The following is a 228,961-nucleotide window of genomic DNA, read 5'->3' as shown; positions in this document are numbered from 1 at the left end:
GCGAGAAGCCGAGTACGCTTTCCGTGATGGACTATCCGAACTCCGGTACGGACCCGCGTTGGCACCAGCCACGAGACCCGAAACCCGAAGTCGATCTCTCGGGTGGCAAATCACCGGGTCCCGGGTCGAGGTGACCTCCGTTAGCCCGTCCTCGGCGTTCCGCGTCCAACCGCACAGAATCGAGAATCCCGCGTCATGATCGATCCGATCCGCAGCGCAGCCGACTGGCTGGAGCAGGTCTACGGGGGCCGCGTCGGCGTGCTCGACCCGGCGCCGCTCGCCGAGGGACGGGACAGCTGGCTGGTCCGGTGCGGCCACCGGGACGCGGCCGCGCAGCCGATGCTGGCCAGCACCGTGGCCGTACCGAAGAACGGTCGAGCCCCGTTCCCGGTAGCGAACGCGGCGCCGGTGGACGAAGCCCTCAACCTGGAGCCTTCCGAACAGCCGGACTTGCCCGGTCAGGAATCGTGGCGCTGGCGGATCAACGTCCGCAACTGTGTGGTCGCTGTCGATGCGGTGCTGCGCGGTGCGGAGGCGAGCGCGTTGCAGTGGGAACCGGATGACGAGCAGCCGGACTGGTGGAGCCGCCTGCTGGCCGCGCATTTCCCGGACGCGACGACCTCCGCGCACGCCACCTGGGGCGATGCGCTCGGCGCGATCACGGCCGCAGGTGCGGGAGCCCGCGCGGTGATCTGGCTGCGCCGCCGGTTCCGCGGTGTCGAGGTCACCGGGCATCTGCTGTACGCCGTGCCGACGGACGGCGGGCTGGTGGTGCTCGATCCGCAGCGCGGGATGCCCGCGGATCTTCGCGACGAAGAGGTGTACGAGCTCGTCGTCGCCACCTTCCACCGGGAGAACATCCCACCTGCGGACGTGCCGTGGCGCGCCCAGGCCGACGACCTCGACTCCGCGGTGGCCAAGGCGATGGCCTGGCTGGACGCCACCTACGGCGGCGAGGTCACCCTCGTCGCCCCGGATGCGGAAGATGAACTTCGCCGCGGCTGGCTGTTCGCGTGCACCACGGAGACTTTCCAGCGAACCGGTGACTGGCGCGACCAAATGCTCGATGCGGCGCTGGTGGTTCCGAAGAGCGCCGACGAAGATCCGTTTGGGCTGCCGAACGCGGACCCCTGGCGCTTCCTCCAGCAATGGGACGTGCACCAGGAGAACTTGCCGGAACCTCCGAATGCGGGAGCCGCCGCCTGGTTCGAGCCGACGATGCGGGAACTGGGGCAGGTCCGCTCCACGAGCCGCCACGCGGACTGGCCCGGTGTGATGTCCGAGGTCGCGGCGCTGCCTCCGGACACCGCGGCCGTGGTGTGGCTGCGTCGGAGTGACCGGCGGGGACGGGAAACCGTGGGGAACCTGCTGCTGGCGATCAGCGAGGGAACGGGAGTGCGCATCGCGGACCCGCGGAACCCGGCTGCTCGGCCACAGCTGGAGGACAGTCCCTTCGGCCTGCTGCTGATCACCTATCGCGCTCAGTATTGATTGAGCAACGCCGGTTCCTTCGACGGCTCGGCTCAGATCACCGCACTGCGGAGGTGATCTGAGCCCGTCAGACCTCAGCGGCCAGTTTCACTCCGAGGCCGACCAGCACCGTCGCTGTGACTCGGTCCATCCAGCGGCGGACTCGTTCTTTCTGCAGGAAGGCTCTGGCCCGGCCCGCCATCCAGACCAGGGTGGGGAGCCAGAGCAGGCCGGCGGTGAGGTGGATGGCGACGAGGAGGGCGCCCCAGGCGGAGGCGGTCGGGCCGGTGGGGAGGAACTGGGGCAGCAGGCTCATGTAGAAGACGCCGACCTTGGGGTTGAGGAGGTTGGTCATCAGGCCTGCGCGGAAGGCGGAACGCCCGGCCGGGACCTGAACGTCCTCGGTGGCCGGTTTCCTGTTGCGGGGCAACGTCTTCCACAGGGCGGTCGCGCCGAGCCAGATGAGGTAGGCGGCGCCGAGGACGCGGACGACGTTGTAGGCGACCTCGGAGGCCGTGAGCAGCGCGGTCAGGCCGACGATGCCGGCCGTTCCCCAGACGAGGCAGCCGGTGGTGATGCCCAGGACCGCGGTGAAGCCGGCCCGGCGGCCACCGAGCAGCGCATGTCGCAGGACCAGCATGGTGTCCAGTCCCGGCGTCACCACACCGAGGACCGCGACGACCGCGAACCCCCACAGCGCTGCACTCGTCATGCCCTCTCCCACGATCTGCCGAACGACCGCGGCCATCCCACCACGCCGAACACGTGGGGCGTGAGCAGCATCAGGGGTGACGACCCACGACTTGCCGTCAGGCGCCGAGTTCCTTGCTGATCTCGTTCGCGATGCGGACCAGGACTGGGACGAGGTCGCGTTCGACCCGGTCGGGGCTCATGCGTCCCGTGGACGTGGACGACGACAGCGCGGCGATCACCTGACCCGTGTGGTTGCGGATCGGAGCGGAGGCGGCGATCAGGCCGATCTCGCGTTCCTCGGAGACCAGTGACCAGCCTCGTTCGCGCACGCGCGCAAGCGTGTTGCGGAACTGGTCGGGATTGGTGACGGTGTGCCGGGTCAGCGGTCGCAACCCGTGCTCGGCCAGGTACTGCTCGACGAATTCGGGAGGTTGTGCCGCCAGCAGCACGCGTCCCATCGACGTGGCGTGGGCGGACACGCGAGTGCCCGCCGTGGCGTTGATGTTGAGCACGTGCTTGGCGGGAACGCGGGCGAGGTACACGACATCGCTGCCGTCCATCGCCGACAGGGAAGCCGATTCCTGGGTTTCCTCCACCAAGCGGCTCATGTGCGGCTCGGAGACCGCTACGACCGCGCTCGACGTCGTGAAGTGCTGGCCGATGGTCAGCACCCGCGGCGTGAGCTCCCAGTGGCTCCCGCCGGTGGGTCGGACGTAACCGAGGTGCTGCAGCGTCAGCAGGATTCGACGTACGGCAGGCCGGGACAGCTGGGTCGCCTTCGCGATCTCGATCAAGCTCGGGTTCCGCCGCTCGGCGTCGAACACCAGCAGTACTGCGAATCCGCGCTCGATGCTCTGGATGCGGTCCTGGGCTCCGATCTGCACGTCGTTCACCTGCGCATCGTCCCACAGCGCAGGTCCTGCTCAGCGGTTCGCCCGAGGGGAGGAGCCGGATCGCTGTTGACGGCCGGGGTGCGCTGTGCCACTCTCACTGCACGCTTTACGTACATGTTGCACGCACAGCGTGCAGGCGTGGAGGTAGGTCAATGGCGATCGATCCGAAGGAACTGCGCCGGTGCCTCGGGCACTTCACGACCGGGGTCACCGTCATCACCTGCAGCGGTGAGGACGGGAATCCGCACGGCGCCACCGTGAACGCGTTCACGGCGGTGTCCTTGGACCCGCCGCTGGTGCTGGTGTCCCTCGATCGACGTTCCCGCCTGTGCGGGCTGATCGACTCGCGGCCGTTCACCGTCAACGTGCTCGAGTCGAGCCAGAAGGACCTCGCGCTGCACTTCGCGGGCAAGCCGAGCCAAGAGGTGCGGTGGGCGCCGGACAGCGCCTGCGGCACACCGCGGCTCGACGGCACCCTCGCGCACGTCGCCTGCGTGCCCTGGCAGTCCTACGACGGCGGCGACCACGTCCTGTACCTGGGCGAAGTGCAGGAGTTCCTCATCCACGACGGGCGACCCCTGTTGTTCCACACGGGGAAGTTCCACCACCTCGGCGACGGGCACGCGCCGCTGCTCTGGGACGACTCCGTCGACGGGCCGGGCGGCGTCACCTTCGTCGCCGGATCGATCACCGGCTCCAGCTGAGCCGATCCGCCCATCCATCCCGAAGTCCTTTCACCTCCAGTTCACGACAGGCGAGGAGGCAGCAATGACGCTGCAGCAGGATGCCGCGAACACGTCAGCCGCGACGAACGGTCGCGTCAGCAAGCCTTTGACCGGCGACGAGTACATCGAGAGCCTCAAGGACGGCCGCGAGGTCCACCTGTACGGCGAGAAGGTCAAGGACGTCACCACGCACCCGGCGTTCAGGAACGCGGTGCGGATGACCGCTCGGCTCTACGACGGCCTGCACGACCCGGCCAAGCAGGACGTGCTGACCGTGCCCACCGACACCGGCAACGGCGGCTTCACCCACCCGTTCTTCCGCGCCCCGCACTCGGCCGAGGACATGAAGAAGGACCAGGCGGCCATCGCCGAGTGGGCCCGGATGACCTACGGCTTCATGGGCCGGTCGCCCGACTACAAGGCGAGCTTCCTCGGAACGCTCGGCGCCAACCCGGATTTCTGGGACCCCTACGCCGACAACGCCCGGCGCTGGTACACCGAGTCCCAGGAGAAGGTCCTCTACTGGAACCACGCCATCGTGAACCCGCCGGTCGACCGCCACCGCGGCCCGGACGAGGTGGCGGACGTGTTCATGCACGTCGAGGAGGAGAACGACAACGGGCTCGTGGTCTCCGGGGCGAAGGTGGTGGCCACCGGCTCGGCGATCACCCACTTCAACTTCCTGGCGCACTACGGCCTGCCGATCAAGAAGCGGGAGTACTCGCTGGTCTGCACCGTGCCCATGGGCGCCCCGGGCATGAAGCTGATCTGCCGGCCGTCCTACTCGGCGCAGGCCGGGATCACGGGCAGCCCGTTCGACTACCCGCTGTCCAGCCGCCTGGACGAGAACGACACCATCTTCGTCCTGGACAAGACGCTGATCCCGTGGGAGAACGTCTTCGTCTACGGTGACCCGGAGAAGGCCTCCAGCTTCGTCCCCGCATCAGGATTCCTGCACCGCTTCACCTTCCAGGGCGTGACGCGCCTCGCGGTGAAGCTGGACTTCCTGGCCGGTCTGCTGATGAAGGGCCTCGAAGCCACCGGTACCAAGGACTTCCGCGGCGTGCAGACGCGCGTCGGCGAGGTCCTCGCGTGGCGCAACCTGTTCTGGGGCCTCTCGGACGCCATGGCGGCCAACCCCGAGGACTGGCTCGGCGGCACCGTCCTGCCCAAGCACGAGTACGGCATGGCCTACCGCTGGTTCATGACCGTCGGCTACCCGCGGGTGCGCGAGATCATCATGCAGGACCTCGGTTCCTCGCTGATCTACCTGCCCAGCCACGCCACGGACTTCATGGACCCCAGCGTGCGGCCGTACCTGGACAAGTACGTGCGCGGATCGAACGACTACTCGGCCGTGGACCGCGTCAAGCTGATGAAGCTGATCTGGGACTCCATCGGCTCCGAGTTCGGTTCCCGCCACGAGCTCTACGAGCGCAACTACGCGGGCAACCACGAAGGGGTGCGCGCCGAAATGGTCGCCGACGCCGAGATGTCGGGCACGAGCGACTACTTGAAGGACTTCGCCCAGCAGTGCATGTCCGAGTACGACCTCGAGGGCTGGCAGGTTCCCGACCTGATCAACCCCGACGACGTGTCCGTCATCGGCAAGCGCTGACGTGCCGGCCGATCTGAGGAGCGCACCATGACAGCTACGCACGACTCACCGACCGCCGCGGGCTCAGGCGACTCCGCGACCAAGGCGTTCCGCGCCAGCCGGTCCACCGGTCCCGAGGTCTCCCAGGAACGCGTTTCGGAGGTCGTCACCGAACTGCTGGCCGGGATCCACGCCACGATCCGCTCGAAGAAGGTCAGCTACGACGAGTTCCAGGCCGCCAAGAAGTACCTGATCGACGTGGGGGAGGGCGGCGAATGGCCGCTGATCCTCGACGTGTTCGTCGAGCACGTCGTCGAGGACGTCGCCGCCGAGGACCAGGAGGGCACCAAGGGCTCGATCCTCGGCCCGTACCACCTGCCCGACCAGGTCCGCCTCGACACCCCGGCAACGCTGCCCCGGCGTCCTGACGAGAAGGGCACGGAGCTGCTGTTCGCCGGGCACGTCCGGGACACCGAGGGCAACCCGGTCCCCGGAGCGGAGCTCGACATCTGGCACGCGGACGACGAGGGCTACTACTCCGGGTTCGCCCCGCACCTGCCGGACGGCAACCTGCGCGGTGTCGTCGTCGCCGACGAGCAGGGCAAGTTCGACATCCACACGATCGAACCCTCCGCGTACCAGATCCCGACCGACGGGCCGACCGGTTCGTTGATCGAAGCCGCGGGCTGGCACCCGTGGCGTCCGGCGCACCTGCACCTGATGGTTCGGGCGCCGGGGTACCGGACGATCACCACGCAGCTCTACTTCCGCGGTGGGGAGTGGCTCGACAGCGATGTCGCGTCCGCGACCAAGCCGGAACTGATCCTCGACCCCGTGGACAGCGGGGACGGGAAGCACGCGGTGACCTACGACTTCACGCTCGAGCCCGCTTGAACCCGGTGCCGAGCCGGGGTGCGACGTCCCCGGCTCGGCCTTTCCCCCGTTGGAAGGAGAAGACCCGATGACCGACCTGCGGATCGACAGCGTCGAGACGGTGATCCTCGACGTCCCCATGCGCCGGGCGCACCGCTTCGCCAGGGCGGGCATGAGCACGCAGCCGCTGCTCTACGTCTTCGTCCGCACCGCCGGTGGCGTCACGGGAGTCGGTGAAGGAGTCGTTCCCGGAGGCCCGTGGTGGGGAGGCGAATCCGTCGAGACGATGCAGGTCATCGTCGAGAAGTACCTCGCGCCGGTGCTGCTGGGCCGTCGCGTCGACGACGTCCCGGTGATCCTGCGCGACTGCGGGGACGTCGTCGCGGCGAACCTGTTCGCCAAGAACGCCGTCGAGGTCGCCTTGCACGACGCCTGGGCGCGCCACCTCGGCGTCCCGGTGCACACCCTGCTCGGCGGGGCGGTCCGCAACAGCGTCGCGGTGACCTGGGCGCTGGGCGCCGAGGCCGCCGACGTCGTCGTCGATGAGGCGCTGGCGAAGCTGGACTCCGGGCTGCACACGTCGTTCAAGCTGAAGATGGGAGCGCTGGATCCGGCCGACGACGTCGACCGGGTCCTCGGCGTCGCGGAGAAGCTCGCCGACGTCGCCGGCGTGCGGGTCGACATCAACGCCCGCTGGGACCGGCTGACGTCGTTGACCCACCTCCCGGCGCTGGCCGAGGCCGGTGTGGAGATGGTCGAGCAGCCGGTGCCGGGGCACGACGTCGACGCGATGGCCGCCATCGCCGCCGCGCTGCCGATCCCGGTGATGGCCGACGAGAGCCTGCGCACCCCCGCTGACGCGTTGCGGCTCGCCCACTCCCGGGCCGCCGGGATCTTCGCGGTCAAAACCACCAAATCCGGCGGGTTGCGCGCGAGCCGGGCCATCGGTGAGGTCGCCGCCGCGGCCGGGATCCCCTGCTACGCGGCGACGTCGATCGAGAGCCCGATCGGCACGGCGGCCTCGCTGCACGCCGCGTGCGCCAACCCGGCGAGCGCGTGGGGGAGCGAACTGTTCGGCCCCTTGCTGCTGGCCGAAGAACTGCTCGTGGAACCGCTCGTCTACGACGCCGACGGGCTGCACCTGCCCGGTGGTCCGGGACTGGGCGTCGAACTGGACCCGGCCCAGGTCCGGGCCTTCCGAAGGAGCTGATCTCGATGCTTTTCCACGTCCACATGGAGGTCGCGATCCCGCACGACCTCGACCCCGATCGCCGCGCGGAGCTCGTCGCCGAGGAGAAGGCGCGCGCACTGGAACTGCAGCGCTCAGGAGTCTGGCCGCACCTCTGGCGGATCGTCGGGGAATACAGCAACATCAGCGTTTTCGACGTCGATTCGGGCGACGCCCTGCACGCTCTGCTGTCGTCGTTGCCGCTGTTCCCGTACATGAGGATCAAGGTCACGCCGCTGGCGATCCACCCGTCGGACCTGAAGGCCCAGTCGTGAGCGCCGCGCTGCGATCCCGGCAGGCGCGGGCGACGCTCTGGCACGGCCTCGACGACGTACCGCCCGATCTCGGTCCGACCGTGCTGACGATCGGGGTGTTCGACGGGCTGCACCGGGGTCACCGCAGCCTGATCGACGAGGCCCGGCGCACCGCCGACGAGCGGGGTCTGCCGCTGGTCATGGTGACCTTCGACCCGCACCCGGCCAGGGTCCTCGGGTTGCCCAAGGACACGGCGACGCTGTCCACGATCGCCCATCGCGCCGAGCTCGCCGCGGCTGCGGGGGTCGACGCGGTGTGCGTGCTGCGCTTCACCCGCGAGCTGGCCGGGCTGAGCCCCGAGGCCTTCGCCGCGCACTGCCTCGCCGGTCGGCTCAGGGCGAGGGCCGTCGTCGTCGGCGCCAACTTCACCTTCGGAGCCAGGGCGGCGGGCGACGTCGACACCCTGCGCGAACTCGGTGCGGCCCTGGGCTTCTCCGTCGAGGGCGTTCCGCTGCTGCCCGCGAACAACACCGCGTGCTCGTCGACCTACACCCGGAACTGCCTGCGCACGGGGGACCTGCCCGGGGTGACCCGCGCGCTGGGCCGCCCGCACCGGGTCGACGGGGTGCGCGCGGGTGACCGGATCGTCCTCGCCCCGAACACCGCCCTGCCGCCGCCCGGCCGCTACCACGCGACGCTCAACGGCAGAGCCGCTCTCGTCGACGTCGGCGACGACTCGGTGCGCGTCGCGGACGGCACCTCCGGCGACGGCGCAGCCGCGGTCACCTTCCTCGAACGAGCGGGAGGCGAGTCGTGAACGACGACGTGCTGCGCAGGATCACCCGGCTGGAGGCGCTGGAAGCCATCCGCGACCTGGACGCGCGCTACTGCCGCTCGCTCGACGACGGCGACTGGGACGCCCTGGTCTCGCTGTTCACCGAGGACGGCGAGTTCGTCGGGCTGTCCCGCGCGACCGGCCACGCCGAACTGCGGGCGTTCTTCGCAGGTCTCGCCGACGCCGGGCTCACCGCGTTCTGGCACCACGTGACCAACCTCGAGATCACCCTCGAAAGCGAGCACACCGCGCGGGCGCGGTCGTTCCTGTGGCAGCCCTGCGTGCAGGACGGCGTCCCGCACGTCGCGGCCGGTCGGTACACCGACTCGCTGCGGCGTGTCGACGGCAACTGGCGCTACGCCTCCAAGCAGGTGTACTTCGACTACTTCGTCCCGCTCGCCGACGGCTGGGACCACGGCCGCTTCACCGTCGCGTCCGCTGCCGCGACCTACCCGGGGAGGCCCTTCGCATGACCACCGAAACCGCGCTGCACCACCGGATCGACGGTCCGGGCTCCGCGCCCGTCCTGGTCCTCGGGCCATCGCTGGGCACCGATCTGCACCTGTTCGACGCCCAGGTGGACGCGCTCGCCGACCGCTACCTGATCCTGCGCTTCGACCTGCCGGGACATGGTGGGAGCCCGGCACCTGACGGTCCGCTCAGGATGGCGGGCATGGCCGAGGAGGTCATCGCGCTGCTGGACCGGCTGGGCATCGACCGCTTCCACTACGCGGGGGTGTCCATCGGGGGTGCGATCGGACAGCAACTCGCGCTGGATCACCCGGACAGGGTGCGGAGCCTGGCGGTGCTGGCCTCGGCCGCCCGGTTCGCCGACCCGGAGAGCTGGCCGAAACGCGCCGCCACCGTTCGGGAGAACGGCACTGAGGCGATGGTGCCCAGCCGTCCCGGCACCTGGTTCGTCCGGTCCTTCGCCGAGACCGATGAGGCGCGGCGACTGCTGGACATGCTGCGCGCCACCACGGCCGAGGGCTACGCCGGTTGCTGCGAGGCGATCTCGACGTTCGACGTCCGCGAACGGCTGGCCGAGGTGACGGTGCCCGTGCTCGCCATCGCCGGCGCCGAGGACCCCGCGACGCCGCCGGAGATGGTCCGGCTCATCGCCGACACCGCCGCCCGCGGCCGGTTCGAGGTCGTCGACGACTCCGCGCACCTGCTCAACGCCGAGAAACCCGAGCGGGTCAACGAATTGCTCACCGCGCACCTCGCCGCCACCGAGTAGGAGCCGACGTGGACAAGACAGTGCAGACCGCGGCCGAGGCCGTCGCCGACATCGCCGACGGATCGTCCATCGCGGTGGGCGGTTTCGGGATGTGCGGTGTGCCGACCGAGCTGATCGCCGCTTTGCTGGAGCAGGGCGCGACCGACCTGGAGACGATCTCGAACAACCTGGGGGTGGACGGGTTCGGGTTGGGAACCCTGCTCCCTGCCGGGCGGATCCGGCGGACGATCGGGTCCTACATCGGCAACAACAAGGAGATGGCCCGGCAGTACCTCGCGGGAGAGCTCGAGGTCGAGCTGACGCCCCAAGGCACCCTCGCCGAACGCTTGCGCGCGGGCGGATCGGGCATCCCCGCCTTCTACACGCCCGCCGGTGTCGGGACGCTCGTGGCCGACGGCGGGCTGCCGTGGCGGCACGCGCAGGACGGTTCGGTCGCGGTGATGTCGCCCGCCAAGGAGGTCCGCGAGTTCGACGGCGTCTCCTACGTCCTGGAACACGCGCTGGTGCCCGACTTCGCGCTGGTGCACGCCTGGAAGGGCGACCGGCACGGCAACCTCGTCTACCGGCGGTCGGCGCGCAACTTCAACCCCGATTGCGCCGCGGCGGGACGGATCACGATCGCTCAGGTCGAGCACCTCGTCGAGCCGGGCGAGATCGATCCCGACTCCGTGCACACGCCCGGCATCCACGTCGACCGGGTGCTGCACGTGTCCGATGTGGACAAACCGATCGAGTTCAGGACGGTGCGCTGATGGCACTCACGCGGAACGAGATGGCGGCGAAGGTCGCCGAGGACCTGCCTGACGGCGCCTACGTCAACCTCGGCATCGGCATGCCGACGCTGGTTCCCGGGCACATCCCGGAGGGCCGGACGGTGATCCTGCACGCGGAGAACGGGATTCTCGGCGTCGGCCCGTACCCGAGCGAGGACGAGGTCGACGCCGACCTGATCAACGCGGGCAAGGAGACCGTCACCGTCAACTCGGGAGCGGCCTTCTTCGAGTCCTCGTCCTCCTTCGGCCAGATCCGCGCGGGCAAGCTCGACGTCGCCGTGCTCGGAGCGCTGCAGGTGGCCGCGAACGGCGACCTGGCGAACTGGGCCGTCCCCGGCAAGATGATCAAGGGCATGGGCGGGGCGATGGATCTCGTGCACGGCGCGAAGAAGGTCGTCGTGATGATGGATCACGTCGCCAAGGACGGTTCACCGAAGATCGTCGAGAAGTGCGACCTGCCGATCACCGGGCTGGGCTGCGTCACCCGCATCGTCACCGATCTCGCCGTCATCGACGTCACCGCGAACGGGCTCGAACTGGTCGAGACCGCTCCGGGCGTCAGCGCGGACGAGGTCCGCGACAAGACCGCCGCCCCGTTGCGCGGGCGCGAGGAAGAGGAGGCCGAGCGTGCGTGACGCCGTCATCTGCGAACCACTGCGCACCCCGGTCGGCGCGTTCGGGGGTGGGTTGCGCGACGTTCCCGCGCACACCCTCGCCACCGCGGTGATCCGCGCGGTCGTCGAACGGACCGGACTGGATCCCGCCGCCGTCGACGACGTGCTGCTGGGCAACTGCTACCCGACGATGGACGCCCCGGCGATCGGCCGGGTCGCCGCGCTGGACGCAGGACTGCCGGTCAGCGTGACGGGGATGCAGATCGACCGGCGCTGCGGCTCCGGTCTGCAAGCCGTGCTGTACGCCGCGATGCAGGTGCAGTCCGGTGTGGCCGAGGTCGTGCTGGCCGGTGGCGCGGAATCGATGTCCCACGCGCCGTTCTACTCGACCGGGATGCGCTGGGGCGTGAAGGGCGGGCCCGGCGTGATGCTGCACGATGCGCTGGCCCGAGGCCGGGTGACGGCGGGCGGGGAGAACCACCCCGTGCCGGGCGGCATGATCGAGACCGCGGAGAACCTGCGCCGGGAGTACGCGATCCCGCGCGCCGAGCAGGACGAGTTCTCGGCGCGCTCGCACCAGCGGGCCGCCGCTGCGCAGGCCGAGGGCCGCTTCGACGACGAGCTCGTGCCCGTCGTGGTCCCGGGGCGCAAGGGCGACTTCGTCGTCGACGCCGACGAGCACATCCGCCCCGACTCGACCGCGGAGAAGTTGGCGGGGCTGCGGCCGATGCTGGGACGCAGCGACAGCGAGGCGACGGTGACCGCGGGCAACGCCTCCGGGCAGAACGACGGCGCCGCGATCTGCGTGGTCACCAGCCCGGAGAAGGCCGCCGAACTGGGCCTGCGCCCCCTGGTGCGGCTCGTGTCCTGGGGTCTGGGCGGGGTGGCGCCCGCGACGATGGGCATCGGGCCGGTTCCCGCGACGGAGAAGGCGCTCGCGGCTGCGGAGCTGACGCTGTCCGACATCGACCTGATCGAGCTCAACGAGGCGTTCGCCGCTCAGGTGCTCGCCTGCACCCGCGAGTGGAAGTTCGCCGAAGCAGACTTCGACCGCCTCAACGTCAGCGGTTCCGGGATCTCCCTCGGCCACCCGGTCGGTGCCACGGGCGGCCGCATCCTGGCCACGCTCGCCAGGGAAATGCACCGGCGCGACGCCCGGTACGGCCTGGAGACGATGTGCATCGGCGGCGGACAGGGACTCGCCGCGATCGTGGAGCGGGTGTGATGGGCGGGCCGTTGGAAGGCCTGCGGGTGGTCGAGTGCGCCAGCTTCGTCGCCGGCCCCACCGCGGGGATGACGTTGGCGCAGCTCGGCGCCTCGGTGATCCGGATCGACCCGATCGGCGGCGGCCCGGACCACGCGCGCTGGCCTGCCGCGCACGGCGGCACCGGCGACTCCTACTACTGGGCCTCGTTGAACAAGGGCAAGCAGTCGATCACCGTCGACATGCGCAGCGAGCGCGGGCGCGAACTGGTCCTGGCGCTCGCGACGGCGCCGGGTGAGGACCGCGGTGTGCTGGTCGACAACGTCGTCGGCAGGCGGTGGATGGCCAACGACGTCCTCACCGCCCGCCGGCCCGACCTGATCCACGTCAGGGTGCAGGGCTACCCCGACGGCCGCCCCGCCGTCGACTACACGGTGAACGCGGAGGTCGGCATCCCTGCGATCACCGGTGGGGAAGAGGGGGCCGCCCCGGTCAACCACGTGCTGCCGGCCTGGGACCTGCTCACCGGGTTGAGCGTGTCGACGGCCGTGCTCGCCGCGTTGCACCAGCGTCAACGCACGGGTGAGGGCGTCTACAGCGAGATCGCGCTCTCCGACGTGGCGCTGGCCGGGGTGGCGAACCTGGGATGGCTGTCCGAAGCCGCGGAGAGCGGGAGAGACCGGACCCGGCACGGCAACCACCTCTACGGCAGCTTCGGAGTGGACTTCGCCTGCGCCGACGGGAAGCGGGTGATGGTCGTCGCGCTCACCCCGGCGCAGTGGAAGGCGCTGGTCAGCGTCACCGGGACCGAATCGGTGTTCGCCGCGCTGGAGAAGGCGTTCGACACGGACCTGGCCGACGAGACCGAGCGCTACCGGCTGCGCGAGACCATCGCCGCCGTGCTCAAACCGTGGTTCCTGGAGCGGGATTCCGAGGTGGTCGCCGACGAGCTCAACCGGGCGAGGGCGCTGTGGGGTCGCTACCAGGGCATGACCGACGTGGTCACCGCGCACCGCGGTGGCGAGCATCCGCTGCTCGCCGACCTGCCGCTTCCCGGCGGTCCCACGGGGATCACCGCGCGGTCCCCGCTGCGCTGGAACGGCGAACGCGGCGAACCCGGGTCGGCACCGATGCTCGGCGCCGACACCGACCGAGTGCTCGCCGAGGTCCTCGGGCTCAGCGACTCCGAGATCGGCGAGCTGCACGACCAGCAGGTGATCGGCGAACGCCGCGACCCGCAGCGGTGAATCCACTGAGGACGGACTTCCGGGAGCTCCGCTCGGCTCCCGCTGAACGAGGAGCAGCTCGATGCCCGACGAACCGAGAACGCGATCCGCTCCGGCCGCGTCCGACGCCCCGGACCGGGCGGTGCTCCGCCGCGTCGCCGGCGCCGCACTGCTGGGGTCCGCCCTGGAGTGGTACGACTACTTCCTCTTCGGCGCGGCGGCAGCGCTGGTGTTCGGCGAGGTGTTCTTCCCCTCGCAGGACCCGACCGTCGCGGTCCTGCTGTCGCTGGCGACGTTCGGCGCCGGGTTCGTGGCACGTCCCGTCGGCGCGGTCGTCTTCGGTCGCATCGGGGACAAGCACGGACGCCGTCCGGCCCTCGTCGCCACCGTTCTGGTGATGGGTCTGGCGACCACGGCGATGGCCCTCATCCCGTCGCACGCCACGATCGGCGTCGGGGCACCGGCCCTGCTCGTCGTCACGAGGTTGTTGCAGGGCATGGGGTCGGGTGCCGAGTACAGCGGTGCGTCGGTCTTCGCCGTGGAGTACGCGCCGCCGAACCGGCGGGGCCTCTACGGTTCCCTGTCGGCGGCGGGCGTGTACCTCGGCATGGTCCTGTCCTCGGCCGCGGTCCTGCTCGTCACCGCGCTGACCACGGATGAGCAGTTCGCGTCGTGGGGGTGGCGCCTCCCGTTCCTGGCCAGCCTGGTGCTGGTCGCGATGGGTTTGTGGATCCGCACCCGACTGGACGAGACCCCGGAGTTCGAGCGCGAGATCGCCGCTGACGACGACCCCGCGCCGGGGCCGTTGCGAACGGTGCTGCGCACGCAGTGGCGCAGCATGGTCCTGGTCGCCGCGCTGGTCGCCGCGCCGCTCGCGCTGAGCCACCTGTACCAGGTGTTCGCGCTGTCGTACTTGGACGAGAAGGGCTACTCACCCGGAATCGGGACGCTGGGGCTGGTGATCGCCGGCTTCACGGTGATGATCACCGCACCGCTGGCGGGATTGGCGTCCGACCGCTTCGGCCGTCGTCCGGTGCTGATGGCCGGGGCCGGGTTCGCCATCGCGTTCGCGTTCCCGTTCTTCTGGCTCGTCGACACCGGCCGGCCCGGGCTCGCCGTGCTCGCCATGGCGATCGCGCAGGGCGGCAGCGTGGGCATCGCCTTCGGAGTCCAGGGCGTGCTGCTCTCCGAGCTGTTCAGCACCGTGGCCCGCTACAGCGGTGCCGCGATCAGCCGCGAGGCCGCGGCCGTGGTCTTCGGCGGTTTCGCACCTTTCCTCGCCGTCGCGCTCTCCACCACAGCCGGCGGCGCACCGTGGCCGGTCGCGCTGTACGTGATCGGCCTCGGCCTCATCACGCTGATCGGTGGTTGGTGCGCGCCGGAGACGGCACGGCGCGGGCTGGCGGGTTCGCGACCCCGGACGGCAGGGCCGATCGAAGGCGACACCGCTTCGCCCGCGCGGTAGTCGACCGCTTGACGAATGAGAACCGCCGAACTTCGCCAGGAGGAAGAATGGCCAAGCTGGCTCAAACGCACGGACTGACGGACGTGCAGACGGAGATCCTGTCCACCGTGCGGGCCTTCGTGGACAAGGAGATCATCCCGCACGCCCAGGAGTTGGAGAGCTCGGACGCGTACCCGGCGGAGATCGTCGAGGGCATGAAGGAGATGGGGCTCTTCGGGATCACCATCCCCGAGGAGTTCGGGGGACTGGGCGAATCGCTGCTGACCTACGCGCTGGTCGTCGAGGAGATCGCTCGCGGGTGGATGAGCGTCTCAGGCGTGATCAACACGCACTTCATCGTGGCGCACATGATCTCCCGGCACGGGACGCCGGAGCAGAAGCAGCACTACCTACCCAGGATGGCCACCGGTGAGGTGCGGGGGTCGTTCTCGATGTCGGAACCGGACACGGGGTCGGACGTCGCAGCGATCAAGACACGGGCCAAGCGCTCCGCCGACTCCTACACCATCGACGGGTCGAAGATGTGGCTCACCAACGGTGGCTCGTCGAACCTGATCGCGCTGCTGGCGAAGACCGACGAGGGCGCGGAGAAGGCGCATCAGAACCTGACGACGTTCCTGGTCGAGAAGCCGGAGGGCTTCGGCGAAGTGGCGCCCGGGCTGACCATCCCGGGCAAGATCGACAAGATGGGCTACAAGGGGGTCGACACGACCGAGGCCGTGTTCGACGGGTTCGAGGTCGCCGCGGACCAGGTCCTGGGTGGCGAGTCGGGCAAGGGCTTCTCGCACATGATGGACGGCATCGAGGTCGGACGGGTGAACGTCTCGGCGCGGGCGTGCGGGATCGCGATTCGGGCGTTCGAGCTCGCCGTCGACTACGCCCAGCAGCGGCAGACCTTCGGCAAGCCCATCGCGCAGCACCAGGCGATCTCGTTCAAGCTCGCCGAGATGGCGACGAAGGTCGAAGCCGCCCACCTGATGATGGTCAACGCCGCGCGGCTGAAGGACTCGGGTGAGCGCAACGACGTCGAGGCGGGCATGGCGAAGCTGCTCGCCAGCGAGTACTGCGCGGAGGTGACGCAGGACGCCTTCCGCATCCACGGCGGCTACGGCTACTCCAAGGAGTACGAGATCGAGCGGCTGATGAGGGAGGCGCCGTTCCTGCTCATCGGTGAGGGGACCAGCGAGATCCAGAAGACGATCATCAGTCGCGGACTGCTGCGCGAGTACAAGACCCGCGGCTGACGACGATCCCGGCACAGCGCACCCGCCGGTCTCGAACCGCTCGGCCCATCGGCAGGACCGGGCAGCGATCAGGCGGGGTGCGGATCTGGAGGAGTGAGGACATGGACGACACGACCGGCTTCCGGCCGCAGCGCTGCTGCCTCTCCGTGCCGGGCACCGATCCCGAGATGATCGGCAAGGCCGTGCGCGCGGGTGCGGACGAGGTGGTGGTGGACCTGGAGGATTCCGTTCCACCGCACCGCAAAGCAGCGGCGAGGGAGCAGGTGGTGGAGTGGCTGTCCACCGCCGAGGATCCCGGAGTCGCGCTCGCCGTTCGGATCAACCCGGCCGGTTCGCCTTGGTGCCACGCCGATGTCGAGGCGTGCGTGCGGGTCCGCGGGTTGCCGTTCTCCCTCGTCCTGCCCAAGGTCGAGACGGTCGGCGACCTCGCCTTCGCCGACCGGTTGCTGGCCGGCGTCGAAGCGGCGGCGGGGCGGTCCGAACCGCTCGGGCTGCAGGCGTTGATCGAGACCGCGACCGGGTTGACCAACGTCACCGAGATCGCGGCGGGCTCGGACCGGTTGCGCGCGGTGATCCTCGGCTACGCGGACCTCGCCGCGTCGCTGGGCCGCAGCGGCACCCCGGTTCCGGGCGCCTGGTTGCCCTCGCAGCACGCCGTGCTCACCGCCGCCCGCGCTGCCGGGATCGCCGCCGTCGACGGCCCGCACCTCGGCGTCGGGACCGGCGAGGACTTCGCCGCGGAGGTCGAGTGCGCAGCGAGCCTCGGCTTCGACGGCAAGTGGGTCATCCACCCTCGGCAGGTCTCGCCGGTGATCACCGCGTTCACCCCGGGCGATGAAGAGATCCAGAACGCTCGCGCAGTGCTCGACGCCCTCGCGACCGCGCACCGCGACGCGAGCGGCGCCGTGGAACTGGACGGGCAGATGATCGATGAGGCCGTCGCCGTCGCCGCTCGCCGCACCCTGGCCAAGGCGGGCGCGGCATGATCGCCGAAGGACCGCACTTCGACGAGCTGAGCGTCGGACAGGTCTTCGACTCCGCACCCGGGCTGACGCTCACCTCCGGGCTGGCGCAGGCACATCGCTCGATCATCGGAGAACGCCTGGCGCTGCCGCTGGACGACGGGCTCTCGGCTTCCGTGACCGGGGCTCCCGCGCTCGCCTCACCCGCACTCGTCTGGGACGTGGCGATCGGCCAGTCCACCGCAGCGACCCACCACGTGAAGGCCAACCTGTTCTACCGCGGGTTGGTGTTCCGCCGCGCACCGCACCTCGGAGACACGCTGCGCAGCCGCACGGAAGTCGTCGCCCTGCGCCAGAACCGGGTGCGTGAGGGGCGCCGGCCCACCGGGCTCGCCGCGCTGCGCATCACCACCGCCGACCAGTACGGCGCACCGGTGCTGGACTTCTGGCGTTGCGCCATGCTGCCGTTGCGCGACCCGGAGGCGCGGACCGGCCACGCGGACGACCTCGACTCCGTCGGTGCGGCGGCATCGAACGAGTCGCTGACGGCGGTGACCGGCGGGTGGGACCTCGATCCGCTGCGCGGACGCGGTCCGGGTTCCGCGGAGCTGACCGAGGGCCAGGTGATCGAGGTCGGGGGCGGTGACGTCGTCTCCAGCGCGCCCGAGCTGGCCCGGCTCACGCTCAACGTCGCCAAGGTCCACCACGACGCAGCGGCCGGCGGCGGCCGTCGGCTGGTGTACGGCGGCCACACCATCGGCCTCGCGCTGGCCCAGGCGACGCGGGCGCTGCCCGGCATCGCGACCGTGACCGGCTGGCGCAGCTGCGAGCACCTGGGCCCGGTGTTCGAAGGTGACACGCTGCGCAGCACGATCACCGTCGAGCGACTGGACGGGTCCGGCCACGGCGTTGTGGCGCACCTCCGCAGTCAGGTGACCGCCGACGGCCCGGAACAGCGGAACGTCCTCGACTGGAGGTTCGCCGCGCTCGTGCCCTGAGCCCAGCGGGCGGTCGTGCCCCGAAACTCCATGATCGATGTCTCATGTGTCGGGTCAATTCGGACCAGGACCGTCCACTGCCGACGCTCGCTCAGCTTGCCCCGATCTCGGCTGCTCTTACGCTCGTAGGGGCACCGCTGGATCGAGATTGTGGAGGCTTTCTCTCATGGGTGATCTCGCTAGCAAGCTGGACAAGGCTTACGAGGGCAAGAGCGTGGCTGACCTGGCCGATGCGCCGGTGGCCGCGCTGCAAGGCGTCAGCGACTCCGATGCCGAGCACCTCAACTCGGCCTTCGGCATCAAGACCGTGCGCGACCTCGGCACGAACAAGTACTTCCTGTGGGCCCAGTCGATCGCGAAGCTGGCCGAATAGCCGGGAGCCCGAAGCGGGGGGTTGATCTTCATCAGGATCAACCCCCGCTTGCTCACCAGGGGGTTTGCGCCCCCAGCAGGACTCGAACCTGCGACCTAAGGATTAGAAGTCCTTTGCTCTATCCGGCTGAGCTATGGGGGCCGTTTGGTGGGCGGTATGCCCGACGTTGTGCAGCAAGCAGGGTAGCGGTCGGCCGCATCGCTTGTGGGATCTACGCGGCAACGTTGCCGAGCCGGTACCTAACGGCAAGCTTTTCGACAACCGGCAAGCGGGTCATGCCGGGGGTAGTTTTCCCAGCGCCGCGGTGGTCAGGCCGAAGAGCCGGTCGGCGGTGTCCGCTGCTGAGGCGTCCTTGAGCGACAGCATCGTCAGCAGTGATCTGTCCGATCGGATCGCCGTCGCGGCCGTGCACGTCTGGTAGCCCGTCACCGGTTCGCAGTACAGCCAGCTGGAGTAACCCCGCACGTCCACTTCGACGCCGCGTGGTTGGCGCTGGGCGATCGACGTGAACGGCTCGTGGAAGCCGGCGGCGGCCGTGTTGTCCGGGTGGCCGCCGAGCAGGTGCGCGCACGCGCCCGGCACCGGGTTGCCCGGGTGCGGGGGTCCCGCCACGCCGCCGACCGGGACCAGGTCGTCGGGGGAGAGCAGGGTGCACGGGTCGACCTCGCCGCGCGGGGCCGGGATGCGGGGTGGCTGCGCGATCGCCGAGCGCGTCTGCGGCGTCTCGGGATGCTCCTGGAACCCCGCCGCGGGGATGGGGCTGCCCACCACGGCGTTCGAGCAGCCGCTCAGCGCCGATCCGCCGATCAGGACGCACAGCGCGAGCACCCGCGGTAGGCGGTGACGGACATTCGGCACGGGGTAACCGTAGCGGCGCGGAGTGCGCGAGACCACGCCCAGGTGCGCCATCCTGACCGGTGAAGCCCGCACGAGGGCCGTTACGCTCGGTGTGTGCCATCAGAGTCAGTCGCCGAACCGAATCCCAGGCGCAGTGCTTCCGGCACGGTCGGCGTGCTGGTCTTCACCGCTGGAGTGCTCGCGGCGCTGATCGCCGCCGCCCTGACCACGCTGTCCGCCGGAGCCAACTACGCCCTGCTCGGACTGCCCGACCCGGGGCCCGTGACCCAGTACGGGCTGCCGGTGGTGCGGGTCCTCGCCGAGACCGGGTCCGTGGTGGCCATCGGTTCGCTGCTGCTGGCGTCCTTCGGCATCCCGGCCAGCCGTTCCGGCGCACTGCTCGCCGACGGCTACGCGGCGGTGCGCACGGCGGGCTGGGCCGCCTCGGCGTGGTTCGTCGGTGCCGCCCTGATGGTGCCGTTCCTCTGCGCGGACGCCACCGGGCGCCCGGTCAACGAGGTGCTCAGCGCCGACGTGCTGTTCGGCCTGATCGACGCGCTCGAAGAGGCCAAGGCCTGGGCGCTGACCGCGGTGATCGCGTTCCTCGTCGCGCTGGCGTGCCGGATCGTGCTGTCGTGGGGCTGGACCGTGGTGACCTTCGCGCTCGGCCTGGCCGGGCTGCTGCCGGTCATCGCCACCGGTCACTCCGCCAGCGGCGGCGCGCACGACATCGCCACCAACAGCCTGCTGTTCCACCTGGTCGCCGCCGTGCTGTGGGTGGGCGGGCTGATCGCCCTGATCGCTCACGCCGCCCGCGGCGGGGCGCACCTGCCGCTGGTCGCCCGCCGGTTCTCGGTGATCGCCCTGGTCAGCTGGATCGCCATGGCCCTGTCCGGGGTGATCAACGCGCTGGTGCGGGTCACGCCGGAGCAGCTGTTCGGCTCCACCTACGGCCTGCTGGTGCTGCTCAAGGTCGCCGGTCTGCTGGTGCTCGGCGCGTTCGGATACGTGCAGCGCAACAAGGTCGTCGCCCGGCTGGAATCGGGATCGTCCGGGCTGCTGCGGCTCGGCGCCCTCGAAGTGCTGATCATGTTCGCCACGCTCGGCGTCGCGGTCGCGCTCGGCCGCACCCCGCCGCCCGGCGGCTACACCACCGTGCCCAGCCGCACCGAGCTGATCATCGGTTACACGCTCGACGCGCCTCCGGACGTGCTGCGGCTGTTGTTCGACTTCCGCTTCGACCTCGTCTACGGCACGGGCGCGCTGGTCCTGGCCGGCTTCTACCTGTGGGGCGTGCTGCGGCTCAAGAGCCGCGGCGACACGTGGCCGGTCGGCCGCACGATCGCCTGGCTGTGCGGCTGCTTGACGATCCTCTTCGCCACCTCCGCCGGTGTCGGCCGCTACGCGCCCGCCGTGTTCAGCGTGCACATGGGGCAGCACATGCTGCTGTCCATGCTCGCTCCGGTCTTCCTGGTGCTGGGCGGACCGACCTCGTTGGCGCTGCGCGTGCTCAAGCCCGCCGGCAAGGGGATGCCCGCCGGGCCCCGCGAGTGGCTGGTGGCGTTCGTCAACTCGCCGCTGACGCGCGCGCTCACCCACCCGATCGTCGCGCTCGTGCTGTTCGTGGGCTCGTTCTACGCCCTGTACTTCACCGGCCTGTTCGACCTGGCGCTGAGCCAGCACTGGGCGCACCTGGCGATGAACGCGCACTTCCTGCTGGTCGGCTACGTCTTCTACTGGCCGGTCATCGGCATCGACCCGTCGCCGCGCCAGCTGCCGCCCATCGGCAAGGTCGGCATGGTCTTCGCCTCGATGCCCTTCCACGCCTTCTTCGGCATCGCGCTGATGATGTCCGCCAAGCCCATCGGCGGCGACTTCTACCGCAGCCTCGACCTGCCGTGGCTGACCGACCTGCTCGCCGACCAGCGGCTCGGCGGTGGCCTGGCGTGGGCGTCCGGTGAGGTGCCGCTGGTCGTGGTGATGCTGGCGCTGCTGATCCAGTGGTCCCGGGCGGACGACCGGCAGGCGCGGCGGATCGATCGCAAAGCCGACAAGGACGGTGACGCCGATCTCACCGCCTACAACGAGATGCTCAAACGCCTGGCCGATCAGGACTCGCCGCGCGGCTGAACACCCGGGCGCAGCCCGTTCGGCTTCCCGGGGGCCCGCATGCGCGGCGCCGGGTGGGACGCAACTACGATTCGTGGCATGGCCGAGTTCATTTACACCATGAAAAACGTGCGCAAGACGCATGGTGACAAGGTCATCCTCGACAACGCGACCATCCAGTTCTACCCGGGCGCCAAGATCGGCGTCGTCGGGCCGAACGGGGCTGGCAAGTCGACCGTGCTGCGCATCATGGCGGGACTCGACCAGCCGAACAACGGAGAAGCGTTCCTGTCGCCGGGTTACACCGTGGGCATCATGCAGCAGGAACCCCCGTTGAACGAGGAGAAGACGGTCCTCGGCAACGTCGAGGAGGGCGTCGGCGAGATCAAGGTGAAGCTCAACCGCTTCAACGAGATCGCCGAGCAGCTCGCGACCGACTACTCCGACGAGTTGATGGAGGAGATGGGCAAGCTCCAGGAGGACCTGGACCACGCGGACGCGTGGGAACTGGACTCCCAACTGGAGCAGGCGATGGACGCCCTGCGCTGCCCGCCGCCGGACGCCGAGGTGACGCACCTCTCCGGTGGTGAGCGACGGCGAGTCGCCCTGTGCAAGCTGCTGCTGAGCAAGCCCGACCTGTTGCTGCTCGACGAGCCCACCAACCACCTCGACGCCGAGAGCGTGCTCTGGCTGGAGCAGTTCCTGGCCAACTACCCGGGCGCCGTCCTCGCCGTGACGCACGACAGGTACTTCCTGGACAACGTCGCCGGCTGGATCCTGGAGCTCGACCGCGGTCGCACCTACCCCTACGAGGGCAACTACTCCACCTACCTGGAGAAGAAGCAGGAGCGCCTCGCGGTCCAGGGCAAGCGGGACGCCAAGCTGCAGAAGCGCCTCAAGGACGAGCTGGAGTGGGTCCGCTCCAACGCCAAGGCCAAGCAGACCAAGTCGCGCGCCCGTCTGTCGCGCTACGAGGAGATGGCCAACGAGGCGGAGAAGACCCGCAAGCTCGACTTCGAGGAGATCCAGATCCCGCCGGGCCCGCGCCTGGGCAACACGGTGGTCGAGGTCGAACACCTCAAGAAGGGCTTCGACGAGCTGCTGATCGACGACCTGTCGTTCAGCCTGCCGCGCAACGGCATCGTCGGCGTCATCGGCCCGAACGGCGTCGGCAAGACCACGCTGTTCAAGACCATCGTCGGACTCGAGGAGCCCGACAGCGGCACGGTCAAGGTCGGCGACACCGTCAAGCTGTCCTACGTCGACCAGAACCGCGCGAACATCGACCCCGACAAGAACGTGTGGGAGGTCGTGTCCGACGGGCTGGACTTCATCCAGGTCGGCCAGGTCGAGATGCCCTCGCGCGCCTACGTCAGCGCGTTCGGCTTCAAGGGCCCGGACCAGCAGAAGCCCGCGGGCGTGCTCTCCGGTGGTGAGCGCAACCGGCTGAACCTGGCCCTGACGCTCAAGGCCGGCGGCAACCTGATCCTGCTGGACGAGCCGACGAACGACCTGGACGTCGAGACCCTGGGCTCGCTGGAGAACGCGCTCGAGCAGTTCCCCGGCTGCGCTGTGGTCATCTCCCACGACCGCTGGTTCCTGGACCGCGTCGCCACGCACATCCTGGCGTGGGAGGGAGATGAGGAGAACCCGGCCAAGTGGTTCTGGTTCGAAGGTAACTTCGAGGGGTACGAGCAGAACAAGATCGAGCGGCTGGGCGCCGACGCAGCCCGACCGCACCGGGTTACCCATCGCAAGTTGACCCGCGGCTGAACGGAGGCGCCTTGGCGAGCGTGGCCGCTGTGGCAGAGCCCAGCTCGGTGGAAGGGTTGCTCGAAACCGCGTGGCAGATGCGGTGGAGAGTCCCGGAACTGGCATTGGTGCTCAGCGACAGAGCGGTCACGTTCGCCAGGCGCACCGGCGACCGGGGCGCGCGGTTGCGCGCCGAGGCGCTGGCCCTGTTCGCCGCCAACCGGTTGGGACGGGGCGTCCCGGCCACCGGCCGGGCGCTCGCCGCCGTCCGCGACGCCGAGGCGTCAGGCGGCGACGTCCTGACCCGGCTGCGCATCGAGCTCGGCTGGTGCGCGGTCAGCGCGGGCAGCCACGAGGTGGCCGTCCGCATCCTGCGCCGCGAGCTGGCGCACGAGCGGGTCGACCCCACCCTCCGCGCGCACGCCCTGCTGGCCCTGGCCTCGGCGCTGCCCGCCCACCAGGACGTCGACGAGCGCAGCCAGGCCCTCGACGAGGCCGAGCGCCTCTACGCCGACTGCGACGCCGACCAGGACCTCACCCGCGTGCTCAAGGCCCGCGTGTGGGTGGTCCGGGCCGCGCACTGCCGCAGGCTCGGCGAGTTCGGCGAGGCCGTCGCCGCCACCGACGCGGGGTTGGCGCTGCTGCGGCGGCTCAGCGACCCGGAGGCCGAAGCCGGCGAGATCCAGACCCGGTTGCTGCTGGAACGCGTGCACGCCCTGCTCGATCAGGGTCACCGCGTCGAAGCCGTCGAGACCAGCCAGGCCGTGCTCGCCGAACCCGTGCGCGCGGCCGCCGCCGGACCCACCGGGTGGCTCGGGCTGGCGCTGGCCACCCGCGTGCACCTGCCCGCCGGGGACCACGAGGCCGCCCTGCGGGTGCTGGCCGAGACCGCCGCGATCTCCGAGAGGCACAAGCTGGACGGGTTGCTCGCCGAGGCGCTCAACGCGCTCTCCCGCGCGCACGAGCGCGTGGAGGAGATCTCCGAGGCGTTGCAGGCGCTGCGCGGTGCCTACTCGGCCGATCGGCGGTGGCGGGCGGCCGTGCACAACGCGCGGGTCAGCCTGCTCAGCGCGTACCCGGCGGAGACCGACGCGCCGCGCGGCCGGCGGACACCCGTCGTGGCGGCGGTGCCCGAGCCCGCCGCGCCTGAGCCCGTCGCGGCTCCGCCCGTGGCTGCTGAGCCCGCCGCGCCTGAGCCCGTCGCAGCTCCGCCCGTGGCTGCTGAGCGCGTCGTTCCTGAGCCTGTCGCGCCAGTGGCGGCTGCTCCCGTCGTTCCCGAGCCCGTGGTCGCCGAACGGGTCGAGCCCGTCGTTCGAGAGCCCGAACCGGCCCCTGCTGAACCTGTCGTGACCAGCTACGACCAGCTCGTTGCTGCAGAGCCGGCCGCGCCCGAGCCGGTCCAGCCGGAACGGGCCGCTGCCGAGCCGGTCCGACCTGAACCCGTCGTTCCCGAACCGGCTGCGCCCAAGCGCGGTGGTTACGCCGAGGCCCACGACGCGGCTCGGCTGCTGATGGAGGCGCTGACCAGCCGCGCGGCCAAGGAGACCGAGGACGCCGAGCCCGCCCCCGCCGAGGACGAGGCCGCCGCTGAGCAGCGGTCGATGCCCGAGCCGCGGGTGGCGTTCGACGCGGTGTCGCCGAGCGAGATGTTCGGTTCCGGCCAGGAAGAACCGGCCGCGGAGGAGCCGCAGCGCTCCACCGGCGCCTGGTGGCCCTCCGGCGAGTCCGAGCAGGCCCGCCCCGCCGAGGACCACGAGTTCGGCGCGGACGACGAGTCCGGTGGCTACGAGGACGGCTACGGCGACGACGACCCCTCGCAGCGGTGGAGCGGTGATCCGCTGGCGGCGGCGGCCGACAGCCTGCGGCGCATCACCGAGGCCCACGACCGCCGCGGGCACACCCGTGAGCCGGAACCGGAGCCGGCCACCCCGCCGCACGGCTTCCCGGTCCAGGAGCCGCCCGAGGAGATCCCGGAGCAGGTCGCTCACGACGAGCCGCAGGGCGGGCGCCGGTCCCGGGGCAAGTCGCTGGCCGAGATCCGCGCCGACCTCCAGCTGCCCGCCGATCATCGGCCCTCCCGGCGCCGCGCCCGGCACGCCGATCCCGATCCGCTCGCCGCGTTCCAGCCGGCCGTTCCGGAACCCGAGCCTCCGGCTCCCGCGCCATCGGAGCCGGCGGCCGAGGACACCAATCCCGGCTTCCGGTTCAGCGTCCCCGAGCCCGACCCGGTGCCGCCGGAGCCGAGCGCGGACGCGAGCCTGGCGGATCTGCTCGCCGATGCGCTCATGGCCTACAACGCCGGCCGCACCGACGAGGCGAAGCAGCAGGTCAGCGAGGGCATCGCCGCCGTCGGGTATGGCAGCGATCACAATCCCGGTTACGGTGAGCCGGGCTACGGCGACAGCTACAGCGACAGCGATTCGAAACACACGGATCAAGGCACCGGCGGTGAGGCCGGGCGCAAGCGCCATCAGTCCACAGAGGATGATCAACGAACGGGCTTCGGAGCCCGCCACCGCGCACCCGGATTCGGTGGTGCGGCAGCGGATCCGTTGCTCTGAGAAACCTCGTGGACATCGATCGTTGCGCCTGTTTTCACCAGCGGTCCGCAGTCAGATCCCGGCCCCGTGAGCGGGAACTGGCAGTCTTAGAGTGGAACCTGTTGGCACAACGAGGTGCCGTTAAGCGTGGAGCTGCCTGACATGACCTCGAATCCCGGACACGTGCAGACCGGAACGACCGGCGAGCAGTCCGAGAACCCCGAAATGGCCAAGCGGCGGTTGCTGGACCGAGCCGTCGAGTTCGCTCCTGAACTCGGCGAGCTGCTGCGCACCTACTACCGCCACGTACCGGCCGAAGAGCTCGTCGACGACGACCCGAACGACCTGGTCGGAGCCCTCCGATCGCACCACCGGCTGGCCGCGAGCCGCGCCGCCGGGCGACCCCTGGTGCAGATCTTCAACCCGACCCTCGACGACCACGGCTGGCAGAGCCAGGCCACGGTCGTGCAGACGGTCACCGACGACATGCCGTACCTGGTGGACTCGCTGATCGCCGAGCTCGGCCGCGACAACGCCGACGTGCTGCGCGTCATCCACCCCATCGTCGTGGTCAGACGAGACCTCGCCGGTGAGCTCCTGGAGGTGCTCCCGGAGGCCGACCCGTCCGACCCGCCCGCCGGTGCCATGGCGGAGAGCTGGATGTTCGTCGAGGTCGGGCAGGTCGTCGACCTCGAACGCCTCGCGGCGCTCAAGCAGAACCTCGACGGCGTCCTCAACGACGTGCGCGAGGTCGTCGAGGACACCGAGCGGATGCACTCCTGCGTCCGCGCGCTGGCCGACGAGCTGGAGAAGAACCCGCCGCCGCTGCCGAACGAGGAGGTCGCCGACGGCGCCGGCCTGCTGCGCTGGCTCGCCGACGGTCACTTCACGTTCCTCGGCTACCGGCACTACGAGCTGGTCGAAGACGACGGCGAGGCGCTGCAGGCGGTGCTGGCCTCCGGGCTGGGCGTGCTGCGCAGCGACAGCATCGCTTCGCGAAGCCTGACCAACGGTCCGGACTCCAAGGCGCTGTCCCAGGAGCTGCTGGTGCTCACCCAGGCGGGCGCACCGTCCACAGTGCACCGTCCGGTCCACCCGTTCTACGTGGGCGTCAAGACCTTCGACGAGTCCGGCCGGGTCAGCGGTGAGCACCGCTTCCTCGGGCTGTTCACCACCACCGCGCTGCACGAGGACGTACTCGACATCCCGTTCGTGGAACGCCGCGTGCGCGAGGTGATCCACCGCGCCGGTTTCCCGCTGGAGTCCTACTCGGGCCAGCGCATGCTGGAGGAGATCCAGAGCTACCCGCGCACCGAGCTGTTCTCCACGGACTTCGAGACCCTGCAGGAGACCCTCACCGGTGTGCTGGCGCTCGCCGAGCGCCGCAAGCTCAAGCCGTTCCTGCGACGCGACCCCTACGGCCGGTTCTTCTCCTGCCTGGTCTACCTGCCGCGGGACCGCTACACGACCAGCTCGCGGCTGGCCATGCAGGAAGTGCTGCTCGACGAGCTCAGCGGCACCGGGCTGGAGTACAGCACGCGCGTGGGCGAATCCACGCTGGCGCGCGTGCATTTCGTGGTCCACACCGACCCCGAGGAGCAGATCGAGCCGAACCTCCCGCGCATCCAGCAGCGGCTCGACGAGGCCATCCACACCTGGGACGACCAGATGGTCTCCGAGGTCGACGCCGAGCGCTCCGGACGAGGAACGGGCGGCGGACCGGCCCGCGCGCTGTCCGAGGCCATCAACCAGGTCGGCCAGGACTACGCGTCCGGGTTCCCGGAGGCCTACAAGGAGGACTTCAGCGCCGCCGAGGGCCTGCAGGACCTGCGCCGCCTGGAGTCGCTGAGCGGCCCCGACGACCTGCGCATGTCGTTCTACGTGCCGCGCGACGCCAGCGCCGGCCAACGCCGCTTCAAGCTCTACGTCGGCGGCCGGGTCACGCTGTCCCGGGTGCTGCCGGTGCTGCAGAGCATGGGCGTGGAGGTCGTCGACGAGCGGCCCTACGAGCTGACGCCGGAGAGCTCCGGCGACCGGTTCTACATCTACGACTTCGGGCTGCGGCTGGACTCCGGCCTGCTCGACAGCACCGATCCGCAGCTGCTGGACTCGCTGCGGCAGCGCTTCGAGGACGCCTTCCGGGCGGTCTGGCTCGGTGACGCCGAGGTCGACCGGTTCAACGCGCTGGTGCTGCGGGCCGGGCTGAACTGGCGGCAGGCCTCGGTCCTGCGCGCCTACGCCAAGTACCTCCGCCAGGTCGGCATCGCCTACACGCAGGACTACATCGAGGACTCGATCCTCGCGCACCGCACCACCACGACCGCGCTGGTGCGGCTGTTCGAGGCCCGCTTCGACCCCGAGCTCAGCGAAGCCGACCGCAAGGCGCGCGAGACCGAGCTCACCGAGTCGGTCACCGAGCTGATCGACGAGGTCACCAGCCTCGACGTGGACCGGATCCTGCGCAACTACCTGAGCCTCATCCGGGCCACCCTGCGCACCAACTACTACGTCGACACCAGCGAGCGGGAGCGCCCGTTCCTGGCGTTCAAGCTGGAACCGCGCGAGATCCCCGGCCTGCCCGAACCCCGGCCGCAGTTCGAGATCTTCGTGTACTCGCCGTGGGTGGAGGGCGTGCACCTGCGGTTCGGTTCCGTGGCGCGCGGTGGTCTGCGCTGGTCGGACCGCCCGCAGGACTTCCGCACCGAGATCCTGGGCCTGGTCAAGGCGCAGGCGGTGAAGAACGCGGTGATCGTGCCGGTGGGCGCCAAGGGCGGCTTCGTCGTCAAGCGCCCGCCGCTGGCCACCGGCGACCCGGCGGTGGACCGCAAGGCGTCGCTGGACGAGGGCGTGGCCTGCTACCGGATGTTCATCTCCGGCCTGCTCGACCTCACCGACAACCTGATCGGCGGGGAAGTGGCCCCGGCTCGCGACGTGGTGCGCCACGACGGCGACGACACCTACCTGGTCGTCGCGGCTGACAAGGGAACGGCGACGTTCTCCGACATCGCCAACGACGTGGCCCAGTCCTACGGCTTCTGGCTCGGCGACGCCTTCGCCTCCGGCGGCTCGGTCGGCTACGACCACAAGGCCATGGGCATCACCGCCAAGGGCGCGTGGGAGAGCGTGAAGCGGCACTTCCGCGAGCTCGACCTCGACACCCAGAGCGAGGAGTTCACGGTCGTCGGCGTCGGTGACATGGCCGGTGACGTGTTCGGCAACGGGATGCTGCTGTCCGAGCACATCCGGCTCGTGGCCGCGTTCAACCACATGCACATCTTCATCGACCCGGAGCCCGACGCCGCCGTCTCCTACGCCGAGCGGCGCAGGCTGTTCGAGCTGCCGCGCTCGACCTGGGACGACTACGACCGCGGCAAGATCAGCGAGGGCGGCGGCGTGTGGTCGCGGTCGCTGAAGTCGATCCCGCTGAACCCGCAGATCCGGGCGGCGCTGGGCATCGACGAGTCGGTGAGCAAGCTGGCACCGGCCGAGCTGATCAAGCGGATCCTGCTGGCACCGGCCGACCTGCTGTGGAACGGCGGCATCGGCACCTACGTCAAGTCGGCCACCGAGACGCACGCCGAGGTCGGCGACAAGGCCAACGACGCCGTGCGCGTCAACGGTGGTGACCTGCGGGTCAAGGTCGTCGGCGAGGGCGGCAACCTCGGTCTGACCTCGCTGGGGCGCATCGAGTTCGCCCGCCACGGCGGCAAGGTCAACACCGATGCGCTGGACAACTCCGCCGGTGTGGACTGCTCCGACCACGAGGTCAACATCAAGATCCTGCTGGACCAGCTGGTCACCGAGGGCAGGCTCACCGGTCAGCAGCGCAACGAGCTGCTGGGCGAGATGACCGACGAGGTCGGCGAGCTGGTGCTCACCGACAACCACCGGCAGAACGCGGTGCTGGGCATCTCGCGCGCGCACGCCGGCCCGATGCTGCCGGTGCACGCCCGGCAGGTCGCCGCGCTGGAGCAGTCCGCGGGCCTGGACCGCGAGCTGGAAGCGCTGCCGACCAAGAAGGCGTTCCGCGACCTGGAGAAGGCGGGCGAGGGTCTGTCCTCGCCGGAGCTGGCGACGCTGATGGCGCACGTCAAGCTCCAGCTCAAGCGGGACGTGCTGGCCAGCGGCCTGCCCGACACCGAGTCGTTCGCCGAGCGGCTGCCGGAGTACTTCCCCCGGCCGCTGCGGGAGCGCTACGGCGACGCGATCTCCGCGCACCCGCTGCGCCGCGAGATCATCACGACCCTGCTGGTCAACGAGATGGTCGACGGCGCGGGCATCTCCTACGCCTACCGGCTGACCGAGGAGCTCAGCGCGTCGACCACCGACGTGGTGCGGGCGTTCGCGGTCGTCACCAACGTCTACGACCTGCGGCAGCTGTGGGCCGACATCGACGCCCTGGGCGGTTCGGTGCCCAGCGCGATCGCCGACGAGATGGTGCTGGAGAGCCGGCGCCTGCTCGACCGGGCGGCGCGGTGGATCCTCACCAACCGGCCGCAGCCGCTGGCCATCGGCGCCGAGATCACCCGGTTCCGGCCGGTCGTCGCCGAGCTGACGCCGAGCGTGCGCGCACTGCTGCGCGGGCGCGCGGCCGAAGGCGTGACCGAGCAGATCGATCGCTGGGTGGCCGCCGGTGTGCCGGAGGCGCTGGCCGAGCGGGTCGCGGTGCTGCTCGACGCCTACGCGCTGCTGGACATCCGGGAGGTCGCCGAGCTCGGCGAGCGCGACGCCGGGATCTCGGCGGAGCGCAGCCCGGGCGAGAGCGCCGAGCTGTACTACGCGCTGTGGGCGCACCTGGACGTCGAGCGGATGCTCATCGCGGTCAACGAGCTGGAACGCGGCAACAGGTGGCACGCGCTGGCTAGGCTGGCCCTGCGGGATGATTTCTACGCATCGCTGCGCGCGATCACCGTGGACGTCCTGCGGACCTCGGAGCCGGAGGAGAGCTCGGAGGAGAAGATCGCCAGGTGGGAGTCGACGAACGCCGCGCGACTGGCGCGGGCCAACTCGTCGCTGGAGCAGATCGTGAGCTCCGGGCGGCTTGACCTGGCCACGCTGTCGGTGGCGGCGCGTCAGCTCCGCAGCATGGTCCGGTGACCATCGTGGTGGGTGGGGGTTCGCAGCCCCCGCCCACCACGAACACGGCAGAGAGGAAAGGCCCAGTGGGCGCGTACGTAGCCGAGGTAGCCCTGCGCTGGTCCGACATGGACGCGTTCGGCCACGTCAACCACGCCAGGACGATCACGTTGCTGGAGGAGGCACGAGCCGATCTGCTGTTCACCGAAGCGGAGAAGCAGGGCCTGCTGGGCATGGCCGAGGGCATGGTGGTCGCCCGCATCGTCATCGACTACCACGCGCCGCTGATGTACGCGGCCAAGTCGTTGCAGGTCCGGATGTCGGTGCGGGAGCTCAAGGCGGCCTCGTTCGTCATCGACTACACCGCGGTCGCGCAGGAAGCCGTGTGCACCGCCGAGACGCTGATGGTGCCCTACGACCTCCGTGCCGGACGGCCGCGCAGGCTGACCACCGACGAGCGGGACTTCCTGTCGGAGTGGCGCGCCGAGCAGTTGGAGACCGGTCGTGCCTGAGCTCCGCATGCCCGACCGCACCGAGCGCGACGACCTCGGCGCTTTCGTCGCCCGCGCCGTCCGGCTGGACAACCAGTCCATGGTCCGGATGCGCAACCGCCCCGGCACGGACCGCATGGACGTCTGGGCGGCCACCCCGTTCGACGCGCTGTCCACCCGCTCGGTGGAGGGCTCGGTCGACCCGGCCGACCTGACGGTCTCCGGGAACGAGCTGCTGGCCACGCTGACCGTCGCCGGCGGTGACGTGATGGACCCGGGCGCGCCCAAGGACCTCATGTGGCGCTCGGAACTGCCCCCGGCGACCGGCTGGAAGCTCGTCGACGACCTCCCGGCCCGCCTGGTCGGCGAGGTCGCGGAGCGCGGCATCGACGTCGCCAAGGAGAACGTGGGCCCGAAGGGCACGCCCCCGGCGTCGCTGCTGGACCAGGAGGTCTTCACCGTCCAGGGCTCCGGCCTCGACGTGAAGGTCCCGCTGCGCTGCCTGTTCGTCCTCTCCGGCATGGGGTTCCTCGTCAACACCCCGGCGGAGGAGGAGATCGTCCGAGTCAGCGCCACCGACTCCTGGCTGCGCCTGGACTCCCGCTTCGGCGCGGTGGTCCGCCGCCGCCACGCCCTCCTCCCGCTCCTCCTCTAACCCCACCCCACGAAGCCACCACCCGAAAACCGCCGCGATCGGACCCCGATCACGGCGGTTTTCCGCGTGCCCAGGGCCATGCCCCCGATTACGGCAGTTTTCAGGCCCCCGATTACGGCGGTATTCCGTGTGTTCGGGGGCCGTGCTCCCGATTACGGCAGTTTTCGGGTTCCCGATTACGGCGGTATTCGGGGTGGTGGGTGGTGTTTCAGGGTGGGGGTGGTTGCCGGTGTGGTCGGGTCAGGGGGTGTGGCGGGGTGTGGTGGACCAGCGGACGATGTCGCTGACGAGGGCTTCGAGGGGGCCTCGGCGGAAGAAGTGGCGCCAGGTGTAGGTGAAGGTGAACGTGAAGACCAGGAACACCTCCGGCATGAAGGTGTTCACGAACGCCACGAGCCCCGTCGGCTGCTGACCGTCGCGCGGGAACCACGGCATGTTCGGGTCGTCCAGCGGCAGCGCCGGACCCATGCTGGCGAGGTGGGCGAGGTTCTCCGGGACGCCGCTCAGCGGCCAGCCGCCGGTGACGATCTGCCAGGCCAGCGCCAGCGCGTGCGCCGCGTACAGCGTCAGCGCCATCGAACCGGCCTTGGCCAGCGGCGTCAGCGCACGCCCGGTCCGGTCCGCCAGCTCCAGGCAGACGACCAGGATGACCAGCGCGATCCCGCCCGACCCGAGCAGTTCGAAGGTCGTCCCGCTATGCGCGTTGGCGGCGAGCAGCCACTCCGGGTGCCCGACCGGGATCGTGCCTTCCACGGGGTTCGGCGGGCCGATCGGCACCAGCTGGAACGACACCTGGTAGCCGATCAGCGACATCACGAGTCCGAACAGGCCGATCCGCAGCCGGACCCGCGCGGAGGTCAGGTCCATCCGCCCGACCGCCAGCCCCGCCAGCACCAGCGGCAGGTAGGACGCGGCGGGGTAGAACCCGAACAGCAGCAGGTCGAAGATGCCCTCTTCGGCGATCAGGTGCCCGGGGTCGACGCTGTTGACCAGCGACACCAGACCCGACATGGGCGTGTCGGCGGCGTTCCAGCCGCGCAGCACGAACGACAGCTGCGGCCCCAGCGCCGCGCTCACCGACGCCGCGATGATCAAGCCGCGCGCCCGAAGCCGCAGGAACGGCACCGCCAGCAGGAAGTACAAGCCGTAGAACGGGATGATCACGGTCAGCAGGAAGCCGGTCGCCTCGGTCGCCTTCGCCAGCGCCAGGCCGAGCACCAGCAGCACGGCCGCCCGCACCGCCACCCGCCGGCTCGCGTCGCGCAGAGCCTGGCCCGTCGGCGGCGTCGACCGCCCGGTCATCAGGGCCAGCGACACCCCGGCCAGGAACGTGAACAGCGCGGTCGACCGGCCGGAGAAGAACTGCGCCAGCCACACCTCGGGCCAGCCGCCCGCGAAAGGCACGCCGAAGTGGATGCAGAACATGCCGAACACCGCCACGAAGCGGGCGACGTCCACGCCGACCAGGCGGCCCGGTTTTCCGGTAGCTCGCCGCGCCCGAGGTGAAGTCCGTTCGGGCGCAACAGCAGTCATGACATCCACTTGAGGTCGGGGACGTTGAGCGGAAATCTACCGACCGCCTCGACGCCCCCGGGAGCCTGCCCGCGTTGGCGAGGTCCCGCTCACACCAGCCAGGCGGCGCTGCCCGGCGGCAACTCGCCCGCGACCAGCGGCCGAGAGCTCAGCAGCACCTCACCGGGCGGCAGCGGAACCGGCTCCGCCGAGGTGTTCAGCGCGCAGATCAGGCTGCTGCCGACGCGGCGGAACGCGAAGCAGTCCTCCGGGGCGCCGAACCACTCCACGTCGTCTCCGGTGAACGCCGGGTGCGTCGCCCGCATCTCCATGGCGTGCCGGTACAGCGACAGCGTGGACTCCTCGTCCTCCAGCTGCGCCTCGACGGTGAAGTGGACCCAGTCGTGGGGGATCGACGACCAGTCGGCCCGCGCCGCCGAGAACCCGAAGGGCCGCATGAGGCCCTCCCAGGGCATCCGGATCCGCTCGGTTCCCGGCAGGCCCAGTTCTTCGCCGTGCCGCAGGCACACCGCTCCCGGCAGCGCCAGCTGCACCAGCGCCATCGCGCGCACCGGCGTCAACGCCGCGTGGTCGCGGATGCGCGTGCTGTCCCGGCTGGCCATCGCCCACGCCGGACGCGGGCCGCGGGACTCCAGCACCGTCGTGATCGCCTTGCGCACCGCGTCCGCGGAGAACCCCGCCACCGCCAGGCCCAGGCCGAACAGCAGCTGCCAGTTGCCGGTGCCGCTGCCGATCACGATCCGGCCCGGGTAGTCGGCGAGCACCGCGCCGACCGCGTCCGCCGGGTCGTTGCGCGGGGCCAGGTGGAAGCCGTCGATCCCGTTGTCCAGCCACGGGCGCAGCACCGGACCGGGGTCGGTGCGCGAGGGGTCGACGTCGATCGCCAGCAGCACCCGCAACCCGTTGCCGCGCGCCTCGCCCAGCAAGCGGGCCAGGGCGGGGGAGGCCGGATCCGAACCGGCCATACCCGCCAGCACGATCACGTCCACGCCCAGCAGCTCCAGGTAACCGAGCCTGCCGCGAATCCCGTCGAGGTCGCCGACTCCGTCACCGTCGGCGTCGGCGAACGCGCCGACGTCGATCTGGTAGCACACCGCGTCGAACCACCACGGTCGCTCACCGAGGTAATCCTGCGTGCCCACCTGCTGCATCACCAGGTCCTTCGCTCCTAGATCGGGTCCGCCGGTCAGAACCACGAGTTGATCATGCTGTTGGCGGCCATCTCCAGGTACTGCCAGAGCTGGTCGCGGTGTTCGGGCTTCAACTTGGCCTCGTCCACGGCGATGCGCATGCAGCGCAGCCAGGCGTCGCGCTCGGCCGGACCGATCTTGAACGGCGCGTGCCGCATCCGCAGGCGGGGGTGTCCGCGCTGGTCGGAGTAGGTGTGCGGGCCGCCCCAGTACTGCATCAGGAACAGCCGCAGCCGCTCCTCGGCGGGCCCGAGGTCTTCCTCGGGGTAGAGCGGGCGCAGCAGCTCGTCCTTGGCCACCTCTTCGTAGAAGCGGGCGACGATCTGGTGGAAGGTGGCTTCGCCGCCGACCTGCTCGTAGAAACTCTCCACGGAAGTCACACTTCCATCCTCTCAGGTGGTGCTTCGCCGGTTTCAGTGGTCGGTCGGACGCGATCCGTCGCTGCCGCGCGGCGGGAACCGCACGCCCTGAATAGATACGGATCCCCCGGCCGATTGGTTCGGCGCGGGGGATCCTGCTGGTCAGCTCGTCGTGGAGACGGTGTCGGGGGGAAGCGGGCGGCCGCTGGGGTACGGCGGCTCGATGGCCGAGTCGTCGTAGGCCCGCTTGACCTCCACGCGGAGCCTGCGCTGGACCGCCCACTGGCGGCCGGGGCGGACCTTCACCGTCAGCCGCAGGGTCACCGTGTCCGAGGTGATCTGGTCGACGCCCAGCATCTCCGGCGGCTCCAGGACGTCGTTGGACAGCGGCTCCTTGGACGTGGCGTCCGTGGCGACCTTGCCCGCGACCTCGATGGCCTTCTGCACGTCGGAGTTGTGCGAGATCGGGAAGTCCACGACCGCGACCGCGAAGCCCTGCGACGAGTTGCCCACGCGCAGGATCTCGCCGTTGCGGACGTACCAGACGGTGCCGTTGATGTCGCGCAGCGTGGTGACCCGCAGGCCCACCGCCTCGACCGAACCGCTGGCCTCGCCCAGGTCGACGACGTCACCGACGCCGTACTGGTCCTCGACCATCATGAACATGCCGGACAGGAAGTCCCGCACGAGGTTCTGGGCACCGAAGGCGACGGCCACACCCAGCACACCGGCCGAGGCCAGCACCGGGGCGATCTGCACGCCCAGCACCTGCAGGACGTAGATGACGGCCAGGCCGAAGATCAGGAACGAGGTCAGCGACTTCAGGACCGAGCCGATGGTCTTGGCGCGCTGCCTGCGCCGCTCGGAGAGCAGCTCGTAGGTGAGGCTGTCACCGCGGCGCTCGCGCAGCGGCGAGAGCAACTTCGGGGGCTTGCCGTTGCCGCGGGTGAGGCGGTTGATCGTCCGGTGCAGCAGCCAACGCACGACGAAGGCTATGACCAGCACCAGCACGATCTGCAGGGGCTTGGCGATGAGCAGGTCCGCGTAGGACGCCAGCCACGCGTTCTGGGTCCAGTCGAAGACCGCCTGGCACCAGCGTTCGGTCGGGTCGCACGTCGGCGGCTGGGATAAAAGCGGCAGATTCATGGGTACGGGGGTTTCTCCATGGGCTGTCGTTCGTGGGGTCGCGCCGTGAGGCGTCGGCTACCGACCGGCCCGAGCGTCGTGCGCGCCCCGCCGCGCACGATGATCGAAAACCGGTCGGCCGGAACCGAGTTCGGGGCTCAGTCCAACACGAGACCGGTTGCCTCCGCGAGGAAGGTGAGCTGGTCGGTCGTCAGCCCCACGGTACGTGACACGGAACGGGCGGCGTGTCCCACCTCGGTCTCGCGGCGGATCAGAATGGGCCTTTTGTCCGGGTCCGAACTGGTCGCGTGCTGCAGCGCCGCGCACATCTTGCGAGCGTGGTTGGGGTCTACGCGCGAGTCGGACTCGAAGACCGTGAACAGCACCGACGGATAGGCCGTGTGCTCGGTCACGTTGTGGTACGGCGAGTAGGACAGCAGCCAGCCCAGCTCCTCCGGATCATCGGCCGTGCCGTACTCGTCGTTCCAGGTCCGGCCGAGCAGGAACCGCTCGTAGCGCACCATGTCCAGCAGCGGGGCCGAGCACACCACCGCCCGGTACAGCTCCGGCCGCTGCGTCAGCGCCGCGCCGACCAGCAGACCGCCGTTGGAGCCGCCCGAGATCGCCACCTGGTCCGAGGTCGTCCAGCCCTGGTCGATGAGGTGCTCGGCGGCGGCGTGGAAGTCGTCGAAGGTGTGCTGCTTCTGCTCGCGCATCCCGGCGACGTGCCACTCCTCGCCCTCCTCGCCGCCACCGCGCAGCGACGGCAGCGCCCACACGCCACCGGCCGCCACCCAGGTCAGCGCCGACGGCATGTAGCCGGGCTCGCGGGACAGCGAGAACCCGCCGTAGCCGGTCAGGAACACCGGGCGCGGGTGGTCCGGCTCGGCGACCGGCGCCAGCACGAACATCCGCACCTCGGTGCCGTCGGCAGACCGGTAGGTGACCTGACGGGTGTGCACCTCGGGCAGCTCGACCGCACCCGGAGCGCTCGTCTCCAAGGCCATCTCGCCGGTGCTGCGGTCGTAGGCGTGCACGCACGGCGGGGTCGCGAAGTCGGTCCAGCCGATCCACAACCGGTCGCGGTGCCGCTCGGTGGCCGAGTCGACCGTGGTCAGGGCCGTGACCTGGCCCGTCGCGGGCAACGTGATCCCACCGGTGCGCTCACCCGTGGCCGGGTCGTGCAAGGTCAGCTCGGAGACCGCGTGCCGGGTGCGCAGCACCACCAGGCTCGGCTGGTCGCCGTCGAAGTAGCGGACCGCGTCGAGCACCGAATCGGGCTCCTCGGCGATCAGCTCGGTCCAGTTCTCCGGTTCCGGGGCCGTGGGATCGGCCACGCACAGCCGCCAGCGCGGGGCGTCCTTCGTGGTCATCACGTACAGCCGGCCGTCGCGCTCCACCCAGGCGCCGACCCGGTAGCCGTCGGTGGTGTCCACGATCTGCCGCAAGCTCGGGGCCTCGGCGCCGTCGGAGAGGTCCGCGATCCACACCGAGTCGCGGCGGGCGGTGCCCATGCTGCCCTCGATGATCAGCCAGCGTCCGTCCCGGGAGACGTGCGTGCCGTAGTAGAAGGTGTGGTCCAGGCCCGTGCCGTGCACCAGCACGTCCTGCTCGGGATCGGTGCCCACGCGGTGCCGCCACACGCGGCGGTGGAACTGCTCCTCGCCCTCGGGCACCAGCTCCGGCGACAGCCGGCGGACGTAGAAGAACTCCTCGCCGCCGGGCATCCAGGAGATCGTCGAGTAGCGGCAGCGGTCGATCGGCCCTTCGAGCAGCTCACCGGTGGCCACGTCCATGACGTGCAGCAGCGACTCCTCGTCGCCGCCCACCGAGATCTGGTAGGCCAGCAGGTCGCCCTCCAGGCTCGGCACCCAGCTGTCCAGCGTCGTCAGCCCCGACGGGTCGAGCTCGGTGACGTCCAGCAGCACCCGCTCGGTGCCGTCGGCCTCGCGCACGTGCAGCACGCCGAACTCCTGGCCGGGTTCGCGGCGCGTGAAGAACGCGCGTCCCGCGCGCCACAGGGGAGCGCCCACCGCGCCCGCCGCCAGCAGCGACCGCATCCGCTCGGCGACCGACTCGCGGCCGGGCAGCGCGTCGAGCCAGGTGCGGGCGAGCTCGTTCTGAGCCTCCGACCACGCCTCGGTGCTCGGCGAGGAGGCGTCCTCCAGCCACCGGTACGGGTCGGCGACCTCGCGGCCGTGCAGGGTCTCCGCGATCTCTTCGCGCGCGGTGGCGGGATAGCTCAAGGGGGTTCGAACGTCGGTCACGATCGCGACAATACGTGCTGAGGAGGGGCGTGGAAGGGGGTCCGGCGGCGGCGCGGAGCCGATTCACCCGAGATGATCAACCGTTTTCCACTCGGCTGATCGACAATGGTGGAGGAAGCGCCGGAGACGCGAGACGAGCCGACCGAGATCGCCCCACGGGGCGTTCACCAGCGAAAACGGGCAGCAGATCTTGCTCATCGGCGTGGCGTGTCGAATCACACGTGCGTTCGGGCCGGGTTCTGTGCTGAACTTTGCCCGACACCGGTGGAGGTGGTCGCGTGCCAGACCGACAACCGATCCGACAACCGGCGCTGAAGGCAACCGGCCTCGCGTCGCGGGCCCCGTTGTGCCCGATGGGCCGAGGCTCCGGGCCGCCGCAGGCGGATCGACCTCCTGGTCACGCCACCTCGTGGCGCAAGCGCCGGGTGCTGCTGCTCAACACGACCTTCGAGCCCCTCACCGCGCTCCCGCTGCGCCGAGCCATCGTGATGGTCGTCTGCGGCAAGGCCGAGGTCGTCCACGGCGACTCGGCCGGGATGACCCTGCACTCGGCGACCGCCGAGGTCGAGATCCCGTCCGTGATCAGGTTGAGCAACTTCGTGCGCGTGCCGTACCGCGGCCGGGTTCCGCTGACCCGGGCAGCGTTGATGCTCCGGGACAACCACCGGTGCGTCTACTGCGGCGCACGAGCGGAAACGATAGATCATGTTCTGCCGCGCAGTCGCGGGGGGCCGCACACGTGGGAGAACTGCGTCGCCTGCTGCACCAAGTGCAACCACCGCAAGGCCGACAAGACGCTGAGCGAGCTGGGCTGGCGGCTGCCGGTGGCCCCGCAGGCTCCGCGAGGCCGCCACTGGCGGTTGCTGGCGGGTCTGTCCGAGACGGACCCGCTGTGGTTGCCGTACCTGGGCGAGTCGGCGGCGTGATCCTCGCACCGGGCGCGTCCGCGGCGGCGCGGATCAGCTGATCCGAACTCCGCGGGCGCGACCGCTGATGCGCACACCGTCACGCCGCCCGCTGATGCGCACACCGTCGTGCCTACCGCTGATGCGGACACCGTCCTCGCAGCCGCTGATGCGGACTCCGTCGTGCTTGCCGCTGATGCGCACACCGTCACGCCGCCCGCTGATGCGGACTCCGTCGCGCTGACTGCTGATGCGGACACCGTCCTCGCAGCCGCTGATGCGGACTCCGTCGTGCTTGCCGCTGATGCGCACACCGTCGTGCTTGCCGCTGATGCGGACTCCGTCGCGCTGGCCGCTGATGCGCACACCGTCGTGCCTGCCGCTGATCCGGACTCCGTCGCGCTGTCCGCTGATGCGCACGCCGTCGTCGAGGCTGCTGATGCGCACGCCGTCGCGACGGCTGCTGCTGATGCGCACTCCGTGATCAGCGAGTGGCCGGCCGCTCATCGGAAGGGTGAGTTCGTTGGTCTGAGTGGCGGCTTCGATGATCGACATTGTGTGCCTCCCGCATACGTAGGGTGGTTTGAGCGCATGTGATCAAATATGCAAGACCCATACAGGTGAAAAGCTATGATCAGGAACCGCTCAGAACAAGCCGCCAACCTGCCCCGCATTGCCCCCGTCCGGTCCGACTCCGTTCGGCCGCAAACATTGCTCCGAACGAGTTACAGAGGGTGATTTGGGTCACATGATAGCCCCGGTGTCGGGCAGCAGGTGAAATTCCGGGGCGCCGAGCGCCTCGACGATCGCGGGAGCGGGGCTTCGCGGGCGGCGGGAGCGAGCCCGCCGCTTCGGGCGAAATGCCGGATGATCATCGTGCCGGAGACGGCTCGAGGCCGAGGCGCGCGCGAGGACGCACACACGAAACCTTGGTCATCGGCTACCGTACTGGGCGTGACTGTCGTGGAGAGTGTGCTGTACCTGGCGGTGGTCCCAGCGGCCATCTATGGCGTGATCGTGCTCATCGCGATGTGGCCCAAGCTGTCCCGCGCGCGCTACAGCGCCGGGCAGGACTGGGACTTCGCCCCGGTGTTCTGGTCCGCCAACCCGCAGGGCGTGAACACCGCGGTGTCGGCGGACGGCGAAGGAGAGGACGTGCCGGACGACGCACGGCCCGTCACGGCTCGGGGAGGCGCACGTGGCAACTGGTGAGATCGCGGGTCGGACCGCGGATGCCGACGAGCTCGGCGCAGGTGAGGCGCGCATGTCGACCGGCCGCATGTCCGTGGCGCGACGCGTCGAGCCCGAGCGTCCGCGACTTCCCTTCAGCGCCGGTGAGCTCGCCCGGCTCGACGAGGCGATGGCAGTGGCCAGTCGCAGCACCGGGCTGGAGTTCGCCGTCTACCTCGGTGACCTCGGCGAGGACACCCGCAAGCAGGCCGAGGAGCTGCACGCCAACCTCGGCGCGCAGGCCTCCGAGGGCGTGCTGATCGCGGTGTCGCCCGGTCAGCGCAAGTTCGAGATCGTGACCGGCGAAGAGGCCCACCGCCGCATCCCGGACCGCACCTGCCAGCTGGCCGCGATGAGCATGGTCGCCTCCTTCAAGGAGGACGAGATCATCGAAGGCCTGGTCAGCGCCGTCCGCATGCTCTCCGACGCAGCAGGAACCTCCTTCAAGAAGCAGTCCGACCACCACTGAGAACTCTTCGTTGATCGTTCTGCGTGGCGGTGCGGGTGGCGGAACCTGACACGCCTTCTGGACTCCGTGCGCCACTCCTGATGCATGCCAATGCACGGCGTCGCGGCGTACTCGCCGGAAGACGTGTCAGAACCCGCGGCTACGCCTCTTGCAGATCACACGACGAAGCCGCCCCGGTCGCCAACGACCGGGGCGGCTTCGTCGTGCTGTCAGGAGTTACGAGCGGTCGAACTCGCGGGCTGCGAGGGCGCGGACGATGCCCGCGCGGCCCTCGGAGACCAGCCGGCGCAGCGCGGCCGGGCGCTCACCGGCCAGCCACTGGTCGGCGGCGGTGACGGTCTCGTCGGTGACGGCCCAGGACGGGAACAGCCCGATCACCGTCGGCTGAGCCCGCTCGCTGGAGCGGCGCTGCCAGACCTCGTCGATCGACTCGAAGTACCGCTGCACGTACGGCACCAGCAGTTCCCGCTGCGCGGGGTGCTGGAAGCCGGCGATGATCGAGTCGCTGACCGCGTTCGGCAGCTGGTCGTCGTGCACCGCGCGCTGCCACGCCTTCTCCTTCGATCCCGCGGTGGGGATCAAGGCGCGGGCCCGCTCGGCGCGACGGCGGCCGGTCGCGGTCTGGTCGGACTCCAGCTCCGCGTCGATCTCCGCCTCACCGGCCGCACCGTGCGCGACCAGGGCCTGCAGCAGGCCCCAGCGCAGGTCGGTGTCGACCGTCAGGCCCTCCAGCGGAGCGGAACCGTCGAGCCAGCCGCGCAGCTCGCCGACCTGCTCGTCGGACAGCACCGAACCGGCCAGCGAGTTGACGAACGCCAGCTGGTGGTCCGAGCCCGGCTCGGCCGCGCGGGCCAGCTCGAACAGCCGCGAGCTGAACCGCCGCCAGCCCTCGGCCTGCCACGACGGGTCGACGTAGGAGTTCAGCGCGGTCTGCGTCTGCAGCAGGACCCGCTGCACCACGCCGATCTGGCTCTCCGCGCCGATGCCGCCTTCGGCCGAGGCGCCCAGCACCAGGGTCACGAAGTCGCGGGCCTTCAGCTCGGCCTCGCGGGTCATCTCCCACGCCGTCGACCAGCACAGCGCCCGCGGCAGCGACTCGTCGATGTCGCCGATCCGGTCCACCAGGGTGGCCAGCGACTCGGGGTCGAAGCGCAGCGAGCAGTAGGTCAGGTCGTCGTCGTTGACCAGCACGAGCTTCCCGCGGTGCACGCCGACCAGGTCCGGGACCTCGGTGACCTCGCCGGTCACGTCGAGCTCGACGCGGTGCTTGCGCACCAGCTTGCCGCCCTCGTCGTCGTAGACGCCGATCGCCAGGCGGTGCGTGCGCAGCTCACCGGCACCGGGGCGGGCGCCGTTCTGCACCACCGAGAACTGGGTGAACCGGCCCTCGTCGTCGGTGCTGAAGCGCGGGCGCAGCATGTTCAGGCCGGTGGTCTCCAGCCACTGCGCGCTCCACCAGGACAGGTCCCGGCCGGACGCCCCCTCCAGCGCCTTGAGCAGGTCGTCGAGGGTGGCGTTGCTCCACGCGTGGCGGTCGAAGTAGACCCGCAGCCCGGCCAGGAAGTTGTCCAGACCGACGTAGGCCACCAGCTGCTTGAGCACCGAGGCGCCCTTGGCGTAGGTGATGCCGTCGAAGTTGACCTCCACGGCCTGCAGGTCCGGGATGTCGGCGGCCACCGGGTGGGTGGAGGGCAGCTGGTCCTGGCGGTAGGCCCAGGACTTCTCGACGCTGGCGAAGGTCGTCCAGGCGGCGTCGTACTCGGTCGCGCCGACCTGCGCGAGGACGCTGGCCCAGGTCGCGAAGGACTCGTTGAGCCACAGGTCGTTCCACCAGCGCATGGTGACCAGGTCGCCGAACCACATGTGCGCCATCTCGTGCAGCACGGTCTCGGCGCGGCGCTCGTAGAGGTAGCCGGTGACCTTCGACCGGAACACGTAGTCCTCGAGGAAGGTCACGCAGCCGGCGTTCTCCATCGCGCCCGCGTTGAACTCCGGCACGAAGCACTGGTCGTACTTGCCGAACGGGTACGGGACCCCGAAAGCCTTGTGGTAGAAGCCGAATCCCTGCTTGGTCTCGGTGAACAGGCGCTCGGCGTCGAGGTGGTCGGCCAGCGAGGCGCGGCAGTAGATCCCCAGCGGGATCGCCTCCTGCCCGTCCTCGCCGGGGAAGGTGTCGCGCCACTCGGCGTAGGGACCGGCCACCAGCGCCACCAGGTAGGTGGACATCGGCTTGGTGGTGTCGAAGGTGTGGCGCTTGCCCGCACCGGTCTCGGTGACCTCGCCGGCGGCGTTGGAGATGACCTTCCAGTCGCCCGGGGCGTCCACCGTGATCTGGTAGGTCGCCTTCAGATCGGGCTGGTCGAAGCAGGTGAACATCCGCTTCGCGTCGGCGGTTTCGAACTGGCTGTAGAGGTAGACCGCGCCGTCGACCGGGTCGATGAAGCGGTGCAGACCTTCGCCGGTGTTGGTGTAGGCGCAGTCGGCGCGCACCACGAGCTCGTTCTCAGCGGCCAGGCCGGGCAGGCGGATTCCGGTGGACTCGTCGTAGTCGGAGACGTCGAGCTCGACACCGTTGAGCACCGCGCCGTGCACCTTGTCGGCCACCAGGTCGATCCAGGTGTCGGCGCCGGTCTGGTTGCTGCGGAAGCGAACCGTGGTCGTGGAACCGAAGGTCTCCACTTCCACACCGCCCGCGCCGGCGGAGAGGTCCAGTTCGATCACATAGGACTGGACCTCCAGCAACGCGGCGCGCTGCTCGGCCTGTTCGCGGGTGAGGTTCGGCGGTGCCACGGATCACCTCGTAGTTCGTAGGGGATGGATCAGGGCCGGTTGGATGCCCGGCGCAGGCATCAAATCACGTCCGGGCGGAGGCGCGCTGCCGGGCAGGCACCTCCGCGATCATCGGCGTGTCGGTCTGATCGGGAAGACAAACGGCCGCACGGGGGTTACTACTCCTAGACGTGGTGCTCGCGCAGGCACCTGGACGATTTCGACTGATGGAGGCACGGATGACCGCCGCTGCCCGCCCACGGGTGGACTTCTACTTCGACCCGCTGTGCCCGTTCGCCTGGGTTTCCTCGCGCTGGATCCTGGAGGTCGACAAGGTTCGCGACATCGTCCTGAACTTCCGGGTCATGAGCCTGTCGGTGCTCAACGAGGGGCGTGACCTGCCCGAGGAGTACCTCGATCTGATGGAGCGCGGCTGGGGGCCGGTGCGCGTGTGCATCGCCGCGGCCAAGCACCACGGCGACGAGGTCCTCGCGCCGCTGTACACGGCCCTGGGCACCCGCATCCACGACCAGGGGATCAAGGACTTCACCGAGGCCATCGAGGGCGCCCTGGCCGAGGTCGGCCTGCCCGCCGAGCTCGCCGAGGCCGCCACCAGCACCGAGTACGACGAGGAGCTGCGCGCCAGCCACCACGCGGGCATGGACCCTGTCGGCGACGAGGTGGGCACACCCACCCTGCACGTCGACGGCGTCGCCTTCTTCGGTCCGGTGATCACCCGCGTCCCCCAGGGCGAGGAGGCCGCGAAGATCTTCGACGGCGCGGTCGCGATGGCCAGCTACCCGTACTTCTTCGAGCTCAAGCGCAGCCGCACCGAAAGCCCGCAGTTCGACTACTGATCCACCACTTTCGGGAAAATTCCGATCATTCCCGGTATTTTCCCGGAAGGGTGCTCTGACCTGCGGCGATGCGTTGCGGGCAGTTTTTCCCGGTCATCACAGTTCACGACCGTCCACAGAGGCCGAAGCCGTCCGCAAGACGGCTTCGGCCCCCCGGGGTCGGCTCAGGTCCGCTGCAAGCCGGACATGACCTCGGCGACCGGGCGGTCGTCGCGCAGGTCCCACAGCGACGCGACGATCTCGGCGGCTCGGTCCGCTCCCACCACCCGTTCGGCGTTGCCGGTGAACTTGGCGGCGAGCTCGTCGGCCGACAGCGGTCGCTGCGGGCCGCCCCGGTTCTCCCGGACGCGCTCGGTCACCGTGGTGCCGTCGGCGAGCTCGGCGGTGAGCACCGCCGGGAACTGGCGCGGGAACCCGGCCGTCGCCTCCTCGTCGGCGACGACCCGCACCCGCCCGGCGAGGTCCAGCCGCGCGGGATCGGCCGCGGCGGCGTCGGTGAAGTCCTCGTGGAACACCCCCAGCCCGCCGCCACCGATCAGCGCCGCCGCCACGGTGTAGGGACCGGAGAACGCCGCGTGGTACCCGGAACGGGGCCGCCGCTTCTCCTCGGCGGGCTCGGCGATCGTGCGCAGCACCGGGGCCGGAACCCCGAGCACCAGCTCGCGGACCTGGTCGGCGGTCACCCCGCGCTCTCGCAGCCGCAGCGCCGCGTCCACGCCCGCGTGCGTGAAGTGGTTGCACGGGTAGGGCTTGAAGAACACCCCGGGCGTCTCCCACTGCTCGCCGAGACCGTCGGTGACCCGCTCCGGGTGCGTCCGCTCACCGCAGAACGCGCGCAGGAAGCCGAAGCGACCCTCGATGACCGTCGGCGGCCCGGTGAGGCCGTGCCTCGCGAGGTCTGCGGCCGACACGCCCGCGTGCGCGGCCCAGCCGCAGTGCACCCGCTTGATCGTGCCGCCGGTCCGGTTGGCCTCGATGACCCCGGCGCCCATGCTCGCAGCGATGCCGATGACCGAGGTCAGCTGGTCGGCGTCGAGCCCCTGCAGCATCCCCGAGGCGACGGCCGCGCCCACGGCGCCGCAGATCGCGGTCGCGTGCTGGCCGTGCTCGAAGAACACCGAGTTGCCCAGCTCCTCGTCGTAACCCGCCATGCCCAGCCGGCAGGTCACCTCGATGCCCATCGCCGCCGCGGCCAGCAGCGCCTTCCCACCCGCGCCGGTGCGCTCGGCGGTCGCCAGCGCCGCCGGGACGACGGCCGCCGACGGGTGCAGGACCGACGGCAGGTGCGTGTCGTCGAAGTCCAGGCTGTGCGCCAGCGTGCCGTTGACCAGTGCCGCCGACGGTGCTGGAAGTCGTTGCGCCAGGCCGATTCCGGTCGCCTGCGGCGCGCCGCCCCACTCGGTGGCGACCGCGCCCGCGATGCGAGCCGGTTCTTCGCGGGTGGCTGCCAGGGAGTTGCCGACGACGTCCACGATCCGCCGGACCAGGTCGTCGGCCAGCCGGTCGTCGACGCCGTCGGCGATCAACTTCGCGCCGACCTCGCCGATCCGCTGCGCGGGGGTGCTCATGCCGGGACCACCGCCAGCGGGCGGACCGGAGCTCCGGTGGCGCCGACGATCCGCAGCGGCGCGAACACGGCCAGGAACTCGCCGAGACCGGCCTCGGAGGCGTCCTCGCAGGCCATGTGCTCGACGATGTGGATGCCGTGGTCGACCAGCAGCACGCGGTGCACCGGGAGCACCCGGTGCCCGGCGCCTGCCGGGATCTGCTCGTAGGCGGTGGTGTCCGAGCCGGTCGCGACGATCCGGCGCTCGGCCAGCCAGTGCGCGCCGTCCACGGTCATGCCGGGAACGCCGGTCTCCTTGCCGACGTAGGCCTGCGGGTCGCCGAACAGGCGGCCCCAGCCGGTGCGCACCACGGCGATGTCGCCGGGGCCGGGCTCGGCTCCGGCTCGCTCCGCGGCCCGCGCCAGGTCGTCGGCGGTCACGCCGTACCCGGGTTCGAGCACGTCCACCCCGCGCGCGGCGGCGACGTCGAGGAACACGCCCCGGGTGACCATCGGCGGGATGGTCTCCGCGCCGTGCACGGTGTGCTTGCCGCCGCGCTGGGCCTCGGCGGCGTCGACCCCGCCGTGCAGCAGCCCGTCGTGGCTGACGTGGGCCAGCGCGTCGACGTGGGTGCCGGTGTGCCCGCCGGTGACGATGACCTCGTTGGACGCCGACCCGCCGTCCGGGCGGACCGCGTCGCCGTGCCGGCGCTCCAGCGTCATCCGGAAGCCGGGGTGGTTCGGCGAACCCGCCATCCCGGTGTAGAGCGGATGTCCGAGCTCGATCACCCGCGTCCCGGCGCGGACGGCGTCGAGCAGGTCGGGGCCTGCGGAGGTGGTGGTCACGAGTTGCTCCTTCCCGGCCGCGCACCGGCCGGTTCGTCGTGATCGTGCGGGGAGTGGTCGAGCGCGTCGGCGAGTTCGGTCACCCAGCGGGCACCGGCGACGACGGCCGGGTCGACGAAGTGACCGCGGTCGTCGACCCACGCCGCGGAGTCGCCCGCGACGTCGAGGGCGTCGAGCAGAGCGCGGGCCTGCTCGACCTCGTCGCGGTCCGGGGTGAAGGCGTGGTGCACCGGGTCGATCTGCCCCGGGTGGATCACCGAGCGGCCGAAGAACCCCGCGTCGCGCATCGCGGTGCTGTCCTCGGCGAGCCCGGTGCGGTCGGACAGGTCGGTCCAGACGCTGGCGATCGGGCTGGGCAGCCCGGCCGCGCGGTTCGCGGCGACGATGCGGGCGCGGGCCCACGACAGCTCGCGGCGGTCGCGGATCCGCAGGTCGGCGGCCAGATCGGTCTCGCCGGGGGAGACACCGGCGATCAGCGGGTGGCATTCGGCGAGGTCGAACGCCTCGCGCAGGCCCCTGGCGCTCTCGATGAGCAGGTGCAGCGGGAGACCGGTCCGCTCGGCCAGCGCTGCGACGGCCGCGGGGTCCTCGGCCTTGGGGACCCGCAGACCCGCGGCGCCGCTGCCGGTCAGCGCCGAGGCGTCGTCGTCGGACCAGTCGGTGCCCGCGCCGTTGACGCGGACCCAGACCTCCTCGGGCCGGGAACCGCAGGTCTCCACGGCCGTCTCCCTCGCCCGCTGCTTGTGCGCGGGCGGCACCGAGTCCTCCAGGTCCACGACGACCGCGTCGGCCGGACCCGCGAGCGCCTTGGCGACGAGGTCCGCGCGGTGCCCGGGGACGTAGAGCCAGCTGCGGGCCAGTCCGATGGTGGTCACGGGCAGCCCGCCTCTCCGCGATCTTCAGTGGTGGTCGCGTCCGGAGGCGAACTCGCGTGTCGCGGTGTCTTGTGGCCGGGTTGCATCACGGTCCCCTGAGGTGCGGTTGACCAGGGCACGAGGGGCGTCACAGGACCCCCTGCGCCCGCAGTTGTTCCAGTTCGTCGGCGTCGACGCCGAGCCGGCCCAGGATCTCGGCGGTGTGCGCGCCGAGCTTCGGGCCCGTGGTGCGGACCGATCCGGGGGTCTCCGACAGCCGGAACGGGGTGTTCTGGAAGCGGACCGGGCCCAGCTCGTCGTCGTCGATCGTCACGATGCTGCCCAGGGCGTTGAAGTGCGGGTCGGCGAGCACGTCGGCGGCCGTGTAGATCGGCGCCACCGCGGCTTCGGCCTTCTCGAAGGCCTCGACGACCTCGTCCCGGTCGCGGGCGGCGATCCAGGAGCCGACGGCCGCGTCGAGCTCTTCGACGTGCTCGGCCCGGCTCGCGCCGCTGGCGAACCACGGTTCGTCGATCAGCTCGGGCGCCCCGACCAGCCGCATCACGCGCTCGGCGATGGAGTGGGCGCTGGTGGACACGGCCACCCACTGGCCGTCGGCGCACTGGTAGGTGTTGCGCGGGGCGTTGTTGGTGGAGCGGTTGCCGGTGCGCGGCTGCAGGATGCCGAGCTGGTCGTAGGCGATCAGCCCCGGTCCGAGCAGGTGCAGCAGCGGTTCGATGATCGCGGTGTCGAGGACCTGCCCGCGGCCGGTGGTCTCCCGGGCGCGCAGCGCGGTCATGATGCCGAACGCCGTGGTCAACGCGGCGACGCCGTCGGCGAGCCCGAACGGCGGCAGGGTGGGCGGACCGTCGGGATCACCGGTCATGGCGGCGAACCCGCTCATCGCCTCGGCGAGCGTCCCGAACCCGGGGCGGCTCGAGTACGGCCCGGTCTGGCCGAACCCGGTCACCCGCGCCAGCACCAGCCGTGGGTTGCGGGCGGACAGCTCCTCCCAGCCGAGACCCCAGCGCTCCAGCGTTCCGGGCCGGAAGTTCTCGATCACCACGTCGGCGTCGGCGGCGAGGTCGAGGAACAGCTCCCGCCCGCGCGGGGTGGACAGCACCAGCGTGATCGCCCGCTTGTTGCGGGCCAGCATCTTCCACCAGAGCCCGACGCCGTCCTTCTGCGCTCCGTGGGTGCGGGCGGGGTCGCCGCGCGGGTGCTCGATCTTGATGACGTCCGCGCCGTGGTCGCCCAGCAGGGTGGCGGCCAGCGGGCCCGCGAACAGGGTGGAGGCGTCGAGGACCTTCAGGCCTTCCAGCGCAGCCGGGTGGTCGTGGGTCATGGGGTCCCTCCGGTGGGAGTGGGGACGGCGCGCGCGGGTGCGGTGCCGCCGAGCCGAGCGGTGATCCGGTCGGCGGTCTCGATCAGTTCGGGTGCGGTGGCGGCGACGAACTCCTCGGTGACCCGGAACCGCGGTCCGCACACCGAGACCGCGCCGACCAGCCCGCCGGGCCCGAACACGGGCACGGCGACGGAGCCGGCGTCGCCCTGGCGCTCACCGGCGGAGGCCGCGTAGCCGCGCTCGCGGATCCGGTCGAGCTCGGCCCGCAGCGCGTCCGGGTCGGTCGGGGTGGCGGGGGTGAGCGCGGTGAGCTCGCCGGCCAGCAGCCGGTCGACCTCGTCGGGGTCGGAGTGGGCGAGCATGCACTTGCCGGACGAGCCCGCGTGCAGCGGGAACCGCCTGCCGAGCTCCACCGACATGGTGATCTCGTGGTTGCCCACGACCTGGTCGAGGTAGACGCGGCCCCCGTGCACCTTCGCGCTGATCGTGACGGTCTCGTGCAGGCGGTCGCGCAGCTCGGCCAGGAACGGCAGGGCCGCCGCCCGCAGGTCGGAGTCGCGCAGCGCCCGGCTGCCCAGCGCCGCCGCCGCGGGCCCGAGCCGGTACTCGCGGCTCTCCGGGTCGTAGGCGATGAGGTTCCGGCTGGTCAGGGACTGCAGGATGCGGTGTACGACCGCCTTGGACAGGCCCAGCTCCCGGGACACCCGGCTCACGCCGAGGGTGGGCGGTCCGTAGGTGAACAACAGCAGGACGTCCGCCACCCGCTCGGTGGCGCCGGTCCCGCCGCTCGACTCCGACACGCGATCCTCCTCGTGCTGATTCTCGTACCGCTAGACGGAACAAGAGTGTGGGTCGCTGTTGCGAGTGTCAAGGAATTTACATCGCAAGTATTGCACTTATCCAGGCCACCTGGTGTTATCGACCTCACCGAACGGTCGGGCACGGTGTTCCGCTTAGCGAAACGGTTTGCCCGGCTGGGATGAGGAGGAACGATGACGTTCGACGTGGACCTGGTGGTCGCGGGTGCCGGTGGCGGGCTGACCGCCGCGATCCGGGCCGCCGAGCTCGGTCTCGACGTGCTCGTGGTGGACTCCGACCCGAACTTCCGCCGCGGCAACAACACGTCGATGTCCACCGCGATGATTCCCGGGCCCGGTTCGCGCTTCCAGGCCGCGGCGGGGATCGACGACTCGCCGGAGCTCTTCGTCGCCGACGTCGAGCGCAAGACCGGCGGGATCGCCGACGTGCGGATCGCCTCGGCGCTGGCCCACGTCGGCGCCGAACTCGTCGAATGGCTCGCCGACCACGTCGGGATGCCGATCGAGCTGCCCACCGACTTCGCCTACCCCGGGCACTCCGCGCGCAGGGTGCACAGCCTGCCCGGCAGGCACGGCTCGTCCCTGCTGCGCCACCTGCTGGAGGCCGTCGACCGCAGCGAGCGGATCGACCTGATGGTTCCCGCCCGGCTGACCGCCGTCGAGGCGGGAGGTGACGGCGGCAGGATCGCCGTCGTCGAAACCCCGGACGGCGGGCGCGAGGAGATCAGCACCCGCGCGGTGCTGCTGGCCACCAACGGCTACGGCGCCGACGCCGCGCTCGTCGCGACGCACCTGCCCGAGATCGCCGGTGCGCACTACCACGGCGGCGAGCACTCGCGCGGCGACGCGCTGCGGATCGGCGGCGAGCTCGGCGCGGCCACCGGATTCCTGGACGCCTACCAGGGCCACGCCGCCCTCTCGGCGTCCGCGCAGACCCTCGTGACCTGGACCGCCGTGATGCACGGCGGTGCCGTCGTCGACACCGGCGGACGGCGCTTCGGCGACGAGACCACCGGGTACTCCGAGTACGCCGCCGCGCTCGCGGCCCGCCCGGGTGGGCGCGGATGGCTGGTGTTCGACGAGCGCATCGACGGGTTGTGCCGGGCCTTCGGCGACTACCAGGACGTCCTGGCGGCGGGCGCGGTGCGCAGCGCGGACTCGGTGCCCGAGCTGGCGGAGCTGATCGGGGTCCCGGCGGAGCCGCTGGCATCCGAGCTCGACGCGCTGGCCGAGGTCGCGGCGGGGGAGCGGGCCGACCGGTTCGGCCGCACCACCGCCACACCGCTGCGCGCGCCGCTGCGAGCCGTGGAGATCATCCCGGCCCTGTTCCACACCCAGGGCGGTGTGCTCGTCGACGAGCACGCGCGCGTCCTCGACACCGCCGGGGAGCCGATCCCCGGTCTCTACGCCGCCGGCGGTGCCGCCGCCGGCATCTCCGGCCACGGCGCGGCCGGCTACCTGGCCGGCAACGGCCTGCTGCCCGCGCTGGGCCTCGCCTACCTCGCCGCCGGGCACCTCGCCCGCTCGGCCTCCACCACTCGATCCCTCACTCCGGAAGGTGCCAGATGACCCAGCCCGACCTGATCATCCGCGACGTGCGCGTCGTCCGTCCCGGCGGCGGGGAGCCCGTCGCCGCCGACATCGCGGTCACCGGCGGCGTCGTCTCCGAGGTCGGCCCCGGGCTGGCCGTTCCGGAGGGCACCGAGGTGCACGAGGGGCGCGGACGGCTCGCGTTCCCCGGCGTCGTCGACGCCCACCAGCACTGGGGCATCTACAACCCGCTGTCCGACGACACGGCCACCGAGAGCCGCGCGTGCGCGCAGGGCGGGGTGACGACCTCGCTGACCTACATGCGCACCGGGCAGTACTACCTCAACCGCGGCGGCCCGTACTCGGAGGTGTTCCCCGAGGTGCTCGCCGCCGCCGAGGGACGGTCCTACGTGGACTACGCCTTCCACCTCGCGCCCATGCAGGCCTCGCACATCGACGAGATCCCCGCGCTGGTCCGCGACCACGGCGTGACCTCGTTCAAGATCTTCATGTTCTACGGGAGCCACGGGCTGCACGGCCGCTCCACCGACCAGAGCGACTTCCTGATGATCCCCGAGGGCGAGCGCTACGACATCGCCCACTTCGAGTTCGTCATGCGCGGCATCCAGGCCGCGCGCGAGGCGAACCCGGACATCGCCGACCAGATCTCGCTGTCCCTGCACTGCGAGACCGCCGAGATCATGACCGCCTACACGCGGCTGGTCGAGGAGGAGGGCGAGCTGTCCGGGCTGGAGGCCTACAGCGCCTCGCGCCCGCCGCACTCGGAGGGCCTGGCGGTGACCATCGCCTCCTACCTCGCGCACGAGACGGGCCTGCCGACCATCAACCTGCTGCACCTGTCGTCGGCCAAGGCGATGGAGGCCGCGATGCTGATGGCCAAGACCTTCCCGCACGTGGACTTCCGGCGCGAGGTCACCATCGGGCACCTGCTCGCCGACGTGACCACGGCCGACGGCGTCGGCGGCAAGGTCAACCCGCCGCTGCGCCCGAGGGCCGACGTCGAGAAGCTCTGGGAGCACCTGCTCGCCGGTGACGTCAGCTGGGTCGTGTCCGATCACGCCTGCTGCCGCGAGGAGAAGAAGTTCGGCGAGGACCACGACGACGTGTTCGCGGCGAAGTCCGGCTTCGGCGGAACCGAGTACCTGCTGCCGGGTCTCGTCGGCGAGGGCCGCAAGCGCGGGCTGTCGATGTCGACCGTCGCCGAGCTCGTCTCGACCAACCCCGCCCGGCGCCTCGGCCTGCCCACCAAGGGCGACATCGCCCCGGGATTCGACGCCGACATCGCGCTGGTGAACCCGGACCGCTCCTTCGTGGTGGACCCGGCGGACTCGGAATCCACCCAGGAGTACACGCCCTTCCGCGGCATGGAGATCGGCTCGACCGTCGAGACCACGTTCCTGCGGGGACAGCGGATCTTCGACGGCGGCGAGGTCCTGGGCGAGCCGCGGGGCAGCTACCTGCACCGCCCGACGGGCCGCTGACGTGCGCGTCGCGACCACCAACTCCCGCGTGAGAGCAGTGCCGATCCAAGGGAAACCAACATGAGAACACGGTTCCGCTTCGTGACGCTGGGGCTGATCGTCAGCCTCATCATCATCAACTACATCGACCGGAGCGCGGTGTCCTACGCGGTCGAACCGCTGGAGGAGGCCTTCGGGATCACCACCGCGCAGTACGGGATCATCAGCTCGGTCTTCTCCGTCGGCTACATGGTCGCGGCGTTCCTGTCGGGTCCGCTGGTGGACCGCTTCGGCTGCCAGCGGGTGCTGCTGGTGGCGGTCGCGCTGTTCTCGGTGACCACGGCGCTGATCCCGGTCGCCGGTTCGTTCGCCGGTCTGCTGGTGATCCGCCTGCTCCTGGGCGTCGGTGAGTCGCCGGCGTTCCCGGCCGCGACCAGGACGGTCAGCCGCTGGCTGCCGATCCGCGAACGCGGTGTCGCCCTGGCCCTGTGCGGCGGTGTCGCGGTCTCGGGCAGCCTGCTGATCTCCGGGCCGCTGCTGACCAGGCTGATGGACCTCGTCGGCTGGCAGGGCATGTTCTGGACGCTGGCGATCCTCGGTGTGGTGTGGGCGGTCCTGGCGATGGCGCTGCTGCGCGACCTGCCGGAGGAGTCGCCGCGGGTCAACGCCGCCGAGCGGGAGCTGATCGCCTCGGACCAGGAGGCGGAGGCCGGTTCGGGCCGGGCGTCGGTGCGGTGGCGTCCGCTGCTGACGAACCGGAACCTGTGGGTGGTCGCGGGCGGCTACTTCGCGTGGGGCTTCATGTTCTGGGGATTCATGTACTGGCTGCCGTCGTTCCTGTCCGGCGCGTACGGGCTCAGCGTCAAGCAGGCGGGTGCGTTCTCGATCGCTCCGTGGGCGTGCGGCATCGTCGGCGCGCTGGTCGGCGGCGTCGTGGTCGACCGCGTCTACCGGCGCAGCCCGAAGATCCGCAGCCGGTTCGCGGTGATGGGCGTGGCGCTGCTGCTGGCCGGGTGCTCGCTGGTGCCGCTGGCGATCGCGCCGACCCTGACCGTCGCCCTGATCTCGATCTCGCTCGGTGTGGGCTTCGGGTTCGTCACCGGCGGCATCTGGTGGGTCGCGTCCATCGACGCGGCCCCGGACCAGCCGGGCAGCGCGGCGGGATTCGCCGACGCGGCCTTCGCGGCGTCCGGGATCGTGGCACCTTCGGTGATGGGCTTCATCGTGTCCAGCACGGGCAGCTTCACCAGCGGTTTCGTCGTCATGGCCGGACTGGCCGTGCTCGGTGCGCTGCTCATGCTGCTGGTGCCGCGCGAACGCGCGGTCGTGCCTGAGACCACGACCGCCGTCGCGGGCGCTTGACCGTGGGACGGCAGGACGCGGTCCGGGGCGCGGTCGGCCGGCTGGGCGAGTGGGTGGCCGAGCTGCGCTGGTCCGACGTCCCGGCCGAGGTCCGGGAACGGGTGCTGACGGTGCTCGTCGACGCGGTCGCGGTCACCGCGCTCGGCTCGCGCGAACCCGCGCAGCGGGCGCTGGTCGAGCAGTGGGACGCGCCGGACGGGACGGCACCGCTGTTCGGGACGGGCCGCGCGGTGGCGGTGGACGCCGCCGCGTGGCTGAACGCCATCGCCTCGGTCCGGCTCGAACTCGACGACGGGCACCGGCTCGCGGGCGGTCACCCGGCGGCGCACGGATTCCCCGCGGTGCTGGCGCTGGCCTCGCGCGCGACGACGACCGGCGCGGACCTGTGCAGCGCGCTGCTCGCCGCCTACGAGGTCGCCGCCAGGTTCGGCCGCGCGACGCGGCTCCGGCCGGGCACGCACCCGCACGGGAACTGGGGCGTCGCCGGCGCCGGAGCGGGCTGCGCGCGTGTCCTGGGACTTCGTCCCGAGGACGCGGCGGTGGCGATCGACGCCGCCAGCGGTCTGCCCGTCGCCGGCCCGTTCTCGGCCGCGCTGGACGGAAACCCGGTGCGCGACGCCTGGGTCGGCGCGGCCAACCAGTCCGGCTTGGCCGCGGCCCGGCTCGCCGCGTCCAGGACCGGGCACCTGACGGGCATCGCGGCGGATTCGCTCGGCGACCTGCTCGGCGTCCTCGACCCGGCCGCGCTCGACGACGGCCTGGGGGTGCGCTGGGAGGTCGTCGGCGGCTACTTCAAGCAGCACTCGTCGTGCTCGTTCACCCACGCCGCCATCGACGCGGCGCTGTCGCTGCGCGACCAGGTCGACGAGGACTCGGCGGAGGTCCTGGTCGAGATCCACTCCCTGGGTGCGCAGCTGGACCGCACGAGGTGGCCGACGCCGCTGGCCGCGATGTTCTCGCTGCCGTTCGTCGTCGCGACCGCGCTGCGCCGAGGGCACGTCGTCCCGGCGGACCTGTCGCAGGAAGCGCTGGCCGATCCGGGCACCGCGGAGCTCGCCCGTCGTGTCGTGGTGCGCTCGGCGCCCGACCTGGACGCCCGGATGCCTGCCGAGCGCCCGGTCCGGGTCACCGTCGACTCCGCTCGTGGCCGGGTCGTGGCGGAACGCCCGAACCCGGTCGGCGACGCGGATTTCCAGCCCTTCACCCCCGACGACCGGGTCCGCGTCCTGGGCGACCTGCTCGGCACCCCCGAGGCGGTCGAAGACATCCGGGACCACGTCGCCGAGCTGCCGGGCGCGGCGGACGCGGGAGAACTGCTGCGCTCGCTCGGTTCGGCGATCCGCTTCCGATGAGGAGGAACCGCATGCTCGTCCACGCCGTCACCCCGATCACCGTCGGACCGGCCGAGGTGGCCCGCCGCCAGGCCAGGTACGACGCGCTCTCACCGGAGGGGATCGAGGTCGTGCTGACCGACCTGCACCCCGACGGGCCGCGCGCCCTCAACACCGCCGACGACGTGCGCCGCTCGGAAGCCCTGGTCGCGAAGGCCCTGTCCGAAGCGCCGGACTGCGACGCCGTGCTCCCGGACTGCGTGCTCGACCCCGCGGTTCCGGCTGACGGCGGCACGCTCGGCGGCAGGCCCGCGCTCGGCCTGCTGCGGCTGACCATCGGCGCAGCGGTCGCCGCCGGGCACCGGATCGGCGCGATCACCCGCAACGAGGCGATCGCGGCCGAACTCCGCGACCGCGTCACCGCCTACGGCTGGGACTCCTCGTTCCACGAGGTCAGCGTCCTGGACCTGGGCGTGGAGGACATCACCGAACCGGACCGCTGGGCCGCCGCGATGCGCCCCGCCCTCATCGCGGCCCGCGACGCCGGGGTCACCGCGGTGGTCAACGGCTGCTCCGCGGTCGAGACCGCCGACCAGGACCCCGACCTCCCGCTGGTCCTCGACCCGATCCGCACCGGTCTCGGAGTGCTGGCCGCCCTCGGCGGGTGACCGCCCACATCAGTTCGAGGAATGCTGGAGCAGGTGCGGCACCTCATCAAGCTTGCCGAGCGTCCCAACATCACGTTCAGAGTCATCCCAGCATCGGTGAAAACCTGGACACTCGCCCACAACGGTTCGTTCGTGCTGTACGAGTTCGCGAAAGCCGCGCCGACGGTTCACCTGGAGCACTACCGAGCGCCGGTCTTCCTCTATGAGGCAACAGATGTCTCGGCCTACAAGGATGCGCTCGATACCCTCGTGAGCACGGCTACCGGGCCAGACGAATCGATTGCGCTCATGGCCAACATCGCGAAGAACCTGGAAGGGCCACAAGCAATGGCTACGTTAGCCACGAACTGGCGTAAGTCGTCGCGCTCCAATCCGAACGACAACTGCGTCGAGGTCGGCAGCCTCGGAGGCTCCGCCGCTGTCCGTGACACCAAGGACCGCGAGGGCGCCGCCAACCCCACCCAGTGGTCGACCTTCCTCAACGCGGTGAAGTCCGACCGCTTCACCAACTGACCACAACAACGGTGGCCCCGAACCCGCGCAGGTCCGGGGCTGCCGTGCTTCTGAGATGCGTCCTCGCCCAGGTTGCGCTCGCGCGGCGCTTTGGCTGGATGCGGATCAGGACTGACCGGCGGCGTTGAGTTTCTGGCGGAACCAGTCGGGCATGTGCTCTTCATCGCGGGGGAACATGTCCTGCTCCTTGCGGAAGCTTTCGAGCGGCGGGTTCCACGGGGGTTCGTTGTCCCGGTTGTAGAAGATCTCATAGGTATCGGGCGGGGTGATCCGGAAGAAAGCGGTGTACCAGGTGCCGAGCCCCCCTTCGTACATGCCGACGCGCAGCCGCCAGAAGAGGTTGTCCACTTCCTGTGGTGGTTCCCAGGAGATGGCGGTTCCTTCCGCATCGGTAACGCCCACGCGGACCTCTACGTGGCGGCCGACGCAGAGATATTCGATGGCGAGGAGCTGCCATTTCTCAGGCGCGTTGGCCACCACCACAGCGGCCAACTCGTCCAGCAGTTCCTTCTGCGCTTCCGGTTCCAGACCGCCGGGCTCTGTCATCGGGGTGCTCCTGTGTCCATCGCGATCTTGAGGTGAATGCTTGCCACCGACTGGCCGGCTGCGACCACGGTACCGGTAGACCAGGCCGAGTCAGGCGAGCCCGTCGCCCCGTCGGCCTCGCGCGTGCTCGCGCTCCGTGGCGGCGCCTTCGGCCAGCCTTTGCCTCAGCCAGGCGGGAATGTGCTGCTCATCGCGGGGAAAGCGCTCTTGGTCCAGCGTGAACACGGTCGGCGACACCGGCGTCCAGTGTGGATCGTCAGTGTAGTTGAACACGAAAGCTGCTTCTTCATTCCTCTTCACGGTGATGCCCGCCGAGAACCAGGTGCCACGGCCCGGCTCGTACATGGCCGCGCGGAGCTGCTTCAGACGTTGCGCCGAGTCGGGTGGCGGAGGCATGAGCAGCGGTCCACCGGACAGCGTCGACCCCGTTACCTCTTCCTGGCAGATGGTGCTGCTCCCGCGGAACTCCAGGTGGATCTCGGCCCAGTCCGGTGGTGCACCGGACACCAGTGCCTGGACAAGCTCGTCGCGGACTTGGTCCGCATCCGCCGCCGGTGCGGTCGGGTTGTTTTCAGGATTCGTCATCGTCCTCGCCGTAATCCCTCCACGGACCGTAGTTGAAGTCCGGGTCCGGCCGGTTGGGGAAGACCGACTGCATGTAGCGGGTGACACCGTGCTCGTCGGTCTCCAGCCAACGGTACGTCACGTTGGTCGGGATGCCGTCGGCCTCGCGAGGCGCCAGCACCTCGATCCGATCGATCGTTGAGCCGCGGTCATGAGCGCTGGAGAGGTAGTCCTCAAGATTGCGCCACGACGCCCTGTTGGTCATGCCCTCCCGGTTGTGCCCGCTGTTGGATGCAGCCATCTGCGGGAACATGTTGATGTACTCACCGGGACCGCCCGCTTCGTGGGCGGCCATGTGCCCACCGGCCCAGTGCCGGTGCGAATACTCTGCTCGGCCCTCGGCGCCTGCTCGGTTCTGCGACGTTTGGTCGCGGTCGTAGAATCTGTCGGGCAGCGCCGAAGGGGTGCCCTGGTAGTGCGGGGTGCCGGACATCCGTTCGGTCTGACCCCTGTCGTTGGTGTTGAAGGTCCAGTTGTTGTCCACCCGGTAGGCGGCGTTGGGCGCCGGACGGCGCAACTCGACGTTGCGGTGGCGGTTGTAACCGGGAGCGTCGGTGTCGATCTCCGCCCACTTGATCTTTCCGGACCCGTCGGTGAAGAAGCTTCCGCGCCCGGCGACGTCGTAGCGAGTGTTAGCGGCAAGCTTGCCCTTTTCCGACAGCGAGCTCAGCGCTGTTTGGGGGCCGAGTTTGTTGAGCGGTTTCGGGTTCGACGAGTCTGGGATCGAGATCGGGCTACGCCCGTTCGGGTCGTTGGCCGGACGGGTGAAGGTCGGGTCGTCGGGCCGGTTCCACGTCGTGACGGGGTCCGGCACGGACGGTCGGTTACCGGCCCCGGTGCCGTAGTGGTCAGGCAGCGTGTTGGGCGAGAACGTCTGCAGCACATCGCGAGACGGCGGTGGGTCGAAGTCACCTGCGGCGTTCGTGGCGGCCGGGCGTTCGCCATCGGAGCCATCCGGCTGGTCGTCGTCGGAGCGTGGCTTCTTGCCCGGAGGTTCATCCGCCTCATCGCGGCTGTCGGTGTCGCGCTTGCCTCGCGCCTCGGCGTCCTCCGGCCGTCGGCCTGGGTCCTCCCCGTCTCGGGTCGGGTGGAAGCCGTCGTTGCTGGCCGGCGTGGTGGTGCCGTCGGGGTGGTGGGTGTCCCAGCCTCCGTTCGGGGGCCAGCCCGGGCGGCCGTCGGGGCCCATGTCGGAGGCGAAGACCCGGCCGTTGCCGTCGGTCCAGGCGAGGCCGCGGGGTGCGGTGACCGGGGTGCCGAGTTCGTTGGCGAGGTCTCGGGCCAGGCCGCTGGTTCCCGCGTCGCAGGAGAGGAGGCGGACCGGTTTGCTGCCGTCGAAGTTCGGGTCGCGGCGGAGCATGTCGGCGAATTCCTTCGCGGAGAAGGTGTTGTCGCCGATGCGGACGCGGCCGTCGGGTAAGGCGTGGACGTCGACGGTGTGGTGGACGCCGTCATCCGGGACTCGGTTCGCCAGGTCCCGCATGTTGGGGTCGTCGTGGAACGACGAGCCTGCCGGGGTTTCCTGCCGGTTGGCCTCGGCGGTGTCGATCTGCTCCTGGCGCTCCGGCGTGCCGGGTTCGGCGTCCTTGGGCTGGTCGGCGTCGTCGTGGCGGTCCGGCCTGCCGTCGGCGTCGCCGGGGGAGTCGTCGGATCGGGGGCCGTTCGGGTCCGAGCCGTCGGGGCGCTGGGTCTCCGGGCTCGTCCCGTCGGGACGGCCGACCTCCTGCGGGGTTGACCCGTTGGGCCGCTGACCTGGTCCTTCCGGGCGTGGTGCCGTGCCGTCGGGACGCTGGTTCGGCGTGTCCGGACGTGGTGCCGTGGAGTTCGGGCGCGGGGGAGCGGAGCTCGGGCCCTGCTGGGTGCGCTGCTGCGGGACACCGCCGTCCGGCCTGGTGTTCGGGCGCGACGGTGCGTCCGGGGTCGCCGGTCCCCGGGACGCGGGGGCGGGGCGAGAGGTGTCCGGGCGCGGACCTGCGTCGCCGCCCGTCGGGCGTGCTGCGGCTCCCGGAGAGCCCGCGGTGCCGGTCCAGCCACCGGTGCCACCGGGACGACCACCACCTGCGGAAGGTGTGGGGCCGCCGCCGGTCGCGCCCGGAGCGCCACCGGCCATGCCGCCCATCGGGCTCCCCGCCGACGGCTGGTCGGCACGAGGTGCGGGACCTGCCGCAGCCGGGGCACCCGAGGCCGCGGGGGCCGGCGGAGCGTCCACGTTGGACGACGCGGTCGTGCTCGCCGGACTGCTCGGCGAGCGGTCGGGATCGCCGTTCAGCGTGCCGCTGAAAGAACTGCCCGAATGCGAGCTCGGCGATGGCCCACCACCGGAAGGCGCCACGCCCGCGCCGGAAGTTCCTCCGCTGCCGGAGGATTCGCGCGAGCCCGGGTCGCCGCTCCCGGCCGAGGGCGTCGAATCTCCACCGCCGGATCGGCTGGGACCGCCGTCGCCACCGGACGGCGAGCTGCTCGCGTCCGAAGTGGAGGGTGCGGCCGAGCGGCTCGAATCGCCGCTGGAGGACGGGGAGTCCGCGCTCGACGCGGGTCGGGAATCGGAGGTCGAGGAACCGCTGTCGGACGTGGTCGAGGGCGAATCGGACGATGCGGAGCGCGCTTCCGGCGTCGAACCACCGGACGAAGAGCTGCTGTCCGCCGCGCTGGAGCCGTTGGACGACGAGTCGGCGCTCCCGGACGATCGGTCCGAGGAACCGGAACCGGACGAGGAATCCGACGTGCTCGCGGTGGAGGGACCCGACGAGCCGCCGGAGCCCGAAGAGTCGGAACGCGACGACCCGCCGTCCGAGGACGACGCGGAGGTGCCCGAATCAGAGGACGAGGAACCACCAGAGCCCGAATCCGGCGACGAACTGCGCGAGCTCGACTCCGACGAGCCACCGGAATCGGAGGAGCCCGACCCCGACGGCCCGTTGTCCGAGGACGACGCGGACGTGCCCGAGTCCGAGGACGACGAGCTCCCCGAATCCGAGGAAGACGCACTGCTCGAATCCGACGAAGAACCGCCGGAGTCCGAGGACGAACCCCCCGAGCCCGAGCCGGAGCTGCTGGAATCGGACGAAGACGAGGAAGACCCGGAGTCGGACGAAGACGACCCACCGGAGTCCGACGAAGAACCCGTGCCCGACGAGCTCCCGTCGGTGTCGGGCACGTCGACGTCGCCGCCGAAGTGCTCCTTGCCCGCGCCGAGGCCGCCCATGCCGGCGCCTGTGGCGCCGCCGGACATCGCACCGGTGCCGACGTCGCCCCAGTCGATCTTGCCTTCCATGATCGCTTGCTCGGCGACGCTGCCCACCGCGCCTTCGGCGGCGCCGAGGGCGCCTTCCTTCACGGCTTCCTTGCCGATGGACTTCGCGGCGCTCTCGGCGGCCTCACCGGCCGCGTCACCTGCGGCGTCGCCCGCCGCGCGCCCGGCGGCGGTGCCCGCGTTGCCCGCAGCGTCACCGGCCGCGTCGCCGACGGCGTCCCCGGCGCCCCGGCCGACGGACTTGCCGACGCCCTCGAAGACGCCGCCCACGGCACCCCCGATGGCGCCGCTGATCGCGGCCTCCTTGAACTTGCCGCCGTCGAGCCCGTCGCGGTTGCCCATGGCGACCTGCGTGCCCTGCACCGCGAATTCGATCGCGACCGAGGTGGCGACCTCGATGGCGACGTTCTTGAGGATGCTGAAGACCAACTGCTTGAAGATCTGCAGCACCACCACGCGGGTGATGCCCTGAGCTGCGGCGATACCGGCGGTGGAGGCCCCGAAGGTGACCGGCGCGGCGGCGAGCATCGCGGCGATCTGGATCGCCAGCGCGATCAGCGAGGCGATGATGGTCAGCTTGGTGTGCTCGACGTCCAGCGCCGCGTCATCGCACGACTTGGCGAGCTTCTCGCACGCCTCCTTCAGCTTCGGCAGCGCTGATTCGCCGCCGTCGCCGATGTCCTTCCACAGCTTGGTGAACGCCTCGCCGGTCTTGCCCTCCATCGCGGACTTGACCTGCTGGGCGCCACCGTTGGCGGAGCTCTGGACCCCGTCGATGCCGTCGGCGGCGGTGCGCCACGCGTCGGCCATCCGACGCATGGCGTCCTCGTCACCTTCGGGCCAGGATTGTCCGACGACGATCGGCAGCAGCCACTTGACCTCGTCGGGCATCTCGATGCTCAAGTGAAGTCAACTCCCTACCGGGGCATGTCCGAGCCGGCCTTGCCGATGCCGCCTGCGGACTGGGCGTCGCCGGACTCGGTGTCGTCGGCGGTGGCTTTGAGGTTGTCGTCGATGTCGCCGAGCGCTTTGACGACCTTCTTCAGGCTGTCCAGCACGCTGTCGCGGCCCTTGGTGTAGTCGCCGCCGAACTTCTGGCCGGCCTCATCGTTGCCCCAGCACTCACCTTCACCGTCCAACGAGGACTTCAGGGTGCTCAGGACCTGATCCAGGTCGTCCCCGGAGTCGCCGATCTTCTTGCCGCCCGAGCGGATCTCCTCGGGCTGCATCCGCATCTTCCCGCTCATCGGCGGCCCCCTCTGCGGTTGCTCTCCCAGTCGTCATCCCAGTCGTCGGGTGCGGCCTGCACCTGCGGTGCGGTCGCGGCTCGCCCGGACTGGGCCTCCTCGCTGCGGCGCCGGGCCCGTTCGGCGTCGGGATCCGGCGGCTCGACCAGCGGTCCGCTGTTGAGCAGGCCCTGCAACGACGGAACCCCGGGAACCTCCGGCACGTTCGACACGTCGGCTTCCGCCGCGAAGGTGCTCTGCAGCTGCCGCTGCGCCGTCCCGGACGCCTCGCGGATCACGCTGGTGATGCTGCGAGCCAGCTTCTCGGGGTTGGTGCGCTCGAACGCCTTGTCCGACAGCCGGACTTCCTGCACGGTCCCGGTCGCGTCCACCCGGACGTTGACCATGCCGTCGTCGGACGAAGCCTCGAAGGTCTGCTGAGCGGCAGCGGCCTGCTTCTCCTGGAGATCGGCGGTGCGCTTGCGCAGATCATCGAGCATGTCGTCGATCTGGTTCCGCAGCGCAGCGTTCCGCGCGACCTTCTCGTCGCTCGACCCGTCGAAGTCCCGTCCAGACATCTCCAGCCTTCCCCCGGCTCAACAGCACGCGCAGTGCGGATTTGATGACTCCGGTCAGTTTGACGTGTGCCTCGGCGCATCGGTGCCACCGAGCAGCACAATGCGGCCGAACGATGCATTTCACTGGGCTGAACGGCCTAGTGCGATGCGAGTGGTGTCGTCCGGGAAGGGTGATCTCGCGGCCGGAAGCCGCCCCCGGCACACCTCGGCGAGCAGGGCCAGTTCCGCGTGCTGGCCGCGCACGAAGTCCGGGGTGACCGGGGTGCCGTGGCCTGGGACGACGGTGGTGGGGTGCAGGGTGAGCAGGGCTTCCACCGCGGCGGGCCAGTGCTGGGGGTGGGCGTCTTCGAAGTCCGGGGGAGCGCCCTGCTCGACGAGGTCGCCGGCGAAGACGACCGCGGCGTCGGGGACCTCGACGATCAGGTCGTGGTCGGTGTGCCCGAGGCCGGGGTGGTGCAGGCGGACCGCGCGGCCGCCCAGGTCCAGCTCCGCCGCGTCCGTGACGAGGTGGTCCGGGGGCGTCGGGGTGGCGGCGGCGAGGGCGTCGGCCGTGTCGGGGTCGCCCTGCTCCCGGTAGTGCTCGACCCAGTGCTCGCGCTGGGCGGAGGCGGTTCGGTCGAGGAAGTCCGGGCACCGGTGGTGGGCCCAGACTGGTGCGGGCAGGAACGCCGAAGTGCCGAAGCAGTGGTCGAAGTGCCCGTGGGTGAGGGCGATGCGCAGAGGTGCGCGCGTGATCTGGCGGACCGCCTCGGCCAGGTCGGCGCCCTGGCGATGATCGCCCCGGGTGTCGATCAGCAGCGCGGCCTCGTCGCCGACGACGAGACCCGTGGTCAGGTCGAGTTCGGCGTGACGGCGGGCGAAAACCCGCTCGGCCACCTCGATCCACGCGTTGCTCACCGGGTGGATCCTAGTGCGACCGCCGGATGATCTCTGGGAGACTTCGACGATGCGTCTCTACGTCGCCCTCACAGCACTGCTCGCGACCGCCGTCGGTGTCGGCGTGCTGTTCTTCGCCAACAGCGCCCTGTCCCCGATGCTGATCGGCGGTCCGGGTTCGACCTGCCCCGAGCCGGACTGCGGGCTGGGCGCGGGGCTGTGGCTCATCGCCGGCGCGGTCGCGGTGGTGCTGGTCGCGTTCCTCGCCGGATTCCTCCGCCACGTGGAGCGCCCGGTCCGCCGGGGCCTGTGGATCGCCCTGTGGTGCACGGTGATCTACCTGCTGGAATCGATCGTGGTCTGGGTCCTCATCTGAGGCTCCCCTGGCAGGGCCTTCCGGCGACGTGTGCTTGACTTTTCCCCCGCGCACGACGAGTTCGGGAGGACGGGTTTTGCCCGAAGGCCACACGCTGCACCGGCTCGCCGGGGTGCACCACGAGCTGTTCGCGGGCGCCGCGGTTCGGGTCAGCAGCCCGCAGGGACGTTTCGCCTCCAGCGCGTCGGTGCTGGACGGAGCCGTGTTCGAGCGGGCCGAGGCGCACGGCAAGCACCTTTTCCACTCCTACGGCGGTGACCGCGTCGTGCACGTCCACCTCGGGCTCTACGGGACGTTCACCGAGAGCGAGCTGCCGGTCGCCGAACCGCGTGGTCAGGTGCGGATGCGCATCGTCGGTCCGACGCACTTCACCGACCTGCGCGGACCCACCCAGTGCGAACTGCTCACCCCCGACGAGGTCACCGCCGTGCGCGACCGGCTGGGACCCGACCCGCTGCGCAACGACGCCGAGCCGGAGCGGGCGTGGGCGCGGATCTCGAAGTCGCGCACCAGCATCGCCGCCCTGCTGATGGATCAGAAGATCCTCGCCGGGGTCGGCAACGTCTACCGCGCCGAAGTCCTGTTCCGGCACGGCATCCCGCCCATGACCCCCGGCCGCGACCTCGGCAGGCAGCGCTGGGAACTCATCTGGGCCGACCTGGTGGAGCTCATGGCCGACGGCGTCAAGGTCGGCCGCATCGACACCGTTCGCCCGGAGCACCTCCCCGAAGCCACCGGCCGGGCCCCGCGCCAGGACCGCCACGGCGGCGAGGTCTACGTCTACCGCCGCGCGGGAATGCCCTGCCTTATCTGCGGAGACGAGGTCCTCACCACCGACCTCGCCGCCCGCAAGCTCTACTGGTGCCCCACCTGCCAACCCGAGTGACCAGCGGCTCAACCGAAACGTCGGCCCCACGCGCTCGGTAATCTGGATCACGCGCCCGCATGGGGCGAGTTCTCCGGCGGGAGGTGCGGTACCCATGACCGACGACTCGTTCGGACGGATTCTGCGGCGGCACCGCGCGGCGTCGGGACTGACCCAGCCGCAACTGGCAGAGCGCGTCCACGTCGACCAATCGGCGGTGTCCCGCTGGGAGAACGACCGCGCAGTCCCCGCTCGGGATCTGGTCGAGCGCCTGGACGAGGTGTTGGACGTCGGCGGAGACCTCGTCCGCAGTGCCTTCCCGGCTGGACCCGCCCCGCTTCCGCCCAGCGACGATCCTGTGACCGGCGACTGCGTTGATCAACTGCGCGCGAGCATCGTGCACCTGGTGCAGCTCGACGGGCGGTACGGGGGTGCGGACCTCGTCCCGATGGCGACCCGCATGTTCCGGACCGCGTCCGCGCGGCTGGCATCCGGGAAGTACCCGGCCGCGCTCGAAACCGACTTCACCGCCACCGTCGCGGAACTCGGGGAAGTCGCCGGATGGCTCGCCTTCGACGCCATGCAGCACGAGAAGGCCCGCACGCTGAACCTGGAGGCGCTTCACCTGGCCAGGCTCGCCGGAGACACCGGCATGGAACTGTTCTTGCTGGGCAACATGGCCTTGCTGGCGCAGGAGACCGGGCAAGCGCGGGAAGCCCTGCGCACGGTCGAGCTCATGGAACGGTTCCCGCTCAGCCCGCGGGTGCGAGTCATGACGGCGCTCCGCCGAGCGCGCGCCGCCGCCGATCTGGGCGACGACCGCGCGATCACGCTCATCCACCGGGCTCAAGCAGAGGTCGATTCCAGCGTCCAGAGCACGGACCCGGAATGGGCTTGGTGGGTGGACCTGCGCGAACTCACCGTTCACGAGGGCTGCATGTGGCGCGCGATCGGCCGCCCGGAACGTGCCGTGGACTGCTCTGCCGCTGCGCTCGAAGGGATTCCCGCGGAGTACCGGTGGGCGTCCTACCTGGGTGCGGTGAGCCTGGTCTCCGCGCTGGTCGAGGTCCGCTCGTGGTCGGAAGCGGAACGTGCCGCGGAACAGGTCGCGAAGCTGGCAGCGGAGGTGACCTCAGCCCGAGCGAGCAAGCGGTTGAGCGAGGCCGCCACCACGGCGAGAAGGCTCCGCGCGCCCCACAGCCTCCAAGGCCTGCTCACCACGCTCGCCGCCCGCTGAACGCATGCGGACCATGCGCGTGACGTGATCTCGACTGGCTCGTCACCTGCAACGACATTCTCAAGGAAGAGGACCTGAGCCGTCGTGGGTGAGGGGTCAGAAGCCGAAGCCGCCGAAGTCGAAGCCGTCCATGCCTCCGGTGTCGGCGGCGCCGGGGTCTCCGCCGGGGTCTGCGGCGTTTCCGTCGGCGAAACCGTCGGCGTAGGCGGCCTCGGCCGGGACGCTGGTCATGCCCACGAACATCGCGGACATCATCACGTACGAACCCGCGGTCCACATGCCGGCAGCCATCGCCGGCTTCCACCACGGATCGCTGTACCAGCCCTGCGGGACGGGTTTCCCGGCCACCGTGCCGCCCGGGTAGTAGTGCGGAGTGCGTTCGCTCGGCTCCGGTGAAGCCACCTGCACCTGGCCGTCGACCTCGACCTCGCGGTCCTCGCTGACGCGACCCGCGTAGCGCTGACCGGACAGCGCGGGCAGCTCAGGGCCCGGATCCATGTCCATCGCCACGCGCGCGGCGCGCACGTAGTAGAGCCCCTCCATCGCCGACTCCGAGGTCAGCCGGGCCTGCGTGGAGGTCGTGGTCTGGTCGAGCTGGGAGACCGCAGCGCCGTGCCGCTCGGACGCGTCGGCCATGGCCTGCTTGGCGGCCTCGTTGGTGCCGATCAGGTTGAGGACCTGACCGCCCAGCCGCTCCACCCAGCGACGGGCCTCGGCCTTGTCGTCCTCCAGCTGCTTTCGCTGGCGGGTCAGGATCTTCTGCCGGGACCACCACACGGCGGCGCCCAGCACGACGAGCACGATCAGCAGGACTACGAGTGCACTGGTCATCCCTGCCTCCCCGGGGACCGATACCTCCGACGGTACCCGCGTGAGGACGGTGCTAGAAGGCGTCCGGGCAGCTCGGAGCGTGGTCGGTGGCCAGTGCGCGCGACGCGGTGCTCAGCGCGCCCGGCTCCAGCTCGCGGACCCGCCCCGCGGCGGCGAGCTGGTGCAGCGTGCAGCCGCCGAGGTACGCGGCGGCCAGGTCGGCGACGTCCAGCGCCAGCTGGGCCGGGGCCGTGGTGGATCCTCCGTCGAGCCGCCGGCGGCCGTTGTTCCACTCGCAGAACGAGTCGGTGACCTCCACGACGACGTCGGAGCCCGTCTCGCGGGCGGCCAGGGCGGCGGGCACGTCGACCAGCCGGAGCCACAGGCCGTCGACGATGCTCTGCTCGGCCGCGCGCGGGTCGGCCAGCATGCGAACGATCGGTTCGTCGAGGGCGGCCTTGTTCCACCGCACCTCGCGGACCAGGGCGAACTCCATCAGGTACCGCCACAGCGCGGCGTAGGCCTGCGGGGTCTCGGCCATCAGGTGGGTGATCTCCAGCCGGTAGTCCGGGCCGCGCTCGGTCCACTTCCGCGTCGGCCGGTAGATCACGTGCCCCTCGGGGTGCAGCGCGTAGCGGGAGGGAACGCCTCCGCTGCGGGACTGGCGCATCAGCTCCAGCGCTTCCCACGCCCCGTCGCCGCGCTCGATCCACCCGATCCTGCTCGCGGCGATGCGTGCGTGCTGCTCGTGGATGACCGGCATCGCGCTGTCCCGGTCGACCTCGCGCACCGGGCGCTCGTCGACCTCGACGTCGGGGCGGAACCGGGCGCCGGAGGGCAGGGTGAGGTGGTTCTCGAAGGTCGCCGCGCCGTAGCCGTAGCGGCCGTAGATGGCGCCCTCGGAGGCGTACAGCGCGGCCAGCGCGACGCCCGATTCGCGCAGGCCGTCGAGCTGCTCGCGCATCAGCGAGGTCAGCACGCCGCGGCGGCGGTGCCCCGGCTTGACGCCCACGAGCGTGACCCCGCCCAGCGGCGCCGCGCGCCCGCCGGGAAGCGTGATCGCGGTGCTGTAGTGACCGGCGGAACCGATCATCTCCGGGCCGTCGAAGGCCCCCAGGGCCGTGACGAACGGGACCGCCGGCCGGAACCGGGCCTGGTCCTCCTCGGCGTCCTCCAGGAACGCGGCCCCGAACACGGCCACGAACTCGTCCAGCTCCCCGTCGTCGAGCTTCCTCGCTTCAAGATTCCCCATGACGCATTGGTACAGCGCCGACGATCGGGAAGCGACCGGTTTTCAGCCGCCGAGCGGGACCTCGGCGATCGTCTCCCACTCGGTGCTGGAGTGGTCGCGGCTCATCTTGACCAGCGACAACGCCGAGACCTTCGCGGTGGCCGACTCGACGATCGTGGCCTGCAGGGTCGCGATGGCGAAGATCGCCGGGCCGTCGGTGGTGGAGTGGGCGAGGCTCACGTGCTTGTCGATGTCCTCGGGCTCCGACGGGACCGCGTCCGCGCCCAGCACCTCGGAGGTGGCCTCGCGGACGGCCGCGCGCAGGTCGAGCACGCTGGACTGCGGCTCGGCGGGCAGCGACAGCGACTCGGGCAGCACGACGGCGTGGTGGAACGCCAGCGTCAGCGGCAGCACCCCGGCGAGCTTCGGGCGGGCGGCCTCCAGCAGCGGTTCGATGCGGGTCTCGTCCACCTCGTCGGTGAAGCCGATCTCCTGCACGAGGATGTGCATCCATTCCAGCGGGACCAGGTCGAAACCGGGCAGATCGCGCAGCGCGTACTGGTAGTCGTTGACCAGTTTGCGCAGGCCGGCCTGGTCGGCCAGCGGCAGCACCCAGGCGTATCCGGTGCGGCCCGCGTGCCAGTCGGTGCGCCAGCGCGTGTGATTGCGAACCTGCTCGGCATGTGGCATGTCGGTCACCCCTCACATAGTGCCCGGACGTGTCCGGAAGTGGGGCGCGCTTGACCTATCTCACGGTTCCGACGGCTCGGGTTCACCCTGCCGTGCTGCGGCTTTCGGGCGGTCGAGAGTGGCCGCGGCATCGGCGTCGCGCACCCGCAATGCCAGCACAATACCCAGCACCGCGAAGACCACCGAGACCAGGAACGCGCCGTGGAAGGCGCTCATCTGAGCGTCCGCCACCATCGCAGGCACGGTGTGGTCCACAGTGGATTCGCCGCGCTGCATGAGCACCGTGAGCACGGTCGCCACGACCGCGGTGCCCAGCGCCGTGGCGACCTGGCGGGTGACGTTGAACATCGAGCTGGCCATGCCCATCGCCGGGCCGGAGATGGCGGCGAACGTCGCGGTCTGCACCGGCGTCATGAGCAGGCCCATCGCCACGCCCTGGGTGGCCAGCATCAAGGTCAGGACCCACAGCGGAGTGCTGAGGTTCTGCAGCTGCAGCAGTCCGCCGATGAACAGCTGGACGACGAACCCGGCGATGATCAGCCGCTTCGGGCCGATGCGCCCGTAGGCGCGGCTGACCACCTGCGTCGTGGCCAGCATCGCGATGGCCTGGGGCATCAGCGTCAGCCCGGTGAACATCGGCGACACGCCGCGCAGCGTCTGCAGGTAGAGCGGGATGAGGAACAGCACGCCGAACATCGCGCCGGTCATGCACAGCAGCAGCAGGTTGCCGGTGCCGAACAGGCGGTTGGCGAGCAGCCGCAGGTCCAGCATCGGCGAGGTGACGGTGAGCTCCCGCCACACCAGGCCGCCGATGAGCAGCACCGACGCCAGGAGGCTCAGCCACACCGCAGGAGAGGTCCAGCCGATCTGCGAACCCTGGTCCAGCCCGACGAGCAGGGTGGCCAGGCCCGCGCCGGCGAGCACGAAGCCGGGCACGTCGAAGCGGCCCGGGTCCCGGGTCGACTCCTCCTTGAGGAACAGGATCGTGAACAGCAGCGCGAGCGCCCCGACCGGAAGGTTGATGAAGAAGATCCACCGCCAGCTCGCGTACTCGACGAGCACACCGCCGAGCAGCGGGCCGAGCATCGGCGCGACGGTGATCGGGATGGCCAGCACCGCTCCGGCCTTCGCGCGCTCGTGGGCGGGGAAGGCGCGGAACATCATCGCCTGCCCGACCGGGACGAGCATGCCGCCGCCGACGCCCTGGAGGATGCGGGAGCCGACCAGCATCTCCATCGACATCGCCATCCCGCACAGCATCGAGGCGAGGGTGAAGATGATCACCGCGGCCTGGAAGGTCTTCTTGCTGCCGAAGCGGTCGGCGATCCAGCCGGACGAGGGGATGAAGACCGCGAGGCTGACCATGTAACCGGTCAGCACCCACTGGAGCTGGGCGGGCTCGGCCTGGAACTCGCGCCCCAGCGTGGCCAGCGCCACGTTGAGGATCGTGACGTCCAGGATCTGCATGATCAGCGCCAGCACGAACGTGATGCCGACCAGCCACTTGTACTCGAGCCGCCGCACGTAACCCCCTGCTCGGAATCCGGATTCGCTTCCAGCATCCCCCACGGGGCGGCCCACGCCCAACGGGTTTTTCCCGCTGGTCACAGGGGTCTCGGGGGTTCGCAACCGCCTCACGCGTGCGGGGTGCGGACAAGACGAAGGGCGGAGATCCCGGTGGGCTCACCGGGGTCTCCGCCCTGTTCGGAGCGGGCGACGGGAATCGAACCCGCGTAGCCAGTTTGGAAGACTGGGGCTCTACCATTGAGCTACGCCCGCGTGCCGGTTTCACCTGGTCGTCGCGGAGTTGCCGCGGTCCGTTGGTGACCTTGCGTGCCCTAGCTTAACCGGTCGCGATAGGCTCTTCGCAACGCACCCGGTCGTCCCGGGTGCGTCGCACGTCGGACGGGGTGTGGCGCAGGTTGGTAGCGCACTCGCTTTGGGTGCGAGGGGTCGTGGGTTCAAATCCCGCCACCCCGACGTGTCGGCCGGCCGCTCGCAGGTTTCGCGAGTGGCCGGTTTCGCTTATCGGCGGAGCCCGCTCGGGAGTGATTCACACCGCAACGGGTGACCGGGTCCGGTAACGACTTGGTGAACCGGGCCGATTTCCCCTGCGTGCGTGATGCGATTCTGGCCGGGCCCGGCGTTCAGCGGTCGGCAGCCGTGGTGTGCGCGGTGCTGTGCGCCGCCGTGGTGGCGCTGATCGCCATCTCCCTGTGGGTTCCCGGCCCGCCCTCCGCTCCCGCGTCGTCTCCGGCGGCGGGCATCGTGACGGCGTCGACGCCGACGGATCTCGGTGGTCCGCCGGTTCGCTGAGCGGCTCGACGACCCAGCCCGACCCCTTTGTCGCAACCCCGGACCCCGTGCCCGGGTGGGAAGCAATAGACTCGGTGGTCAGCCCGGCATTGGACGTGGTGTTTGGCCGCGCCCTGAAGCCAGCGCCGGGGAATCAAGCACGTTCGCACTAGGAGACCACGTGAAGAGCACCGTCGAGCACCTGAGCCCGACGCGCGTCCGGATCAACGTCGAGGTGCCGTTCGACGAGCTCAAGCCGAACTTCGACCGCGCGTACAAGGCACTCGCCCAGCAGGTCCGCATCCCCGGCTTCCGGCCGGGCAAGGTCCCGGCGCGGGTGCTGGAGAGCCGCATCGGTCGTGGACCCGTGCTCGACGAGGTCGTCAACGAGGCGGTTCCGGCCAAGTACCTGGAGGCTGTCAACAGCGACGAGCTGCGCACCCTCGGTCGCCCGGACATCGAGGTGACCAAGATCGAGGACGGCGCGGAGATCGCGTTCACCGCCGAGGTCGACGTCCGCCCCGAGATCACCGTGCCCGCCTTCGGCGAGCTGTCGGTGAGCGTTGACGACGTCGAGGTCGCGGAAGAGGACGTCAACGAGCAGCTGGACTCGCTGCGCGCTCGTTTCGGCACCCTGGCCGGCGTCGAGCGCCCGGCGCAGGAGGGCGACTTCCTCAGCATCGACCTGTCGGCCACCGTCGACGGCGAAGAGGTCGAGGACGCTCAGACCTCCGGCTTGTCCTACGAGATCGGCTCGGGTCAGCTCGTCGAGGGCATCGACGACGCGGTGATCGGCGCGACCGAGGGCGAGACCAAGACCTTCACCACGAAGCTGGTGGCGGGCGAGTACGCGGGCAAGGACGCCGAGGTCTCGGTGAAGGTGAACTCCATCAAGGAGCGCCAGCTGCCGGAGGCCGACGACGAGTTCGCGCAGATGGCCAGCGAGTTCGACACGATCGACGAGCTGATCGCCGACCTGCGCGAGCGCCTGGGCCGGGTCAAGAAGATGGAGCAGGGCATGCAGGCCCGGGACAAGGTCCTGGACGTGCTGCTGGAGACCATCGAGGTCCCGCTGCCGGAGAAGGTCGTCGAGCAGGAGATCGAGGTGCGCCAGCACGACGCGGTGCACCCGTTCGACCACGACGAGAAGGCCTTCGAGGCTTGGCTCGAGACGCAGGACAAGAACCGCGAGCAGTTCGACACCGAGACCCGCGAAGAGGCTGAGAAGGCCGTCCGCACCCAGCTGGTGCTGGACACCATCGCCGATGAAGAGGGCGTGTCGGTTTCCGACGAGGAGCTGACGCAGCGGATCATTTACCAGGCGCAGCGCTTCGGCATGAGCCCGGACCAGTTCGTCCAGCAGGCCCAGGAGTCGGGCCAGATCGGCGCGCTGTTCGCCGACGTCCGCCGCAGCAAGGCGCTGTTCTCGGTGGTCCGCCAGGCCACCGTGACCGACTCGGCCGGCAACGAGCTGGACATGGACGAGCTGTTCGGCCCGCAGGAGGGCGAGGAGACCCCCGAGGTCGTCGAGGGCGAGGCCGCTGAGGCCGAGGCCACCGACGCGAAGGCGGAGTCCGCCAAGGAGTGACCCGGCTCTCGCCGAACAACTTGATATGCATGCTCTAAGCGAACGTGGGCGGTACTGGGAAGCTGGTGCCGCCCACGTTCGTTAGGGTCGGTTGTAGCGGATCACCCGAGTAGGGAAGCAGGACATCACCTGCGGTCACCGAGGACACCCGGTGGTTCGTCGGGTCCACTTTGGAAGGACTGCGACGAGCTCCGGCAAGACCCGACTGACCAGGGTGGACAAGGGCCCATTGTGGGAGAAGGCAGGGGAGACGTGACGCAGCACCTGACTGTTCCGGCGTCCAACGCGCAGGCGCCGTCCATGCGGACGGGCACGAACGGACTCTCGCTCAACGACTCGGTTTACGAGCGGCTGCTGCGGGAGCGGATCATCGTCCTCGGCTCCCAGGTCGAGGAGAACATCTCGAACCAGATCTGCTCGCAGCTGCTGCTGCTGGCGGCCGAGGACCCGGACCGCGACATTTCGCTGTACATCAACTCGCCGGGCGGTTCGGTCACCGCGGGCATGGCGATCTACGACACCATGGAACTGATCAAGCCGGACGTGGCCACGGTCGCGATGGGCATGGCGGCCTCGATGGGCCAGTTCCTGCTGTCCGCGGGCGCCAAGGGCAAGCGCTTCGCGCTGCCGCACGCGCGGATCATGATGCACCAGCCTTCGGCGGGCCTCGGTGGTACCGCGGCTGACATCGCCATCCAGGCGAAGATGTTCACCAAGCACAAGGAAGAGATGGCGGGCCTGATCGCCGGGCAGACGGGCAAGTCCGTCGAGACGATCATGACCGACTTCGACCGGGACCGGTGGTTCACCGCCGAGGAAGCCCGCGACTACGGACTCGTGGACTACGTGGCGAGCGCGGCGAACCTGCCGACCAGCTGATCACCCCTCCCGCACCCGGACCTAGTTACGAGGAGTCACCTGTCGTGAACCCTTACCAGTCTCTTCAGTCCCGGTACGTGCTGCCGTCGTTCGTCGAGCGCACCGCGTACGGGGTCAAGGAGTCCAACCCGTACAACAAGCTGTTCGAGGAGCGCATCGTGTTCCTCGGCGTCCAGGTCGACGACGCGTCGGCCAACGACGTCATGGCGCAGCTGCTGTTCCTGGAGTCCGACGACCCGGACCGCGAGATCCAGATGTACATCAACTCCCCCGGTGGCTCGTTCACCGCGATGATGGCCATCTACGACACCATCCAGTACGTCCGCCCCGACGTGCGCACCATCTGCCTGGGCCAGGCGGCCTCGGCGGCTGCGGTGCTGCTGGCCGCGGGCACCGAGGGCAAGCGCCAGGCGCTGCCCAACTCCCGCGTGCTGATCCACCAGCCGTCCGTGGAGGGCATCTACGGTCAGGTCTCCGACCTGGAGATCCAGGCCGCCGAGGTCCAGCGGATGCGCGACCTGATGGAGTCCTCGCTGGCCACGCACACCAAGCGCTCCAAGGAGCAGGTGCACGAGGACGTCGACCGCGACAAGATCCTCACCGCCGAGCAGGCCAAGGAGTACGGCATCATCGACGAGGTCGTGCCGTACCGGAAGCTCTCGGCACAGCAGTCCTGAGGCCTTGTGACCGCACTCGCCTTGCTCGGGGGTGCGGGTAGCGGAACCTCAGCGGCCCTCCGGGTCCGGGCGCCACTCCTGATGTATGCCAATACACGGCGTCGCGGCGTCCTCCCCGGAGAACCGCTGAGAACCCGCGGCGGTGCGAGTTGCGAGGGTGGTTCTCACGCCTCGCGGCTGCGCCGCTCGGGCAAGGTTTCAGGAGCAGGAGCTCGAGTGTTTCCCGGGGGCTCGCGGGTCCCCGGGAAACGTTCCGGCTGGGTGAGTTCCGGTCGGTGGTCCTGAGGTGGACCGGGCGGCGCGCCCGGCCACCGGGACCGCGACACGCCGAACGCGAGGCTGGTCACAGCACGCTCGGCGATGGCGGACACTGTGAGTCTCCCCGAACTCGGGGAACGACAGGTACCGTCGGAGGCACATACGGTCAGGCGCGCTACTCGGAGGGCGCGCCGGAGGGGACGGGGTCAGCGGTCATGGCACGTATCGGTGACGGCGGCGACCTGCTGAAGTGCTCCTTCTGCGGGAAGAGCCAAAAGCAGGTGAAGAAGCTCATCGCCGGCCCCGGCGTGTACATCTGCGATGAGTGCATCGATCTCTGCAACGAGATCATCGAAGAGGAGCTGGCCGAGGCCGGCGAGGTCAAGCTCGACGAGCTGCCCAAGCCGGCGGAGATCCACGAGTTCCTCGACCAGTACGTCATCGGGCAGGACCCGGCGAAGCGCAACCTCTCGGTCGCGGTCTACAACCACTACAAGCGCATCCAGGCCGGTGAGCGGCGTGAAGCGCGTGGTGAAGAGGCCGTCGAGCTGGCCAAGTCCAACATTCTGATGCTCGGTCCGACCGGCTGCGGCAAGACCTACCTGGCGCAGACGCTGGCCAAGATGCTCAACGTGCCCTTCGCGATCGCCGACGCCACGGCGCTGACCGAAGCCGGGTACGTGGGTGAGGATGTCGAGAACATCCTGCTCAAGCTGATCCAGGCCGCCGACTACGACGTCAAGCGCGCCGAGACCGGCATCATCTACATCGACGAGGTCGACAAGATCGCTCGCAAGAGCGAGAACCCGTCGATCACGCGCGACGTCTCCGGTGAGGGCGTGCAGCAGGCGCTGCTGAAGATCCTGGAGGGCACCACCGCGAGCGTGCCGCCGCAGGGCGGTCGCAAGCACCCGCACCAGGAGTTCATCCAGATCGACACGACGAACGTGCTGTTCATCGTGGCCGGCGCCTTCGCCGGGCTGGAGAAGATCGTCGAGGAGCGGGTCGGCAAGCACAGCGTCGGGTTCGGCGCGGAGCTGCGCTCGAAGTCCGAGATCGACACCGCGGACCACTTCTCCGACGTGATGCCCGAGGACCTGATCAAGTACGGCCTGATCCCGGAGTTCATCGGCCGGCTGCCCACGGTGGCCAGCGTGACGAACCTCGACAAGGCGTCACTGGTGCAGATCCTCACCGAGCCGCGCAACGCGCTGGTGAAGCAGTACAAGCGGTTGTTCGAGATGGACAACGTGGAGCTGGAGTTCACCAAGACCGCGCTGGAGGCCATCGCCGACCAGGCGATCCTGCGGGGCACCGGGGCGCGCGGTCTGCGCGCGATCCTGGAGGAGGTCCTGCTGCCGGTCATGTACGACATCCCGAGCCGCTCGGACGTGGCGAAGGTCGTGATCACCGAGCAGACCGTGCGGGAGAACGTCAACCCGACGATCGTGGCCCGTCAGGCATCGCGCCGGGAGCGCCGCGAGAAGTCCGCCTGAGCTGTCATTCCGCGAACGCCCCGTGCCGGTCTCGGCACGGGGCGTTTTCGCGGCCCGTCACCCGACCCGGTCATTCCGGTCAGGTCGCGGGCACCCGGTGCCACGTTCTGCGGCGCCGCGGTGAATAGTTGATATTGGATGGGTGGCGACGACGAGTCCGGGAGTGCCTGCGATGAGCGAGATGCACGTTCTGCTGGTCCACGGGATGACCGGTGCAGGTCCGTGGCACTGGCAGCAGTGGCTGGCCGGGCAGCTCCGGGACCACGACGTCGAGGTCCACGCACCGCTGCTCCCGGACCCCGACCGCCCCGACCTGCGGCGTTGGCTGCCCGCGCTGCGGGAGGAGCTCGCCGCGGTGCCGCCGGAGGCGGAGCTGGTGGTGGCCGCGCACTCGTGCGGAGCGGCGCTGTGGCTGCACCACGCCGCCGGCGTGGGCCCCGAGCACCGCAGCGCGGACCGCGTCCTGCTGGTGGCCCCGCCGGACACCGAGTGGGACCACCCGGACTCCCGCGACATCACCCCGTACCCGGTTGATGCGACGTCGCTGCGCCGCGCGGCGGGCATGACCCGCCTGGTGGTCGGGACCGGGGACGCCTACCTGCCGATGCACCGCGCCCACGCCCTCGCCGAGGACCTGCAGGTCGAGATGGACGTCATCCTCGACGGCGGGCACCTCAACACCGACGCCGGCTACGGCCCCTGGCCCGCGATCCTGCGCTGGACCCTCTACGGCACGGCACCCCTCCACGACCGCTTCAACACCGACGCCTACACAGCAGGCCGCTCCCAGGAGCAACTCCGCCTCGTCTGACCCGCCCACCCCACCCGGCGCACTCACCAACCCGATCACGGCCGCAACCCGCGTCGGACGCCGGAGGGTGACCCGATTACGGCGGTATTCCGGGATCTGATTACGGCGGTATTCCGGGTTGCCGCCGCCTGGGGTGCCGGGGATTGCCCGATTACTGCCGTTTTCGGGGGTCTGATTACTGCGGTATTCGGGGTTGGCCGTGTCCGGGGCTGGTTGCCGGAGGGGTCAGGGGTGGAGGTGGTCGCCTATGAAGTCGACCAGTTCCGGGAGGGCTTTGCGGAAGTAGGTCTTGTTGTGGCGGCCCGGGGTCGTCGAGGCGTAGGTGGGCCTGGCCAGCCGGATGAAGCGGCGGGTGCCCTCGATGAAGCGGTCGCCGTTGCCGCACCAGACGCCGATCGGCAGGTCACCGAGGCTGTCGATGTGGCGCAGCGGGTCGATCGCCGTCCACTCCGCCTCGTTGGTGAACGCCCGTCGCTTGCGCATCTCGCGCCAGTTGGTGTGCAGCGCGGGGGCGATGGCACCGGCCGCCTGCAGCGGGTCGCCGAGCTCGCGGCGGCGCCGCGCGTACACCAGCGCGCCGAACCCGCCCATCGAGATGCCCGCGGCCGCGACCGGCGCGTTGAGCCCGCGCTCGTTCAGCCACTGCGGGACCTCGTCGAGCAGCATGCTCATCGCGTCGTCACCGGGACGGCGGTGCCAGTAGTTGTTCGGACCACCGTCCACCGCGAGCAGCATGAACGGCGGAATCTTCCCGGCGGCGACGGAGTTCGACAGCCACACCGGCAGACCGCTGACCGAGTCCATCGCGTCGCCGAACCGCCCGTGCAGCATCAGGCAGACCGGAAGCCCCTCCGCCGGAACGTCCCTCGGGCGGATCGCCACCACGTCCACGTTCTCCTTGCGGGCCCGGGAGTAGAGCCGCTCCACGGAGACGTTCTTGGCCAGCGACACGCGCTGCTCGACCGGATGGCCCGCGCTGTCGGTGCTCAGCCCGAGCCCGACTGCCGCCAGACCGGCGGCACCCGAGGTCAGCAGCGTGCGCCGGGGCAGCGGGGCGCCGATCGATCGTCGGTTGGGCAAACCAGTCCTCCTCGAACACCTCCGGACATCATCCCAACCGCATCACGTGCCCGTCACGCGGATTCGGTGACCGCCACGCGCTCGGCTCCCGTGTAGACGTTCATCGAGGACCCGCGGAGGAAGCCGATGAGCGTCATGCCCTGCTCCTCGGCCAGGTCCACGGCCAGCGAGGACGGCGCCGAGACCGCCGAGAGCATCGGCACGCCGGCCATCGCGGCCTTCTGCACCAGTTCGAACGACGCCCGGCCGGACACCATCAGCACGCAGCCGGTGAGCGGCACGCGACGTTCCATCAGGGCCCAGCCCATCACCTTGTCGACCGCGTTGTGCCTGCCGACGTCCTCGCGCACCACGAGCAGCTGGCCGCGCGCGTCGAACAGGCCTGCCGCGTGCAGGCCGCCGGTGGAGTCGAAGACGCGCTGGGCCGAGCGCAGCGCGTCGGGCAGTCCGATGAGGGTTTCGGGGGTGATGCTCAGCGGATCGGTGGCGGGGGAGTGGCGGGTCCGCAGCTTCACCGCGTCCAGCGCCGCCTTGCCGCACACCCCGCAGGAGGAGGTGGTGTAGAAGTTGCGCTCCACGGAGGCGTCCGGCATCGGGACGCCGGGGGCGAGCGCGATGTCGAGCACGTTGTAGGTGTTGCGCCCGTCGGGTCCGGGGCTGTCGCAGTAACGGGCGGTGGCCAGTTCGTCGCGGTCGGCGATGACGCCTTCCGTCAGGAGGAATCCGTGCGCCAGCTCCACGTCGTGGCCGGGTGTGCGCATTGTCACCGACAGCGGCTTGCCGTTGACCCGGATTTCGAGCGGTTCCTCGGCTGCGAGGGTGTCCGGCCTGGTCCGATTGCCGTTCTCGGCGATCCGGAGCACCGGCCGCCGCACCGTGACCCGTCCCATTGCGCCTCCTCGGAACTTTGTTTCAGTTTGAAATTGGTCGACTCGTTCCAGCCGTTCCCAACAGTATGCTCGGCGCGCTGATCAACGTCGCGAAGCCGGGAGGCCCAATGGTTTCAGGGCTGCTGTCACCCAGTCGAATCGTCGCTCCACCGGATTGGAGCCGCTGGCTGATCCCACCGGCAGCGCTGGCGGTGCACCTGTCCATCGGGCAGGTCTACGCGTGGAGCGTGTTCAAGCCGCCGCTGGAGGACGCCCTGGGGCTTTCGGGCACCTTGAGCGCGCTGCCGTTCCAGCTGGGCATCGTCATGCTCGGGCTGTCGGCCGCGGTGGGCGGCACGATGGTGGAGAGGCGCGGTCCGCGCTGGGCCATGACCGTCTCGGCGATCTGCTTCTCGCTCGGGTTCCTGATCTCGTCGCTGGGCGTCGCGCTGGGCCAGTACTGGCTGGTGGTGCTCGGTTACGGCTTCGTGGGCGGCATCGGGCTGGGCATCGGCTACATCTCGCCGGTGTCGACGCTGATGAAGTGGTTCCCGGACCGGCCGGGCATGGCGACCGGCATCGCCATCATGGGCTTCGGCGGCGGTGCGCTGATCGCCTCGCCGTGGTCGACGCAGATGCTCGACACCTTCGGCGAGGACCGCTCCGGCATCGCGCAGACGTTCCTGGTGCACGGCGTGGTCTACGCGGTGTTCATGTCGCTGGGCGCGCTGCTGGTGCGGGTTCCCGCGCCGGGCTGGCGTCCCGCGTCGATGCCGAAGCAGGTCGTCAAGCCGATGATCACCACGGCCGACGTGACGGCCAACAACGCCTTGCGCACACCGCAGTTCTGGCTGCTGTGGGTCATCCTGTGCTGCAACGTCACCGCGGGCATCGGCATCCTGGAGAAGGCGTCGCCGATGATCGTGGGCTTCTTCTCCAACAGCGCGACCCCGGTGGCCACCGGAGCGGCGGCCGGTTTCGTGGCGCTGCTGTCGCTGACCAACATGGCCGGTCGGTTCGTGTGGTCGTCCGCATCGGACGTGGTGGGGCGCAAGAACATCTACCGGCTCTACCTGGGCGGTGGAACGCTGCTGTACCTGGGAATCCTGCTGTTCGGCGCGACCGGCGTCCCGGTGTTCGTGCTGTGCGCGATCCTGATCCTGTCGTTCTACGGCGGGGGTTTCTCCACCGCGCCCGCGTACTTGAAGGACCTCTTCGGCAACCTGCAGGTCGGCGCGATCCACGGCCGGCTGCTCACCGCGTGGTCGGTGGCCGGCGTGCTGGGACCGCTGATCGTCAACGCCGTCGCCGACGCGCAGGAGGCGAGCGGCGCGAAGGGGCCTGACCTGTACGCGGTCTCGCTCTACATCATGATCGGGCTGCTGGTCGTCGGCTTCATCGCCAACGAGCTGATCCGCCCGGTCGCCCCGAAGTTCCACGAACCGGCGAAGGGAGGAGACAAGTGACGACCGTGAACCGCCAAGTCCTCCTGGTCATCGCCTGGCTCTGGGTGGGCGTCCCGTTCCTCTACGGCCTCTACGAACTCATCACCAAGGTCACCAAGCTCTTCACCGGTTGACCTGGTCGCCATCGCGAGAGGGGCGCGGCTCGACGAGCCGCGCCCCTCTCGCGTGCGCGTGCCGCGCGTCACACGCCCGCTGGTCGGGGCCGGTGGTATGCCCGGGGAAACCGCCGTTCGGGCACTCGTAGAATTCGACGTGTGACACAGACCCATGCAGCCGCAACCCGTGAACTCCCGTCGACCTGGAATCCGGCCGACGTAGAGGCCGAGCTGTACGAGCGCTGGGTAGCCGCCGAGTACTTCACCGCCGACCCGAACAGCGACAAGCCGCCGTTCTCGATCGTCATCCCGCCGCCGAACGTCACCGGCAGCCTGCACATCGGCCACGCCTTCGAGCACACGCTGATGGACATCCTCACCCGGCGTCGCCGGATGCAGGGCTACGAGGCGCTCTGGCTGCCGGGCATGGACCACGCCAGCATCGCGGTGCAGGCGCTGGTCGAGAAGCAGCTGCGCGAGGAGGGCATCGACCACCGCGAGCTCGGCCGCGAGAAGTTCCTGGAGCGCGTCTGGAGCTGGAAGGAGAAGCACGGCGGGGCGATCCTGTCGCAGATGCGTCGCCTCGGCGACAGCGTCGACTGGTCCCGCGAGCGCTTCACCATGGACGACGGCCTGTCCCGCGCCGTCCAGACGATCTTCAAGAACCTCTACGACGACGGCCTGATCTACCGCGCCGAGCGGCTGGTCAACTGGTCGCCGGAGATGCGCACCGCGATCTCCGACATCGAGGTGGAGCACAAGGAGGTCGAGGGCGAGCTCGTCTCCATGCGCTACGGCGACGGTGACGCCGCGATCGTGGTGGCCACCACGCGGGTCGAGACGATGCTCGGTGACACCGCCATCGCGGTGCACCCGAACGACGAGCGCTACCGGCACATGGTCGGCACCGAGGTCGAGCTGCCGCTGACCGGCCGCACGATCCCGATCGTCCCGGACGAGCACGTCGACCCCGAGTTCGGCACCGGTGCGGTCAAGGTGACTCCCGCGCACGACCCGAACGACTTCGAGATCGGCAAGCGGCACGACCTGCCGATGCTCACGATCATGGACGAGCAGGGCCGCATCGCCCACACCGGAACCCGATTCGACGGCATGGACCGCTTCGAGGCCCGGGTCGCGGTGCGCGAGGCGCTGCGCGAGCAGGACCGCATCGTCGCCGAGAAGCGCCCGTACGTGCACAGCGTCGGGCACAGCTCGCGCTCCAAGGAGCCGATCGAGCCCCGGCTGTCCCTGCAGTGGTTCGTCAAGGTGGGCCCGCTGGCGCAGGCCGCGGGCGACGCCGTCCGCGACGGCCGCGTCGCCGTGCACCCGCCGGAGATGGCCAAGCGCTACTTCGACTGGGTCGACAACCTGCACGACTGGGCCATCTCCCGGCAGCTCTGGTGGGGCCACCGGATCCCGATCTGGTACGGCCCCAACGGCGAGGTCGTGTGCGTCGGACCGGACGAGGAGCCGCCGTCGGGCGACGGCTGGCGCCAGGACGAGGACGTCCTCGACACCTGGTTCTCCTCCGGCCTCTGGCCGTTCTCGACCATGGGCTGGCCGGAGCAGACGCCGGAGCTGGCGAAGTTCTACCCGACGTCCGTGCTGGTCACCGGCTACGACATCCTCTTCTTCTGGGTCGTCCGGATGATGATGATGGGCCTGTACGCGATGAAGGACCGGGACCCGGCCGAGGCCATCCCGTTCAAGACCATCGCGCTGCACGGCATGGTCCGCGACGCGCACGGCAAGAAGATGTCGAAGTCCGCGGGCAACACCGTCGATCCGCTGGAGTGGATGGACACCTACGGCACCGACGCGCTGCGGTTCACCCTGGCGCGCGGCGCGAACCCGGGCACCGACTCGCCGATCAGCGAGGAGTGGGTCTCGGCGTCGCGCAGCTTCGGCACGAAGCTGTTCAACGCCACCAAGTTCGCGCTGATGAACGGTGCCCGCGTGCCCTCGGAGCCGCTGGCGCGGGAGTCGCTGACCGACGCCGACCGCTGGATCCTCGACCGCGCCGACGCGCTGGTGTCCTACGTGGACGACATGATGGAGGACTTCCAGTTCGCCAAGGCCACCGAGGCGCTCTACCACTTCACGTGGGACGAGTTCTGCGACTGGTACCTGGAGCTGTCCAAGGTCCAGTTCGACGGCACCGAGGAGCGCGCCGAGCTGACCCGGCAGGTGCTGGGCCAGGTGCTCGACACGCTGCTGCGGCTGCTGCACCCGACGATCCCGTTCCTCACCGAGACCCTGTGGACGGCGCTGACCGGCCGCGAGTCCGTCGTGATCGCCGACTGGCCGAAGGCCACCGGCGCCGAGGCCGACAGCGGAGCGGCCGACCGGATCGCGGCGACCCAGAAGCTGATCACCGAGATCCGCCGGTTCCGCTCCGACCAGGGCCTCAAGCCCGGTCAGAAGGTCGCGGCGCGGCTCAGCGGCGTCTCCGAGCTGGGCCTGGACGAGCACGTGCCCGCGGTGCGCTCGCTGGCGAAGGTCACCGAGCCGGAGGACGGCTTCACCTCCTCGGCCTCCATCGAGGTCGGCCTGGCCGGTGGCAACGTCGACGTCGAGCTGGACCTCTCCGGTGCGATCGACGTCGAGGCCGAGCGCAAGCGCCTGGCCAAGGACCTCGCCGCCGCCGAGAAGGAGCTCACCGGCGCCGACAAGAAGCTCGGCAACGAGTCGTTCCTCGCCAAGGCGCCGGCCGAGGTCGTGGACAAGATCAAGGCACGTCGGGAGACCGCGGAGGCCGACATCGCCCGCATCACCGCCCGCCTGGAAGCCCTCCCGCAGGGCTGACGCGCATCGGGAAGGGGCCCTCCTGGCGAGGGCCCCTTTTCGCGTCCAGCGGGCCTGGGCGGTCGTCCACCAGGGAAGACGTAGACTTCAACCTCGGCATTTTCGTCGTTGGTAGGGGAGTGGGCACTTGACCGGCATGGATCCCGCCGCGTTGCACGAGCTGCGCGTGGTGGAGGCCGAGCTCAACGAACGCTGGCCGGAGACCAAGATCGAGCCGTCGCTGGATCGCATCCGCGCGCTCACCGATCTGCTCGCCGAGCCGCAGCGCAGCTATCCGGTCGTGCACATCGCGGGCACCAACGGCAAGTCGTCCACGACGCGCATCGTCGACGCCCTGCTGACCGGGCTCGAACTGCGCACCGGCCGCTACACCAGTCCGCACCTGCAGCTGGCCACCGAGCGCATCGGCGTCGACGGCGCTCCGATCAGCCCGGCCGGCTACGTCGAGGCGTACCGCGACGTGGCGCCGTACGTGTCCATCGTGGACTCCCAAAGCGACGTCAAGATGAGCAAGTTCGAGGTGCTCACCGGCATGGCGTTCGCCGCGTTCGCCGACGCCCCGGTCGACGCCGGGGTCGTCGAGGTCGGGCTCGGCGGCAGCTGGGACGCCACCAACGTCGCCGACGCCAAGGTCGCGGTGATCTGCCCCGTCGCGCTGGACCACGCCGAGTACCTCGGCACCGACCTCGCCGGGATCGCCCGCGAGAAGGCCGGGATCATCAAGCCCGAGTCCATCGTGGTCATGGCCTCCCAGCCCGCCGAGGCGCAGCAGGAGATCATGAACCGGATCGCCGAGGTCGACGCGACCGTGGCGCGCGAAGGCCAGGAGTTCGGCGTGTTGGAGCGGACCGTCGCGGTCGGCGGCCAGCTGCTGAAGCTGCAGGGCCTCGGCGGTGTCTACGACGAGATCTTCCTGCCGCTGCACGGCGAGCACCAGGCCCGCAACGCGGCACTGGCGCTGGCGGCCGTCGAGGCGTTCTTCGGCGCGGGCGCGGAACGGCAGCTGGACGTGGAGCGGATCCGCTCGGCGTTCGCCTCGGTCATCGTGCCCGGCAGGCTGGAGCGCGTGCGCGCGGCACCGACGGTGCTGGTCGACGCCGCCCACAACCCGCACGGCACCCGCGCCCTGGCCGACGCGCTGAGCTCGGAGTTCTCCTTCCGCAAGCTGGTCGCTGTGGTGGGCGTGCTGGGCGACAAGGACGCGCGCGGCATCCTGGCCGAGCTGGAGCCGGTGGTGGAGGAGCTGGTGCTGACCCGCAACTCCTCGCCGCGCTCGCTGGACCCGGACGAGCTGGCCGGGATCGCGCTGGACATCTTCGGGCAGGACCGGATCATGGTCGAGCCCCGGTTGGACAACGCGGTCGAGCAGGCGATCCAGCTGGCCGAGGAGACCGACGATCCCGGTGAGTCGGTGTCCGGCGGCGGTGTGGTGATCACCGGGTCCGTGGTGACCGCGGGAGAGGCCCGCGCCCTGTTCGGCAAGGAGCCCGCGTGAGCGAGACGGGAGCGGTCGTGGCCGAGGAGTCCCAGCCCGAGAAGGGCCTGCCGGAGCCGCCGGAGGGCGTGCGCGACCCGTGGAAGGGTCTGCGCGGCATCATGGCGGCCACGCTGGCGCTGGAGTTCATCACGTTCCTGCTGGCGCTGCCGGTGGTGTGGAAGTTCGGCGGCGGGGTCTCCAGCGCCGGCTTCGTGATCGTCATCGTGCTGTCGGTGCTGATGCTGGTGGCGGCCTTCGTGCAGCGCCGCCCGTGGGGCCTGGGCTTCGCCCTCGCCCTGCAGGCGGCGATGATCCTCTGCGCGTTCATCCACCCGTCGATCGGCATCATGGGCGCGATCTTCGCCCTGATCTGGGCCTACGTCCTGCACCTGCGCAAGGACATCGCCAAGCGCATGCGCGAAGGCCAGCTCTACGACCAGCTCGGCCACCCACCGGGCCACCCCGAGGGCACCGACTAGCCCTCCCACCTGCGACAACGAGCTCCCCGCCGAATTTCGCGAGAATTTCGACCCCAAACTTCCGGCCTCGAATTTCGCGCGAAATTCGACACCCCACCTTCCTGACCAGGGGCTACACGCCCGGGTGCGGGGGAGGGGTCGAAATTCTCGCGAAATTCGGGTGTGAACTTGTGGCTTTGAATTTCTCGCGAAGTTCGACGGGGGCCGCTCGCTCAGGTGAGGTCGACGACCGCTCGGCCGAGGATCTCGCCGCGGTTGAGGGCGTCGAAGGCCTTCTGGACCTCCTCGAAGGGGTAGCGGCGGCTGATGGCGTCCTGCGGGCGGAGCTGGCCCCGGGCCACCAGGTCGAGCAGGACCGGCATGTCCCGGCGGGGTTTGGCGCCGTAGGAGCCCTTGATCTGGAGCTTGCGCCGGGCGATCGTGGCGAGGTCGAACTCGCCGGTCGTGCCCCGAGCGGCGATGCCGACGACCACGACCTGGCCGCCTTCGACGACCGAGTCCCTGGCCACGTTGAACGTCGGGATCGCGCCCAGCGCCTCGAAGGCGACGTCCACGCCGCGCCCGCCGGTCAGCTCGCGGATCACCGCGGGAGCGTCCACTTCGGACGAGTTCACCGTGTGCGTGGCACCCAGCCGCCGGGCGCCTTCGAGCTTGTCCTCGTTGATGTCGACCGCGATGATCGTCGACGCGCCGAAGATCGAGGCCAGCTGGATCAGCGCCGATCCGACCCCGCCCGCCGCGACCACCGCCACGGTGTCGCCGACCTGCACGTTCGCCGCGTGCCGCAGCGCGCCGTAGGCCGTCATCGTCGAGCACCCGACCGAGGCCACGTCCGCCAGCTCGACACCGTCCGGCACCCGGTACACCGAGGTCACCGGGGTCACGCAGCGCTCGGCCATCCCGCCCTGGGAGTACATCCAGACGGGCTCGCCGCCGGGCCGGTGCAGCCGGGTGTCGTCGTCGTAGAGCTTGCCCTGGCCCCGGTTGAACCGGAAGAACCGCTCGCAGATCTCCTCGTTGCCGCGCGAGCACTGCCCGCACTGCCCGCACGGCATGATGAAGCTGGTCACGACCGGGTCGCCCACCGACAGCCCGCTGACGCCGGGACCCAGTTCGGAGACCACCCCGGCGACCTCGTGGCCCAGCACGGCGGGCGTGGGGAACGGCAGCTCGCCCTTGATCACGTGCAGGTCGCTGTGGCAGGCGCCGCAGGAGCGCACGTCGATGGCGACCTCACCGGCCTTCGGCGTCGGATCGTCCAGCTGCTCGATCCGCAGCGGCTCGTTGGCGGCGGTGTGCACGGCGGCGCGCATCGGGACCTCCTCGTCTCCAGCGGCCAGTCGGTTCGGCCGTGAAGCTAGCGGTCCGACCGGACTCGCACCAGGGTCCGCGCGGTGCGGCGATTGAACACCGAAGTTTCACCTGCCCGTTCACCTGTGGTGATCGTGGCGCGGCCTCGCCCGATTAGAACCGGGACCATGACCCCCGAGAACCTGACTCGCCGCGAGCTGCTGCGCCGCGGTGCCACCGGTGCCGGTCTGCTCGCGGCCGGCGCGCTGCTCCCGGGCACCGCCTTCGCGCGGTCCGGCCGCCCCGTGCTGACCCACGGCGTGCAGCTCGGCGACCCGCGCCCGGACGGCGCCGTGGTGTGGACCCGGGCCGACCGCCCGTCCCGCATGTTCGTCGAGATCTCCGCGCGCGAGGACTTCCGCGACGCGCTGCGCATCCCCGGCCCGGACCTGACGCCCGACACCGACGGCACCGGTGAGCTGCGGCTCACCGGAATCCCGGCGGGCCGCGAGGTGCACTACCGGGTCACGGCCGAGGACCTCGACGGCCGGGTCGCCAGCGAGGGCCTGACCGGCACCTTCCGCACGGTGCCGCAGGACCGCAGCGACGTGCGGTTCCTGTGGTCGGGTGACGTGGTGGGCCAGGGCTGGGGCATCAACCCCGACATCGGCGGCATGACGATCTACCGCGCGATGGCCGACCGCCGCCCCGACTTCTTCCTGCACAGCGGTGACACGGTCTACGCCGACGGGCCGGTGAAGGAGTCGGTGACGCTGCCCGACGGCCGGGTCTGGCGCAACGTCGTCACCCCGGAGAAGTCGAAGGTCGCCGAAACCCTCGCCGAGTACCGCGGCCAGTTCGCCTACAACCTGCTCGACGAGAACGTGCGCGCGTTCGCGGCCGACGTCCCGCAGCTGATCCAGTGGGACGATCACGAGGTCACCAACAACTGGTACCCGGGCGAAATCCTGGACAACGACGCCTACACCGAGAAGCGCGTGGACGTGCTGGCGCAGCGCGCGTTCCAGGCGTTCCACGAGTGGCAGCCGATCCGCAGGCAGGACGCCGTCGACGGCCGCGTGTACCGGAAGGTCTCGCACGGTCCGCTGCTGGACGTGTTCGTGCTGGACATGCGCAGCTACCGCGACGCGAACTCCGCGGGGACGGAGCCGGAGAGCATCCTCGGCGAGGAGCAGGCCCGCTGGCTGGTCCGCGAGCTGACGGCGTCCCGCGCGACCTGGAAGGTCATCGCCTCGGACATGCCGATCGGCATCATCGTCCCCGACGGCGACAAGATCGAGGGCGTCGCCAACGGACAGCCGGGAGTCCCCAACGGCCGCGAGTCCGAGCTGGCGCGGGTGCTGCAGGAGATCAGCCGCCGCCAGGTGCGCAACGTCGTCTGGCTGACCGCCGACGTGCACTACTCGGCGGCGATCAACTACTCGCCGGAGCGCGCGGCGTTCACCGGCTTCGACGAGTTCTGGGAGTTCGTCGCGGGCCCGCTCAACGCGGGTGCCTTCGGTCCCAGCGACATGGACCCCACCTTCGGCCCGGAGGTCGCCTTCGTCAGCGCCCCCACCCGCCAGGGCGCGTCCCCGATGGAGGGATTCCAGCACTTCGGCGAGGTCAACATCGACGGAGCCACCGGCCAACTCACCGTCGACATCCGAGACCAGCAGGGCCAGGCCCTCTGGACCAAAACCCTCAACCCCCAGCCCTGAGCCGCACCCACCCCGGTTTTCGCGGAAGTCGACCCCCCGATTTCAGTGGAACTCGGCGACCGGATTTCAGTGGAAGTCGGGGATCTGGTTTCCGTTGAAATCGGGGGGACCGCCCGAGGTGTGATCGTTTTGGGCCCCGGGAGAGGTGGGTTCACCTGCGTCGATACGCTGACGGTCAAATCGGGCGCTGGGATGTCGCGCCTGGCGCAACCGTGATGTGAGGAGAGAGAACGTGAGCGAGCGCACTCTGGTGCTGGTCAAGCCCGACGGCGTCGAGCGTGGCCTCGTCGGCGAGGTGATCAGCCGGATCGAGCGCAAGGGCCTGAAGCTGGTCGCGCTGGAGCTCAAGAACGTCGACCGCCAGCTCGCCGAGCAGCACTACGCCGAGCACGACGGCAAGCCGTTCTTCGAGAGCCTGATCGAGTTCATCACCGGTGGCCCGGTCGTGGCGGCCTGCGTCGAGGGCCCGAAGGCCATCGCGGCCTTCCGCCAGCTGGCCGGCGGCACCGACCCGGTCGACAAGGCCGCCCCGGGTTCCATCCGCGGCGACTTCGGCCTCGAGGTCCAGTACAACCTGGTCCACGGCTCGGACTCCACGGAATCCGCAGCCCGAGAGCTCAAGCTCTGGTTCCCCGAGCTCTGATCATCGGTGGTCGTCTTGCCGGGCGGTGCGGGTGGCGGAACCTGACACGCCTTCTGGACTCCGTGCGCCGCTCCTGATGCATGCCAATGCACGGCGTCGCGGCGTACTCGCCGGAAGACGTGTCAGAACCCGCGGCGGTGCAGGTCGCGAGGGTGGTTCCCACGCCTCGCGGCTGCGCCTCTTGCACTGGCTCCGACAGGCGACTTGAGATGGCTGTGAGGTGGTTTCAGCCGGGCCTCGCTCGGCTGAAACGCCCCCGCTCGGCGCTCGGTCGAGGGACCTCTACCCTGGTCGCGTGGCTGTGGAGTCCGTTTTCGACAGGTTGGAACCCTTGCTGCCGCGGGTTTCCAAGCCCGTGCAGTACGTGGGTGGCGAGCTCAACTCGACCGTGAAGGCGTGGGAGGACGCCACCGTTCGGTGGTGCCTGATGTACCCCGACGCCTACGAGGTCGGGTTGCCCAACCAGGGTGTTCAGATCCTCTACGAGGTCCTCAACGAGCAGCCCGACGTGCTCGCCGAGCGCACCTACGCGGTGTGGCCGGACCTCGAAGAGCTGATGCGCGAGCACGAGATCCCGCAGTTCACCGTGGACGCGCACCGCCCGGTGGGCGAGTTCGACGTCTTCGGCGTCAGCTTCGCCACCGAGCTCGGCTACACGAACCTCCTCGGCGCGCTCGACCTGGCCGGGATCCCGCTGCACGCGGTGGACCGCACGGACGACCACCCGATCGTGCTGGCCGGTGGTCACGCCGCGTTCAACCCGGAGCCGATCGCCGACTTCGTCGACGCGGCGGTGCTGGGTGACGGCGAGGAAGCCGTCCTGGAGATCACCGAGGCCGTCCGGCGCTGGAAGGCCGAGGGCCGCCCGGGTGGCCGCGACGAGCTGCTGCTGCGGCTGGCCGAGTCCGGCGGCGTCTACATCCCCAAGTTCTACGACGTCTCCTACGCCGAGGACGGCGCGATCGCCGAGGTCGTGCCCAACCAGGAGCGCGCGCCCTACCGGGTGTTCAAGCGCACCACGATGGAGCTCGACGACTGGCCGTACCCGAAGCAGCCGCTGGTCCCGCTCGCGGAGAGCGTGCACGAGCGGATGAGCGTGGAGATCTTCCGCGGCTGCACCCGGGGCTGCCGCTTCTGCCAGGCCGGGATGATCACCCGTCCGGTGCGCGAGCGCTCGATCGAGGGCATCGGCGAGATGGTGCAGCGCGGCCTGGAGAACACCGGGTTCGAGGAGGTCGGGCTGCTGTCGCTGTCCTCGGCCGACCACTCCGAGATCGCCGAGGTCACCAAGGGCCTGGCCGACCGCTACGAGGGCACCAACACCGGTCTGTCGCTGCCGTCGACGCGGGTCGACGCGTTCAACATCGACCTGGCCAACGAGCTGTCCCGCAACGGCCGCCGCTCCGGGCTCACCTTCGCCCCGGAGGGCGGGAGCGAGCGGATCCGCCGGGTGATCAACAAGATGGTGTCCGAGGAAGACCTCATCCGCACCGTCTCGGCGGCTTTCGCCAACGGCTGGCGGCAGGTCAAGCTGTACTTCATGTGCGGTCTGCCCACCGAGGAGGACTCCGACGTCCTGCAGATCGCGGAGATGGCCAAGGAGGTCATCCGCGCAGGTCGCGCGGCCTCCGGGCGCAAGGACATCCGGTGCACGATCTCCATCGGCGGGTTCGTGCCCAAGCCGCACACCCCGTTCCAGTGGGCCTCGCAGACCGATCCGGAGACCGTCGACGACCGGCTGCGCAAGCTCCGCGAGGCGATCAACACCGACCGCTCGCTGGGTCGCAACATCGGCATGCGCTACCACGACGGCAAGCCCTCGCTGATCGAAGGACTCCTCTCGCGCGGTGACCGCAGGCTCGGCCGGGTCATCGAGCGGGTGTGGCGCGAGGGCGGCCGGTTCGACGGCTGGAACGAGCACTTCTCCTACGAGCGCTGGGTGGACTGCGCCGAGGCCGAGCTCGCCGAGGTCGGCGTGGACCTGGCCTGGTTCACCACCCGCGAGCGCACCGAGAACGAGATCCTGCCGTGGGACCACTTGGACTCCGGCCTGGACAAGGAGTGGCTCTGGGCGGACTGGCAGGACGCCCTGGAGGCGCGCGAGCAGGACGACTGCCGGTGGACCCCGTGCTTCGACTGCGGTGTGTGCCCGACCATGGGCACCGACATCGAGGTCGGCCCGACCGGGCGAAAACTGCTTCCGATCTCGCCGGTCGGACAGGGCTCTCCTGTGCGGAATCCGGCGTTCACGAACGGCTGACCTGCGTGTTCGTGCACGTTCGTGCGATCGCGCACGAACGTGCGTGTCACCGTCGGCCAGGTACGGTCTGGATCGAAAACTTCCCGCTGGGTGTTGTCACCTCGCGGTTGAGCAAGCAAGCATCGTCGTCGACAGCGGTCCGGGGGGACCGGCGGTGACGATCATGGTCGGGGAGGCATTCTGAGTCGGCGAGATCACCCCAATCCTTCGGCGTCGCCGGTGCAGAAGCTGCGCCTGCGCTACGCCAAGCGGGGCAGGCTGCGGTTCACCTCGCACCGCGACGTGGCGCGCACCTTCGAGCGCGCGCTGCGCCGGGCCGGCGTACCGATGGCCTACTCCCAGGGCTTCAGCCCGCACCCCAAGGTGTCGTGGGCGGGAGCCGTGCCCACCGGTGTGTCCAGCGAGGCCGAGTACCTCGAGCTGCAGTTAGTCGAACGCGTCGAGCCCGAGTCGCTGCGCGCCGAGCTGGACGCCGCCCTGCCTGACGGGATCGACCTGCTCACGGCGGTGGAGGCGCGTCCGGGGCCGCTCGCGGACCTGCTCGTGGTCAGCAAGTGGCGCATCGACATGCCCGGCACGGGAGTGGCCGAACTGCGCCAGGCGGCGGAGCAGCTGATGGCGGCCGACAGCGCGCTGGTCGAGCGGATGACCAAGGACGGTCGCCGCACGATCGACGCGCGTGCCGCGCTGCTCAGCGCGGAGGTCTGGGAAGGTCCTCGGCCGATTGCGCAGCGTGATCAAAAACGCCACGCGACCGCCCAGGTGGACGATTGGCCCGAGGCGTCCGCACCGTATGGGATACTCGTAACGGTCGTGCGGCAGACAACACCCGTCGTACGGCCCGACGACGTACTGAGCGCCCTGCGTGTCGTCGCCGGTCTGAAACCGTCGGCCGCCGCGAGCGCGACCCGGCTGGAACAGGGTCGGCTCGATGACGGGGGAGGCATTGCCGACCCGTTGGCCCAGGACTCAGACGGCGACCGGACTCCGGCGGGAGAGCCCGCTGCCGGGTGACGGACGGCGTGACGTCGTCGACCCGCCGTACGGCTTCCCGGCCTGCAGGTCCGGGGCGGAGGGACCACGAAGAATTGCCGTCGCCCGCGGGCGGCGGAAACTAAAAGATCGCACATGCCTCTGTGCGGCCGCGTCCACCCGGACGCGCCCGGGGGCGGAGGAGCTGGATGTTGAACATGGATACGCCCGCTGGGAACAACGCCAGCGGGCAATCGCCCACACCCACCCAGGATGCGCAGGGCACCATCGAGTTGCCCGCGAAGCTCAGGGTGCACGCGCTCGCCAAGCTGCTGGGAGCCAGCAGCCGGGAGATCATCAAGGCGCTGGACGAGCTCGGCGAGCCCGTCCGCAGCGCCCAGTCGAACATCAACCGGGACCTGGCCCTGCGCGTCGTGCAGACGCTCAACCCCGAGCTGGTCGCCGAGGAGGGCGAGGACGCGGCCGAGGTCGCTCCGGCTTCCGAGGAACCGGCCACCGGGTCGAGCGAGGCCGCTGAGGCCGAGCAGAGCGCCGCGGTGCCCGCTGCGGACTTCGCGTCCCCTCCGTCCGAGGCGGAGGAGTCCTCGGTCGGCCTGACGCCGCTGTTCGCGGCTCCGGAGGCCATGTTCCTGGCCCCGCAGCCGCCGGCGCAGCGCCCGGCCGCCGCCGAGCCGGAGCCCGCCGAGGCCGCACCCGCGGCACCGGCCGCGGAGCCCGCCGCCGAGACCACCTCCGAGGAGGGGGAGTCCGACTCCGCCTCCGACGGCGATGACGACTCGGGTGACTCCGGCAGCCGCCGACGTCGCCGCCGTGGTCGCCGGGGCCGTGGCCGGGGTCGGGGCGCCGACTCCGACAGCGAGTCCGGTGGCGAGGACGGTTCCGAGGACAACCAGTCCGAGGCCGCCCAGACCGAGACCTCCGGTGAGGGCTCCGAGGAGTCCTCCGACGAGCAGGCCGGTGAGTCCGAAGGCCAGTCCGAGGGCTCCCGCCGCCGTCGTCGCCGTCGTCGCCGCAAGGGCTCGTCGGACGACGAGAGCGGCGGCCGCGAGGACGACCCGCCGAACACCGTGGTGCACGTCCGCGAGCCCGCGCCCGAGACCTCCTCGCGGCAGGACTCCAGCGACGACGAGGTCCGCGCGGTCAAGGGCTCGACCCGCCTGGAGGCCAAGCGCCAGCGCCGCCGGGACGGCCGCGAAGCCGGTCGGCGTCGCGCGCCCGTGCTGTCGGAGTCGGAGTTCCTGGCCCGCCGCGAGTCGGTCGACCGCAAGATGGTCGTCCGCCAGAACGGCGACCAGACCCAGATCGCGGTTCTGGAGGACAACGTCCTCGTCGAGAACTTCGTGACCTCCTCGGGCACCGGCTCGCTGGTCGGCAACGTCTACCTGGGCCGCGTGCAGAACGTCCTGCCCAGCATGGAAGCCGCCTTCGTCGACATCGGCCGGGGCCGCAACGCGGTCCTCTACGCCGGTGAGGTCGACTGGGACGCCGCCGGGCTGGCGGGCAAGGCCCGCCGCATCGAGCAGGCCCTGCAGACCGGCGACAGCGTCCTGGTGCAGGTCACCAAGGACCCGGTCGGTCACAAGGGCGCGCGGCTGACCACCCAGATCAGCCTGCCGGGCCGGTTCCTGGTCTACGTGCCGGGCGGCGGCGCCACCGGCATCAGCCGCAAGCTGCCCGACAACGAGCGCAAGCGTCTCAAGGAGATCCTCAAGCGGATCGTGCCGGACAACGCCGGCGTGATCATCCGCACCGCCTCCGAGGGCACCAGCGAAGAAGCGCTGGACCGCGACGTGCGGCGGCTGCAGGCGCAGTGGGAGGTCATCAAGGAGAAGGCCGAGACCCCCGGCGCGAACGCCCCGCAGCTGCTCTACGAGGAGCCCGACCTGCTGATCAAGGTCGTCCGCGACCTGTTCACCGAGGACTTCTCGTCGATGACCGTCCAGGGCAACGACGCGTGGGAGACCATCGAGGCCTACGTCCAGCACGTGGCGCCCGACCTGGCGTCCCGGCTGGACAAGCACGTCGGCAAGAACGACGTGTTCCACGAGAAGCGGATCAACGAGCAGATCGCCAAGGCGCTGGACCGCAAGGTCTGGCTGCCCTCCGGTGGTTACCTGGTCATCGACCGCACCGAGGCCATGACGGTGATCGACGTCAACACCGGCAAGTTCACCGGCTCCGGTGGCAACCTGGAGGAGACGGTCACCCGCAACAACCTGGAGGCCGCGGAGGAGATCGTCCGCCAGCTCCGGTTGCGCGACATCGGCGGCATCATCGTCATCGACTTCATCGACATGGTGCTGGAGTCCAACCGCGACCTGGTGCTGCGCCGGCTCACCGAGTGCCTGGGTCGTGACCGCACCCGCCACCAGGTCGCGGAGGTGACCTCGCTGGGCCTGGTGCAGATGACCCGCAAGCGGGTCGGCACCGGTCTGCTGGAGGCCTACAGCAGCACCTGCGAGCACTGCCGCGGGCGCGGGCTGATGGTCTCCACCGAGCCGATCAACCACCAGCACGGCAACGGCGGTGGCGGCAACGGCGGCGGCAACGCCCAGAGCGGTGGTGGCAACGGTGGCCGCCGCAACCGCAACCGCGGCAAGCAGCAGGACGCCGACCAGCAGGCCCCCGAGCAGAAGACCGAGCCCAAGGCCGAGCAGAAGACCGAGCCCAAGCCGGAGCCGAAGGCCGAGGTCAAGGCGGACACCAAGCCGGAGACCAAGCCCGAGTCGAAGCCGGAGCCGAAGGTCGAGGCGAAGGCGGAGGAGCGCAAGCCCGAGCCCGCCCCGGTCGAGTCGAAGCCCGAGCCGAAGGCCGAGGAGCCCAAGGCCGCTGCGACGAAGCCCGAGCCCGTCGAGACGAAGCCCGAGCCCGTCGAGCCCGCCAAGCCCGTCGAGCCGGTCGCCGAGACGAAGCCGCAGGTCGCCGAGACCCCGGCCGCCCCGGTCGAGCAGAAGCAGCCGGAACCGGCCGAGTCGCAGGCGGAGTCCAACGGGGCCCGCCCGCGCCGCAAGGCCGTGCGGTCCGCCGGGAGCGCGGGCGACCCGGTCCAGCCGCTGGTGGTTGCCAAGCCGGAGCCGAAGCAGTCGACCGACGACGGTCTGGCCAACATCGAGCCGGCCGCCCCGGTCCGCAGGGCCCGCCGCCGCGCGGTCTCGCGCCCGTCCGGTCCGCCGGTCGAGGGCTGACCCGATCAACACCGGAAATGGCCGATCCGTTCAAGAACGGGTCGGCCATTTCCGCTTAACGTCGGTGGCATGACTCGTTGCACACCGCAGCGCCTGGCGGACGCCGAGCGCTTCATCTGGCTCACGGCTCGCGTGCTGGAACAACGCCGCTTCGAACACCTCCACGCCGAGGGCTCGGCAGCGGCGGTCCACACCGCGCTGGAGGCCTACCGCTGCTCCGACGGCGGGTACGGCTACGGCCTGGAACCGGACGCGCGCGGGCCCATCAGCCAGCCGCTGCAGACCTGGACGGCGCTGACGATCCTGGACGAGATCGGTCGCTGCGCCGAGGACGCCCCGGCCATCTGCGACCACCTCGCCACCATCACCCGCCCGGACGGCGGCGTGCCCGGCGGCGACGTGCGGCTCGGCGACTACCCGCACGCCCCGTGGATCCCGGTGGTCGAGGAACCCGAGGGATCGCTGCTGTCGACCGCGCTGCTGGCGGGCGTGCTGCACAAGAACGCCGTCGAGCACCCGTGGCTGCCGGGCGCGACCGAGTTCTGCTGGAAGCGCGTCGACGCGCTCACCGAGACCCACCCCTACGAGGCGATCGCCTCGGTCGCGTTCCTCGACCACGTGCCCGACCGGGAGCGGGCCGAGCGAACGGCCGAGCGCATCGGCGGGTTGATCCGCGAGGCCGGCTACGTGCTGCTCGATCCCGAACGCCCGGAGCTGGCCCGGGTGGCTCCCGGCTACGCCTCCGGTGAGATCCCGGGGGTCTGCGACTACGCGGCGACCCCGACGAGCCTGGCCCGTCGGTGGTTCAGCGACGCCGAGATCGAGCGGGGCCTGGACCACCTGGCGTCGCAGCAGCGCGAGGACGGCGGCTGGCCGATCCACTGGCTGGAGTGGTCGCCGAGCACCGCGCTGGAAGGCAGGCCCCGGGTCACGCTCGACGCGCTGCGCGTCCTGAGCGCCTACGACGCGGCCTGATCCGGCGCGAAGTACCGCTTCGGAGTCAGGCCGGACAGCCGGCGGAAATCCCTGGTCAGGTGGGCTTGATCGGCGTAGCCGCAGCGGTGGGAGAGGTCGGCGAGCGAGTGCTCACCGCCGCTGCGCACGGCCCGCTGGAACCGCAGCACGCTCACCAGCGTCCGCGGCCCGTAGCCGACCGCGTCGGCGATCCGGCGCCGCAGCTGCCGCTCGGACACCCCGATCCGCCCGGCCAGCGCGCGCACCGACGGCGGTCGTGGATCGTCCAGGGCGGCGACCGCGACCGCCACGGCCGGGTCGGGCTCCCACTCGGTCAGGCGCTGCCGGGCGAAGCGCTCCAGCAGCGCGGGGGCCAGCTCGGGACGCTCGTCGACGGCGTCGGCGAGGTCGCGCCCTCGGGAGCCCCAGAGCTCGGTGGCGTCGACCCGCAGGTCCTGCAGCTCGGCTGCGGGGACGCCGAGCAGCAGCCGGGCCATCCCCGGTCGGGCCCGGATGCCGAACACCGGTGCTCCGGCGTCCAGCCCGGACACCCACGCCCCGGTGTCGGGACCGACGGCCTCGACCCGTCCCGCTCGCCAGATCAGGTCGACGCAGCCGTCGGGCACGACCAGCTGCGAGCCTTCGACCGGAGCGGCTCCGTGCCCCCACAGGCACGACACGAACCCCCGCAGCTCGGCCGAAGGCGACGACTCCCAGTACCGCACACCCAGCAGTATGCGATGCCACCCGGACAGGGCCACCCGCCACCGCCGAGATGGGGGAAGCGCTCCGTCGCGGGCCCGGAACGCGCGAAGCCCCGGTCCCTCGGGACCGGGGCTTCGCCTGGGTGGATCAGTTCTCGTCGGTGTCGAAGGACGGGATGTCGGTCCTGTCGTCGGAGCTGGGCATGTCGCCCGGCAGGTCCAGTCCCTGCGCGGGCGGCCCCGGGGACCACAGGCCCGAGTGCGTCTCGGTGTGCAGCTCCAGCGCCGCCGAGGCGGGCAACGCGTCCGGCGTGTAGGGGTGCACCTGGTACAGCGAGCCCCAGTCCTTCTGCGGGTCGTTGGTCAGGTAGGTCGGCAGGTTGCGCACGCTCGACGACACCGTCATCCAGCCGAACGGCCCACCGGCGTCCGGCGAGGACCAGCCCTCACCGATGCCCCGGACCTCCTCGCCCGCGCTGACCCGGAACTTCGGCATCTCCGCGATGCCGTTGTACAGCCCCGAGATCTCCAAGCACGGGTGCACCAGACCGGCAGGCCACTCCACGAACGTGGGGTCGTTGCCGACGAACTTCGTGAGCTGGGTCAGCTTCGGCACGCGCGGTGCCGACACGGCCAGCCAGCCGGTCTGCCCCAGGGACTGGTCGACCAGCACCATCCGCAGCTTCGTCGCGCCCTCGGCCTCCCCGCCGAGCATGTAGCGGTGCTCGCGCCATCCCGGCGGCGGGCCCTGCTGGACCGGGTACCGGTTGGTCAGCTGGAAGCCCTGCGGGGTGTCCTTGCCGAGTTCGAAGTAGACCTGGTTCGCGCCCGTCTCCGAACCGGCGATGCTGATCGCCACCGGCAGCTTGCCGGTCTGGGCCTCCTCCGGGATGTCGTACCACGGAGTGCGCAGCTCACCGGTGCCCTGACCCTCTTCGTCGTAACTGCCCCACACAGGGGCCTCGGGTCCGCCGAACTGGTTCGGCGGGCGCCAGCTCGGCGCGTCCGGTGAGGACTCGTCGGTCGGCGGCACGCCCGGGTCGGTGAAACCGACCTGCTTGGGCTGCAGGTACTGCTGGGCGTTCTCCTGGTTTGCCAGGCGCTGCGGCGGCAGCTTCAGATCGGGCTGCTTGGCCGGGGCCGGAACGGTCGGCTGCTGCGGGGACGCCTTGAGCACGCCCTCGCGCGGGTTGGTCTCCACCCCGACCGAGTCGGACAGGCCGCAGCTCTGCTGGGTGAGCTGCTTGATGTTGTCGGTGCCCAGCGTGTAGCTCGGCCCCTGCTCGACGATGCCCTTGCCGAACGCGGCGAGCTCACCGAGCACCATCAGCGCGCACAGCACCGACAGCGGCGCCGAGCCCCAGCGCAACGCGAGGTTGCGCTTCTCCTTGCTCTCCCAGCTCTCGTCGACGACCTTCGGGTTGTTCTCGTCGATCCGCAGGTGCTCGACCACGGCGATGATGCCGGTGATCATCGCGAGCACCAGGATCATCGTGCTCGCCTTGTAGCCCTTGATCGACGGCGGCTTGTCGAACCACGGGACGCCCCAGCCGGAGACGTACCACCAGGCGTTCGGCCCGGTGGCGGCGAAGGCCAGGATCACCAGCAGCCCGGTCACGAACGCCATCCGGTTGCGCCGCGAGCGCAGCACGGTGGTGCTGGTGGCCAGCGCGGTGAGCGCTGCGAGCGCGCCGCCGACCGCGGCGAAGATGCCGAAGTGGTGGGTGTGCTTGGTGGGCGTGAGCGCCAGCACCGCGAAGGACATCGCGGCCACCGCCAGCAGTCGGCGGCTCGGGCCCAGCGCGGCACCGCGGATGCGGCCCCGGCGCAGCAGCACCACGCCGCAGGTCGCCACGCACAGGATCACCAGCAGCACCGGGAAGCGGCGGCTGAGCGAACCGTCCGGGCTCTCGCTGAACAGCAGCAGGTAGCGGCTGAGCTCCTCGTACCAGCGGCCGTTGGGGCCGAAGGTCGTCTTGAGCTCCATCGAGTCCATCACCGACCGCCACGTCTGGTCGTAGAACACCAGCGTGAGGATCACGAACCCGGACGCCATGAGCGGCGCCAGCACCGGCAGCCAGCCGAACTCCAGCGCTCGCTTGCGCACCATCCGGTGCAGCGGCTTGAACCCGGCGATGTAGGGGAGCACGGCGATCAGGCCGTGCGGGTTGACGCCCACCGACAGTGCGGCGGCGACCAGGCCCAGCGCGGCGGGCGTCAGCCGCTCGGTGCTCACCGCGCGCTCGACGGCGCACAGCGCGAGCAGCGAGAACAGCACCACGACCGGCTCGGCGCGCAGACCGTTGTTGTAGGGCAGCCAGAAGGCGAGGAACACCGCGGCCGCGGCCCAACCGGCGGCGTTGCTGCGCCGGACCTGCTGGCCCAGCCGGGGGAGCACCTCGCGGGAGATCAGCAGCCAGCTGATGATGCCCATCAGCAGCGCGGGCAACCGGACCCACGGGGTCGCGGTCGACACCCTCACCCACAGCGAGTAGACCTCGTAGAACCAGCCGAACGGCGATTCCGGGTTGGCGAACCAGCGGTAGTAGTTGCTGACGTAGCCGGCGCTCTGCTCCGAGCGCACCATGCTCAGCACGTAGCCGTCATCGGAGGTCATCGCCCCGATCAGCCACCAGATCCCGAGCGCGACGAACACCGAGATGTCGCGCAGCGTCGGCTTCCACCAGCGCTTCGGAGCCAGGCGTGGAGCGCGCCGACCGGCGAGGGCGTCCAGGCGTCGCAGGCACAGCACGGAGCCGATGAACGAGGCCAGGGTCAGCACGATGACGGTCGTCTTCAGCGGTGTCGCCCACGAGCTGAACCGGTTGTCCACCCTGGCCTGGAAGTCCAGCCCGCGCACGTCGTCGCGGGTGTTGTCCAAAGTGGAGTAGATGCCGGTCAGCTGGGGGCGCTGGTCGCCGGTCTGGTTGACCCAGCGCTCCTTGCCGATCGTGGCGGTGGTGCCTTCGGCGTCGGCGTGCACCTTCAGGGTGCAGTCACCGGCGGGCAGCGGGGTGGTCCCGATCTGCTGGCCCTTGGAGTAGAGCAGCGCCTGCCCGTTGTCGACCTGCAGGACGAGACCGGTGAGCTGACCGGAGTCCGAATCGGGCGGGTTGGTGCTCAGCAACAACCCCGGGCCTTCGGTTCTCGCGTCCAGGCTGCGCGCCGAGGCGCACGGGACCTTCGCGTCCAGCCACACCGGTGCGTAGGTCACCAGTGGGGCGGAGACCGACTTGGTTCCCTCCGCTGTCGGCCACCGCAACGTCCCCACCTTGTGGTTGACGGGGAGGAACGGGACAAGTAGCGCCAGGACGGTGCCGACCAGCCCGAGAAGCGTGGCGAGCAACCGCAATTTCTTCGCCGACTCTTGCTGCACGGGGGAGACCCTACGGGCGATGACAGGGTGTGTTCTGCCGCCCCCTGGCCTATTTCGCATGTGCGTCAGGTAATGCGCAATCGCTTTGTCAGGAGCTCGTTACCGCGCTGTGTTCCGAGTTGAAATGTTCGGTCACGAAGCGTGTTGTGCCGAATTCGCAGTCCGCGTGGTCTGGTCCGCGACCAGCACCGTCACGTCGTGGTCACGCCCGGTTCGGTGCAGCACGAGTTCGGCCAGAAGACCCAACGAGATCATCTGAACTCCGAAGATCTCCAACAGAATCCCGAGCGTCAGAAGTGGACGAGTTCCGATCGACTCGTCGGTGAACAACCACACCCCGGTCAAGTACAGCAGCACCAGAGTCCCCAGCGTTCCCGCCAGCATCCCGAGCCCGCCGAACAGGTGCGCCGGACGGCGTCCGTAGCGGGTCAGCGCCATCACCGTGAGCAGGTCCAGCGCGCCGCGGGCGTAGCGCTCCAGCCCGTACTTGGACACCCCGTGCTGCCGCGCCCGGTGGTTGACCGTCCGCTCCACCACGCGGTAGCCGAGCTGGTGAGCCAGCGCCGGGATGTAGCGGTGCAGCTCCCCGTACAGCGGAACCCGCCGGTACACCTCGGTGCGCGCCGCCTTCAGCCCGCAGTTGTGGTCCGACAGCCGCAGCCCGGTGATCAGGCCGGTGAACCAGTTGAACACCTTCGACGGCAGCCGCTTGCCCAGCGGGTCCTTGCGCTGCGCCTTGTGGCCGCTGACCAGGTCCGCCCCGGAGTCCAGCTCGGCCAGCAGCCGGGGGATCTCGGAGGGATCGTCCTGCAGGTCGGCGTCGAGGGTGACCATGAGCTCGCCGCGCAGCTCGGAGACCCCGGCGGCCAGCGCGGCGGCCTTGCCGAAGTTGCGGCGTAGCCGGATGCCCCGGATGCGCGGGTCCAGCGCGGCGTGCTCGGTGATGGCCTGCCAGCTGTCGTCGGTGCTGCCGTCGTCGACGATCACGAGCTCCCACTCGCGGTGCTGGCCTGCCATGGCTTCGCTGATCTCGGCGAAGAGCTTCGGCAGGCTGTCGCGCTCGTCCTTGGCGGGAGCCAGCAGTGAGACTTCCGGGACCTTCATCGCGCCACCTGCGGTTTCTCGGTGAGCGGCCGGATCCACCAGCCGTCGGGGAACTGGAACGCCACGCGCAGCGGACCCGGCTGGGCGGGGGCGACGGCCTGGAAGCCGAGCCCGCTCTCGATGCCGGGCGTGGCGGCCTCGGCGTCCGAGCGCGGGATGTCGACCACGCCGCCGCCGACGACCGTCCCGGTCTGGTCGAGCACGGCCACGCAGCGAGCGCGTTCGATGCCGGAGATCGCCCAGCCCTTGAGCATCCGCGCGCCGCCCTGGACCTGGTCGGTCTCGGCGTTGAGCACGACGTCGCGGCCGTCCGGTCGCGGTTCGCGCAGCGAGTCGACGCTGGGCGTGCGCCAGGTCGCGGTGCTGACCCGGTCGCCGACGTTGAGCCCGTCGGGGCAGCCGAGCGAGAACTCCGGGGAAAAGGGGTAGTGCCCGAGCGCCTGGAGGCGGGGCAGCAGCTGGCCCGGTGAGGGGAAGCGGTCGGTGAAGGCGTCGGGATGCCCGATCCGCGCGGCGACCGCCAGCAGCTGCTGGTTGGGTGCGTCGGCCCGCACGCTCTGCGCCATCGGCGCCCCGAGCGCGACCGTGGCCAGCGCGGTGGCGCCCACCGCGACCGCGCGGAACCGCGGCCAGCGCGCCCAGGCGACCACGATGACCAGCACCGCGATCCACAGCGCGGCGGTCATGCTGTTGTAGCGGCTCTGCAGCCCGGCCGACTCGCCGAACGCGGCGCGCGAGCCGGAGATCATCACCGCGCAGCCCAGCGCGTACAGCGCCAGCCCCCACCACGGCGCGGCGATCCGCCGCTCGGCGGTGGTCTGGTTCGCGTGCAGCACCAGCACGCCGAGCCCGGCCACGCCCGCCAGCAGCGCGACCGAGGGTTCGGTGCCGGTCCACACCATGCCGAGCATGCTCAGCCCGGCCAGCATCGCCTGCGCCGGATCATCGGTCGGCGAGCTCCCGCCGCCGCCCTGCGGGCCGCGCAGCACCAGCCAGGTCGCGACCACCACGAGCCCGACCACCAGCGGGGTGGCGATCCACTTCCGCCGGTCGCCGCGCAGCCACGCCACCAGCGCCAGCGCCGGCCACACCGCGAAGGAGGTGCCGTAGCTGATCGAGGCCAGCAGGCCCAGCACCACGGCGATAGCGCGGTGCTCCCGGTGCATCGCCAGCAGCGCGCCCAGGACCAGCAGCATCGCCAGGATCCACGAGGCGCCGCTCATCGAGCGCACGTAGTTGTGGATGCCGTGCGGGTTGAACACCAGCGTCGAGGTCGCCGCGAGGAGCCCCGCCCGCTGCCAGGCGTCGAGGTGCTTCGGCAGCATCGCCAGCACCAGCAGGACGCAGCCCACGCCCATCGCCAGCACGGCCAGGCCCAGCGGCTGGTTGAGGCCGTGGCCGAAGCGGGCGCTGAGCCAGAACAGCAGGCTCGGCAGCACGAACGGGTGCTCGTTGCGGAATCCCAGCAGCGCTTCGGGACGCAGCGAGCCGTCGACGTCGGTGATGTCGAGCAGGACCCACCAGTAGTCGTAGAAGTGCATCTGCGGGTAGCGCAGGATCTCGCGCAGCATCATCAGCGGCGGCACGACGGCCGACAGCTCCAGCAGCAGCGGACCGAAGCGGCGCACCGGCCCGGGCGCGGCGGATGTCGTGGGTGCGGCGGCCTGGCGGTCGGTCTGCGAAGCGGTGTCAGTCACTCTGCGTTTCCCTAGATCATCACGGGCGGCCACTGACGGTAGCAAGGGCAGGTCACGATGGTTGCGGAACGGGGGAATCTGGCCGGGATGCGCCACGACGGCGGGGGCGGTTCGCCGGTCCGCGGCGAGCTCGCTTATGCTGTTCCGGCTCGCCCGTCAGCGCGTGATCCGCGGATCCGCACTGGTGGTACCGCCCCGGTCGATCGGGGACGGAAACCTGGTCTGTATGATGGGTGAGAACTTCTCGCCGCCGGACGGGCGGAGAGATTAAACGCCTGTTTCGAGTGCGGTCGCTCGCGCGGTCCTCGCTGCTGAGACAGGAACCCACCGAGACGCTGCACCAGCGGCGTGGTAGGAAGCCCCGATCCTCGTGATCGTGGCGGACGTCCGCCGCAACCTGGTGAATTAGCGAAACCGAGCAGCAGGAGACTTCCGACTCATGTACGCGATCGTCAAGACCGGCGGCAAGCAGTACAAGGTGGCTGTCGGGGACGTCGTCGAGGTCGAGAAGCTCGATGGCGAGCTGGGCTCCGAGGTCGCGCTCCCGGCGGTTCTGGTCGTCGATGGCTCCGAGGTCACGACCGACGTCGACGCGCTGACCAAGGTGTCGGTGACCGGCGAGCTGGTCGAGCAGACCAAGGGCCCCAAGATCCGCATCCACAAGTTCAAGAACAAGACCGGCTACCACAAGCGCCAGGGTCACCGTCAGAAGCTGACCCGGGTGAAGGTCACCGGCATCAACAAGTGAGGACCTGAGTAGTCATGGCACACAAGAAGGGCGCATCCAGCTCTCGGAACGGCCGCGACTCGAACCCCAAGTACCTCGGGGTGAAGCGCTACGGCGGCCAGGTCGTCAAGGCCGGTGAGATCCTGATCCGTCAGCGTGGGACCAAGTTCCACCCGGGTCTGAACGTGGGTCGGGGCAACGACGACACCCTGTTCGCGCTGTCCGCCGGTACCGTCGAGTTCGGACGTTACCGCGGCCGCAAGGCCGTCAGCGTGCAGCCCGTCGAGGCCTGATCCGGCTCTCGACGCAGGCCAGCAACTTCCCGGCGAGGGGCGGAACCGGCATGACCGGGCCGCCCCTCGCTTTGTGTTGTCCGGGGTGACCTGCACCGCGATCGGGAAGCGCGCCGGTCGCGCCGCTGTTGCAATCGAGACCAAGAGCTCTACCCGCCGGGCGGCCGCTCGGCTCGATCTTCCTGGAGGCATTCGTGTCGCGGTTCGTTGACCGCGTGACCATCAGCGTCGCCGCGGGCGACGGTGGAAATGGCTGCGCCTCGGTGCACAGGGAGAAGTTCAAGCCGCTGGGCGGTCCGGACGGTGGCAACGGAGGCAAGGGCGGCGACGTCCGCCTCGTCGTCGACTCCGGCGTGCACACCCTGCTCGACTTCCACTACCGGCCCAACGCCCGCGCCGTGAAGGGGCAGCCCGGCAAGGGCGGCCACCGCAACGGCGCCCAGGGCGAGGACCTGGTGCTGCCGGTCCCGGACGGCACCGTCGTGCTGACTCCCGACGGTGAGGTGCTGGCCGACCTGGTCGGCACGGGAACCACCTTCATCGCGGCGGCCGGCGGTCGCGGCGGCCTCGGCAACGCCGCGCTGGCCTCCAAGGCCCGCAAAGCGCCGGGCTTCGCGCTGCTGGGCGAGCCCGGCGAAGAGCTGGAACTGGTGCTGGAGCTGAAGTCGGTCGCCGACGTCGGCCTGCTCGGTTTCCCGTCGGCGGGCAAGTCCTCGCTGATCTCGGTGGTCTCGGCCGCGAAGCCGAAGATCGCCGACTACCCGTTCACCACCTTGGTCCCCAACCTGGGCGTGGTGACCGCGGGCGAGACGGTGTTCACCGTCGCCGACGTGCCCGGCCTGATCCCCGGCGCCAGCCAGGGACGCGGTCTGGGCCTGGACTTCCTGCGGCACATCGAGCGCTGCGCGGTGCTGGTCCACGTGGTCGACTGCGCCACGCTGGAGCCGGGCCGCGACCCGATCTCCGACATCGACGCGCTGGAGAACGAGCTCGCCGAGTACACCCCGGCGCTGGCCGCCGAGCAGGGCGGCGCCGACCTGGCCGACCGCCCGCGCATGGTGGTGCTGAACAAGATCGACGTGCCGGAGGCCCGCGAGCTCGCCGACTTCGTGCGCGCGGAGGTCGAGGAGCGCGGCTGGCCGGTCTTCGAGATCTCCACGGCGTCCCGCGAGGGCCTGCGCGAGCTGAGCTTCGCGATGGGCGCCGAGGTCGAGCGCTACCGCGAGACGCTGCCCGAGCCGGAACCGGCGCGCGTGGTCGTCCGGCCGACCGCGGTCGACGACGGTGGCTTCACCGTCGAACCCGACCCGGAGGACGAGGACGCCTTCATCGTGCGCGGCGAGAAGCCGGAGCGCTGGATCCGGCAGACCGACTTCAACAACAGCGAGGCCGTGGGCTTCCTCGCCGACCGGCTGGCGAAGCTGGGCGTGGAGGAGGCGCTGGCCAAGCAGGGCGCCGAGCCCGGCAGCCAGGTCACCATCGGCACCATGACCTTCGACTGGGAGCCCTCCACCCCGGCCGGGATGGCCAACCTGCTCGGTCGGCGCGGCCACGACCTGCGGCTGGAGTCCGACGACCGGGTTTCGGCGCACGAGCGCAAGATCGCCAAGCAGGTGCGCCGCGGTAGCGGGCTGGACGAGTTCGGCCGCTACGTCGGGGGCGAGGAGGAGGACGACGAGTGAGCCTCTCGGCGGCTCGGCAGGCGGTCGCGGCCGCGCAGCGGATCGTGGTGAAGGTCGGTTCGTCCTCGTTGACGACCACCGAGGGCGGCTTGGACTCCGAGCGGCTGTCGGTCCTGGTGGACACGGTCGCGAAGCGGGTCGCCGCCGGGGGGCAGGTCGTGCTGGTCTCCTCGGGCGCCATCGCCGCCGGGATCGCGCCGATGGGCCTGCGCCGCAGGCCGAAGGACCTGGCGACGCAGCAGGCCGCGGCGTCGGTGGGGCAGCTGGCGCTCGCGCACGCCTACGCCGAGTCGTTCGCCCGCTTCGACCTCACCGTCGGCCAGGTGCTGCTCACCGCCGATGACGTGGTGCGCCGCAGCAACTACCGCAACGCGCAGCGCACTCTGAACCGGCTGCTCGGGCTGGGCGTGGTGCCGGTGGTCAACGAGAACGACACGGTGGCCACCACCGAGATCCGCTTCGGCGACAACGATCGGCTGGCCGCGCTGGTCTCGCACCTGGTCGGTGCCGACGCGCTGATCCTGCTGTCCGATGTGGACGCGCTCTACGACGGTGATCCGCGCAAGGGCGGCTCGAAGGTGATCCGCGAGGTCACCGGTGCCGCCGACATGGCCGGCGTCGACGCGGGCAGCTCGGGTGCGTCCGGGTTGGGCACCGGCGGAATGGCGTCGAAGGTCGCGGCGGCGAAAGTCGCCTGCACCTCCGGTATTCCGGTCCTGCTCACGTCGTCGGCCAACGCCGAGAGCGCCTTGGGGTCGGCGGACGTGGGAACGGCGTTCGCCGCGACCGGGAACCGCCTGTCGGCCCGGCGCTTCTGGCTCGCCCACGCCGCCGGGGCCAACGGCCGCCTCTGGCTGGACGACGGTGCCGTCTCTGCGGTGGTCAAGCGCCGCCGGTCCCTGCTGGCCGCCGGGATCACCGCGGTCGAGGGCGCTTTCGACGGCGGTGACGTCGTCGAACTCCTCAGCCCGACCGGCAAGGTCGTGGCCCGCGGTGTCGTCGCCTACGACGTCGAAGAGCTCCCGACCCTGATCGGTCGTTCCACTCACGACCTGCCGCCCGAGCAGCGCCGAGAGGTCGTCCACGCCGACGACCTCGTGCCGCTGCGCTGACTCAGCGCAGCTCGGTGGCCCGGGTCTCGGGCAGCGTGCGGATGACGAAGAACGCGATCACCGCGCCCACCGCGATGTACCAGAAGAAGCCCGTGGCGATGCCGAACTCGGCGAAGGCCTGGATGACCAGCGGTGCCGTGCCGCCGAAGACGGCGACGGTGAGGTTGTACCAGGCGCCGATGCCCAGGCCGCGCAGCTCGGTGGGGAACAGCTCCGACATGATCGCCGGCGCGATCGAGGTCATCGCGGTGTAGAGCCCGACACCGACGCAGAACACGACGAGCAGTCCGCCCAGACCCGGCCGCACCAGGCTGGACAGCGGCACGATGAGGATCGCGGTGGCCGCCGACCACACCAGCAGCTGCGGTTTGCGGCCGTAGCGGTCGGACACCGCGCCCATCGGGTACTGCAGCGCGATGAACAGCGCCGTCGCGATGGACAGCGCGAGGAACACGTCGGTGGCGTCGGCGTCGCGGTTCTTCACCGCGAACGGAGTCAGCGCGCTGAAGAACGTGTAGTAGCACAGCGTCGAGAGCATCGAGAACCCGATGAGCTGCCCGACCGCCTTGGGGTGCTCCCGCAGCGTCATCATCAGCGGGCTCTTCAGGGCCTTGGCCTTGGTCTTGTTCTCCTCGTACTGCTCGGTCTCGGTCAGCGTGCGCCGCAACCACATGCCGACGAGCCCGAGCACGCCGCCGACGATGAACGGGATCCGCCAGCCGTAGGAGGTGAGCTGGTCCTCGCTGAGCACGGAGGTCAGCAGGAATCCCAGCAGGGAGGCGATGAGCAGCGCGGCACCCGTGGAGATGTAGAAGAACGACGAGTACCGGCCGCGCCGCGACGGAGGCGCGATCTCGGCGAGGTAGGCCGAGGCGTTGGAGACCTCGCCGCCGAGCGAGAGGCCCTGCCCGATGCGGGCGAGGATGAGCAGGATCGACGCCAGCCATCCGATGGACTCGAAGGTCGGCAGGATGCCGATGATCAGCGACCCGCCGGCCATCAGCGAGATCGTCACCAGCATCGCGGTCTTGCGGCCGCGCAGGTCGGCGAAGCGGCCGAGCATCCAGCCGCCGAGCGGGCGGAAGAAGAACGCGAGCGCGAACGTGGCCAGCGTGTTGATCAGGGCCCATTCGCCGGGGAAGAACGCGGAGGCGAAGTAGACGCTGAACGCGGTGTAGATGGTCCAGTCGTACCACTCGATGGCGTTGCCGATGCTCGCCGCGACCAGCGTTCGGACCGGGAGTTTGTGCTCCACCGCTTCGTCCTGGGACATCGCAACCTCCGCGTCGCGCCCGAGAGTGGGGTGCCGACACGGTAAGCGCTCGACCGCATGGGCGAAAGGTCCGAGTCCTCATTGGAATCGGGAAATCCAGGTGAGCGGGACGCGTCCGCTGGTGCAGACTGCCCGGATGACCGAGGTGCGCGCGCTGGCGGACGAGCTGGTGGAGGTTCTCGTCGCCGAGAACCCGCTCTACGAGATGTTGCAGGGCTTGCCCGGAACCGGCGACCGGCTCAACGATCCGGACGAGGACGCCGAGGCCGCTCTGCGCTCCCGCGCCTCGCGCATCGCCGACGCCGCGCGCGGCCTCGACGGCGACGACCTCACCCGGGAGGTGGTGATCGCCGAGGCGGAGGCCGTGGCCACCCGCATCGGTTCCTGCCTGGTCGAGCACACGATGCACGACTCGGCGGTCTCGCCGCTGGGCAGGCTGATGGAGATGCTCCCGCAGCGGCAGCCCGAGAACCCCGATCAGGAGCGGGACTACCTGACCGCGTTGGCGGCGGTTCCGGACTTCCTGGCCAAGAGCGGCAGGCGGCACCTGGCCGGTGCGCGGGCAGGACGGCTGCCGGTCGCTCGCCGGGTGCGCGTCGCGATCGAGCACCTCGACGCTCATCTGGCCGCACCGCAGGACGACCCGCTGCGCAGGCCACCGCTGAGCTCCGAGGAGGAGCGGGATCGCCTGCTGAGCGAGGAGATCAGGCCCGCGTTCGCCGCCTACCGCGACGTCTTGCGCGAGCTTCCCGGCAGGTCCGACGACGAACCCGGCCTCTGCTTCCTCCCCGACGGCGGCCAGACCTACACCGCCCTCGCCCGCATGCACACCACGACCGACCGCACACCGGAGGAGCTGCACCGCACCGGGCTCGACCTGCTGGCCGAGCTCGACCAGGAGTACGCCGAGATCGGTTCACGGGTGTTCGGCCTGCGCGATGCCGCCGAGATCCGGCAGCGGATGCGCACCGACTCCGCGCTGCGCTGGTCCAGCGGCGAGGAGCTGCTCGCGGCCGCGAAAGCCGCTGTGGCCAGGGCGGAAGCCGCCGCGCCCAGCTGGTTCGGCCGGACGCCGAAGCACCGCTGCCGGGTCGAGCCGTTCCCCGCGGACCAGGCGCCGGACGCCGTCGGCGCCGCGTACCTGCCGGGGCCGGTGGACGGATCCCGGGCCGGGACCTACTTCGCCAACACCCACGCGGCCGAGCAGCGTCCGCGCTTCCTCGCCGAGGCCTTGGCGTTCCACGAGGCGGTTCCCGGCCACCACTTCCAGATCAGCCTCGCCCAGCAGCTCGACGACGTCCCGCTGATCCGCAAGGTCGTCGGGTTCAACGCCCACATCGAGGGCTGGGGCTTGTACGCGGAACGGCTGGCCGACGAGATCGGGCTCTACAGCGACGATCTCAGCCGCCTGGGCATGCTCGCCATGGACTCCACGCGCGCCGCTCGGCTGGTCGTCGACACCGGCCTGCACGCCTTCGGCTGGCCCCGGTCGAAGGTGGTGGACTTCCTGCGCGGCCACACGCTCCTGCCCGAGGTGGAGGTGCAGAGCGAAACCGATCGTTACATCGAAGCGCCCGGCCAGGCGCTGTCCTACATGGTCGGACGGCTGGAGATCCAGCGGCTGCGCGCGCAGGCCGAACGCCATCCGGGGTTCGACCTGCACGCCTTCCACGACTTGGTGCTGGCCCACGGCCCGCTGCCGCTGCCGGCGCTGGCCGAGGCGGTGGTCAGCTGGTCGAGGCGAGGGTGAACGGCAGCACCGCGGGCGCGCCGGCCCGGCGGATCATGCGTCCGACGACCGTTGCGGTCCAACCGGTGTCGGCGTAGTCGTCCATCAGCAGCACCGGACCGTCCAGGGCCGCCAGCTGGCCCGCCAGCTCCTCGTCGATCTTGAACTGGCGCCACAGCGAAGCGACCCGCTGCGCGCTGTTGGTGGCGCGGTTCGGCATCGTGTTCGGGTTGGTCAGGACCTCGCCGAGCAGCGGCAACCGGCCGATCCCGGCGATGCGCTCGGCCAGGCTGCGCACCAGCTTCGGCCGCGTCCGCGAGCCCAGGGCCACGACGCCCACCGGGCGCTGCTCCCACTCCCACGCGGCCAGCACCTTGATCGCGGCCTGGAACAGGTCGTCCGGCAGCTCCTGGTCGGGAGCCCCGGTGGCCAGCAGTTCCCGCAGCCGGTTGCCCCAGCCGATGTCGGTGAGCCTGCCGATCGCGCGACCCGTGGTGGCCTGCTCGTCGGCGGGCAGCTTGCCGGAGGCGTCCACGCCCAGAGCGGACATGCCGCTCGGCCACATCTTGCGCGGCGCGATGTCCACGCCCGGCCGCTGCAAACGCTCCTGCGCCTGCTGCACGGCCTGCTCGTCGACCTCGGCGGAGTAGCCCGACCCGGTGCAGTTGTCGCAGCGCCCGCAGGGTTCGGCGTGCGGGTCGTCGAGCTGGCGGCGCAGGAACTCCATCCGGCAGGACGACGTGGCCTGGTAGTCGATCATCGCCTGCTGCTCGGCCTGGCGCTCGGCCTCGATCCGCCGGTAGCGCTCGGCGTCGTAGTGCCACGGCTCGCCCGTGGCCTCCCAGCCGCCCTTGACCCGCTGGACCGCGCCGTCGACGTCGAGGACCTTGAGGACCATCTCCAACCGGTTGCGGCCCAGCTCCACGTGCGGTTCCAGGGCGGCGGTGGAGAGCTTGCCCTGCTCGGCGAGGGTGTCGAGCACGGCGCGCACGGTGTGCTCCGGCGGGAACGCCAGCGAGGCGAAGTAGCTCCAGATCTCGCGGTCCTCCGGGCCGGGCAGCAGCAGCACCTCGGCGCGCTGCACGCCACGACCGGCACGACCGATCTGCTGGTAGTAGGCGATCGGCGAGGACGGGGCGCCCACGTGCACCACGAAACCGAGGTCGGGCTTGTCGAAGCCCATGCCGAGGGCGGAGGTGGCCACCAGCGCCTTGACCTTGTTCTCCAGCAGGTCGGCTTCGGCCTGCTCCCGCTCGGCCGGGTCGGTGCGGCCCGAGTAGGCCGCGACCTCGTAGCCCTGCTCGCGCAGGTAGGAGGTGATCTCGTGGGCCGCGGCGACCGTGAGGGTGTAGATGATGCCGGAGCCGGGCAGTTCCTTGAGCTGCCCGGCCAGCCAGCCCAGCCGGGCCTGCGCGGTGGGCAGCCGCACCACGCCGAGCCGCAGGCTCTCGCGGTCGAGCGCGCCGCGCAGCACCAGCGTCTCCTGCGGATCGGTGAACTCGCCGCCGACGCCGAGCTGGTCGGAGACGTCGGCGACCACGCGGTCGTTGGCGGTGGCGGTCGTGGCCAGCACCGGAACGCCCTCGGGCAGTTCGGTGAGCAGCGTGCGCAACCGCCGGTAGTCGGGGCGGAAGTCGTGGCCCCAGTCGGAGATGCAGTGCGCCTCGTCGACCACCAGCAGCCCGGCGTTCTGGGTGAGCTCGGGCAGGATCGTGTCCCGGAAGTCGGGGTTGTTGAGCCGCTCCGGGCTGACCAGCAGCACGTCGACCTCGCCCGCGGCGACGCGCTCCTCGATGTCGGTCCATTCCTCGGGGTTGGCCGAGTTGATGGTGGCGGCGTGCACCTCGGCGTTGGCCGCGGCGGCGACCTGGTTGCGCATCAGCGCCAGCAGCGGCGAGACGATCACGGTCGGTCCTTCGCCGAGTTCGCGCAGCAGCGCGGTGGCGATGAAGTAGACCGCCGACTTGCCCCAGCCGGTGCGCTGCACGACCAGCGCGCGGCGGCGTTCGAGTACCAGCGCGCGGATCGCCGCCCACTGGTCCTCGCGCAGCGCGGCCTCGGGGCCGGCCAGTGCTCGGAGTCGTTCTTCGGCGAGTTCCCGCAGCGCTTCTTCGTCCACGTCCCGAATTCCTACCGGACGCCGCTGACGCCACGCGCCCGGGGCAGCGCGGGCGTGTCGGGAACTCCTTGGTCGGGCCCGCGGCGCTGCGGCGTCCGGAGCCGCTCGACCGGTTCCCGGGGGCTGCTGCGCGGCCCCGCAGCGGAGCTGGAGCTTCCGGATCCGGGGGTTCTCGGTGTTGCCGGTGGCGGTGTCCTGAGGGGCGGGAAATGCGTTGCCGGGCGCGTGCGGTCACGGATTAGGCTGGTGGGGTGACCGTCATCGAGTTCCCCACCTCTGACAAGGCGACCGGCGACGACCTGCGCGACCAGGTGCGCGACGCCGCCCGCCGCGCCCGCGGGGCCTCCGCCGAGCTGGCGCAGGCCACCCGCGGTGCCAAGGACGCGCTGCTGCAGGACATGGCCGACGAGCTGGTCAAGCGCGCGCCGGAGATCTTGGAGGCCAACGAGCGCGACGTCGCCGCGGCCCGCGAGTCCGGGATGACCGAGGCGCTGATCGATCGGTTGATCCTGAGCACCGGCCGGGTCGAAGCAATGGCCGACGGTCTGCGCACGGTCGCCGGGCTGCCGGACCCGGTGGGGGAGGTGCTGCGCGGCCAGGTGCTGCCCAACGGCGTCCAACTGCGCCAGGTGCGGGTGCCGCTCGGCGTGGTCGGCATCGTCTACGAGGGCCGCCCGAACGTGACGGTCGACGCCGCCGGTCTGACCTTGAAGTCGGGCAACGCGGTGCTGCTGCGCGGCTCGTCGTCGGCGGAGAGCTCCAACACCGCGCTGGTGTGGATCCTGCGCGACGTCGTCGCCCGGCACGGTCTGCCGATGGACGCCGTCCAGCTGCTGCCCTGCCACGACCGGGCCTCGGTGCACCACCTGATCACCGCTCGCGGACTGGTCGACGTGGTCATCCCGCGCGGTGGCGCCGGCCTGATCTCGGCGGTGGTCGAGCAGTCCACGGTTCCGGCCATCGAGACCGGTGTGGGCAACTGCCACGTCTACGTCGACTCCAGCGCCGACCTCGACATGGCGCTGCGGATCCTGCTGAACTCCAAGGCCCGCCGCCCGAGCGTCTGCAACTCCGCGGAGACCTTCCTGGTGCACGCCGACATCGCCGAGGAGTTCCTGCCCCGCGCGATCGCCGAGCTGTCCGAAGCAGGCGTGACGGTGCACGGAGATGAGCAGGTCGTGGCGGCCGGCGGGCCGAACGTCGTGCCCGCCACCGACGAGGACTGGGACACCGAGTACCTGTCGCTGGACATCGCCGCTGCCGTCGTCGAGTCGCTGCCCGCCGCCGTCGAGCACATCCGCGAGCACGGCTCCGGGCACACCGAAGCCATCGTGACCAGCGATTTCCGCGCCTCTCAGCAGTTCACCGCGCAGGTCGACGCGGCCGCGGTGATGGTCAACGCCAGCACCGCCTTCACCGATGGCGGGGAGTTCGGGATGGGTGCCGAGATCGGCATCTCCACCCAGAAGCTGCACTCGCGGGGCCCGATGGGGCTGCCGGAGCTGACCTCCACCAAGTGGCTCGCGTTCGGCGACGGCCACGTGCGGCCGGGTTCCGCCCCGGCCAAGCCGGGGAGCTGAACTTGACGCAGGCGCCGCGACGCAAGCGCGACTCCGCCGCCACCAAGGAAGCCCTGCTGCAGGCCGCCTCGGAGCTGTTCACCGAGCGCGGTTTCAGCGCGACGACGGTGCGCGACGTCGCGGCGCGTGCTGGGGCCAACCAGGCGCTGCTGTTCCGCTACTTCGGTTCGAAGCAGGAGCTGTTCGCGGCGGTCCTGACGCGCAACAGCGAGCAGGTGATCGCGGAGCTCTCCGCGGAGGAGCTGCCCCGGCAGCTGCTGATCAACCTGCTCGACAGCGCCGAGCCCAACGGGGAGCACCCGCTGGTGGCGATGCTGCGTTCGTGGAGCGACGAGCGGGCGGCGGAGATGCTGCGCGGCGAGTTGGGCGCCCGCTACACCGAGCGTCTTTCGGAGCTCTCCGACGCCGAGGACGCGCAGTTGCGCGCCGATCTCGTGCTGGCGTGGGTGTTCGGCATCGGGATGGTGCGCTCGGTGCTCGGGAAGAGCCCGCTGGCGGAGGCCGACCCCGAGATCATCGTCCGCTACGTCACCCGTGCGGCATCCGTCCTGCTGGAGCGAACGGACTTTTCGAACGATCGCTGATCGCGGCGTGCGCAGCGTCTTTCCCGGGCGTACGGTGCGTTTGTAAGCGACTGCTTACAAACGAGTTGTCCCCCGGGGAGCTGCGCATGACCACCACGGAGCCGCGGACGTATCCGTTCAACGTCGCCGAGGCGCTCGACCTCGACCCGCTCTACGCCCAGCTGCGCGCGCAGGAGCCGTTGAGCCGCGTCAAGCTGCCCTACGGCGAAGAGGCCTGGCTGGCCACCCGCTACGAGGACGTCAAGGTCGTCCTCGGCGATCTGAGGTTCAGCCGCGCCGAAACGATGGAGCGCGACGAACCGCGACTGCGACCGCGCCAGCAGGTCGGCGGAATCCTGAGCATGGACCCGCCCGACCACACCCGCCTGCGACGGCTGGTGGCCAAGGCTTTCACCCAGCGCCGCGTCGAGAAGCTGCGCCCGCGCACCCAGGACATCGCCGACGGCCTGGTGGGCTCGATGATCGAGCGGGGCGGCCCGGTCGACGTGGTCGAGGCTTTCGCGCTCCCGCTGCCGATCACGGTGATCTGCGAGCTGCTGGGCGTGCCCTTCGAGGACCGCGAGGACTTCCGGGTCTGGTCGGACGCGTTCCTGTCGACCAGCAAGCTCACCGCCGAGCAGGTCACCGACTACACGGACCGGATGATGGACTACATCGCCGGTCTGATCGCGCAGCGCCGGGCCGAGCCCGCCGACGACCTGATCACCGGGCTCATCGCTGCCCGCGACGAGCACGACAAGCTCAGCGAGGACGAGATGGTCCGGCTGGCCGCCGGAATCCTCGTCGCCGGGCACGAGACGACCGCCTCGCAGATCCCCAACTTCCTCCACGTGCTGCTGACCCACCCCGAGCAGCTGCGGCGGTTGCGCGCGGACCTGGACCTGATCCCGTCGGCCGTCGAGGAGCTGCTGCGCTTCGTGCCGCTGGGCGTCGGCGCCGGTTTCGCGCGGTACGCCACCGAGGACGTCGAGCTCGGCGGCGTGCTGGTGCGCGCGGGTGAACCGGTGCTGTCGAGCATCGGCTCGGCCAACCGGGACGAAGCGGTCTTCGACGACCCGGAGACGGTGGACCTGGCGCGCGCGGAGGCGTCCCACGTCGGCTTCGGGCACGGCCCGCACCACTGCCTCGGCGCCCAGCTGGCCCGGATGGAGCTGCAGGTCGCGCTGCGCACCCTGCTCACCCGGCTGCCGGGTCTGGACTTCCCGAACTCGCCCGAGCAGGACGTGACGTGGAAGACGGGACTTCTGGTTCGAGGTCCCCAGCGGATGATGGTGTCGTGGCAAGGTGTCGAGTGATCTCGCTCATGCGGACGGAAGAGGTGAGCTGATGAGTTGGTCGATCGAGATCGACACGAACACCTGCATCGGGTCGGGGATGTGCGCCGGGGTCGCCCCGGACCACTTCGAGCTGGTCGAGGGCTATTCGAAGACCCTGCAGGACCGGTCCGAGCCCTCCGAGGAGGTCGTGGACGCCGCCGAGTCCTGCCCGGTGGAGGCGATCCTGGTCAAGGAGGTCGCGACCGGGAAGGTCATCGCGCCGGAGGGGTGACCGGCGTCACGCCAAAAGTACCGTCATGATTCCCGGCGCGCGCGGGTCCCACTCGTGCGCGCCCAAGAGGCAGCGCCCGCGATCCGAAGTGGGCCCCCAGCCGCGGAGGATCGCGCAGGGCGGCGGGGTCCGGTCGAGGGGGGAGCCTGGACCGGACCCCGCAGCCGGCTGCGGTCCCGGCGTGGGGTTTGAGGGGATCCGTGCCGGGACCGTGGCCTCCGACACCCCGGGGTGACCCGCTGACGTGCCTGGTCGTGACGCTTATCTAGGGTGGTCAGCTATGTCTCGTCGCCGGATCGGGGTCATGGGTGGCACCTTCGATCCCATTCATCACGGACACCTCGTGGCCGCCAGCGAAGTGCAGGCGCAGTTCGGCCTCGAACAGGTGATCTTCGTGCCCACCGGGCAACCGTGGCAGAAGAGCCACGAGGTCGTCTCGCCGGCCGAGGACCGCTACCTGATGACCGTGATCGCCACGGCCTCCAACCCGCGGTTCCTGGTCAGCCGGGTGGACGTCGACCGCAAGGGGCCGACCTACACCGCCGACACGCTCACCGACCTCCACGAGCAGTTCCCGGACGCTGATCTGTACTTCATCACCGGGGCCGACGCGCTGGAGCAGATCCTGTCCTGGCACCGGGTCGAGGAGATGTTCGAGCTGGCCCACTTCATCGGCGTCACCAGGCCCGGTTACTCGCTCAACAGCGCGCACCTGCCCGACGGGTCGGTGTCGCTGGTCGAGATCCCGGCGATGGCGATCTCCTCCACCGGCTGCCGCGACCGGGTCCGGGCGGGCCTGCCGGTCTGGTACCTCGTGCCCGACGGCATCGTGCAGTACATCACCAAGCGCGGCCTCTACCGCGATGATGTTCCCGCCGAGTGGGGCCCGTAGCAGGGGTCGTCCGTTTCGACGAGGCTTGATGGGGACTCCGCGCCCCGGTCGCCACGAGGTGGTGCCCGGGTCGCAGAGCGCCGGAGCCCCGCCGAGAGCGGCGAGCGGCAGATACCACCTCGTTGGCCGAAGACGCTCATCAGGGGTGTTGTCGCTGGTCGGGAGGTCTCGTGGTGCACTTCATCACCGAGCGCGGCTTCCGCGGCGGAGCTCTGGCGGGATGGGGCCCGCAAGGGCGATTGAACCCGAGCGCACCGCTCGGGGATAAAGGACTTGTATGCGAAGGCCGGGCGGCTCCTGGTCGGGACCGGCGGCCTATCCTGCTACCCGGCATGGGCACACCGAGCCCGGCCGAGAGGAGTGACGTGGCAGCCACCGAGAACGCCCGCGAGCTGGCCCTGATCGCCGCCCAAGCCGCGGCCGACAAGAAGGCCACCGACGTGGTCCTGCTGGATGTCTCCGAGCAGCTGGTCATCACCGACTGCTTCATGATCGCGTCGGCATCGAACGAGCGGCAGGTCGAAGCGATCGTCGACTCGGTCGAGGAGAAGCTGCGCGCGGCGGGCGTCAAGCCGGTCCGGCGCGAGGGCGCCCGCGAGGGCCGGTGGGTCCTGCTGGACTTCGTCGACGTCGTGGTGCACGTCCAGCACGCCGAGGAGCGCTCCTTCTACCAGCTGGAGAAGCTGTGGAAGGACTGCCCGCGGATCGAGTTCGTCGATCAGGGCGTGCCCGCCGAGGAAGACGAGTGAGCCTCGACCGGCTCGTGCTGTGGCGGCACGGCGAGACCGACTACAACCTCGCCGGCCGCATCCAGGGTCACCTCGACAGCTCGCTGACCGCCAACGGCGTCGAGCAGGCCGAGCAGGCCGCTCCCTCCATCGCCGCGTTCGAGCCGTCGGTGGCCATCAGCTCCGACCTGAACCGCGCGCGCACCACCGCCGCCGCCTACGCCAAGGTCAGCGGCGAGCCGGTGAAGCTGGACAAGCGGCTGCGGGAGACCCACGTCGGGGAGTGGCAGGGGCTCAGCGGAGCCGAGGTCGAGCACGGCTGGCCCGGTGCGCTGAACACCTGGCGGGCGAACCCGGACTGGGCGCCGCCCGGCGGCGAGTCCCGCATCGAGGTCGCCACCCGTGCCGTCGAGGTCGTCACCGAGCTCGACGACCACTACGAGGGAACCGCGCTGCTGTGCGCGCACGGCGGGCTGATCACCGCGCTCACCGCGAAGCTGCTGGCGCTGCCGGTGGAGCTGTGGCCGGGTCTGGGCGGGGTGCGCAACTGCCACTGGGTGGTCCTCAACCGCCGCAGCCCCAGCGATCACCGTTGGCGCCTGATGGTCTACAACGCCGGGGCGCAAGCCCACGTGTGATCGCATCTGCCGTCTGACGTCGTAGGGTTGCGTCCGTGTCCATTGCCGTCGTCACCGATTCCACGGCGTACCTGCCGTCCGGATACGCCGCGCGGTACGGGGTTCGGGTCGTTCCGCTGCACGTCAGCGTGAACGGTGGCAAGCACGTCTACGAGACCGAGTTCTCGCCTCGCGACCTCGCTGAGGCGCTGGAGAACAAGCACCGGGTGACCACCGCGAGCGCCACCTCGGGAGAGCTGGCCCGCGCTTATCGGCAGGCGCTGGACGACGGCGCCGAGGGGGTCGTGGCGGTGCACCTGTCCCGGCAGCTGTCGGGGACCTGGGACGCCGCTCGGCTGGCCGCGCGCGAGACAGACCCGGACCGCGTGCGGGTGGTGGACTCGCGGTCGGCGGCGATGGGGCTGGGGTTCTCCGTGCTCGGAGCCGCCGACGCCGCTCAGGCGGGCGCCGACCTGGACGAGGTGGAGCACACCGCTGCGGTGACGGCCGCGCGCACGACCACCGTGTTCTCCGTGCAGACCCTGGAGTACCTGCGCCGAGGTGGGCGCATCGGCACCGCGGCGGCGGTGCTGGGCACGGCGCTGTCGATCAAGCCGTTGCTGCACGTCGACGACGGGCGCATCGACGCGCTGGAGAAGGTGCGCACCACGACTCGCGCGATGGCGCGGCTTCGCGACGTCTCGCTGGACGCGGCCGGTTCCGGTTCGGCGGCGATCGCGGTGCACCACCTCGCCGCCGCGGAGCACGCAGAGGAGCTGGCGGCGCGGTTCACCGCCGAGCTGGGGGAGTCGGTGGAGTGCGTCGTCTCGGAGGTCGGCGCGGTCATCGGGGCGCACATCGGCCCCGGATCCGTGGGCGTGGTGGTTCTCCCGAACGGGTGGCGTTTCGGCGCGTGAAAACCCTTCGGGGTGCGGATTCCACACCATCGAGCTGAATCTCGGCGAGGCTTGGTCCACAGTAGTCAGATACATGAAAAATGATGGTGCGCAACGCATTTCGGTCGCGCTACCGTCGACGGCATGTTCGACACCAAGCTCTTCCGCGCCGCTGACGACGACTCCTACGAGCAGCTCGACACCCGGTCCCGGTTGCAGACGCTGCGCCGCGAGGCCGAGCACGACGAGCCGACGCGACGACTCGAGCCCAACTACTCGGTGAAACCGCCCGGCGGCGGCCGAAGTTCGCCGCTGTCGCGGTTCGCCGAGCGGTGGCTGCCCGAATCCTTGCTGAGGTCGAGGGTGGACCCCGGTCGCGCCGGTGTGCTCGCGCTGTCGTTGGTGGCGGCCCTCGTGCTGCTCGGCGTGCTCGTCCTCGCCTGGTCCGGCCGCCCGACGGCCGAGTCCGCTCCGCCACCGCTTCCGGCTCCGCCACCACCGGTGTCGACCAGTGCCGCCGTTCCCGCGGAGCTGGTGGTCAGCGTCGTCGGCCGAGTTCAGCGCCCCGGTCTGGTCACGGTCTCGGCCGGTGCGCGCGTCGCCGACGCGGTGTCGGCTGCGGGCGGGCCGCTTCCCGACACCGACCTGACCGGGCTCAACCTCGCTCGCCGCCTGACCGACGGCGAGCAGCTCTACGTCGCGATCCCGGTGCCACCGGAGGCTCAGCCAGGGCAGACCGGCGCGGGTGCCGGCGGCGACGGCAAGGTCGATCTCAACACCGCGACGAAGGAGCAGCTCGATGGACTACCAGGGGTCGGCGAGGTCACCGCCGAGCGAATCCTGCAGTGGCGCACCGAGCACGGCCGCTTCGGCTCGGTGGATCAGCTCCAGGAGGTCGGCGGGATCGGCGAGGCTCGGCTGTCCAAGCTGCGCGATCTGGTGCGGGTGTGATCCGGCGGCTGGACCTGCGGCTGGTCCCGGCGGCAGCGGCGGTCTGGGCGGTGACGCTGCTCGGTCTGCTGGCGGGCTGGGTTCCGGCCGCGGTGACGGCGCTGGCGGCGGCGTTGCCGGTGGTCCTGATGATCTCGCGGCGGTCGGGGTCCAAGGCGGTCCTGGTGGTTCTGCTGCTCGCCGCGGTGTCGGCGACCGGCATCGCGATCCGGGCCCACGACGTCGAGGAACATCCGCTCCGCCGCGCGGCGGATGCCGGTGAGCAGGTGGTGCTGCGGGTGGAGCTGACGGCCGCGCCGACTCCGCTGCGAGGGGCGGCGTTCGGCGCCAGCCGGGCGCAGGACCGCTCGCTGGCCAGAGCGGAGCTCGTGACCGCCGAGACCACCGGACGCCGGTACGCGGCAGGCGGTTCGGTGGTGCTGCTGGTGCCGACCGAGTCGTGGCGCGGACTGATCGCCGGGCAGCGGCTCACGGTCCGGGGCAAGGCGGCGCCGCCGCGCGACGGACAGCTCGTCGTGGCGGTGGTCCCGGTCTACCGGGCGCCGGGCGAGGTCGCTGCTCCACCGGAGTGGCAGCGCGTGGCCGCGGACATGCGTGCGGGACTGCGCGAGATCGCGGGACGGCACCTGGGGCCGGAAGCGGCCGGGCTGCTGCCGGGACTGGTCGTCGGCGATACCAGCGGGCTGGACCCGGAGGTGGAGCAGGAGTTCGAGACGGCGGGCCTGAGCCACCTGACGGCCGTCTCGGGGGCGAACCTGGCGATCGTGTGCGGTGCGGTCCTGGTGCTGCTGCGCCTGCTGGGCATGGGGCCGGTGGTCTGCGCGCTGGGCGCGGGTGCGGCGCTGGTCGGGTTCGTCGCCCTGACCGGGCCCGAACCGAGCGTGCTGCGGGCCGCGGTGATGGGAGCCATCACGCTGTTCGCGCTGGTGCTGGGCCGTCGTCGCTCGGCGCTGCCTGCGCTGGCGGCGAGCGTGATCGGGCTGCTGCTCCTGCTGCCGGAGCTGGCGGTCAGCGCGGGGTTCGCCCTGTCGGTCGCGGCCACGGCGGGCCTGGTGCTGCTGGCGCCGGTGTGGGCGGCGGCGTTGCGGGCGCGCGGCGTTCCGGTCGGGCTGGCCGAGGCGATCGCCGTTCCGGTGGCCGCGCACGTGGTCACCGCGCCGTTGATCGCCGCGATCTCCGGAGGCGTGAGCCTGGTGGCGGTGCCGGCCAACCTGCTGGCGGCGCCGGTGATCGCCCCGGCGACGGTGTTCGGCGTGCTGACCACCGTCATCGCACCGGTGTCGACGTGGGCGGCGGCGGTCGGTGTCGTGCTGGCCGGACCGGAGTTGGAGTGGGTGCTGCTGGTCGCCGACCGCGCCTCGGCGGTGCCGGGCGCGGTGTTCGACTGGCCGACGGGCACCGGCGGTGGACTGCTGCTGGCGGTTCTGCTGCTGGTGGGGTTGATCGCGTTGCGAGGAAGGAGGATTCGGCTGCTCGCGGTGGTCGCGGTGCTGCTCAGCGCGCTGGTCGTGCTGCCGGTGCGCACCATGCTGCCGGGCTGGCCCGCGCGGGGCTGGAGCGTGGTGGCCTGCGACGTGGGGCAGGGCGACGGACTCGTGCTGGCGACCGGGAGACCGGAGGAAGCCGTCGTGGTCGACACCGGACCGGACCCGCGCCGGGCGTCGAACTGCCTGCGGCGACTGGGGATTCGCCGGGTGTCGATGGCGGTGCTCACGCACCTGCACGCCGACCACGTCAGCGGCCTGCGCACGGTGCTGGGCGAGATCCCGGTCGGCGCTGTGGCGATCGGGCCGTTGCGCGAACCGGGGTGGGCCTTCGACGACTTGGTGCGCGACACCCGCGCGCACCGCACGCCGATCGTCACCCTGCAGGCCGGGCAGCGGCTGGCGTGGCCGGGTCTCGTGCTCGACGTCCTCGCCCCCGGTCCGGGCGTGACCCGGACGCAGACCGCCGACGACGCCAACGACGCGTCGCTGGTGATCCGCGCGACCACCCCGGCGGGGCGCGTGCTGCTCACCGGTGACGTGGAGCTGCCGGGGCAGGGGCGTCTGGTGTCCTCCGGCGCGGATCTGCGAGCGGACGTGCTCAAGGTTCCGCACCACGGATCCCGTTACACGACACCGCGCTTCCTGCGGGCGGTGCGGCCGAGGCTCGCGCTGATCAGCGTCGGCGCGGGCAATGACTACGGGCACCCGAACCCGTTCGTGATCGACACGCTGGCCCGCGCGGGCACCCGGGTGCTGCGCACCGACCAGGAAGGAGACATCGCGGTCCTGCCCGGGCCGCAGGGGCCTCGGTTCGTGGCACGCGGAGACCCGCTGCGCGCCACCGACAACTGAGGTGTCCGAAGTGGACGAAAAGGTGGGTGGCGTCCCGTCGGGACACCACCCACCCTTGAGAGAGGAGGATTCGCCTACAACCGAATCAGAGGCCGAGCGCCTGGTTCACCGACTCGGTGTTCGGGGCGACGGTGGCCTTCGGGCCGAGCTCGCCCTCGACGGCGTCCAGGGTCTTGAGGCCGTCACCGGTGATCAGCAGGACCGTCTCGGCATCCGGGTCGATCTTGCCGGCCTCGATGAGCTTCTTGGCGGTCGCCACGGTCACGCCACCGGCGGTCTCGGCGAAGATGCCCTCGGTGCGGGCCAGCAGCCGGATGCCGGCGCGGACCTCGTCGTCGGTGACGTCCTCGATGGCACCGCCGGTCTTGCGGACGATGTCGAGCACGTACGGACCGTCGGCGGGGGCGCCGATGGCCAGCGAGCGGGCGATGGTGTCCGGCTTGACCGGCTGCACGACGTCGTGGCCGTTGCGGAAGGCGGTGGAGACCGGGGAGCAGCCCGAGGCCTGCGCGCCGAAGATCTTCACCGGGCTCTCGTCGACCAGGCCGACCTGGGCGAACTCGTTGAAGCCCTTGTAGACCTTGGTCAGCTGCGAGCCGGAGGCGATCGGCACCACGATCTGCTCGGGGATGCGCCAGCCCAGCTGCTCGGCGACCTCGAAGGCCAGGGTCTTGGAGCCCTCGGAGTAGTAGGGCCGGACGTTGACGTTGACGAACGCCCAGTCCTCGTGCTCGCCGGCGAGCTCGGTCGCGAGCCGGTTGACGTCGTCGTAGTTGCCGTCGACGGCCAGCAGCGAGCCGTCGTAGACCGCGCTCATCAGGATCTTGGCGCGCTCGAGGGTCTTGGGCACCAGCACGACCGAGTCCCAGCCGGCGCGGGCAGCGGCGGCGGCCACGGCGTTGGCGAGGTTGCCGGTCGACGGGCAGGCCAGCACCTTGAACCCGAACTCGCGGGCGGCGGCCAGTGCGACGGCGACGACGCGGTCCTTGAAGGAGTGCGTGGGGTTGCCGGTGTCGTCCTTGATCCAGATCTTCTTCACGCCGAGGGCCTTGGCGAGGTTGTCCGCCTGGATCAAGCGGGTACAGCCGGGCTCGGTGTTCGGGATCTGGTCGACGTTGCCCGGAACCGGCAGGAACTGCTTGTAGCGCCAGATCGACCGCGGACCGGCCTCGATCTCCTCGCGGCGGATCTTGCCGAAGTCGTAGGCGACCTCAAGCGGCGAGAAGTCTTCGAGGGAGACGAATTCGGGAGCCAGCGGCTGCCGGTGTCCCTCTTCCTTGGACACCAGTTCGACGGCGTTGCCGAGATCGAACTTCTTGCCGGCGGTCGTGTTGGCGGGGGCAGCAGCAGTCATCGCGCGAGGTCCTCTCCTCATCTGTCCCGCGGACGGGTCGGAATTGGCACCTGTTCCGTCCGTGACCTCGCGCCGGTTTTTTGCACGATGCAGCGGACGAACGGTTGCCGGGGCTTCAACGGGCCGTTCCCTCTGCCCCTCTGGATGAGCTATTCGGTTGTGAGGGCAACGTTAGTTGAACGAATGCATTCCTGGCCAGTGCGCATCCAGATGGCGAGACTGTCGCGGGCCCGTGGGACCATTCCTCCATGAGCTCACCGACCGTTGTCGCGGACCCGCTGCACTTGGTTCTCGGAGACGAAGAGCTGCTGGTGGAGCGCGCGATGTGGGCTGCGGTCGGGGCAGCCCGAGCGGCCGATCCGGAGGCCGATTTCAGCAGGGTGAAGGTGAGTGAGCTCACCCCTCCGGAGCTGGCCGAAATGCTGAGTCCCTCGCTGTTCGCAGAGGCCCGCGTGCTGGCGATCGAATCGGCTCAGGACGCGGGAAAGGAGATCGCCGAGGCCTTGTTGCTGCACGCCAAGCAGCCGGCCGAGGGCGTGACCCTGATCGTCCTGCACAACGGTGGCGGGCGGGCCAAGCACGCCAAGGAACTGCCCAACGCGCTGAAGAAGGTCGGCGCCCGGGTCACCGAGTGCAAGAAGCTCACCAAGCCCGCCGACCGCGAGGCGTTCGTCCGCGACGAGATCCGCCGCGCGGGCGGCAAGTCCGACTCCGGCGGGGTCAGCGCGCTGATCGAGGCGGTCGGCTCGGACCTGCGGGAGCTGTCGGCCGCGGCCTCGCAGCTGGTGGCCGACACGGGCGGCAAGATCGACGCGGACGCGGTCGGCCGCTACTACCGGGGCCGCGCCGAGGTGACGGGGTTCGCCGTCGCGGAGAAGGCCGTGGTCGGTGACCGGGCGGGAGCGTTGGAGGCGCTGCGCTGGGCGATCCAGCTCGGCGTGCCGCACGTGCTCATCGCCGACGCCCTGGCCGACTCGGTCCGCACGATCGGCCGCGTCGCGGCTGCGGGCGGGCGCAACGATCCCTACCGCCTGGCAGGCGATCTCGGCATGCCCGCCTGGAAGGTCAAGAAGGCGCAGTCCCAGTCGCGCGGCTGGACGCCCACGAGCCTGGCGGCGGCGCTGCAGGTCGTCGCCGAGGTCAACGCGGGCGTGAAGGGCATGGCCGCCGACGCCGACTACGCCCTGGAGAAGACGGTTCTGCGCCTGGTCTCGCTGCGCAACCAGCGCACCTGATCACGCCACACCGAGCAGCACCACACCGGCGAGCACCACGACCGCGCCGGTCATCCGCCGCACCGGTTGCGCCTCGCCGAGCAGCCACCAGGCCAGCAGTCCGGCGATGACGATGCTCAGCTCCCGCGCCGGGGCCACCAAGCTCACCGGCGCCATCTGCATCGCGAACAGCACCAGGATGTAGGCCAGGGGAGACAGCAGCCCGACGGCGAGGATCTCCCGCCGGTGCTCGGCCCAGATCCGCGCGAGCGCACCGCGCCGCCGTGCGGCGTAGGGCGCGAGCATGGCGCTGCGGGAGAGGTTGTTGGCCCAGTCGAGCAGCAGCGGTGACAGCGCCAGCCCGGTCACGGCGTGCGCGTCCCACACCGTGTAGGTCGCGATCAGCGCTCCGGTCAGCAGTCCGAACCCGACTCCGGCGAGGTTCGCCCCGGCGCGGGGCATCCCGTCGGACAGGCCGATCACGAAGACTCCGGCGACGACCAGCAGACCGCCGCACACCCCGAGCCATCCCGGCCGCTCGTGCAGCACCAGCACCGCCACCAGCATCGACAGCATCGGCTCTGTGCCCCTGGCCAGCGGGTACACCACGGACATGTCGCCGACGGCGTAGCCGTTCTGCAGCAGCAGGAAGTAGCCGAGGTGGATGACGGCGCTGACCAGCACGCCCACCAGCCACGCGCCCGACGGGGGAGCGCCGCTGATCAGCAGCGCACCCGCGGCCACCGGCAGGTACAGCACGGCCGAGCAGGTCGCGGTCAGCCACACGAAAACCGGCCCGGACGAGCCGGCGCGCTTGGCGAAGAAGTTCCAGCCCGCGTGCGCGAAAGCGGCCAGGACGACGAGAACGACTGCGGCAGCGCCCATGAATCCGGGGAGCTGAGTTCCGGTCAGCCGCTGAGCGCGATCTTCCAGCCGAGGCTGACCACGAGTCCGACCACCACCGTCAGGAACACCCGCCGCACGAACGCCGATCCGCGACCGGCGGCCAGCGTCGCGCCGAGCACGCTGCCCGCGATGTTGCTGGCGGCCATCACCAGCCCCAGGCCCCACAGGACCTTGCCGGCCGGGATGAAGAAGAACAGTGCGCCCAGGTTGGTGGCCACGTTGACGACCTTCGCGGTCGCCGATGCGGTGACGAAGGCGAATCCGACCAGGCTGACCAGCCAGAACACCAGGAACGAGCCGGTTCCCGGCCCGGCGATGCCGTCCCAGAACCCGATCACCGCACCGCCGAGCAGCATCAGCACCAGCTGGAGCCGGCGCGCGAACCGGGGAGCGTGCACCGAGCCGAGATCGGGCTTGCGCCACGTGTAGATGCCGACCACGACCAGCGCGACCAGCACCACGACGTTGAGCACCGACGAGGGCAGCGCATCGGCCAGCGCCGCCCCGCCCAGCGATCCGAGCAGCGCCACCAGCGCCATCGGCAGCGCGGCCCGCCAGTCCATCGGGGTGCGCTTGGCGTAGGTGCGAGCTGCGGCCGAGGTCCCGGCGATCGCGGCGACCTTGCTGGTGGCCAGCGAGTAGACGACCTCGCCGCCGGGCAGCAGCATCAGCATCGCGGGCAGCTGGATGAGGCCACCGCCGCCGACGATCGCGTCCACGGCTCCGGCGAGGAACGCCGCCGCGCAGAGGAACAGCAGCCCGGCGAGGGTGAGATCGGCGAATCCGGGCCAGTTCAACGCGGTCAGCACGAGGCATCACCGTATGGCCTGGGCACAGCGGATTCCGAGTGGTTGTGAGCGTCCTCGCGGCACTCGGACCACCCGGCGAACGCGCAGGTGAGCCTTGTTAGCATGGACGACCGTGTCGTACGGCATTCCGCCGTGGAGGAAAACCGGTCTTCGGGCCGGGCCGATTCGAGTGCGGCACGTGATTCGACTGACGAGGAAGAGGCGCACCAGTGGCCAACATCAAGTCCCAGATGAAGCGGATCAAGACCAACGAGGCGAACCGCCAGCGCAACAAGGCTGTGAAGACCACGCTGAAGTCCGCCATCCGCAAGTTCCGCGCGGCCGCTGACGCCGGCGAGAAGGACAAGGCCGCCGAGCTGCAGCAGACCGCCGGTCGTCTGCTGGACAAGGCCGCGAGCAAGGGCGTCATCCACAAGAACCAGGCCGCCAACAAGAAGTCGGCGATGGCCGCCCGCGTGAACAAGATCTGAGTTTTCTCAGTCGACGAAACGGCCCTCTCCCCGCAGCGGGGAGAGGGCCGTTTCGCATCTCACCAGTCGTGCATCGAGCCGTCGCGGCGGCGGTTCACCGGCAGGTACCGGGGCTCGTAGGGGAAGCGCTCGGCGGCCTCCTCGTCGACCCACACGCCGAGTCCGGGTTCGTCGCTGGGGTGCAGGTAGCCGTTGGCGAAGGTGTACCCGGAGTGGAACACCTCCGCGGTCTGCTCGGTGTGGCCCATGTACTCCTGGATGCCGAAGTTCGGCACGGCCAGGTCGACGTTGAGCGCGGCCGACAGCGAGATCGGCGACAGGTCACCGGCCCCGTGGCAGCCGGTGCGCACGCCGTAGAGCTCGGCGAGCGAGAAGATCCGCCGCAGGTGCGTGATGCCGCCCGCGTGCGAGACCGAGGTGCGGATGTAGTCGATCAGGCGCTCGGTGATCAGCTGCTGGCAGTCCCAGATCGAGTTGAACACCTCGCCGACCGCGATCGGGGTCGTGGTGTGCTCCCGGATCAGCCGGAACGCGCTCTGGTCCTCGGCCGGGGTCGGGTCCTCGATCCAGAACATGCGGTGCTCTTCGAGGTCCTTGCCCAGCCGCCCGGCCTCGATGGGAGTGAGCCGGTGGTGCACGTCGTGCAGCAGGTGGAAGTCGAAGCCGAACCGCTCCCGCACCGCGCCCAGCACCTGCGGCGCGTGCCGCAGGTAGGACTCGGTGTCCCAGTGGCCTTCCTCCGGAACCGCTGAGGACGCGGGCTCGTAGAACTCGCCCTTGGCCGGAACCCCGTAGGCCTTGTCCACGCCGGGCACCGACGCCTGCGCCCGGATCGCCAGGAATCCCTGGTCAAGGTGCGCGGCGACGTCGTCGAGCAGCGCGGGGACGTCCTCGCCGGTGGCGTGGCAGTAGGTCAGCACGCCGTCCCGGGCCGCGCCGCCGAGCAGCTGGTAGACGGGCAGCCCGGCGACCTTGCCCTTGATGTCCCACAGCGCGATGTCGACGGCGGCGATCGCGGTCATCGTCACCGGGCCGCGCCGCCAGTAGGCGCCCTTGTACAGGTACTGCCAGGTGTCCTCGATGCGCTGGGAGTCGCGGCCGATCAGCAGCGGGCAGACGTGGTCGCGCAGGTAGGACGCCACGGCGAGCTCGCGCCCGTTGAGCGTGGCGTCACCCCAGCCGACCACGCCGTCGGCGGTGGTGAGCTTGAGCGTCACGTAGTTGCGGCCGGGAGCGGTGACGATGACCTTGGCATCAACGATCTTGGACAACTCGGTCCTCTCTGCGATCGGCTAGTTCTGTTCGGTGCGGGGCCAGTCGGCGTACTCGGTGCCGCCACGGCGGTTCGGCGCGGTTTCGGGGAGGAAGCGCAGGCCGATGAGGCTCAGCACGATCAGCGCAGCCACGTACACCGCGACCCAGGTGAAGCCGCCGCCGGCGAGCACCAGCAGAGCGGAGGCGACGACGGTGAACGGGCCGCTGGCGATCATCGCGCCGAACTGCCACACCACCGACACGCCGCTGTAGCGGGCGCTGGAGGGGAACAGCTCGGGGAAGTAGGACGCCTGCGGCGCGTAGGTCCCGGCGTGACCGAAGGCCAGTCCGGCGATCATCAGCAGCGTGATCAGCACGACGTTGCCGCTCTCCACGGCCAGGAACGCGGGCACCACCAGCACCAGGTTGAGCACGGCGGCGCCGATGAAGGTGGTGCGGCGGCCGATGCGGTCGGTGAGCTTCCCCCAGAACGGCAGCAGGATCAGCTCGGCGACGATCGCGATGATCACCGCGTCCAGCACGATCCCGGTGTCGACGTCGTGCGCCTTGGCGTAGGAGACGAGGAAGACGGTGTAGAGCGGGAAGACGGCGGCCTCGACGAACTTCGCCAGCATGCCGCCGAACACCTCGCGCCGGTGGTCCGACAGCAGCACCTTCACCGGCGCGCGCTGCGGTTCCTGCTCCTTGACGGCCTCGAAGGTCTCGGATTCGGGCACCCGCATCCGGATGTACAGGCCGATGATCACCACGACGGCGCTGAGCAGGAACGGGATGCGCCAGCCCCAGGAGAGGAACGCCTCTTCGGGCAGCTGCGCCTCCAGCACCGCGAACAGCACGGTCGGGATCAGGTAGGCCGCGGGCGAGCCCATCTGCACGAAGCTCGCGTAGAAGCCGCGCTTGTCCGGTGGCGCGGCTTCGGCCGTGAGCAGCAGCGCTCCGCCCTGCTCGCCGCCGACGCCGAAGCCCTGCAGCAGCCGGACCAGGACCAGGATGATCGCCGCCCACAACCCGATCTGCTCGTAGGTGGGCATCAGGCCGACCACGAAGGTGCCGAGGCCGGTGAGCAGCAGCGTGTAGACCAGCGTCTTCTTGCGGCCGAGCCGGTCGCCGACGTGTCCCCACACCAGGCCGCCGAGGGGGCGGGCGAAGAACCCGACCGCGTAGGTGGAGAACGCGGCGAGGGTGCCCACGAGCGGGTCGACCTCGGGGAAGAAGACCTTGTTGAACACCAGCGCCGATGCGGTGCCGTAGATGAAGAAGTCGTAGTACTCGGCGATCGTGCCGATCACCGAGGCGGCGACCGTGCGGCGCAGCGATCTGGTCCCGCCGGCGCGCGGTTCGAGGTCCGTCGGCATTGACCCTCCTCAGTTCATGAATACCAGCGGTACCATACAAGCGCTGGGATGCCACGAGTCAAGGGTGGTCGATAGGGTGGTGACCATGGCGACGACGGCGGGCAAGACCTCGGCTCGGGTGACGGTGCACCGCGAGATCCGGCAGCGCATCATCACCCTGCAGCTGCCGCCGGGACATCCGCTGTCGGAGAACGAGTTGGCCGGTGAGCTGGAGGTCTCCCGGACCCCGGTGCGCGAGAGCCTGCTGCTGCTCGCAGAGGAGGACCTGGTCCGGGTCTTCCCGAAGCTCGGTTCGTTCGTCGCCCGGGTGGACCCGCAGCGCATCGCCGACGCCCAGTTCGTCCGCGAAGCCGTCGAGGGCGCCTCGCTGACCGACGCCGTCGAGCATCGCACGGACGAGGACGTCGAAGCCCTGCGCGACCTGCTGGGGCAGCAGCGCGCGGCCGCCGATGACGTGGGCAGGTTCTTCGAGCTCGACGAGGCCTTCCACCAGCGCCTGCTCACCGCAGGTGGTCACACCAACGCCTGGCGCACGGTCGAGCAGGCCAAGGCCCACCTCGACCGCGCCCGCCGCCTCGGGCTGCGCACGGTCAGCCCGGTCTCGGCCCTGATCGATCAGCACACCGAGATCGTCGACGGCCTCGAATCGCGTGACCTCGAAGCGGCCCTCGGAGCCCTCCGCGGCCACCTGCGCGCCGTGTTCGAGGACGTCGAGAGGATCCGGGCGGAATCGCCCGAACTCTTCGTCGACAGCACCGACGAACGCCCGGTCAGGCGCAGCATCACCGTCCTCCGCTGACGCTTCGGTGCGCAGCCCCCGTCGGGTTCCTCGATCGGGCGACGATTCGAATTTCGCGCGAAATTGGAATCCCCGCGCCCTCGGGTGCCGAGTCCAGGCGTGGTCGTGGTCGTGGAGCGTGCTGATCTGGCCGTGTTCGGTGTTCCGGGGTGTTTGCCGGTAGAAAGGCGGGCATGGAGGTCTTGAACAGCCGGATGATCCTCCGGCCCGGTGACCACGATCGGTCCGTGCGGTTCTACCGCGACGTGCTGGGGTTGGCGGTCTGCCGCGAATTCCCCGGTGGCACGGTGTTCTTCCTGGGGCAGGGGTATCTGGAGGTCTCCGGCCAGGGAGACCAGGGCCCGAGTCCGGATCAGGTGCTGTGGCTCCAGGTCCGGGACCTCCGAGCCACTTTCGACGAGCTCCGCGAGCAGGCCGTCACGGTCCTCGCCGAGCCCGAGCACAAGCCCTGGGGCCTGCACGAAGGCTGGATCGCCGATCCCGACGGCATGCGCATCGTCGTCGTCGAAGTCCCCGCCGACCACCCCATCCGCCGCGACACCCGCGGCGACTAGCGCTGCTTCAGCCCAGCCAGGAACTCGCGGAACGCCGCCGCGCTGAAGGTCGGCACCGGCCCGTGGCGATCCTTCGAGTCCCGCACGGCCACGACCTCGGGACTCAACATGCCGGCCCGGTGAGAGCTCCCGATGAAGCGAACACCCCGCAGCTTCCCCCAAGGCGGGGCTTGCCGCCCCGGCAAGCGGGGCTCGTGCGGGGCGTCCGGGAGTTGGGCGTCGGGTAGTGGGCGTGGCGTGGGACGATGGGGTGACCCCGTGCGCGTCATCCGCCCGGGGGAGACCGGGCCGACGTCTGCCGACGAACGCCGACAGCCGTAGGAACGCCGCCGACATCCGAGGACCCCTGAGTGAGCAGTTTCGCCGACACCACGTTCACCCCGCCGGAGCGGATCCGGAACTTCTGCATCATCGCGCACATCGACCACGGCAAGTCGACGCTGGCCGACCGCATGCTGCAGCTGACCGGTGTGCTGGAGGAACGCGCCTACCGGGCCCAGTACCTCGACCGGATGGACATCGAGCGCGAGCGCGGCATCACGATCAAGGCGCAGAACGTGCGCCTGCCGTGGGTCCTCGACGGCGACGAGCACGTGCTGCACATGATCGACACCCCCGGTCACGTCGACTTCACCTACGAGGTCAGCCGTTCGCTGGCCGCCTGCGAAGGCGCGATCCTGCTGGTCGACGCCGCGCAGGGCATCGAGGCTCAGACCCTGGCGAACCTCTACCTCGCCATGGAGCACGAGCTGCAGATCATCCCGGTGCTCAACAAGATCGACCTGCCCGCCGCCGAACCGGACAAGTACGCGGCGGAGCTCGCGCACATCATCGGCTGCGAGCCCGAGGACGTGCTGCGCGTGTCGGCCAAGACCGGTGAGGGCGTGGGCGCGGTCCTCGACGAGGTCGTGAAGCAGGTCCCGGCGCCGCAGGGCGAGGCCGACTCCCCGCCGCGCGCGATGATCTTCGACTCGGTCTACGACACCTACCGCGGCGTGGTCACCTACATCCGCGTCGTCGACGGCAAGATCACCCCGCGCCAGCGGATCAGGATGATGTCCACCAACGCCACCCACGAGCTGCTGGAAGTCGGCATCATCTCGCCGGATCCCAAGCCGTCGAAGGGCCTGAGCGTCGGCGAGGTCGGCTACCTGATCACCGGCGTGAAGGACGTCCGCCAGTCCAAGGTCGGCGACACCATCACCGCCGAGCGCAAGGGCGCGACCGAGCCGCTGGCCGGCTACCGCGAGCCCAAGCCGATGGTCTACTCCGGGCTGTACCCGATCGACGGCTCCGACTACCCGATCCTGCGCGAAGCGCTGGAGAAGCTGCAGCTCAACGACGCCGCCCTGACCTACGAGCCGGAGACCTCGGGCGCGCTGGGCTTCGGCTTCCGCTGCGGCTTCCTCGGGCTGCTGCACCTGGAGATCACCCGGGACCGGCTGGAGCGCGAGTTCAACCTGAACCTGATCTCCACCGCCCCGAACGTGGTCTACGAGGTCGAGATGGAGGACGACACCGAGCTCGTGGTGACCAACCCCTCCGACTGGCCCGAGGGCAAGATCAAGGAGGTCTCCGAGCCGATCGCCAAGTGCACGGTGATCGCCCCGTCCGAGTTCGTGGGCACGATCATGGAGCTGTGCCAGAGCCGCCGCGGCCAGCTCGAGGGCATGGACTACCTGTCGGAGAGCCGCGTCGAGCTGCGCTACACGCTGCCGCTGGGCGAGATCGTCTTCGACTTCTTCGACCAGCTCAAGTCCCGCACCCGCGGCTACGCCTCGATGGACTACGAGGAATCCGGGATGCAGGCGTCGAACCTGGTCAAGGTCGACATCCTGCTGCAGGGCGAGCCGGTCGACGCCTTCAGCGCGATCGTGCACCGCGACGGCGCCTACGCCTACGGCACCAAGATGGCCACCAAGCTGCGCGAACTCATCCCGCGCCAGCAGTTCGAGGTGCCGATCCAGGCGGCCATCGGCTCGCGCATCATCGCCCGCGAGACGATCCGCGCGATCCGCAAGGACGTGCTCGCCAAGTGCTACGGCGGTGACATCAGCCGGAAGCGCAAGCTGCTGGAGAAGCAGAAGGAAGGCAAGAAGCGGATGAAGACCATCGGCCGCGTCGAGGTCCCGCAAGAAGCCTTCGTCGCAGCCCTGTCCACGGACGAGGGCAAGGACGACAAGTCCAAGGGCGGCAAGAAGTAACGCTCAGTGCAAGGCCGGTGACCGACTGTCGGTGCCCTCTGGTTGACTTTCCATCGATCGGAAAGGAGGGCACCATGTCAGTCATGGCAGAGACGACCGGTCCGCACGGCATCGTCCAAGGTCGCCCGTTCACGGTGTACGACCTGAAGATGATGCCCGATGACGGCCACCGGTACGAGCTTCTCGACGGGGCGCTTCTCGTGACGCCCGCGCCTGGGTACAAGCATCAGAAAGTGGTTCTGCGTCTCGGAGCGCTGCTCGATGCAGCCTGCCCGGACGAGCTGGACGTGCTGCCCGCCCCTTTCGCGGTTCGCCCGTCCGTCACGGTCGAGCTTCAGCCCGACTTGCTGGTCGCTCGGGATGAGGACCTCACGGAGGCGTACCTGCCGACGGCGCCCGTGCTCGCGGTGGAAGTCCTGTCCCCGAGCACGAAGCTCCACGACCTGAATTCGAAGAAGGCCTTCTACGAGCGACTCGGCGTCCCGAGCTACTGGGTCATCGATCCGCTGGAGCCCCGGCTGACCGTGTTCGAGCTGGACGACGGTGAGTACCGAACCCTGGGCAAGTTCACCGGTCCAGAGGCTTTCGACGCGGCCAGCCCGTTCCCGGTCCGAGTCGTTCCCTCCGAACTCATCGGCCGCCGTCGGTTCTGCTGAGGGCTCCACGTCGTCGGCCAACGGGCGTCGTGAAGGTCAACTCGTGAACCCGCATAGAAGTCCTCTATGGGGCTTATCGAGCATTGGTCTGCTCTGGTGGTGATCTGGGGAAACCCGGGTGAATCGTGACTCGGGTCACGATCTCAGCCGGTGGATCGGGGTTGTGCGGTTCAGGCCTGTGGTTAGCATTCGATCGCAAAGGTCTTGCGGTGTTTCGGTTTCCGCCGAGCACATCGATGTTTTCCCTGGTGCGCCACCAAAAGTGGCGGGCTCGACGCTGCCTGGAGGTTGCTGGTGGACTTCTCCCGCGAACGCTTACCGATCCCCGACCCTCAGCCCCCCGCCGCCACATCCCTCGACGCTCGTGACCAGAGCCCGGCCTTCCAGCCCCGGCAGCCGTTGCGCCCGCCGCAGGGCGCGCCCAACGTCGTCGTGGTGCTCATCGACGACATGGGCTTCGGCGCCCCGAGCGCGTTCGGCGGGCCCTGCAACATGCCCACCGCCGAGCGCCTGGCCGATGGTGGCCTGCGCTACAACCGGTTCCACGTCACCGCGATCTGCTCGCCGACCCGGCAGGCCCTGCTGACCGGTCGCAACCACCACTCCGTCGGCATGGGCGTCACCACCGAGATGGCCAGCGCCGCGCCCGGCTACTGCGGGATCCGCCCGCTCAGCGCCGCCACGATCGGCCAGATGCTGCAGGGCAACGGCTACAACACCGCGGCCTTCGGCAAGTGGCACCAGACCCCGGCCCGCGACGTCAGCGCCGCCGGGCCGTTCGACCGGTGGCCCACCGGTGAGGGCTTCGAGAAGTTCTACGGGTTCCTGTGCGCGGAGATGAACCACTGGTACCCGGTGCTGTTCGACGGCACGAAACCCGTTGAGCCCACCCGCAAACCCGAGGACGGCTACCACCTGTCCGAGGACCTGGTGGACAACGCGATCGACTGGGTGCGCGACCAGACCTCGCTCAAGCCCGACAACCCGTTCTTCGCCTACCTGCCCTTCGGTGCCACCCACGCGCCCTACCACGTGCCGAGCGAATACCGCGAGAAGTACCGGGGCAAGTTCGACCACGGCTGGGACCGCCAGCGCGAGATCACCCTGGAGCGGCAGAAGGAGCTCGGCGTCGTCCCGCAGGACGCGGAACTGGCGCCGTGGTCGGAAGGCGTGCCGCACTGGGACGAGCTCTCCGCCGAGGAGCAGCGGGCCGCGGCGTCGCTGATGGAGCTCTACGCCGGCTTCGCCGAGCACACCGACGACCAGGTCGGACGCTTCGTCGACGCCCTCGACGAGCTGGGCGAGCTCGACAACACGCTGTTCGTCTACATCCTCGGTGACAACGGTGCCTCCGCCGAAGGCGGACTGGGCGGCACGCTCAACGAGCACCGCTTCGCCAGCGGCATCCCCGACAGCGCCGAGTTCATCAACGCCAACGACGCCGCGCTGGGCGACGCGACCACGCACGCGCACTACCCGGTCGGCTGGGCGCTGGCGATGAACACGCCTTACCAGTGGACCAAGCAGGTCGCCTCGCACTTGGGCGGCATCCGGGACGGCATGATCGTGCACTGGCCCGACGGCATCGCCGAGCGCGGCGGGCTGCGCGACCAGTTCCACCACGTCATCGACATCGTGCCGACGATCCTGGAGGCGGCGGGCCTGCCGCACCCGACCGAGGTCAACGGCGTCGCGCAGCAGCCCATCGAGGGCACCAGCATGCTCTACAGCTTCAACGACGCCGACGCGCCCGACCGGCACCGCGTGCAGTACTTCGAGATGGTCGGCAACAGGGGCATCTACCAGGACGGGTGGATGGCCGTGACCCGCCACGGCACGCCGTGGGTGATGGTCCAGGACGGCGTCCGCCGCTCCTTCGACGACGACAAGTGGGAGCTCTACAACACCAACGTGGACTGGACGCAGTCCCACGACCTCGCCGAGCAGCACCCGGAGAAGCTGCGCGAGCTCCAGCAGCTGTTCCTGGTGGAGGCCGCCAAGCACAACGTGCTGCCGCTGGACGACCGGATGACCGAGCGGGAGAACCCCCTCGAAGCCGGCCGGCTGGACCTGATGGGCGACCGGCGTTCGGTCACCTTCCACGCCGGCGCCAAGCGGCTGACCGAGGAGACCGCGCCGAACGTCAAGAACCGCTCGCACACCCTGACCGCGATGGTCGACGTGCCCGAGAGCGGTGCCGAAGGCGTGCTGGTCGCCCAGGGCGGTCACACCGGTGGCTGGTCGTTCTACTTCCACGACGGCAAGCCCAGCTACGCCTACAACTACTTCGGCTCGGTCGTCCAGCACGTCCGCGCTCCGGAGCCGGTGCCCGCGGGCGAGCACGAGGTCAGCCTGCGGTTCGACTACGACGGCGGTGGTGTCGGCAAGGGCGGTGCGGTGACGCTGCGCGTGGACGGCACCGAGGTCGCCTCGGGCCGGGTCGATGCGACGATCCCGTACTACTTCGCCTTCGACGAAACCTTCGACATCGGCGTGGACCGGGCCAGCCCGGTCACCGACGACTACGCGCCGGTCGACAACGCCTTCACCGGAGGGCTGCGGCGGCTGCGCGTCGACCTCGACGATGACCAGTGGGCCGACGTGGAGGCCGCGTCGGCGTTCCGCACCGCGCACGAGTAGGCGGTACCGGTCTGGCGATGTCCCGCCTGCCTGGTCTAATGCCGGGCAGGCGGGATCGTCGCGTGAGGAGGTGGCATGGACCGGCGGGAGTTGGAGTACTTCCTGGCGATCGTCGAGCACGGCAGCTTCACCGCCGCCGCGCAGGCCATGCACGTCGCCCAGCCGTCCCTGTCGCACGCCATCCGCAACCTGGAGAAGCAGCTCGGCGGCAAGGTCTTCCACCGGCTGCCGCACGGCGTCTCGCTCACCCCGGCCGGGGACGCGCTGGTCGAACCCGCACGGCAGGTGATGCGCGACCTGAGCACCGCGTCGGCCTCGGTCCGCGAGGTCCTGGGGCTCTCCAGCGGTCGGCTGGACGTCGTGGCGCAGACGACGCTGGCCGTCGATCCGCTCGCCGAGCTCATCGGTGCCTTCCTGCGCGAGAACCCCAAGGTCGCGATCAACATCGCCGACCCCGAGCTGGGGACGGACGTGACCTCGTCGGTGCGGGCCGGTGAGTGCGAACTGGGCCTGGTCGACTCCGAACATCCCATCGGGGACCTGGAGAGCATGGTGCTGCGCGGCCGGGAGATCTTCGCCGTGCTGCCGCCGGGCGCCGCGTCCGGTCAGAAGCGGTTGAGCGTGCCGGAGCTGTCCACCCTGGACTGGATCGCGACCCCGCCCGGCACCGCGACGCGGGAGGTCATCGAGGACACCGTGGGAACCCGCGGTGGCGAACCGACTTTCGCGGTGGAGACCGCGCACCAGGCGATGATCGTGCCGTTGGTGCTGGCCGGAGCGGGTGCGACGCTGCTGCCGCGCGCGATGGCCCGCGATGCCGCCTCGCGCGGCGCGGTCGTGCTGCCGCTGCGGCCCAAGGTGGTGCGCCGGGGCGTCCTGTTCTGGCGCAGAGGACCCCTCTCACCAGCAGCGGCGCAGTTCGTCGCGATGGCCGAGACCATCGCCGAACTGCGCCGCTGAGATCGTCTTCAGGACAGCGGTGCGGGCTGAGTCCCGCACCTGGCCGCTCAGCCCTGGTGGGCCTCCACGAAGGCGTAGACGTCGGCTTCGTCGACACCGGGGAAGGTGTCGGCGGGCAGCGCCGCCAGGACGTGGGAGTGAGCTCGGGCCGACGGCCACACCATGCCCTCCCAGCGGCTGGCGAGCTCGGCCGGCGGGCGCTGGCAGCACTCGCCGTTCGGGCAGCCGGACTTGGAGTGGTTGTTGGTGTCGCGCCCGCGGAACCAGCGCGACTCGGCGTAGGGCACGCCGAGGGTGATCGCGAAGTCCCGGCCGCGGCTCGGGTCGACGTGCGCGACGCACCAGTGCGTGGCTCCCGGCTTGTCGGTGTACTGGTAGTACGTCGAGTACCGGTCCGGGGAGGAGAAGACCTGGCGCCCCGACCAGTACCGGCACATCCGCTGGCCCTCGATCGCGCCCGTCGGGTCGGTGGGGAAGACCAGCCCGTCGTTCTCGTAGGCCTTGTGGATGATGCCGGTCTCGTCGTTGCGGACGAAGTGGCAGACCAGGTCGAGGTACTGGGTGGCGAGGTTGGTGAACCGGTGCGCCGCCATCTCGTAGGACACCGAGAACACGTCGCGCAGGTCCTCCACCGCCAGGTCCCGCTCGGACTTGGCGTCCTGCAGGAACGGCACCGCGGCCTGCTCCGGCACCAGCACGGCGGCGGCGAAGTAGTTGGCCTCGACGCGCTGCCGCAGGAAGTCGGCGAAGTCGCGGGGCTGGCTGTGGCCCAGCGTCAGGTGCCCCAGCGTCTGCAGCAGGATCGTGCGCGGGCTGTGCATGCCCAGCGATTCCCGGCGCAGGAAGATCCGGCGGTTCTTCATGTCGGTCACCGACCGCACCGAACGCGGCAGGTCGGTGACGAACTTCAGCCCGAAGCCCATGTGCGTGGCGATGGACTGGATCAGGCCCTCCGACAGCGGCCCGCCGTGGTACCCGGAGCGCTTGAGCAGGTCGCTGGCGGCCTTCTCGATCTCCGGGAAGTAGTTGTTGTGCTTGCGCATCATGCCGCGCAGCTCGGCGTTGGCCTTGCGGGCCTCCTCCGGCGTGGCGACCTTCTGGGTCTCGCGGCGCTTGAGCTCCTCGTAGAGGGCGAGCACGTGTTCGAGGGCCTCGGTGGGCAGCCGCTTGCCGACCTTCAGCGGCGGCAGCGAGAGCCGCTGGTAGATCGGGTCGAGCTGGGCCTTCTCCACCGCGATCTCGAGCTCGGCGCGCCGGTTCGGGGCCTTCTTCGACAGCAGTTCGTCGACGGAGGTCCCCAGCGCGTCGGCGAGCGACCGCAGCAGCGACAGCTTCGGCTCGCGGTGGCCGTTCTCCAGCAGCGACAGCTGTGACGGCGCTCTCCCCACGCGGTCGCCGAGCTCAACAAGAGTCAATCCAGCGGCTCGGCGCAAGTGCCTGAGCCGCTGACCAAAGACCAGAAGGTCGTGTTCCGTAGAAAAACTACGGTCTTCTTCGCTGGCGAACTCCGTCATGGCGTTGATGCTAACAGAAAAACCATGAAAATTACCTAGAAAATCTGGCGCGGTTTCGCTTGGCAGCGCGCAATATTGATTCCAGCAGGTCGCCAGCGATCCCGGAAGGGGAAAAATCATGAGCATCCGCGAGCAGGCGAAGAAGGCCGCTGAGGAGCTGCAGCGCGAATGGGACACCAACCCGCGCTGGAAGGGCATCGAGCGCACGCACTCGGCTGAGACCGTCGTCCGCCTCCGCGGCTCGGTGCAGGAGGAGCACACCCTGGCCCGCCAGGGCTCCGAGCGGCTGTGGAAGCTGCTGCACGAGCTCGACTACGTCAACTCGCTGGGCGCGCTGACCGGTAACCAGGCGGTCCAGCAGGTCCGCGCCGGCCTCAAGGCCATCTACCTGTCCGGCTGGCAGGTCGCCGCCGACGCCAACCTGGCGGGCGAGACCTACCCGGACCAGTCGCTGTACCCGGCCAACTCGGTCCCGCAGGTCGTCCGCCGCATCAACAACGCCCTCAAGCGCGCCGACCAGATCAACTGGGCCGAGGCGCTCGACCCGGAGGGTGGCGCCATCGAGGGTGAGGACACCCACTGGCTCGCCCCGATCGTCGCCGACGCCGAGGCCGGCTTCGGTGGCGTCCTCAACGCCTACGAGCTGATGCGCGGCATGATCGGCGCCGGCGCGGCGGGCGTGCACTGGGAGGACCAGCTCGCTTCTGAGAAGAAGTGCGGTCACCTGGGTGGCAAGGTGCTCATCCCCACCAGCCAGCACGTCAAGACGCTGAACGCCGCCCGTCTGGCCGCCGACGTCGCCGGTGTGCCGTCCCTGGTCATCGCGCGTACCGACGCCGAGGCCGCGACGCTGCTGACCAGCGACATCGACGACCGCGACAAGCCGTTCCTCACCGGCGAGCGCACGGCTGAGGGCTTCTACAAGGTCAACAACGGCATCGAGCCCTGCATCGCCCGCGCCAAGGCGTACGCGCCGTACTCGGACCTGATCTGGATGGAGACCGGCACGCCGGACCTGGAGATGGCCCGCAAGTTCGCCGAGGCCGTCAAGTCCGAGTACCCGGACCAGATGCTGGCCTACAACTGCTCGCCGTCGTTCAACTGGAAGAAGAACCTGGACGACGCCACCATCGCCAAGTTCCAGCGCGAGCTCGGCCACATGGGCTTCAAGTTCCAGTTCATCACCCTGGCGGGCTTCCACGCCCTGAACTACAGCATGTTCGACCTGGCCAAGGGCTACGCCAGCGACGGCATGACCGCCTACGTCGAGCTGCAGGAGAAGGAGTTCGGCTCGGAAGACCGCGGTTACACCGCGACTCGCCACCAGCGCGAGGCCGGTACCGGTTACTTCGACACGATCAGCACTGCAATCAACCCGGACTCGTCGACCACCGCGCTGGCCGGTTCGACCGAGACCTCGCAGTTCCACTGATCGTGTGGTTGATGGTGGCCGGCGCCCCTGCTGCGCCGGCCACCCCCTGAACGCACCAGCGGCCCTGTGGCGGGGTGTCGGAAAAATCGCAATGGTGCGAGTGAGCGGGAACCCATGGCGTCGGGTTCCCGCTCACTTTTTTCTTGTCGCTCGGACTGTGGTCGTTGTGCGTGGCGGTGCGGGTGGCGGAACCTGAGCGGCTCCGTGGTCTCCGTGCGCCACTCCTTGAGTATGTCGATACGCGGCGTCGCGGCGTACTCGCCACGAAGCCGCTCAGAACCCGCGGCGGTGCGAGTTGCTCGGGTGGGGTACTGAGAAAGCGACTGCGCCGCTTGCCTGACGGGGGCGTGGGCGCTGTTCGGGATCGGTGAACGGTGGGGGCGTTGTGGATGGTTCGGAGGTAGCGTTTTCAGCATGATCGTCGAGTCGAGGATTCCGGTGGTGGCCGCGCCGATGGCCGGTGGTCCCAGCACGCCGGAGCTGGCCGCCGCGGTGAGCGGAGCCGGGGCGCTGGGGTTCCTGGCGGGCGCGATGCTGTCCGAGGACAAGCTCGTCGAGCAGATCGCGCGAGTCCGCTCGCTCACCGATGAGCCCTTTGGGGTGAACCTCTTCGTGCCCAGCGACCGCAGGGACGTCGACCTCGACGACTACCGGTCGCGGGTCGCGGAGGCCGCCGGGAGGTACGGCGCGGAACCGGGCTCGGCCGACTGGGACGACGACTCCTACCCGGCCAAGGTGCAGCGCCTCGTCGACGAGCGGATCCCGGTGGTGTCGTTCACCTTCGGGCTTCCCGAAGCCTCCACCGTGGAGCAGCTGCACGCCGTGGGCTCGGAGGTCGTGGTCACCGTGACCACCGCCGACGAGGCCCGGCAGGCGGCCCGCGTGGGCGCCGACGCGGTGTGCGTGCAGGGCATGGAGGCCGGCGGGCACCGAGGCGTGTTCCACGACGACCCCGACATGCCCGGTGGTGGCCCGCTGCTCGGACTGCTGCCGGCGATCCGCTCGGTGCGCGCGGCGGTGGACCTGCCGGTCATCGCCGCCGGTGGGCTGGTGCACGGCGCGGACGTCGCGGCCGTGCTGACCGCCGGAGCCGCCGCGGCGCAACTGGGGACCGCGTTCCTGGTCTGCGACGAGGCGGGCACCGCGCAGGCGCAACGGACCCAGATGGCCGAAGGCCAGCGGCAGACCGACATCACGCGTGCGTTCAGCGGTCGGCCCGCGCGCGGTCTGGTCAACCGCTTCATGCTCGACAACCAAGACGCCCCGGCGGCGTATCCGCAGGTGAACAACCTGACCAAGCCCATGCGCGGCGCCGCGGGCAAGGCGGGCGACGCCGAGGCGATCTCGATGTGGGCGGGCCAGAGCTACGCCCACGTGCGCCCGATGCCCGCCGCCGACCTGGTCGGGTTGCTGCGCCGCGAGGCGCGCGAAGCGCTGCAGGCGGTCACCGGACGACTGTGACCTTCGCGGTCGTCAAACCTGTTGGGGCAGCTCGGAGAGGTCGCGTAGGTTGATCGCCATGAGCGTCGTGTCGTCGGTGAACCTGGCAGTCGTGCGGTCCGGGGAGTGGGCCGGGCGCCTCGGCAAGAGCGGCATCGACAAGCGTCCCGCCGACGCGCCGGTGCTGTTCACCGAAACCGGCGTCCAGGGCGACGCGGTGTGCGACACCAAGCACCACGGCGCCTGGTACCAGGCCGCCTACGCGTTCGACGGCGAGGAGCTGGCGCACTGGTCGGCCGAGCTCGGCAAGGAGCTGGTGCCGGGCAACGCGGGCGAGAACCTGACGCTGACCGGTGTGGACAGCACCTCGGCGCTGATCGGCGAGCGCTGGGCGATCGGCGGCGCCGTGCTGCGGGTGACCGGGCCGCGCCAGCCCTGCCGCGTCTTCGCCGGGTTCTGGGACGTCCCCGGACTGGTCAAGAAGTTCACCCAGCACGGGCGCACCGGCGTCTACCTGGCCGTCGAGCAGGCGGGTGAGATCAGCGCGGGCGACGAGGTCCGGGTGCTGTCCAAACCCGATCACGGAGTCCAGGTCGCGGAGCTCTTCGCGTTGACCACGCACGGGCGCGCCGACCTCGCCGACCACGTCGCGGGCTGCCTGCCGGACCTCCCGGAGAAGTGGCGCGCCACCGCCGCCGCCAGGATCGAATCCTCCAGCGCCACCGCCTGAACCGGGGGCCGACACGGTGCGTCACCAACAGCGCCGAGGATGATCACTCGCACGCCCGGCGGAACGCCCGACCGGGCTGTTGTCGCCATCGCGAGGCCCCTGCCAGGTTGGTGTCATGGCGAGCGACTTGCAGCGGAAGAAGGCTTCCGTCGTGTTCAACGCGATGGACGTCAACGGCGACGGGTTCTTGGAGCGCGCGGACTTCGAGGCGCTGACCGACCGGTGGACGCGCATCCGCGGTGAGGACGGGACGGATCGGCTGCGCGAGATCATGATGCGCTGGTGGGGCGCGCTGAGCGCGACCGCCGACGAGGATCGCGATCAGCGGATCACGCAGGACGAGATGCTGGCCGCGGTCGAGAACCTGGGCGCGATGCTCGACCTGGTGACGGCGACCGCCGAGTCGATGTTCGAGGCGGTGGACGAGGACTCCGACGGCCGGGTGACCGCGTCCGAGTACGCCCGCATGATCCAGGCGTGGACGGGTCGGGACGTGCCGACCGACGGCGCGTTCGCCCGGCTCGACCTCAACGGTGACGGTGAGCTCAGGAAGTCGGAGTTCGTGACCCACTGGGTGGAGTTCTGGGTCGGCGACGACGCCGAGACGCCGGGCACCCACCTCTTCGGAGAGGTCTGACCGGCAACCGACCTTCCAGTTCCGCGCACTCCTTCGCGTCCGATCCGTCCTCCTCCGCCGGTGGATAAAACGGCGTGAAGTGCGCAGAATCGATACTGTGACGCGGCACACCCTGTTGTGCGTGCGTTCCTTGTGGGAAAGATTGGGCTACAAACAGTTTGCCTTCCTATTATTTTCGATGGCCGGTTCGGCGGAGGTGCGGTGCGAGATGACACGCGAGCTGGAGCACTTCATCGGTGGAAAGCGGGTGCCGGGCACTTCCGGTTCCTTCGGTGACGTGTTCGACCCCAACACGGGCCTGGTGCAGGCCAGGGTGCCGCTGGCCTCGACCGACGAGGTCACGGCGGCTGTCGACAACGCGGCTGCGGCGCAGCCGGCATGGGCCGCGACGAACCCGCAGAAGCGCGCCCGCGTGCTCATGCGGTTCGTGCAGCTGATCAACGACGAGATGGAGGACCTGGCCCGCGTGCTGGCCTCCGAGCACGGCAAGACCGTCGCCGACGCCAAGGGCGACATCCAGCGCGGCCTGGAGGTCGTGGAGTTCGCGATCGGCGTCCCGCACCTGCTCAAGGGCGAGTACAGCGACAGCGTCGGCACCGGCATCGACGTCTACTCGCTGCGCCAGCCGCTGGGCGTGGTCGCCGGCATCACGCCGTTCAACTTCCCGGCGATGATCCCGCTGTGGAAGGCCGCACCGGCGATCGCCTGCGGCAACGCCTTCGTGCTCAAGCCCTCCGAGCGCGACCCCTCGGTGCCGGTGCGACTGGCCGAGCTGTTCGTCGAGGCCGGGGGCCCGCCGGGGATCTTCAACGTCGTCAACGGCGACAAGACCGCCGTCGACGCGCTGCTGACCGAACCGCGCATCGAGGCCATCGGCTTCGTCGGATCCTCCGACATCGCCGAGTACATCTACTCCACCGCCGCGGCCCACGGCAAGCGCGCCCAGTGCTTCGGCGGAGCCAAGAACCACCTGATCGTCATGCCGGACGCGGACCTCGACCAGGTCGCCGACGCGCTCATCGGCGCCGGTTACGGCTCGGCGGGGGAGCGCTGCATGGCGATCTCGGTGGCCGTGCCGGTCGGCGAGGCCACCGCGAACGCGCTCGTCGACAAGCTCGTCGAGAAGATCCGGGGGCTCAAGGTCGGCACCAGCTTCGACGCCGACGCCGACTTCGGTCCGCTGGTGACCAAGCAGGCGTGGCAGAAGGTGCACGACCTCGTCGGCGTCGGCGTCGACGAAGGCGCGCAGCTGGTGGTCGACGGGCGGGACTTCTCGCTGGCCGGCAACGAGGACGGCTTCTTCATGGGCGCCTCGCTGTTCGACCACGTCACGCCGGAGATGCGCATCTACCGCGAGGAGATCTTCGGCCCGGTGCTGTCGATCGTCCGCGCCGCCGACTACGAGGAAGCGCTGCGGTTGCCCAACGAGAACGAGTACGGCAACGGCGTCGCGATCTTCACCCGCGACGGCGACGCCGCGCGCGAGTTCGTCAACCGGGTCAACACCGGCATGGTCGGCGTGAACGTGCCGATCCCGGTGCCGATCGCCTACCACACCTTCGGCGGCTGGAAGCGGTCCGGATTCGGCGACCTCAACCAGCACGGCCCGGACGCGATCCGCTTCTACACCAAGACCAAGACGGTCACCTCGCGCTGGCCCTCCGGACTCAAGGAAGGCGCCAGCTTCACCATCCCGACGATGCACTGATCGCGCGGGCGGGGACCGGCGATCCCGGTCCCCGCCCGAACGCGAGGAGGGAGTCGACGTGTCCGTCGCAGCAGTGGCGAGCTCGCCCTTCGAGCTCGCCGACGACCAGCGCGCCATTCGTGAGGCCGCGCTGGAATTCGCCCAAGACCAGCTCGCCCCGCACGCCGTGGAGTGGGACCAGGACAAGCACTTCCCGGTCGAGACGCTGCGCGCAGCGGGGGAGCTCGGCATCGGCGGCGTCTACGTCGATGAGGCCTTCGGTGGCAGCGGCCTGAGCAGGTTCGACTCGGTTCTGATCTTCGAGGCGCTGGCCAGCGGAGATCCGTCGATCGCCGCCTACATCTCCATCCACAACATGTGCGCGGGCATGATCGACCGCTTCGGCACCGACGCCCAGCGGGCGCGCTGGCTGCCGGGGCTGTGCTCGATGGAACGCCTCGCGAGCTACTGCCTGACCGAACCCGGCGCGGGATCGGACGCCGCCGCGCTGCAGACCCGCGCGGTCCGCGACGGCGACGACTACCTGCTCACCGGGGTCAAGCAGTTCATCTCCGGCGGCGGCAGCTCCGACGTCTACGTGGTGATGGCCCGCACCGGCGAACCCGGGCACAAGGGCATCTCCACCTTCGTCGTGGAGGCCGGGGCCGAGGGGCTGTCCTTCGGGGCCAACGAGAAGAAGATGGGCTGGAACGCCCAGCCCACGCGCCAGGTCATCTTCGACGGCGTCCGCGTCTCCGCTGATCAGCGGCTCGGCGAGGAGGGCATCGGGTTCCGCATCGCCATGGCCGGGCTCGACGGCGGCCGGCTCAGCGTCGGCGCCTGCTCGCTCGGGGGCGCGCAGGCCGCGCTGGACAAGTCGCTCGCCTACGTGCGGGAGCGCAGCGCGTTCGGCTCCAAGCTCAGCGAGTTCGAGGCGCTGCAGTTCAAGCTCGCCGACATGGCCACCGAGCTGGAGGCCGCGCGCCTGTTGCTGTGGCGGGCGGCGTGGGCGCTGGACACCGAGGACCCGGCGGCCACCCGGTTGTGCGCGATGGCCAAGCGGCTGGCCACCGACGTCGGGTTCACCGTGGCCAACGAGGCACTTCAGATCCACGGTGGATACGGATACCTTGCCGAGTACGGCCTGGAGAAGATCGTCCGCGACCTGCGGGTGCATCAGATCCTGGAAGGCACCAACGAAATCATGCGGCTGATCATCTCCCGTGGTCTGCTGGCGGCCTGACCGCGGCCTCGGGGGCAGCGCCTCGCACAACGATGGAGTTTCGCACCATGACGGAGTCCGAGATCCTGGTCAGCGAGAACGGCTCGCTCGGGCGGATCACGCTCAACCGCCCGAAAGCCCTCAACTCGCTGACCCTCGGCATGGTCCGGGAGATGACCGAGGCGGTCGAGCGGTGGCGCGACGCCGAGCACATCAGGGCGATCCTGATCGACGGCGCCGGTGAGCGCGGTCTGTGCGCCGGCGGCGACGTGCGCGCCCTGCACGACGCGGCCAAGGCCGGTGACGAGTCGCTGCCCGCGGCGTTCTGGACCGAGGAGTACCGGCTCAACTCCGCGCTGGCCAACTACCCCAAGCCGGTCGTGGGGATCATGGACGGCATCTGCATGGGCGGTGGTGTCGGCATCACCGCGCACGGATCGCACCGGGTGGTCACCGAGCGCTCCAAGGTCGGGATGCCCGAGACCGGCATCGGCTTCATCCCCGACGTCGGCGGCACCTACCTGATGTCGCGCACCCCCGGTGAGCTCGGCACGCACCTCGCGCTGACCGGCGGGGCGGTCGGCGGCGCGGACGCGCTGTACTGCGACCTGGCCGACCACTACGTCGACAGCGCCCGGCTCCCGGAGCTCGTCGAGGCCCTGAGCAGCGGTGACGTGGACGAGGTGCTGGCGGTCTTCGCCGCGCCGGTGCCGGAGCCGGCCCTGGCCGAGCACCGGGAGTGGATCGACGCCGCCTACGCGGGCTCGGACGTCGAGGCCGTCCTGGCCCGGTTGCGGGAACGTCCCGAGCAGGCCGCGCAGGACGCCGCGACGACCATCGAGACCAAATCGCCCACGGCGCTCAAGGTCACCCTGCGCGCGATGCGCAGCGGGTACGAGTCGCTGGAGCAGGCGCTGACGCTGGAGTACCGGCTGGCCATGGCGTGCGTGCGGATCGGCGATTTCGTCGAGGGCGTGCGCGCCGCGCTGGTCGACAAGGACCGCAACCCGCAGTGGTCTCCCACCACTCTGTCCGAAGTGGACGAATCCCGGGTGCAGAAGTTCTTCGAACCGGCCTCCGACGAGCCGAAGCTGTTCGGCTGAGCGCAGGTTCGCCGGTCTTGGCGGACGTTCGAGCAGAAAGGTAGTGACAATGGCTGTCATCGGTTTCATCGGACTCGGTCACATGGGCGGTCCGATGTCGGCGAACCTCGTCAAGGCCGGCCACACCGTGCAGGGCTACGACCTCGTCCCGGCCGCCCTGGCCGCCGCCGCGGACAACGGCGTGACCACGGTGTCCTCGATCGCGGACGCGGTCCGCGGAGCCGACGCGGTGATCACCATGCTGCCCAGCGGCAAGCACCTGCTGGACGCCTACGACGAGGTGCTGCCCCACGCTGCCTCCGGGGCGCTGCTGGTCGATTCCTCCACCGTGGACGTCGCGGACGCGCGCGCCGCGCACCAGCGCGCGCAGGAAGCGGGTTTCGGCAGCATCGACGCGCCCGTCTCCGGTGGCACGGCCGGTGCCGAGGCGGGGACGCTGACGTTCATGGTCGGCGGTTCCGAGGCCGACTTCCAGCGCGCCGAGAGCGTCTTGGAACCGATGGCGCGCAAGGTGATCCACTGCGGTGGTCCCGGCAACGGCCAGGTCACCAAGATGTGCAACAACCTCATCCTGGGCGCGTCGATGATCGCGGTCAGCGAGGCGTTCGTGCTCGGTGAGCGCCTCGGCCTCTCGCACGAGGCGCTCTACGACGTCGCTGCGGTCTCCACCGGCCAGTGCTGGGCGCTGACCACCAACTGCCCGGTTCCCGACCTGGTGGAGACCAGCCGTGCGAACCACGACTACGAGCCCGGCTTCGCGGCGGCCCTGATGCTCAAGGACCTCAACCTCGCCCTCTCCGCGGCGGAGCAGTCGGGCACCGACGCGTCCCTCGGCCGCCTCGCCACGGACCTCTACCGCCGCTTCAACGAGGAGGGCGGCGGCGGCCAGGACTTCGGCGCCATCATCAAGTCCATCCGCGAGCACTCCGGCTCCTGAGCGCGGCGGGAGGTGCCACACCGGCACCACGCGTCGCAGTGGTGCGCATCTCATCCCACCCGGCCCGGCCGGTCGGCCGGTCGCGGTGGTCCGGGGGTGCGCGCAGCGTCGTGGTGGCGCGCGTACGCTGCGCGTTGTGTTGGAGTTGCTGGTCGAGTGGTACGACGGCGTCGAGCTGTGGTTGGTGCAGCTCGTCTATCCGCTGCAGGTCGCCCTGGTCCTTGCAGTCCTGGTGCCGTTGTGCTGGGGGGTGGCGCGAGTCGTCGACCGCGCGGTGGACGGGCTCGGTGCCAGGTTCACCCGCGTGCGCGGCGCCGAACCGCCGGTCGGCCGCGACGGTGAGACCGGGCGGAGGGGAAAGACGGCGTGAGCTCGCGCAAGCGCATTTCGTCGGCGTTGGTCGGGCTGGTCGCCCTGGTCGTGCTGGGGTGGTTCGGCAAGGACGTCGTCGCCGACTCGCCGAGCACCGAGGTGCCCGGTGCCGGCCAGTCCGGACTGCAGGTCCAGCAGCTCTCGAAGCTGCCGCCCGAGACGGGCAAGACCTACCAGCTCATCGTCAAGGGTGGGCCGTTCCCGTACCCGGGCAAGGACGGCTCGGTGTTCGGCAACCGCGAAGGCGAGCTGCCCAAGCAGAAGTCCGGCTACTACCACGAGTACACCGTGCCGACCCCGGGCTCGAAGGATCGCGGCGCGCGCCGACTGGTCACGGGTGGGCAGGACGAGGTGTACTACACCGGTGATCACTACGAGTCGTTCGTGGTTGTGGATACGGCGGGTTGAGTGCCATGTTCGGAGCGAAACTGGCCAGCAGGTTGCGGAAGGAGCAGCCGGTGAGTGATCAGCCGGGCGCCGACATCACGGCTCGCGAAGCCGTCGTCACAGCCGAGGAACGAGGTGCGACCGCCCACGTCCTCGACGGCGTCGACCTGACCAGCAAGCGCACCACCCTCGACGGCATCGCCGCCGTCCTCGACTTCCCCGAGTGGGCCGGGCGGAACCTGGACTCCCTCTACGACTGCCTGACCGACCTGTCCTGGCTGCCGGAAGGTGAGCACGTCCTGATCTGGTCCGGGTTCCAGGACCTCGCCGACCACGACCCCAAGGCGTTCAACGGCATCAACTCGGTCCTGCGCGACGCTGCGGAACGCCCCATGTGCGGGCGCCGGTTCACCGCGGTGCTGACCCGATCCTGATCAGCAGCAGCTCGTAATACCGGATGCGAATGGTCGGTGGCGCCGCAGCGGCGCCACCGACCATTCGCTCACCGCAGCGCTTCCGGGACCCAGCTGGGCTTGCGCTTCTCCGCGAACGCCGTGATGCCCTCCTGGCCCTCCTCGCCCGCGAAGTGCCGGGCCGACAGCTCCAGCATCTCGGCGAAGTCGTCGCTCATCGACTCCGGCCGCTGGCTGGTGAGCATGCTCTTGGTCGCGGCCAGGGCGGTGGGTCCGCCGAGCGCCAGCATGTCGGTGTAGCGCTTGACCTCCGAGTCCAGGTCGTCGGCCGGGACGGCGGAGTTGAGCAGCCCGATCTCCGCGGCGCGCCGACCGTCGAACGTCTCGCCGGTGAGGAACAGCTCGTGCGCCTGGCGGGCGTTGAGCCGGGGGAGCACCGTCACCGAGATCACCGCCGGGACCACGCCGATGCGGACCTCGGTGAAGGCGAACGTGGCGGTCTCGGCCGCGACCGCGATGTCGCAGGCCGCGACGAGCCCGACGCCGCCCGCGCGGGCGGGTCCGGCGACCTTGGCCACGACCGGCTTCGGGCTGGTCCAGATCTGCTCCAGCAGCGCGGGGAACTCGTTGACGCCCTGCTGATCGGAATCCGCCGAGCGGGACTCCTTGAGGTCCATCCCGGCGCAGAACACCTTGCCGGTGTGGGCCAGGACGATCACGCGCACCGCGTCGTCGTTCGTCGCGGCGTCCAGGTGCCCCTTGAGCTCCCGGCGGAGCTGGGCGGACAGGGCGTTGCGGTTGTGCGGCGAATCCAGGGTGATCGTTCCGACCCCGTCGGCCACCTCGAAGTGCACGAGCTCATCCATGCCCGAGACGTTAACCAGCCCCGCACCTCTCGCGCCACACCCACCTCCCCACACCGAACCCACCGATTTCCGTGGAGATCAGGACCACGGTTTCAGAGGAAGTCGGGAGAGGGGTTCCGCTGAAACCGGTCAGGTGGGTGGGTAGCGGGTGTCCCAGGTGGGTGGGCGAGGGCCGAACTCCTGGGCGGCGTCCCGGGTGATCCGGTCGATGACGTCGTGGAGTTCGAGCTCCGCGGTCCAGCGCTGGGGGATCTTCGCGGCACCGGTGGTGGCCGCGGTGAGCGCGCCGGCGACGGCCGTGGTGGTGGAGCTGTTGCCGGAGTGGTTGGCGGCGATCGGCAGGGCGGTGTCGAAGTCGCCGTCGGCCGCCAGCGCCGCGTAGGTGCCGATGGCGAGGGCTTCGGCGGCCGTGCCCGCCGTGCCGAGCTCGCGTTCCAGCTCGTCCGGGGTCAGGCGGGCGCCACCGGCGAGGTCCTTGGCGGCGGTGAGGCGGCGGGTGACCTCCTCGTGGCCGCTGTGCGGGGCGAGTTCCGCCAGGGCGCCGGTGACCGCCTCGGCCAGCGGTTCGCCGATCAGCAGCTTGGACGTCATGAACCCGAGCGCGCCCGCGCTGAGCAGGGCGGTGGGGTGGCCGTGGGTGAGCGCGGCGCTGCGCATGCCCAGCGCGAACACCTCCGACGGGTCGTCGGACCACAGGGCCGCCGGGAGCGCGCGCATGATCGCGCCGCTGCCCGCCGAATCGCTGGCAGGCTTCTCGGGGGTGCCCATCGGCTGCTGGCCCTTGGCGAAGGCGATCAGCGTGCGCATCATCGTCCGCCCCGGGTTGCGGGTCTGGAACAGCGCACGCTGCTGGACCAGCCAGCCGTCGGGCTCCGGTGCCTCGCGGAGGAAATCGCCCGCCGCGCGCGGCCAGCTGAGGTGTTGGGTGTGCAGCCAGCGCTGGTAGGCGTGTTGCAGGTGCCGGATCGGGTCGTCGGTCTCGCCCGCGCGGCGGGCGACGTTGGCCCGCAGCACGCCCTCGACCGAGAACAGCAGCAGCTGGGTGTCGCTGCCGAGCCGTCCTGACGGGTGCCCGGCGGGGACGTACTCGGTGAGCCCGTCGGCGCCGTGACGTGCGCGGATCTCGTCCCAGCTGTCGGAAGCGACCGGCATTCCCAGCGCCTCGCCGACCGCGCAGCCCAGCACCGCGCCGAGGAACCGGTCCCGCGAGGCGGCCAGTCGCGGTACCCCGGTGAGCCCGGTCCGGTAGTCCGCTGTCGCGGTGGTGGCCGTCGGGGTGGAATCGTCGGCGGGGTAGCGGTTCTCCCACGCGGCGGACTCGTCGGGCTCGGGGCCGAACTCGGCCGCCGCGTCCCGGCCCAGGCGCTCGATCACGTCGAGGATCGGCAAGTGCTCCAGCAGTTCCGCGGGGATCGCGGTGGGGCCGTGCAGCGCGCCGAGCAGCTGCCCGCACAGCATCGCCGCGCTCGCGGTGTCCCCGCCGTGCTCGGCGGCCGAGGCGAGGGCGGCGGCGAAGTCGTCCTCGCAGGCCAGCGCCACTCGCGCGGCCACCGCGAGCGCGCCGAGCCCGCTGCGGTTCGCGCCCAGGTGCGCCGGTCCCGGCCGGACGCCCGCCGGGCTGAGCAGGCCCAGCCGCAGCGCGTCGCCCAGCGCGGTGCGACCCGACTGCCATCCGGAGATGCCCTGGCGCAGCGAGGTTTCCAGATCGTGCCCGCGCAGCAGCCACAGCGTCGTCGTGCCCAGCACGCTGGCCGGGCTGTGCCCGTGCGGGTGCCCGTGGGTGAGCGCGGCCAGGTCGCCGCCGAGCGCGAACACCGCGCCCGGATCGCCCGACCACAGCGCGGCCAGCGCCCCGAACGGGACGGCGGTGGCCGTGTCCGAGCTGTTGATGGGCTGCTGCCGGGTGCCCTGCGGATGTCCGGCGACGACCTTCGCCGCCGAGGTCAGCAGCGTCGGCTCGTCGGTCGCCGGATCGTGCAGATCCCGCTCGGCGACCAGGAAACCGCTCGGCCGGGGCGAGTCCCCGCCGCAGTCCCGCCACGGCACACCCCGGGTGTGCAGCCAGCGGCGCAACGCCGCCAGCGCCGCCGAGGTCGGTTCGCCGGAACCCGTCGAGCGCAGCTGCGTGTGCGCGCGGATCAGCCCTTCCAGCACGAACAGCAGCGCGCCGGTGCGCTGACCGACGCGGCCGAGCGCGGCGAACTCGCCGACCGCGCCGCCGAGCAGCATGCCCAGCACGCGGGCCGAGGAGCCGGGCAGGACACCGGAGCGGTCGGCCAGCCCGGTCTCCGGGGACGCCGCGTCCGAATCCGGCGCGATCCGCTGCTGCAGCTCGGCGGCCCACAGCGGACGGGTCGCGGGGTGGCTCTCCCAGCGCCGCCAGACCGTCAGCAGCCGGCGTTCCACCGGGTCCCGCCGACATGCGGCCAGCAGCGCGCGTTCGTTCTCGTCCAGCCCGCGTTCGTCCACTACGGCTTATCCGGCGCTGTTGGCGGCGGGCTGCGGCTCGGGCTCCTCGACTTCGGAGACGTCCACCTCGGCCAGGAGCCGATCCAGGACCTCCCGAAGCTCCAGCCCGTCGATCCACTCCTCGGGCAGCTCCTCGACGCCGCGCGCGGTGCCCATCAGGGCGCCGCAGATCGCCGCCGTCGCCGCGCTGTTGCCCGCGTGCGTGGCCGCGAGCGAGACCGCGTCGGCCAGCGAGTTCGGGTGCGACAGGGCCGCGGCGACCGCGATGGCCAGGGCTTCCGGTGCGTGCCAGCCCAGGCCCAGCGACTCCAGCACCGTCGGCGACACGGGACCGCTGGTGGCGATCTCGACGGCGGCGCGCAGGCCGCCCGCGGTGTTCTCGGCGCCCTCCATCCGGTCGAGTTCGGCAAGCACCGACTGCACGGCCTCGATCAGCGTCCGGCCGCCGTCCAGCCCGCACACCAGGCCCGCCAGCGCGGCCGCCGGCAGGTAACCGTCCGGGTGGCCGTGGGTGAGCACGCCGATGCCGACGCCCAGCGTGATCGCCTCGACCGCGTCGGTGGCCTCGAAACCGACCACGGCACCGCGCACGGTCGCGGCGGCGTTGCGGGCGTCGTTCGGCGGGTTGCCCGGAGTCGGGTTCTCACCCCGGTCGCCCCAGCGGGCCACCGCGGTCAGCGTCGCCTCGTCCGGGAACCGCTGCGCGCGAAGGGCTTCCACGTCGCTGAGCTTGCCGCCGCCGTCCGGGGTCGGGCGACCGCCCTGGGTGCGCACCCAGTCCCGCAGCGAGGCCCGCACCAGCGACGGCCGGTCCGGGTTCTCGCCGCTCAGCGCGGCCAGCACGAACGCGGTCTGCTGCGTGTAGGCGGTGGCGGCGCCGAGGCGGCCGAACAGCTCGGCGTGCGCGCGCACCCCGTCGGGGTTCTCGCGCAGCGTGGTGAGCAGGTCGCTGAACATCCAGGGCGCGCCGAGGGCGTCACCCGCGGCGCTGCCGAGCACGCAGCCGGAGAGCCGGTCGCGGCGGCTGGGCCGGACCTGCTCCTCCTCGACGGCTTCGACCTCGTCCTCGACCTCGGCGTCCTCCGCTGCGGACTCGCCGATGAGCTGCGCCGCGCGCTCCTCGCCGAACGCCTCCACCAGGAGCTTGTGCAGGCCCTGGGTGAGGTCGGCGTTGCCGTTGCCGTCGTCGTTGTCGCGGAACTTGCGCCAAGCCAGCAGCAACCGCAGTTCCTCGTCGGACAGCCCGTCGTCGGAGTCGTCCTTGTGGGCGGGTGCTTCCTCGGCCGCGGCGATCGCTACCTCCGCCTCCTCGGCTTCCGGCTCGACGGGTTCAGGCGTGCTGGCTTCCTGCTCGGTCGGCTCCGGCTCGGGCTCCTCCTCGGCCGCAGCCACGTCCTCGGGCTCCGCCTCGGTCGGCTGCTCCTCGGGAACCGGGTAGCGCGCCGCCCACAGCTGACCGGACGGCGGTTTCGGGCCGAACTCCAGGTCCGCGTCGGCGGCCAGGAACTCCAGCGTCTCGCGCAGTTCCAGCTTGTCCTGCCAGTGCTGCGGGATCGCGGACGCGGTGTGCGCCGCGCCCATGATGCCGCCGCAGATCGACGCGGTGGAGTCGCTGGCGCCGGAGTGGTTGGCGGCCAGCACCAGCGCCTCCGGGAACGACTCCGGGTGGGTCAGCGCCGCGCACACCGCTATGGCCAGCACCTGGGCGCCGGAGTGCGCGGTGCCGAAGGCCTCCTCGATCTGCTCCGGCGTCGGCGTTCCGGTCGCAGCCAGCTCGACGGCCTTGCGCAGCGCGGTGATCGTCTCCTCGTGACCGTCCCATTCGGACAGTTCGAGGAGCGTGCGGTCCACGGCCTGCGGCAGCGAGCGGTCGGCCAGCAGCTGGTGCACCAGCAGGGCGAGCGACCCGGCGGGCAGGTAGGCGCTGGCGTGGCCGTGGGTGAGCAGAGCGGTGCGGGCCCCGGTGCGGAACGCCTCGGACGGGTCGTCCGACCACAGGGCCGCCGGAGCCGCGCGCATCACCGCGCCCCAGTCGGCCGCGTCGTTCGGCGGCTTGTCCAGCGAACCGGGCTCGTTGCCGCCGGCGAAGCCGCGCAGCGCCTGCATCGTGGTCATGCCGCGGACGCGGCGGTCGAACAGCTCGCGCTGGTCGACCAGCCAGCCGTCCGGCTCCTCCGCGCTGCCCCCGGCCTCGGCCCACTCGACGCCCTGGGTGTGCAGCCAGCGCTGGTACGCCTGCTGAACGTGGGTCGTCGGGTCGGCGGAGCCGTTCTGGCGGCGCGCGGTCGAGGCGCGGATGAGTCCTTCGGCGGTGAACGCGGTCAGCTGGGTCTCGTCGCTGATCGACCCGGCCGGGTGGTGTCCGTCGACGTAGTCGATGAGCCCGGAGTCGCCGTACTTCGCGCGGATCTCGGCCAGCGAGTCGGCCTCGATGGGGAAGCCGAGCGCGTCACCGGCGGCGGCGCCCAGCAACATCCCGAGGATCCGCTGCGTGCGCAGGTCTTCGGGGGAGGACGGAGGTGGCGGCGCGGCCGATTCCGGTGGGGAGACGACGGATGCGACCTGCGGTGCGGCCACCTCCGGCTCGGGCTCCACCTCCGGCTCGGGCGCGGTGTGCTCCGCCTCGTCGGTCTCCGCCGGCGCGTCCTCGGTCTCCACCGGGGTTTCCGCCGGGGTTTCCGCGCGGGGCAGCGACGAGGCGAAGTCCAGGTCGGAGACGTCACCGGAGGCCGGGTAGCGCTTGGCCCACGCGTCGCCGGCGGGCGGGGTGCCGCGGAACTCCAGCAGTCCGTCCTTGGCCAGCGACTCCACGACCTCGCGCTGCCGCAGGTCGCGCAGCCACACGCCGGGCAGCGCGGCGGCGCCGTTGCGGGCGCCGACGATGTTGCCGCAGATCGCGGCCGTCGAATCGCTGTCGCCGGAGTGGTTGATCGCCAGCATCAGGGCGTCGGCGATGGTGTCGGTGCACAGCGCCGCGCACACCGCGATGGCCAGCGCCTCGTGCCCGGCCCAGCCGCTGCCGAGGGCGTCCTTGAGCTGCTCGGGAGTGGGTTTGCCCTTCTCGGCGAGCTCCTCGGCGGCCTGCAGCGCGCGGTCGGTGTCCTCGTGATCGCGGTAGGCGGCCAGCAGCTCGCGGGCCTGCTCGAGCGCCGAGGTCAGCGATTCCTCGCGCAGCAGCCGGTGCACCAGCACCGCCAGCACACCGGCGGGCAGGTGGGCGTTGGGCTGGGAGTGGGTCAGCGCGGCGGTGGCGGCGGCGAGCTCGAAGACCGAGCGCGGGTCGTCCGACCAGAGCGCGACCGGGGCGGCGCGGACCACGCCACCGCAGTCGTCGGAGTCGTTGATCGGCCGCTCGAACGTGCCGGGCGCGCCCACCGAGGCGAACTCGCGGAGGGCGCTGATGGAACCGCTGTTCGGCGAGCGCACGGCGAACAGGTCGGACTGCTCGATCAGCCAGCCGTTGGCCTTGGGGTGCTTGGCCGCGAACGGCCCGGCCGACCGCATCCACGCGTAGCCCTGGGTGTGCAGCCAGCGCTGGTAGGCGAGCTGGACGGCGGGCAGCGGACCGGCGGAGTCGCCGCTGCGGGCCAGGCTGTGCGCGCGGATCAGCCCTTCGAGGGTGAACAGCGTCAGCTGGGTGTCGTCGGTGAACTCGCCCGGGTGCTCGCCGCTGCGGTCGTACTCGGTGACGCCGTCCTCGCCGAAGCGGCTGCGGATCTGGTCGATCGGGTAGAACTCCACCGGCGCGCCCAGCGCGTCACCGATCGCCCCGGCCAGCATCGAGCCCAGGAACCGGCGGCCGAACTCTGTTTCGGCCGGGTCCGCCGGAGCCGCGGGCTGCTGGGCAACGATGGGGGTCGCGGGACCGACCGGAACCGCGGGAGCCGCGTTGGACACCGGCATCCCGGCGGGCGGCGAGACCGGTGCGCCCGCGGGCGGTGCCATCGGCGTGCCCACCGGCGGCGAGACAGGGCCGGCCGCGGGAACCGGAGGCATCGGCGTGCCCACCGGCGGCGACATCGGCACGCCCACCGGCTTCGGCGGGACCGACGCGGCGATCTTGACCAGGTCCTCACCGGGCATGCGGGCCTTGACGGGACTGGTGGGGTTGATCTGCAGGTCGATGCCGGAGAGCTGGTTGGTCGCCAGCTGCCGTCCGGTCATGCGCTGCCAGGTCGTCCAGTTCGGCGGCAGGAAGCCGTCGGAGGTGAACACCTGCAGCTGACGGCGGCCCGACTCGTGCTCCATCGTGAACAGCCCGCTGCCCTGCGGCTGGGCGAACAGGATCAGCTCGGAGTCGAGCATCGCGGCGAGCAGGGAGTGGCCCTGCGCGTACCCGGTGGTGGTCAGCTGCAGCGCGCGCTCGACGTCGTTGGTCGGCGCGGGCAGCCGCAGCGCCACGGGCGAGGGCCGGTAGTTGGGGTTGGGGGAGAAGTCGTCGGTGATCTCACCTTGCTCGTCGACGCGGTAACCGCCGATGAAACCCCACGGCGGCACTTCGGCGTTGGGGTCGGTGAAGATCGGGTCGACCACGTACAGCCAGGTGTTGGGCTGCTTCTTGGCCTGTTCCCGCATAGCCGGTGTGATGACCGGTCGACTCGGCTGCTGCGTGTTCATCTCGACCTGTTGTCCCTGACTCCCTGTCCAGCCTTGCATTGATCGCCCCCACAGCGACGGTCACTCGATCGCGTGGGCCTGACGGGTCAACGATGCACGGTGAGCTGCCGGTTCCCCGTTCAAGCGCCGTTGTGCACTCTCTCATGACCTCATGGGATGAATCGTAGTCTTTGAGAGAACAACTCTGAGTGAAACTCAGCGGTGCGGTCCGGTGGATCACACGTGGGCCGGGACGGCAATGGTTCACCCGGACGGAGCCGGGCGTTCAGTCGGACAGCGCTGCGGCCATCAAGCAGCCCAGGCACGGCATCCCCGCGGGCCCGTCCAGCGCTTCGGCCTGACCGGGGGCGATGCTGAAACCGCAGTATGCGCGCAGGGTCTCGGGCAGCGGACCACCGCTCGGGAGCGGGAAGAAGTGGCAGGACTTGTCCTGCTCGCTGCGCGCGAACTCAGGGCGCACCCGCGCGATCAGGTGCGGGATCGACGTCATCGCGGAGCGACCTCCTGCGCGCGCAACCCTGGCGTGAACGGCACAGATCACATCATGCAGATGAGGGTGCGAGGGCGAAGCCACTTGGCGAATTCTCGCCAAACCGTTGCGCGTGAGACGAGTCGCCCACTCTCACGCCAGGACGGGCAGCGGCGCGTCGACGGTGGCGAGATCGTAGCGGTGCAGGACGAGATCGGCCACGCCCGGATCGTCGGCCATCGGACCCGCGATCAGCGGAGCGTCAGCACGGGCCTGGGTCAGCTCGACGATGCGGTCCGGGAGCAGCCCCGGCGCCAGGAACCAGGACCCGACCGCGAACCGCCGCGCACCCCGGGCGCGCAGCAGTTCGATGGCGGCCGGGACGTCCGGGGCCGCCGCGGCCGCGAAGGTCGCGACCGTTCCGGCCCAGGAGGTGCGGGACTGCCAGCGGGCCGCGACGTCGGCGACCAGGCGGTTGGCCGGTGCGTGCGACGATCCCGCGCCCGCCAGCAGCACGCCGAGCTCCGGATCGTCGGGATCGGCACCCGCCGCCAGCAGCCGGCGCCACGCGGCGGCGTCCAGCCGCGGGTCCGGACCCAGCACGTCGCCGATGCGCACCCGGAGGTCCGGATGCCGCTGCTGCGCGTCGGCGACGGCGGCGGGCACGTCGACGCGGGCGTGGAAGGCGTGGCCGAGCAGCAGCGGCACGACCACGGCCTCCCGGTGCCCGTCGGCGCGCACGGCGTCCAGGACGTCGCCCAGCAGCGGCTGGGACAGGTCCAGGAACGCCACGCGCACGTCCAGCTCCGGCCGCAGCGCGCGCACCACGCCCAGCAGCCGGTGGATCGTCGCGGCTGAGCGCGGATCCCGGCTGCCGTGCGCGACGGCGACCAGCGGCGCGGAGGTCATCGCGACGCTTCGGCGAACGGGGCCAGCGGCACACCGATCAGGCCCGCGGCCAGGGTGGTGCCGTCGGCCGGGTCGATGACCAGGAAGGAGCCGTTGCGGCGGCTGTCGGCGTAGTCGTCGACCGGCAGCGGTTCGGCGGTGCGCAGCTGCACCCGGCCGATCTCGTTGAGCTGCAACGAGTCCGGAGCGGCGACGCTGGTCAGCTGCTGCTCGTCGAAGCGCGCCGACAGCTCGGTGACCATCGCCTGCACGGTGCGGGCACCGTGCTTGACGAGCACCTTCGCGCCCGGGTTCAACGTCTTCTCCGCCAGCCAGCACACCGTGGCGTCGAGCTCGTCGGTCAGCCGGGGAGCGGTGTCCGCCGCGGCGATCAGGTCACCGCGCGAGATGTCGACGTCGTCCTCCAGCAGCAGCGTCACCGAGTGACCTGCCGCGGCCTCGGCGCGCTCGCCGTCGGCGGTGTCCACCTTGGACACCTTGGTGCGCACGCCGGCGGGCAGCACGACGACGTCGTCCCCGGCCCGCACCACACCGGCGCCGACCTGGCCCGCGTAGCCGCGGTAGTCCGGGTGCTCGGCGGTGCGCGGCCGGATCACGTACTGCACCGGCATCCGGAACGGCACGTCGTGCGGGTCCGGCGCGACCGGCACGCTCTCCAGGTGCTCCAGCAGCGACGGGCCGGAGTACCAGGGCGTGTTCTCCGAGCGCTCCACCACGTTGTCGCCGAGCAGCGCCGACACCGGGATGGTCACCACGGCGTCGTCGGCGTAGCCGAGAGCCCTGGCGTGGGTGGCGAACTCCTCGGCGATGCGGGTGAAGGTCGCCTCGTCGAAGTCCACCATGTCGATCTTGTTCACGGCCAGCACCAGCTGCGGCACGCCCAGCAGCGCCAGAACCGCCGCGTGCCGCCGGGTCTGCTCGACGACGCCGTTGCGGGCGTCGACCAGCAGCACCGCCAGCTGGGCGGTCGAGGCACCGGTCACGGTGTTGCGGGTGTACTGCACGTGACCGGGCGTGTCGGCCAGCACGAAGGTGCGCTTCGGCGTGGCGAAGTAGCGGTAGGCCACGTCGATGGTGATGCCCTGCTCGCGCTCCGCGCGCAGGCCGTCGACCAGCAGCGACAGGTCAGGGGTGGCCAGGCCGCGGTCCGCGCTGGCCCGGTGCACCGCGTCGAGCTGGTCGGCCAGCACCGACTTGGTGTCGTGCAGCAGCCGACCCACCAGCGTGGACTTGCCGTCGTCGACGGAGCCCGCGGTGGCCAGCCGCAGCAGATCGGTGTTCACCGGCAGCGTCACCTCGGTGCCGCTGTCCGGCGCGGTGCGAGTCGTGGTCTCGGTCATCGTCTGGAAACCCATTCCTGGTGGCAGTGGGAAGGAGAACGGAGAACGGGCGGGATCAGAAGTAGCCTTCGCGCTTGCGGTCTTCCATGGCGGCTTCGCTGATCCTGTCGTCGGCTCGGGTGGCGCCTCGCTCAGTGAGGCGCGACGCCGCGACCTCGGCGATGACGTCGTCCACCGTGTACGCCTCGGACTCGACCGCGCCGGTGCAGGAACCGTCGCCGACCGTGCGGTAGCGCACCGTCTTGGACTCCGGGTTCTCGCCGTCGCGCGGACCGCCCCACGGGCCGGAGGTCAGCCACATGCCGTCGCGCAGGTAGACCTCGCGGCGGTGCGCGTAGTAGATCTCCGGCAGCTCGATCTTCTCCCGCTGGATGTAGCGCCAGATGTCGAGCTCGGTCCAGTTCGACAGCGGGAACACGCGCACGTGCTCACCCGGGCGGTGCCGCCCGTTGTAGAGGTTCCACAGCTCCGGGCGCTGCCGGCGCGGGTCCCACTGGCCGAAGGCGTTGCGCAGGCTGAAGATGCGCTCCTTGGCGCGGGCGCGCTCCTCGTCGCGGCGACCGCCGCCGAAGACGGCGTCGAACTTGTTGTCGCCGATGGCGTCGAGCAGCGGCTGGGTCTGCAGCGGGTTGCGGGTGCCGTCGGCGCGCTCGGCCAGCCGACCGTCGTCGATGTAGTCCTGCACCTTGGCCACCACCAGGCGCAGCTGGTGCTTCTCGACGATGTCGTCGCGGAAGTCCAGCACCTCCGGGAAGTTGTGCCCGGTGTCGACGTGCAGCAGCGAGAAGGGCACCGGCGCGGGCCAGAACGCCTTGATCGCCAGGTGCACCAGCACCGTGGAGTCCTTGCCACCGGAGAACAGGATCACCGGCCGGTCGAACTCACCGGCCACCTCGCGGAAGATGTGGATCGCCTCGGACTCCAGCGCGGCCAGGTTGTCCACCTGCGGCGGCGCGGACACCTCGGTGTCTGCTGTGGTCATTTCCCCTCCGTCGTCTCCCGGGACACCCGCACCCGGATCGAAGTCGTGCTCGTGTGCGCTGAGAACTCAGCCGTGCAATCCGCATTCGGTCTTGGAGCTGCCCGCCCAGCGCCCGCTGCGCGGGTCCGCTCCCGGCTGCGGCTTGGCGGTGCAGGGCTGGCATCCGATGGACGGATATCCCGCGGGAACCAGCGGGTTGACCAGCACGCCGTTGTCGTCGATGTAGCGCTGCATCTCCTCGTCGGACCACGCCGCCAGCGGGTTGACCTTCACCAACCCGTTGCGGTCGTCCCAGGTCAGGATCGGGGTGTTGGCGCGGGTCGGCGCCTCCACCCGGCGCACTCCGGTCACCCACGCCTCGTAGCGGGACAGCGTGTTGCGCAGCGGAACGACCTTGCGCAGGAAGCAGCAGCGCTGCGCGTCGCGCTCGTACAGGCGCGGGCCCTCGGCCTGGTCCTGCTCCGCGACGGTCTGCTCGGGGAGCGCGTTGACCATCTTCACGTCGTAGACCTGCTCGACCGCGTCGCGCGTGCCGATGGTCTCGGCGAAGTGGTAGCCGGTCTCCAGGAACAGGATCTCCACGCCGGGCATGGCCTTGGCGGCCAGGTCGACCAGCACCGCGTCCTGCATGTTGGAGGCCACGATCAGCTTGCCGTCGCCGAAGTTCTCGGCGGCCCAGCGCAGCGCCTCCTCGGCAGTGGCGTCGGCCAGCTCCGGCGCGGCCTTGTCGACCAGCGCCTTGAGCTCCTCGTCGCTGCGTCGCGATCCGATCTGCGTGGTGGTGTCGGCGGTCATCAGTCTCCGTTCCCTCCCAGAGCCAACCCGACCAGCCGGACGGTGAAGACCCGTCGGCAGGCATGGCACTTCCAGGCCCCGGCGGGCTCTTCCTCCGGGGTGAGGTCCTCGTCGCCGCAGTACGGGCAGCACTGCGGCACCGCCCGCTCGCTCATTTGAGGTCGTCTTCCTCGGCGCGGGCCACCCACTGCGCGAACCGCTCGCCCTCGTCGCGCTGGTCGAGGTAGTTGCGCACGAGCCGTTCCACGTAGGGGCCGACCTCGGTGGAGATGACCTTGTGGCCGCGGATCTTCCGGCCGAACCCGGTGTCGATGGCCAAGCCACCGCCCAGGTGCACCTGGAAGCCCTCGACCTGGTTGCCGTCGGCGTCCGGGACCATCTGGCCCTTCAGGCCGATGTCGGCGACCTGCGTGCGGGCGCAGGCGTTCGGGCAGCCGTTGAGGTTGATCGTCACCGGGTCGGTGACGCCGGCCTGCACGTCGGCGAGCCGCTTCTCCAGCTCGGAGACCAGGTCGATCGCCCGCTGCTTGGTCTCGACGATGGCGAGCTTGCAGAACTCGATGCCGGTGCAGGCCATCACGCCGCGCCGCCACGGCGACGGGTCGGCGTGCAGGCCCAGCTTCGCCAGATCCGCGGTCAGACCGTCCACTTCGGACTCGGCCACGTCGAGCACCAGCAGGTTCTGCTCGACGGTGGTGCGCACCCGCTTGGAACCGACGCGCTCGGCGGCCTTGGCGACCTCCATCAGCGTCGAACCGCTCACCCGGCCCGCGGCGCTCTTGACGCCCACGTAGTGGTTGCCGTCGACCTGCCGGTGCACGCCCAGGTGGTCGCGGTGGCCCGACGGAGTCTCCGGAGCGGGTCCGTCGATCAGCTTGCGGCCCAGGTACTCGTCCTCCAGCACCTGGCGGAACTTCTCCGCGCCCCAGTCGGCGAGCAGGTACTTGAGGCGGGCCCGGTTGCGCAGGCGGCGGTAGCCGTAGTCGCGGAAGATCTGCACGACCCCGTGCCAGACCTCGGCGGCGTCCTCCTGCGAAACCCAGGCGCCCAGCCGCACGGCCAGCTTCGGGTTGGTCGACAGACCGCCGCCGACCCACAGGTCGTAGCCCGGACCGTGCTCCGGGTGGACCACGCCGACCAGCGAGATGTCGTTGATCTCCGGGACCGTGTCCCAGCGCGGCGAACCCGAGATGGCGGTCTTGAACTTGCGCGGCAGGTTCGACAGCGACCGGTCGCCGATGTAGCGCTCGGTGATCTCGGCGATCGCCGGGGTGGCGTCGATGATCTCGTCGGCGGCGATGCCGGCCACCGGCGACCCCAGCACCACGCGCGGGCAGTCACCGCAGGCTTCGGTGGTGGACAGCCCGACGCTCTCCAGCTTCTGCCAGATCGTCGGCACGTCCTCGACGCGCACCCAGTGCAGCTGGACGTTCTGCCGGTCGGTGATGTCGGCGGTGTCGCGGGCGTAGGTCTGCGACACCTCGCCGATGACCCGCAGCTGCTCGGTGGTCAGCGCACCGCCGTCGATGCGCACCCGCATCATGAAGTAGCGGTCGTCGAGGTCTTCGGGCTCGATCGTGCCGGTGCGCGCACCGGGGATGCCGGGCGCGCGCTGGGTGTACAGGCCCCACCAGCGGAAGCGGCCTCGCAGGTCACCCGGGTCGATGGCGTCGAAACCCCGGTGGGCGTAGATGTTCTCGATCCGCTCGCGCACGTTGAGCGGGTTGTCGTCCTTCTTGGAGCGCTCGTTGGCGTTGAGCGGTTCGCGGTAACCGAGCGCCCACTGGCCCTCGCCGCGGGTCTTGCGCTTGCGGGCGGGACGAGCAGGCGATTCCGTGGGGGGAGCCATGTCCGCGACCTCCGGGACTTCCAGGCGCGAAGCCTCCGCGTGGAAGTACCGTCGGCGTGACGGCTCTCACTCCTCGGAGGCCCGGCGCCGACTGAACAAGACAAAAAGACGGCGGGGGATCAGACCTTGCCGAGGCAGAGCGCGCTGGCCACCCGCCGCAGGTCAACGTACCTGCGGGCGACCAGGAGAAGCTTTGGCAGAGTCGCACCCACGTCGCGCAGCGTGCCACGCGTGAACCGGCGGAACCAACCCCATCCGCATGGTGAGACAGTGGAAGCGTGCCTGCTCAACCCCCTACCGGCGAACCGGCCCCGGCCGACGGGAGCCTCCCCGAATCGGCCCTGACCGGGCTGGGTTCGCGCCCCTTCGGCGTCTACGTCCACGTGCCGTTCTGCGCCACCCGCTGCGGGTACTGCGACTTCAACACCTACACCGCCGATGAGCTGGGATCTTCGGCGAGCTTCGGCAGTTGGCTGGACGGTCTGCGGGCCGAGCTGGAACTGGGCGCGAAGGTCCTCTCCGCGGGCCCCGCGCCGGCCGCTGAGACCGTCTTCGTGGGAGGCGGAACCCCCTCGCTGCTGGGGGCCGAACGGCTCGGCGCGGTCGTCGATGCGATCCGGGACACATTCGGCCTGGCAACCGGGGCTGAGGTGACGACCGAGTCCAACCCGGAGTCGACCTCCCCGGAGTTCTTCGAACGGATTCGAAAATCCGGTTTCACGCGCGTGTCCCTCGGCATGCAATCGGCCGCCGAGCACGTGCTGCGCGTGCTGGAGCGCACCCACACGCCGGGGCGTGCCGTGGCCGCCGCCCGCGAAGCCCGCGCCGCCGGGTTCGAGCACGTCAACCTGGACCTGATCTACGGCACGCCGGGGGAGCGCGAGCAGGACCTGCGCGACTCGCTGGACGCCGTGCTGGAAGCGGGCGTGGATCACGTCTCGGCGTACTCGCTGATCGTGGAGGACGGCACTGCCATGGCCCGCAAGGTCCGCCGCGGCGAGCTGCCGATGCCCGACGAGGACGTCCTCGCCGACCGCTACGAGCTCATCGACGCCAAGCTGGCCGAGGCCGGTCTGCACTGGTACGAGGTCTCCAACTGGGCGAGCGACGCCGACGCCGAGTGCCGCCACAACCTCGGCTACTGGCAGGGCGGCGACTGGTGGGGCGCGGGCCCGGGCGCGCACAGCCACGTCGGCGGGGTCCGCTGGTGGAACGTCAAGCACCCCGCCCGCTACGCGGCCACCCTCGCCGAGGGCGGCTCCCCGGCGCAGGCCCGCGAACTGCTCACCGCCGAGGACCAGCGCATCGAGCGCGTCATGCTCGAACTCCGCGTCCGCAGCGGCCTGTCGGTGCGGACCCTCGACGCCGCGGGCCGCCGCGCCGCCGACCAGGCCGTCGCCGACGGCCTGCTGGAGCCCGACGCCCTCGCCGACGGCCGCTGCGTCCTCACCGACCGCGGCCGCCTGCTGGCCGACGCGGTCGTCCAAGACCTCCTCGCCTGACATCTGCCGGTATCACGCGGTATCATGCGGTTATGGCGATGACACTGCGGTTGACAGACGAGGAAGCCGAGGCTCTCCGTCAAGCGGCGGAGGACGAGCACCGGTCGATGCAGGACGTTGCGCGCCAAGCCATTCGTGAGTACACGGCCCGGCGCGAGGTCTCGTTCGCGGAGGCTGTCGACTTCGTGGTTCAGCGAGACGCAGAGCTGATCGAGAGGTTGGGCCAGTAGGTGACCAGGTTTCCCTCCATCGATGACCTGGTCCTCGCCGCGACGCGCGCTCTGGGGCATCAACCGGAGGTCAGAGACTGGGGTTTGCTGCAGGGCGCGCTCGCACGCGCACAGGCAACCGTCTTCGGGAAGGACGCCTATCCGACGGTGCACGACAAAGCAGCGGCCTTGTTGCATTCGCTCGTCCGCAACCGCGCGTTGGTGGACGGCAACAAGCGGCTCGGGTGGGTCGGCGCCTTCGGTTTCTACTGGATCAACGGAGTCCTCCTGACTGCTCCGACGGTTGATGACGGTGAGAAGTTCGTGGTGGCCATCGCCTCCGGCGAGCTGGATGTTCCGGAAATCGCGGGGACGTTGCGCGCTTGGACGACTCCGCGGCTGAGCCAGTAGCCGTTGGGCCTCAAGCTGCCGCGCGCCCGTCGGGTGGGAGCTGCGGCTCTCGGTTCTGGGGGACGAACACCGTAAACTCGATGGGGGTGCCCAGAGCCCCGAGCTTCGGGTGCGCGGATTGGTGTGGGCCCGTGTTACCGCGAGATCCGCTGGGCAGGCTGTTGAGGAGGTGCGCGGGTGAACGCGGATGAACGCCGCTTCGAGGTCCTGCGGGCGATCGTGGCCGACTTCGTGTCGTCCAAGGAGCCGGTCGGGTCGAAGGCGTTGGTCGACCGCCACAACCTCGGTGTGTCCAGCGCCACCGTGCGCAACGACATGGCCGCGCTGGAGGAGGACGGCTTCATCGTCCAGCCCCACACCAGCGCCGGACGTGTGCCCACCGACAAGGGCTACCGGTTGTTCGTCGACCGGTTGCACGAGGTCAAGCCGCTGACGGGTCCCGAACGCCGCGCCATCCGCAACTTCCTGGACGGCGCTCTGGACCTCGACGACGTGATGCGCCGGAGCGTGCGGCTGCTCGCGCAGCTCACCCAGCAGGTCGCCGTCGTCCAGTACCCGACGCTGACCCGGTCCACCGTCCGGCACGTCGAGGTGGTCACGATCACCCCAGCGAGGCTGATGCTGGTGCTGATCACCAACACCGGCCGCGTCGACCAGCGCATGGTCGACCTCGGCGACGTCATCACCGACGACGACGTGGCCAGGCTGCGGACCGTGCTCAACTCGGCGATGGCCGAGAAGCGGCTCGCCGACGCCTCCGCCGCCGTGGCCGAACTGCCCGACCAGGCCCCGCCGGAACTGCGCGACGTGCTCATCCGGGTCTGCGGCGTGCTCATCGAGTCGCTCGTGGAGCACCCGGAGGAGCGGATGGTGCTCGGCGGCACGCCCAACCTCACCCGCAACGTCGCCGACTTCCCGAACTCGCTGCGCCAGGTCCTCGAAGCCCTGGAGGAGCAGGTGGTGGTGCTCAAGCTGCTCGCCGCCGCCCGCGATTCGAGTACCGTCCGGGTCAGCATCGGGGCGGAGAACGAAGCGTTGGAGATGCAGACGACCTCGGTGATTTCCACCGGATACGGTTCGGATGGCATGGTCTTGGGCGGTCTGGGCGTTGTCGGCCCGACCCGCATGGACTACCCCGGAACGATGGCGGCGGTCCGTGCCGTGGCCGCGTACGTGGGTGAGATCCTGGACGGCCGGTGAGGTTCGCACCGGCATGACCGGCATTCACTCGACTTAATCGAGCAGAGGAAGTACGGAGAAGGTGGCCAGGGACTACTACGCGACCCTCGGAATTTCCCAGGACGCGACACCCGAGCAGATCAAGCGCGCATACCGCAAACTCGCCCGGGAACTGCACCCCGACGTCAATCCGGACGAGGCGGCTCAGGAGCGGTTCGCGGAGGTGACCACCGCCTACGAGGTGCTCTCCGATCCGAAGAAGCGCCAGGTCGTGGACCTCGGCGGGGACCCGCTGGGCAACGGCGGCGGCGCCGGTGGCGGCATGGGCGGCGATCCGTTCGCCGGCTTCGGCGGCCTCGGCGACATCATGGACGCCTTCTTCGGCGGCGGAGGCGGCGGCGGTGGCCGAGGCCCGCGCAGCCGCGTGCAGCCCGGTTCCGACGCCCTGCTGCGCCTGGAGCTGACGCTGGAGGAGTGCGCCAGCGGCGTCAACCGCGACATCACCGTGGACACCGCGGTGCTCTGCGACGTCTGCGACGGCGGCGGTTCGAAGGCCGGCAGCGCGCCCTCGACCTGCGACACCTGCGGTGGTCGCGGCGAGGTGCAGTCGGTGCAGCGGTCCTTCCTGGGCCAGGTCATGACGTCCCGCCCTTGCCCGGTCTGCCGCGGCTTCGGCGAGGTCATCACCGACCCCTGCCAGCAGTGCTCCGGTGACGGCCGGGTCCGCGCGCGGCGCACCATCACCGTCAAGATCCCGGCGGGCGTCGGCGACGGCATGCGCGTCCGGCTCGCCGGCGAGGGCGAGGTCGGCCCCGGCGGTGGCCCGGCGGGCGACCTGTTCGTCGAGGTCGAGGAGCAGCCGCACGACCGGTTCACCCGCGACGGCGCCGACCTGCACTGCAACGTCGAACTGCCGATGACGGCGGCGGCGCTGGGCACGGTGCTGCTGCTGGAGACGCTGGACGGTTCGCACGAGGAGATCGCGGTCGAGGCGGGCACCCAGCCCGGCACCGAGCACGTGATCACCGGACGCGGACTGCCCAAGCTGCGCTCCAACGGCAAGGTCAGCGGCCACGGCGACCTGCACATCCACCTGGACGTCGTGGTTCCGACGAACCTCGACGACACCCAGTCGGAGATGCTGCGCGACCTGGCCAAGCTGCGCGGCGAGGAGCAGCCCGAGCCGACGGTGACCGCCAACGGCAACGGCAGGCAGGGGCTGTTCTCGCGGTTCCGCTCCTTCGGGCACCGCTGAGGCAGCCCGTGTCGCTGCCGGTCTTCTCGGTGGAGCGGTTGCCCGCGGGCGGATCCACCACGCTGGACGGTCCCGAGGGCAAGCACGCCGCCACCGTGCGCCGCCTGCGCGTCGGCGAAGAGCTGCTGCTCTCCGACGCGCAGGGCGGCATGGCGCGCTGCGTCGTCGAGGCCGCCGAACGCGATTCGCTGCGGTTGGCGGTGTCGGAGACCTGGCACGAGCCGCAGCCGGAGCTGCGGGTCCGGGTGGTCCAGGCGCTGGTCAAGGGCGATCGCGGCGAGCTCGCCGTCGAACTGGCCACCGAGGCCGGGGTCGACGCGGTCGTGCCGTGGCGCGCGTCCCGCTGCGTGGCCAAGTGGGACGACGGACCGCGCGGCGCCAAGGCCCTGGCCCGCTGGCGCAGCACCGCCGCGGCGGCGGCCAAGCAGGCCCGCCGGGCCTGGACGCCCGAGGTCACCGAGCCGGTCAGCACCAAGCAGCTCGCCGCGCTCATCGCCGAGGCCGACGCCGCGCTGGTCCTGCACGAGTCGGCGACCGGCCCGCTGACCTCCGCCGATCTGCCGGCTTCGGGTGAGGTCCTGCTGGTGGTGGGCCCGGAGGGCGGCATCACCGACGACGAGCTCGCCGCCCTGGGCGACGCCGGAGCGCAGGTCACACGCCTGGGGCACACGGTCCTGCGGGCCTCGACCGCCGCCGCCGTGGCGCTGGGCGCGCTGGGGGCTGTGACCACCCGCTGGTCCTGACACCTCGGGTGACCAAGATCGAGAACTTCCCCGTTTGCGTAGCGCGATCGGCTGACGCGGGGATACGCTCGGTGGCTGCGAGAGTGCGACGGGCAACGTCGTCACCGGTGTCGCACGGACATCGGGTTCTCCGCACTCGCCGGACACCTCCCCCCTTGGTCCGGCGAGAGCTGCGCCGCAAGTGGAGCACTCCCCCCAGCCCCGGTTGCGGCGCAGCACCTCGCAGACGACGTGACGCGTCACTTCCGCCCGCGGACCGAACATCGACTTCGGCTAGCCTTCGGGGCATGAGCGAGGAGAAGGAGCTGTTCCTGCGCATCATCGCGCGGGAGATCCCGGCCGACATCGTGCGGGAGAACGAGCGGGTCATCGCGATCCGCGACATCAACCCGCAGGCCCCGACGCACGTGCTGGTCATCCCCAAGGAGCGGTACCGCAACGCCGCCGAGCTGGCCGCCGCCGACCCGGCGCTGCTGAGCGAGCTGATCACCACCGCGCACGAGATCGCCGAGGCCGAGGGAATCTCCGAGCCCGGTTACCGGTTGTTGTTCAACACCAACGCCGACGCGGGCCAGACCATCTTCCACGTGCACCTGCACCTGCTCGGCGGGGAATGGCTCGGCGGCATGACCGGCGGTCCGCTCAAGGGCTGACCGGCGGGTTCCGGGGGAGCACGTCGGCAACTCGGTTGCTCCCTTGGACTACCATCGGTGCCAGGGAGAACTGACCGAACGACCCGCGCGCAACGCGCAGAAGGTAGGCCCGAACTACGTGGCCGGTATCGCAGCGGGTGGCGCCGCCGCCCAGCCCGGAGAGCAGCCGGAGACCGCAACGGCTCAGTCCAAGGTGAACATCCCCGACGACGTCGTGCTGACGCTGGTGGGCAGCCGGGACGAGAACCTGCGGGTCGTCGAGGACCTGCTCACCGCCGACGTCCATGTCCGGGGCAACGAGGTGACTCTCTCCGGGGAGCCTGCCGAGGTCGCGTTCGCGGAACGGGTGTTCGCCGAGCTCATCGCTCTCATCGGCAAGGGCAGCCAGCTCAATCCCGACATCGTCCGCCGCAGCGTGGGGATGCTCTCGGCCGACCACAACGAGTCGCCCGCCGACGTGCTCAGCCTGGACATCGTGTCCCGGCGCGGTCGGACCATCCGCCCCAAGACGCTCAACCAGAAGCGCTACGTCGACGCCATCGACAACCACACCGTGGTGTTCGGCATCGGCCCCGCCGGTACCGGCAAGACGTACCTGGCGATGGCCAAGGCCGTGCAGGCGTTGCAGGCCAAGCGGGTCAACCGGATCATCCTGACGCGCCCGGCCGTCGAGGCCGGTGAGCGGCTGGGCTTCCTGCCCGGCACCCTCTACGAGAAGATCGACCCCTACCTGCGGCCGCTGTACGACGCGCTGCACGACATGGTCGATCCGGAGTCGGTGCCGCGCCTGACCTCGGCGGGGACGATCGAGATCGCCCCGCTGGCCTTCATGCGCGGGCGCACGCTCAACGATTCCTTCATCATCCTGGACGAGGCGCAGAACACCACGCCCGAGCAGATGAAGATGTTCCTGACCCGCTTGGGCTTCGGTTCCAAGATCGTGGTCACCGGCGACGTCACCCAGATCGACCTGCCCGGGGGCCAGCGCAGCGGCCTGAAGATGGTGCAGAACATCCTGGACGACGTCGACGACGTGCACTTCTCCCAGCTGGACAGCCACGACGTGGTGCGGCACCGGCTGGTCACCGACATCGTCAACGCCTACGACCGCTGGCACGCGATCAACGACGCCGACCAGCACGACGAACGGCGCAACGGCCAGCGACGAGGACGAGCATGACCATCGAGATCGCCAACGAATCCGGCGTCGCGGTGCCCGAGGAGACGATCGTCTCCGTGGCCCGCTTCGCGCTCGACAAGATGAGCGTCAGCCAGCTCGCCGAGCTGTCCATCGTGCTGGTGGACCTCGACGTGATGTCCGACCTGCACGAGCGGTGGATGGACCTGCCCGGTCCCACCGACGTGATGTCCTTCCCGATGGACGAGTACGACTCGGCCCGCCGCCCCGACTCGGCCGGTTCCGGCCCGGCGCTGCTCGGCGACATCGTGCTGTGCCCCGCCTTCGCCAAGGACCAGGCGAAGAAGGCCGGTCACAGCACGCTCGACGAGCTGCACCTGCTGACCGTGCACGGCGTCCTGCACCTGCTCGGCTACGACCACGCCGAGCCGGAGGAGGAGCGCGAGATGTTCGGGCTGCAGAACCGCATCCTGGCCGAGTACCGCGAGGCGCGTGACGAGGCCGAGCGGGCGCAGGCCCAGCGCAGCGCGGACGACAAGGTCCTGGGCGCGGTCGGGCTGGACGACGAGCCGGGCGCCGGCCCGGCTCCTGCGAACTAGGGGAGTGGAGTTGGCCGGTTCCACCGCGTTCTTGGTGCTCGCGGTGCTGCTGGTGCTCGCGGCCGGGGTGTTCGCCGCCTCCGAGGCGGCCATCACCGTGGCCTCCCACGCGCGCGCCGAAGACCTGGCCCGGCAGGGCCGCACCGGCGCCAAGCAGCTCGTCCTGCTGCTCGGCGACCGGCCCAGGCACGTCAACCTGCTGCTCCTGCTCCGGCTCGCCTGCGAGATGGGCGCGACCGTGCTGGTCACGGTGGTGGCGCTGCGGGTCGCGGAGTCGGAGGCCTGGGCGCTGGTCGTCGCGGTGCTGATCATGCTGGTCGCCTCGTACGTGCTGGTCGGCGTCGGACCGCGCACGCTCGGCAGGCAGCACCCGTACGGCATCGGTCTGAAGATCGCGGTGCCGGTCCGCGTGATGGCCCGACTGCTCAACCCGTTGACCCGGCTGCTGATCCTGATCGGCAACATGATCACGCCCGGCAAGGGCTTCCGCGAGGGACCGTTCTCCACCGAGGTGGAGCTGCGCGAGCTGGTCGACCTGGCCGGGGAGCGCGGCGTGGTGGCCGCCGGCGAGCGGGAGATGATCCACTCGGTCTTCGAGCTCGGCGACACCCTCGCGCGCGAGGTGATGGTGCCGCGCACCGAGATCATCTGGATCGAGCAGACCAAGTCCGCCCGTCAGGCGCTGGCGCTATGCCTGCGCTCGGGCTTCTCCCGGATCCCGGTGATCGGTGACAGCGTCGACGACATCGTCGGCCTGGTCACGCTCAAGGACCTCACCCGCATCGTGCTGGAGACCACCGACGCCGCAGGGCCGGCGGTGGTGGAGCTGATGCGGCCCGCGACCTTCGTGCCCGACACCAAGCGGCTCGACGAGCTGCTGCGCGAGATGCAGATCTCGCGCGGTCACCTCGCCATCGCGGTCGACGAGTACGGCGGCACCGCCGGGCTGCTGACCATCGAGGACATCGTGGAGGAGATCGTCGGCGAGATCACCGACGAGTCCGACCGCGAGGAGCACCGCCCGGTCGAGCACCTGGAGGACGGCACCGTCCGGGTGAGCTCCCGGCTCCCGGTCGAGGACCTGGGCGAGCTGTTCGACGTCGAGCTCGACGACTCCGACGTGGAGACCGTGGGCGGTCTGCTGGCGCAACGGCTGGGCCGGGTGCCGCTGCCGGGCGCCGAGACCGAGGTCGCCGGCCTTCGGCTGCGCGCCGAGGGCGGCAAGGACCACCGGGGCCGGATCCGCATCAACGCGCTGCTGGTCCACCGGGTGAACACCGATCAAGCACCGCTGCGCGGTGCCGACCAGGAGGGAAGCAACAGCCGTGGCTGAGCACGTCGAGAAGGCGGCACCGCAGGAGCTCGACCCGGAGGACGCCAAGATCGTCACGCTCGCGCGTTCCTCCCGCGCCCGCAACGGCGCCGCCGAAGGCGCGGCGGTCCGCGACACCGACGGCCGCACCTACGCGGCCACCACGGTGGACCTGTCGTCCCTGAAGCTCACGGCCCTGCAGGCCGCGGTGGCCGCAGCGGTCTCCAGCGGCGCCGAGGGTCTGGAAGCCGCCGCGGTCGTCACCGACGCGGACACCCTGGACCACGCTTCGGTCGCCGCTGCCCACGACCTCACCAAGAACACCCCCATCCTCCGGGCCAACGCCCAGGGCGAACCCCAAGCCCTCATCGCCGACTGACCGGATTTCAGTTGAAATCGGGACCCCGATTCCAGTGGAACTCCGGGTCCCGATTTCCACTGAAGTCCCCTCCCGGACTTCCACTGAAATCTGGTCCCGGGTTTCCACTGAAATCCGATCTCCGAGTTCCACTGAAATCCGATCTCCGAGTTCCACTGAAGTCCGGTCACCGAGTTCCACTGAAGTCCGGTCGTCCGCGGTGCGGCGGGGTGGGGACCGGGTCGTGTGGTGGGTGGTGAGCAGGTGGGGACGGGGGACCGTCACAATGGGGCGGTGACCTCCGAAGATGCCCACCGTTCCGGATTCGCCTGCTTCGTCGGCCGGCCCAACGCCGGCAAGTCGACGCTGACGAATCGCCTGGTCGGAACGAAGGTGGCGATCACCTCCAGCAAGCCCCAGACGACGCGGCACGCGATCCGCGGCATCGTGCACCGCCCCGACGCCCAGCTGATCATCGTCGACACCCCCGGCCTGCACCGCCCGCGCACCCTGCTCGGCCGCAGGCTCAACGACCTGGTCTACGAGACCTGGTCCGAAGTGGACGTCGTCGGTTTCTGCGTGCCCGCCGACGAGAAGGTCGGTCCCGGTGACCGCTTCATCGCCGAGCAGCTCAAGAAGGTCTCCCGCCGCACCCCCGTCGTCGGGGTCGTCACCAAGGCCGACCTGGTGCCCAAGCAGCAGGTCGCCGAGCAGCTGCTGGCGCTGCAGGAGGTGATGGACTTCGCCGAGCTCATCCCGGTGTCGGCGAAGGACTCCTTCCAGGTCGACGAGCTCTCCGACGTGCTGGTCTCGCAGCTGCCGGAAGGCCCGCAGCTGTACCCGGACGGCGAGCTGACCGACGAGCCGGAGACGACGCTGATCGCCGAGCTGATCCGCGAAGCCGCGCTGGAGGGCGTGCGCGACGAGCTGCCGCACTCGCTGGCGGTCACCGTCGAGGAGATGAACCCGCGCGAGGGCCGCGACGACCTGATCGACGTGCACGCGCTGATCTACGTCGAGCGCTCCAGCCAGAAGGCCATCGTCATCGGCCGCGGCGGAGAGCGGTTGCGCACGGTCGGCTCCCAAGCGCGCAGGCACATCCAGGCGCTGCTGGGCAGCAAGATCTACCTCGATCTGCACGTCAAGATCGCCAAGGACTGGCAGCGCGATCCCAAGCAGCTGCGCAAACTGGGGTTCTGATCACTTTTTCCAGCCGGCTTTTTCGGAACCGCCCACGACGCATGCACGTCTGAGCTACGTTTCCGGTCGGCCTCGCAGCGGGCCGGAGACTCCCCGAAAAACCTGGAAAAAGGACTTCTGTCGTGAACTACCCCTACGGCGGCCCGCCGTCCGGTCCGCAGCAGCCCTACGGCGGCCCGCCCTCGGGCCCGCAGCCGCAGCAGCCCTTCGGTCCGCCGTCGGGCCCCCAGCCGCAGCAGCCCTACCCGCCGCAGCAGGGCTACCCGCAGCAGTACCCGCCGCAGCCCTACGGCGCGCCGGGCGCGCACCCGGCCGGTCAGCTCGCCGAGTGGGGAACCCGAGTGCTGGGCTACCTGATCGACGGCGCGATCCCGGGGGCCGCCTACGTGATCCTCTACATCGTGATGATGAGCGTCATCGCGGGCACCGCGAGCTCCGGCAGCGAGAGCGGGATGCAGACGGTGGGCATCATCGTGCTCATCGTGGGCTTGCTGGCCTACCTCGCGCTCGCGGCGTTCACCATCTGGAACCTCTGCTACCGGCGCGGTACCACCGGTCAGACGCTCGGGCAGAAGGTCGCCAAGATCAAGACGGTCAGCGAGGCGACCGGCCAGCCGATCGGCTTCGGCAACGCCTTCCTGCGCCAGATCTGCCACATCGTGGACTCCGCGATCTGCGGTCTGCCCATCGGCTGGCTCGCCCCGCTGTGGGACGAGAAGAAGCAGACCTGGGCGGACAAGATCGTCAAGACCGTCGTGGTCGTGGTCCCGCCGGAGCAGCAGGCCCCGCAGGCGCCCGGCTACGGCCAGCCCCCGCAGCCGGGCTACGGCCAGCCGCAGCAGTGGTGACCCTTGACTGACGTCGATGCCGGTGCGGGACGACCCGCACCGGCATCGTTGTTCTTCCACCGGATGCGCCTGCCCGGCGCGACGGTGCTAGCGGGCTGCGCGGGCGCCGCGCTCGTGCTGGCCGCCGACCCCACCTCGGACTCCGGCCTCCCGCTGCCGCCGTGCCCGATCAAGCTCCTGACCGGCTTCGACTGCCCGGGCTGCGGCGGCACCCGGATGCTGTTCAGCCTCCTGCACGGCGACCTCCTCGCGGCGCTGCACTTCAACGCTCTCGCCGTGCTGCTCCTGCCGCTGCTGGCCTGGGCCTGGACGGCGTGGGTCGCCGGTCGTCTCGGCCGCAGCCTGCCGACGTGGACCCGTTGGCGCTGGTCACCGCAGGTCCTGCTGGCGGTGGTCGTGGTCTGGGTCGTGGTCCGCAACGCCGTCCCCGCGTTGCGCCTCTAGGGACAACTCGCCTGCTCGTCACCCCGAAGTGCGAAAATGGAGGGGTGAGCCTCTACCGGGATACCGCGGTCGTGCTGCGGGTGCAGAAGCTGGGTGAGGCGGATCGGATCATCACGCTGCTGACCCGGCGGTACGGCAAGGTGCGCGCGGTCGCCAAGGGCGTGCGCCGGACGACCTCCCGCTTCGGCGCCAGGGTCGAGCCGTTCTGCCACGTCGACGTGCAGCTCTACACCGGTCGCACGCTCGACGTCATCACCCAGGTGCAGACCGTCGACGCCTTCGGCGTGCAGATCGTCGAGGACTACCAGCGCTACACCGCGGCCTGCGCGGTGCTGGAGACCGTCGACCGGCTTGCCGCCGAGGAGGGCGAGCCGGTGCTGCGCCTGTACCTGCTGGCCGTCGGGGCGCTGCGCGCCCTGTCCGGGCGGGACCGCGATTCCTCGCAGGTGCTCGACGCGTTCCTGCTGCGCGCGATGTCCTTCGCCGGTTGGTCTCCCGCGCTGACCGAGTGCGCCCGCTGCGGCCAGGGCGGTCCGCACGCCGCGTTCAACGTGCAGGCCGGTGGCGCGGTGTGCGCGACGTGCAGGCCCGCCGGTTCGGTCCGGCCCTCCGCCCTGACCTTGCCGCTGATGGAGGCGCTGCTGCACGGTGACTGGGACACCGCCGAGGCCGCCACCGGCCCGGTTCGCCGGGAGGCCAGCGGCTTGGTCGCCGCGCACCTGCAGTGGTACATGGAGCGGCAGTTGCGGTCGTTGCCGTTGGTGGAGCGGACCGTGCCCGAGCTGATCCGCGAACGCGCTTCGGAAGCGGCGCTGGTCGGAGCCGCGGACGGGGAGAGCGGGCAGCCGCTGAACTGAGGATCGAGCTCGGCGGGGACAATGGCCGCGCACGTCGAGCACGCCGAAGGAGAACCTGGATATGTTGCGACGCCGCGGGCGAGGCAAGGACGACCTGACCGTTCGGGCACCTGAGCCGCACTCCTCGGGGGCCAAGCCGCCGGCGTTGCCGCCGGAGTTCGTGCCCAACCACGTCGCGGTGGTGATGGACGGCAACGGTCGCTGGGCCAACGAGCGCGGGTTGCCGCGCGTCGAGGGCCACAAGCGCGGCGAGGCGGTGGTGCTGGAGCTGGCCAAGGGCGCCATCGAGCTCGGCGTGAAGTGGCTTTCGCTGTACGCGTTCTCCACGGAGAACTGGAAGCGCAGCCCGGACGAGGTGCGCTTCCTGATGGGCTTCAACCGGGACGTGATCGCTCGCCGCGTCGACGAGCTCGACGAGATGGGCGTGCGGGTGCGCTGGTCGGGCCGCAAGCCGAAGCTGTGGCGCAGCGTGGTCAACACCCTGCAGGCGGCCGAGGTTCGAACCGCTGGCAACGAAGTCCTCAACCTGACGATGTGCGTGAACTACGGTGGTCGGGCGGAGGTCGGCGACGCCGCGCGGGAGATCGCGCGACTGGCGGCCGCCGGGAAGATCAACCCGGAACGGGTGGACGAGCGCACGATCGCCAAGTACACCTACCAGCCGGAGATGCCGGACGTGGACCTGTTCATCCGGCCGTCGGGTGAGCAGCGGACGTCGAACTTCCTGCTCTGGCAGTCCGCCTACGCCGAGATGGTCTTCCAGGACACGCTGTTCCCCGACGTCGATCGCACGCACTTCTGGCAGGCGTGCGAGCAGTACGCGCGCCGGGACCGCCGATTCGGCGGTGCAATCGATCGGTCGGCGACAGCCACGTCGGCCCAGGAGGGCTAATTGATGACCCAAGAGGCCGCTACCACCGCGCGGTTGATGACCGCGGCCAAGGAAGCGCTCGAGAACTACCACGACGTGCACGTCGACGACGACGGCGCGCTGACGTTCAGGCACTCCGAGGTGCCGTGCGCGGTTCAGGCCATGCAGCTGGCCGAGGGCCTGACCGTGCTGAGCCTGACCTGCGTGGTCGCGTGGGACCTGCCCGCGGGTGACGAGCTGGCGCAGTCCGTCGCCGAACGCGCTGGCCAGGGGCTGTTCGGCACGCTCGGCGTCGTGCGCACCGAGCGGGGCGTGGACGTGACGCTGCGGTACGCGTTCCCGGCGGAGGGCATGGAGCCGTCGCCGCTGGGCACCCTGCTGATGCTGGTGGTCGCCACGGCGTCGCAGCTGCGCTCGGAACTCCTCGCGGAGTCCGAGGGCACGGTCTGACCCTTCGGCCCGAGCGGAAGCACCCGCGCGGGTGATGCCGTGGTGTGTCGGAACCCCGGGTGAACTGGGGTTTCGTCACATCGGGCACCGAGCCCGCCACGATGCTCCTGCGGCACTGGCACGATTGCGCCCGTGACCGAGATCGCCGAGCAACCGCGGACGCGCCGTCCCGTGATCACCTCGCTGGAGGTGATGTGCGGGCTGCTCGTGCTGGCCGTGATCTTCCAGCCTCAGCTGGCCGCGGTCCTGGACGTGCCCGCGCTGCGCACCGGATCGACCGTGTTCGTCGCCGTGTGCGTGCAGGCGATGCCGTTCCTGGTGTTCGGCGTGCTGGTCAGCGGCCTGATCGCGGCGTTCGTGCCACCGCGCGTGCTGCACCGCGCCCTGCCGGTGAGAACGGGAGCGGCGGTGCCGGTCGCCGGGCTCGCCGGCGTGGCGCTGCCCGGCTGCGAGTGCGCCTCGGTGCCGGTGGCGCGGAGGCTGATGCAGCAGGGCGTCGCCCCGGCCGCCGCGCTCGCGTTCCTGCTGGCCGCACCGGCGGTGAACCCGGTCGTCCTGGTCTCCACGGCGGTGGCGTTCCCCGCCGACCCGTGGATGGTGCCCGCCCGCTTCCTCGGCTCGCTGCTGACCGCCTGCGTGATGGGCTGGCTGTGGGCCAAGCTCGGCCGCGCCGAGTGGCTGGCCGAGCGCGCGCTGCGCCGCGTCGAGGCGCACCAGGCCGAGGGCAGCAGGTGGGCGGTGTTCGCCGAGTCCGCGCGGCACGACCTGGTGGAGGCCGGCGGGTTCCTGGTCCTCGGCGGGCTGACCTCGGCGGTGTTCAACGTCCTGGTGCCCGCCGCGTGGCTGGAGACGCTGGGCGGTCAGATCGTGCTCGGCGTGCTGGTCATGGCGGTGCTGGCCGTGGTGCTGGCGCTGTGCAGCGAGGCCGACGCGTTCGTGGTCGCCTCCATGCCCGGCCTGCCGCTGCTGCCGAAGCTGGTGTTCCTGGTGGTCGGTCCGGCGGTGGACCTGAAGCTGATCGCGCTGCAGTCCGGCGCCTTCGGCCGCCGCTTCGCCGCCCGCTTCGCTCCGGCGACGTTCCTGGTCGCGATCGGATGCGCGTGCGTCGTGGGCGCCGCGCTGCTGGGAGGTGCGTGATGCGACGGGAGAGCCAGAACGTCCTGCTGGTGCTGCTCGGCGGCGCGCTGCTGAAGATCTCGCTGACCGGCGACTACCTGCGCTACGTCAAACCCTCGTTGCAGCCGTGGCTGATCGTCGCCGGACTGGTGATGATCGGGCTCGCCGGGTTCGCCATCGTCCGCGACATCCGCGCCGGGCAGGCCGCCGACCAGCACGAGCACGGCAGCCGAAGCCCCTGGATGCTGCTGCTGCCGGTGTTCGCGATCTTCCTGATCGCCCCGCCCGCGCTCGGCTCGGACTCGGTCACCCGCGACCGCGCGGCAGGCGCACCGGCGGCCCCCAGCCAGGCCCGGTTCCCTCCGCTGCCACCCGGCGAGGCACCGATGCTGAGGATGTCGGAGTTCCTGACCCGCGTGGTCTGGGACGACACCGGCGAGCTCAACCACCGCACCGTCCGCCTGCAGGGATTCGTCGTCCACCCGACGCCGGAGACCACCCAGCTGGCCAGGATGCGGATCAGCTGCTGCGCGGCCGACGCCACCGCGGTCAAGATCGACCTCGCCAGTCCGCGGGCCGAGGGGCTCCCGGCCGACACCTGGGTCGAGATCACCGGCCGCCTCCGCCCAGGCACGGCCACCGAAGCCAACGACTACGTCCCGACAGTCGACCCGCTCACGATCCAGCAGATCCCCGCCCCATCGGACACATACGAATACTGAGGGGGCGCGAGAAAGCGACGGAGTCGCTTTCTCCTTCACCACCCTCGCAGCCGGCACCGCCGCGGGTTCTCAGCGGTTCGCTGGTGAGGACGCCGCGACGCCGTGTATCGGCATACATCAGGAGTGGCGCCCGGAGCCAGCGGGCCGCTGAGGTTCCGCTACCCGCACCGCCAAGCAGAACGAGCAGATCAGAGCCCTAGAGACCCTTGGCCGTGCAGGCGGGGCAGGTGCCGACGATCTCGACGGTGTGGCTGACGTCGGAGAAGCCGTGCTCCTGGCCGATGCGCTCGGCCCAGTTCTCCACCGGCGGGTCGGCGACCTCGACGGTGCGACCGCAGTGGCGGCACAGCAGGTGATGGTGGTGGTGGCTCGAACAGCGCCGGTAGACGGCCTCGCCGGAGCCGGTGCGCAGCACGTCGACCTCGCCGGCGTCGGCGAGCGTCTGCAGCGTTCGGTACACGGTCGTCAGACCGATGCCCTCGCCCTGTCGCCGCAGCTCCTCGTGCAGCTCCTGGGCCGAGCGGAAGTCGTTGACGTGGTCGAGCAACTGCGACACCGCAGCCCGCTGCTTGGTGGCGCGCAGTCCCGGTACGCCTACGGTGGGCTCCTGGCCGGTGGTCACGCTGTCTCCGTCTCCTGTCCGCCGTCGTCTGCGTGGTCGCCCGTCCGTGCGCGGGCGGTCTCCTCGGCGTGCGTCGCCGCATCCACCACGATATGCGCCAAGTGCTCGTCGACCAGCCGGTACATGACCTCCCGGCCGTGTCGCTCGCCGAACACCACGCCCGCCGACTTCAGCACCCGCAGGTGCTGGCTGATCAGCGGCTGCGCCACGCCCAGCGCGTCGACCAGCTCGTGCACGCACCGCTCCGACGTGCGCAGCTGCAGCACGATCGCGATGCGCACCGGCGCGGCCAGCGCGCGCAGCAGCTCGCCCGCGTCGTGCAGGACCCGCTGGTCGCGCACCGGCACCGGCCGCACGTCGCGGTCCGGCGAGTGGACGTGGTCCTCCGGCCGGTCCGGACGCGGAGCGCTGCTCTGGCCGGGGGCCACGCCATGACGTTCCACGCGGACCATCCTACGGGTAGCAGGTGCGCGCCCCGATCGGTCGATACCGGTGCGGTCACCCGCCGCGAGCGGACGGCCCCGCAGCGCTCACGGCCCGGCCGGGATGCGGAGCCCGCGTCATCGGTACGCTGGGAAACTCCAGCTCGAACGGCTGGTTCGATGGTTTCCAGTGAAATTTCCGGAGTGAACGTGCCCGCCGACCAGATCGACACGATCGTCAGTCTCTGCAAACGCCGCGGATTCGTCTTCCCGTCCGGCGAGATCTACGGCGGTACCCGGTCGGCCTGGGACTACGGACCGCTCGGCGTCGAGCTCAAGGACAACATCAAGCGCCAGTGGTGGAAGCACATGGTGCAGGGCCGCGACGACGTCGTCGGCCTGGACTCCTCGGTGGTCCTGCCCCGCCAGGTGTGGGAGGCATCCGGCCACGTCGGCGCCTTCCACGACCCGCTGGTGGAGTGCACCTCCTGCCACCGCCGCTTCCGCGCCGACCAGCTCGCCGAGGAGTACACCGAGCGCACCGGCAAGGAGGTCAGCGAGGACGACCTCACCGACGTCCCGTGCCCGAACTGCGGCAACCGCGGCCAGTACACCGAGCCGCGCGAGTTCAACATGATGCTCAAGACCTTCCTGGGACCGGTGGAGTCCGAGGAGGGCATGCACTACCTGCGGCCCGAGACCGCCCAGGGCATCTTCGTCAACTTCGCCAACGTGATGACCACCGCGCGCAAGAAGCCGCCGTTCGGCATCGGCCAGATCGGCAAGAGCTTCCGCAACGAGATCACGCCCGGCAACTTCATCTTCCGGACCCGCGAGTTCGAGCAGATGGAGATGGAGTTCTTCGTCGAGCCCGGCGAGGACGAGCAGTGGCACCAGTACTGGATCGACCAGCGGATGAGCTGGTACACCGGGCTGGGAATCGACGCCGACAACCTCCGGGAGTTCGAGCACCCGAAGGAGAAGCTGTCGCACTACGCCAAGCGGACCGTGGACATCGAGTACCGGTTCCGCTTCGGCGGTCAGGAGTGGGGCGAGCTGGAAGGCATCGCCAACCGCACCGACTTCGACCTCACCACGCACTCCAACCACTCGGGCGTCGACCTGACCTACTTCGACCAGGCCAGCAACTCCCGCTACCGGCCGTACGTGATCGAGCCGGCGGCAGGCGTGGGACGTCCGATGATGGCGTTCCTGATCGACGCCTACACCGAGGACGAGGCGCCCAACGCCAAGGGCGGAGTCGACAAGCGCGTCGTGCTCAAGCTGGACCGCCGCCTGGCCCCGGTGAAGGCCGCGGTGCTGCCGCTGTCGCGCAACGCCGAGCTCTCGCCCAAGGCCCGCGACGTGGCGGCGACGCTGCGCCGCAACTGGAACGTCGACTTCGACGACGCCGGTGCGATCGGCCGCCGCTACCGGCGGCAGGACGAGATCGGCACGCCGTTCTGTGTGACGGTCGACTTCGACACCCTGTCCGATCACGCCGTGACGGTGCGCGAACGGGACACGATGAGCCAGGAGCGCGTGGCCATCGACAAGCTGGAGGAGTACCTGGGAGCCCGGCTGATCGGCTGCTGAGCCCGATGTGGAACTCCGGAGCACCAGGTCGGTTTCGCTGCGGGCCCGGCCCGCTCGCGGCCGGTGGGGGATCTGCGAAGATGCCCCGGTGAGCGCACATCATCCCGCCCACCGGTCTCGTACCGGTCGCATCCTCTCGCGCGCCTTGGCCGGCGCGCTGCTGGTGGCGATCCTGGTGGTCGGCGGTACCGCGATCCGCGTGTGGCAGGTGGCCCGCGCGGACGACCGGCAGCCGGTGGACATCGTGGTGGTGCTGGGTGCCGCGCAGTACCACGGCAAACCGTCGGACATCCTCGAAGCCAGGCTGGAGCAGGCCCTCGGCCTCTACGAGGACGGGCTCACCGACTACATCGTCACCGTCGGCGGCCGCAAGGCCGGTGACGCCTACACCGAGGCGCAGGCCGGTAAGAACTGGCTGGTGGAGAACGGCGTTCCGCGCGACAAGATCGTCGACGTCGACGTCGGCAGCGACACCCTCGGCAGCATGCAGGCGGTGTCGGACCTGGCCGATCAGCGCCGCTGGGACAGCGCGCTGATCGTCAGCGACCCGTGGCACTCGCTGCGGGCTCGGACCATGGCCAACGACATGGGCCTCGACGCGTGGGCCTCCCCGGCCCGCTCGGGCCCGGTCGTGCAGACGCGCGAGATCCAGATGAAGTACATCGTCCGCGAGACGGGCGCCCTGCTCTTCTACCGGCTCACCCACGCCCCAGCAGAACTCAACGGCGACGGCCTCGGGTGAGCGTTGTACCCGTGGTCCTTCTGCGTGGCGGTGCGGGTGGCGGAACCTGAGGCGGCCCTCCTGCTCCGGGCGCGCCGACTCATGTATGCCCAATACACAGCGTCGACACGTCCTCGCAGGAGAACCGCCTCAGAACCCGCGGCGGTGCGGGCTGAGTCCCACACCTGAGGCAGCGGCTCTCGCCGCACACGAGCTCCCAGTTGACCTCGTTGTCGGGGTTGTGGCGTGGAAATGTCATGTTCGGGGCTTAGCCTCACTGCGATGAGCTCGAAACTGGCCGGGTACGGCGAGCACGACCTCCAGCGGCTGCACCCCGAAGCGCCGAAGGAGGCCGCGTCGTCGCATCCGGACGACCGCACCCCGTTCGCGCGCGACCGCGCTCGCGTGCTGCACTCCGCCGCGTTGCGCCGGCTGGCGGGCAAGACGCAGGTGATGGGGCCGAACGAGGGCGCCGACGTGCCGCGAACCCGGTTGACGCACTCGCTGGAGGTCGCGCAGATCGGGCGGGGCATCGCCGGTGCGCTGGGAGCCGACCCCGATCTGGTGGACACCGCCGGTCTCGCCCACGACATCGGGCACCCGCCGTTCGGGCACAACGGTGAGCGCGCGCTCAACGAGCTGGCGGCCGGGCACGGCGGGTTCGAGGGCAACGCGCAGACGCTGCGGATCCTCACCAGGCTGGAGCCGAAGGTCACCGATTCCGGCGAGGTCGGCCGCGGCCTGAACCTGACCCGCGCTTGCCTGGACGCGGCGACGAAGTACCCGTGGCGCAAGCGCGCCGGTGAGATCAAGTTCGGCGCCTACGACGACGACCTGGAGGTCTTCGAGTGGCTGCGCGACGGCTCGCCGGATCACCGGCGCTGCCTGGAGGCGCAGATCATGGACTGGGCCGACGACGTGGCCTACTCGGTGCACGACGTCGAGGACGCGGTGATCTCCGGGCGGATCTCGTTGCGGGCGCTGACCGATCCGCAGGAGCGAGCCCAGATCGCGAAGCTGGCGGACGACCGGTTCCTGCGCAGCGGCGAGACCGCGCTGCTGGAGCAGGCGGCCGAGGAGCTGGTGCGCTGGCCGGTGGTGGCCGCGATCCTTGACTACGACGGGACGCTCTCGGCGCAGGTCGCGTTGAAGCGGCTGACCAGCGAGCTCGTCGGCCGGTTCGTGGCCGCGGCGGTCGGCGGCACGGTGGCGCGCTTCGGGCCCGGGCTGACCCGCTACCGCGCGGACCTGGTGCTGCCGGAGAAGGCCGTCGCCGAGGTGACGGTGCTCAAGGCGATGGCGGTGCGCTACGTGCTGCACGACGGCGATCGGCGGCGCATGCAGGCCAGGCAGCGGGAGCGGCTGGCCGAGCTCGTGGAGGCGCTGAGCGAGAGCGCACCGGCTTCACTCGATCCGGTGATGCGCGATGCCTGGATGCGAGCTTCGGACGATTCATCCCGATATCGGGTGGTTCTCGACCAGGTCGCATCGCTGACGGATGCGCAGGCTGTGATCTGGCATGAACGCCATGTACACAGCGTGTCCAAACCATTGTGACGTTAATCCGAATGGGGGTGAATGGATCTCGGATCGTCGGGGACAATCCTCACCCAGAGTGTCGACCGGCAGTTCTGTTGGCGGCATGTGCCCTGATCCCCGTACCGCGCGGCATCCCGAGCCGAGCGGCGGCGGCCCGTCGTTCCCCCGACGCCGGGCCGCGAGGAGACCCCGAATGCGCAACCGGCACTACATCCAGAAGCTCGTCGTCGGAGGCGAGCCGTACGTCAACGCGGACAACCTGGCCGACTGGATCAAAGATCTTCGCTGGCAGGACCCCGCGGGCCAGCGAGCCGCCGAGTACATCGCCCAGGAGCTCCGCCTCATGGGCCTGAGCGACATCGAGGAATCGCTCCGCTGACCTCCCGCTCCTGCCGGTCGGTTCGCTCGGGCAGCGGAACCTGACACGCCTCCTGGGCTCCGTTCGCCGTTGCTGTTGCAGGCGCGGAGCGCTCACCAGAAGGCGTGTCAGCACCCGCGGGTGCACCGACCGGCAGCGGAACGGGAAATCCGGCTGGAAGCCGGCAGCGTTCGCGGACGGGTCCGCGCGCCGCGCTCTGGCAGACTCGGGATCAAGCCCGAGTCTCCTCGACGCGGAACGGAGCCCTGCGGACGTGAACCATCACCTCGACTTCGCCCTGGCACTGCACCAGAAGCTCGCTCCGCCGCCGACCAAGACCTTCTGCTGGTCGCCGTACTCGGTGAGCAGCGCCCTCGGGCTGGCGGCCACCGCGACCGGTGGCAACACCAGGGAAGAGCTCGTCGCCGCGCTGCGCGAGGAGCCGGCGAACCTGCTGGAACTGCTGGGCTCGGCCGCGGAGCTCGCGGCGGCTTCGGGTGAGCAGCCGGTGCTGGCGGTCGCCAACACCCTCTGGGCGCACGCGGACCTGCCGATCGAGGAGTCCTACCGGCTGGCGCTCAAGGACTGGCCCGGCAGCGCGGTGCGCAACGCGCCGTTCCAGGACGACCCGGAAGCGGCCCGCGAGCTGATCAACGCCGACGTCGCCGAGACGACCCGCGACCTCATCCCGGAGCTGCTGCCGACCGGCGCGGTCCACCCGCAAACCGTCGCGGCCCTGGTCAACGCCCTCTACCTGAAGGTCTCCTGGCGCGAGGCGTTCGAGAAGACCAAGACCACCCAGCGCCTGTTCCACGCCCCCGACGGCGACCGCGACGTGCCCACCATGACGGCCGGGCGCACCCTCGGCCACGCCGCCACCGACGGCTGGCAGGCGATCGGGCTCCCGGCCGCCGGGGGAGTGGAAGCGGTCGTCCTGCTCCCCGACGGCGACCTGGCCACCGCCGAAGCCGGGCTCACCACCGAGCGCCTGACCGGTCTGCTCGGCGCGCTGGAGCAGCGCAAGGTCGAGCTGTTCCTGCCGCGCTTCAAGGTCTCCGGCGGAGCGGAGCTCACCGAACCGCTCGGCGAGCTGGGCGTGCGGGACCTGTTCACCCCGGCCGCCGACTTCACCCCGCTGACCGACCGGTCGCTGCGCGTCTCGGAGGTGCTGCACGAGTCGGTGCTCGACGTCGACGAAGCGGGACTGGAAGGCGCTGCGGCGACCGCGATGATGATGCGGCTGACCGCCATCGCCCGGGAACCCGAACCGGTGCGGGTCGAGGTGGACCGCCCGTTCCTGTTCCTGGTGCGCCACCGCGACAGCGGCGCGCTCTACTTCCTGGCCCGCATCACCGATCCGAGTTGAGCTGTCACGCTCCGGCGCCCTGTCTCGTCACTCCGGTGACGAACCCCGAAAACCGGGGTGGCGAGGAGGGAGCGAGCACATGCCGCGCATTCCGGGCGTGCCCACCAGCGAAGCGAACCTGCTGACCAGGCTCACCTACCGGTTCTCCCAGCGCCGCTACGGCGCGGTGCTGGACCCGCTGGCCGTGGTCGCGCACCACCAGGGCCTGATGCTGGCCACCGGCGTGTCGGAGATGGCGGTGGAGAAGGCGGCCAAGGCGCTGCCCGCGAACCTGCGCGAGCTGGCGGTCTACCGGGTGGCCACCAAGATCGGCTGTTCGTGGTGCGTCGACTTCGGCACGATGTTGCAGCGCAACGAGGGCCTGGACATCGACCGCCTCAAGGAGATCGACGACTACGCGACCTCGGAGAAGTACTCGGAGATGGAGCGGCTGGTGATCGCCTACGCCGACGCGATGACCGAGCAGCCCATGCAGGTCACCGACGAGCAGGTCGCCGAACTCGACCGGCGCCTCGGCCACAAGGGGATGGTCGAGCTGACCTACATGATCGCCGTGGAGAACCAGCGCACCCGCCTCAACCACGCGCTGGGCCTGACCGCGCAGGGATTCACCAGCGGAGAAGCCTGCCGAGTGCCGATGCCCTAGAACTCCACGCGGGTGAGCTTGTCCGGGTTGACGATGTCGAACACCTCGGCCGGCCGTCCCTCGCGGACGGCCAGCACGAAGACCCGAGGCGCCACTTCGGCGTCGTCGCCCGGCAGCATCACCCCTAAGTCGCCGTTGACCAGCACCGGGCGCGCCGCGCCGAGCAGCTCGGTGCCGTACTTGTCGATGAGCCCGATGGCGAAGCGCGCCACCTTGTCGGCGCCGACGACCGGGCGCCGCGCGGTGCGGGCCTTGCCGCCGCTGTCGCCGTAGACGGTGGCCGAGGGGTGGAGCAGCCGGGTGAGCGCGGCGAGATCCTTGGCGGCCACCGCGGTCAGGAAGTCCTCCAGCGCCCGCTGCTGCTCGGGCAGCGGGACCCGCTCCGGCGGGGCGGCGTCGACCATCGTCCGGCGCGCCCGCGACGCGTGCTGGCGCGCGGTGGGGACGCTGCACCCCAGCACCTCGGCGATCTCGGCGAAGGGCACGTCGAAGCCGTCGTGCAGCACCAGCGCGAGCCGTTGGTCCGGAGGCAGCTCGTGGAGCACCCGCATCGCCGCCATCCGCAGGTCGTCCTGACCGGCCACGATGTCGCCCGGATCGGAATCCACGGCGCTCACCAGCGGTTCCGGCAGCCACGGGCCGACGTAGCTCTCACGCCGCACGGCGGCCGAGCGCATCCGGTCCAGGCACAGCCTGCTCACCACGGTGGTCAGCCAGCCGCCCAGGTCGCGGATCTCGTCGTGATCGGTGTCGGTCAGCCGCAGCCAGGCGTCCTGCACGGCGTCCTCGGCGTCGGCGAGCCGTCCGGTCAGCCGGTAGCCGAGGCCGATTAGACGGCTTCGGTGCCGGTCGAACTCCGCGGCGAGCGTGCTGGTGTCAGGCCTCACGCGATCGATTCTGCCGCACCGAGCGGACACCCGGTCGTGGCCGATCTCTTTGGCCCTAGACTGGGTGACGTGACAGGCAGGATCCGGGAGAGCGACATCGCCGAGGTGCGCGATCGCAACCGGATCGACGACGTCGTCGGCGAGTACGTCGCGCTGCGCAACGCCGGTGGGGGCGCGCAGAAGGGTCTCTGCCCGTTCCACGACGAGAAGACGCCGTCGTTCAACGTCCGCCCCAGCCACGGGACCTTCCACTGCTTCGGCTGCGGTGAGGGCGGCGACGTGATCGCCTTCATGATGAAGATCGAGCACCTCGGCTTCGTGGAATCCGTGGAGCGGCTGGCCGACCGGGTCGGCCTCCAGCTGCAGTACGAGGGCGGCACGCCGGGTCCGAAGCGCGACCGCGGCAGCCGCTCGCGCATGGTCGAGGCGCACCGCCTCGCCGCCGAGTTCTACGCCGAGCAGCTGCGCTCGCCCGAGGCCCAACCGGCCCGCGAGTACCTGACCACGCGCGGTTTCGACGAGGCCGCCGCCCAGCGCTTCGGCTGCGGTTTCGCGCCCAGCGGCTGGGACAAGCTCACGAAACTGCTGCTGACCAAGGGCTTCGAGGTCGACGAGCTGATCAAGTGCGGCCTGTCCCGCGAGGGCAGGCGCGGTCCGATGGACCGCTTCCACCGGCGGCTGCTGTGGCCGCTGAAGGACCTCGGCGGTGACGTCGTCGGTTTCGGCGCGCGGCGGATCTTCGACGACGACCCGATCGAGGCGAAGTACGTCAACACCTCCGCCACCCCGATCTTCAACAAGTCGCAGGTGCTGTTCGGCATCGACCTGGCCAAGCGGGAGATCGCCAAGCGCAGGCAGGCCGTGGTCGTCGAGGGCTACACCGACGTGATGGCCATGCACCTGGCGGGCGTGCCCACCGCGGTCGCCTCCTGCGGCACCGCGTTCGGCGACGAGCACATCTCGGTGCTGCGCCGGTTGATGATGGACGACGACGCCTTCCGCGGCGAGGTCATCTTCACCTTCGACGGTGACGAGGCCGGGCAGAAGGCGGCGATGAAGGCGTTCGACGGCGAGCAGCAGTTCGCCGGCCAGACCTACGTGGCCATCACCCCGGACAACATGGACCCGTGCGAGCTGCGCGAGGCCCAGGGCGACGCCGCCGTGCGCGACCTGGTGGCCCGGCGCAGGCCGCTGTTCGAGTTCGCCATCCGGAGCCTGCTCACCGACTACGACCTGGACTCGGTGGACGGCCGCGTCGCCGCGCTCAAGCGCACGGTCCCGCTGATCGCCCAGATCAAGGACCCGGCCAGCCGCGACGGGTACGCGGCCCGGCTCGCCTGGTGGGCGGGCTGGAACGACGAGAACCAGGTGGTCAAGCGGGTGCGGGAGAGCTCCGGCGCCCCGGTCCGCAAGCAGCGCCGCCCGCGCCGCGAGGAGAGCCAGCAGTCGCTGGGCATGGACGTCGAGCTGCCGCAGCGCCCGCCGAGGCACGATCCACGCTGGTTGCAGCGGGAGGCCATCAAGGCGGCTCTGCAGGTCCCGGCCCTGGCCGGTCCGCTCTACGACTCGCTGCCCGCCGAGGCGTTCACCGAGCCGGTCTACGCCGAGGTGCAGAAGGCGTTGCTGGCCGCGGGCGGCACGGCCTCCGGGCTGAGCGGAGCGGGCCTGGTCGACGCGGTCGCGCAGCAGTGCGAGAGCCAGATCGGCGCCCGGCTGTGCACGCAGCTGGCGGTCGAGGCGCTGGAGTGGACCACCGAGGACGACCCGCGCTACGTGAGCGCGATCATCGCCCGGCTGCAGGAACGGCTGGTCAGCAGGCAGATCGCGGACATCAAGTCCAAGGTCCAGCGGATGTCGCCGCTGGAGGACGCCGAGGAGTACAACGCCCTGTTCGGCGACATGGTCGCCTTGGAGGGTTACCGCAAGGCACTGCTGGACCAGGCGATGGGAACGACTCTGTGATCAAGAGGCTGCTGGCGAAGTTGAGCGGAACCGCCGAGGTCCCGGCGGACTTCCCGGGCAGCCTCGACCCCGATGAGCACGTCCTGTCCGTCGCGCCCTGCGAGGACGGCTCGGTCGTGGCCACCCACCTGGGCCTCTGGCTCCCGGAGGGGCGCAGGGTCGGCTGGCACCTGATCAGCAAGGCGGCCTGGGGCGGCGGCGTGCTCACCGTGACCGAGGCCGAGGAGACCCGGCACGTCGACGGCGCGGTCTACCTGCGCGACCTGCGGCCTCAGCGCCTGGCGCTGACCGGCGAGAGCCGGCTTCCCGACGTGGTCCACGAGCGCGTCAACCGCTCGATCCGGTCCCGCCACCACCGGGACCTGCCGGGTGGCGGCGCCTGGTTCGTCCAGCGCAAGGTTCCCGGCCGCAACGGCATCGAGCTGCAGATCCGGCCCGATCAGGGCACGGACGAACCGGCGCTCGACCGCCTAGTCGGCGCGCTGGTGGAGAGCCTGCGGCAGTCCCGGGACCTGCCTTCCTGAGTTCGTTCCACCTCGAAACGTCCTCGACGCGATCGAACGCCCGGTATACGGTACGGGCGTACTGCTAGCGGAGGGTGGCGGCATGTGGGATCCCGGCAAGTACCTGACCTTCAGCGATCAGCGCGACCGCCCGGCCTTCGACCTGATCGCCAGAGTGCGCGCCGAGAACCCCAGGCGGGTCGTCGACCTCGGATGCGGTGCGGGGAACCTGACCTCGCTGCTCACCGGCCGCTGGCCGGGCGCTGAGCTGGAGGCGCTGGACTCCTCCGAGGAGATGGTCGCCGAGGCCCGTTCGCGGGGCGTGCCCGCGCGGGTCGAGGACGTCCGGGACTGGAAGCCGCAGCCGGACACCGACGTCGTGCTGTGCAACGCGGTCCTGCAGTGGATCCCGGATCACGTCGAGCTGCTGCACCGCTGGCTGTCCGAGCTGCCCAGCGGCGCCTGGTTCACCTTCCAGGTCCCCGGCAACTTCGACGCCCCGTCGCACGCCACCATCCGCGAGCTGGCGGCGGAGCAGCGCTGGCGCGGCAAGCTCGATGGGGTGCTGCGCCACGACGACGTCGTGCGCGGCCCGCTGGCTTACGCCGACGAGCTGGCCGATCCGGACGTCGAGGTCGACGCCTGGGAGACGACCTACGTGCACGCGCTGCGCGGCGACAACCCGGTCCTGGAGTGGGTGAGCGGAACCGCTCTGCGTCCGGTGCGAGCGGCATTGGACGACGAGGAGTGGGCCGAGTTCCGAACCGAGTTGTCCCATCGCCTCTCGATCGCCTATCCGAAACGGCCCGATGGCGTGACCTGGTTCCCGTTCCGCAGGGTCTTCGTCGCCGCTCACTGCGCATGACCTGCACAGATGTTCGTGCTGAGAAAAAGCGGGGGGTGCCGTGAAACGCCTTTCGGGCATCCGCTAAAGTAGTTCCCGTCAGCGCGAGAGAGCGCCGACGACAAGAGAACATTCCTCCGTAGCTCAATTGGCAGAGCATTCGGCTGTTAACCGAAGGGTTACTGGTTCGAGTCCAGTCGGAGGAGCGCAAAGCCCAGACCAACGGTCTGGGCTTTTTCGTTCACGCCTCCCGCGGGGACGCGGGCCTGGGTCGGCCGCGTGATCGGGTGTGTGGCTACCGTGTTCCGTCGTGGCCAAGCTCTACTTCCGATACGGGGCGATGAACTCCGGAAAGTCGACCGCGCTGATCCAGGTCGCGCACAACTACGCCGAACGCGGGCAGCGCGTCTTCGTGGTCAAGCCCGAGATCGACACCAAGAGTCCCGTGGTGCTGTCGCGCATCAACGTGGCGCGGGAGGTCGATCTCGTCTGCGACGCCGACATCGCTGTGCGGGGCGTCGTGCTGGCGGCGGGGGCGCCGGACTGCGTGCTCGTCGACGAGGCGCAGTTCCTCACCGGCGAGCAGGTCGAGGACCTGTTCCGGTTGGCGGTGCTCGACGGGATCCCGGTGATCGCCTACGGGCTGCGCAACGACTTCCGCACTCGCGGCTTCCCGGGGAGCCTGCGGCTGATGGAGCTGGCGCACTCCATCGAGGAGCTCAAGACGATCTGCCGCTGCGGTCGCAAGGCGACGCTCAACGCGCGCACCGTCAACGGGGAGTTCACCCAGGACGGCAGCCAGGTCGCCATCGAGGGCGACGTCGGCTACGAATCCATGTGCGGCACTTGCTATCTGCGCAAGGTCGGCACGTTCGAGTGACCCGCCGGCGCGCGGAACTCCCCAGGAGAGCGGAGCGTTGACCGGTGGGGAAGACGTTCGGGAACGGGGGAGTCGTCGTGGCGTACGAGTACAAGGTCGTGGAGCTCCGCGAGAAGTGGCTCGGCGGCAAGATGTCCGGTGACAAGCTGGAGAAGGTGCTCAACGACCACGCGGGCGAGGGCTGGCAGCTCAAGGCGATCACCGGCGCCGACGTGAGGGGCCGCATGGGCCCGGGAGGCGTGGAGGGGCTGCTGGTGACCTTCGAGCGCCAGGTCTGAGCTAGAGCCAGTTCCGGCGCTTGAAGATGGTGTAGAGGCTGAGGCAGACGATGAGCATCAGCAGGAGCGCGAACGGGTAGCCCAGGCTCCAGTGGAGCTCCGGGATGACGTCGAAGTTCATCCCGTAGACCGTGCCGATCAGCGTCGGGGCGAACAGGATCGCCGCCCACGAGGAGATCCGCTTGATCTCCTCGTTCCGCGCGTAGCTGGCCTCGGTCATGCGCTTCATCTCCTCGTTCTGCGCCTGCGTGACCAGCGTGGCGTTCACGGTGAGGATGTTGTCGAGCATCTGCCGGAACCCGTCGACGCGCTCGGCGACGGTCGTGGCGTGGTCGGCGACGTCGCGCAGGTAGCGCTGCAGCTCCTCGTCGATCTGGTACTTCTCGAACCCGGCCTCCAGGCTGCGCAGGATCGCCAGCAGCGGCCGGGTGGCGCGCTGGAACTCGATGACCTCGCGGGACAGCTCGTAGATGCGCCGCGACACGTGCGGCTCGGAGTCGAAGACCTCGGTCTCGATCTCGTCGATGTCGTTCTGCAGCCCGGCGATGACCGGCGCGTACCCGTCCACGACGTGGTCGAGCACCGCGTAGAGCACGGCTTCGGGACCCCGCCGGAGCAGGTCCTGGTCGGTCTCCATCCGCCGCCGCACGACGGACAGGTCGGGGGCCTGGCCGTGGCGGACGGTGAGCACGAAGTTCGGGCCGACGAACAGGTGCAGCTCGCCGAAGCTGACCTCCTCGACGTCGTCGAGGTAGGTGGCCGCGCGCAGCACGACGAACAGCGTGTCCCCGTACCGCTCGATCTTCGGCCGCTGGTGCGCGACGATCGCGTCCTCGACCGCGAGCTTGTGCAGGTCGAACTCGTCGGCGGCGGCCAGCAGCTCCTCTTCGGCCGGCCGGTACAGGCCGATCCAGGCCATCGTCCCGTCCGCGCCGGGCAGCTGCCGGTAGGTCTCGCCGAGGCTCTCCGGAGTGGCGATGCGGACGCCGTGGCGGTAGATGGCGGTGTCGATCAGAGGCCGGTCGGCCAGCGGCCGCTCGTCGGCGGCGCGGGGGTCCATCGAGTGCTCGGGCGCGGATTCCCGATGGGGCATCACCGGCTCGGGATGCCTGCCGCGCCTGCGCAGCGGGCGGGGGCGCCATTCGGGCACGGGGTCCTCCCGCGGTCGTCGGGCCAGGTGATCGCTTCGAGCGTACCCAGCGGCGCCAGGTGCGTGCTGGTTCCGGGCAGACGTCACAGCCGCCACGACCAGCGGGTCGCGGCGGCTGCGAGCGGTGCTGATCAGGGCTTGCGGGCGACTCCCGCCCAGACGACCGAATCGTTCGGGCTGTCGAACTCGATCTCGGGCGCGTTCTCACCGGTTTCCTCCGGGTGCCACAGCGGAGTCCAGGTGCAGCCCGGCTCCACGAGCTCGTAGTCGCCGAAGAAGGATTCGATCTCGTCGTGCGGACGCCAGATCACCGGTGTCGCCGACTTGTCGTACATCTTGCCGAACTCGGCCATCTCCCGCTTGCGCTTGTCCGGCACGTCGTCGGCGGTGCCGTGGGTGATCACGAGGTAGGAGCCCTCGGGCATCAGCTCGCGGAAGCGCGCGACGGCCTGCGGACCGATGTCCTCGCCGTTCGGGCCGGGCTGGGTCACGTGCAGGACGGCGATCAGGAGTAACGCGACCGGTTGCTCGACGTCGATGACACCGCTGTCCTCGATCTGCTTCCACAGCTCGTCGGGTTCGCGCAGGTCGGCGTGCAGCACGCAGTGCCTGTCGGTGACCTCTTCCTCTTCGAGCAGGATGCGCGAGTGCGCGACGGCCACCGGCTCGTTGTCGACGTAGACGCAGTTGGCGTCGTCGACGAGCTCATCGGCGACCTGGTGGGTGCTGCCCATCGTCGGGACGCCGGAACCGATGTCGATGAACTGCCGGATCCCCTGCTTGCAGAGGTAGCGCACCACGCGGTGCAGGAACAGGCGGTTGGCCTTGGCAGCGGGGGCGACGAACGGGTAGCGCTCCAGCGCCTTCTCACCGAAGACGCGGTCGACCGCGTAGTTGGCCCGTCCGCCGAGGTAGTAGTCGTAGATCCGGGCGACGTTGGGGTGTTCCAGGTCCACGCCCTCCGGCGCGAACATCTCCGCCTTCGACTGACTCAACGGTTCAACCCCTTCGCGGTACGCGTACTGCCGTAACGCATCGTAGCGATCACGTCACGCTCACTTGCGGCCGTAGTCTGCCACCGAACGGGTGTCCGGTCATGCACCCATCAGGTTGATTCTCTTCCGGTTAGCGGGCGCCACGGACGGACGGCTCATTCCCGCCGGCGGTCCGACGATGTTGCTCGGAGGCCTCGGGAGAATCGCGGAATCGCATCGGTGACGCTCGTTCCCGGCCTCGGGAGTTGTCTCCTCGAATTCGCATTCGAACCAGGCCGATCGATTCCGAACGCGAATCGGGCGGTGCGATCGCGAACGTTGGTCGATGTCCGATCGGCGGTTTCGGCGCAGTGCCACCCGGACGAAGATCAAAGGTGGCGGATGCGAGAATCTTGGTGTGGGCGGCGGTGTTCCAACGTGGCGACATCCCGTCCTACCAGCATCGCCGGTCCGCACGCCGCGGACCGCCGGCCGGATAACGATCCAGGGTCGAAATGCGCGATGACGTCCTGATTCGGCTCGCGGCCGAGGGTTCTGGTGCGGATGATTCGTGCCAAGCCCTCGTGGCACGCGGAGCCGCAGGGGTCGACCGCGTTGGATGATTCGATCGATTTCTGACCGAGACGAATTCGTGATGCGATTCGGCGCAACGGTTTTCCGTTCGCGCTTCGTCCCTCGAATGAAGGTGGTCGTTCGAGGGAACTGACAAGGGACGGGGGAGTCAGATGTCCGCACCAGGGATCGGCAAGGAACCGCACTTCACGCTGCCCGATCTGGATTCGGTGAGCAAGCTGCCGAAACCGATCAAGGCGGTCGTGTACTTGATCATCATGTCCGTGCTGACGGTGGCCGCGCTCGGGGCGCTGATGGCCACCATCGCGATCATCGGTCAACTTTCGGGGGCGTTCGACATCTTCCGCCTGCTCGGCTGAAGAGATCGGCACCTCCTACGAAGGCCCGGCGCACCCCACAGGCGCCGGGCCTTCGTCATGCCCGAGCCGATCACTGCGGTCGCGGGCCGCCGCGGCGCCCCTGATACTCGTGCGTCCCTGGTGCGTCCCGAGGCGGAGGAGCCGTGATGAGCAGACCGATCGCGACCACTGCTCTCGCGGTGGCGCTGCTCGCCTGCGAGGGCGCGCCGACCGAGATGACCCCACCGCCCGCGCCGACCGAGTCGCGCGTCGAGCGGGGGGCCGCCGGCGAAGAATTCCAGCAATTCCAGCAAGATTCCGGATACCCGCACTCCGTCGAGGAATACGACGAGCTGCCGGGATATCTGCAATGCGGCACGGCCTGCGGCCAAGAACCGACCAGCGGCGAACAACAACGCGCTCACCTGTGCGAACGCGGTGCGATCGATCCGTCGGAGTGCTGATTCCGACTCCGCTCGCGAAGATCGGTAGACCAACCGACGCAACCCCGGTGCGCTGCCTTTTCCGCCGTTCCGCCCATTATCACGATGGGCCGTCCGGCCGGAACACCCGGCGACCTCGCTCTGTGACGCCCTCGATACGATCGCCGATACCGAGCACCCCACGGGGCAGTAGCTCAGCTGGTCAGAGCAGCGGACTCATAATCCGTCAGGTCGTGGGTTCAAGTCCCACCTGCCCCACGTATTCGCAGGTGAAACATGTGGCGGGGAAAGGGCGGAGAGATCATCTCGACACTTTCCCCGCACTTCAATTCCTGAACCACCTGATCTCTGATCCGGTGTCCTGCGTCGTCGAGATCCTCGCGGGCTCAAGCCGATCCGGATGTCGCGGGCGGAAAGCCCCGAGTTGCGGGAGATCGTCCTGGCGGTCTTCCGCGGGTCTCCCGGCCTCAGTCGGGAAATCGCGCCAGGTGTGCCGTGGAGCTCGAAGGAAACGTCTTCAGCCTCCGTCGGGTCTGGGGTCCCGGTCGTTGCTGGCGGCGACCAGGTAGGCGCTGCTGAGCACGAGGGCGCATCCGAGGGCCTGCAGGGCCGAGGGCGCCTCTTCGAGTGCGATGGCGCCCAGGAGGAGAGCTCCGACGGGGGTGAGCAGGAGGAGGGCGGAGCTCACCTCGACGCGCAACCGGGGGCTTCCCACGGCGATGAGCAGCCAGCCGAGCACCTGGCCGCAGAGGGCGGTCAGGGCGAGCCAGCCGAGCGGTCCCCAGCCCGGTGCCGCGTCGAAGCCGCCCCACATCGCGCCGACCGCTGCCGCGAACACGGCGGCTGAAGCCATGGTGATGAGATAGGACTGGACCAGCGGTCGGTCGGGGCCACCGCGACGCAGCAGGAACAGGAACCCCGAGTAGCACAGCGCGGCCAGAACCGCGTGGATCGTGCCCGCCACCGGGGCCGCACCGGTCGCTCCGGTCTCGAGGACACCGCCGGTCAGCAGCGTGCCCGCGGTGATCACCGGCAGGATCACGAGGAACCGGCGGCTGAGCGTCTCGCGGTCGATGGCCACCGCCAGCAGGGGCACCATCACGACCTGCGTGTTGACCAGCACGACGGACAGTCCCACGCCGACCTCGTGGATCGCCTGCGTCCACAGCAGGGCGTCGGCCGCGAACAGAGCTCCGGCTGTGGCCGCCCATGCTGCTTGAAGAGGCGTGATGCGTCCGCCGGTGACTCGCTCCGCCAGCGCGAGCGGTGCGAGCAGCGGGAGCGCGAGGGCGCAGCGGAAGAACGACGCCGTCCCCGGGGAAGTGGCGGAGAGCGCCACGAACAGTCCTGAGGTGGCCACGCCGAGAGCTCCGACCGACGTCGCCAGCACGGGCCGAGGCGGAGATCCAGCGACGAGCCCTCCCCTCCGACGAGCCAGGGCAACATCGCCAAATGCTACGGGCGCAGCCCGCGCCGGCGCACCGCGATAAATCGTCGCCTTCGGGGTCAGCCGTCGGTGGCGAGGTCGCTCAGCGAGAACCGGGAATCGATCGTGCTGCGCTCGAAGTTCAGCGCGCATCGGCGCGACCGGTTCAGCATCACCGGGCCGGAGATTCGCGCGCGGGCAGGCGGAACTCTCCGTCCACTGTGGTCCCGCGGCCGAAAGGTCCCGTGCTCCACCCGCGTTCGCCCTGCATCGATGGCAGGGTGGTCGGCGTCGCCGGTCAGGTGCGCGGAGTCGAGCGACGGGTGTCCGTCGATCCGAGCGCCCGCAAGGTCGAGCGCCTCGCGGGTGCTTCGGGCTGGTCTACGCGGTGAAAGGGCTGCGGAGGTCGAGCATTCCGGCTTCGCTGTGATCGGCGACCGGTTGTGCGTGCTCTTCGATGGGGGCGGGCTCTGGCTCGACGAACTGGACCGGGGCGATCTCGTCCGGAGCGGCCTGCCTGGGTGCCGGTGTCCCGGAGGACACGGGTGTTGCGGTGGTTATGAGAAACCTTCCTGATAGCAGCGCGCCGGCTGCTCGCCCGAAGGCGAGCAGCCGGCGGCGTTCATGCGTGCGAGGCTCAGACGCGAACCGAGCTGGCCTGCGGGCCCTTCGGGCCCTGGGTGACCTCGTAGGTGACCTGCTGGTCCTCTTCGAGGCTGCGGAACCCGCTGGCGTCGATGGCCGAGTAGTGGACGAAGACGTCCGGGCCACCGTCGTTGGGGGCGATGAAGCCGAAGCCCTTTTCAGCGTTGAACCACTTCACAGTTCCCTGTGCCATGTCTGTCTCCTCCTGGGAGCTGGAGCGTTTGACGGGAGCCCACACTTCGTGGGAGCCCGGGCCGGGGATCTCGAACGGCGGCTTTCCAGCTACAACCACGGACAAGCTGCTCGCTCGCATCAAATCCTGCGAGCGTGCGCAAACACGAACCCAGAAAAACAACGACCAGCGCCAAGCTTACACACCACCCGCGGCGGGCTCATCGGACATCGGGCTGTCCACTCTTTTGGGGGAACGCGTGAAGCCGTGAACAGGCTTTTCCGCTTCAGCGCGGACTGAAAAAATTCTTCGGCGCGCCGGGACGGCCGCGAGAATTCCGTCTCGCGGAGCCCCCGGCGCTCGCTGCGGTCCCGGCACGAGGCGCCCCAGGAGGTGATGAAGCGCCGCGGGGCCGGCGGCCGAGGGCCGCACCCGAAACCGCTGGTGTCGCGGCGATCCCGGACGCCTAGGAGCCCTCGCGCCAGGTGTAGGCGGCCGAGAAGGGGTGGTTGCGGAAGCGCTCCCACTTGGGCTTGATCTTGAGCCAGGCGTCGTCGATGACGTTCTCGTGGAGCTCGGCCAGCCGCCAGCCCGCGCCGAGGCCTGCTGCGACGTGGTCGCTGATCAGGTGCACGTTCGTGGCGATCGCGACCGGTTCGCCTGCGGCGTTGGTGTAGTGGGTGGGCATGCCCGAGGTCATGATGAAGTGCGGGTGGAACGTGACCAGCACGAACGCCGCCCCGGGTGCGGCCAGCCGGTGCGCTTCCGCGTAGAGCGGACGCAGGTCCTCCAGGTGCTCGTCGATCAGCGAGCAGATCACCAGGTCGTAGGCACCGCCGGGCAGCCCGGTGGCCGTGGCGTCGGCCTCCTCCAGCCGCTCGTGCGCGCCTCGGCGGCGCGCCAGGTCCAGCATCTCCGGGGTGACGTCCACGCCGTCGATGTGCTCGACGCCGTGCTCCCGCAGCCACTGCCCGGTGCGGCCGGTGCCGCAGCCGAGGTCGGCGGCCCTGCTCACCGCCGACCACCTCGGCTCGACCAGGCGCTCCAGCAGCGCCAGGTCCATCACGTCCTCGACGGTGTTCTCGTAGTCGGCGACCCACTCGCCGTATCCCGTCCGGACATCGACCGTCCGGTATCCGCGCGCGTCAAACGTCTCGAAATCCACTCGCCGAATTGTTCCGCCCGGGGAACCCGCGCGAAACCGATTTTCAGCGCAGCGGCATGCCGACGTAGTTCTCCGCCAGCGTCGTCGCCGCGGCCGTCGAGGAGCGCAGGTAGTCGAATTGGGAGCGCTGCAGGCGGCGCTCGAAGTCCTGGTCCGGGCCCTCGAAGCGGTGCGTCATCGACGTCATCCACCACGAGAAGTGCTGCACCCGCCACACCCGTTCCAGGCACTTCGCCGAGTACTCGTCCAGCCCGGCGTCGCTGCCGGTGCGGTAGTGGTCGACGAGCGCCTCCGCGAGCCGGTCCACGTCGGCCACCGCCAGGTTGAGGCCCTTCGCGCCGGTCGGCGGCACGATGTGCGCCGAATCGCCCGCGAGGAAGAGCGTCCCGTGACGCAGCGGCTCGGCCACGAAGCTGCGCATCGCGGTGACCGACCGGTCGATGATCGGCCCCTCCTGCAGCTTCCAGCCCGGAGCGGCCAGGCGCGCGTGCAGCTCGTCCCAGATGCGCGCGTCGGACCAGTTCGCCAGCGTCTCGTCCGGCTCGCACTGCAGGTAGAAGCGGCTGATGCCGGCCGAACGCATGCTGTGGAGCGCGAACCCGCTCTCGTGGTTGGCGTAGATCAGCTCATCGGTGGAGGGCGCGACCTCGGCGAGGATGCCCAGCCAGCCGAACGGGTAGACCCGCTCGTAGACGCGGCGCACGTCCGGCGGGATGACGTCCCGGCACACGCCGTGGAAGCCGTCGCAGCCGGCGACGAAGTCCGCGTGCAGCACCTGCGCGCGGCCGTCGTGGGTGAAGGTCACGCTCGGGCTCTCGGTCGTCACGTCGTGCACAGCGACGTCGTCGACCTCGAACAGCACCTGGCCGCCGTCGGCCCGCCGCCGCTCGTTGAGGTCCTTGACGACCTCCTGCTGGCCGTAGACGGTGATGGCGCGACCGGTGAGCTCGGTGAACGGGATGTGCAGCCGCTCGTCGTCGAACTGCATGTGCACGCCCTCGTGCCGGTCGCCCTCGCGCAGCATCCGCTCGCCCACGCCGACCTCGCGCAGCAGGTCGACCGTGCCCTGCTCCAGCACGCCCGCCCGGACCCGCTGCTGGACGTACTCCTGGCTCCGCCGCTCCAGCACGACCGAGTCGATGCCCTGCAGGTGCAGCAGGTGGGACAGCAGCAGACCGGCGGGACCACCGCCGACGATCGCGACCTGGGTGCGCAAGGTGGGGCCTCACTTCTTCTCCGGACCTCGGACAAGCATCACTGTCCGATCCGCGACCGGCACGTGCGGATGCCTCGCTACCGCTGAGTGGAAATCCGCTGCTCGGGAGCATCCCCGCCCACGACGGAGGGCGGAAGTTCCCGGTGGAACTCCCGCCCTCGTGGTCAACGGATCAGCAGCAGCGCGATCCGGGATCGATCTCCTTGCGGTCGATGTGAGCTCGCCAGAACTCGCGCTCGGACATCGGCTGCTCGGAGCCGTGGTGGGCGCGGTGGTGCTCCAGGTAGGTCTCGTAGGCCGTCTCGCCCACGACACCGCGCACGATCTGCCAGGCCGCGCGGACGGATCCGCGCAGCCTGGTCAGCGTCGTGCCGTTCAACTCCCGCCACTCCCGGAGGAGGCGAGCTCCTTCTGCTTCTGGCGTTCCTCGGCCGTGGGGATGAGGCCGGAGGGTGCCCACAGCTCCGACTTCACGTACTCGGCCTCGGTGCTGGGCAGCGGCTCGGTGGTGCGCAGCGCCTTGATCCAGACGCGGACCGCGTCCACCAGCACGATGATGATCAGCACCGCGAACAGCACGCTCAGCACGCCGTCCACAGTGGAGTTGACCACCACCTTCTGCATCTCCTCGACGGTGTCGGCCGTGCCCTTGCTGGTCTGCCCGGCGTCGAGCGCGGCCTGGTAGGACGCGCGCTGGGCGAAGAACCCGATCTTGGCGTCGGAGGAGAAGATCTTCTGCCAGCTCGCCGTCAGCGTCACCGCCGCGTCCCAGGCCAGCGGGATCAGCGTCACCCAGGCGTACTTGGCCTTGCCCGCCTTGATCAGCAGCGTCGTGGCCACCGCGAGCGCCACCGCCGCCAGCAGCTGGTTGGCGATGCCGAACAGCGGGAACAGCTGGTTGATGCCGCCCAGCGGGTCGTTCACGCCGGCCCACAGGAAGTAGCCCCACGCGCCGACGATGACCGCGCTGGCCAGCCAGTTGCCCGGCTTCCAGCTGACGTCGCCGAAGCGCTTCCAGACGTTGCCGACCGTGTCCTGCAGCATGAACCGGCCCACCCGGGTACCGGCGTCCACAGTGGTCAGGATGAACAGCGCCTCGAACATCACCGCGAAGTGGTACCAGAACGCCTTCATCGCGTCCCCGCCCATGACCTGCGAGAACACCTCGGACAGGCCCAGCGCCAGGGTCGGTGCGCCGCCGCTGCGGCCCACCAGCGTCTCCTCCTCGACCGCCGCCGCGGCAGCCGACAGCTGCTCCGGGGTGACCTGGAAGCCGATGCCCGCCACCGCTTGCGAGGCCGACTGCACGGTGTCGCCGAGCGCGCTGTCGGGCATGTTCATCGCGAAGTAGATGCCCGGATCGATGATGCAGGCCGCGGCCAGCGCCATGATCGCCACGAACGACTCGGTGAGCATGCCGCCGTAGCCGATGACCCGGATCTGCGATTCCTTCTCGATCATCTTCGGCGTGGTGCCCGAGGAGATCAGCGCGTGGAACCCGGACAGCGCACCGCAGGCGATCGTGATGAACACGAACGGGAACAGCGCGCCGGAGAACACCGGGCCCTCGCCGTTGAGGGCGAAGTCGGTGACCGCCGCGGTCTTCATCCCCGGCATCGCGACCAGGATCGACACCGCCAGCAGCACGATCACGCCGACCTTCATGAAGGTGCTCAGGTAGTCGCGCGGAGCCAGCAGCATCCACACCGGCAGCACCGAGGCGACGAAGCCGTAGATGATCAGCGCGAAGGTGACCTCGTTGCCGGTGAGCGTGAAGAACTCCGCCATGCCGGACTCGGCGACCCAGCTGCCGCCGGCGATGCTCAGCAGCAGCAGCGCGATGCCGATCATCGACACCTCGACGATCTTGCCGGGCCGCAGGTATCGCAGGTAGAAGCCCATGAACAGGGCGATCGGGATCGTCATGCCGATCGAGAACGCACCCCACGGCGAGCCCTTGAGGGCACCCACCACGACCAGCGCCAGCACCGCCAGCAGGATGATCATGATCGCGAGCACGGCGATCAGCGCCGCCACGCCGCCCACCGGGCCGATCTCCTCGCGGGCCATCTGGCCGAGGCTGCGGCCGTTGCGGCGGGTGGAGAAGAACAGCACCACCATGTCCTGCACGGCACCGGCGAAGATGACGCCGATGATGATCCAGATCGTGCCGGGCAGGTAACCCATCTGCGCGGCCAGCACCGGACCCACCAGCGGACCGGCGCCCGCGATCGCGGCGAAGTGGTGGCCGAAGAGCACCCGCCGGTCGGTCGGGTGGAAGTCGGCTCCGTTGTTGAGCCGCTCGGCCGGGGTCGCCCGTTCGTCGTCGGTCTTGAGGACCCGGTTGGTGATGAACCGGGCGTAGAACCGGTACGCGATGGCATAGGACGCCAGGGCTGCGAAGACCAGCCAGGCGGCCGAGATCTCCTCACCGCGCACCAGCGCGATCACACCCCAGCTGACCGCGCCGACCAACGCGACCAGCACCCAGATGGTGATTTCCTTGGGACTCATTCTGCGTTTCCGAGCCGATCCACCGCTCGGGGCCGTTGTCGTAGCCACCGTCTCGGACTCCAATCCTGCTGCGCGAGATGCGGTTGCACAGCAGTTCTAGAGCATCGGCTCGCGCGTCTGGAATGTCCAGCCCGTTGCGCGAGAGTAATCAGGATGTGAAGAGGTGGACGGCCTGCTCGGGTGAGGTCGGCCGGGCAAGCGGCATGTCGGCTTCCGCTCCTGCGACTCGATCTTGGTCCACTGGCGTGAAGTCGCCGGATGGACTGATCAACAGCGCGCCGCGTCGGTAGAGTCGCCGCCGTTGATCACAGCCGATTCGGTAACGACCGGATTCCGGCCACAACCCAGAAGGGGGTCCCGGGCGTCGTGCACAGATGTGACGGTGTCGATCGCAATGCCTGTGACCGTCCGGCCGGGTGACGGGTCGGCGGCAATGGACGAGCTGACGAACAAGCTGACCGACCTCTACCAGGAGCACTACGCGCAACTGCTGCGGATCGCGGTGCTGCTGGTGGACGACCGAGCCTCCGCCGAGGACATCGTGCAGGACGCCTACCTGCGGGTCTTCGACTCGCGGACCAGGCTGCGCGATCCCGACAAGGCGCTGGCCTTCCTGCGGCAGGCGGTGCTCAACCGGGCGAGATCGACCTTGCGCAGACGGCTGGTCGCCCGCAAGTACCTGCCGAAGCTGGCCGTGGCCGACAGCCTCCCCGACGACACCGGGCGCGGGCTCGACCGCGCCGTGCTCGCCCAGGCCCTCGCGCGGCTGCCGCGGCGGCAGCGGGAGGCCATCGTGCTGCGCTACTACGCCGACCTGAGCGAAGTCCGCACCGCCGAGGTGATGGGATGCAGCCAGGGGTCGGTGAAGTCCTACTGCTCGCGCGGGGTGGCCAGGCTGTCGGAGTTGCTGGGGGAGCGGGTGTGAACGAACTCGATCGCGACACCGAGCTGGTGCGCGCCCGGATGCACCGGGCCGTCGCCGATGTCGAACCGGCGCCGGATTCGCTGCCACGACTGCTGGCCGCCGCCCGGCGCAGGCGCGCGCCGCACCGCCGACCGACGTTCCTGGTCCTCGCCGCAGCCGCGGTGGCAGCCATCTTCGTCGGCGTGGCACTGGGTTTCCAGGCACCGGACCCGCAGCCGGTGAGCGTGCGGCCGGGCAACTACGCCGCCGCCGTGGGGGGCGGGGCGATCGCGACGTTCGACGTGGCGTCCGGGCGCAGGCAGGGCGATGTCGCCCAGGTGTCCGGTGGCGAGGTGGCCGATCTGGCCGAGGACCAGGGCCGGGTGTTCGCACTGGTGTCCACATCGGACGGTCAACGCGTCGTCGAGGTGGCCACCGGCGGCGCGCAGCGGGAGCTAGCCGACGCCGGGGACGCTCGTGCGCTGACCGCGGCGGGCGGCCGGGTCGCCTACGCCGACGGCGACCGGATCGTGCTGTGGATCGGCGGCGACCGCCGGGACCTCCCGACTCCCGGGCTGCGCGTGATCGACCTCGCGCTGTCCGGTGACGGACGGCTGGCGCTGCTCGCCGAACGCGGCGGACCGGCTGAACTCCTCATCACCGACCCGGATCCGACCACCGTCGACGCGAGTCGCGCGGCCCCGACGGGCCCGTGCGGGCCGCTGGCCATCGCCGGAGCCGGCCCGGACATCGCCGCCCTCGAACCCGCCGACTGCACCGCTCCGGGCCGTGCCCGGGTCGCGACCTACGCCGCCGACACGGGCCGGAAGCTGGCCGCGGGCGTGCCGTTCGCGACCCCGCCGCTCGAACCGGTGCACCTCGGCCTCTCCGCCGACCCCCAGGGCCGGGTCCTCGTCTCCGTCCCGGGCCGGGCCCAGTGGTTGGTCGACGGCACCGAAGTCCTGCAGATCCCGTTGCCCTGCGCGGGATCCGGGCCCTGCGCCGCCCTCCCCGCGACGTTCTGACCAGCGCCGACGAGCCCAGCCCGGAGGGCGATTCGAATTTCGCGCGAAATTCGACTTCCGAGGCCGGGCCTCGAATTTCGCGCGAAATTCGAATTCCTTCACCCAAGCGGGCGAGACATCGGCGATGTGCTGGTCGGGGAGGAGGGGGTGGCCCATCCTCGGAAGATCGGCCGAGAGGTTGGGGTGGTTGTGCGGGGATTGCGGCGGTTGGTGCTCGTGGCTCTGGACCGGCCTCGGTGGCAGCAGTTCGTGGCGTGCTGCGTGTCGCTGTGGGCGTTGGCGTGGATCGTCGGGCAGTTCATCGCACCCGCGCACGGACCGAGCGCGCTGGGCGTGCTCGGAGAGCTCGCCGCGCGCGTCGGCGTCACCGGCGGCGGCTGGGCGGAGCGGGTCGCCGAGACCTGGCAGCACAGCGGCGGCGGACTCGCGATCTTCGGCGGACTGCTGTGGGCGGCCACCACCGAACGGGGCCAGCTCCCGGCCCTGCTCGGCTGGGTCGCGGTGATGCTGGGCGCCGAGCGACTCGGCTACCGGCCCGCGATGCTGGTCGCGGTGGCGAGCATGGTCGGGTTCGTGGTGCTGCTGTGGATCACCGCGCAGATCTCCCGCCGCTTCCTGGACCGCACCACGTTGTTCCCGAACGACGTCGTGCGAGCAGGAGTCACGGCCGCCGCGCTGTCGGCGGTGGTGCCGCTGTTCGCACCCACGTTGTTCCTGGCCAGGCTCGGAAACCCCTACCTCACCAAGGGCCCGCGCCCGATTCCCGCGCAGCGGCGCGAAGAATCGCGCGTCCACGACCAGGAGCGCTCCTAGACGTCGAGCCGCAGACCTCGTTCGGCCATCGCGCGCAGTTCGAGGTCGTCGGGGTGGGAGGGCTGGTGCGACCACACGGCCTGCACGACCCGGACCCGACTTCCGCTCTGCTGCACCGACTGCGCCGCGTCGCCGAAGTTCCGCGGTGCCCCGGGCCAGCTCCGGCCCTGCGCGACGAGGTCGCTGATGCCGCCCGTTCCCGCCGACTCCAGCAGCGTCCGCAGCTCGGTCGCCGCCTTCGGGTCCGCCAGGTCCACGGCGGCGATCGACACCGCCACCGGCGAGGTGCCCAGGCGCGCCTCGAAGACGCCGCGCCGCAGGCTCCGGCACGACTGCTGCTGGAACCACCGCTGCACGTCGCCGTAGGCGTTCGGTCCGCAGGCCTCGCCCTGGTCGATCGCGTGCTGCGTGAACTCCACGCCGTCGACCCGTTGGACCGCCAGGTCGGGCGGGCTCGCCGAGGGCGATCCCAGCGTCATGACGCCGAGCAGCGCGCACACCACGGCCACCGCCGCCACGGCGGCGATCAGCTTGCCGCGCGGGAACGTCCGGGACTTCGCGGCCTCGCGCCGGCGGTCGAAGGGCCGGTCCTCGGAGTACTTCGGGATGAGCATCGTGTCGATGCTGGAGAGGTCGACCTCCGGCGACGCCGGAAAACCCTCCTCGACCAGGGTTTCTCCGGTCGCTTCAGCTCCCAGCACCCGGAGCAGCCCCAGCGCGGGCACCGCGCCGCACGGGCTCTCGTAGGTCGCCAGCTCCCGCGCCGCCGACAGGACGGAGGTCGTGTTCGGCGAGACCACCCGGACGCCGCGGTGCAGGTCGGTCGTCGGCTGCATGACCTGCCCGACGTAGGGACCGACCGCGACGACCGCCGCCACCGGCAGCGGTTCGAGCCCGCGGGTCTGCAGGCTGCGGGCCAGCGCGGCAGCCGATTCCAGCCCTTCCTGCGCCGGGTTGACCTTGCCCTCGGTGCGCACCAGCGGCCAGCCGTCCACCGTCCACGGCGTGCCGACGGGGGCGTCGAGCTTCAGGGCCGGTTCCGGCAGGTCCACACCCAGCACCACGATCACCCCGCGCGGCAGCACGATCACCGCGTCCAGCGGGCGAGGGCTGCCCGGAGGGCGGCAGCCGAACACGGTGACGCCGCCGAGCACCGAACGGCCGGCGCCCCACGCGGCGATGGCCGCCCGGATGTCGGCGCCGACCTCGGTCGGTTCCGCTCCGAGCCGCACCAGGTGCATCAGGCCTCCTCGAGAGTTCCGGTGTGCCGGGTCCTTTCGAACCGACCCGGAAGACGGTAGCGGGGGCCGCCAGGTCACGTCCCTCGGATTGCGCATTAACCCGTTCGAGTGGTAATCGCCACTCCTCCGCCGAGGGGGCGTTGGTGCGTCCGAGGGACGTCGATCGTCCGGTGCGGCGCTGGGATCAGCGATTTCAGTGAATCACCGTCACCGGGGGCCGACTGGTCTCGGCTGGTACCGGGCTTCGTCGCAGAGGGACGGTTGACGATCTCGCGGTGGCGGAGATCTCCACCGGCGATGCAGAATGGCGCCGCAGCTGGTGATCGTCGGGTTCGCGAGGTCGTAGGGGAAGACGTCCCTCGTCGAATAGCGGAGGTCAGCAGTGAGCACCCGTGGCAGCGACAGTGGCCTCACCTGCGGTGTGGTCTACATCCACTCGTCGCCGTCTGCGGTCTGCCCGCACGTCGAGTGGGCGATTTCCGGCGCACTCGGCACTCGGACGGAACTCCGCTGGACGGCGCAACCGGCAGCCCCAGGACAACTCCGCGCGGAGTGCACCTGGACAGGCGAGCCGGGTACTGGAGCACGCCTGGTGACCGCGCTGCGCGCGTGGCCCATGTTGCGCTTCGAGATCACCGAGGACCCCAGCCATGGGGTCGACGGGCAGCGGTTCTGCCACGCGCCCGGACTCGGCCTGTGGCGCGCCTGCACCAGCGCCAATGGTGACATCGTCGTGAGCGAAGATCAACTCCGTACGCTCGCGGCGAATGCCAAGGGCCCGGAGGCCTTCTCGCACCGAGTCGGGCAGCTGCTCGGCGCGGAGTGGGACGACGCCCTCGAACCGTTCCGCCGGGCGGGCGACGGCGCGCCGGTCACGGTGCTGCACCGCGTCGGCTGATTTCCGGCAGATCGCGGGGAAGCCCTCACCCGGCTGATCGGGTTGTGCGAAGCTGAGCAGGTGCGTTCTTGGCTGAAATGGGGGATTCCGCTCGCCGTCGTCGTGCTGCTCGCGGCGGGCGGTGGTGGGGTCCTGCTGGCCCAGCAGGTCTACTACGGCGAGCGCGAGCCGTCTCCGGGCACGGAGTCCGCACCGTCGGGCGTTGCCGCGCAGCAGAAGGTGTCGCGCTCCGGCGTCGAGCACTCGCCTGACGCCGCCGCGTACCCGGACCAGCGGATCATCGAGGGACTGCTGGACAACTACTTCGACGGCATCAACCGCAGGAACTACGAGCTGTGGAAGTCCACGGTCCCGCCCAGCAAGTGGCGAGAGCTGCCCCTGAGCAAGTTCCACGACGACTACGGCACCACCACGGACTTCGACATCAAGGTGCACCGCATCGATCCCGGCCAGGACCGCTCCGCGCTGGTCATGCTCAGCTTCAAGAGCGACCAGGACATCGCTGACGCGCCGCCGCAGGCCAAGGCCCGCTGCGTGCAGTGGGACGTCGTCTACCCGGTCGTCGTCGACGAGGACGGCAACGCGGTCCTCGACATCAGCAAGCTGCCCAACAGCGCCACCGCCGTCCCCTGCGCGTGACGCGGCTGCCGGTGAGCCGGCACGAGGGGAGTTCTGCTCAGGGGATCTGCCACGGAGGCCTGCGATGCGCGGTTCCGGGCGGTCCTCACCGGAGCGCGGGCGGAAGCGGGCCGTGGCGGGGACGGGACTGTCACCCGTCCCCGCGGACCGCGATCATGCCTTGGCGAAGGCGAGGGCGACGTTGTGCCCGCCGAAGCCGAAGGCGTTGTTGATGGCGGCGGACTGCTCGACGTGGCGCGGCTTGTCGGCCACCACGTCCAGCTCCACCTTCGGGTCGAGGTTCTCGAGGTTCTGCGTCGCCGGGATGACGCCGTGGTGCAGCGAGAGGATCGTGACGATGCTCTCCACCGCACCGGCCCCGCCGACCAGGTGCCCGAGCGAACCCTTCGGCGCGGTCACCACCGCACCGTCCCCGATGGCCTTGCGCACCGAGTTCGCCTCGCCCACGTCGCCGACCACCGTGGAGGTGGCGTGCGCGTTGACGTGCCCGATGTCGGAGGGCTGCAGGTCGGCTGCGGCCAGCGCCTTGCGCATCGCCGCGACCTGGCCCAGACCGTCCGGGTGGCTCCCGGTGATGTGGTACGCGTCGGAGGTGATGCCGGATCCGGCCAGCCGGCCGTAGATCCGGGCACCGCGCGCCTTGGCGTGCTCGGCGCTCTCCAGGATCACCACACCGGCACCCTCGCCCATGACGAACCCGTCGCGGTCCACGTCGAACGGGCGGGAGGCGCGCTCCGGCTCGTCGTTGCGGGTGCTCAGGGTCCGGGCCTGGGCGAAACCGGCGATGGTGATCGGGTGGATGCAGGACTCCGCACCACCGGCCACCACCACGTCGGCGTGCCCGTACCGGATCATCTCCGCGGCCTTGGCCAGTCCCTCGGCGCCGGACGCGCACGCCGAGGCCGGCGAGTGGACGCCGGCGCGGGCGCGCAGCTCCAGGCTGACCATGGCGGCCGGGCCGTTGGGCATCAGCATCGGCACGGTCAGCGGCGAGACCTTGCGCAGGCCACCCGCTTCCAGCTGGTCGTCCTGCTGGAGCAGGGTCAGCGGGCCGCCGATGCCGGTGCCCAGCGCCACGCCGAGCCGATCGGGGTCGACCGGTTCGGACTCGTCCGTGGGCATCTCGAAGCCGGCATCCGCCCACGCCTCGCGGGCCGCGATGACCGCGATGGCTTCGCAGCGGTCCATCCGGCGGAGCTGCACGCGGGGCAGCACCTCGCTCGGATCGACCGCCAGCGGGGCTCCGATCTTGGCGGGCAGCTCGTAGGTGTCGAGCCATTCGGCCTCCATGCGGCGGATGCCGCTGGCGCCGTTGAGCAACCCGTCCCAAGTGGACGCGACGTCACCGCCCAGCGGTGTCGTCGCGCCCAGCCCGGTGATGACGACTTCGGTGGTCATGCGTTCTTGGCGATGTAGTCCACCGCATCACCGACGGTCTTGAGGTTGGCCAGCTCGTCGTCCGGGATCTTGACGCCGAACTTGTCCTCGGCCTGCACGGCGATCTCCACCATGGACAGCGAGTCGATGTCCAGGTCGTCGACGAAGGACTTGTCGATGGTCACGTCGGCCGCGTCGACACCCGCGACCTCCTCGACGATGGTGGCGAGACCCTTGGTGAATTCTTCGTTCGACACTGGTTCTTCCTTCCTGGTTCTTACGTTCCTACCGCCGGGTTGCGTCACCCGCGGTGGCTTTTCCGGTTGTGGCGTGACATCAGGGGCAGATGGCGACCTGGGCGGCGTAGGACAGCCCGGCACCGAAGCCCACGAGGAGCATCACGGCGCCGCTGGGGATCTCCCCGGCAGCCCGCATGTGGTCGATGGCGAGCGGGATCGACGCCGACGACGTGTTGCCGGAGTAGACGATGTCACGCGCGACGACGAGGTCATCGCGGGCACCCTTGCTCTGCAACTTCTTCCCGATGGCCTCGACGATGCGCAGGTTCGCCTGGTGCGGCACCAGCACGTCGATGTCGGAGAGCTGCAACCCGGCCGCCTCGACGGCCTCGATGGCCACCGGCGCGATCTGCGTGGTCGCCCACCGGAAGACCGACTGGCCCTCCTGGTGGATGTACTTGTTCTCGCGCAGGTAGATGGTGTCGACCAGGTCGCCGGCGCTGCCGAGCACACCCGGGCCGAGCTGCGGCTCGTCGGACGCGCCGACCACGGTCGCACCGGCGCCGTCGGCGAAGATGATGAGGTTGGAGCGGTCCGTCCAGTCCATCCACTCCTGGAAGCGCTCGGAACCGATCACCAGCACGTTGCGGGCGGAACCGGCGCGCACCGCGTCGGAGGCGGTGTTGAGGGCGTAGACGAAACCGGCGCACGCGGCGTTGAGGTCGTAGGCGCTCTTGGCCTTGATGCCGATCTGGTCGGCGACCTGGGCCGCGGCGTTGGGGATCCCGCCCGGCATCGTGCAGGTGGCCACGATGACCTGGTCCACATCGGACGGCGTCAGGCCCGCGTCGGCGATCGCCTTGGCACCGGACTCGACGGCCATGTTGACCACGGACTGGTGCTCGTCGCCCATGCGGCGGTGGATGATGCCCACCCGCTGGCGGACCCACTCGTCGTTGGTGTCCACCAGCTTGGCCAGGTCGTGGTTGGTGACGATCCGGTTGCCCTGGGTGCTGCCGAAGCCCAGCAGCTTGGTACCCGCGACGGCTGGCTTCGATGCGATGTGGGGCAGGCTCACGCGGCGCTCCCGAGCTGGTCGGCGACCTTGTCGAGGTCGGCAGGGGTCTTGAGGGCGATGGTCTGGACGCCCTTGAGCGCGCGACGCACCATGCCGGTCAGCGCACCGGCCGGCGGGAACTCCACGACGGCGTCCACACCGCGCTCGCCGAGCGCGGTCATGCAGCTGTCCCAGCGCACCGGGTTGGTCACCTGGTTGACCAGGCGGTTCAGGATGTCGTCGGCGGAGGAGACCACCGAGCCGTCCGCGTTGGACAGCAGCGGCAGCACCGCGTCGGTGGCTTCGACGCTCTCGGCGTGCTTGGCCAGGGTTTCGCGCGCGGACACCATGAAGCGGGTGTGGAACGCGCCGGCGACCGGGAGCGGGCGGACCCGAGCGCCTTCCGGCGGCTCGGCGGCCAGCTGCTCCAGCGCACCGGTCTTGCCCGCGGCGACGATCTGACCGCCGCCGTTGCGGTTGGCCGGGTCCAGACCGAGGCGCTCCAGCGTCTCCAGCACGATCTGCTCGTCACCGCCGAGCACCGCGGCCATGCCGGTCGGCTCCAGCGCGCAGGCGGCGGCCATCTCCCGGCCGCGCACCGCTGCCAGCGCCACGGCGTCGTCCGCGCTGAGCGCTCCTGCGACGGCCGCTGCGGCGAGCTCGCCGACCGAGTGGCCGGCGACCGGCGTGTCGGCGGGCACCTCGAAGCGGCGGCGCAGTTCTTCGGCTGCGATCAGCGACAGCGCCACGACCAGCGGCTGGGTGACCGAGGTGTCCTTGATCTCGTCGGCCTCCGCGGTGGTGCCGAGTTTGATCAGGTCCAGGCCGGTGAGCTCCGACCAGCGTCCGAGGCGGTCCTCGACGCCGTCGAGCTCCAACCACGGGTTGAACATCCCTGGGGCCTGAGACCCCTGTCCGGGGGCGAGAAGCGCGATCACTCTTGCTACTGAACACCCGGTGGCGGGATCGGGGTGATGCCGACGAGGACTAAGTCCTGCGCGCAAAGTTGTGGAGTGTCTACAAGCGCCACCTGGGGTGGTCGTCCTTAACTGGGGAATCGTTGTCGGGCGTGTCCGGTCGGTGACAGCCTGGTGAACCCCGCGCCACCGAATTCGCCCTGCGTTCGCGGTCTCGTCGCCGGCTCACCACAGCCCTCGGGCCTTGGCGAGCCGGCCGACCGCGAGGCCGACCCGCAGCACGTGGGCGTCGCGGGCGTTGGACGGCGTGCGTCCGGTCAGCTCGGCGACGCGGCGGAGTCGATATCGGACGGTGTTGGGGTGGACGTAGAGCTGGCGGGCGCAGTTCTCCAGCACGCCGCCGACCTCCAGGTAGGTGTCGACGGTCTCCATCAGCGCGCCGCCCGCGTCGACCAGCGGCAGCACGATGCGCTCGACCAGCTGGCGCTCGGCTTCGGGGTCACCGGCCAGCGCGCGCTCGGGCAGCAGGTCGCCGGAGGGGACCGGTCGGGGCGCGGTCGGCCAGGCCACCACCGATCGCAGGGCGGACATCGCGTCGGAGGCGGAGCGGTGCGCGTCGGCGAGGCTCGGCATGCTCGGGCCCGCCACCACAGGGCCCTCGCCGAACGCCTCGGTCAGCCCGTTGGCGATCTGCTCGTTCTCGCGACCGTCGCCGGTCCCGCCGAAGACGACCACGAGCCGCGTCCCCTGCACGCCCAGCAGCACCGGGCAGCCGACCCGGGCGGCGCGGCTGCGCACCTGGTAGACGACGGTCGGCGGGTCGTCGGAGGGGGCGTTGCCGACCAGCACGGTGGCCTCGGAGGCGGGGTCCCAGCCCAGCGCGGCGGCCCGGGACAGCAGTGACTCCTCGGCGTCGCCGCGCACGATGCCGTCGACGACCAGAGCTTCGAGCCGGGCGTCCCACGCGCCGCGCGACTCGGCCGCGGCGGCGTAGGAGGTGGCGGCGGCGAAGGCGATCTCGCGGGTGTAGCGCAGGATCGACTCCAGCAGCACGAACCGCTCGTGCTCCTTCTCGGCGAGCTCCGGCAGCTGCTGCTCGAAGACGTCGATGGCGACGCGGACCAGTTCCAGCGTCTGGCGGAGGCTGACCCAGCGGGAGAGGTCGCGGGGCGCGTTGCGGAACGCCTCGGCGGTCAGCCGGACGGACTGGCTCGGGTCCTGCATCCAGGAGACGAAGTTGGAGACCCCGGTCTGGGTCACCAGCTGAACGCTCGCCCGCTGGTCGGCCGGAAGCCGCTGGAACCAGGGGAGTCGTTGCTCCATCGCGGTGATGCTGGCGCCGGCGAGCCCGCCGGAAGCGCGCTCGAGCCGGTGCAGCGTCGCCGCGCACACTTGATCTTGTGTACCGGTGTCCCGCTCACCAGCGTCTTCGGTACTCATACCGACAGAATCGCATGTCCGAGATCAGCGTGTTCGAGGGGAGCGCGTGGAAGCGAACAACCTCACCCGGCAGGAATTCGTATTCATCGCGTAATTGAATTGGTCAAACAATTCAACCGAAAGAGCGACGAAAGTCGTCCGAACGTGGCGCCTGTCGGAGTTGCTGCGGAGTTGATGTTCGAGAACGATTTCCGAGACGCGAATTCGCCATCGATTTTCCGGTTTCACCGAGGAGCAAGGACTATGGGAGCTCTCCAGCAAGGATTGTCCGCGGCGTGGTCCGCGGTCGCCACGTTCGTGCCGAAACTCGTCGTCTTCCTGATCATCCTGCTGGTCGGCTGGCTCATCGCCAAGGCCGTTTCCAAGGCTGTTCAGATGGCGTTCAACAAGCTGGGATTCAACAAACTCCTGGCGAAGTCCGGCCTGAACGACATGACGTCGGGTTCGGGGATCGACATCGGCGGAATCCTCGTCAAGCTGATCTACTACTTCATCCTGCTGATCTTCCTGCAGCTGGCGCTGAGCGCGTTCGGCCCGAACGCGGTGAAGGACCTCATCGACCAGGTCGTGCTGTTCCTGCCGCGGATCGTCGTCGCCGTCGTCCTGGTGCTGGTGGCCGGTGCGATCGGTCGCGCGGTCGGTGACCTGATCACCAGCTCGCTGGGCAACCGCTCGTTCGGCCCGATGCTCGGCAAGATCGCCTTCGGCTTCATCCTGGCGCTGGGCATCATCTCGGCGCTGAACCAGATCGGGATCGCGGTCACCGTGACCACCCCGGTGCTGGTCGCCGTGCTGGCCGCGGCCGCGGGCGTGGTCATCGTCGGTGTCGGCGGTGGCCTCATCCAGCCGATGCAGCACCGCTGGAGCCGGTGGCTGGACAACGCCGAGTCGCAGTTCGGCGGCAAGGGCAACGTCGCCGGCGACCAGCCCACCCAGCAGATGCCCGCTCCGGGCCAGCCCGGTCAGCCCGGGCCGGGTCAGCAGGGGCACAGCGGAACCCTCTGACGCGAGGCTGAGAGATCGGGGCTCACCCATCGGGTGGGTCCCGATTTTTCACGCTCTTGGCCGTTCCGGGCGGGTGCGGGGAACCGACACCATGGTGCGCGGGATCTCGTTGGGGGTGATCACCGATGGCGCTACCTCTCGTGTGGCTCGCCGACGTGCTGCGTGCGGCCGGCCTGGCCGTCGTGGAGACGTCCGGGTGGAAGGAGCGCACGGCCTCGGGCGTGCAGCCGACCGCCGCGGTCGGCGTTCTCGAACACCACACGGCGACTCCGGCCTCGTACGAGAACCCGGCTCCGAGCGTGCAGCTGTGCATCGACGGGCGCAGCGATCTCAAGGGGCCGCTGTGCCACGCGGTGATCGGTTTCGACGGCGTGGTCCACGTGATCGCCGCGGGCCGCGCCAACCACGCGGGCGAGGCCAAGGCGTCCGGGCCGAACCCGGCCGGCGACGGCAACACCCTCTACGTCGGGTTCGAGTGGGACTACCAGGGCGTCGAGCAGGGGCCGAGCCCCGAGCAGCACGGCGCGGCGATCACCGCCACCGCCGCGGTGCTGCGTCACCTCGGCCGGCCGCTGGAGGCGGCGCGCGGCCACAAGGAGACCAGCGTCACCGGGAAGATCGACCCGGGCCACGTCGACATGGACCGCTTTCGCGCTGACCTCGTGACCAAGGACCAGGAGGACGAGATGACCCCGGAACAGGACGCGATGCTGCGGCGCTTGGAGCACGAACTGCTGGGCCCGCGCGGTCCCGAGGGGCAGATCCAGGGGTGGCAGACCGCCGTCGGCCCGCGCACGATCGTCGCGATGCTGGTGGATCTGGTCAACAGCATGGCCGCGAACAACCAGCCCGCCGCGCCGCAGGGAGCCGTTCAGGGGCCGGAGGCGATCAAGGCGGCCTTCGAAGCGATGCCGGCCGATCAAGCCGCGCCGCTGCTCGCCGAACTGGTCCGCATCCAGCAGCAACGCCAACCGGCGCCGGGTGCTTGAGGATCGTTGAGGGACTGCCTAGACGGCGCGGCGCCGTTGGGCGCGTTGGTCGCGCCGGTTGAGCAGGCGCTTCACCAGTGCGGGCTGCTGGGCTAAGGCTTCGGGCTCGTCCAGCAGGCGGTTGAGGCGCTGGTAGTAGCGGTTCGGGGAGAAACCGAAGCGCTCCTGGATGACCCGTTCCTTGTTGCCCTGGTACTGCCAGTGCTCCAGCTCGAAGGCGAGGATGGCGCGGTCGGTGTCGTTCATCCGGCGTTACCCCCTCGTTCAGCTTCGGACGATCAAGTCTAGGTGATCGGGGTACGGGTGTTCGATCGGCCATCAGTGGTGTCGGCTCGTTGTGATCCGACCCACGTCTGGATCGCGGAACAGATCGACCGGCGCAGGATGTTGGCCAGTGCAGTACGAACTCGTGCGCTCCGGGGTCGGTGAAACTCCGAACCGGCGGTGAAAGTCCGCGAACCGGCACCTCGTGGGTGCCGGCCGATCCGGTGGAATTCCGGAACCGACGGTCAAAGTCCGGATGAGAGGCGCGCACGGGCCACCGCGGTGCGCGAATCCCGGCAGCTCACGCCGTGTTTCGCCGGTTCCTCGGTCGCCCGCGCACACCCCGGCGCACCCGGCGGGAGGAGCGGGCGTGCAAGCGGTGGCGGAATGGCTGCTCGGCAACGGGATCACCGTGCTGGGCCAGAAGATCTCCTGGGCCGAACTCGTGGGGCAGCTCTGCGCGCTCACGGTGGTCTTCCTCGCGCAGCGGCGCTGGGTGGCGACGTGGCCGGTGCAGGTGTCGGCGACCGTGCTGCTGTTCGCGGTCTACGCGTCCGCCCACCTCGGCGGACTGGCGGTCCGCCAGGTGGTGATCCTGCTGATCTCCGTCTACGGGTGGTGGGCCTGGAACCGCCGCAGCGACCCGGTCTACGGCGTGGCGATCCGCAAGGCCACCGGTGTCGAGCGGCTGGTGCTCGTCGGCGTTCTGGCCCTCGGAACCTCGGCGTTCGCGCTGCTGCTGAGCGCGCTGGACGCCTCGTGGGCGCCCTGGCCGGACGCCTGGATCTTCATCGGCACCGGCGTCGCGTTCTGGGCGCAGGGCCGGGGCCTGGTCGAGTTCTGGCTGGTCTGGCTCGCGGTGGACGCGGTCGGAGTGCCGCTGCAGATCGCCTCGGGCCTCTACTTCAGCGCCGCCATCTACCTGGTCTTCGCAGCCCTGGTCATCCACGGCTGGTGGTCCTGGACCCGCACGGCCCGAGCCCAGAGCGAACGGACCACCCCGGTCACAAGCGGCTGAGGACTGCTGCGGTCACGCCTCGGGTGCCGCAGGTGGGGGTGCCGTTGGGGTTGAGGCGGACTGCGCCGTCGGCGTAGGCGGCTTCAACGGCGCCGGTGATGCGCTTCGCGGTGCCGGTGGCGCCCACGTGGTCGAGCAGCATCGCCGCGGTCAGCAGCTGCGACGTCGGGTTCGCCTGGTCCTTCCCGGCGATCGACGGGGCGCTGCCGTGCACGGGTTCGAAGTAGGCGGTGCGCTCGCCGATGTTGCCCGACGGGCACGTGCCGAGCCCGCCCACGGTCGCCGCGCCGAGGTCGCTGAGCATGTCGCCGACGAAGTTCTCGGTCACGAGCACGTCGAAGTGGCCGGGGTCGGCGACGAGGTCGTGCGCGGCGGCGTCGGTGTAGCGGTGATCTGCTTCGACGTCGGGGTACTCGGCGGCGATCTCGTCGAAGATGTCCCGGAAGAACGCGAAGCTGCGCAGCACGTTGCTCTTGTCCACGCAGGTCACCCGGCGAACTCCGTCGCCCGGGGCGCCGTTGCGCGTTCGCGCGGTCTCGAAGGCGAACCGCACGATCCGCTCGACGCCGAACCGCGTCATCAGCAGCTGGTCGCTGGCCGCCCGCTCGTTGCGCACTCCGGAGCCGCGCGAGAGGTACAGGCCCTCGGTGTTCTCCCTCACGATCACGTAGTCGATCGGGCTCGCCGAGTCCCGGAGCCCGGGCAGCAGGCGGACCGGGCGCACGTTGGCGTAGGTGTCGAGCCCGGTGCGCAGCACTCCGCCGAGCACACCGGCTTCGGTCCCGTCGGGCTTGCGCACCTCCGGCAGCCCGACCGGGCCCTTGAGCACGGCGTCGTACTCGTCCCGGAACCGCTCCAGGGCCCCGGCCACCAGCGGTTCCCCGGTTTCGAGGTAGGTCGCGGCCCCGCCGGGCTCGTCACCGAACTCCACCGCCAGCCCGTCCCTCGACGCGGCGGCGGCCAGCACCTCCCGGGCGCTGCCCATCAGCTCGGGTCCGATCCCATCGCCGTCGATGCACGCGATTCGCACCGCCCCACTCCACCACACGACGCCCTGGCGGACCTCCCCCCTGAAACGGGCTTCACAACCCGACCCACCGCACCTCGTCCGCGTGGAGTCCCGGATTTCAGTGGAAGTCGGAACCCCGATTTCAGTGGAGATCCGACACCCGATTTCCACTGAGATCCGGAACTCCAGGACTCCTCGTACGACGAAGGCCCCGGTGACCTCCGCGTTTTCGAGCGGGGTCTCCGGGGCCTTCGGGGATCGGCCGGGGTCAGGCGTCTCCGGGGTCCGACGTCTGCGGGCCTGCGGCCTGGACGTCGTCGATGCGGTACTTGCGGGCGGCCTCGACCACCGTGGCCTTGTCGACCTGGCCGGTCCGGGCCAGCGCGGCCAGGGTCGCGACCACCGTGGACTCGGCGTCGACGAGGAACACCCGACGCGCCGCGGGACGGGTGTCGGAGAAGCCGAAGCCGTCCGCGCCGAGGCTGACCATCTCGCCCGGCACCCACGGGCGGATCAGGTCCGGCACCGCACGCATCCAGTCGCTGACCGCCACCACGGGCCCCTCGGCCTGCGACAGCGCCCGCGTCACGTACGGGACCTGCGGTTCGGCACCGGGGTTGAGCAGGTTGTGCCGGTCGACCTGCTCGGCCTCCCGGCGCAGCAGCGCCCACGACGTCGCCGACCACACGTCGGCCCGCACGCCCCAGTCCTCGGCCAGCAGCCGCGCGGCCTTGAGGACCTCCGGCAGCAGCACGCCCGACCCCATCAGCTGGGCGCGCGGCCCGGACCCCGAAGGGGCCTGCTGATACCGGTAGAGCCCGCGCAACAACCCGTCGACGTCCAGCTCGGACGGCTCGGCGGGCTGCTGGTACGGCTCGTTGTAGACGGTCAGGTAGTAGAAGACGTTCTCGGCGTTCTCGCCGAACATCCGCCGCAGACCGTCCTTGACGATGTGCGCCACCTCGAACGCCCACGCCGGGTCGTAGGCCACGACCGCCGGGTTCGTCGCGGCGATGAGCTGCGAGTGCCCGTCGGCGTGCTGCAGGCCCTCACCGGTCAGCGTCGTGCGGCCCGCCGTGGCGCCGAGCACGAACCCGCGCGCCATCTGGTCGGCCGCCGCCCAGAACCCGTCACCGGTGCGCTGGAAGCCGAACATCGAGTAGAAGATGTAGACGGGGATCATCGGCTCGCCGTGCGTGGCGTAGCTGGTGCCCGCGGCGGTGAACGAGGCGGTGGAACCGGCCTCGTTGATGCCCTCGTGCATGATCTGCCCGGTCTCGCTCTCCCGGTAGGCCAGCATCAGCTGGTAGTCCACCGGTGTGTAGAGCTGGCCCTGCGGGTTGTAGATCTTCTGCGACGGGAACATCGAGTCCATGCCGAAGGTTCGCGCCTCGTCGGGGATGATCGGCACGATCCGAGCCCCGATCTCGGCGTCCTTGGCCAGGTCCTTGAGCAGCCGGACGAACGCCATCGTGGTGGCGACCTCCTGCTTGCCGGAGCCCTTGCGGATCACCTCGTAGACCTTGTCGCCGGGCAGCACCAGCGGCTTGGACTTGGCCCGGCGCTCCGGCAGGTACCCGCCGAGCTGGCGGCGGCGGTCCTGCAGGTACTGGATCTCCGCCGAGTCCTGGCCGGGGTGGTAGTACGGCGGCTCGTAGGGGTCGAGCTGCTCGTCGGCGATGGGGATCCGCAGGCTGTCGCGGAACAGCTTGAGGTCGTCCAGCGTCAGCTTCTTCATCTGGTGCGTGGCGTTGCGGCCCTCGAAGTGCGGTCCGAGGCCGTAGCCCTTGATCGTCTTGGCCAGGATGACCGTCGGCTGCCCGTGGTGCTCGGTGGCCGCCTTGTAGGCCGCGTAGACCTTGCGGTAGTCGTGGCCGCCTCGCCGCAGACCCCAGATCGCGTCGTCGGTGAGGTGCTTGACCATCTCCTTGGTGCGCGGGTCGCGTCCGAAGAAGTGCTCGCGCACGAAGGCGCCGTCGTTGGCCTTGTAGGTCTGGTAGTCGCCGTCGGGGGTGGTGTTCATGAGGTTGACCAACGCCCCGTCGCGGTCGGCGTGCAGCAGCGAGTCCCACTCGCGGCCCCACACGACCTTGATGACGTTCCAGCCCGCGCCGCGGAAGAACGCCTCCAGCTCCTGGATGATCTTGCCGTTGCCGCGCACCGGACCGTCGAGCTGCTGCAGGTTGCAGTTGACCACGAAGGTCAGGTTGTCCAGGCCTTCGTTGGCGGCCACGTGCAGCAGGCCGCGCGACTCGGGCTCGTTCATCTCGCCATCGCCGAGGAACGCCCACACCCGCTGCTGCGAGGTGTCGGAGATGCCCCGGTCGTGCAGGTAGCGGTTGAACCGGGCTTGGAAGATCGCGTTCATCGGGCCCAGGCCCATCGACACGGTCGGGAACTCCCAGAAGTCCGGCATCAGCCGCGGGTGCGGGTAGGACGGCAGGCCGCCGCCGGCGCCGGCGTGCGAGTGCTCCTGGCGGAACCCGTCGAGCTGGTGCTCGGTGAGCCGGCCTTCCAGGAACGCGCGCGCGTAGATGCCGGGGGAGGCGTGGCCCTGGATGTAGAGGTGGTCGCCGCCTCCGGGGTGGTCCTTGCCCCGGAAGAACCAGTTGAAGCCCACCTCGTAGAGGCTCGCCGAGGAGGCGAAGGACGAGATGTGCCCGCCGACTCCGATGCCGGGCCGCTGCGCGCGGTGCACCATCATCGCGGCGTTCCAGCGCATCAGCGCCCGGTAGCGGCGTTCGGTCTCCTCGTCACCGGGGAACCACGGTTCCTGCTCGGTGGGGATGGTGTTGACGTAGTCCGTGCTGGTCAGCGACGGGACGCCGACGCCGGTCTCGCGGGCGCGCTGGAGCAGCCGCAGCATCAGGTAGCGGGCGCGCTGCTGCCCGTTGGCCGACAGCACCGAATCGAAGGACTGCAACCACTCGTCGGTCTCCTGCGGATCGATGTCGGGCAGGTGGGAGGCGAGGCCCTCCCGGATCACCCGGACCCGCTGGGCGGGGACCGCGTCGTTGGTGGCGTCGTTGTTGAGCGCGGACAAGGGAACTCCTCGACTACGTCGGGATTCGTGGCAGGGTTTTTGGGGGTCGGACGTGACGTCCGACACCGCTATCGTCCCTCATGTTCGGCCCTGATGGGCGCATCCGACACCCACGACGATGCACCGCAGGCTGTTGGTGCGAGCCTTGCCGGTCTAGAGTCGAACCTCAACGCGTTGCTACGGCGTGTCGTGCGCCTAGCAGTTGCGCCGGTGGCGGTCCGCAGTGTTCGCTATCGGCCAGGTTTGAAAGTCGTGTGGGGCCAGATGGTCACCGCACCGGTGCATTGGAGGAGTGAGCAAACCGTGGTCGCCGCGGGAGACGCCGGTAAAGGCGAAGCCGACGTCGCCGAGAGGCTCGACATCGAGCCGGAGATGGTTGTCCAGGAAATCGGCTGGGACGAGGACGTCGACGACGACGTCCGGGCCTCGATCGAGGAGCGTTGCGGGAGCGATCTGCTCGACGAAGATGCCGACGAAGTGGTCGATGTCGTGTTGCTGTGGTGGCGCGAAGACGATGGCGACCTCACGGACACGCTTCTCGATGTGATGACGCCCCTGTCCGACGACGGGGTCATCTGGGTGATGACCCCCAAGACCGGCCGTGACGGATACGTCGAACCGGCCGACATCGCCGAGGCCGCCTCTACGGCGAACCTGGCACAGACCGCGAACGCAAGCGTCAGCGAAGGCTGGATGGGAACCCGGCTGGCATACCGCCGGGCCAAGGCCCGTCGCTGAGGTAGTTCGTGTTTCGAAACGTGGGCACCGATGTCGCCATCGGTGCCCACTTTCGCTGCGAAGTGTAGGTTCGGCCGGGACAAGGTCATGTCGAACAGGAGGGTGCTCTCATGGCTGTTGAGGTCGGTGCGCAGGCGCCGGACTTCACGTTGCCCGACTACAACAAGGAAAAGGTCTCGCTGGCCGATTTCCGGGGCAAGAAGAACGTCCTGCTGGTCTTCTACCCGTTCGCCTTCAGCGGCGTGTGCGAGGGCGAGCTCTGCCAGGTCCGCGATGATCTGAGCGACTTCCAGAACGACCAGGTTCAGGTCATCGGCGTCTCGGTGGACACGCCGTTCTCGCTGAAGGCGTGGGCCGAGCAGCAGGGCTACACCTTCCCGCTGCTGTCGGACTTCTGGCCGCACGGCGAGATCGCCAAGGCCTACGGCGTGTTCAACGACGCCGCCGGTATGGCCAACCGCGGCACGTTCCTCATCGACACCGAGGGCAAGGTCCGCTTCGCCGAGGTCAACCAGCCCGGCGAGGCCCGCGACCAGAACGTCTGGAAGAAGGCCGTGGCGGAACTGACCGCCTGACCTGCTCGTGGACGGGTCGACCGGCCACCGAGCCGGCCGCGACACCCCGGTAGTGTTACCGAGGTGTCCGACCGGCTCAGCCGTTCGACCACCAGGGCGCATAGCTCAGCGGAAGAGCACCTGCCTTACAAGCAGGGGGTCGTTGGTTCGAACCCAACTGCGCCCACTTCTGAACCGGCCGTTTGCAGAATTCTTTCTTCTCGGGTCGCGCCTTCACGGCCCCGAACCGGTCGTCAATGCGGTCCATGATTTCGGTCGGCCGTCGGCGCCCTTCACGCTATGTGGGCCAGGGCTGCCCAGAAGGCGGTTTGGGCGCCTTCTGCTGGTGTGGAGCCTGGTTCTGGGCGCCAGTCGGTGGCGTAGACCGCGCCGGGGGTGACGAGTTCTCGATCGCCGATGAGGGCGGTGAATTCCTCGAAGCTGCGGTGTCGGGCCGCATTCGTGGTGCTCGAGTAGAGGCGATCGATCTCGGCGACCTTCTCGGGGGTGTCGTAGTGATCGGTGATGTGCGAAACCGCCAGGTAGCTGCCTGAGGGGACGGCTCGGCAGTAGGCGTCCAGGATCGCGGCGGGGTCCTCGGCGTCCGGGACGAAGTGCAGCACTGCGACGGCCAGCACCGCCACGGGTTGGCTGAAGTCCAGCAGGTCGGCGACTCCGGGCGAGTCCAGCACCTCGTGCGGTTCTCGCAGGTCGGCTTGCGTGATGGTGACCGCAGGGCTGCCCGAGAGCATGCGCTTGGTGTGCGCGACCGCGATGGGCTCGATGTCGACGTAGGCCACTCGCGTCGACGGGTCGACCGCGTGCGCGATCTCGTGGACGTGCCCGACCGTGGGAATGCCGGATCCCAGGTCGAGGAACTGCCGGATGCCGGCGTCGAGGCAGAACCTGACCGCGCGCTGCAGGAAGGCTCTGTTCGCACGGGCGCCGGGAATCATCGTGGGAGTCACCTGCACCGCTCGTGCAGCAGCGGCGCGATCGGGGGCGAAGTTGTGCGAACCGCCCAGGTAGTAGTCGTACATCCTGGCCGCGTTCGGCGTCTCGACGTCGAGATCGCCACCGACCCAGCTCGTTGCCTCGCTCACCTTCCGGCCCTCCTTCGGTGCCACGCCGCCGATCAGCTGATCGTCCCGCCGCGGCCGGTGTCAACCGCCGTCTCGGTGCCGGTCGGTTCTGGCCCACGAAGCCGTCCGGACGTGTTCTCGCAGTGCTCCTTCCGCGCTTCGCGAGGTGAGCTTTCGTCGTTGCGGCACCCCGTCGCGGGACGGGCCCCACCCGACGCCGACACTAAAAGCAACGAATTGTTGCTATAGTCGGTGCTGTCGGAGCGGACGCGAGGAGAGAAACGATGAAGATCCTGGTCAGCGGCGCAGGGGCCGCCGGGCTGTGCGCGGGCATCGACCTCGCGCGAGCCGGGCACGCGGTGGAGATCGTGGAGCGGGCGAACCACCTGCGCGTCAACGGCTCGCCCATCGACGTGCGCGGCGATGCGCTCGAGACGGCCGAGCAGATGGGCATCCTGGACGCGGTGCGCGAGCGGCGGATCACGATGACCGAGCGGACGACGTTCGTCGACCGGTCCGGCGCGGCGGTCGCCTCCCTGGCGATGCAGGAGATCAACGAGTCCTCCGATGACATCGAGCTCCCCCGCGAGGACCTCATGATCATCCTGCGGGACGCCCTGCCCGAGCAGGTCGACCTGCGCTTCGAGGAGTCCATCGCGGCGCTGGTCGACGACGGGGGCCGGGTCGCGGTCACCTTCGCCTCCGGCCGCGAGGCCACCTACGACATCGTCATCGGCGCCGACGGGGTGCACTCCGCCGTGCGCCGCCTGGTCTTCGGCCCGGAGGAGGAGTTCTCCGAGCCCCTCGGGGTCTACGTCGCGATCGCGGACGCGCCCGGCGAGGCGACGCCCGGCGACACCCGCGCGACGGAGATCCTCAACCTGCCGGGGCGCTTCGCGGGCGTCGCCCGCTACCGCGACGAGGCGCTGGCGATCTTCGAGTTCCGGTCCGACTCGATCGACCACGACCACCGCGACCTGGCCGCCCAGAAGCGCGTGCTGGCCGAGGCCTTCGCCGGGATCGAGGACTGGAAGGTCCCCGAGCTGATCGAGGCCGCCCAGCGCGATCCCGAGCTCTACTTCGACGCGATCGCCCAGATCCACCTGCCGACCTGGCACCGGGGACGGGTCGTGCTGATCGGGGACGCCGCGCACTGCGCGACTCCGATGGCCGGGCGCGGCACCTCGCTGGCCCTGCTCGGGGCGTGGACGCTCGCCGAGGAGCTCGGTCGCCACGACGACGTCGAGTCGGCCTTCAGCGCCTACGAGCAGCGTCAGCGCCCCCACGCGGCGGCGGCCCAGGAGTTCGCGCGCGGCGGAGCCGACCTCGTGGTCCCCGCGACCTGGGACGCCATCGAAGCGCGCAACACCCGGCTGCGCGCGGCTCAGCTGTAGGCTTCCGGCCGTGGACGAGGAGGGACCCGCGCGAGAACCGGCCCGTCGTCCGGGCGGGCGCACCGCGCGAGTGCGGCGCCGGATTCTCGAAGCCGCTGCCGAGCTGATCGCCCGCGACGGGATCGGCGGGCTGCGCTACGACCAGGTCGCCGAGCTCGCCGAGGTCAACAAGACCAGCGTCTACCGCAACTGGCCCGACCGGAACGCGCTGATCGCCGACGCGCTCGCCACCTTCGGCGCCGACGTCGCTCCCCTGCACGACTCGGGCGACATCGACGCCGATCTCGTCGACTTCCTCGAAGCCCTCGCCGCCGCCACCGCGAGCCCGCAAGGCCGTGCGCTGCTGACCGTCGTGGCCTCGGCGCGGGAGAACCCCGAGCTGCGGGCCGTCGTCGACGAGGTCTACGAACGACGCCTGGGCACGCTCGACGATCGCCTGAAGATCGCGATCGAGCGTGGCGAGCTGCCCCCGGTCGAGACCTCCTTCGTCGCCGAGATGCTCGCCGGACCCGTCCAGCTGTTCGTCACCCGCGGAGCCCGCACGTTCACCCGCGCCGACGCCGCCCGGGTGACCGGCGTGGTGCTCGCCGGCATCCGCGCCACGCACCGCACCTGACACCAACGTCGCCGCCCGCGGGGCGGACAGTGCTCGAGGCCCTCGCCCCGCTCAGGGGTGCAGTCGGGGTCGGTAGATGAGTTCCTGGACGTGCTCGTCGAGGGTTCGGTGCTCGAGGAGCTCCAGGTCGAAGTCGGCCGCGTTCTCGAAGATCGGGTCCATGCCCGTGCGGCCGGTGATCACGGGGAACAGGGTGACCTGAACGCGGTCGACGAGGCCGGCGGCCATCAGCGCGCGGTTCATCGAGAGGCTGCCGTGCGAGCGGAGCGGCACGTCGGACTCCTCCTTGAGCCGGGCGACGACGTCGACGGCATCCCCTCGGGCGATCCGCGCGTCGGGCCAGTCCAGGGGTTCCTCCAGCGTGTTCGACACGACCGTCGCGGGCTTCTTCCGCATCAGCGTGACCCAGGCGTCGCGCACGTCGGAATCCTCGTCGCTCGCAGCGAGCATCTGCGCGAACGCTCGATACGTGTTGGCGCCGAAGACCATCCGCTGCTCTCCCTCGTGCAGGGTGCGCCGGTGGTCGAGGAGTTCGGGCCCCTGCTTGCCCCAGTAGCCCGTCCAGTCGCCTCCGGCGGCGCCGAACCCGTCGAGGCTGGAGAAGACGTCGAACGTGTAGGTCGCAGTCATGATCAGTTCTCCCGGTGCGGTCGTCTCGCGTCTCGGAGAGGTGGACCGGAGCCTGCCGCGAAACTCATCGCTCTCGTCAGCTCTGGATCGCCAGACCCGTGCCGAGGGTGATGAGGGCCGCGGCCGCGGCGCCGGTGATGGTTCGCTGGACCTTCCGGCGCTGCAACCAGGTCTGCACCTGGCCGAGGACCGCGATGAGCAGGACGTACCAGGTCAGGGAGAGCAGGCAGAAGAGCGCGGCGAGCAGCGCGTGCTGCGCCAGCGTCGGCATCCCCGGCAACGTGAACTGGGGGAACAGGGCGAGGTAGAAGGCGGCGACCTTCGGGTTGAGCAGGTTGCTGAGCAGGCCCTGCCGGAACGCGTGACGGCCGGGGAGGTTCGGACGGGCCGGCGCCTCCTCGGCTCGGGCAGGTGCGTCCTTGCGGATCAGGCTGATCAGCGCGCGAACGCCCAGGTAGATCAAGTACGCCGCGCCCGCGAGGCGCATGACGTCGTAGAGCGGTCCGGAGGCTTGCAGGAGCGCGGTCAGGCCCGCCACCGCGGCCGCGGCGAGGATCGTGTTGCCCGTCATGATCCCGGTGGCGGTGGCGATCGCCGCGGATCGCCCGGCGACGGCGGCGTTGCGCAGCAGCAACGCCAGATCGGGACCGGGAACGACGATCACGGCCAAGCACGCCCCGACGAACGCCCACAACTGCCCCGACACCCGATACCCCCTCGTCGCCAACCTGCGCGGACAGCACGATGATCCCCGGCGCTCGGGAGAGGTGAGTTCCTGGATGCCCCGGGCTGTTCCTCGGCTCACAGGTTCAGGCGCTTCTCGACGCTGACCGAGCGGGTTCGGCTCGAACTTTGGCGGACCACGTCGCTCCGCTCCGGCAACGTCCTGCTCAACCACCGCCCGCTCTGAACCGGAACGCGCCTGGCATCCGGGGTGGGTGCCAGGCGCGTTCGGGTTGTTCAGAGTGCTTCGGCGCGGACGACGTCGAGGTTGTGGAACGTCGGTTCGCTCTCGCAGAGGTTGCGCATGCGCTCCGAGAGCTCCTCGGTCTCGGGCAGGTGCGAATTGCGGATCGCCTCGTCGTAGGAGGGGAATTCGACCAGCTCGTAGTACAGGTCCGGTTGTTCGTGGTCCTCGGCGAGCACCGCCCGGGTCGCCGTGCGCTTGCCGCCGGTGCGGACCTCCCACTCGTCCAGCAGCCGGCTCAACTCCTCGCGCCGGCGGGTTTTGAACTCGATCAGCTGGACGAACTGCATCCCGCCCCGGGCCGACCGGTCCTCGTCCTCGATCATGCCGCGCACCTGCTCGCGCAGCTCCGGGGTGTCCTCGTGGGCGTGCGCGGACACCGCGTGCTCGACGGCCGCGCGCACCACCTCGTCCTCCTCGCCGATGATCGTCAGCGAGCAGTTGATGTCACTGGGCGTCTTGCGGCAGTCCGCTACTTTCCTCGTCATCGTGGTTCCCTCCTCATGTCGCTCCGCGCAGCCACGCGATCTCGCGCACGTACTGCGGAGCGGGGTGCGTCGCAACGCCCTGCACCAGCGGTGGTTTCGAGCGGGGCCAGGACCAGTCGACGTCGTGCGTGATGAGGCCGCCGTGCCGGAGGTGCATCAGGGCGTCGACGTCGAGCCGCGTGGTGGCGGCGGTGTCCAGGAACAGCAGTTGCCCGGTCCGGCGGAGCACCCTGGCGATCTCCCGCGTCGCGAGGGCCGGACGCTGCGCGCGGGTGAGCGCGAAGCGGCAGACCACGACGTCGAAAGACCTGTCCGGGAACGGGAGGTCTTCCGGTGCGGCGTCGACCTTCTCCGCGTGCAACGGGAGTTCGGAGTCCCGGACCTCGCCCGCTCCGACGAGCGCCAGGTGGCAGAGGTGCGCGTGGGAGGGCAGATCATCGGGGTTGCTCGCGCCGATGTCGAGGACCCGGCCGGACGCCCGTCGCCCGACCAACGTCTTGAACCGCTCCAGCGGCCCGGACACCCGCTCGCTCGACACCGCGCTCGGCAGGAGTTCCGTCATGGACGAAGCATGTGCCCGCGCCCACCGAGCGACCAGAGGCTTTGGTCCGGACCGGCGCGCCGCGGTCATCGTTCCTGCGGAGGGCGAGGACTCCGATCAGGGCCAGGAGGAAGCCGGGGATCGTGGTGAGCTGGAAGGGCTGATCGAGGGCGAGGGCGCTCCAGGTCGCGGCGACCGCCGGGGTCAGGAACAGCAGGGCGCTGACGGCGACCGACCCCGATCGGTCCAGGACCAGCAGGTAGCAGCCGTAGCCGCCGACGAAGGGGAGCAGGACCAGGAACGCGACGGCGGTCCAGAACTCCGGTGCGGCGGGCGGGACGAATCCGCCGCCCGCGGCGGCGACGAGGGCGAAGCCCGCCAAGGCGGCGGCGGACTGCACGGTCAGCGAGTCGAGCAGGTCGTAGCCGCTGGGGCGGGGTCGGCGGTCGCCGAGCAGCGTCGCGGCGGTCAGGGCGACCATGCCCGCGACGACCGCGAGAACGCCGAGCACACCCCCTCCCGCGCCGATGTCGGCCACGACCACCAGCCCGACACCGGTGACCCCGGCGGCGAGGCCGAGAACCCTTCGCGCTCCGAGGGATTCGTGCGCGGCTCTGCTGCTGATCACCGCGACGAGCACCGGTTGCAGCGAGGCGATCAGCGCGCTGGTGCCGGCCGGAACGCCGAGCGACGCGCCGTGGAAGACGCCGGAGAGGTAGACGGCGTGGCCGAGCACCCCCAGCACGGTCTCGCGGATCAGGAACGCGCGGCCGTACCTGCGGCGTCTCGCCACCGCGATGACCAGCAAGATCGCGGCCGTCGCCGCGTAGCGCCAGAACAGGCTGGTGTTGGCGGAGGCGCCGGTGCCG

At 70.4% G+C, this 228,961-nt stretch carries 211 protein-coding genes, 6 tRNA genes and 2 riboswitches (2 of these 219 only partly in view); of the genes, 137 read left to right on the top strand and 80 right to left on the bottom strand.

Annotated elements, in window-relative coordinates; translation table 11 throughout:
- Both KBO27_RS34815 and KBO27_RS20145 read left to right on the top strand, forming a co-directional pair.
- A protein-coding gene (locus KBO27_RS34815; RefSeq protein ID WP_210971429.1) for a toxin glutamine deamidase domain-containing protein crosses the window boundary here: on the top strand, positions 1-134 show its final stretch. Its footprint begins 1,513 nt before the window's first position; the window shows 134 of its 1,647 coding nt (coding positions 1,514-1,647); the start codon falls outside the window, past its left edge; it ends in the stop codon at positions 132-134.
- Between the two features lie 61 nt (positions 135-195).
- A complete protein-coding gene (locus KBO27_RS20145) occupies positions 196-1,491 on the top strand; it encodes a YrhB domain-containing protein (RefSeq protein ID WP_210971428.1) in 1,296 nt (431 codons plus the stop codon).
- A gap of 67 nt (positions 1,492-1,558) precedes the next feature.
- Here KBO27_RS20145 and KBO27_RS20140 read toward each other — a convergent pair whose 3' ends face one another.
- Together KBO27_RS20140 and KBO27_RS20135 are read right to left on the bottom strand one after the other, a co-directional pair.
- A complete protein-coding gene (locus tag KBO27_RS20140; protein ID WP_210971427.1) occupies positions 1,559-2,182 on the bottom strand; it encodes a LysE family translocator in 624 nt (207 codons plus the stop codon).
- A 97-nt stretch (positions 2,183-2,279) separates the two neighbouring features.
- A complete protein-coding gene (locus KBO27_RS20135) occupies positions 2,280-3,056 on the bottom strand; it encodes an IclR family transcriptional regulator domain-containing protein (protein WP_307870505.1) in 777 nt (258 codons plus the stop codon).
- A gap of 152 nt (positions 3,057-3,208) precedes the next feature.
- On the opposite strand from KBO27_RS20135, the gene KBO27_RS20130 reads away from it, so the two are divergent.
- The 17 genes from KBO27_RS20130 to KBO27_RS20050 all read left to right on the top strand — a co-directional run bounded on the left by KBO27_RS20130 (position 3,209) and on the right by KBO27_RS20050 (position 18,668).
- Positions 3,209-3,760 (top strand): flavin reductase family protein, encoded by a 552-nt coding sequence (locus KBO27_RS20130; protein ID WP_210971426.1) that lies wholly within the window; start codon positions 3,209-3,211, stop codon positions 3,758-3,760.
- A 64-nt stretch (positions 3,761-3,824) separates the two neighbouring features.
- Positions 3,825-5,399 (top strand): 4-hydroxyphenylacetate 3-hydroxylase family protein, encoded by a 1,575-nt coding sequence (locus tag KBO27_RS20125; RefSeq protein ID WP_210971425.1) that lies wholly within the window; start codon positions 3,825-3,827, stop codon positions 5,397-5,399.
- Between the two features lie 27 nt (positions 5,400-5,426).
- Complete coding sequence (catA, locus tag KBO27_RS20120; protein ID WP_210971424.1) at positions 5,427-6,272, top strand: catechol 1,2-dioxygenase; 846 nt, start codon at positions 5,427-5,429, stop codon at positions 6,270-6,272.
- A 67-nt stretch (positions 6,273-6,339) separates the two neighbouring features.
- A complete protein-coding gene (locus KBO27_RS20115) occupies positions 6,340-7,461 on the top strand; it encodes a muconate/chloromuconate family cycloisomerase (RefSeq protein ID WP_210971423.1) in 1,122 nt (373 codons plus the stop codon).
- A gap of 5 nt (positions 7,462-7,466) precedes the next feature.
- Positions 7,467-7,754: a muconolactone Delta-isomerase gene (gene catC / locus KBO27_RS20110; RefSeq protein WP_210971422.1), complete on the top strand. Its 288-nt coding sequence runs from the start codon at positions 7,467-7,469 to the stop codon at positions 7,752-7,754.
- Positions 7,751-8,551, top strand: coding sequence for an adenylyltransferase/cytidyltransferase family protein (locus KBO27_RS20105; protein WP_307870504.1), 801 nt, complete (start codon positions 7,751-7,753; stop codon positions 8,549-8,551). Before catC ends, KBO27_RS20105 begins: the two co-directional genes overlap by 4 nt.
- Positions 8,548-9,042: a nuclear transport factor 2 family protein gene (locus tag KBO27_RS20100; protein WP_210971421.1), complete on the top strand. Its 495-nt coding sequence runs from the start codon at positions 8,548-8,550 to the stop codon at positions 9,040-9,042. Before KBO27_RS20105 ends, KBO27_RS20100 begins: the two co-directional genes overlap by 4 nt.
- Positions 9,039-9,809, top strand: coding sequence for a 3-oxoadipate enol-lactonase (gene pcaD / locus KBO27_RS20095; RefSeq protein WP_210971420.1), 771 nt, complete (start codon positions 9,039-9,041; stop codon positions 9,807-9,809). The genes KBO27_RS20100 and pcaD overlap by 4 nt, the downstream gene beginning before the upstream one ends.
- A gap of 8 nt (positions 9,810-9,817) precedes the next feature.
- Positions 9,818-10,561 (top strand): CoA transferase subunit A, encoded by a 744-nt coding sequence (locus KBO27_RS20090; RefSeq protein WP_210971419.1) that lies wholly within the window; start codon positions 9,818-9,820, stop codon positions 10,559-10,561.
- Complete coding sequence (locus tag KBO27_RS20085) at positions 10,561-11,217, top strand: 3-oxoacid CoA-transferase subunit B (protein ID WP_210971418.1); 657 nt, start codon at positions 10,561-10,563, stop codon at positions 11,215-11,217. The genes KBO27_RS20090 and KBO27_RS20085 overlap by 1 nt, the downstream gene beginning before the upstream one ends.
- Positions 11,210-12,421 carry an acetyl-CoA C-acetyltransferase gene (locus KBO27_RS20080; protein ID WP_210971417.1) on the top strand — a complete coding sequence of 404 codons (1,212 nt, stop codon included), beginning with the start codon at positions 11,210-11,212 and terminating at the stop codon, positions 12,419-12,421. The genes KBO27_RS20085 and KBO27_RS20080 overlap by 8 nt, the downstream gene beginning before the upstream one ends.
- Entirely contained in the window at positions 12,421-13,647 is a 1,227-nt protein-coding gene (locus KBO27_RS20075; protein ID WP_210971416.1) for a CoA transferase, read from the top strand. Before KBO27_RS20080 ends, KBO27_RS20075 begins: the two co-directional genes overlap by 1 nt.
- 61 nt (positions 13,648-13,708) lie before the next feature.
- Entirely contained in the window at positions 13,709-15,091 is a 1,383-nt protein-coding gene (locus KBO27_RS20070; protein WP_210971415.1) for an MFS transporter, read from the top strand.
- Between the two features lie 47 nt (positions 15,092-15,138).
- Positions 15,139-16,335: an acyl-CoA dehydrogenase family protein gene (locus tag KBO27_RS20065; RefSeq protein WP_210971414.1), complete on the top strand. Its 1,197-nt coding sequence runs from the start codon at positions 15,139-15,141 to the stop codon at positions 16,333-16,335.
- Between the two features lie 101 nt (positions 16,336-16,436).
- Positions 16,437-17,321 carry an HpcH/HpaI aldolase/citrate lyase family protein gene (locus tag KBO27_RS20060; RefSeq protein WP_210971413.1) on the top strand — a complete coding sequence of 295 codons (885 nt, stop codon included), beginning with the start codon at positions 16,437-16,439 and terminating at the stop codon, positions 17,319-17,321.
- Complete coding sequence (locus KBO27_RS20055; protein WP_210971412.1) at positions 17,318-18,295, top strand: MaoC family dehydratase; 978 nt, start codon at positions 17,318-17,320, stop codon at positions 18,293-18,295. The genes KBO27_RS20060 and KBO27_RS20055 overlap by 4 nt, the downstream gene beginning before the upstream one ends.
- 166 nt (positions 18,296-18,461) lie before the next feature.
- Positions 18,462-18,668: a hypothetical protein gene (locus tag KBO27_RS20050; protein WP_210971411.1), complete on the top strand. Its 207-nt coding sequence runs from the start codon at positions 18,462-18,464 to the stop codon at positions 18,666-18,668.
- Positions 18,669-18,735: 67 nt separating this feature from the next.
- Here the strand turns inward: KBO27_RS20050 and KBO27_RS20045 are convergent.
- Together KBO27_RS20045 and KBO27_RS20040 are read right to left on the bottom strand one after the other, a co-directional pair.
- Positions 18,736-18,809: transfer RNA gene (locus KBO27_RS20045), tRNA-Arg, on the bottom strand.
- Between the two features lie 132 nt (positions 18,810-18,941).
- On the bottom strand, positions 18,942-19,526 hold the full coding sequence (locus tag KBO27_RS20040; protein WP_307870503.1) for a DUF3558 domain-containing protein: 585 nt from the start codon (positions 19,524-19,526) through the stop codon (positions 18,942-18,944).
- Positions 19,527-19,619: 93 nt separating this feature from the next.
- Between KBO27_RS20040 and KBO27_RS20035 the strand changes: the two genes are divergently transcribed.
- The 6 genes from KBO27_RS20035 (at position 19,620) to KBO27_RS20010 (ending at position 32,128) form a co-directional block, all read left to right on the top strand.
- Positions 19,620-21,635 carry a bifunctional copper resistance protein CopD/cytochrome c oxidase assembly protein gene (locus KBO27_RS20035; RefSeq protein WP_210971410.1) on the top strand — a complete coding sequence of 672 codons (2,016 nt, stop codon included), beginning with the start codon at positions 19,620-19,622 and terminating at the stop codon, positions 21,633-21,635.
- A gap of 78 nt (positions 21,636-21,713) precedes the next feature.
- Positions 21,714-23,387, top strand: a complete 1,674-nt coding sequence (gene ettA / locus KBO27_RS20030; protein WP_210971409.1) for an energy-dependent translational throttle protein EttA — start codon at positions 21,714-21,716, stop codon at positions 23,385-23,387.
- Between the two features lie 29 nt (positions 23,388-23,416).
- Positions 23,417-25,927, top strand: coding sequence for an ATP-binding protein (locus KBO27_RS20025; RefSeq protein ID WP_210971408.1), 2,511 nt, complete (start codon positions 23,417-23,419; stop codon positions 25,925-25,927).
- A gap of 141 nt (positions 25,928-26,068) precedes the next feature.
- Positions 26,069-31,003: an NAD-glutamate dehydrogenase gene (locus KBO27_RS20020; protein WP_210971491.1), complete on the top strand. Its 4,935-nt coding sequence runs from the start codon at positions 26,069-26,071 to the stop codon at positions 31,001-31,003.
- 65 nt (positions 31,004-31,068) lie between these two features.
- Positions 31,069-31,494: an acyl-CoA thioesterase gene (locus tag KBO27_RS20015; protein ID WP_210971407.1), complete on the top strand. Its 426-nt coding sequence runs from the start codon at positions 31,069-31,071 to the stop codon at positions 31,492-31,494.
- Positions 31,487-32,128: a DUF8010 domain-containing protein gene (locus KBO27_RS20010; protein WP_210971406.1), complete on the top strand. Its 642-nt coding sequence runs from the start codon at positions 31,487-31,489 to the stop codon at positions 32,126-32,128. Before KBO27_RS20015 ends, KBO27_RS20010 begins: the two co-directional genes overlap by 8 nt.
- A 240-nt stretch (positions 32,129-32,368) precedes the next feature.
- Here the strand turns inward: KBO27_RS20010 and KBO27_RS20005 are convergent, their stop codons facing one another.
- The 5 genes from KBO27_RS20005 to KBO27_RS19985 all read right to left on the bottom strand — a co-directional run bounded on the left by KBO27_RS20005 (position 32,369) and on the right by KBO27_RS19985 (position 38,602).
- Positions 32,369-33,661 (bottom strand): heparan-alpha-glucosaminide N-acetyltransferase domain-containing protein, encoded by a 1,293-nt coding sequence (locus KBO27_RS20005; protein WP_210971405.1) that lies wholly within the window; start codon positions 33,659-33,661, stop codon positions 32,369-32,371.
- An 89-nt stretch (positions 33,662-33,750) separates the two neighbouring features.
- Entirely contained in the window at positions 33,751-34,812 is a 1,062-nt protein-coding gene (locus tag KBO27_RS20000; RefSeq protein ID WP_210971490.1) for an alpha-amylase family glycosyl hydrolase, read from the bottom strand.
- A gap of 35 nt (positions 34,813-34,847) precedes the next feature.
- Positions 34,848-35,231: a globin gene (locus KBO27_RS19995; RefSeq protein ID WP_145743535.1), complete on the bottom strand. Its 384-nt coding sequence runs from the start codon at positions 35,229-35,231 to the stop codon at positions 34,848-34,850.
- 141 nt (positions 35,232-35,372) lie between these two features.
- Positions 35,373-36,356 carry a mechanosensitive ion channel family protein gene (locus KBO27_RS19990; RefSeq protein WP_210971404.1) on the bottom strand — a complete coding sequence of 328 codons (984 nt, stop codon included), beginning with the start codon at positions 36,354-36,356 and terminating at the stop codon, positions 35,373-35,375.
- A 137-nt stretch (positions 36,357-36,493) separates the two neighbouring features.
- Entirely contained in the window at positions 36,494-38,602 is a 2,109-nt protein-coding gene (locus tag KBO27_RS19985) for a prolyl oligopeptidase family serine peptidase (protein WP_210971403.1), read from the bottom strand.
- A gap of 278 nt (positions 38,603-38,880) precedes the next feature.
- On the opposite strand from KBO27_RS19985, the gene KBO27_RS19980 reads away from it, so the two are divergent.
- Positions 38,881-39,528, top strand: a complete 648-nt coding sequence (locus tag KBO27_RS19980; protein WP_235876768.1) for an HNH endonuclease — start codon at positions 38,881-38,883, stop codon at positions 39,526-39,528.
- 33 nt (positions 39,529-39,561) lie between these two features.
- On the opposite strand, the gene KBO27_RS19975 is transcribed toward KBO27_RS19980, so the two are convergent.
- Entirely contained in the window at positions 39,562-40,062 is a 501-nt protein-coding gene (locus tag KBO27_RS19975) for a hypothetical protein (protein ID WP_210971402.1), read from the bottom strand.
- A 399-nt stretch (positions 40,063-40,461) separates the two neighbouring features.
- Here KBO27_RS19975 and ctaJ point away from each other — a divergent pair, with 399 nt between their 5' ends.
- Together ctaJ and KBO27_RS19965 are read left to right on the top strand one after the other, a co-directional pair.
- On the top strand, positions 40,462-40,719 hold the full coding sequence (gene ctaJ, locus KBO27_RS19970; protein ID WP_210971401.1) for an aa3-type cytochrome oxidase subunit CtaJ: 258 nt from the start codon (positions 40,462-40,464) through the stop codon (positions 40,717-40,719).
- On the top strand, positions 40,706-41,206 hold the full coding sequence (locus tag KBO27_RS19965) for a DUF5130 family protein (protein ID WP_210971400.1): 501 nt from the start codon (positions 40,706-40,708) through the stop codon (positions 41,204-41,206). The genes ctaJ and KBO27_RS19965 overlap by 14 nt, the downstream gene beginning before the upstream one ends.
- A 216-nt stretch (positions 41,207-41,422) precedes the next feature.
- On the opposite strand, the gene pepN is transcribed toward KBO27_RS19965, so the two are convergent.
- The gene (pepN, locus tag KBO27_RS19960) at positions 41,423-43,996 is read right to left on the bottom strand and encodes an aminopeptidase N (protein ID WP_210971399.1); all 2,574 of its coding nucleotides are present in this window, start codon (positions 43,994-43,996) and stop codon (positions 41,423-41,425) included.
- A 218-nt stretch (positions 43,997-44,214) separates the two neighbouring features.
- Here pepN and KBO27_RS19955 point away from each other — a divergent pair, with 218 nt between their 5' ends.
- Complete coding sequence (locus KBO27_RS19955; protein ID WP_210971398.1) at positions 44,215-44,832, top strand: mycothiol-dependent nitroreductase Rv2466c family protein; 618 nt, start codon at positions 44,215-44,217, stop codon at positions 44,830-44,832.
- Positions 44,833-44,996: 164 nt separating this feature from the next.
- Here KBO27_RS19955 and KBO27_RS19950 read toward each other — a convergent pair whose 3' ends face one another.
- The 5 genes from KBO27_RS19950 to KBO27_RS34645 form a co-directional block, all read right to left on the bottom strand.
- Entirely contained in the window at positions 44,997-46,400 is a 1,404-nt protein-coding gene (locus KBO27_RS19950; RefSeq protein WP_210971397.1) for an MmgE/PrpD family protein, read from the bottom strand.
- Positions 46,397-47,224, bottom strand: a complete 828-nt coding sequence (locus KBO27_RS19945) for a cyclase family protein (RefSeq protein ID WP_307870502.1) — start codon at positions 47,222-47,224, stop codon at positions 46,397-46,399. The genes KBO27_RS19950 and KBO27_RS19945 overlap by 4 nt, the downstream gene beginning before the upstream one ends.
- On the bottom strand, positions 47,221-48,099 hold the full coding sequence (locus KBO27_RS19940; protein WP_307870501.1) for an HpcH/HpaI aldolase/citrate lyase family protein: 879 nt from the start codon (positions 48,097-48,099) through the stop codon (positions 47,221-47,223). The genes KBO27_RS19945 and KBO27_RS19940 overlap by 4 nt, the downstream gene beginning before the upstream one ends.
- Before the next feature lie 127 nt (positions 48,100-48,226).
- Positions 48,227-49,423: a CaiB/BaiF CoA transferase family protein gene (locus tag KBO27_RS19935; RefSeq protein ID WP_210971396.1), complete on the bottom strand. Its 1,197-nt coding sequence runs from the start codon at positions 49,421-49,423 to the stop codon at positions 48,227-48,229.
- Positions 49,420-50,223, bottom strand: coding sequence for an IclR family transcriptional regulator (locus KBO27_RS34645; protein ID WP_132674988.1), 804 nt, complete (start codon positions 50,221-50,223; stop codon positions 49,420-49,422). Before KBO27_RS34645 ends, KBO27_RS19935 begins: the two co-directional genes overlap by 4 nt.
- A 192-nt stretch (positions 50,224-50,415) precedes the next feature.
- On the opposite strand from KBO27_RS34645, the gene KBO27_RS19925 reads away from it, so the two are divergent.
- Genes KBO27_RS19925 through KBO27_RS33820 form a run of 6 tightly spaced genes read left to right on the top strand, consistent with a single transcriptional unit; the run spans position 50,416 to position 57,126 of the window.
- On the top strand, positions 50,416-51,810 hold the full coding sequence (locus KBO27_RS19925) for an FAD-dependent oxidoreductase (protein ID WP_210971395.1): 1,395 nt from the start codon (positions 50,416-50,418) through the stop codon (positions 51,808-51,810).
- On the top strand, positions 51,807-53,273 hold the full coding sequence (locus KBO27_RS19920) for a dihydroorotase (protein WP_210971394.1): 1,467 nt from the start codon (positions 51,807-51,809) through the stop codon (positions 53,271-53,273). Before KBO27_RS19925 ends, KBO27_RS19920 begins: the two co-directional genes overlap by 4 nt.
- A 60-nt stretch (positions 53,274-53,333) precedes the next feature.
- Positions 53,334-54,614 carry an MFS transporter gene (locus KBO27_RS19915; protein WP_210971393.1) on the top strand — a complete coding sequence of 427 codons (1,281 nt, stop codon included), beginning with the start codon at positions 53,334-53,336 and terminating at the stop codon, positions 54,612-54,614.
- Positions 54,615-54,616: 2 nt separating this feature from the next.
- Positions 54,617-55,966 carry an MmgE/PrpD family protein gene (locus KBO27_RS19910; RefSeq protein WP_307870500.1) on the top strand — a complete coding sequence of 450 codons (1,350 nt, stop codon included), beginning with the start codon at positions 54,617-54,619 and terminating at the stop codon, positions 55,964-55,966.
- A gap of 11 nt (positions 55,967-55,977) precedes the next feature.
- A complete protein-coding gene (locus tag KBO27_RS19905) occupies positions 55,978-56,613 on the top strand; it encodes an aspartate/glutamate racemase family protein (protein ID WP_210971392.1) in 636 nt (211 codons plus the stop codon).
- 21 nt (positions 56,614-56,634) lie between these two features.
- Positions 56,635-57,126 carry a DUF397 domain-containing protein gene (locus KBO27_RS33820; protein WP_246537599.1) on the top strand — a complete coding sequence of 164 codons (492 nt, stop codon included), beginning with the start codon at positions 56,635-56,637 and terminating at the stop codon, positions 57,124-57,126.
- Positions 57,127-57,231: 105 nt separating this feature from the next.
- Here the strand turns inward: KBO27_RS33820 and KBO27_RS19895 are convergent, their stop codons facing one another.
- From KBO27_RS19895 to KBO27_RS19870, 6 genes are all read right to left on the bottom strand, one after another.
- The gene (locus tag KBO27_RS19895) at positions 57,232-57,672 is read right to left on the bottom strand and encodes a hypothetical protein (RefSeq protein ID WP_210971391.1); all 441 of its coding nucleotides are present in this window, start codon (positions 57,670-57,672) and stop codon (positions 57,232-57,234) included.
- A gap of 90 nt (positions 57,673-57,762) precedes the next feature.
- The gene (locus tag KBO27_RS19890) at positions 57,763-58,257 is read right to left on the bottom strand and encodes a hypothetical protein (RefSeq protein WP_210971390.1); all 495 of its coding nucleotides are present in this window, start codon (positions 58,255-58,257) and stop codon (positions 57,763-57,765) included.
- Positions 58,244-62,449: a WXG100-like domain-containing protein gene (locus KBO27_RS19885; RefSeq protein WP_210971389.1), complete on the bottom strand. Its 4,206-nt coding sequence runs from the start codon at positions 62,447-62,449 to the stop codon at positions 58,244-58,246. Before KBO27_RS19885 ends, KBO27_RS19890 begins: the two co-directional genes overlap by 14 nt.
- Positions 62,450-62,463: 14 nt before the next feature.
- Entirely contained in the window at positions 62,464-62,793 is a 330-nt protein-coding gene (locus tag KBO27_RS19880) for a WXG100 family type VII secretion target (RefSeq protein ID WP_246537598.1), read from the bottom strand.
- A complete protein-coding gene (locus KBO27_RS19875; protein WP_210971388.1) occupies positions 62,790-63,350 on the bottom strand; it encodes a YbaB/EbfC family nucleoid-associated protein in 561 nt (186 codons plus the stop codon). Before KBO27_RS19875 ends, KBO27_RS19880 begins: the two co-directional genes overlap by 4 nt.
- Before the next feature lie 120 nt (positions 63,351-63,470).
- Positions 63,471-64,247, bottom strand: a complete 777-nt coding sequence (locus KBO27_RS19870) for an MBL fold metallo-hydrolase (protein ID WP_210971387.1) — start codon at positions 64,245-64,247, stop codon at positions 63,471-63,473.
- Between the two features lie 49 nt (positions 64,248-64,296).
- On the opposite strand from KBO27_RS19870, the gene KBO27_RS19865 reads away from it, so the two are divergent.
- The 3 genes from KBO27_RS19865 (at position 64,297) to KBO27_RS19855 (ending at position 66,704) form a co-directional block, all read left to right on the top strand.
- Positions 64,297-64,602, top strand: a complete 306-nt coding sequence (locus tag KBO27_RS19865) for a hypothetical protein (RefSeq protein ID WP_132676001.1) — start codon at positions 64,297-64,299, stop codon at positions 64,600-64,602.
- Between the two features lie 76 nt (positions 64,603-64,678).
- Entirely contained in the window at positions 64,679-65,488 is an 810-nt protein-coding gene (locus KBO27_RS19860; RefSeq protein ID WP_210971386.1) for an Fpg/Nei family DNA glycosylase, read from the top strand.
- 94 nt (positions 65,489-65,582) lie between these two features.
- Positions 65,583-66,704 carry a helix-turn-helix domain-containing protein gene (locus KBO27_RS19855; RefSeq protein WP_210971385.1) on the top strand — a complete coding sequence of 374 codons (1,122 nt, stop codon included), beginning with the start codon at positions 65,583-65,585 and terminating at the stop codon, positions 66,702-66,704.
- A 96-nt stretch (positions 66,705-66,800) separates the two neighbouring features.
- Here KBO27_RS19855 and KBO27_RS19850 read toward each other — a convergent pair whose 3' ends face one another.
- From KBO27_RS19850 to KBO27_RS19830, 5 genes are all read right to left on the bottom strand, one after another.
- Positions 66,801-67,535 carry a hypothetical protein gene (locus tag KBO27_RS19850; protein ID WP_210971384.1) on the bottom strand — a complete coding sequence of 245 codons (735 nt, stop codon included), beginning with the start codon at positions 67,533-67,535 and terminating at the stop codon, positions 66,801-66,803.
- 52 nt (positions 67,536-67,587) lie between these two features.
- Positions 67,588-68,766 carry a GNAT family N-acetyltransferase gene (locus KBO27_RS19845; RefSeq protein WP_210971383.1) on the bottom strand — a complete coding sequence of 393 codons (1,179 nt, stop codon included), beginning with the start codon at positions 68,764-68,766 and terminating at the stop codon, positions 67,588-67,590.
- Between the two features lie 42 nt (positions 68,767-68,808).
- Positions 68,809-69,435 carry a 2'-5' RNA ligase family protein gene (locus KBO27_RS19840; protein ID WP_210971484.1) on the bottom strand — a complete coding sequence of 209 codons (627 nt, stop codon included), beginning with the start codon at positions 69,433-69,435 and terminating at the stop codon, positions 68,809-68,811.
- A 60-nt stretch (positions 69,436-69,495) separates the two neighbouring features.
- Positions 69,496-70,959 (bottom strand): MDR family MFS transporter, encoded by a 1,464-nt coding sequence (locus tag KBO27_RS19835; RefSeq protein WP_210971382.1) that lies wholly within the window; start codon positions 70,957-70,959, stop codon positions 69,496-69,498.
- 184 nt (positions 70,960-71,143) lie between these two features.
- Positions 71,144-71,214, bottom strand: a tRNA-Gly gene (locus KBO27_RS19830).
- Positions 71,215-71,341: 127 nt separating this feature from the next.
- Between KBO27_RS19830 and KBO27_RS19825 the strand changes: the two genes are divergently transcribed.
- The 7 genes from KBO27_RS19825 (at position 71,342) to KBO27_RS19795 (ending at position 77,439) form a co-directional block, all read left to right on the top strand.
- Positions 71,342-71,415, top strand: a tRNA-Pro gene (locus KBO27_RS19825).
- A gap of 135 nt (positions 71,416-71,550) precedes the next feature.
- A complete protein-coding gene (locus KBO27_RS19820; RefSeq protein WP_132621001.1) occupies positions 71,551-71,751 on the top strand; it encodes a hypothetical protein in 201 nt (66 codons plus the stop codon).
- A gap of 160 nt (positions 71,752-71,911) precedes the next feature.
- Positions 71,912-73,318, top strand: coding sequence for a trigger factor (tig, locus tag KBO27_RS19815; protein ID WP_132680712.1), 1,407 nt, complete (start codon positions 71,912-71,914; stop codon positions 73,316-73,318).
- Positions 73,319-73,570: 252 nt separating this feature from the next.
- The gene (locus KBO27_RS19810) at positions 73,571-74,197 is read left to right on the top strand and encodes a ClpP family protease (RefSeq protein ID WP_132676019.1); all 627 of its coding nucleotides are present in this window, start codon (positions 73,571-73,573) and stop codon (positions 74,195-74,197) included.
- 44 nt (positions 74,198-74,241) lie between these two features.
- Positions 74,242-74,874 (top strand): ATP-dependent Clp protease proteolytic subunit, encoded by a 633-nt coding sequence (locus KBO27_RS19805; RefSeq protein ID WP_132676021.1) that lies wholly within the window; start codon positions 74,242-74,244, stop codon positions 74,872-74,874.
- A 473-nt stretch (positions 74,875-75,347) separates the two neighbouring features.
- The gene (gene clpX, locus KBO27_RS19800; protein ID WP_132621009.1) at positions 75,348-76,628 is read left to right on the top strand and encodes an ATP-dependent Clp protease ATP-binding subunit ClpX; all 1,281 of its coding nucleotides are present in this window, start codon (positions 75,348-75,350) and stop codon (positions 76,626-76,628) included.
- 172 nt (positions 76,629-76,800) lie between these two features.
- A complete protein-coding gene (locus KBO27_RS19795) occupies positions 76,801-77,439 on the top strand; it encodes an RBBP9/YdeN family alpha/beta hydrolase (protein ID WP_210971381.1) in 639 nt (212 codons plus the stop codon).
- A 225-nt stretch (positions 77,440-77,664) separates the two neighbouring features.
- Here the strand turns inward: KBO27_RS19795 and KBO27_RS19790 are convergent, their stop codons facing one another.
- Both KBO27_RS19790 and fdhD read right to left on the bottom strand, forming a co-directional pair.
- On the bottom strand, positions 77,665-78,519 hold the full coding sequence (locus tag KBO27_RS19790) for an alpha/beta hydrolase (protein WP_246537597.1): 855 nt from the start codon (positions 78,517-78,519) through the stop codon (positions 77,665-77,667).
- A gap of 53 nt (positions 78,520-78,572) precedes the next feature.
- Positions 78,573-79,409 (bottom strand): formate dehydrogenase accessory sulfurtransferase FdhD, encoded by an 837-nt coding sequence (gene fdhD / locus KBO27_RS19785; RefSeq protein ID WP_210971380.1) that lies wholly within the window; start codon positions 79,407-79,409, stop codon positions 78,573-78,575.
- A 107-nt stretch (positions 79,410-79,516) separates the two neighbouring features.
- Here fdhD and KBO27_RS19780 point away from each other — a divergent pair, with 107 nt between their 5' ends.
- The 5 genes from KBO27_RS19780 to KBO27_RS19765 all read left to right on the top strand — a co-directional run bounded on the left by KBO27_RS19780 (position 79,517) and on the right by KBO27_RS19765 (position 85,713).
- Entirely contained in the window at positions 79,517-80,854 is a 1,338-nt protein-coding gene (locus KBO27_RS19780) for an L-lactate MFS transporter (protein WP_210971379.1), read from the top strand.
- Positions 80,851-80,967, top strand: coding sequence for an MFS transporter small subunit (locus KBO27_RS34915; RefSeq protein ID WP_443706188.1), 117 nt, complete (start codon positions 80,851-80,853; stop codon positions 80,965-80,967). Before KBO27_RS19780 ends, KBO27_RS34915 begins: the two co-directional genes overlap by 4 nt.
- A gap of 141 nt (positions 80,968-81,108) precedes the next feature.
- Complete coding sequence (locus KBO27_RS19775) at positions 81,109-83,757, top strand: valine--tRNA ligase (protein ID WP_210971378.1); 2,649 nt, start codon at positions 81,109-81,111, stop codon at positions 83,755-83,757.
- 136 nt (positions 83,758-83,893) lie between these two features.
- Complete coding sequence (folC, locus tag KBO27_RS19770; RefSeq protein ID WP_210971482.1) at positions 83,894-85,252, top strand: bifunctional tetrahydrofolate synthase/dihydrofolate synthase; 1,359 nt, start codon at positions 83,894-83,896, stop codon at positions 85,250-85,252.
- On the top strand, positions 85,249-85,713 hold the full coding sequence (locus tag KBO27_RS19765) for a DUF4233 domain-containing protein (protein ID WP_307870499.1): 465 nt from the start codon (positions 85,249-85,251) through the stop codon (positions 85,711-85,713). The genes folC and KBO27_RS19765 overlap by 4 nt, the downstream gene beginning before the upstream one ends.
- 212 nt (positions 85,714-85,925) lie before the next feature.
- Here the strand turns inward: KBO27_RS19765 and KBO27_RS19760 are convergent, their stop codons facing one another.
- On the bottom strand, positions 85,926-87,026 hold the full coding sequence (locus KBO27_RS19760) for a zinc-binding dehydrogenase (protein WP_210971377.1): 1,101 nt from the start codon (positions 87,024-87,026) through the stop codon (positions 85,926-85,928).
- Positions 87,027-87,191: 165 nt separating this feature from the next.
- On the opposite strand from KBO27_RS19760, the gene KBO27_RS19755 reads away from it, so the two are divergent.
- The 6 genes from KBO27_RS19755 (at position 87,192) to KBO27_RS19730 (ending at position 96,780) form a co-directional block, all read left to right on the top strand.
- Positions 87,192-88,724: an alkaline phosphatase D family protein gene (locus KBO27_RS19755; RefSeq protein WP_210971376.1), complete on the top strand. Its 1,533-nt coding sequence runs from the start codon at positions 87,192-87,194 to the stop codon at positions 88,722-88,724.
- A gap of 232 nt (positions 88,725-88,956) precedes the next feature.
- Positions 88,957-89,367: a nucleoside-diphosphate kinase gene (ndk, locus tag KBO27_RS19750; protein WP_132621025.1), complete on the top strand. Its 411-nt coding sequence runs from the start codon at positions 88,957-88,959 to the stop codon at positions 89,365-89,367.
- Positions 89,368-89,662: 295 nt separating this feature from the next.
- Positions 89,663-91,627: a TIGR03960 family B12-binding radical SAM protein gene (locus tag KBO27_RS19745; RefSeq protein WP_210971375.1), complete on the top strand. Its 1,965-nt coding sequence runs from the start codon at positions 89,663-89,665 to the stop codon at positions 91,625-91,627.
- Between the two features lie 219 nt (positions 91,628-91,846).
- Positions 91,847-92,641: a TIGR03936 family radical SAM-associated protein gene (locus KBO27_RS19740; protein WP_210971374.1), complete on the top strand. Its 795-nt coding sequence runs from the start codon at positions 91,847-91,849 to the stop codon at positions 92,639-92,641.
- Positions 92,642-92,808: 167 nt separating this feature from the next.
- Complete coding sequence (locus KBO27_RS19735; RefSeq protein WP_210971373.1) at positions 92,809-95,805, top strand: translation initiation factor IF-2 N-terminal domain-containing protein; 2,997 nt, start codon at positions 92,809-92,811, stop codon at positions 95,803-95,805.
- 69 nt (positions 95,806-95,874) lie between these two features.
- A complete protein-coding gene (locus tag KBO27_RS19730) occupies positions 95,875-96,780 on the top strand; it encodes a hypothetical protein (protein WP_210971372.1) in 906 nt (301 codons plus the stop codon).
- On the opposite strand, the gene KBO27_RS19725 is transcribed toward KBO27_RS19730, so the two are convergent.
- The 4 genes from KBO27_RS19725 to KBO27_RS19710 all read right to left on the bottom strand — a co-directional run bounded on the left by KBO27_RS19725 (position 96,765) and on the right by KBO27_RS19710 (position 103,640).
- A complete protein-coding gene (locus tag KBO27_RS19725; protein ID WP_210971371.1) occupies positions 96,765-97,484 on the bottom strand; it encodes a helix-turn-helix transcriptional regulator in 720 nt (239 codons plus the stop codon). The genes KBO27_RS19730 and KBO27_RS19725 overlap by 16 nt on opposite strands.
- A 127-nt stretch (positions 97,485-97,611) precedes the next feature.
- Positions 97,612-100,839 carry an arabinosyltransferase domain-containing protein gene (locus KBO27_RS19720; RefSeq protein WP_307870498.1) on the bottom strand — a complete coding sequence of 1,076 codons (3,228 nt, stop codon included), beginning with the start codon at positions 100,837-100,839 and terminating at the stop codon, positions 97,612-97,614.
- Between the two features lie 132 nt (positions 100,840-100,971).
- Entirely contained in the window at positions 100,972-101,943 is a 972-nt protein-coding gene (locus KBO27_RS19715) for a glycosyltransferase family 2 protein (RefSeq protein ID WP_210971369.1), read from the bottom strand.
- A complete protein-coding gene (locus KBO27_RS19710; RefSeq protein WP_210971368.1) occupies positions 101,940-103,640 on the bottom strand; it encodes a DUF2339 domain-containing protein in 1,701 nt (566 codons plus the stop codon). The genes KBO27_RS19715 and KBO27_RS19710 overlap by 4 nt, the downstream gene beginning before the upstream one ends.
- A gap of 439 nt (positions 103,641-104,079) precedes the next feature.
- On the opposite strand from KBO27_RS19710, the gene rplU reads away from it, so the two are divergent.
- The 4 genes from rplU (at position 104,080) to proB (ending at position 107,454) form a co-directional block, all read left to right on the top strand.
- Positions 104,080-104,388 (top strand): 50S ribosomal protein L21, encoded by a 309-nt coding sequence (gene rplU / locus KBO27_RS19705; RefSeq protein WP_132676049.1) that lies wholly within the window; start codon positions 104,080-104,082, stop codon positions 104,386-104,388.
- A gap of 14 nt (positions 104,389-104,402) precedes the next feature.
- Positions 104,403-104,660, top strand: a complete 258-nt coding sequence (rpmA, locus tag KBO27_RS19700; RefSeq protein WP_093421130.1) for a 50S ribosomal protein L27 — start codon at positions 104,403-104,405, stop codon at positions 104,658-104,660.
- A 182-nt stretch (positions 104,661-104,842) separates the two neighbouring features.
- A complete protein-coding gene (gene obgE / locus KBO27_RS19695; protein ID WP_210971480.1) occupies positions 104,843-106,342 on the top strand; it encodes a GTPase ObgE in 1,500 nt (499 codons plus the stop codon).
- Complete coding sequence (proB, locus tag KBO27_RS19690) at positions 106,339-107,454, top strand: glutamate 5-kinase (protein ID WP_210971367.1); 1,116 nt, start codon at positions 106,339-106,341, stop codon at positions 107,452-107,454. Before obgE ends, proB begins: the two co-directional genes overlap by 4 nt.
- Position 107,455: 1 nt before the next feature.
- On the opposite strand, the gene KBO27_RS19685 is transcribed toward proB, so the two are convergent.
- Positions 107,456-108,727 (bottom strand): MFS transporter, encoded by a 1,272-nt coding sequence (locus KBO27_RS19685; RefSeq protein ID WP_210971366.1) that lies wholly within the window; start codon positions 108,725-108,727, stop codon positions 107,456-107,458.
- 136 nt (positions 108,728-108,863) lie between these two features.
- Here KBO27_RS19685 and KBO27_RS19680 point away from each other — a divergent pair, with 136 nt between their 5' ends.
- Positions 108,864-110,477: a DUF885 domain-containing protein gene (locus KBO27_RS19680; RefSeq protein WP_210971365.1), complete on the top strand. Its 1,614-nt coding sequence runs from the start codon at positions 108,864-108,866 to the stop codon at positions 110,475-110,477.
- Here KBO27_RS19680 and KBO27_RS19675 read toward each other — a convergent pair.
- On the bottom strand, positions 110,455-112,575 hold the full coding sequence (locus KBO27_RS19675; protein WP_210971364.1) for a RecQ family ATP-dependent DNA helicase: 2,121 nt from the start codon (positions 112,573-112,575) through the stop codon (positions 110,455-110,457). The genes KBO27_RS19680 and KBO27_RS19675 overlap by 23 nt on opposite strands.
- A 251-nt stretch (positions 112,576-112,826) precedes the next feature.
- On the opposite strand from KBO27_RS19675, the gene KBO27_RS19670 reads away from it, so the two are divergent.
- The 10 genes from KBO27_RS19670 to KBO27_RS19625 all read left to right on the top strand — a co-directional run bounded on the left by KBO27_RS19670 (position 112,827) and on the right by KBO27_RS19625 (position 122,710).
- Positions 112,827-114,155 (top strand): glutamate-5-semialdehyde dehydrogenase, encoded by a 1,329-nt coding sequence (locus KBO27_RS19670; RefSeq protein WP_210971363.1) that lies wholly within the window; start codon positions 112,827-112,829, stop codon positions 114,153-114,155.
- A gap of 2 nt (positions 114,156-114,157) precedes the next feature.
- On the top strand, positions 114,158-114,739 hold the full coding sequence (locus KBO27_RS19665) for a TetR/AcrR family transcriptional regulator (protein WP_210971362.1): 582 nt from the start codon (positions 114,158-114,160) through the stop codon (positions 114,737-114,739).
- Positions 114,740-114,825: 86 nt separating this feature from the next.
- A complete protein-coding gene (locus tag KBO27_RS19660; protein ID WP_210971361.1) occupies positions 114,826-116,034 on the top strand; it encodes a cytochrome P450 in 1,209 nt (402 codons plus the stop codon).
- 31 nt (positions 116,035-116,065) lie between these two features.
- A complete protein-coding gene (locus KBO27_RS19655; protein ID WP_210971360.1) occupies positions 116,066-116,287 on the top strand; it encodes a ferredoxin in 222 nt (73 codons plus the stop codon).
- A 280-nt stretch (positions 116,288-116,567) separates the two neighbouring features.
- Positions 116,568-117,179, top strand: a complete 612-nt coding sequence (nadD, locus tag KBO27_RS19650; protein WP_210971359.1) for a nicotinate-nucleotide adenylyltransferase — start codon at positions 116,568-116,570, stop codon at positions 117,177-117,179.
- Positions 117,180-117,544: 365 nt separating this feature from the next.
- Positions 117,545-117,928 (top strand): ribosome silencing factor, encoded by a 384-nt coding sequence (gene rsfS, locus KBO27_RS19645; RefSeq protein WP_132621059.1) that lies wholly within the window; start codon positions 117,545-117,547, stop codon positions 117,926-117,928.
- Positions 117,925-118,545, top strand: coding sequence for a histidine phosphatase family protein (locus tag KBO27_RS19640; RefSeq protein ID WP_210971358.1), 621 nt, complete (start codon positions 117,925-117,927; stop codon positions 118,543-118,545). Before rsfS ends, KBO27_RS19640 begins: the two co-directional genes overlap by 4 nt.
- 35 nt (positions 118,546-118,580) lie before the next feature.
- Positions 118,581-119,441 carry a DegV family protein gene (locus KBO27_RS19635; RefSeq protein WP_210971357.1) on the top strand — a complete coding sequence of 287 codons (861 nt, stop codon included), beginning with the start codon at positions 118,581-118,583 and terminating at the stop codon, positions 119,439-119,441.
- Between the two features lie 123 nt (positions 119,442-119,564).
- Positions 119,565-120,371, top strand: coding sequence for a ComEA family DNA-binding protein (locus tag KBO27_RS19630; protein WP_210971356.1), 807 nt, complete (start codon positions 119,565-119,567; stop codon positions 120,369-120,371).
- Entirely contained in the window at positions 120,368-122,710 is a 2,343-nt protein-coding gene (locus KBO27_RS19625; protein WP_210971355.1) for a DNA internalization-related competence protein ComEC/Rec2, read from the top strand. The genes KBO27_RS19630 and KBO27_RS19625 overlap by 4 nt, the downstream gene beginning before the upstream one ends.
- Positions 122,711-122,795: 85 nt before the next feature.
- On the opposite strand, the gene thrC is transcribed toward KBO27_RS19625, so the two are convergent.
- Positions 122,796-124,064 (bottom strand): threonine synthase, encoded by a 1,269-nt coding sequence (thrC, locus tag KBO27_RS19620; RefSeq protein ID WP_210971354.1) that lies wholly within the window; start codon positions 124,062-124,064, stop codon positions 122,796-122,798.
- A 14-nt stretch (positions 124,065-124,078) separates the two neighbouring features.
- Positions 124,079-124,215, bottom strand: a riboswitch (SAM riboswitch).
- A 97-nt stretch (positions 124,216-124,312) separates the two neighbouring features.
- On the opposite strand from thrC, the gene holA reads away from it, so the two are divergent.
- Complete coding sequence (gene holA / locus KBO27_RS19615; RefSeq protein ID WP_210971353.1) at positions 124,313-125,299, top strand: DNA polymerase III subunit delta; 987 nt, start codon at positions 124,313-124,315, stop codon at positions 125,297-125,299.
- Here holA and KBO27_RS19610 read toward each other — a convergent pair whose 3' ends face one another.
- Both KBO27_RS19610 and KBO27_RS19605 read right to left on the bottom strand, forming a co-directional pair.
- A complete protein-coding gene (locus KBO27_RS19610; RefSeq protein ID WP_210971352.1) occupies positions 125,300-126,163 on the bottom strand; it encodes an EamA family transporter in 864 nt (287 codons plus the stop codon).
- A 23-nt stretch (positions 126,164-126,186) separates the two neighbouring features.
- Positions 126,187-126,993 carry a TSUP family transporter gene (locus tag KBO27_RS19605; protein WP_210971351.1) on the bottom strand — a complete coding sequence of 269 codons (807 nt, stop codon included), beginning with the start codon at positions 126,991-126,993 and terminating at the stop codon, positions 126,187-126,189.
- A 209-nt stretch (positions 126,994-127,202) separates the two neighbouring features.
- On the opposite strand from KBO27_RS19605, the gene rpsT reads away from it, so the two are divergent.
- Positions 127,203-127,463, top strand: coding sequence for a 30S ribosomal protein S20 (gene rpsT / locus KBO27_RS19600; RefSeq protein ID WP_132676085.1), 261 nt, complete (start codon positions 127,203-127,205; stop codon positions 127,461-127,463).
- 59 nt (positions 127,464-127,522) lie between these two features.
- Here the strand turns inward: rpsT and manD are convergent, their stop codons facing one another.
- Both manD and KBO27_RS19590 read right to left on the bottom strand, forming a co-directional pair.
- The gene (gene manD, locus KBO27_RS19595; protein WP_210971350.1) at positions 127,523-128,734 is read right to left on the bottom strand and encodes a D-mannonate dehydratase ManD; all 1,212 of its coding nucleotides are present in this window, start codon (positions 128,732-128,734) and stop codon (positions 127,523-127,525) included.
- A gap of 21 nt (positions 128,735-128,755) precedes the next feature.
- Entirely contained in the window at positions 128,756-130,093 is a 1,338-nt protein-coding gene (locus KBO27_RS19590) for an MFS transporter (protein WP_210971349.1), read from the bottom strand.
- Between the two features lie 85 nt (positions 130,094-130,178).
- Here KBO27_RS19590 and KBO27_RS19585 point away from each other — a divergent pair, with 85 nt between their 5' ends.
- Positions 130,179-130,892 (top strand): GntR family transcriptional regulator, encoded by a 714-nt coding sequence (locus tag KBO27_RS19585; RefSeq protein ID WP_210971348.1) that lies wholly within the window; start codon positions 130,179-130,181, stop codon positions 130,890-130,892.
- 173 nt (positions 130,893-131,065) lie between these two features.
- On the top strand, positions 131,066-131,446 hold the full coding sequence (locus KBO27_RS19580; protein WP_210971347.1) for a VOC family protein: 381 nt from the start codon (positions 131,066-131,068) through the stop codon (positions 131,444-131,446).
- Here KBO27_RS19580 and KBO27_RS19575 read toward each other — a convergent pair.
- Entirely contained in the window at positions 131,443-131,556 is a 114-nt protein-coding gene (locus tag KBO27_RS19575) for a DUF397 domain-containing protein (protein WP_210971346.1), read from the bottom strand. The two genes, KBO27_RS19580 and KBO27_RS19575, sit on opposite strands and share 4 nt — an antisense overlap.
- A 240-nt stretch (positions 131,557-131,796) precedes the next feature.
- On the opposite strand from KBO27_RS19575, the gene lepA reads away from it, so the two are divergent.
- The 4 genes from lepA to KBO27_RS19555 all read left to right on the top strand — a co-directional run bounded on the left by lepA (position 131,797) and on the right by KBO27_RS19555 (position 137,906).
- Positions 131,797-133,650 carry a translation elongation factor 4 gene (gene lepA, locus KBO27_RS19570; RefSeq protein ID WP_210971345.1) on the top strand — a complete coding sequence of 618 codons (1,854 nt, stop codon included), beginning with the start codon at positions 131,797-131,799 and terminating at the stop codon, positions 133,648-133,650.
- An 83-nt stretch (positions 133,651-133,733) separates the two neighbouring features.
- Positions 133,734-134,306, top strand: coding sequence for a Uma2 family endonuclease (locus tag KBO27_RS19565; RefSeq protein ID WP_443706187.1), 573 nt, complete (start codon positions 133,734-133,736; stop codon positions 134,304-134,306).
- 294 nt (positions 134,307-134,600) lie between these two features.
- Positions 134,601-136,946 (top strand): arylsulfatase, encoded by a 2,346-nt coding sequence (locus KBO27_RS19560; RefSeq protein ID WP_210971344.1) that lies wholly within the window; start codon positions 134,601-134,603, stop codon positions 136,944-136,946.
- Positions 136,947-137,021: 75 nt separating this feature from the next.
- Positions 137,022-137,906 (top strand): LysR family transcriptional regulator, encoded by an 885-nt coding sequence (locus KBO27_RS19555; RefSeq protein ID WP_210971343.1) that lies wholly within the window; start codon positions 137,022-137,024, stop codon positions 137,904-137,906.
- Positions 137,907-137,953: 47 nt separating this feature from the next.
- Here KBO27_RS19555 and KBO27_RS19550 read toward each other — a convergent pair whose 3' ends face one another.
- Positions 137,954-139,420, bottom strand: coding sequence for a helix-turn-helix transcriptional regulator (locus KBO27_RS19550; protein ID WP_132679654.1), 1,467 nt, complete (start codon positions 139,418-139,420; stop codon positions 137,954-137,956).
- A gap of 118 nt (positions 139,421-139,538) precedes the next feature.
- On the opposite strand from KBO27_RS19550, the gene aceA reads away from it, so the two are divergent.
- The 11 genes from aceA to KBO27_RS19495 all read left to right on the top strand — a co-directional run bounded on the left by aceA (position 139,539) and on the right by KBO27_RS19495 (position 149,801).
- Positions 139,539-140,852 (top strand): isocitrate lyase, encoded by a 1,314-nt coding sequence (aceA, locus tag KBO27_RS19545; protein WP_210971342.1) that lies wholly within the window; start codon positions 139,539-139,541, stop codon positions 140,850-140,852.
- A gap of 414 nt (positions 140,853-141,266) precedes the next feature.
- The gene (locus KBO27_RS19540; protein ID WP_210971341.1) at positions 141,267-142,313 is read left to right on the top strand and encodes an NAD(P)H-dependent flavin oxidoreductase; all 1,047 of its coding nucleotides are present in this window, start codon (positions 141,267-141,269) and stop codon (positions 142,311-142,313) included.
- Between the two features lie 58 nt (positions 142,314-142,371).
- Positions 142,372-143,022, top strand: a complete 651-nt coding sequence (locus KBO27_RS19535) for an MOSC domain-containing protein (RefSeq protein WP_210971340.1) — start codon at positions 142,372-142,374, stop codon at positions 143,020-143,022.
- Positions 143,023-143,137: 115 nt separating this feature from the next.
- On the top strand, positions 143,138-143,659 hold the full coding sequence (locus tag KBO27_RS19530) for an EF-hand domain-containing protein (protein ID WP_210971339.1): 522 nt from the start codon (positions 143,138-143,140) through the stop codon (positions 143,657-143,659).
- Between the two features lie 208 nt (positions 143,660-143,867).
- Positions 143,868-145,367 (top strand): CoA-acylating methylmalonate-semialdehyde dehydrogenase, encoded by a 1,500-nt coding sequence (locus KBO27_RS19525; protein ID WP_210971338.1) that lies wholly within the window; start codon positions 143,868-143,870, stop codon positions 145,365-145,367.
- Between the two features lie 58 nt (positions 145,368-145,425).
- Complete coding sequence (locus KBO27_RS19520; protein WP_210971337.1) at positions 145,426-146,589, top strand: acyl-CoA dehydrogenase family protein; 1,164 nt, start codon at positions 145,426-145,428, stop codon at positions 146,587-146,589.
- Positions 146,590-146,636: 47 nt separating this feature from the next.
- Positions 146,637-147,671 (top strand): enoyl-CoA hydratase/isomerase family protein, encoded by a 1,035-nt coding sequence (locus tag KBO27_RS19515; RefSeq protein ID WP_210971336.1) that lies wholly within the window; start codon positions 146,637-146,639, stop codon positions 147,669-147,671.
- A 49-nt stretch (positions 147,672-147,720) separates the two neighbouring features.
- A complete protein-coding gene (gene mmsB, locus KBO27_RS19510; RefSeq protein WP_210971335.1) occupies positions 147,721-148,608 on the top strand; it encodes a 3-hydroxyisobutyrate dehydrogenase in 888 nt (295 codons plus the stop codon).
- 136 nt (positions 148,609-148,744) lie between these two features.
- A complete protein-coding gene (locus KBO27_RS19505) occupies positions 148,745-148,978 on the top strand; it encodes a hypothetical protein (RefSeq protein ID WP_210971334.1) in 234 nt (77 codons plus the stop codon).
- On the top strand, positions 148,975-149,388 hold the full coding sequence (locus KBO27_RS19500; protein ID WP_210971333.1) for a guanyl-specific ribonuclease: 414 nt from the start codon (positions 148,975-148,977) through the stop codon (positions 149,386-149,388). The genes KBO27_RS19505 and KBO27_RS19500 overlap by 4 nt, the downstream gene beginning before the upstream one ends.
- Before the next feature lie 5 nt (positions 149,389-149,393).
- On the top strand, positions 149,394-149,801 hold the full coding sequence (locus tag KBO27_RS19495) for a barstar family protein (RefSeq protein WP_210971332.1): 408 nt from the start codon (positions 149,394-149,396) through the stop codon (positions 149,799-149,801).
- Positions 149,802-149,869: 68 nt separating this feature from the next.
- On the opposite strand, the gene KBO27_RS19490 is transcribed toward KBO27_RS19495, so the two are convergent.
- From KBO27_RS19490 to KBO27_RS34810, 11 genes are all read right to left on the bottom strand, one after another.
- A complete protein-coding gene (locus tag KBO27_RS19490; RefSeq protein ID WP_210971331.1) occupies positions 149,870-150,646 on the bottom strand; it encodes an enoyl-CoA hydratase family protein in 777 nt (258 codons plus the stop codon).
- Between the two features lie 129 nt (positions 150,647-150,775).
- Entirely contained in the window at positions 150,776-153,115 is a 2,340-nt protein-coding gene (locus KBO27_RS19485; protein ID WP_210971330.1) for an ADP-ribosylglycohydrolase family protein, read from the bottom strand.
- Positions 153,116-153,121: 6 nt separating this feature from the next.
- The gene (locus KBO27_RS19480; RefSeq protein WP_210971329.1) at positions 153,122-157,732 is read right to left on the bottom strand and encodes a type VII secretion system-associated protein; all 4,611 of its coding nucleotides are present in this window, start codon (positions 157,730-157,732) and stop codon (positions 153,122-153,124) included.
- A 265-nt stretch (positions 157,733-157,997) separates the two neighbouring features.
- Positions 157,998-158,222 (bottom strand): hypothetical protein, encoded by a 225-nt coding sequence (locus KBO27_RS19475; RefSeq protein ID WP_132679454.1) that lies wholly within the window; start codon positions 158,220-158,222, stop codon positions 157,998-158,000.
- Between the two features lie 132 nt (positions 158,223-158,354).
- Positions 158,355-159,110: a sirohydrochlorin chelatase gene (locus KBO27_RS19470; RefSeq protein ID WP_210971328.1), complete on the bottom strand. Its 756-nt coding sequence runs from the start codon at positions 159,108-159,110 to the stop codon at positions 158,355-158,357.
- Positions 159,107-160,450 (bottom strand): sulfate adenylyltransferase subunit 1, encoded by a 1,344-nt coding sequence (locus KBO27_RS19465; protein ID WP_246537595.1) that lies wholly within the window; start codon positions 160,448-160,450, stop codon positions 159,107-159,109. Before KBO27_RS19465 ends, KBO27_RS19470 begins: the two co-directional genes overlap by 4 nt.
- Positions 160,451-160,505: 55 nt before the next feature.
- Complete coding sequence (gene cysD / locus KBO27_RS19460) at positions 160,506-161,432, bottom strand: sulfate adenylyltransferase subunit CysD (protein ID WP_132679451.1); 927 nt, start codon at positions 161,430-161,432, stop codon at positions 160,506-160,508.
- A 66-nt stretch (positions 161,433-161,498) separates the two neighbouring features.
- Positions 161,499-162,227, bottom strand: a complete 729-nt coding sequence (locus KBO27_RS19455; protein ID WP_210971327.1) for a phosphoadenylyl-sulfate reductase — start codon at positions 162,225-162,227, stop codon at positions 161,499-161,501.
- Positions 162,227-162,382 (bottom strand): Insertion element protein, encoded by a 156-nt coding sequence (locus tag KBO27_RS19450; RefSeq protein WP_132621128.1) that lies wholly within the window; start codon positions 162,380-162,382, stop codon positions 162,227-162,229. Before KBO27_RS19450 ends, KBO27_RS19455 begins: the two co-directional genes overlap by 1 nt.
- Positions 162,379-164,076, bottom strand: coding sequence for a nitrite/sulfite reductase (locus tag KBO27_RS19445; RefSeq protein WP_210971326.1), 1,698 nt, complete (start codon positions 164,074-164,076; stop codon positions 162,379-162,381). Before KBO27_RS19445 ends, KBO27_RS19450 begins: the two co-directional genes overlap by 4 nt.
- Positions 164,077-164,195: 119 nt before the next feature.
- Entirely contained in the window at positions 164,196-164,288 is a 93-nt protein-coding gene (locus KBO27_RS34810) for a putative leader peptide (RefSeq protein ID WP_363863310.1), read from the bottom strand.
- A gap of 66 nt (positions 164,289-164,354) precedes the next feature.
- On the opposite strand from KBO27_RS34810, the gene hemW reads away from it, so the two are divergent.
- The 19 genes from hemW to KBO27_RS19350 all read left to right on the top strand — a co-directional run bounded on the left by hemW (position 164,355) and on the right by KBO27_RS19350 (position 179,943).
- Positions 164,355-165,578 carry a radical SAM family heme chaperone HemW gene (gene hemW, locus KBO27_RS19440; protein WP_210971325.1) on the top strand — a complete coding sequence of 408 codons (1,224 nt, stop codon included), beginning with the start codon at positions 164,355-164,357 and terminating at the stop codon, positions 165,576-165,578.
- Between the two features lie 32 nt (positions 165,579-165,610).
- Entirely contained in the window at positions 165,611-165,808 is a 198-nt protein-coding gene (locus KBO27_RS19435; protein WP_132679444.1) for a ribbon-helix-helix protein, CopG family, read from the top strand.
- Entirely contained in the window at positions 165,809-166,198 is a 390-nt protein-coding gene (locus KBO27_RS19430) for a type II toxin-antitoxin system death-on-curing family toxin (RefSeq protein ID WP_210971324.1), read from the top strand.
- 177 nt (positions 166,199-166,375) lie between these two features.
- Positions 166,376-167,398, top strand: a complete 1,023-nt coding sequence (hrcA, locus tag KBO27_RS19425) for a heat-inducible transcriptional repressor HrcA (protein ID WP_132679440.1) — start codon at positions 166,376-166,378, stop codon at positions 167,396-167,398.
- Positions 167,399-167,459: 61 nt separating this feature from the next.
- Positions 167,460-168,632, top strand: a complete 1,173-nt coding sequence (gene dnaJ / locus KBO27_RS19420) for a molecular chaperone DnaJ (RefSeq protein ID WP_210971323.1) — start codon at positions 167,460-167,462, stop codon at positions 168,630-168,632.
- An 8-nt stretch (positions 168,633-168,640) separates the two neighbouring features.
- Positions 168,641-169,375, top strand: a complete 735-nt coding sequence (locus tag KBO27_RS19415; RefSeq protein ID WP_210971322.1) for a 16S rRNA (uracil(1498)-N(3))-methyltransferase — start codon at positions 168,641-168,643, stop codon at positions 169,373-169,375.
- Between the two features lie 287 nt (positions 169,376-169,662).
- Entirely contained in the window at positions 169,663-170,028 is a 366-nt protein-coding gene (locus tag KBO27_RS19410; protein ID WP_132680828.1) for a histidine triad nucleotide-binding protein, read from the top strand.
- Between the two features lie 118 nt (positions 170,029-170,146).
- Positions 170,147-171,208: a PhoH family protein gene (locus tag KBO27_RS19405; RefSeq protein WP_210971477.1), complete on the top strand. Its 1,062-nt coding sequence runs from the start codon at positions 170,147-170,149 to the stop codon at positions 171,206-171,208.
- Positions 171,205-171,765 (top strand): rRNA maturation RNase YbeY, encoded by a 561-nt coding sequence (gene ybeY, locus KBO27_RS19400; protein ID WP_210971321.1) that lies wholly within the window; start codon positions 171,205-171,207, stop codon positions 171,763-171,765. Before KBO27_RS19405 ends, ybeY begins: the two co-directional genes overlap by 4 nt.
- Before the next feature lie 10 nt (positions 171,766-171,775).
- Entirely contained in the window at positions 171,776-173,098 is a 1,323-nt protein-coding gene (locus tag KBO27_RS19395) for a hemolysin family protein (protein ID WP_210971320.1), read from the top strand.
- A complete protein-coding gene (locus KBO27_RS19390; protein WP_210971319.1) occupies positions 173,091-173,456 on the top strand; it encodes a cytidine deaminase-like protein in 366 nt (121 codons plus the stop codon). The genes KBO27_RS19395 and KBO27_RS19390 overlap by 8 nt, the downstream gene beginning before the upstream one ends.
- A gap of 273 nt (positions 173,457-173,729) precedes the next feature.
- On the top strand, positions 173,730-174,635 hold the full coding sequence (gene era, locus KBO27_RS19385; RefSeq protein ID WP_210971318.1) for a GTPase Era: 906 nt from the start codon (positions 173,730-173,732) through the stop codon (positions 174,633-174,635).
- A 122-nt stretch (positions 174,636-174,757) separates the two neighbouring features.
- Positions 174,758-175,483: an RDD family protein gene (locus KBO27_RS19380; protein ID WP_210971317.1), complete on the top strand. Its 726-nt coding sequence runs from the start codon at positions 174,758-174,760 to the stop codon at positions 175,481-175,483.
- A 3-nt stretch (positions 175,484-175,486) separates the two neighbouring features.
- On the top strand, positions 175,487-175,927 hold the full coding sequence (locus KBO27_RS19375) for a DUF2752 domain-containing protein (protein ID WP_246537593.1): 441 nt from the start codon (positions 175,487-175,489) through the stop codon (positions 175,925-175,927).
- A gap of 44 nt (positions 175,928-175,971) precedes the next feature.
- The gene (recO, locus tag KBO27_RS19370) at positions 175,972-176,784 is read left to right on the top strand and encodes a DNA repair protein RecO (protein ID WP_132679132.1); all 813 of its coding nucleotides are present in this window, start codon (positions 175,972-175,974) and stop codon (positions 176,782-176,784) included.
- 61 nt (positions 176,785-176,845) lie between these two features.
- Complete coding sequence (locus tag KBO27_RS19365) at positions 176,846-177,676, top strand: isoprenyl transferase (protein WP_210971316.1); 831 nt, start codon at positions 176,846-176,848, stop codon at positions 177,674-177,676.
- Between the two features lie 3 nt (positions 177,677-177,679).
- Entirely contained in the window at positions 177,680-178,105 is a 426-nt protein-coding gene (locus tag KBO27_RS19360; protein WP_132621155.1) for a hypothetical protein, read from the top strand.
- 192 nt (positions 178,106-178,297) lie between these two features.
- A complete protein-coding gene (locus KBO27_RS19355) occupies positions 178,298-179,242 on the top strand; it encodes a permease (protein WP_132679164.1) in 945 nt (314 codons plus the stop codon).
- A complete protein-coding gene (locus tag KBO27_RS19350; protein WP_210971315.1) occupies positions 179,242-179,943 on the top strand; it encodes a TIGR03943 family putative permease subunit in 702 nt (233 codons plus the stop codon). The genes KBO27_RS19355 and KBO27_RS19350 overlap by 1 nt, the downstream gene beginning before the upstream one ends.
- Positions 179,944-180,139: 196 nt before the next feature.
- Here KBO27_RS19350 and KBO27_RS19345 read toward each other — a convergent pair whose 3' ends face one another.
- Positions 180,140-180,565 carry a Fur family transcriptional regulator gene (locus KBO27_RS19345; protein ID WP_210971314.1) on the bottom strand — a complete coding sequence of 142 codons (426 nt, stop codon included), beginning with the start codon at positions 180,563-180,565 and terminating at the stop codon, positions 180,140-180,142.
- Complete coding sequence (locus tag KBO27_RS19340; RefSeq protein WP_210971313.1) at positions 180,562-181,017, bottom strand: ArsR/SmtB family transcription factor; 456 nt, start codon at positions 181,015-181,017, stop codon at positions 180,562-180,564. The genes KBO27_RS19345 and KBO27_RS19340 overlap by 4 nt, the downstream gene beginning before the upstream one ends.
- 180 nt (positions 181,018-181,197) lie before the next feature.
- Between KBO27_RS19340 and KBO27_RS19335 the strand changes: the two genes are divergently transcribed.
- From KBO27_RS19335 to KBO27_RS19310, 6 genes are all read left to right on the top strand, one after another.
- The gene (locus tag KBO27_RS19335) at positions 181,198-182,583 is read left to right on the top strand and encodes a glycine--tRNA ligase (protein WP_210971312.1); all 1,386 of its coding nucleotides are present in this window, start codon (positions 181,198-181,200) and stop codon (positions 182,581-182,583) included.
- Between the two features lie 88 nt (positions 182,584-182,671).
- The gene (locus tag KBO27_RS19330) at positions 182,672-183,325 is read left to right on the top strand and encodes a YdcF family protein (RefSeq protein ID WP_307870496.1); all 654 of its coding nucleotides are present in this window, start codon (positions 182,672-182,674) and stop codon (positions 183,323-183,325) included.
- A 261-nt stretch (positions 183,326-183,586) separates the two neighbouring features.
- Positions 183,587-184,861: a deoxyguanosinetriphosphate triphosphohydrolase gene (locus KBO27_RS19325; protein WP_210971311.1), complete on the top strand. Its 1,275-nt coding sequence runs from the start codon at positions 183,587-183,589 to the stop codon at positions 184,859-184,861.
- 175 nt (positions 184,862-185,036) lie between these two features.
- Positions 185,037-185,222, top strand: coding sequence for a hypothetical protein (locus KBO27_RS19320; RefSeq protein WP_093420954.1), 186 nt, complete (start codon positions 185,037-185,039; stop codon positions 185,220-185,222).
- Between the two features lie 253 nt (positions 185,223-185,475).
- Entirely contained in the window at positions 185,476-186,567 is a 1,092-nt protein-coding gene (locus tag KBO27_RS19315) for a serpin family protein (RefSeq protein ID WP_210971310.1), read from the top strand.
- Between the two features lie 79 nt (positions 186,568-186,646).
- The gene (locus KBO27_RS19310; protein ID WP_210971309.1) at positions 186,647-187,213 is read left to right on the top strand and encodes a carboxymuconolactone decarboxylase family protein; all 567 of its coding nucleotides are present in this window, start codon (positions 186,647-186,649) and stop codon (positions 187,211-187,213) included.
- On the opposite strand, the gene KBO27_RS19305 is transcribed toward KBO27_RS19310, so the two are convergent.
- A complete protein-coding gene (locus KBO27_RS19305; RefSeq protein ID WP_210971308.1) occupies positions 187,210-188,100 on the bottom strand; it encodes a sigma-70 family RNA polymerase sigma factor in 891 nt (296 codons plus the stop codon). The genes KBO27_RS19310 and KBO27_RS19305 overlap by 4 nt on opposite strands.
- 69 nt (positions 188,101-188,169) lie before the next feature.
- Here KBO27_RS19305 and dnaG point away from each other — a divergent pair, with 69 nt between their 5' ends.
- From dnaG to KBO27_RS19275, 6 genes are all read left to right on the top strand, one after another.
- The gene (dnaG, locus tag KBO27_RS19300) at positions 188,170-190,062 is read left to right on the top strand and encodes a DNA primase (protein WP_210971307.1); all 1,893 of its coding nucleotides are present in this window, start codon (positions 188,170-188,172) and stop codon (positions 190,060-190,062) included.
- Positions 190,059-190,586: a hypothetical protein gene (locus KBO27_RS19295; RefSeq protein WP_307870495.1), complete on the top strand. Its 528-nt coding sequence runs from the start codon at positions 190,059-190,061 to the stop codon at positions 190,584-190,586. The genes dnaG and KBO27_RS19295 overlap by 4 nt, the downstream gene beginning before the upstream one ends.
- Positions 190,587-190,668: 82 nt before the next feature.
- Positions 190,669-191,430, top strand: coding sequence for a trans-aconitate 2-methyltransferase (locus KBO27_RS19290; protein ID WP_210971306.1), 762 nt, complete (start codon positions 190,669-190,671; stop codon positions 191,428-191,430).
- A gap of 112 nt (positions 191,431-191,542) precedes the next feature.
- A tRNA-Asn gene (locus KBO27_RS19285) sits at positions 191,543-191,615 on the top strand.
- Positions 191,616-191,719: 104 nt separating this feature from the next.
- Positions 191,720-192,289 (top strand): thymidine kinase, encoded by a 570-nt coding sequence (locus KBO27_RS19280; protein WP_210971305.1) that lies wholly within the window; start codon positions 191,720-191,722, stop codon positions 192,287-192,289.
- A 44-nt stretch (positions 192,290-192,333) separates the two neighbouring features.
- Positions 192,334-192,567: a DUF4177 domain-containing protein gene (locus tag KBO27_RS19275; RefSeq protein ID WP_307870494.1), complete on the top strand. Its 234-nt coding sequence runs from the start codon at positions 192,334-192,336 to the stop codon at positions 192,565-192,567.
- 1 nt (position 192,568) lies between these two features.
- On the opposite strand, the gene KBO27_RS19270 is transcribed toward KBO27_RS19275, so the two are convergent.
- A complete protein-coding gene (locus KBO27_RS19270; protein ID WP_307870493.1) occupies positions 192,569-193,717 on the bottom strand; it encodes a magnesium and cobalt transport protein CorA in 1,149 nt (382 codons plus the stop codon).
- Positions 193,718-193,848: 131 nt separating this feature from the next.
- Entirely contained in the window at positions 193,849-194,691 is an 843-nt protein-coding gene (locus KBO27_RS19265) for an SAM-dependent methyltransferase (protein ID WP_372448863.1), read from the bottom strand.
- A gap of 746 nt (positions 194,692-195,437) precedes the next feature.
- On the opposite strand from KBO27_RS19265, the gene KBO27_RS19260 reads away from it, so the two are divergent.
- The 3 genes from KBO27_RS19260 (at position 195,438) to KBO27_RS19250 (ending at position 196,324) form a co-directional block, all read left to right on the top strand.
- The gene (locus tag KBO27_RS19260; RefSeq protein ID WP_132679158.1) at positions 195,438-195,644 is read left to right on the top strand and encodes a hypothetical protein; all 207 of its coding nucleotides are present in this window, start codon (positions 195,438-195,440) and stop codon (positions 195,642-195,644) included.
- A 146-nt stretch (positions 195,645-195,790) separates the two neighbouring features.
- Complete coding sequence (locus KBO27_RS19255) at positions 195,791-196,087, top strand: hypothetical protein (RefSeq protein WP_210971303.1); 297 nt, start codon at positions 195,791-195,793, stop codon at positions 196,085-196,087.
- Between the two features lie 162 nt (positions 196,088-196,249).
- Positions 196,250-196,324, top strand: a tRNA-Ile gene (locus tag KBO27_RS19250).
- 259 nt (positions 196,325-196,583) lie between these two features.
- Here the strand turns inward: KBO27_RS19250 and KBO27_RS19245 are convergent.
- The 6 genes from KBO27_RS19245 to KBO27_RS19220 all read right to left on the bottom strand — a co-directional run bounded on the left by KBO27_RS19245 (position 196,584) and on the right by KBO27_RS19220 (position 203,204).
- Positions 196,584-197,456 (bottom strand): DMT family transporter, encoded by an 873-nt coding sequence (locus KBO27_RS19245; RefSeq protein WP_307870492.1) that lies wholly within the window; start codon positions 197,454-197,456, stop codon positions 196,584-196,586.
- Between the two features lie 673 nt (positions 197,457-198,129).
- Complete coding sequence (locus KBO27_RS19240) at positions 198,130-198,330, bottom strand: cold-shock protein (RefSeq protein ID WP_132621185.1); 201 nt, start codon at positions 198,328-198,330, stop codon at positions 198,130-198,132.
- Between the two features lie 445 nt (positions 198,331-198,775).
- Positions 198,776-199,474 carry a class I SAM-dependent DNA methyltransferase gene (locus tag KBO27_RS19235; protein WP_210971301.1) on the bottom strand — a complete coding sequence of 233 codons (699 nt, stop codon included), beginning with the start codon at positions 199,472-199,474 and terminating at the stop codon, positions 198,776-198,778.
- Positions 199,475-199,517: 43 nt separating this feature from the next.
- Positions 199,518-200,690 (bottom strand): 4-hydroxybenzoate 3-monooxygenase, encoded by a 1,173-nt coding sequence (pobA, locus tag KBO27_RS19230; protein WP_210971300.1) that lies wholly within the window; start codon positions 200,688-200,690, stop codon positions 199,518-199,520.
- Positions 200,691-200,862: 172 nt separating this feature from the next.
- On the bottom strand, positions 200,863-201,069 hold the full coding sequence (locus tag KBO27_RS19225; RefSeq protein WP_210971299.1) for a YbdD/YjiX family protein: 207 nt from the start codon (positions 201,067-201,069) through the stop codon (positions 200,863-200,865).
- Positions 201,066-203,204, bottom strand: a complete 2,139-nt coding sequence (locus tag KBO27_RS19220) for a carbon starvation CstA family protein (RefSeq protein WP_210971298.1) — start codon at positions 203,202-203,204, stop codon at positions 201,066-201,068. The genes KBO27_RS19225 and KBO27_RS19220 overlap by 4 nt, the downstream gene beginning before the upstream one ends.
- 433 nt (positions 203,205-203,637) lie before the next feature.
- Here KBO27_RS19220 and KBO27_RS19215 point away from each other — a divergent pair, with 433 nt between their 5' ends.
- The 3 genes from KBO27_RS19215 to KBO27_RS19205 all read left to right on the top strand — a co-directional run bounded on the left by KBO27_RS19215 (position 203,638) and on the right by KBO27_RS19205 (position 205,946).
- Positions 203,638-204,129: a SigE family RNA polymerase sigma factor gene (locus KBO27_RS19215; protein ID WP_246537592.1), complete on the top strand. Its 492-nt coding sequence runs from the start codon at positions 203,638-203,640 to the stop codon at positions 204,127-204,129.
- Positions 204,126-205,133, top strand: a complete 1,008-nt coding sequence (locus KBO27_RS19210) for a hypothetical protein (protein ID WP_210971296.1) — start codon at positions 204,126-204,128, stop codon at positions 205,131-205,133. The genes KBO27_RS19215 and KBO27_RS19210 overlap by 4 nt, the downstream gene beginning before the upstream one ends.
- Before the next feature lie 210 nt (positions 205,134-205,343).
- Positions 205,344-205,946 carry a hypothetical protein gene (locus KBO27_RS19205; protein ID WP_307870511.1) on the top strand — a complete coding sequence of 201 codons (603 nt, stop codon included), beginning with the start codon at positions 205,344-205,346 and terminating at the stop codon, positions 205,944-205,946.
- On the opposite strand, the gene KBO27_RS19200 is transcribed toward KBO27_RS19205, so the two are convergent.
- Positions 205,943-207,187, bottom strand: a complete 1,245-nt coding sequence (locus tag KBO27_RS19200) for a hypothetical protein (protein WP_210971294.1) — start codon at positions 207,185-207,187, stop codon at positions 205,943-205,945. The genes KBO27_RS19205 and KBO27_RS19200 overlap by 4 nt on opposite strands.
- Before the next feature lie 382 nt (positions 207,188-207,569).
- On the opposite strand from KBO27_RS19200, the gene KBO27_RS19195 reads away from it, so the two are divergent.
- Both KBO27_RS19195 and KBO27_RS19190 read left to right on the top strand, forming a co-directional pair.
- On the top strand, positions 207,570-208,085 hold the full coding sequence (locus KBO27_RS19195) for a DUF3145 domain-containing protein (RefSeq protein ID WP_132621199.1): 516 nt from the start codon (positions 207,570-207,572) through the stop codon (positions 208,083-208,085).
- 60 nt (positions 208,086-208,145) lie between these two features.
- Positions 208,146-208,724 (top strand): hypothetical protein, encoded by a 579-nt coding sequence (locus tag KBO27_RS19190; RefSeq protein WP_210971293.1) that lies wholly within the window; start codon positions 208,146-208,148, stop codon positions 208,722-208,724.
- 153 nt (positions 208,725-208,877) lie between these two features.
- On the opposite strand, the gene KBO27_RS19185 is transcribed toward KBO27_RS19190, so the two are convergent.
- The 5 genes from KBO27_RS19185 to KBO27_RS19165 all read right to left on the bottom strand — a co-directional run bounded on the left by KBO27_RS19185 (position 208,878) and on the right by KBO27_RS19165 (position 213,754).
- The gene (locus KBO27_RS19185) at positions 208,878-210,122 is read right to left on the bottom strand and encodes a beta-ketoacyl-[acyl-carrier-protein] synthase family protein (RefSeq protein ID WP_210971292.1); all 1,245 of its coding nucleotides are present in this window, start codon (positions 210,120-210,122) and stop codon (positions 208,878-208,880) included.
- Positions 210,119-210,358: an acyl carrier protein gene (locus KBO27_RS19180; RefSeq protein ID WP_132677392.1), complete on the bottom strand. Its 240-nt coding sequence runs from the start codon at positions 210,356-210,358 to the stop codon at positions 210,119-210,121. The genes KBO27_RS19185 and KBO27_RS19180 overlap by 4 nt, the downstream gene beginning before the upstream one ends.
- A gap of 79 nt (positions 210,359-210,437) precedes the next feature.
- Positions 210,438-211,418 (bottom strand): beta-ketoacyl-ACP synthase III, encoded by a 981-nt coding sequence (locus KBO27_RS19175; RefSeq protein ID WP_210971291.1) that lies wholly within the window; start codon positions 211,416-211,418, stop codon positions 210,438-210,440.
- Positions 211,415-212,335, bottom strand: coding sequence for an ACP S-malonyltransferase (locus KBO27_RS19170; RefSeq protein WP_210971290.1), 921 nt, complete (start codon positions 212,333-212,335; stop codon positions 211,415-211,417). Before KBO27_RS19170 ends, KBO27_RS19175 begins: the two co-directional genes overlap by 4 nt.
- Before the next feature lie 204 nt (positions 212,336-212,539).
- Positions 212,540-213,754, bottom strand: coding sequence for a PucR family transcriptional regulator (locus KBO27_RS19165; RefSeq protein WP_210971289.1), 1,215 nt, complete (start codon positions 213,752-213,754; stop codon positions 212,540-212,542).
- A gap of 243 nt (positions 213,755-213,997) precedes the next feature.
- Between KBO27_RS19165 and KBO27_RS19160 the strand changes: the two genes are divergently transcribed.
- Positions 213,998-214,759, top strand: coding sequence for a mechanosensitive ion channel family protein (locus tag KBO27_RS19160; RefSeq protein WP_210971288.1), 762 nt, complete (start codon positions 213,998-214,000; stop codon positions 214,757-214,759).
- A 125-nt stretch (positions 214,760-214,884) separates the two neighbouring features.
- Complete coding sequence (locus KBO27_RS19155; protein ID WP_210971287.1) at positions 214,885-215,748, top strand: peptidoglycan recognition protein family protein; 864 nt, start codon at positions 214,885-214,887, stop codon at positions 215,746-215,748.
- Positions 215,749-215,766: 18 nt separating this feature from the next.
- On the opposite strand, the gene KBO27_RS19150 is transcribed toward KBO27_RS19155, so the two are convergent.
- Complete coding sequence (locus tag KBO27_RS19150) at positions 215,767-215,994, bottom strand: DUF3263 domain-containing protein (protein WP_093420858.1); 228 nt, start codon at positions 215,992-215,994, stop codon at positions 215,767-215,769.
- 162 nt (positions 215,995-216,156) lie between these two features.
- Positions 216,157-216,284: riboswitch (FMN riboswitch) on the top strand.
- A 98-nt stretch (positions 216,285-216,382) separates the two neighbouring features.
- Here KBO27_RS19150 and KBO27_RS19145 point away from each other — a divergent pair.
- Entirely contained in the window at positions 216,383-217,030 is a 648-nt protein-coding gene (locus KBO27_RS19145) for a nicotinamide mononucleotide transporter family protein (RefSeq protein ID WP_307870491.1), read from the top strand.
- On the opposite strand, the gene KBO27_RS19140 is transcribed toward KBO27_RS19145, so the two are convergent.
- Both KBO27_RS19140 and aceE read right to left on the bottom strand, forming a co-directional pair.
- Positions 217,017-218,060, bottom strand: coding sequence for an isocitrate/isopropylmalate dehydrogenase family protein (locus KBO27_RS19140; RefSeq protein ID WP_307870490.1), 1,044 nt, complete (start codon positions 218,058-218,060; stop codon positions 217,017-217,019). The two genes, KBO27_RS19145 and KBO27_RS19140, sit on opposite strands and share 14 nt — an antisense overlap.
- A 247-nt stretch (positions 218,061-218,307) precedes the next feature.
- Entirely contained in the window at positions 218,308-221,082 is a 2,775-nt protein-coding gene (gene aceE / locus KBO27_RS19135) for a pyruvate dehydrogenase (acetyl-transferring), homodimeric type (RefSeq protein ID WP_210971285.1), read from the bottom strand.
- A gap of 303 nt (positions 221,083-221,385) precedes the next feature.
- Between aceE and KBO27_RS19130 the strand changes: the two genes are divergently transcribed.
- The 3 genes from KBO27_RS19130 (at position 221,386) to KBO27_RS19120 (ending at position 222,561) form a co-directional block, all read left to right on the top strand.
- The gene (locus KBO27_RS19130; protein WP_093420851.1) at positions 221,386-221,820 is read left to right on the top strand and encodes a DUF3052 domain-containing protein; all 435 of its coding nucleotides are present in this window, start codon (positions 221,386-221,388) and stop codon (positions 221,818-221,820) included.
- A gap of 110 nt (positions 221,821-221,930) precedes the next feature.
- Complete coding sequence (locus KBO27_RS19125; RefSeq protein WP_132677399.1) at positions 221,931-222,395, top strand: peroxiredoxin; 465 nt, start codon at positions 221,931-221,933, stop codon at positions 222,393-222,395.
- 94 nt (positions 222,396-222,489) lie between these two features.
- Positions 222,490-222,561, top strand: a tRNA-Val gene (locus tag KBO27_RS19120).
- Positions 222,562-222,667: 106 nt separating this feature from the next.
- Here KBO27_RS19120 and KBO27_RS19115 read toward each other — a convergent pair.
- On the bottom strand, positions 222,668-223,477 hold the full coding sequence (locus KBO27_RS19115; protein WP_307870489.1) for an SAM-dependent methyltransferase: 810 nt from the start codon (positions 223,475-223,477) through the stop codon (positions 222,668-222,670).
- 263 nt (positions 223,478-223,740) lie between these two features.
- On the opposite strand from KBO27_RS19115, the gene KBO27_RS19110 reads away from it, so the two are divergent.
- Positions 223,741-224,850 carry an FAD-dependent monooxygenase gene (locus KBO27_RS19110; protein WP_210971284.1) on the top strand — a complete coding sequence of 370 codons (1,110 nt, stop codon included), beginning with the start codon at positions 223,741-223,743 and terminating at the stop codon, positions 224,848-224,850.
- Between the two features lie 10 nt (positions 224,851-224,860).
- The gene (locus KBO27_RS34640; RefSeq protein WP_307870488.1) at positions 224,861-225,466 is read left to right on the top strand and encodes a TetR/AcrR family transcriptional regulator; all 606 of its coding nucleotides are present in this window, start codon (positions 224,861-224,863) and stop codon (positions 225,464-225,466) included.
- A 51-nt stretch (positions 225,467-225,517) separates the two neighbouring features.
- Here the strand turns inward: KBO27_RS34640 and KBO27_RS19100 are convergent, their stop codons facing one another.
- The 5 genes from KBO27_RS19100 to KBO27_RS19080 all read right to left on the bottom strand — a co-directional run.
- The gene (locus KBO27_RS19100) at positions 225,518-226,096 is read right to left on the bottom strand and encodes a dihydrofolate reductase family protein (RefSeq protein WP_210971283.1); all 579 of its coding nucleotides are present in this window, start codon (positions 226,094-226,096) and stop codon (positions 225,518-225,520) included.
- A 76-nt stretch (positions 226,097-226,172) separates the two neighbouring features.
- Positions 226,173-226,802: a LysE family translocator gene (locus KBO27_RS19095; RefSeq protein ID WP_210971282.1), complete on the bottom strand. Its 630-nt coding sequence runs from the start codon at positions 226,800-226,802 to the stop codon at positions 226,173-226,175.
- Positions 226,803-227,056: 254 nt separating this feature from the next.
- Positions 227,057-227,551 carry a DUF1059 domain-containing protein gene (locus tag KBO27_RS19090; RefSeq protein ID WP_210971281.1) on the bottom strand — a complete coding sequence of 165 codons (495 nt, stop codon included), beginning with the start codon at positions 227,549-227,551 and terminating at the stop codon, positions 227,057-227,059.
- Positions 227,552-227,564: 13 nt separating this feature from the next.
- Complete coding sequence (locus KBO27_RS19085; RefSeq protein ID WP_210971280.1) at positions 227,565-228,044, bottom strand: class I SAM-dependent methyltransferase; 480 nt, start codon at positions 228,042-228,044, stop codon at positions 227,565-227,567.
- Positions 227,986-228,961 carry the 3' portion of a DMT family transporter gene (locus tag KBO27_RS19080; RefSeq protein WP_210971279.1) on the bottom strand. 71 nt of this gene lie beyond the right edge of the window, so 976 of the gene's 1,047 nt are visible here — the last part of the coding sequence; its start codon lies beyond the right edge, outside the window — the gene reads right to left on this strand; its stop codon occupies positions 227,986-227,988. The genes KBO27_RS19085 and KBO27_RS19080 overlap by 59 nt, the downstream gene beginning before the upstream one ends.

This window comes from Saccharopolyspora endophytica (assembly GCF_018070075.1).
GTDB lineage: Bacteria > Actinomycetota > Actinomycetes > Mycobacteriales > Pseudonocardiaceae > Saccharopolyspora > Saccharopolyspora endophytica.
The sequence above is the reverse complement of the archived record's forward strand: the minus strand, read 5'-3'. Positions and strand labels throughout refer to the sequence as shown.

Excerpts from the sequence above, each read along its gene's own strand:
- KBO27_RS19200 (WP_210971294.1), bottom strand. The coding sequence starts at position 207,187 with ATGCACCTGGTGCGGCTCGGAGCGGAACCGACCGAGGTCGGCGCCGAC.
- KBO27_RS19320 (WP_093420954.1), top strand. The coding sequence starts at position 185,037 with ATGCGCAACCGGCACTACATCCAGAAGCTCGTCGTCGGAGGCGAGCCG.
- KBO27_RS20125 (WP_210971425.1), top strand. The coding sequence starts at position 3,825 with ATGACGCTGCAGCAGGATGCCGCGAACACGTCAGCCGCGACGAACGGT.
- KBO27_RS19590 (WP_210971349.1), bottom strand. The coding sequence starts at position 130,093 with ATGCCGACGGACCTCGAACCGCGCGCCGGCGGGACCAGATCGCTGCGC.
- KBO27_RS19100 (WP_210971283.1), bottom strand. The coding sequence starts at position 226,096 with ATGACTGCGACCTACACGTTCGACGTCTTCTCCAGCCTCGACGGGTTC.
- KBO27_RS19290 (WP_210971306.1), top strand. The coding sequence starts at position 190,669 with ATGTGGGATCCCGGCAAGTACCTGACCTTCAGCGATCAGCGCGACCGC.
- KBO27_RS33820 (WP_246537599.1), top strand. The coding sequence starts at position 56,635 with ATGCTGGAGCAGGTGCGGCACCTCATCAAGCTTGCCGAGCGTCCCAAC.
- KBO27_RS19575 (WP_210971346.1), bottom strand. The coding sequence starts at position 131,556 with ATGTTGAGTCCCGAGGTCGTGGCCGTGCGGGACTCGAAGGATCGCCAC.
- KBO27_RS19905 (WP_210971392.1), top strand. The coding sequence starts at position 55,978 with ATGCTCGTCCACGCCGTCACCCCGATCACCGTCGGACCGGCCGAGGTG.
- KBO27_RS20145 (WP_210971428.1), top strand. The coding sequence starts at position 196 with ATGATCGATCCGATCCGCAGCGCAGCCGACTGGCTGGAGCAGGTCTAC.
- KBO27_RS19470 (WP_210971328.1), bottom strand. The coding sequence starts at position 159,110 with ATGACCTCCGCGCCGCTGGTCGCCGTCGCGCACGGCAGCCGGGATCCG.
- KBO27_RS19730 (WP_210971372.1), top strand. The coding sequence starts at position 95,875 with ATGACTCGTTGCACACCGCAGCGCCTGGCGGACGCCGAGCGCTTCATC.
- KBO27_RS20000 (WP_210971490.1), bottom strand. The coding sequence starts at position 34,812 with ATGCAGCAGGTGGGCACGCAGGATTACCTCGGTGAGCGACCGTGGTGG.
- KBO27_RS19475 (WP_132679454.1), bottom strand. The coding sequence starts at position 158,222 with ATGACGTCGATCCCGCACCTGATCGCGCGGGTGCGCCCTGAGTTCGCG.
- KBO27_RS19215 (WP_246537592.1), top strand. The coding sequence starts at position 203,638 with ATGGACGAGCTGACGAACAAGCTGACCGACCTCTACCAGGAGCACTAC.
- KBO27_RS19950 (WP_210971397.1), bottom strand. The coding sequence starts at position 46,400 with ATGAGCACCCCCGCGCAGCGGATCGGCGAGGTCGGCGCGAAGTTGATC.
- KBO27_RS19975 (WP_210971402.1), bottom strand. The coding sequence starts at position 40,062 with ATGTCGATCATCGAAGCCGCCACTCAGACCAACGAACTCACCCTTCCG.
- KBO27_RS19865 (WP_132676001.1), top strand. The coding sequence starts at position 64,297 with ATGCGTCTCTACGTCGCCCTCACAGCACTGCTCGCGACCGCCGTCGGT.
- KBO27_RS19855 (WP_210971385.1), top strand. The coding sequence starts at position 65,583 with ATGACCGACGACTCGTTCGGACGGATTCTGCGGCGGCACCGCGCGGCG.
- KBO27_RS19915 (WP_210971393.1), top strand. The coding sequence starts at position 53,334 with ATGAGAACACGGTTCCGCTTCGTGACGCTGGGGCTGATCGTCAGCCTC.
- KBO27_RS19935 (WP_210971396.1), bottom strand. The coding sequence starts at position 49,423 with ATGACCCACGACCACCCGGCTGCGCTGGAAGGCCTGAAGGTCCTCGAC.
- catC (WP_210971422.1), top strand. The coding sequence starts at position 7,467 with ATGCTTTTCCACGTCCACATGGAGGTCGCGATCCCGCACGACCTCGAC.
- mmsB (WP_210971335.1), top strand. The coding sequence starts at position 147,721 with ATGGCTGTCATCGGTTTCATCGGACTCGGTCACATGGGCGGTCCGATG.
- catA (WP_210971424.1), top strand. The coding sequence starts at position 5,427 with ATGACAGCTACGCACGACTCACCGACCGCCGCGGGCTCAGGCGACTCC.
- KBO27_RS19550 (WP_132679654.1), bottom strand. The coding sequence starts at position 139,420 with ATGACGGAGTTCGCCAGCGAAGAAGACCGTAGTTTTTCTACGGAACAC.
- ettA (WP_210971409.1), top strand. The coding sequence starts at position 21,714 with ATGGCCGAGTTCATTTACACCATGAAAAACGTGCGCAAGACGCATGGT.
- KBO27_RS19875 (WP_210971388.1), bottom strand. The coding sequence starts at position 63,350 with ATGTCTGGACGGGACTTCGACGGGTCGAGCGACGAGAAGGTCGCGCGG.
- KBO27_RS19845 (WP_210971383.1), bottom strand. The coding sequence starts at position 68,766 with ATGGGGAATCTTGAAGCGAGGAAGCTCGACGACGGGGAGCTGGACGAG.
- KBO27_RS19530 (WP_210971339.1), top strand. The coding sequence starts at position 143,138 with ATGGCGAGCGACTTGCAGCGGAAGAAGGCTTCCGTCGTGTTCAACGCG.
- KBO27_RS20115 (WP_210971423.1), top strand. The coding sequence starts at position 6,340 with ATGACCGACCTGCGGATCGACAGCGTCGAGACGGTGATCCTCGACGTC.
- KBO27_RS19540 (WP_210971341.1), top strand. The coding sequence starts at position 141,267 with ATGATCGTCGAGTCGAGGATTCCGGTGGTGGCCGCGCCGATGGCCGGT.
- KBO27_RS19450 (WP_132621128.1), bottom strand. The coding sequence starts at position 162,382 with ATGAGCGAGCGGGCGGTGCCGCAGTGCTGCCCGTACTGCGGCGACGAG.
- KBO27_RS19565 (WP_443706187.1), top strand. The coding sequence starts at position 133,734 with ATGGCAGAGACGACCGGTCCGCACGGCATCGTCCAAGGTCGCCCGTTC.
- KBO27_RS19310 (WP_210971309.1), top strand. The coding sequence starts at position 186,647 with ATGCCGCGCATTCCGGGCGTGCCCACCAGCGAAGCGAACCTGCTGACC.
- KBO27_RS19125 (WP_132677399.1), top strand. The coding sequence starts at position 221,931 with ATGGCTGTTGAGGTCGGTGCGCAGGCGCCGGACTTCACGTTGCCCGAC.
- KBO27_RS19580 (WP_210971347.1), top strand. The coding sequence starts at position 131,066 with ATGGAGGTCTTGAACAGCCGGATGATCCTCCGGCCCGGTGACCACGAT.
- KBO27_RS19515 (WP_210971336.1), top strand. The coding sequence starts at position 146,637 with ATGACGGAGTCCGAGATCCTGGTCAGCGAGAACGGCTCGCTCGGGCGG.
- KBO27_RS19525 (WP_210971338.1), top strand. The coding sequence starts at position 143,868 with ATGACACGCGAGCTGGAGCACTTCATCGGTGGAAAGCGGGTGCCGGGC.
- KBO27_RS19480 (WP_210971329.1), bottom strand. The coding sequence starts at position 157,732 with ATGAACACGCAGCAGCCGAGTCGACCGGTCATCACACCGGCTATGCGG.
- KBO27_RS19365 (WP_210971316.1), top strand. The coding sequence starts at position 176,846 with ATGTTGCGACGCCGCGGGCGAGGCAAGGACGACCTGACCGTTCGGGCA.
- folC (WP_210971482.1), top strand. The coding sequence starts at position 83,894 with ATGGATCCCGCCGCGTTGCACGAGCTGCGCGTGGTGGAGGCCGAGCTC.
- KBO27_RS19990 (WP_210971404.1), bottom strand. The coding sequence starts at position 36,356 with ATGAATCTGCCGCTTTTATCCCAGCCGCCGACGTGCGACCCGACCGAA.
- KBO27_RS19360 (WP_132621155.1), top strand. The coding sequence starts at position 177,680 with ATGACCCAAGAGGCCGCTACCACCGCGCGGTTGATGACCGCGGCCAAG.
- KBO27_RS19760 (WP_210971377.1), bottom strand. The coding sequence starts at position 87,026 with ATGCGCGCCGCCGTGCACACCGCCGCCAACGAGCCGCTGCGGATCGAG.
- rpmA (WP_093421130.1), top strand. The coding sequence starts at position 104,403 with ATGGCACACAAGAAGGGCGCATCCAGCTCTCGGAACGGCCGCGACTCG.
- KBO27_RS19920 (WP_210971394.1), top strand. The coding sequence starts at position 51,807 with ATGACCCAGCCCGACCTGATCATCCGCGACGTGCGCGTCGTCCGTCCC.
- KBO27_RS19795 (WP_210971381.1), top strand. The coding sequence starts at position 76,801 with ATGAGCGAGATGCACGTTCTGCTGGTCCACGGGATGACCGGTGCAGGT.
- KBO27_RS19895 (WP_210971391.1), bottom strand. The coding sequence starts at position 57,672 with ATGACAGAGCCCGGCGGTCTGGAACCGGAAGCGCAGAAGGAACTGCTG.
- KBO27_RS19555 (WP_210971343.1), top strand. The coding sequence starts at position 137,022 with ATGGACCGGCGGGAGTTGGAGTACTTCCTGGCGATCGTCGAGCACGGC.
- KBO27_RS19715 (WP_210971369.1), bottom strand. The coding sequence starts at position 101,943 with ATGAAGGTCCCGGAAGTCTCACTGCTGGCTCCCGCCAAGGACGAGCGC.
- clpX (WP_132621009.1), top strand. The coding sequence starts at position 75,348 with ATGGCACGTATCGGTGACGGCGGCGACCTGCTGAAGTGCTCCTTCTGC.
- ybeY (WP_210971321.1), top strand. The coding sequence starts at position 171,205 with ATGACCATCGAGATCGCCAACGAATCCGGCGTCGCGGTGCCCGAGGAG.
- nadD (WP_210971359.1), top strand. The coding sequence starts at position 116,568 with ATGTCTCGTCGCCGGATCGGGGTCATGGGTGGCACCTTCGATCCCATT.
- KBO27_RS20140 (WP_210971427.1), bottom strand. The coding sequence starts at position 2,182 with ATGACGAGTGCAGCGCTGTGGGGGTTCGCGGTCGTCGCGGTCCTCGGT.
- KBO27_RS19585 (WP_210971348.1), top strand. The coding sequence starts at position 130,179 with ATGGCGACGACGGCGGGCAAGACCTCGGCTCGGGTGACGGTGCACCGC.
- KBO27_RS19255 (WP_210971303.1), top strand. The coding sequence starts at position 195,791 with ATGAGCAGACCGATCGCGACCACTGCTCTCGCGGTGGCGCTGCTCGCC.
- KBO27_RS19160 (WP_210971288.1), top strand. The coding sequence starts at position 213,998 with ATGGGAGCTCTCCAGCAAGGATTGTCCGCGGCGTGGTCCGCGGTCGCC.
- KBO27_RS19630 (WP_210971356.1), top strand. The coding sequence starts at position 119,565 with ATGTTCGACACCAAGCTCTTCCGCGCCGCTGACGACGACTCCTACGAG.
- KBO27_RS19925 (WP_210971395.1), top strand. The coding sequence starts at position 50,416 with ATGACGTTCGACGTGGACCTGGTGGTCGCGGGTGCCGGTGGCGGGCTG.
- KBO27_RS20130 (WP_210971426.1), top strand. The coding sequence starts at position 3,209 with ATGGCGATCGATCCGAAGGAACTGCGCCGGTGCCTCGGGCACTTCACG.
- KBO27_RS19840 (WP_210971484.1), bottom strand. The coding sequence starts at position 69,435 with ATGCCACATGCCGAGCAGGTTCGCAATCACACGCGCTGGCGCACCGAC.
- KBO27_RS19660 (WP_210971361.1), top strand. The coding sequence starts at position 114,826 with ATGACCACCACGGAGCCGCGGACGTATCCGTTCAACGTCGCCGAGGCG.
- KBO27_RS20085 (WP_210971418.1), top strand. The coding sequence starts at position 10,561 with ATGGCACTCACGCGGAACGAGATGGCGGCGAAGGTCGCCGAGGACCTG.
- pcaD (WP_210971420.1), top strand. The coding sequence starts at position 9,039 with ATGACCACCGAAACCGCGCTGCACCACCGGATCGACGGTCCGGGCTCC.
- KBO27_RS19435 (WP_132679444.1), top strand. The coding sequence starts at position 165,611 with ATGGCGATGACACTGCGGTTGACAGACGAGGAAGCCGAGGCTCTCCGT.
- fdhD (WP_210971380.1), bottom strand. The coding sequence starts at position 79,409 with ATGGGACGGGTCACGGTGCGGCGGCCGGTGCTCCGGATCGCCGAGAAC.
- KBO27_RS19185 (WP_210971292.1), bottom strand. The coding sequence starts at position 210,122 with ATGACCACCGAAGTCGTCATCACCGGGCTGGGCGCGACGACACCGCTG.
- KBO27_RS19455 (WP_210971327.1), bottom strand. The coding sequence starts at position 162,227 with ATGACCGCCGACACCACCACGCAGATCGGATCGCGACGCAGCGACGAG.
- KBO27_RS19445 (WP_210971326.1), bottom strand. The coding sequence starts at position 164,076 with ATGGCTCCCCCCACGGAATCGCCTGCTCGTCCCGCCCGCAAGCGCAAG.
- KBO27_RS19220 (WP_210971298.1), bottom strand. The coding sequence starts at position 203,204 with ATGAGTCCCAAGGAAATCACCATCTGGGTGCTGGTCGCGTTGGTCGGC.
- KBO27_RS19735 (WP_210971373.1), top strand. The coding sequence starts at position 92,809 with ATGTTGAACATGGATACGCCCGCTGGGAACAACGCCAGCGGGCAATCG.
- KBO27_RS20070 (WP_210971415.1), top strand. The coding sequence starts at position 13,709 with ATGCCCGACGAACCGAGAACGCGATCCGCTCCGGCCGCGTCCGACGCC.
- KBO27_RS19090 (WP_210971281.1), bottom strand. The coding sequence starts at position 227,551 with ATGACGAGGAAAGTAGCGGACTGCCGCAAGACGCCCAGTGACATCAAC.
- KBO27_RS19680 (WP_210971365.1), top strand. The coding sequence starts at position 108,864 with ATGACCGAGGTGCGCGCGCTGGCGGACGAGCTGGTGGAGGTTCTCGTC.
- KBO27_RS19355 (WP_132679164.1), top strand. The coding sequence starts at position 178,298 with ATGTGCGGGCTGCTCGTGCTGGCCGTGATCTTCCAGCCTCAGCTGGCC.
- KBO27_RS20060 (WP_210971413.1), top strand. The coding sequence starts at position 16,437 with ATGGACGACACGACCGGCTTCCGGCCGCAGCGCTGCTGCCTCTCCGTG.
- KBO27_RS19110 (WP_210971284.1), top strand. The coding sequence starts at position 223,741 with ATGAAGATCCTGGTCAGCGGCGCAGGGGCCGCCGGGCTGTGCGCGGGC.
- KBO27_RS20075 (WP_210971416.1), top strand. The coding sequence starts at position 12,421 with ATGGGCGGGCCGTTGGAAGGCCTGCGGGTGGTCGAGTGCGCCAGCTTC.
- KBO27_RS19610 (WP_210971352.1), bottom strand. The coding sequence starts at position 126,163 with ATGGGCGCTGCCGCAGTCGTTCTCGTCGTCCTGGCCGCTTTCGCGCAC.
- KBO27_RS19150 (WP_093420858.1), bottom strand. The coding sequence starts at position 215,994 with ATGAACGACACCGACCGCGCCATCCTCGCCTTCGAGCTGGAGCACTGG.
- KBO27_RS20055 (WP_210971412.1), top strand. The coding sequence starts at position 17,318 with ATGATCGCCGAAGGACCGCACTTCGACGAGCTGAGCGTCGGACAGGTC.
- KBO27_RS19850 (WP_210971384.1), bottom strand. The coding sequence starts at position 67,535 with ATGACCAGTGCACTCGTAGTCCTGCTGATCGTGCTCGTCGTGCTGGGC.
- KBO27_RS19535 (WP_210971340.1), top strand. The coding sequence starts at position 142,372 with ATGAGCGTCGTGTCGTCGGTGAACCTGGCAGTCGTGCGGTCCGGGGAG.
- KBO27_RS20005 (WP_210971405.1), bottom strand. The coding sequence starts at position 33,661 with ATGACTGCTGTTGCGCCCGAACGGACTTCACCTCGGGCGCGGCGAGCT.
- KBO27_RS19890 (WP_210971390.1), bottom strand. The coding sequence starts at position 58,257 with ATGACGAATCCTGAAAACAACCCGACCGCACCGGCGGCGGATGCGGAC.
- KBO27_RS20020 (WP_210971491.1), top strand. The coding sequence starts at position 26,069 with ATGACCTCGAATCCCGGACACGTGCAGACCGGAACGACCGGCGAGCAG.
- rplU (WP_132676049.1), top strand. The coding sequence starts at position 104,080 with ATGTACGCGATCGTCAAGACCGGCGGCAAGCAGTACAAGGTGGCTGTC.
- KBO27_RS19755 (WP_210971376.1), top strand. The coding sequence starts at position 87,192 with ATGACCCCCGAGAACCTGACTCGCCGCGAGCTGCTGCGCCGCGGTGCC.
- KBO27_RS19465 (WP_246537595.1), bottom strand. The coding sequence starts at position 160,450 with ATGACCGAGACCACGACTCGCACCGCGCCGGACAGCGGCACCGAGGTG.
- KBO27_RS19685 (WP_210971366.1), bottom strand. The coding sequence starts at position 108,727 with ATGTCCCAGGACGAAGCGGTGGAGCACAAACTCCCGGTCCGAACGCTG.
- KBO27_RS20050 (WP_210971411.1), top strand. The coding sequence starts at position 18,462 with ATGGGTGATCTCGCTAGCAAGCTGGACAAGGCTTACGAGGGCAAGAGC.
- cysD (WP_132679451.1), bottom strand. The coding sequence starts at position 161,432 with ATGACCACAGCAGACACCGAGGTGTCCGCGCCGCCGCAGGTGGACAAC.
- KBO27_RS19655 (WP_210971360.1), top strand. The coding sequence starts at position 116,066 with ATGAGTTGGTCGATCGAGATCGACACGAACACCTGCATCGGGTCGGGG.
- KBO27_RS19155 (WP_210971287.1), top strand. The coding sequence starts at position 214,885 with ATGGCGCTACCTCTCGTGTGGCTCGCCGACGTGCTGCGTGCGGCCGGC.
- KBO27_RS19410 (WP_132680828.1), top strand. The coding sequence starts at position 169,663 with ATGAGCGAGGAGAAGGAGCTGTTCCTGCGCATCATCGCGCGGGAGATC.
- KBO27_RS19340 (WP_210971313.1), bottom strand. The coding sequence starts at position 181,017 with ATGGTCCGCGTGGAACGTCATGGCGTGGCCCCCGGCCAGAGCAGCGCT.
- KBO27_RS20065 (WP_210971414.1), top strand. The coding sequence starts at position 15,139 with ATGGCCAAGCTGGCTCAAACGCACGGACTGACGGACGTGCAGACGGAG.
- holA (WP_210971353.1), top strand. The coding sequence starts at position 124,313 with ATGAGCTCACCGACCGTTGTCGCGGACCCGCTGCACTTGGTTCTCGGA.
- KBO27_RS19240 (WP_132621185.1), bottom strand. The coding sequence starts at position 198,330 with ATGGCACAGGGAACTGTGAAGTGGTTCAACGCTGAAAAGGGCTTCGGC.
- KBO27_RS19260 (WP_132679158.1), top strand. The coding sequence starts at position 195,438 with ATGTCCGCACCAGGGATCGGCAAGGAACCGCACTTCACGCTGCCCGAT.
- KBO27_RS19780 (WP_210971379.1), top strand. The coding sequence starts at position 79,517 with ATGGTTTCAGGGCTGCTGTCACCCAGTCGAATCGTCGCTCCACCGGAT.
- aceA (WP_210971342.1), top strand. The coding sequence starts at position 139,539 with ATGAGCATCCGCGAGCAGGCGAAGAAGGCCGCTGAGGAGCTGCAGCGC.
- thrC (WP_210971354.1), bottom strand. The coding sequence starts at position 124,064 with ATGACTGCTGCTGCCCCCGCCAACACGACCGCCGGCAAGAAGTTCGAT.
- KBO27_RS19165 (WP_210971289.1), bottom strand. The coding sequence starts at position 213,754 with ATGAGTACCGAAGACGCTGGTGAGCGGGACACCGGTACACAAGATCAA.
- KBO27_RS19495 (WP_210971332.1), top strand. The coding sequence starts at position 149,394 with ATGTTCGGAGCGAAACTGGCCAGCAGGTTGCGGAAGGAGCAGCCGGTG.
- KBO27_RS19955 (WP_210971398.1), top strand. The coding sequence starts at position 44,215 with ATGACCGCCGCTGCCCGCCCACGGGTGGACTTCTACTTCGACCCGCTG.
- KBO27_RS19265 (WP_372448863.1), bottom strand. The coding sequence starts at position 194,691 with ATGTTCGCGCCGGAGGGCGTGGACCTGGAACACCCCAACGTCGCCCGG.
- KBO27_RS19350 (WP_210971315.1), top strand. The coding sequence starts at position 179,242 with ATGCGACGGGAGAGCCAGAACGTCCTGCTGGTGCTGCTCGGCGGCGCG.
- KBO27_RS19325 (WP_210971311.1), top strand. The coding sequence starts at position 183,587 with ATGAGCTCGAAACTGGCCGGGTACGGCGAGCACGACCTCCAGCGGCTG.
- KBO27_RS19490 (WP_210971331.1), bottom strand. The coding sequence starts at position 150,646 with ATGGATGAGCTCGTGCACTTCGAGGTGGCCGACGGGGTCGGAACGATC.
- KBO27_RS19880 (WP_246537598.1), bottom strand. The coding sequence starts at position 62,793 with ATGAGCGGGAAGATGCGGATGCAGCCCGAGGAGATCCGCTCGGGCGGC.